Here is a 226,348-nt window from a genome sequence, read left to right as displayed (position 1 = left end):
CCGGCCACCTGGACACCGTGCCGCTCAACGACAACTTCCCGTCCACCATGCGCGGCGACCTGATGTACGGCTGCGGCACCTCCGACATGAAGTCCGGGGTGGCGTTCGCGCTGCACCTCGCGGTGACCCTGCCGGACCCGCGCTACGACGTGACGTACTTCTTCTACGAGGCCGAGGAGATCGAGTCGAAGTACAACGGGCTCACCCTGGTCGCCGAGGCGCACCCCGAGTGGCTGGAGGCGGACTTCGCGGTGCTGCTGGAGCCGACGTACGGGATCGTCGAGGCCGGGTGCCAGGGCACCATGCGGGCGATCGTCACCACGCACGGCGAGCGGGCCCACGCGGCGCGGTCCTGGCACGGAGTGAACGCCATCCACGGTGCGGGCGAGGTGCTGAACCGGTTGCGGTCGTACGAGGCGCGGCGGGTCACCATCGACGGCTGCGACTACCGGGAGGGCCTGAACGCGGTCCGGATCACCGGCGGGGTGGCCGGCAACGTCATCCCGGACCGGTGCGAGATCGAGATCAACTACCGGTTCGCCCCGGACCGCGACCCGGCGGCCGCCGAGGCGCACCTGCGGGAGGTCTTCGCCGGCTTCGACCTCGAGGTGACGGACGCGGCGGCGGGCGCGGCCCCCGGCCTGGACGCGCCGCCGGCGCAGGAGTTCCTGGCGGCGGTGGGCGCGGCCCCGATCGGCAAGCTGGGCTGGACGGACGTGGCCCGGTTCGCGGCGATGGGGATCCCGGCGCTGAACTTCGGCCCCGGCGACCCGAACCTGGCCCACCACAAGGATGAGCACGTCGAGCTCACCAAGATCCGCGACGGCGCCGCGACCCTGCACCGCTGGCTGGCCCCGGCCTGACCGTCGCCGAAAACGATCAAGAGGTTTGCGTCACCGGATCCCGGTCCGGGTGACGCAAACCTCTTGATCAACGTGTGTCGACCGGTCAGCCGGCCGGGGTGAGGGACTGGTCCGCCGCGGGGCGGGGCTCGGTCGGGTCACCGGTGAGGTCGTGGGCCTCCAACTGGCGGGCGCGGCGGCGCTCGGCCACCACGTCCCGGATCCGCCGCTGCATCTGTCGCCGGATCCGGATCATCTCGCTGTTACTGATCACGCTTGCTCCTCCCCCGAAGGCGCGCGCCGGGGCATACCCGGTATGTGAATAGTAAGACGTACGAGCGACAGAATTAGTTGCCCAAGATCGCGAACTATTTCCCCGGCTCGCCGGCCCGCACACCCGGCCGCCCCGGCTCCACTACGGTGGCTCCCATGAGCCAGAGCAACGGGGGGCAGCAGCCCGGCCCGGACCGGGGACGGGAGCGGCACCGGGGCGCCGTCACGCTGCGCCGCGGCGCCATCCCGACCAGCACCGCCGACCAGCGGCTGCTCGACTCCCGGGGGCGCGGCGACTGGAAGACCAAGGACGCCTGGCGGGCGCTGCGCATCCTGTCGGAGTTCGTCGAGGGCTTCGACACCCTCGCCGACCTGCCGCCCGCGGTCAGCGTCTTCGGCTCGGCCCGCAGCATGCCGGAGAGCCCGGAGTGCCGGATGGCCGAGGAGCTGGGCGGCGCCCTTGCCCGGGCCGGGTACGCCGTGATCACCGGCGGCGGTCCCGGCGTGATGGAGGCGGCCAACCGGGGGGCCAGCGAGGCGGGCGGCCTCTCCGTCGGGCTCGGCATCGAGCTCCCGTTCGAGCAGGGGCTCAACGACTGGGTCGATCTGGCCATCGACTTCCGCTACTTCTTCGCCCGCAAGACCATGTTCGTCAAGTACGCGCAGGCGTTCGTCGTGCTGCCCGGGGGCTTCGGCACCATGGACGAGCTGTTCGAGGCGCTCACGCTGGTGCAGACCGGCAAGGTCACCCGCTTCCCGGTGGTGCTGATGGGCGTGGACTACTGGCGCGGGCTGCTCGACTGGCTGCGCGACAGCATGACCGCCGAGGGCAAGATCGGCCCGTCCGACCTGGAGCTGATCTGCCTCACCGACGACGTCAACGCGGCGGTCCGGCACATCGTGGAGGCCGAGGCGGTGCTCTCCGCCGAGCAGGAGGCGGTCCGCGAGGAGGCGGTCGCGCGCAAAGAGGCCGACCAGCGGGCCGCCGCCGACGAGGGCGGGAAGGGCTGACCGGGTGGCCGCGATCTGCGTGTTCTGCGCGTCCTCCCGCACCCTCGACCGGCGCTGGCTGGACCTGGCGGCCGAGACCGGCGCGGAGGTCGCCCGGCGCGGGCACACCGTGGTCAGCGGGGGTGGCTGCGTCGGGATGATGGGTGCGCTGGCGGACGGGGCGCGGGCCGCCGGCGGGCCGACCCTCGGCGTCATCCCGCAGGCCCTGGTCGACCTGGAAGTCGCCGACCTGGCCTCCGACGAGCTGCTGGTCACCGACGGCATGGCCAGCCGCAAGACGCTGATGATCGACAAGTCGGACGCCTTCATCACCCTGCCGGGTGGTCTCGGCACCCTCGACGAGCTGTTCGAGGTGTGGACCACCGCCACGCTTGCCATGCACGCCAAGCCGATGGTGCTGGTGGACGCCGACGGCTTCTACCGCCCCCTGCTCGACTGGCTGCACACCCTGGCCGACCGGCACTTCCTCAAACCCGCCGGCCTCAACCTCCTCACGGTGGCCAAGTCCGTCCCCGAAGCCCTCGACATCCTCGAATCCCGCCTCGTCTGACGCCCCGCCGTCCCCGTTGATCATGAAGTTGTCGTCATCGATGCCGGCGTGTCGTGGCGACAACTCCATGATCAACGTGAGCTGGGGCGGGAGGGTGAGGTGGGGGTGGGGGAGCTGTCGTACGGGCGTGGTGGGATGAGCTGATGCAGGCGTACCGGCTGGTGCGTCGGCCCGCCGAGGCGGCCCCGGGGGACGGGCGGTCCGGCGGGGTGGCGCGGGGGGACGGTCGGTCCGGAGGGACGACCGCGGCGGAACGCCGGCCCGAGGGGTCGGCGGGCGATGCCGCGCACCCCGCGGCGCGGCAGGTTGACCCGGTGCAGGCCGAGGTGGTGGCGCACACCGACGGGCCGATGCTCGTCGTCGGCGGTCCCGGCACCGGCAAGACCAGCACCCTGATCGAGGCGGTCGCCGCCCGGGTCGCCGAGGGCGTCGACCCGGAGCGCATCCTGGTGCTCACCTTCGGCCGGCGGGGCGCCACCGACCTGCGCCACCGGATCGAGGCGCGGATCGCCGGGGACGGGCACCGGGTGGTCCGCGAGCCGCTGGTGCGGACCTTCCCGGCGTACGCCTTCGGCCTGCTCCGGCGGGCCGCCGCCGAGCGGGGCGAGCCGTCGCCCCGGCTGCTCACCGGCCCCGAGCAGGATCTGATCATTCGCGAGCTGCTCGACGTGGTCGGCGAGGAGCCGGAGGACGACCCGGTCGGCTGGCCGGAGGACCTGCGCCCCGCGCTGCGCACCCGGGCGTTCGCCGCCCAGCTCCGCGACCTGCTGATGCGCGCCGCGGAGCGCGGCGTCGGCCCGGTCGAGCTGGCCCGGCTGGGGGAGAAACTGGGCCGCGCCGACTGGCCGGCCGCCGCGCGCTTCCTCCGGGAGTACGTCGCCGTCCTCGCCCTGCGCGACGTGAGCAACCGCGGCTCGGTGGCGTACGACCCGGCCGAGCTGGTCCGGGCCGCCACCGGGATGCTGCTCGACGATCCGGAGCTGCTGGCCGCCGAGCGCCGCCGGCTCGCCCACGTCTACGTCGACGAGCTGGCCGATACCGACCCCGCCCAGCTCGACCTGCTCGCCGTGATCGCCGGCGGCGGCAAGCCCCTGGTCGCGTTCGCCGACCCGGATTCGTCCACGTACGCCTTCCGCGGCGCCGACCCGGCCGGGGTGACCACCTTCCCGCACCGGTTCCGCACCGCCTCTGGCGCGCCGGCCGCCCAGGTCCTGCTCACCACCTCCTACCGGGCCGGCCCCGGGCTCCTGGCGGCCACCGCGCGGCTGGGCCGCCGGCTGCGCGGCCCGGCGGCGCACCGCAGGCTCCGCCCGCTGCCCGACGCCGCGCCCGGCTCGGTCGAGGTCCGCACGTTCCGCTCGGCCACCAGCGAGTCGGCCTGGCTGGCCCACGCGCTGCGCGAGGCCCACCTGCTCGACGGGGTGCCCTGGTCCCGGATGGCGGTGCTGGTCCGCTCGACCGGCCGGCAGCTGCCGTCACTGCGCCGTGCCCTGCACACCGCCGGCGTGCCGACCGTCGTGCACGGCGAGGACCTGCCGCTGCACCTGCAACCCGGGGTGGCGCCGCTGCTGCTCCTGCTCCGCTGCGCGCTGGAGCCGGCGCGGCTGGACGAGGAGTCCGCGGTCGCCCTGCTGCACTCGCCGCTCGGCGGCGCCGACCCGCTCGCCGAGCGGCGGCTCCGCCAGGGGCTGCGCGCGCTCGCGCTGGCCGGCGGCGACCGGCGGCCCTCCGGCGAGCTGATCGTGGAGGCGCTGCGCGACCCGGCCGAGCTGGCCGCGATCGACCGGCGCTGGGCGGCGCCCGCACAGGCGGTGGCGGCCCTGTTGGAGACCGCCCGGCAGGCCGCGGCCGCCCCCGGCGCCACCGCCGAGGACGTGCTCTGGGCGGCCTGGCGGGAGAGCGGCCTGGCCGAACGCTGGGCCGGGGCGATCACCCGGGGACGGGCGGCCACCGGGGAGCACGAGACCGCCCAGCGCTGGCGGGCCGAGGCGGCCGACCGGGACCTCGACGCGGTGCTGGTGCTCTTCGACGCGGCGGCCCGGTTCACCGACCGGCTGCCCGGCGCGCGCACCGAGGTCTTCCTCGACCACGTGCTCGGACAGGACCTGCCGGCCGACACCCTGGCCGCCAGCGCCGACCGGGGCGACGCGGTCCGGCTGCTCACCGCGCACGCCGCCAAGGGCCTGGAATGGGATCTGGTCGCGGTCGCCGGAGTGCAGGAGGGCGTCTGGCCGGATCTGCGGCTGCGCGGCAGCCTGCTCGGCTCCGAGCGGCTGGTCGACGTGCTCACCGGCCGGGCGGACGGCGCCGGCACCCGGGTCAGCATGGTGGGGCAGACCTCGGCGCTGCTGGACGAGGAGCGCCGGCTCTTCCACGTCGCGGTCAGCCGGGCCCGGCACCGGCTGCTGGTCACCGCGGTCGCCTCGGCCGCCGTCGGCGGCGACGACCACGAGGAGCAGCCGAGCCGCTTCCTGCACGAGCTGGGCGCCACCGAGCCACCCGCGACCGGCGCCGGCCCGACGTCGCCCGACCCGAAGCCTGCCGACCCGACCCCTGCCGGACCCGGGGGCGCCCGGCCCGATGCCGACCCCGCTGCGCGTGACGGCGCCGAACCGGCTCCGGGTCGGCCTGCCGGGCCTCCCGGCGACGGCGCCGTCCTGGCCACCGAAGTCGGCCCGGCGGGCCGGGCCGTCGAGCGGCGGGCCGGGCCGGACCGGCCGGGCGACGGCGCCGCCTTGACCGTGCCCGGGGCCGACGGCGGCCACCCGGGTGACGACGCGGCGCTGGCCGTCGAGGGCGAGCCGCGCGACGACGGCGAAGCCGACCGGCCCGGCGCGCTGCCGGTCACCCTCCCGCCGCGCGGGCTCACCCTGTCGGCGCTGGTGGCGGAGCTGCGTACCGCGGTCACCGACCCGGCGGCGCCGCCGGCCCGGCGGCGCGTGGCGGCGGCCGAGCTGGCCCGGCTGGCCGCCGCCGGGGTCCCCGGCGCGCACCCCGACGACTGGTGGGGGCTGCGCGGCCTCTCCGACGACCGGCCGCTGGTGGACGAGGGCGAGCCGGTCCGGGTCACCCCGTCCGCGATGGAGAGCGCGCTGCGGTGCAGCCTGCGCTGGCTGCTGGAGCGGCACGGCGGCAGCGGCCCGGCCAGCGCCGCGCAGGGGGTGGGCAACCTGGTGCACGCCGCCGCGATGCTCGCCGAGGACGCCAGCGTCGACCGGACCGCCCTGCTGGAGTACGTGGCCGCCCGCTTCGACGCGATCGAGCTGGCCGCCCGCTGGATGGTCGGCCCGGAACGGGCCCGCGCCGAGGCGATGGTGGACAAGCTGCTCCGCTGGCTCGCCGGCAACCCGCGCCGGCTGCTCGCCATCGAGCACGAGTTCGCGGTCCGCCTCGACGACCCGCAGCGGCCCGTCGAGCTGACCGGCCGGGTGGACCGGCTGGAAATCGACGCCGACGGCCGGCTCGTGGTGATCGACCTCAAGACCGGCAAGTCCACCGCGGTCACCGAGCGGGAGGTCGCCGAGCACCCGCAGCTCGGGGCGTACCAGGCGGCGGTGGAGGCGGGGGCGTTCGCCGAGTTCGGCGACGAGCCCGGCGGCGCCGCGCTGGTGCAGCTCGGCACCGGTGCGAAGGACGCCAAGGAGCAGACCCAGGCCGCGGCCGGGGAGGGCCCGGAGGCCGGCTGGGCGACCGCGCTGGTCCGGCGCACCGCCGATACGATGGCCGCCGCCACCTTCGCCGCGGTCGCCAACTCGAAGTGCCGGGTCTGCCCGGTCCGCACGAGCTGCCCGGTGTCCGGGCAGGGCCGCCAGGTCGTCGAACCGCCGACCACCCGCCGCCCGGAGAGCCCGTGACCCAGCCGACCCTGTTCAGCACCGCGACCCCGGCGCCCCGGACCGCCGACTCCGGGCCCCGCTACACCCCGGTCGAGCTGGCCAAGCTGCTCCGGTTGCCGGCGCCCACCCGGGAGCAGGCGGCGATCATCGCCGCGCCGGTGGAGCCGCTGCTGGTGGTCGCGGGCGCCGGCTCCGGCAAGACCGAGACGATGGCCGCCCGGGTGGTCTGGCTGGTCGCCAACTCGTACGTCCGACCCGAGCAGATCCTCGGCCTCACCTTCACCCGCAAGGCGGCCGGCGAGCTGGCGCACCGGGTGCGTACCCGGCTCGACCAGCTCATCCGCCGGCTGGGCCGGCAGGGGCGCGACGCGCACGACGACCCCCTCGCCGGCGAGCCGACCGTCTCCACCTACCACTCGTACGCCGGCCGGATCGTCACCGAGCACGGGCTGCGCGCCGGCTACGAGCCCACCACCCGGCTGCTCACCGAGGCGTCCCGCTGGCAGCTCGTGGATCTGCTGGTGCGCAACTACGACGGCGACATGTCCGACGTGGACCGGATGCCCAGCACCATCACCGACGCGGTGCTGGCCCTCGCCGGGGAGCTGGACGAGCACCTGGTCGACCCGGACGAGCTGGCCGCCTGGACCGGCCGGTTCTTCGCCGACGTGCAGTCCCGCCCCGGCCGGGTCTACGCCGACGTGCGGAAGGCCCTCGCCGTCCAGCAGACCCGGCTGCGGCTGCTCCCACTGGTCCGGGCGTACGCCCGGCGCAAGGACGACTTCGAGGCGATGGACTTCGCCGACCAGCTGGCCCGGGCCGCCCGGGTGGCCCGGGACCACCCCGGTGTCGGGGTGATCGAGCGGGACCGCTTCCGGGTGGTGCTGCTCGACGAGTACCAGGACACCAGCCACGCCCAGGTGGTGCTGCTCAACGCGCTCTTCGGCGGCGGCCACCCGGTCACCGCCGTCGGCGACCCCTGCCAGTCCATCTACGGCTGGCGGGGCGCGAGTGCCGGCACCCTCGACCGCTTCCCGGGCGACTTCGCCCGCGCCGACGGCGCCCCGGCGGACGTGCTGAGCCTGACCACCAGCTGGCGCAACCGCCCGGAGATCCTCGGGGTGGCGAACGCGCTGGCCACGCCGCTGCGGGCCGCCGGCGCGCAGGTGCCGGAGCTGCGCGCCGCGCTCAGCGTCAGGGAGCCGATCCCGCACCGCAGCCCGCGCGGCCGGGCCGCCGGGACCGTGCACTGCGCGCTGCTCCACACGTACGCCGACGAGGCCGAGTGGATCGCCGACAGCGTCCTCGGCGCCTGGCGCGGGGCGGCCCGGATGCCCGGGGCGCTGCCCGAGCACATTCCGGTGCCGCAGCGCCCCACCACCGCCGTGCTGGTCCGGCTGCGCAGCCAGATCCCGGCCATCGAGTCCGCGCTGCGTGCCCGCGGGCTGCCGGTCGAGGTGGTCGGCCTGGGCGGGTTGCTGGACACCCCCGAGGTCCGGGACGTGGTCTGCACGCTGCGGGTGCTCGCCGACCCGACCGACGGGGCGGCGCTGCTGCGGCTGCTCACCGGGGCGCGCTGGCGGATCGGGCCGCGTGACCTGGTGGCCCTGCACCGGCGGGCCCGGTCGATCGCCCGGTCCCGCCGGGAGCTGACCGGCGACGACGGGCCGGAGATCGCCGTGGACGTGCTGGACGAGGCCACGCTGGTCGAGGCCCTGGCCGACCTGGGACCCGCGCAGGCGTACTCGGCGGAGGGGTACGCGCGGCTGCGCGCGTACGGGATGGAACTGGCCCTGCTGCGGTACCGGCTCGACCAGACGCTGCCGGAGCTGATCGCGGACATCGAGCGGACCATCGGCCTGGACGTGGAGGTGGCGGTCCGGGCCGGCCGGGACGGCGCCGGCGACGCCGGCCTGGCCCGCGGCCACCTCGACGCCCTCGGTGACGTCGCCGCCCGGTTCAGCGGCGAGACCCCCGGCGCGACCCTGGCCGGCTTCCTGTCCTTCCTCGCCGCCGCCGAGGACGAGGAGCGCGGGCTCGCCCCCGGCGAGGTCGAGGTGGTGGAGGGCGCGGTGCAGATCCTCACCGCGCACGCCGCCAAGGGCCTCGAGTGGGACGTGGTGGCGGTGGCGGGGCTGACCCGGGGCGTCTGGCCGGGGCCGGTCCGCAACTCCGACCACTGGCTGGGCGGCCTGGGCGTGCTGCCGTTCCCGCTCCGGGGCGACGCCGACGGGCTGCCCGAGCTGGGTCTGGCCGCCGCCGAGGACCAGCGCGGGGTGGCCCGTGCGGTGGAGGACTTCACCGACGCCTGGCGGGCGCACGACGAGCGGGAGGAGCGCCGGCTGGCGTACGTGGCGGTGACCCGGCCCCGGCGGCTGCTGCTCTGCTCCGGGTACTGGTGGGGGGAGGGGACGAAGCGGTTCCGCGGGCCCTCGGTCCTCCTCCGCGAGGTGCACGACGCCTGCCTGGACGGCGGGGCCGGGCACCTGGTCGACGAGTGGGCGCCGGAACCGCCCGGCGACGCGGTCAACCCGACCACCGAGGTGGTGCTCCGCGCCGAGTGGCCCGCCGACCCGCTGGGCGCCCGCCGGCCGGCGCTGGCCGAGGCCGCCGCCCTGGTCCGCCGCTTCCTCGCCGACCCGGAGGCGGCCCGCCGCGCACCCGCCGCTCCCGAGGCGGCCCACCCCGAGCGCGCCGAGCCCGAGGAGGCGCGCCGTGAGCTCGCTCACCCCGAGGCGGCCCGCCGTGAGCTCGCTCACCCCGAGGCGGCCCGCCGTGAGCTCGCCCACTCCGAGGCGGCCCGCCGTGAGCTCGCTCACCCCGAGGCGGCCCGCCGTGAGCTCGCCCACTCCGAGGCGGCCCGCCCCGAGCGCGACGACTCCGTGGCGACCCGCCCTGAGCCCGCCGACCCGGAGGCGGCTCGCGGTGAGCCCGGCGGCCCGGCGGCGGCCGGGGCGGCCCGGGACGGCGTCGCCGGACCGCCGGGCGGCGACGTCCCGGCCGCCGACGGCGCGGACGACCCGGAGGTGGGGCGGTGGCGGCGGGAGGCGGACCTGCTCCTCGCCGAGCGGGCCGAGCTGCTGCGGCGGGCCGACGCGGTCGAGGTGGAGCTGCCCGGGCACCTCTCGGTGACCCAGCTGGTGGCGCTGCGCCGCGACCCGGGGGCCCTCGCGCGCGCCCTGCGCCGCCCGCTGCCCACCCAACCCAACCCGTACGCCCGCCGGGGCACCGCCTTCCACACCTGGCTGGAACAGCGCTTCGGCGCCGACCGGCTGCTGGACGTGGACGAGCTGCCCGGCGCCGCGGACGACGACGCGGCCCCCGACGAGGCGCTCACCGAACTGCAGGAGCGCTTCCTGGCCAGCGAGTGGGCCGACCGGATGCCGCTGGAGGTGGAGGTGCCGTTCGCCACAGTGATCGCCGGTGTGGTGGTGCGGGGGCGGATGGACGCGGTCTTCGCCCGGCCGGGCGGCCGGTTCGACGTGGTCGACTGGAAGACCGGCCGGCAGCCCGCCGGGCGGGAGGCCGAGGTGGCGGCCGTGCAGCTCGCCGTCTACCGGCTGGCCTGGGCCGAGCTGGCCGGGGTGCCGGTCGAGCGGGTGGGCGCCGCGTTCCACTACGTGCGGGACGGCGTCACCGTCCGCCCGGCCGACCTGCTCGACGCCGACGGGTTGACCGTGCTGATCGCCGGCGTACCGGAAATTTCGCCGGACGGCCCCGCGTTACGTAATCCGTGGTAGGTTAGGCGCGTTGCAGTTTTGGTTTCCAGAGACTCTGTGTGCGCCTGGCGGATTGTGGCCCCAGGCGCTCTTTGTTGTGTCCGGAGTTCTCCGGGCGGGGCGACCAGCAGCGACAGGCGATTCGCGCAGTTCCGCGCGGAGCGCTCCTCTTCGAGCCCGCAACAGGTGCGGGTTCGACGTTCCGTCAAGGAGACGAAACAAATGGCTATTGGCACCGTCAAGTGGTTCAACGCTGACAAGGGCTTCGGCTTCATCACCCCGGACGGCGGCGGCGCCGACGTCTTCGCCCACTTCTCGGCGATCCAGTCCTCCGGCTACCGGAGCCTGGACGAGAACCAGCGGGTCGAGTTCGAGGTGACCCAGGGCCAGAAGGGCCCGCAGGCGGAGAACATCCGCCCGCTCTGATCTTCGGATCACCCAGCACCATCCACCGCGCCCTCAGGGCGCGGTGACGGGACCGGTCCGCCGCGCCGCCCACCCGCTCCGGCGGGGCGCGGCGCGCTGCGGCGGACCGGCCCGTACCCCCTTCGGTTCGTGCTTGTGAGTCGCGACGGGTTTCACCGCCGACGACAGCGCTTCGGCGCCCTCCCTCGACACGTGCCGCGTCGAGGAAGGCATTCCGCATGACCATGACCATTCCCACCTTCGCCGCGACCGGGCTCGCCCCGGCGCTGCTCACCGAGCTCGCGACGCAGGGCATCACCGAGCCGTTCCCGATCCAGTCGGCGACCCTGCCGGACTCGCTCGCCGGCCGGGACGTACTGGGCCGGGGTCGTACCGGCTCCGGCAAGACGCTCGCCTTCGGGCTGCCCCTGCTGCACCGCACCGCCGGCCGCCGGGCCCGCCCCGGCCGCCCGCTCGCGCTGGTGCTGGTGCCGACCCGGGAGCTGGCCCAGCAGGTCACCACCGCGCTCGCCCCGTACGCACGAGCCCTCGGGCTGCGCTGCGCCACCGTGGTCGGCGGCCTGTCGCTGCAGCGGCAGGCGGACGCGCTGCGCGCCGGCGCCGAGGTGGTCGTGGCCACCCCCGGTCGGCTGCACGACCTGATCAACCGGGGTGACGCCCGCCTCGGCGAGGTCGCCATCACCGTGCTCGACGAGGCCGACCAGATGGCCGACATGGGCTTCCTGCCGCAGGTCACCAAGCTGCTGGAGCAGGTCGCCCCGAACGGCCAGCGGATGCTCTTCTCCGCCACCCTGGACGGCGGCGTGGACCGGTTGGTCCGCCGCTTCCTGAGCAACCCGGTCTCGCACTCGGTCGACCCGGGCACCGCCACGGTGACCGCGATGACCCACCACGTGCTGCACGTCGACGCGATCGACAAGCCCGCCGCGCTCACCCAGATCGCCGCCCGCGAGGGCCGCACCATCCTGTTCATGGGAACCAAGCACCGCGCCGACCGGCTGGCCCGTCAGCTGCTCTCCAAGGGGGTACGCGCGGCCGCGCTGCACGGCGGCAAGTCGCAGCCGCAGCGCACCCGGATCCTGGAGCAGTTCCGCACCGGACAGGTGACCGCCCTGGTCGCCACCGACGTGGCGGCCCGGGGCATCCACGTGGACGGCCTGGACATGGTGGTCAACGTGGACCCGCCGACCGAGGCGAAGGACTACCTGCACCGGGGCGGGCGTACCGCCCGGGCGGGGGAGTCCGGCAGCGTGGTCACCCTGGTCCTGCCCGAGCAGCGCCGGGACGTCACCCGGCTGATGAGCGTGGCCGGCATCAAGCCGCAGTCGACCCAGGTCCGCCTCGGCGACGAGGCGCTGGCCCGGGTGACCGGCGCCAGGGAGCCCTCCGGCGTACCGGTGACGATCACCGTGCCCCAGCCGGCGGCCGCCCCGCGGGGCGGGTCGACCCGGGGCCGTCGCGGGGCCGGCGACGGTTTCCGCGCGGCCGGCACCGGCGGTCGTACCGCCGGCGAGACCGGTCGTGCCGCCGACGGCGGTCGCTCGGTCGCCTCCGGCGAGGCGTCCGGCCCGCGGCCGGCGCACCGCGCCTCCGGTCGCCGCCGTCGCCCCCGCACGGCCTGACGCTCGTCCCGCTCCCGCGTTGATCAGATCTTGAAGTGATTCGGCCCCTTCGGGGGCCGTTTCGCTTTGAGTCGGGGATCAGCGGGGGTTGCGTCCGATGGGCGACTGTCGTGGGCGCCCTCTTCGCCGAGGCTGGCAGCCGGGGGGAAGAGGTCGGGCCGGGCGGCCGGGCGTGGAGGGGGGACCATGGCGCGCGAGACCGGCTCGGGGGCACTGCGCGAGCTGCTGCTGGTCGCCGCGGTCGCGGGGGCGGGGTTGCTGCTCGCCGTGGTCGCGGCGTTCGGCCCCTGGCATCCGACCTCCGACAGCACCGCCCGGGCCGGGCTGGTCGAGTTGCACAGCCCGACCGGGCGGGCCACCGGACCGACCGCGAGCTGAGCGGATCCTGTGGCGCCCCCAGCGTCAGCGGGTCGGGGCGCGGTCCGTGAGCAGGTCGGCCAGGGTGGTCCGGTCGACGACCAGGGCGATCGCGCCGTCCACCGCGAGCCAGACCTCCCGCAACCCGGTGGCCACCCCGTGGTAGCCGGCGCGGTCCGCCGGCAGGCCCCGCACGCTGGTCAGCGAGCCGCCGACCGCGCGCAGCACGTCGCCCACGCTGATCCGGTCGGCGGTGCGGGTCAGGGCGTAGCCGCCCTCGGTGCCGCGGTGGCTGTGGAGCAGCCCGGCCCGCCGCAGGTCGAGCAGGATGCCCTGGAGGAAGCTGAGCGGGATGTCCTGGCTCTCGGCCAGGCTCGCCGCCTTGACCAGCTCGCCGCCACCGGTGGCCTCGCCGTTGGGGGACCCGGCGGTGTCGGCGACGGCGAGCATGGCCCGGAGCGCGTAGTCGGCTCTCGCGGAGACGTACACGGGCTCAGTTACCGGCCTGGTCCAGCACGCCCCACCGGCGCCGGATCGCCTTGTCGGCGGCGCCGAACGCGGCGTCCACCAGGATGCCCACCACAAGGATGACGATCATGATGGCCATCAGCCGGGGCGCCTCGTTGAGCTCCCGGGCGTAGGTGAGCTGGGCGCCGATGGAGGTCTTCTCGGCGATGACCACCAGCAGCTCGCCGGCCATCAGGCTGCGCCAGGCGAACGCCCAGCCCTGCTTGAGCCCGGCCACGATGGCCGGCAGCGCGGCGGGCGCGATGACGTACCGGTAGAGGTTCAGTCCCCGGGCGCCGATGTTGCGGCCGGCCCGGATCAGCAGCGGCGGCACGTAGTCGACGCCGTGGATGACGCCGTTGGCGACCGACGGGGCCGCGCCGAGCACCACCACGAAGAAGATCGCCTGCTCGGTGAGCTGGAAGAGCAGGATCGCCAGCGGGAACCAGGCGATCGACGGCATGGTCTGCAGCGCGGTGATCATCGAGCCGAGCGCGGCCCGGAGCACCTTCACCCGGGCCACGCCCAGGCCGAGCACCAGCCCGACGGCGACCGCGGCGGCGAACCCGACGGCGGCCCGCCGGGCGGTGGTGGCGAGGCCGTCCCAGAGCGCGGCGCTGACCAGGTAGTGGCCCAGGTCCGCGAAGACCACGGTCGGCCCGGGGAACGCCCACGGGTCCTTCCAGCCGGTCCAGACCACGGCCTGCCAGAGGCCGATGGTCAGTGCGAGGGCGGCGAGCTTGGGCCAGGTCGCGGACCAGAACCGGCGCAGCCGGGACGGTCCCTTCTCCCGGCCGGCGATCTCCAGCGCGTCCAGCCCGGAGATCTCCGCGTCGGTACGCGGCGTGCCGGCGAGCGTGTCACTGGCCATGACGGCCCACCTCCGTACGCAGCCGGTCGGTGACCTCGGCGGCGATGGACGCGATCTCCGGGGAGTCGATCCGCCGCGGCCGGGGCACGTCGACCCGGGTGGAGTAGATGATCCGGCCGGGCCGGCTGGAGAGCAGGATGATCCGGTCGGCGAGGCGGGCCGCCTCGCGGACGTTGTGGGTCACGAAGAGCACGGTGAGCTTCCGCTCGGACCAGATCCGCTCCAGCTCGTCGTGGAGGATGTCCCGGGTCATCGCGTCGAGCGCGCCGAACGGCTCGTCCATCAGCAGCACCGGGGTGTCCAGGGCGAGGGTGCGGGCCAGCGCGACCCGCTGCCGCATGCCGCCGGAGAGCTGGTGCGGCCGCTTGCGGCCGAAGTCGGCCAGGTGGACCGTGCGCAGCAGCGCGGCGACCTTCGCCCGGCGTTCGGCCCGGGGCAGCCCGCGCAGCTTCAGCGGCACCTCGAGGTTGGCCTCGACGGTGAGCCAGGGGAAGAGGGCCGGCTCCTGGAACATCAGGCCGGGGTTGACCCCTTCGCCGAGGTCGATCCGCCCGCCGCTGGTCCGGTCCAGGCCGGCGACCAGGTTGAGCAGCGTGCTCTTGCCGCAGCCGGAGGCGCCGACCAGGCAGACGAATTCGCCGGGGGCGACGTCCAGCGACACCCTGTCCAGGGCCAGGACGGCGTTCTCGCCCTGGCCGTACACCTTGGTCACGCCCCGCAGCGCGACCGAGCCGGTCGCGCTGCGGGGCGTCGTGGTCGACGTCACGGCTGGGTGACCTCGGGCTCGCCCTGCGCCTTGAGCACCTCGTTGAGGAACTTCAGGTCGTAGAGGCCGTTCAGGTCCACCGGCTGGGTGAGCTCGACGGCGACCGCGTGGTCCAGGCCGGTCTTCAGCGACGACGCGATCGGGTCGTTGGTGAACTCCAGGGTCGGCCACGCCTGCTTGATCAGCTTGACGTCCAGCGGCTTGCCGGTGATCTTGCCGATGTGGGCGGAGACGGCCTGCTGCGCCTCGTCCGGCTTGCTGTTGACGAACTCGTTCGCCGCGACCTGCCCCTCGACCAGCTTCTTCACCACGTCGGGGTGGGCCTTGAGGAACTTGGTGCTGACGATCAGGTTGGTGATGACGAACTTCTTGTCCGGCCAGAGGTCGCGCTCGTCGACCAGGACCTTGCCGCCGGCGTTGACCAGCCGGGAGACGTACGGCTCCGGCACCCAGGCGCCGTCGATCGCGCCGCTGGCGAAGGTGTCCACCGTCTGCGCGTTCTCCTGCGGGACGACCTTGACGTCGCCGCCGCCCTCCTTGGTGGTCTTGAGGCCCTTCTCCTTGAGCCAGTAGCGCAGCGCCACGTCCTGGGTGTTGCCGAGCTGCGGGGTGGCGATCTTCTTGCCGCGCAGCTGCTCGACCGTGGTGATCTCCGGCTTGACCACCAGGGCCACGCCGCCGGAGGCGGCGCCGGAGACGACCCGGACCGCCTCGCCCTTGGACTTGGAGAAGGCGTTCACGGTCGGGTTCGGACCGATGTACGTCGCGTCGAGCGCGCCGGAGAAGATCGCTTCGATGGCGGCGGGGCCGGCGTTGAAGGTCTTCGTCTCCAGCGTGACGCCGCTGCCGAGCTTCTCGGCGAAGATGCCCTTCTCCACGCCGACCACGGCGGGGGCGTGGGTGATGTTGGGGAAGTAGCCGAGGCGCAGCGTCACCGGGCCGGACTTGCCGGCGGCGTCGTCGGTGTCGTCGCCGCACGCGGCGGTGGTGCCCAGGGTGGCCACGCCGACGACGGCGAGCGTGGCGAGGGAGACCAGCCGACGGAAGGGGAGCCGTCTCATCGTCTATCCAATCCGCAGTATTCCTACTTAGTTGGTAGGAAGAGTGGGGCAGCCCGTGGCCGGCGTCAAGACCCATCCACGATCCGGGACACCCCGTCCCAGCATTCTCGGCAATTCCCACCCGTTAGGTGGACTTCGCGGAGCCGGTCGGGCCACCGGCGGGACCGCCGTCCGGGCCGCCGCCGGAATCCGCCGGGCGCGCCGCCCACCGCTGCCCGGAGGAGCCGGGGTACGCGGGGTGCCGACGCGCTAGTGTCGATCTCGTGCCGACGCGGAGAGCGAAGATTCCAGCGACGAAGTACCCGGTCGAGCGGTTCACCCTCGACAACGGCCTGCGGGTGGTGCTCACCCCCGACCGCAGCGCCCCGGTGATCGGGGTGGCGGTGGTCTACGACGTCGGCATCCGCTCCGAACCAGAGGGACGCACGGGCTTCGCCCACCTCTTCGAGCACCTGATGTTCCAGGGCTCGGAGAACCTGGAGAAGCTGGCCCACTTCCGGCACGTGCAGGGCGCCGGGGGCACCTTCAACGGCTCCACCCACCTGGACTACACCGACTACTTCGAGACCCTGCCGAGCAACGCGCTCGAGCGTGCGCTCTTCCTAGAGGCCGACCGGATGCGCGGCCCCCGGCTGACCGAGGAGAACCTGCGCAACCAGGTCGACGTGGTCAAGGAGGAGATCCGGGTCAACGTGCTCAACCGGCCGTACGGCGGGTTCCCCTGGCTGACCCTCCCGCCGGTCATGTTCGACACCTTCCCCAACGCGCACGACGGGTACGGCTCCTTCGTCGACCTGGAGTCGGCCACCGTCGCCGACGCGGCCGACTTCTTCCGCCGCTACTACGCCAGCGGTAACGCGGTGCTGGCGGTCAGCGGGGACGTCGACGTGGCCGAGGCGACCGAGCTGATCCAGCGGCACTTCGGGGACGTGCCGGACCGGCCAGCGCCGCAGCGCCCCGACTTCACCGAGCCCGACCTGACCGCCGAGCGGCGCGCGTCGTACACCGACCAGCTGGCCCCGCTGCCGGCGGTGGCCGGGGCCTGGCGGGTGCCCGACCCGGTGATCGACTTCGCCGGCTACCTGCCGTACGTGGTGCTGGCCGAGGTGCTCACCGACGGGGACGCGTCCCGGCTGGTCGAGCGGCTGGTCCAGCGGGACCGGACGGTGAGCAGCCTCGGCGGGTACCTCGGCTTCATGGGCGACCCGTTCGACGTGCGCGACCCCAACGCCCTGCTGCTCCAGGCGCACCTGCCGCCCGGCGGCGACGTGGACAAGGTGCTGCGCACCATCGACGAGGAGCTGGACCGGCTGGCCACCGACGGGCTGACCGAGGGCGAGCTGGCCCGGACCCAGGCGCGCATGGCCACCCACCTGCTGCGGGACACCGACGCGGTGCTCGGCCGGGCGCTGCGGATGGCCGTGCTGGAGCAGCAGCGCGGCGAGCCGGGCCTGCTCAACGAGCTGCCCCGGCTGGTCGGCGAGGTCACCGAGGAGCAGGTCCGCGCCGCCGCCGCCACCCTGCGGCCGGAGCGCCGCGCGTCCATCGAGGTCATCGCCGGAGGTGCCAGGTGAGCGCGAGGAGTGAGCCGGGTTTGCGAGCCCCGCAGTCGCGAACGAAGAAGGGCCAGGTGACGGCAACCGTGGAGACCGGGACGCGGCCGCTGCCGCCGCTCGGCCCCAACCGCAGGCTCAAGCTGCCGAAGCAGGCCGAGCGCACGCTCGCCAACGGGCTCACCGTGATCGCCGTACGCCGGCCGGCGGTGCCCCTGGTGGAGCTGCGCCTCTGGATGCCGTTCGGGCGCACCCACCTGGCCCGCGGCGCGATGCTCGCGCAGACCATCCTCTCCGGCACGGAGACCTACACCGCGAACCAGATCGCCGCCGAGCTGCAGAAGGTCGGTGGCGGGCTCTCCGCCGGGGTCGACCCGGACCGGCTGATGCTCTCCGGGGCCGGCCTGGTCACCGGGCTGGACCGGATGCTGGAGATCCTCGCCGACGTGCTGACCGGGGCGATCTATCCGGCCGAGTGGGTCGGCACCGAGCGGGACCGGCTGGTCGACCGGATCCAGGTGGCGCAGAGCCAGCCCGCGCACCTGGCCCGCACCGCGCTGCTCAAGCGGGTCTACGGCCGGCACCCGTACGCGATCCAGACCCCCGAACCCGACCAGGTCCGCGCGGTCCGCCCGCCGGTGCTGCGGAAGCTGCACGCCGATCGGGTGCACCCGGCCGGCGCGGTGCTGGTGCTGGTCGGTGACGTGCAGCCGGAGCGCGCGCTGGACGCCGCCGAGCAGGCCCTCGCCGGCTGGCGCGGGGACGGGCACGTCGCCGAGCTGCCGCCCGCCCCGCCGCTGGAGCCCGGCCCGCTGCTGCTGGTCGACCGGCCCGGCTCGGTGCAGTCGTCGCTGCGGATCGCGCTGCCGGCGGTCCCGCGCACCCACCCCGACCACGCCGCCCTGCAACTGGCCAACCTGGTCTTCGGCGGCTACTTCTCCTCCCGCTGGGTGGAGAACATCCGCGAGGACAAGGGCTACACCTACGGCCCGCACTCGCTGGTCGAACACTCGGTGGCCGGGTCGGTGCTGGTCGCCGCCGCCGAGGTGGCCACCGAGGTCACCGCACCGGCGCTGCTGGAGACGACGTACGAGCTGGGCCGGCTGGCGTCCCTGCCGGTGAAGCCGGAGGAGCTGGAGCAGGCCCGCCAGTACGCCCTCGGCACGCTCCAGCTCGGCATGTCCACGCAGGCCGGGCTCGCCTCGCTGACCAGCGCGTACGCCGGCAACGGGCTGCGCCTGGACTTCCTCGCCGAGCACGCCGCCCGGTTGGCGAAGGCGACCGTCGATGACGTCGTCGAGGCCGGGGCGCGCTACCTGGCCCCGGCGAAGGCGGTCACGGTCGTGCTCGGCGACGCCGACCGGGTCGCCGGGCCGCTATCCGCCCTGGCCCCGGTGCGGACGGAGCCGGCGTGACCGGTGAGGCCGCCCCGCCGCTGGCCCGGTCCACGCTGGACCGGGCGGCGCACCGGCGGGCCGACCCGGGCTGGCTCGCCGAGGCGTGGGAGCGGGCACGGGTGCTGGTGCTGGACTCGGCCGCCGACGGCCGGGCGCTGGTCCGTGGCGAGGCGGCCCCGCCGGAGCTGGTGCTGCTCGGCTCCGCCGAGCTGCCCGCGGTGCCCCGGTCGGTGCCGATGTTCCTCGGCGTCGACCCGGACGGGGTGCCGGTCTTCGCGGTGGACGCGCCGTTGCCGAAGCTGCCCGGCGCCCGGGCGGTCAACCTGCGCGAGGTGGGCCATCTGCTCGTCGACCGGGACGCCGGCATCTTCACCACCGCGCTGGCGCTGCTGAACTGGCACATCCGGCACGGCTACTCGTCCTCCACCGGGCATCCGACGCAGGTGGACGAGGCCGGCTGGTCGCGGATCGACCCGGACGGCGGTCGGGTCTGGCCGCGTACCGACCCGGCGATGATCGTGCTGGTGCACGACGGGGTGGACGGGCCGGAAGGGCGCTGCCTGCTCGGCAACAACGCCACCTGGCCGAGCACGCCCGGTCAGCGTCGCTTCTCCTGCCTCGCCGGCTACGTCGAGCCGGGGGAGTCGGCGGAGGCCGCCGTGCTGCGCGAGGTCCGCGAGGAGGTCGGCGTCGGGGTCGAGGAGATCGGGTACGCGGGCAGCCAGTCCTGGCCGTTCCCGGGCTCGCTGATGCTCGGCTTCCTGGCCCGCGCCGACGCCGACGAGCCGGTACGCGTCGACCCGGCGGAGATCGCCCACGCCCGCTGGTTCACCCGCCGGGAGATCGGCGCCGCCCTGGCCGGGCGTCCGGTCGACGTGGGCGAGGGGAACCGGCTGGTCCTTCCGCCGCCCTCCTCGATCGCGCTCTTCCTGATCCACCGCTGGCTCGACGGCCACTGCTGACCCGCCCGGTCCTCACCGCTCGGAAACCGCCACGTCGCCGAGCCGGAGCCGATCTGGTCGGACCGGGACGCGGTCCCGGCCCGTGACCGTCGTTGCCGCGAGGGTCACGGGCCGGAAACGGGCCGTCGTGGTCGGCTGGGGCAAGGAAACGGCGGGGGAAGCCGGTCCGGCCACGACGGACGTCAGGTGGGGTCAGGCGCGATCCCAGCGGTACGGGGGCCTGGGTTCCGGGTCGGAGATCGGGAGCACCTTGACCCGCTGCCGGCCGGAGCGGACCGCGCCCACCGTGGCGAGGGCCCGGGCCAGCACGAGCGCGGCCTCGCGGTCCTCGGCGTGCACGACCTGGCGGCGTGGCTCGGGCGTGGTGGTCTCGTCCCGCAGCCGGCCACCGCCGGCCCAGGCGGCCGCGATGTCGTTGTCCGCGGCGGCGCGGATGTCGGTGCGAACGATCAGGAACCGCATGGGTGTCCCCCGGACGGATCGCGGACGAGCGAGCACGGGATGGAACTTCCACGTCACTCTTTCGACATGTTACGCCGGGTGGTCGTCCCAGCAAGTGAAACCCGGCTATCGCCCCGGGCGTAGACCGATCGGGGGACCCCTGCTCAGGACGGTTGTCGGGGGTGGACAGCGAGAGGGCCGCCGGCAGCACGCCGACGGCCCCCTCGTCCTCGCCGGATCAGTTCAGATCGAACTGGCCGTTCTTCGCGCCGGCGATGAAGCCGAGCCAGCCGGCCCGGTTGAACAGCAGCACCGGGCCGCTGCGGTCCTTGCTGTCCCGCAGCGCGACCGCGGTCGGTCCCGTCCCCAGCGGTGCGACCTCCACGCAGTTGGAGGTCTGGCTGCGGGTGCTGGTGCGCCAGGGCGCGCCGGCGAGCTGCTGGGCGAGGCCGGACGGGCTGTTGCCGATCTCATTCATGGCTCTGCTCCTGCTCTGGAGTGCTCCGATGGGGGCGAGTGACGCCGCAGGCCGGACGGACCCGTCCCCTCGTCGGGTCACCGGTCCGTCGTCAGGCGCCCCGACTCACGACGGCGCTGGACCGGCGCCGTTGTCGGCCCGAACGCCACCGTGGACTCGGGTGCCGTGTCGCTCAGCCGCCCCGTCGCCTCGATGAGCCAGGAGAGGGTGTCCGATGCGGAGAGCGCCGCCGAGCATAGCCACTCGAACGCCACTTTATAGCGATTTAGGGCGTTTACCTCGGTTGACATGACGTCGGTGAAGCCACCTTCGATCGCGAGCGTCTCCGGATCGAGCGGATCGGCGAACCGGTAGACCGAGAAGGCGGTCGGCGGGAGGTACCAGTCGGCGATCCGGGTGTCCCGCAGCAGCAGGTGCAGCGTGACGTTCGGCAGCATGGCCAGCTCGCAGAGGTGCAGGATCTGCTCGTGCAGCACCTCGGGCGGGCCGGCGCGCCGGCCGAGGGCCGCGTCCTCCAGCACCGCCGTGTAGCGGGGCGCGTCGGGGGAGCGGGTCAGCAACGACTGCCGGGCCTGCCGGGCGCGTACCTCGGTCTCCGGGTCCTCGCCGGTCTCCGGGTCGCCGGCCTCCTCGGCGACCTGGGCAGCGGAGATGATCCGGTGCCGGGCGTACCCCGGGGTCTGCAGCAGCCCGGGCACGATCACCGGGTTGTACTCCGAGATCTCCGCGCAGCCCGCCTCCAGCTCGGCGAAGCCGCGCTGCTGCTGGGTCATCACCGGGAAGTTGCGCAGCCAGCCGCGCATGTCGCCGGCCTCCTGGGCGATCCCCAGCAGCTCCTCGTGCAGTTCGCCGGCGGCCCCGTAGAGGACCAGCAGGTCCCGGACGTCGTCCGGGTCCGGGCGGCTGCGGCCGTTCTCCAGTCGGGACAACTTGGACGCGGAGGCCCAGCCGATCCGCTCGATGACCTGGTCCCCGGTGAGACCAGCCGCCTCGCGCAGCCGGCGCAGTTCGGTGCCGAGCCTGCGCCGGCGCAGGATCGGGCTCGGTACGGCAGGAGGCACGGCGTCCTCTTCTCCGTCGACCGCCGCAGGACGCGACGGTAACTGTATGAAATTCGCCCCCCACGGTCAGTATGGACGGCGCGACCGGAGTCGGAGGTTCCGGCGAGGGCGTGTCTCGAGACAAAAAGAGGACTGTGGAGAGGTGCCGGCCGCCCCGTGCTGCTGAGCCCGCTCCTCGCGGTCCGGGACCGGGCCGACGTCCGGATCATCTACGTGGTGGCCGCGCTCTACGCCGTGGCACGGCCGCCGCCTCACCCCACCCCACTCCCAGCCCTCACGTCCCCACACCAAACCCGCATCCCCCGACCCGCCCCCCGACCGCCCCCGACCCCGCCCTCGCGCTCGCCGATGGCGTCGATCATGAAGTTGTTGTCACGACACGCCGAGCTCGCGGGCGACAACTTCATGAGCAACGGGGTGGGGACAGGGCCGGGAGACGGGAAGAGCGGCCGGCCCCGGAGGGGGGCGGCCGCTCTTCCGGCGGTGCGGGGTGGTCAGGCGTTGAGGCTGGCGAGGTGCTGCTTGACCTGGGTGATCGAGGGGTTGGTGAGGGCGCTGCCGTCGGTGAAGCGCAGGGTCGGGACGGTCTGGTTGCCGCCGTTGACCTTCATCACGAACTCCGCGGCCTTCGGGTCCTGCTCGATGTCGACCACCTCGTACCCGATGCCCTCCCGGTCGAGCTGCGACTTCAGCCGGTGGCAGTAGCCGCACCACGTGGTGGAATACATCGTCAACATGATCAGGTCCTCCAAGGGTGGCTCGCGCCCGGTCAGATCAGGCCAGGCTAACCGCTGCAACATCGCCGGCGGCTGGAATGATTCCTGCCTGTGGTGGTTCACTCAGCGGCGGAACGGGTGCTGGCCGGACTCGATCCGGAGCAGCGGTCCGCGGTGACCGCCCCGGCCGGGCCGGTCTGCATCCTGGCCGGCGCGGGCACCGGCAAGACCCGCGCGGTGACCTCCCGGATCGCCCACCGCGGGCTCACCGGGGACATCTCCCCCCGGCACGTGCTCGCGGTCACCTTCACCGCCCGGGCCGCCGCCGAGATGCGAAGCCGTCTCGCCCTCCTCGGGGTGCCGGGTGTGCAGGCACGCACGTTCCATGCCGCGGCCCTGCGCCAGGTGCGCTACTTCGCCCCCCGGCTGCTGGAGGGGCGGGCCATGCCTGAACTGCTGGACAGCAAGGTCCGGGTGGTCACCCTGGCCGCCGCCAAGGTGGGCCTGCGGGCGGACCGGGCCGCCGCCCGGGACCTCGCCGGCGAGATCGAATGGGCGAAGTCGTCCCTGGTCGAGCCCGGCGAGTACGTGGTGGCCGCCGCGAAGGCGCTGCGCGACACCCCGCACGAGCCGGCGAAGGTGGCCGAGGTCTTCGCCGCGTACGAGAAGCTCAAGCGCGGCAACGGCGTGATCGACTTCGAGGACATGCTGCGCGCCGCGGTCTGGGGGATCGAGGAGCACCCCGACGTCGCCGAGCAGGTACGCGGCCAGTACCGGCACTTCGTCGTCGACGAGTACCAGGACGTCAACCCGCTCCAGCAGCGGCTGCTGGAGGCCTGGCTCGGCGGCCGGGACGACCTCACCGTGGTCGGCGACGCCAGCCAGACCATCTACTCGTTCACCGGGGCGACCTCGTCGTACCTGGTCGACTTCCCGCGCCGGCACCGGGGCGCGACGGTGGTCCGGCTGGTCCGCGACTACCGCTCCACCCCCCAGGTGGTCGGGCTGGCCAACGCGGTGATCTCGCAGGCCCGGGGCGCCGAGGCCCGGCTGCGGCTGGAGCTGGTCGGGCAGCGCCCGGCCGGCCCCGAGCCGGAACTGCGGATCTTCACCGACGAGCCGGCCGAGGCCAACGCGGTCGCGGCCCGCTGCCGGGCGCTGGTCGACGGCGGCACCCCGGCCCGGGAGATCGCGGTGCTGTTCCGCACCAACGCGCAGTCCGAGGCGTACGAGAAGGCGCTCACCGAGGCCGAGGTGCCGTACGTGGTGCAGGGGGCGGAGCGCTTCTTCGAGCGGCCCGAGGTACGCCAGGCGATGGTCGCGCTGCGCGCCGCCACCCGTTCGATCCCGGGGGAGACCCCGCTGCCGGCCGCCGTCGTCGAGGGGCTCGCCGCCGTCGGCTGGGCCCCCGACGCCGCCCCGGCCGGCGGCGCGGCCCGGGAGCGCTGGGAGGCGCTCGCCGCGCTGGTCCGGCTCGCCGAGGAGTACGCCGCGACGCCCGAGGTGCTGCCGGTCGGCCAGGCCGCCGCGGTGGAGCGGCCGGCGACGCTCGGCGACTTCAACGACGAGCTCGCCCGCCGGGCCGCCCAGCAGCACGTGCCCACCGTCGACGGGGTGACCCTCGCCTCGCTGCACTCCGCCAAGGGCCTGGAGTGGGACGCGGTCTTCCTGGTCGGTCTCGCCGAGGGCACCCTCCCCACCACGTACGCGAAGACCCCGGAGCAGGTCGAGGAGGAGCGCCGGCTGCTCTACGTCGGGATCACCCGGGCTCGGGAGTGGCTCTGGATGTCGTACGCCGCGGCCCGCTCGCCGGGCGGACGGGCCCGGCGGCCGTCCCGCTTCCTGCCCCAGCTCGACCGCTCGGGCGGCGCCGAGCGGGCCGGCGCCGGCGCGGTCCGGCGGACCGAGCGGCGGCGCAACCAGGTCGTCTCCTGCCGGATCTGCGGCGCGACCCTGCTCGCCGGGGCGGACCGCAAGCTGGGCCGCTGCCCGACCTGCCCGTCGGACATCGACGAGGAGCTCTACGAGCGGCTGCGGGAGTGGCGGCAGCGGGTGGCCGGCGCCCAGAAGGTCCCGGCGTACGTGGTCTTCACCGACGCTACGCTGACCGCGCTGGCCGAGCGGAAGCCGGGCCGCACCGAGGAGCTGATCGCGATCGCCGGGATCGGCCCCCGCAAACTGGGCCTTTACGGCGAGACGGTGCTGGCCCTGGTGGGGGGCGCGGCGGTCGACGACGTCTGCCCGGAGAAAACTTTCGAAATCGAGTCGTAAATTCGTTTGCCCTCGCCCCCGGGCGAGGAATAGCCTCAGGACACACCTTGGGAGCGGCGCTATTCCGGCTGCTCACAGGGGCTGAGTCCATAGTCGGCACGAGGAACGTGAGGGAGGTGGCACCCGTGGAGATTTTCAACTATGAGCGTCCGGCGGTGATGCCGGCTGCCTGCGCTCCGCTGTCGGCTGTCCGGGTGGCCCTTGCCGCTGCGCGACCGTCGGTTCCGCAGGTGCACCAGGTCCAGGTTCAGGCCGAGCTGACCCTGACCGTCGCGCCCACCGGAATCCAGAACCCGGGGACCAGTGGCTTCACGGGCAAGGGCATCGATGGCGCCAAGAAGCGCATGGATGTCCGCGGCGTTCCACCTCGAGGTAGACCGGTCTGATCACCAGACCACCGGCTCACCTCGAGGCCGCGGAACCCGCACACCGGGATCCGCGGCCTCAGTTTTTTGCCCTGCCGAAGTACGTCGGAACTGCGATCCACGAGATCGATGTGAGAGAGAGGTGACCGGGCATGAGTCTGGCGTTGGCCCCGCTCGACGTGAGCGTCGAAGTGGAGGCGAACCTGCCCTGCCGGAAGTTCGACCCCGACCTGTGGTTCTCCGACTCGCCTGCCGAGCTCGAGCTGGCCAAGTCGCTCTGCGGGGACTGCCCGCTGCGCGTCGAGTGCCTCGCCGGTGCGGTGGAGCGGGCCGAGCCCTGGGGCGTCTGGGGCGGCGAGATCTTCGAGCGTGGCGCGGTCGTCCCGCGTAAGCGGCCCCGTGGCCGCCCCCGCAAGGAGGACCTCGCCCGTGACGCCGCTCTGCGGGTCGAGGCCGAGGCGCGACTGGCGGCCAGTGGGCTGTCCGAGTCGCGGAACGCGGTCCGGCTGGCAGCCTGACAATGCACCCGATCCGTACCCAGGCCGGCCGCGAGCCGGTTGTCAGAGAGATGAATCAGATGCTGTACGTACCCAATGGAGCCGTTGAGATGCAACTACTTCACGAAGCGTTGTCCCGGGCCCGAATGCCCCGGCCTCAGGCCGGTCGCACCACCACGAGCACTGAGGCAACCCGTTCCGCCCGCACCGTCGCCATGAGCAGCCGCAACCAGTCGGCTCGCGATCTGGGCGTTCTCTAGTTCGTTCCGATCCGCGGGGGCGGTGGCCGGAGTTCCGGTCACCGCCCCCGCGGCGTTTCGTCGGTCAGGCCACCGGGGCGAAGCCGGGGAGCCAGCGTTCCAGGATCGCCCGGTACGGCGCCTTCGCCTCCAATTGGCAGAGCACCCCGATCGAGCCCAGCGTCACGCGGTGGATCATCAGGTACGACGGGGGCAGGTTGAGCTGCCGGCTGAGCTGGAAGGTGGGGGACCGGGGGCTGGCCAGCCGGGTCGCCTCGGCCCGCAACCAGGCCCGGGTGAACCGGAACTCCTCCTCGGCGATCGGCTCCAGGATCGGACGAAGGAAGTCGAGCACCGCCTCGGCGTCGATCGGCTCGGTGGGGCTGACGAAGCCCTCCTCCCGCAGGCCGGCCACCACCCCTTCCGCGTCGCCGCGGAGCGCCAGCGCGGCGATCCGGCCGATCGGCTCGGGGGTGCCCTCGGGCATCCGGGCAACCGCGCCGAAGTCGATCACGCCGAGCCGGCCGTCCGGCAGCAGCCGGAAGTTGCCCGGGTGCGGGTCGGCGTGCAGCAGCCCGGCCCGCATCGGCGCGGAGAGGTGCAGCACGGCCATCAGCCGCCCCGCCTCGTCGCGCTCCTCCTCGGTGCCCTCCCGGATGATCTGCGACAGCGGCGTCCCCTCGATCCACTCGGTGATCAGGACCCGGGGCGAGGAGTCGAGCACCTCCGGGATGAAGATCTCCGGGTCGTCCGCGTACGCCGTCGCGAAGGCGCGCTGCGACTCGGCCTCCAGCTCGTAGTCCAGCTCCTCGGTGATCCGCTCGCGCAACTCGGCCAGGAGCGGCTTGACGTCCAGCCCGGGCTGGATCGCCCGGAACATCCCGCCCAGCCGGGAGAGCTGCTTGAGGTCGGCGAGCAGGGCGTCGCCGGCGCCCGGGTACTGGATCTTCACCGCCACATCGCGGTGCTTCGGCGCGCCGGCCGGGCCGTACCCGGGATCGCGCCAGACCGCGCGGTGCACCTGGCCGATGCTGGCCGCCGCCGCGGGGGTGTCGTTGAACTCCACGAAGCGGTCCCGCCAGTCCGGGCCGAGCTGCTCGGCGAGCACCTTGTGCACGGTCGCCGCGGGCAGGGGCGGAGCGGCCTCCTGGAGCTTGGTGAGCGCCTGCCGGTAGGGGGCGGCGATCTCCTCCGGCAGGGCCGCCTCGAAGACCGACAGCGCCTGGCCGAACTTCATCGCCCCGCCCTTGAGCTGGCCCAGGACGCTGAACAGCTGCTCCGCGGTGCGCTGCTGGATCTCCGCGGAGATGACGTCGGACGCGAGCCCGGTGACGCGCTTGCCCATCCCGAGGACGGTCCGGCCGGCGAAGCCGAGCGGCAGAGCGGCGAGCTTGGCGGTCCGGGACACGGCCCGGCGCGGGATGTCGGTCACCCGGTCATTGTTACCGACTCGGGGGGCCCGCTGCTGCTACGAAGCCGGGAGCGGGTCGGCTCGAACCGGATCCGGCGACCTCTTGAGCATTCGCAGGACGGATGCGGGGACCACACCCGGCGGCGGAACCGACCGGCGCCGCCGACCTCGACCGCGCAACCGAGGGTCTCAGGGGTGCCGCCGTCGAGGTGGGCCAGCGCCTCCGCCGCCGCGTACGCCACTGCGCCGAGCAGGGTGGTGACGGCGCAGGCCTGGTCCGCGTCGTCGGCCGCGAGCTGGGCGGCGAGCGCCGGCCAGCCCGGGTCCCGGTCGACCCGGTGCAGGTCCAGGCAGTTCAGGCAGGGCCCGACCGGTGGCCGGACCAGCGGGCCGACCAACGGCACGCCGCCACGCAGGCCGACCAGCAGGTGGGGCTGGCGGCGCTGGGCGTACCGGGCGGCGAGCAGGGCGGCCGGCCGGTCCGCGCCGAGCTGGACGACCAGGTCGACCCGGCGGCGTCGGAGCGGCCCGGTCTCCGTGCCCGGCGCGGCGCGCCCGAGCAGGCCGCGCAGCGCAGCGGCCAGCGGCCGGCCCACCTCCGCGGCGGCCAGGCCGGTGCCGACCAGGTCGGCCGGGCGGACCGGGCCGGCCAGGTCGGGATCGAGGTGGCCGACGCCGGCCTGGGCCAGCGCGACGGCGAGCGGGCCTCCGAGCCGGCCGGCGCCGGTGACCAGCACCCGGGCGGCCCGGCGGCGGCGCAGCACCTGGGCGGGCGTGCCCGGCAGCCCGGGCGCGGCCAGCGCCAGTGCCCCGGCCTCGGCGGCGAGCCGGGCCCGCACCGGCCCGGCGAGGTCGCGGGGGAGCAGGGTGTGCGCGGGTACGACCAGCCCGGCGGAGTGCAGCGTGTCGAGCAGGGCGCGGGCCTCGTGGGACGGCACGTCCGCCGTCGCCGCGCGGTCGAGGACGTTGCGTTCGCTGCGGGTGCCGTCCAGCAGGTCGAGTAGGCGGGCGGCCCGGGGGTTGGCCACCTCGAGCAGGACGGCGCGGCCCGGCTCCACCCCGAGTTGCAGGGTGTGCCGGTCCCGCCAGAGGCGGGTCAGCCCCGGCAGCAGGGTGGGACGGGTCAGCGGGGTCGCACGGGTCATGACACGGATGGTGACCGCGTCCGTGCCTTCCCTTTGATCGTTGTCCACAGGTATGCCGGTCCCTGCCCAGGGCTGTCCACAGGGAAACGCCGGTTATCCACAACCGGGCGGTAGTTCTGTCGGCCAGCCGACAGTCCGCTCCGGCCGGGACGTGAAACGGGGGAGGGGTGGCCACCGGCCACCCCTCCCCCGGGACCCGTACGGGTCAGACCTTGGCCTTGCCGAGAATGCGGTTCACTGTTGTCCCGCAGACCGGGCACTTGCCCTTGGCCATGTTCATGCCGGTCTTCGAGACCTCCACGTGCCCCTCGAAGTCCCGCTTCTCCTTGCACTTGACGCAGTAACCGTTGTAGGTCTGGGCCTGCTCGGCCACGGTAGCCTCCTCGTCTCGTCCGCCGGACACGCCGTCCCAGCGGGTTTCCCGGCGGCGGGCCACGGAGGGCGCCGGCGCTGGGTCGTTCTCCGCGGCCACGCTCATGACCGCTGGTTGGCGGACCCTACCCAGGAACGGGCGGTTCCATGTCAGCTGTGCATCGACACTGTGAGGAAGTCGACGTCGAGAGTGTGCATGCCGAATTACGTCGGATAAGTCAGTTTCGCGGGGACACGCCGGGTGAAGGCGCTCAGATCCCCCTTCCGGCGGCCCCCGCGCGGCGCTCCGCCCGATGATCACCTAACGTGAGTGGGGGCCGCCAGGTGACGCGCCGGCTGCCCGACCCGGCCACCACGAAGGGTGACCGGAGGCGACTTCCCGCCCTCCGCAAAGAAATTTTTCAGGACTCCTGGCGACCAACCACCATTTTCCGGGCGCGTGTCGTCGTGTTGACTCTTGCGGACCCCTGGTCAGTACGCATTAGCTTTCCCTCGTGACAGTCATCCGAGGCTGCGCGGGCCAGTGATGGCCGGGACGCGGAAGCCCGTCGTCGAGGTACGGCGCAGTCAGCGCCGGCGACGCACGGTGTCCGCGTACCGCGACGGTGAGCGGGTCGTGGTGCTCATCCCCGACCAGTTCTCCCGCGCCGAGGAGAGCGAGTGGGTCGACCGGATGCTGGCCCGGCTCGCCGCCCGGGAGGGCCGGCTGGCCCGCTCCGACGCGGAGCTGCTCGCCCGCGCCGCCCGGCTGGTCGACCTCTACCTGCCCGACCACCGCGCCGAGACCGCGCCGGCCAGCGTCCGCTGGGTCACCAACCAGAACGGCCGCTGGGGCTCCTGCACCCCGGCCGACCGGACCATCCGCATCTCCCACCGGATCCAGGACATGCCGGACTGGGTGATCGACTACGTGCTTTTGCACGAGCTGACGCACCTGATCGTGCCCAGCCACAACGCCCGGTTCTGGGCCCTGGTCGGCCGCTACCCGAAGACCGAACGGGCCCGCGGCTACCTGGAGGGCGTCGCGGCGGCCTCCGGCGTCCCCCTCTCCGACTGACCCACCCCACCCGACCCGGTCGATCGACTCCACCTCCGCGGGCGGTGTCGGGCTGAGCCAGCTCCGGGGTCTGATGGCGGCGGGCGTGGTGATCGACTCCGGATCGGCGGGCTAGGGTCGGGGCGTGGCTCGACGTGTGGTGGTGGCGTTGCTCGGCCCGGTGGCCTGGACGCCGCCGGGGATCGACCCGACGCGGTGGCGTACCGCGCTCGCCGAGGACGTGGTGGACCTGCTCGCCACGCTCAACGAGGTGGAGACCGCCGTCGCGGTGACGGCCGGCGACCGGTGGCTGGCCGACGCGGTGGTCTGGCCCGACATGGCCGTCCACGAGGTGGCCGCGCCCACGGTCAACGCGGTGTTCGCCGCGCTGGCCGCGCAGGACGGCGGCGTGCGGGCCAGGTACGACCAGGCGGCCGTGGTCGCCGCCGACGCGCCCGACGTGCCCGGGCTGACCCTCGGCAAGCTGCTCCGCCCGCTCACCAGCCGGCCGGTCGCCGTCGCCCCGGTCGAGGGGGCCGGGCCGGGGCTGCTCGGCGTCGCGGCCCGGCTGCCCGTGCCGGAGTGGTTGCCGCCGGTGGACCTGGACACGTCCGTGCCCGCGGACGTGCGGTCCGGCGCCCCGCACCCGGGCGATGTCGCGGTGACCGCCGGCTGGCGACGGCTGCGCGGCCCGGCCGACCTGGGCACGCTCGACCCGGCCTTCGAGGGCTGGGAGGCTACCCGCGCCCTGCTCTCAGGCCAGGCCGGCTGAACACCCACCCTGAGGGCGGCCCCGACGACCCCGGGATCGACAAGGTCCACCCGCGGTGCGGAAGAGAGCGGCCTCCGTGCGTGGGGAGGCCGCTCTCTTCCGCGAGCTGTGTGAATCCTGTGGTGCCTGCGGACGTGCGCGTCAGGACTTGTCGGAGTCGTCGCCCTCGTCGGGGCCGGGCGGGGTCTCCCCGCCCGGCGCCTTCTCCTCGGGACCACCCGGCGCGCTGAAGTCGAAGGACGCCAGCTCGTCGTCGAGGTCGAGGCCGCCGGCGGCGAAGGCCTCCGGGTCGGCGAAGTCGTCGTCGGAGGGGAGCAGGTCCGGGTGGCCCCAGATCGCGTCCCGGCCGGCGATGCCCCGGTGCTCGGTCAGCGCCGCCCAGAGCACCGACGCCTCGCGCAGCCGGCGCGGACGCAGCTCCAGGCCCACCAGGGCGGCGAAGGTCTGCTCGGCCGGCCCGCCGGCGGCCCGGCGGCGGCGGAACGCCTCGCCGAGGCGTACGACGTTGGGCAGCCGCTCGCCGGCGGCGGTGTCGACCACGTGGCAGACCCAGCCCTCGACCAGGGCGAGCACCGTCTCCAGGCGGGCCAGGGAGGCCTTCTGCGCCGGGGTGTCCTCCGGGGTGAAGATGCCCTCCAGGGCGATCGCCTGCATCGACTCCGGGTCGGTCGGGTCGACCCGGCCCATCGCCTCCTCGATCGCCTCCCGGTTGACCCGGATGCCCGCGGCGTAGTTCTCCACGGCGGCGAGGACGTGACCGCGCAGCCACGGCACGTGCTGGAAGAGCCGCTGGTGGGCGGCCTCGCGCAGGGCGACGTAGAGGCGTACCTCGTCCTCGGGCAGCTCCAGGCCCTCGCCGTACGCCCGGATGTTGGCCGGGACGAGCGCGGCCGTGCCGGCCGGGCCGAGCGGCAGGCCGATGTCGCCGGCCGAGAGCACCTCGGCGGCGAGTGAGCCGAGCGCCTGGCCGAGCTGACCGCCGAAGAGGGCGCCGCCCAGCGTGGCCACCATCGACTGCATCGGGCCGAGCTGGGCCCGGGCCTCCGGCGGCACCAGGTCGCCCATCGCGCCGACCATGCGGCTGGCCACCGGGTCGCAGAGCTTGCGCCACACGTCGAGGGTCTTGTAGATCCACTCGTTGCGGTTCCAGGCGACGGATGTCCGGATGCCGGTGGGCCACGAGGTCGCCGGCTCCAGCCAGAGGTCGGCGATGCGCAGCGCCTCCTCCACCGCGTTGCGCTCGAACGGCGAGACCGCCGGGTCGCCCGCGGCGGCGAGTTGGCTGGCGGCCACCTGCCGGGCGAGGTCCCAGTTGACCGGTCCGCTGCCCGGCGCGGAGAGCAGGTGCTGCAACTGCGACATGAACTGCTGCATCTGCGCGGGATCGTTGGGGTCTGGTGGTTGCCCACCCGGGAGCGCGAATCCGAACGGAATATCAGGCACGACATCTACGGTACGCGTGCCCCGCCCCAGGTCGCCGCCGCTGGCGTTGCGCTGAGGGCGAAGTCCCGTGGTCACCGCCCCGGACGCCGCCGGGCGGATCGGTACGCTCTGCCGCATGAGACGTCGCGGCGTGACCGTACTCCTCGGTGCACTGCTCACCGCCCTGCTCAGCGTCGGCGTGCTGAGCGTGCCCATCCCGTACGTGGTGCTCGGTCCCGGTCCGACGGTCAATACGCTCGGCACCTCGGACGGCAAGGAGGTCATCCAGGTCAGCGGGCGGGCGACGTCCACCTCGGCGGGGCAGTTGCGGCTCACCACGGTCGGGGTGCAGCCCACGGTCAAGCTCCGCTCGGCGCTGGCGGGTTGGTTCTCGAAGGACGAGGCGGTGGTGCCCCGCGAGCTGGTCTACCCGCCGGGCGAGTCCCAGGAGGAGGTCGAGAAGCGCAACGCGGAGGACTTCCAGAACTCGCAGACCAGCGCGGAGACCGCGGCGCTGCGGGAGCTGGGCTACCCGATCCAGGTGCTGGTGAAGGGGGTCACCGCGGGCGGCCCGTCGGTCGACGTGCTGAAGCCCGGCGACGTGCTCACCTCGGTCGACGGCCAGCCGGTGACCAGCGCCAGCAGGCTCACCGAGCTGATCCGGGCCAAGCCGGCCGGCACCGCGCTGAAGATCGGCTACCTCCGGGAAGGTGTCGCCGCCACGGCCACCGTGACCAGTCGCGAGCAGGACGGCCGGCCGCGGATCGGGATCGAGATCGACCAGCAGCAGTCGCACCCGTTCACCCTGAAGATCGACCTGGGGGACATCGGCGGGCCGAGCGCCGGGCTGATGTTCGCCCTGGGCATCGTCGACAAGCTGGAACCGGCCGACCTGACCGGCGGGAAGGTCATCGCCGGCACCGGCACCATCGACGACGAGGGCCGGGTCGGCCCGATCGGCGGCATCGCCCAGAAGCTGGTCGGTGCGAAGGACGCCGGCGCCAAGGTCTTCCTGGTGCCGGCGGAGAACTGCGCCGAGGCGGTCCGCAACCCGCAGCCCGACCTGCCGCTGCTCAAGATCGCTTCGCTGGACGACGCGTTGACGGCGTTGGAGACCCTGCGTGCCGGGGGACAGCCGACCCGCTGCTGATTCGCGGCTCACCAGGCCCCCGGCGATCGTGACGTGACCTTGACCCGACGTGTTCAGGAACACCCCGTACTCTGGGTGCCTGGTCGGAGCCGATCACATCGAGCGTGCGGAGCCAACAGTGGTCATGCGTAGCAGCCCCCTGCCGAGGATGAGCCGGCGCGGACGCGTCACCATCGGGGTCCTGATCGGGGTGTTCGTGTTCTTCACCCTGCTCGGGTGGGGGGTCAACGCCTGGACGGACTGGCTCTGGTTCGACGAGGTCCGCTACACCCAGGTCTTCACCGGGGTGCTCGCCACCCGGTTGCTGCTCTTCCTGCTGGTCGGGCTCGGGATGGCGGCCGTCATCGCGGTCAACCTCTGGCTGGCCCACCGGCTGCGGCCGAGGACGCGTCCCCACTCCCTCGAGCAGGCCACCCTGGAGCGGTACCGGATGCTGCTGAGCCCCCGGCTCGGCACCTGGATCGCCCTGGCCTCCGCGGTCATCGGCCTCTTCGCCGGGCTGTCCGCGCAGAGCCGGTGGAGCCAGTGGCTGCTCTTCCGCAACGGCGGGAACTTCGGCGTGAAGGACCCGCAGTTCGGCGTGGACGTCGGGTTCTACGTCTTCCAGCTGCCGTTCCTGCGGTACCTGCTGGGCGTCGGCTTCACCGCGGTGGTGCTGGCCCTGCTCGGCGCGCTGGCCGTGCACTACATCTTCGGCGGGGTCCGGTTGCAGGGCGTCGGGGACCGGATGACCAACGGCGCCCGGGCCCACCTGAGCACGCTGGTCGCCGTCTTCGTCCTGCTCAAGGCCCTCGCGTACGTGCTGGACCAGCGGGCGATGCTGCTGGAGTACAACGAGGGCGCCAAGCTCTACGGCGCCGGCTACGCCGACGTGAACGCGCTGCTGCCGGCGAAGGAGATCCTCGCCTACATCTCCATCGTGGTGGCCATCGCGATCATCGTGTTCTCCAACGCGGTGATGCGGAACCTGGTCTGGCCGGGCATCGCGCTGGCCCTGCTCGGCGTCTCCGCCGTGGCGATCGGCGGCATCTACCCGTGGGCCGTGCAGACGTTCGAGGTGAAGCCGAGCGCCCGGGACAAGGAGGCGCCGTACATCCAGCGGAGCATCGAGGCGACCCGGGCGGCGTACGGGCTGAGCGGGACGAAGAGCACCGGGTACGCGGCGAACAACCTCACCCCGCCGGCCAGCCTGGCCACCGACACCTCGGTGGTGTCGAACGTCCGGCTGCTCGACCCGCAGCTGGTCTCCGAGACGTACACCCAGCTCCAGCAGGTCCGCGGCTTCTACGACTTCGGCCCGAAGCTGGACATCGACCGCTACACCGTGGGCGGCAAGACCGCCGACTACGTGGTCGGCGTCCGCGAGATCAACTACAACGAGCTGACCACGCAGCAGAACAACTGGATCAACCGGCACACCGTCTACACCCACGGTTACGGCCTGGTCGGCGCTCCGGCCAACCAGATCTGCAACGGTCAGCCGTACTTCGTCTCCGGCTTCCTGGGGGAGTCGGCCAAGGAGACGGCGGGCTGCTCCTCGTCGAGCGAGCAGATCCCGGCCCAGCAGCCGCGGATCTACTACGGCGAGCGGATGGAGGCCGACGACTACGCGATCGTCGGGCAGACCGGGGACCGGAACGTCGAGTTCGACCGCCCCACGTCGACCGGCGGCGAGCAGTACTACACCTACAGCGGTGACGGCGGCGTCAAGCTCGACTCGTTCACCCGCCGGCTGCTCTACGCGGTCAAGGAGCAGGAGTCGAACTTCCTGCTCTCCGAGGCGGTCAACGACAACTCGAAGCTGCTCTACGTGCGCAACCCGCGCGACCGGGTGGAGAAGGTCGCCCCGTTCCTCACCCTGGACGGCGACCCGTACCCGGCGGTGGTGAATGGCCGGATCCAGTGGATCGTCGACGGCTACACCACGGCCGCGACCTACCCGTACGCCGAGCGGGTCAACCTCCAGGCGGAGACCACCGACGAGCTGACCGGGCGGGGCACCTTCCAGCTCGCCCGGGAGAACGTCAACTACATCCGCAACTCGGTGAAGGCCACCGTCGACGCGTACGACGGGACCGTGCGGCTGTACCAGTTCGACGACACCGACCCGGTGCTGAAGGCGTGGAACAAGGCGTTCGGCGGTGACCTGGTGCTGCCGAAGTCGGCCATCCCGGCGGAGCTGGCGGAGCACTTCCGCTACCCGGCCGACCTGTTCAAGGTGCAGCGCAACCTGCTCGCCAGGTTCCACGTCACCGACCCCGGCGACTTCTACTCCGGCCAGGACTTCTGGCAGGTGCCGAACGTGCCGGACGCGCCGGACAGTGGCCAGAAGCAGCCGCCGTACTACCTGTTCACCCAGTTCCCCGGGCAGGAGGGGCCGCGCTTCCAGCTCACCTCGGCGGTCACCCCGAACGGGCGGCAGAACCTCGCCGCGCTGATGTCCGGCTCGTACGTGGACGGGCAGCCGAGGCTGGAGGTGCTGGAGCTGCCGGACCAGACCCGGACTGCCGGCCCGGTGCAGGTGCACCAGCAGATGACCAACAACGGTGAGATCCGGCCGCAGCTGAACCTGCTCTCCTCCGGGCAGGCGCAGGTCCAGTACGGCAACCTGCTGTCGCTGCCGTTCGGCGACGGGATGCTCTACGTCGAGCCGGTCTACGTGAAGAGCAACAACCAGGACGCGTTCCCGTCGCTGCAGAAGGTGCTGCTGTCGTACGGCGACGGCGCGTCGTACGTGGCGCTGGCGAACAACCTCGGCGACGGCATCAAGCAGCTCGTGGAGCAGGGCAAACGGGCGGGCCAGGGCGCCCCGCCGCCGACCGGCGGCACCCCGCCGAGCGCTGGCGGCACCCCGCCCGCGCTCACCGGCGCGCTGGCCGACGCCGCCGGCAAGGTGCAGAGCGCCATCGCCGAGGTCAAGGCCGCGCAGGCGTCCGGCGACTTCGAGCGGTACGGGCGGGCGCTGAAGACGCTGGACGAGGCGATGACGGCGTTCCAGGAGGCGCAGGCGGGGGCCAACCCGTCGGCCGCCCCGAGCCCGAGTGGCAGCCCGTCCGCGTCCCCGCCGGGGTCCCCGTCACCGGCGCCCACGCCGAACGGCTGACGCCCGGCTCGACCACGGAGCCCGTGGCCCGAGGACCCGTACCGGTCCCGGCCACGGGCTCTGTCGCATTCCGGACCCTGCGCCCGCAACCCGGCGAGGTGGTGGAACTGACGGCCCGTCCCGTTTTGCGGGCCGGGGGGTCGGTAGGCTACGGTTAACGAAGCGACGCGGGGTGGAGCAGCTCGGTAGCTCGCTGGGCTCATAACCCAGAGGTCGCAGGTTCAAATCCTGTCCCCGCTACCACACCGGAACGGCCCTGAGGATTCCATCCTCGGGGCCGTTCTGCGTTCCCGGTCGATCGTTCTCCCCTGCCGTCGCGGGATGCGGGACCCGCCTGATCTCCGTGGCGGGGATGCGATAGGCTTTGTGAGCCGACGCGGGGTGGAGCAGCTCGGTAGCTCGCTGGGCTCATAACCCAGAGGTCGCAGGTTCAAATCCTGTCCCCGCTACTCATCACGAAGGCCCCGGAGTTCGCTCCGGGGCCTTCGTGGCGTTGTGGCCCTGCCGAGTTCGCTCTCCCGCCCTGCCCGAATCCTCCGGGACGTCGCCGGTTGCCCCGGCAATTCCTGAGAGAGTACTCTCGAGACATGTCTCTCAGAAATGCGGAGGACGGTGCCGGGGGAAACCCGTACGGCGACCTGGAACTCACCGAGCCCACGGCGATGCGCGCGCTGTCCCACCCGGTCCGGCTGGCCATCCTGTCGAGGCTCCAGCGGTACGGCGCGGCGACGGCGACCGAGCTGTCCGAGCACGTCGGCGCCTCCCCCTCGGTCACCAGCTGGCACCTGCGCCACCTCGCGCGGTTCGGTCTGGTGCGGGACAGCGCCGTCGGTGGGGACGCGCGCAAGCGGTACTGGGAGGCGAGCGCCCGGGGCTTCCGCTTCCGGTTCCCGGACGACGAGGAGGGACGAGCCGCCAGCCGGCTGCTGAGCCGGACGCTCTTCCAGCAGTACGACGACCTGCCGCGGCGTTGGATGGCCGAGGACGAACCCCGGCTGGAACCGGAGTGGCGACGCGAGGCGGGACTGTCGAACACCACCGTGCGGCTGACCGAGGCGGAGCTGGCCGCCGTCAACGCCGCGATCGAGCAGGTGCTGGCGCCGTACGTCACCCGCGCCGCGGCCGACCAGCCGTCGGACTCGCGCCACGTGCGGTTCATGCGCTACGTCATGCCCGAGGCGGGAGAGCGGTGAGCGGCGGGACGGAGCGACGCGTGTCGCTGTTCCGCCAGCCCCGCTTCCGGTCGTTCTTCGTCGCGCACACGATCTCCCAGTTCGGTGACCGGATCTCCGAGCTGGCGTTCCCGCTCCTCGCGGTGCTGGTACTCGACGCCACCCCCGCACAGGTGTCGGTGCTGACCGCGCTGGTGTGGCTGCCGAACCTCACCGGGATCTTCCTCGGCGCGTGGGTGGACCGGCGGACGCACAAGAAGCAGCTCCTGGTGGCGGCCGACCTGATCCGCGCGGCGCTGCTGGTGACGGTGCCGGTCGCGTTCGCGTTCGACGCCGGCACGCTGACCCAGCTGTACGCCGTCGCGCTGCTGACCGGCGCCGCGTCGGTGCTGTTCAACACGGGGTACCCCGCGTTCTTCGTCCTGCTGGTGAGCAGGTCCCGCTACATCGACGCCAACAGCGCACTGAGCGCCAGCAGGTCGGTCTCCTTCATCGCCGGGCCCGCCGTCGGCGGCGTGCTGGTGCAGGCGTTGACGGCGCCGGTCGCGCTCCTGGTCGACGCGGTCTCGTTCGTGGCCTCCGCGCTGGGCATCGGTCGGATCCGACTGGACGATGCGGCGCGGCCGGCGGGCGCGGACGATCCCGAGCCGGGCACGTTGTGGCACCGGGCCAGGGAGGGGCTGAGGTTCACGCTCCGGCACCCCGTGCTCCGCGCGAGCCTCGGCTGCACGACGACCGTCAACTACTTCAGCTTCGTCTTCAGCGCCCTGCTCGTGCTCTTCGCCAGCCGTACGCTCGGCCTGCCCTCGGGGCTGCTCGGCCTCGCCCTCGGCGCCGGCGCGGTCGGTGGCCTGCTGGGTGCCGTCGTCGCGCCGCGACTGTCCGCGCGGATCGGCGTCGGGCGCAGCATCGTGGCGGGTGCGGTCATCTTCCCGGCCTCGATCGCCTTCGTCGCCGTCGCGGACGGTCCGCTGTGGGCGCGGGTCGGGCTGCTGGGCGCGGCCGAGTTCTTCTCCGGGCTCGGCGTGATGTTGTTCGACGTCAATCTCAACGCGCTCAACGCCGCCGTGATACCCGACGGCCTGCGCAGTCGGGTGGCCGGCGCGTACTCCACGGTCAACTACGGGGTTCGTCCGCTGGGCGCGCTGACCGGCGGAGCGCTCGGCACCTGGCTCGGTCTCCGTCCCACGCTCTGGATCGCGGCGGTCGGGGGGATCCTGTGTGTGCTGTGGCTGCTGCCCTCGCCGATCCCGAAGGTGCGTTCCCTGGACCACCTGGACCACCCGGACGGCCTCGACGGTCCGCAGCCGGATCTGACGGAGGCCGGGCGCAGCTCAGGGCGGTGACGAGTCGGGCGTCCACCCTGCCGCGGTTGCGCCGTTCGGCGAGGATGAGGGCATGTCTGCTTGGAGCAAGTGGTGGGGCCGGCTCGGCGCGGTCCTCGGTGCGGTCGTGCTCTCGGTGTTCGTGCCGGTCGCGGCCTGGGCGTCCACGGGTACCGGTGAGCTGGTGGTGGAGGCCGCCCGGCGGCGGTCGCGGGGCGGCGGAGGCTTCCTCGGCCTGCTCTGCTGCCTGGTGGTGGTCGTCGTGATCGTGCTGCTGGTGCTGCGGCTGATGCGCAAACGGCGGGGTGGCCCGCCGCGCTGATCCGACCGGAGCCCGGGCCCGGCGGCCGACGTCCGCCGGGCCCGCGCCTGGCCGGCCCGCCGGGCTCGCGACGCCGCTGGCCGGGGCGGCGCGGCCGGTCACTCGGCCAGGGCCGCGTTCGCCTGGGCGATGAAGCGGGAGGTGGCCGCGCGGGCACCGGAGCGTCCGGAGCGGATGCTCTCGGCGGCGGCGATGAGCAGGGTACGCACCTTCGCGTGCCCCTTCGGCGGCGGCGCGGGGGCGGGTCCGAGCAGGTCGTCCAGGGCGGTGCCGAACGCGACCACCCGCTTCTGGGCGCGGTCCGTGATGCCGTCCGCGACGAACCGGCGCACCGCCGCGCTGGCGTTCAGGCCGCGTTCCACGCCGAGGATCCGGCCGGCCGCCACGTTGGTGGTGAGGAAGTTGATCACGTCGACGACCACCCCGGGGTGCCGGGTGCCCCGGAACGCCGCCCAGTACATCGACGCCCGCGCCCACTGCGCGGCCGGGGTGCCGGGCAGGCTGACGATCCCCAGGTCGTCACCGCTGTAGCGCTGGAGCTCCGCCAACTGGTGCGACCAGGCGACGGACGCCGCCGTGTGTCCGGTGACCACGAGCTGGTGGGCCAGGTCGCCGGTGTCGGCCTGCTCCACCAGGGCGGCGCTCGGCGTGGCCCGCCGGGTCCGGGCCACCTCCCACAGCTCGAACCAGTCGAGCAGTTCGGCGCCGCCGAAGCCGAGCTGCCGCCCCCGGTACAGCTCGCCGCCCTGGCCCCGGAGCCAGAGCCACAGCGCCCGGTAGTCACCCGAGGGATCCATCGTCCCGGCCACCCGGCCGCCGGAGGCGCGGGTGACCCGGGCGGCCCACTCCACGTAGTCGCGCCAGGGCATGCCGGTCCGCGGCTCCGGCACCCGGAGCCGGCGCAGCAAATCCCGGTTGAAGACCAGCGCGGCGCCGGTCTGGGCGGCGGCGACGGCCACCGTACGGTCGTCGACCTGGCCGTAGCGGGCCAGGCCCGCCGGCAGGCCGCTCACGTCGAGCCGCTTGTCCGCGACGTACCCGCTGAGGTCGAGCACGATCTCGCGCTGCGCGTACTCGGTGAGCACGGTGTCGTCGATCTGGAACAGGTCCGGCACGTTGCCGCCGGTGGCCTGGGTGGCCAGCCGGTCGTAGTAGCCGGCGAGCCCCTGCCAGGTGACCCGGAACCGGACCCGGGGGTTCTGCTGGGAGTACAGGCGCAGCGCCTTCCCGGTCGCCTCGGCCCGCCGTTTCCCGCCCCACCAGAAGACCGACAGCTCGATCGGCCCGTCGTCGACCTGCGTCTCCTCATCCCGGCCGCACCCGGCGAGGCCGCCGCCGGCGAGCAGCGGCAGGCCGGTCAGCGCGCCGAGGAGCCGCCGCCGGTCGAGACCGGGGCGGGGTGGCACGGGCGACTGAGCGCGCACGGGGACTCCTGGGGCGCCGGCGAGGTGGTGCGGACGGACCATTTACACAGGCCCCGGCCGAGGGTGTCAACGCCGGGTCGATCGGGCCCGGATGACGGCGGTCGGCGGTGGCCGCTGGGATGCGCGGTGGTCCCACCGGGCGTCCTGCCACCACATGGTGTACTAGGCGCCGTGGAACTTCTGCACTCGGGCAAGGTCCGGGACGTCTACGCCGACGGCGAGGACCTGATCCTGGTCGCCTCGGACCGGATCTCGATCTACGACGTGGCGCTGCCCACCCCGATCCCGGACAAGGGTCGCCTGCTCACCGCGCTCTCGCTCTGGTGGTTCGAGCAGCTCGCCGACCTGGTGCCGAACCATGTCATCTCCGCCACCGACGTGCCGGCGGAGTTCGCCGGCCGGGCGATCCGCTGCCGCCGGCTCGACATGGTCCCGGTCGAATGCGTGGCCCGCGGCTACCTCACCGGCGGCGGTTTCGCCGAGTACCAGCGCACCGGCGCCGTCTCCGGCGTCGAGCTGCCCCGGGGCCTGGTCGAGGCGTCGATCCTGCCCGAGCCGATCTTCACCCCGTCGACCAAGGCCCCCATGGGGGAGCACGACGAGCCGATCACCTACGACGAGGTCGTCGACAAGGTCGGCGCGGAGGTCGCCGAGCGGCTGCGGCAGATCACCATCGACGTCTACCGGCGGGGCGCGGAGATCGCCGCCGACCGGGGCATCCTGGTCGCCGACACCAAGATCGAGCTGGGCTGGGCGCCGGACGGCACCCTGGTCCTCGCCGACGAGGTGCTGACCTCCGACTCGTCCCGGTTCTGGCCGGCCGAGTCGTACCAGCCGGGCCGCGTCCAGTTCTCCTACGACAAGCAGTACGTCCGGGACTGGGCCACCGGCAGCGGCTGGGACAAGCAGCCGCCCGCGCCGGAGGTGCCGGCCGAGGTGGTCGAGGCGACCCGGGCCCGGTACGTCGAGGTCTACGAGAAGCTGACCGGCAACCGCTGGGAGTAGTCAGTCCACCCAGTCGAGGGTGCGCTGCACGGCCTTGCGCCAGTTGCGCAGCTCCCGGTCGCGCAGCGCCGGGTCCATCGCCGGCGTCCACTGGGCGTCGGAGCCCCACTGGTCGCGCAGGGTGGCCAGGTCCGGCCAGAAGCCGACCGCCAGGCCGGCCGCGTACGCCGCGCCGAGGCAGGTGGTTTCGGTGATCCGGGAGCGGACCACCGGCACGTCCAGCACGTCGGCGAGGAACTGCATCAGCAGCGCGTTGCCGGTCATCCCGCCGTCCACCCGCAGCCGGCGCAGCGCCACGTCGGAGTCGGCGTTCATCGCGTCGACCACCTCGCGGGTCTGCCAGGCGGACGCCTCCAGCACCGCCCGGGCCAGGTGCCCCTTGGTGATGTAGCCGGTCAGCCCGGCGATGACGCCGCGGGCGTCGCTGCGCCAGTGCGGCGCGAAGAGCCCGGAGAAGGCCGGCACCACGTAGCAGCCGCCGTTGTCGTCGACCGTGCGGGCCAGCTCCTCGACCTGCGGGGCGGTGGAGATCAGGCCCAGGTTGTCGCGCAGCCACTGCACCAGCGAGCCGGTCACCGCGATCGCGCCCTCCAGGGCGTACACGGGCGGGTGGCCGTCGATCTGGTACGCCACCGTGGTGAGCAGGCCGTGCCGGGAGGCCACCGCGCTGGCGCCGGTGTTGAGCAGCAGGAAGCTGCCGGTGCCGTAGGTGCACTTCGCCTCGCCGGGCTGGAAGCAGGTCTGCCCGAACAGGGCGGCCTGCTGGTCGCCGAGCGCGCTGGCCACCGGCACCCCGGCGAGCACCCCGTCGGCGGTGCCGTAGACCTCGGCCGAGCAGCGGACCTCCGGCAGCATCGCCGCCGGCACCCGCAGCGCGTCCAGCAGCTCCGGATCCCAGTCGAGGGTCTCCAGGTCCATCAGCATGGTGCGGCTGGCGTTGGTCACGTCGGTGACGTGCCGGCCGGTCAGCTTCCAGATCAGCCAGCTGTCCATCGTGCCGAAGAGGACCTCGCCCCGCTCGGCGCGCTCGCGCAGCCCGTCGACGTGGTCGAGCAGCCAGCGCAGCTTCGGGCCGGCGAAGTAGGTGGCCAGGGTGAGGCCCGTGCGGGCGCGCAGCCGCTCCTCGTCGTACGCCTCGGCCAGCTCGCGCAGCAAAGGGCCGGTGCGGGTGTCCTGCCAGACGATCGCGGGGGCCACCGGCCGACCGGTGGCCCGGTCCCAGACCACGGTGGTCTCCCGCTGGTTGGTGATGCCGACCGCGGCGAGCCCGTCCGGCCCGGTGCCGGCGGCCTCCAGCGCCTCCAGCACGACCCGCTGGACGTTCTCCCAGATCTCCTCGGCGTCGTGCTCCACCCAGCCGGGTTGCGGGAAGATCTGCCGGTGCTCGCGCTGGGCCGCGGAGACGATTTCTCCGGCCCGGTCGAAGAGGATGCACCGCGAGGAGGTGGTGCCCTGATCGATGGCGGCGACGAACTCTCCGGTCACCGCAGCACCGTACCCGCCGGGAGCGCCCGCCGTCGCCCTCCGTCCATCCGTACGATCAGCAGCCGTGCGTGACATCGCCGTGTTCAGCGGAACCGCCCATCCCGACCTCGCCGCCGAGATCTGCGCCCACCTCGACGTTCCGCTGCATCCGGTGCGGGTGTCCCGGTTCGCCAACGACTGCCTGGAGGTGCAGTTGCAGGCGAACTGCCGGGAACGTGACGTCTTCCTGATCCAGCCGTTGGTGCCGCCGGTGCAGGAGCATCTGGTCGAGCTGCTGCTCATGATCGACGCGGCCCGGGGCGCGTCCGCCAGCCGGATCACCGTGGTACTGCCGCACTACGCGTACGCCCGTTCGGACAAGAAGGACGCCCCGCGCATCTCCATCGGTGGGCGGCTGGTGGCCGACCTGCTCACCTCGGCCGGCGCGCACCGGGTGCTCGCGATGACCCTGCACTCGCCGCAGGTGCACGGCTTCTTCAGCGTCCCGGTCGACCACCTGCACGCGCTGCGCGAGCTCGCCGCCCACTTCAAGGGGTACGACCTCAGCAACACCGTGGTGGTCTCGCCGGACCTGGGTAACGCCAAGGAGGCGGCGGCGTTCGCCCGGATGCTCGGCACCCCGGTCGCGGCCGGTGCGAAGCAGCGGTTCAGCGACGACCTGGTCAAGATCAGCACGGTGATCGGGGACGTGGCGGACCGGGACGTGATCGTGCTGGACGACGAGATCGCCAAGGGCAGCACGGTGATCGAGCTGATCGCGCACCTGCGCGAGCGGAACGTCCGCTCGATCCGGCTGGCCTGCACCCACGGCCTCTTCTCCAGCAGTGCGCTGGAGCGGCTGAGCGACCAGGAGGGGGTACTGGAGATCGTCTGCACCAACACGGTGCCGATCCCGGTGGCGAAGCGGGTGCCGAAGCTGGAGGTGCTCTCGGTGGCCCCGGCGCTGGCCGAGGCGATGCGGCGCATCCACAACGGCGAGTCGGTCAGCGCCCTCTTCGGCTGACGGGCCCCGACCGCGTGGTCAGTCGGCGCGGTGCCGGCCGACGTGCTCGGCCGAGGCGAGGGCGGCGCTGATCCGGACCGTCGTGCCGGCCTCGCCGGTCTCGACCTCCATCGTGTCGCTGAGCTCCCGCGCGAGCCAGAGGCCCCACCCGCCGGCGGTGTCCGGGGCCGGGCGGCTGCGGTCGTCGAGCTGCCGGGAGCTGATCCCGCTCCCGTGGTCGGCGACCTCGCAGACCAGCTCGCCGGCCTGCCGCCACAGCCGCAGCGAGCCCCGGCCGCCGCCGTGCCGCACGGCGTTGGTGATCAGCTCGTTGACCGCCAGCACGAAGTCGTCCAACCGCTGGCCGGCGAGCCCTACGGCGTACGCGCAGGAGGTGACCGAGTGGCGCAGCCCGGTCACCTGTGCCTGATCGAAGGCTTCGGTGATGAGGAGGGAGGATTCGATGGGCACAACCGTACGCGGTGCGCGGGGTGATGCGTTCGTCATGGGCCCCGTCCCGGCAATGGATCTCGGAGTTATTCGCGGCATTTCCACCGTACGTCAGGGTTTCTCGAGCCGCATCCACCGCTGTCCCCGTCGTCCCTTCGGACTGTGGCATGGTGTCGCGCATGCCGTCGTCCCCCGGGGGCCTCGAGGTCCCGCTCTGGCGGTCCATCGCGGTGTTCCGCTTCGCCTCGCTGGCGTACGTCGGCGTGCTGGTCCTCCGCGACGCCGACCGGTACGCCCACCCGCTGGCCGCCGGCGGCGTACTGCTGGTGATGCTGGCCTGGTCCGGGGTGACCGCGGCCGGCTATGCGCGCCCGGCCGGGCGGCGCTGGCCGCTGCTTGTGGCCGACCTGGGCGTGGTGGTGGCGATCATGCTGGCCACCCCCTGGGTGGTGGGCCGCGCGGCGCTCGCCGCCGGCGTGCCCACCCTCACCGTGGCCTGGCTGGCCGGGCCGGTGCTGGCCTGGGCGGTCTCCGGCGGCCGGCGCCGGGGCGCGGTCGCCGCCCTGGTGCTCGGCGGCGTCGACCTGGCCACCCGCGAGCGGATCAGCCAGTCGTCGCTGACCGGCGTGATCCTGCTGCTGCTCGCCGGGGTGGTGGTCGGGCACGTCGCCCGGCTGGCGGTGACCGCCGAGGAGCGACTGCAACGAGCGGTCGAGCTGGAGGCGGCGGCCCGGGAGCGGGAGCGGCTGGCCCGGGACATCCACGACTCGGTGCTCCAGGTGCTGGCGTTGGTGCAGCGGCGCGGCGCCCAGCTCGACGGCGAGGGCGGCGAGCTGGCCCGGCTGGCCGGCGAGCAGGAGGCCGCGCTGCGGGCGCTGATCGGCCGCTCCGGCGGCGACCCGGACGACGACGGCGGCAGCCGGGACCTGCGTGCCCTGCTCGACCGGTACGCCACGGCGACGGTCGTGGTCTCCGCGCCCGCCACGCCGGTCCTGCTGCCCGCGCGGGTCGCCCGGGAACTGGCCGCCGCCACCGGCGCGGCACTGGACAACGTGGCCCGGCACGCCGGCGGGCGGGCCTGGGTGCTGATCGAGGACGAGGGGGAGACGGTGACCGTCTCAGTACGCGACGAGGGACCGGGGATCCCGGAGGGCCGGCTGGCCGAGGCCGTGGCCCAGGGACGGCTCGGCGTGGCCCACTCCATCCGGGGTCGGGTGGCCGACCTCGGCGGGGAGGTCCGGATCGTCTCCGCCCCCGGCGCCGGCACCGAGATCGAGCTGGTCGTGCCGCGGGAGGCACGGTGAGCGCCGCGGCCGGGCAGCCCGACGGCCGGGTCCGGGTGATGGTGGTCGACGACCACCCGATGTGGCGGGAGGGGGTGGCCCGCGACCTCACCGAGGCCGGTCACCTGGTGGTGGCCACCAGCGGCGAGGGGCGGCAGGCCCTGCGGGTGGCCGCCGCCGCCCGGCCCGACGTCGTGGTGCTCGACCTGCAACTGCCGGACGTCTCCGGGGTCGAGGTGATCCGCGGGCTGCGCGCGGCGCTGCCCGAGGTGCGGGTGCTGATGCTGTCGGCCAGCGGTGAGCCGCAGAGCGTCCTGGACGCGGTGAAGGCCGGCGCCACCGGCTACCTGGTCAAGTCGGCCGCGCCGGCGGAGTTCCTCGACGCGGTGCGGCGCACCGCCGCGGGAGAGCCGGTCTTCACCCCGGGGCTCGCCGGGCTGGTGCTGGGGGAGTACCGCCGGCTGGCGGCCGGGCCGCCGAGCGGAGGCGCCGACGACTCAGCACCCCGGCTCACCGAACGGGAGACCGAGGTGCTGCGTCTGGTGGCCAAGGGCCTGTCGTACAAGCAGATCGCCGAGCGGCTCGGGCTCTCCCACCGGACGGTGCAGAACCACGTGCAGAACACGCTCGGCAAGCTCCAGCTGCACAACCGGGTCGAGCTGACCCGCTACGCCATCGAACGGGGCCTCGACGACTGACCGCCCGTCAGGTGTGCGACTCCGGCGGCCGGGTCTCGTGGATCGCCAGCTCCTCGGCGGTCGCGCCGCCACCGGCCGCGCCGGCGTCGTACGCGACGTTGTCGGTCTCCTGGTCGGTGTGGGCGCCCTCGTCCGGCTCGACCAGCCGGCCCACCTGGTGGTCGGCGACGGCGCCGAGCTGGCCGTGGTCGTAGAGGGAGACCGGCGAGTGCGGGTCGGAGGTGGGGCCCGGGTCGATCACGTCGGCGTCGAGCTGGGCCTGCGCGGCGGCCTCCTCGCTGTCCGCCTCGGCGGCGATGTCCGGGTCCACCGGGCCCGCGAGCGGGTCGTCGGCGGGGCGCTCGTAGCTCTCCCGCTGGAGCTTGTAGTCCAGCGACTCGCCGTCGAGCTGCTCCTCGGCGGTGGTCCCGAACCGGTCCACCGCCACCGGCGTGCGGTCCCCGGGCAGCTGCGCCGGCTCCGGGCCGTCCGCCTCGCGGCCGGTCAGGACGTCGTCCTTGGCGCTCGAGTCGTCGTCGGCGGTGTCGGGCAGACCCTCCGCCTCCGGGTCGGACACGGGGGTCGGGTACTCGTCGTCGCGCATGGCTGAGCACTACCCACTGCGCTGCCCGGATTAACCGGATCGGGGGCCGGCGATCGGGAGCAAAGGGAAGAAACGCCCCGGCCGGGCCGGGCCTCGACCCGGTCAGCTCCGGTAGGCCGCCTCGTCCTCGCCGTGCAGCACGCACCAGACGACCTTGCCGTCCGGCAACGGGGTGCTGCCCCAGCGCCGGGCGACCGTGTCGATCAGCAGCAGGCCCCGCCCCCCGGTGGAGGTCAACGGAGCGAGCCCGGCGTACGCGGGCGGCCGGGGAGAGTGGTCCCGGACGGCCAGGTGCAGGGAGCTGTCCCGCGGGGCCACCCGGACGGTCATCGGGGTGCGCGCGTGGGCCACCACGTTGTTGACCATCTCGGTGACCGCGATGCACGCCGACTCCGCCAGCTCGGGCACGCCCCACCGGCCGCAGCCGTCGGTGACCAGCGCCCGGGCCTCCCGGGCCGCGCCCACGGACGCCGGCAGGTCGGCGTTCAGCACCGCCGCCAGCGGCGCCCCGGCCAGCGCCTCCTGCGCCTCGTCCAGGGTCGCCCGGACCGGCGCCCCTTCCCGGGCGCCCGCCGGATCCAGGACCAGCAGGTCGGAGGCGGGCCAGTCGGCCACCAGGCCGCGCACGTCGTCGACGACGGCCCGGGCGGCGGGCTCAGCGACCCGGAGTCGGGAGAGGTCGGCGATCGCCGGGCCGGGCCGGGCCCAGAGCCGGGCCAGCAACGCCTCGCGGACGGCGTCGACCCCGGCCAGGTCGAGGACGCCGGTCAGCCTGACGACCGCGGACGATTCGTCCGTCTCCACCAGGCATCGCACGTCCGTCGGCATGATCGTCCCATTGTGCATGCCGGGTCCGGGCCGCGCATCCGACCGGTCGGTCCGGTTCATGAGCGGTCCGTTCGTGACCGGCGGTTCATCGCCGCCATCGTGCCGACCGCGGTGCCGGCCGCCGCCAGGCCGAAGGCGGCGCTCACCCGCACCAGGTGCCGGCGCCGTCCCTGCCAGCCGCCGGAGCGCTCCGCCTCGGCGTCGGCCCGGAAGACGTTGCCGGTGCTGTCCAGCCGGATGCCCGGCCCGAACTGGGTCCGGTGGGTGTACCAGCCGAGCGCCCGTTCGGCCAGCGCCGGCGCGAGCCGCCACTGCAGGCCGAGCAGCCGCGCGGCGCCGCCCGCGTACGCCTCCCGGCGCGGCCGGCGCAGCAGCCGCACGATCGTCTCGGCGACCACCTCCGGTGGGTACACCGGCGGTGGTGGGGTCAGCTCGTGCCCGCTGTGGTTCGCGGCGTGCCGGAAGAACGGGGTGTCGATGGTGGCCGGCAGCACCGTGCAGATGGAGATGTTGCCCCGGCCGGTCACCCGCAGCTCCTGCCGCACCGTGTCGGCCAGCCCGCGGATGCCGTGCTTGGTCGCGTTGTACGCCGACTGGTAGGGCATCGCCACCTCGGCGAGCACCGAGGCGTTGTTGACGAGGACGCCGCCGCCGGCCGCGCCCAGCCACGGCAGCGCCGCCTTCGTGCCGTACGCCGTGCCGAGCAGGTTCACCGCCACCACCCGCCGGAACTCCGCCACCGGGATCTCGTCGAAGAGCCCCACCGCGCTGACCGCCGCGTTGTTCACCCAGCCGTCGATCCGGCCGAACTCCGCCGCCGCCCGGGCGGCGAGCCGCTCCACCGCCTCCGGGTCGGTCACGTCGGTGGGTACCACCAGCGCCCGCCCACCCAGCTCCCGGCAGCGTTCGGCGACCCGCTGGAGGGCCTCCTCGCTGCGGGCCGCGAGCACCACGTCGGCACCGCGACGGGCCAGCGCGTACGCGGTCGCCGCGCCGTTGCCGCTGGAGGCGCCGGTGATGACGACCGTGGCGTCGTCGAGGTTGCGGGTGAGAGGCATTCTTCGCCGGTACCCCCGGTCCGGGTGGGTCATGCGGGCGGAGTCGGCCGGATCACGGTTGCGCCCCGGCGGTTCCGGGCAGTTGTGATGCTGTCCACGAAAGGTCGCGTCCCGTCGGGGTGTGTCCCGACGAGGTCGCTCCGCCGGTCCGGTCCCGATCTGCCAGGTTTCGGCTCACCAGGGCCGGGTTAATGGGACCCTCTGACCGGGGAGGACCCACCGCTCGCTAGATCGCATGGAGGTGCACCATGCGCGTCGGCCTTGTGTGCGCGCACGCCGGCCCGTCCAGGCAGGTAGACGGTCCGACCGTCGGCACGCACCAGCACATCGCCCGGGTCGCCGCCGAGCTCGCCGATCGGGGCCACGACGTACGGGTCTACGAGCGCCGCGACTCCGCGGGGCAGCCGGAGTGCGTCGAGGTGGACGGCTACCGGCTGGAGCGGGTGCCGGTCGGTCCGCCCATCCCGCTGCCCACCGCCGCACTGGTGCCGCACGTGGCCGAGTTCGGCCGCTGGCTGGCCGAGCGGTGGTCCGGCGACTGGACCCCGGACGTGGTGCACGGGCACTACTGGATCGGCGGCCTGGCCGCCGCCCACGCGGTACGCGAGACCGACATCCCGGTCGTGCAGACCTTCCACTCGCTCGGCGTCGAGCAGCTGCGCCACCTCGGCGGGCAGTACGACGGGCCGGGGGAGCGGATCCCGCTGGAGCGGGCGCTGACCCGCGCGGTGGACATCGCGGTCGCGCAGAACAACGACGAGGTCGACGAGCTGACCCGGATGGGACTGCAACGCACCTCGGTGGCGATGGTGCCGACCGGGGTCGACACCGGGCAGTTCCACCCCGACGGCGAGGCGGCGCCCCGGGACCAGCGGGCCCGCATCCTCTCCGTCGGCGGGCTGTCGCCCGGCCACGGCCAGGAGGACCTGATCCGGGCGATGCGGCTGGTCGGCGACGCCGAGCTGGTGATCGCCGGCGGGCCGCCCGCCGAGCAGCTGGCCGACCACGCCGAGGTGCGGTGGCTGCGGGAGCTGGCCGAGCGGACCGGGGTGGCCGACCAGGTGAAGCTGGTCGGCGCGGTGCCGCACGACCAGATGGCCACCTGGTACCGCTCCGCCGACGTGGTCGCCTGCACGCCGCACTACTCGTCGGCCGGCCGGGTGTCGCTGGAGGCGATGGCCTGCGGCGTGCCGGTGGTCGGCTACGCGATGGGCGGCATCGCCGACGCGGTGGTGGACGAGGTGACCGGCAAGCTGGTGCCGCCGGGTGACGTCCGCACGCTCGGGGTCACCCTGCGCCGGCTGCTCGCCGACAACGCCGGGCGGTTCGCGTACGGGCACGCGGCGGTCGACCGGGTCCGGTGCAGCTACACCTGGGAGCGGACGGCCGGCGCGTTGGAGCGGCTCTACGAGCGGGTGGTCCGCCGCCGCAAGCCGGTCGAGGCCGCCTGAGCCGGCTGCCGCGGACGGGTCGACCGGGGGTCCCCCGCGGCCGTGCGGTCAGCGGCGGCGCCGGCGCCGATCATCAGGCGCTCCCGCTCGCGGGCGACCGCGTGGTGGTGCTGCGGCTCGGCGTACCGGGTGAGGCCCACCACCGAGGCCAGCGTGACCAGGAAACCGACCGCGGCCAGCCACTCCCGACCCGGCCAGATCCGGTCGTTGAGCAGCAGCAGGCCGATCACCGCCGCGGGCACCGCCCCGGCGGCGTCCATCGCGGCCACCGCGGCCGTGGTCGAGCCCCGCTGCATCGCCAGGCCGAGCAGCAGCTGCCCCACCACCGAGTGGGCGATCAGCAGGTAGAGCAGCGGATCCCGGACGAACGCCTCGGCCGAGTCCGCGGAGGCCAGCGGGCGGGCGGCCACCGCGGCGGCGGAGAACGCCATCCCGGCCAGCGAGCCGAGCGCCACCGATCCGAGCGCGCCGTGCAGCCGGGCCGCGAAGAAACCGGCTATGGCGATCACCCCGAGCGCCGCGGTCAGGCCGATCAGCGCGGCCGGGCCGAGCTGCCGTGAGGGCGCCGGCTGGGCGGCCAGCACCAGCGCGGTGATCCCGCCGAAGAGCAGCGCCAGCAGCGCCACCTCGGCGGCCGGCAGCCGCCATTTGAGCACCAGCACCCCGAGCACGGCGGTCACCCCGAGCCCGGCCGCCACGCTGGCCTGGACCAGGAAGAGCGGTAGGTCCCGGCGGGCCAGGAAGGCCAGCACGAAGCCGGTGACCTGGCAGAGCAGCCCGACCAGGTACGTCCGGTGGCTGGCCAGCCGCAGCAGCAGCCCGGGGTCGAAGGTGTGGTGCACGGTGGTCCGTGCCGCGGCGACGGATTGGAGCAGGTTGGCGAAGCCGTACGCGACGATCATCGCCGCGAGGAAGCACCAACCGGAGGACACCACCTGGCGAGGATAGAGGCAACCGGTAGGTCAGCGCGCGGCTGGCCTTCCGAGCCGGCTCAGGATGTCGGAGTGGAGGAGGGTGTTGGTGGCGATCGCGCTGTTCTCCCCGCCGGCCGGCGCCGGTCGACCGGCCCGATCGGTGATGGTGCCGCCGGCCTCGGTCACGATCGGCACCAGCGCGGCGACGTCCCAGAGCGAGAGCTCCGGCTCCACCATCACGTCGAGCGCCCCCTCGGCCAGCAGCATGTAGCCGTAGAAGTCGCCGTAGGCCCGGCTGCGCCAGGTGTCCCGCATGAGCTGGAGCATCGCGTCGAGTCGGCCGGCGGACTCCCAGCCGGTCAGCGACGAGTAGCAGAAGCTGGCGTCGGCGAGGTCCCTGACCCCGGAGACCCGGATCGGCGTGCCCGAGGCGGCGTCCGGGCCGGCGTACGCGCCCGCGCCCGTCGCGGCCCACCAGCGGCGGCCCAGCGCCGGGGCGGAGACCAGGCCGAGCACCGGGCGGTCCCCCTCCAGCAGGGCGATCAGGGTGGCCCAGACCGGCACGCCCCGGACGAAGTTCTTGGTGCCGTCGATCGGGTCGATCACCCAGCGCCGCCCGTCGGGCCCGGCGGCCGGCTGCTCCCCGTACTCCTCGCCGAGCAGGCCGTCGCCCGGCCGGTGCCCGGCCAGCAGGGCGCGGATCTCCCGCTCGACCGCGGTGTCCGCGTCGGAGACCGGGGTCAGGTCCGGCTTCGACTCGACCCGCAGGTCGAGGGCGCGGAACCGGGCCATGGAGATGGCGTCGGCGGCGTCGGCGAGCAGGTGGGCGAGAGCAAGGTCGTCGGCGTACCCGGTCATGCCGGAAACGGTAGCGGCGGCCGCCGGGTCAGGACCCGGCGGGCGGCGCGTCCGGCCCGCGCTGATCACCCTCGCCGGGCCCGCGGTGGTCGACCTCCCCGCGCAGGTCGCCCTCACCGCTGCGCGAGGCCAGCAGCCGGCGGTACGACGCCAGCCGGCGCGGGTCGGCCTTGCCGGCGGCCACCCAGGCGTCCAGCGCGCAGGCCGTCTCCTCGGCGGTGTGCTGGCAGTTCGCCGGGCAGTCGACGGTCGCCTCCACCAGATCGGGGAAGCCGTGCAGCAGGCTCTCCGCGGAGACGTGCGCCAGCCCGAAGCTGCGTACCCCGGGGGTGTCGACGATCCACCCGGGGTCGCCCTTCGCCCCGGGCGTGGGCGGGAGCCGCAGCGCCACGGCGCTGGTCGAGGTGTGCCGGCCGCGGCCGATCGCGCTGACCACGCCGACCGCCCGTTCGGCCTCCGGGACGAGGCGGTTGACCAGCGTCGACTTGCCGACCCCGGAGTGCCCCACCAGGACCGAGATCCGGCCGGCGAGCAGGGCACGCAGGGCGTCCAGGTCCGAATCCGGGCGGATCAGCACGTACGGCAGCTCCAGCTCGGTGTAGTAGCCGAGCACCGCCTCCGGGCCGGCCAGGTCCGCCTTGGTCAGGCAGAGCAGCGGCTCGATGTCCGCGTCGTACGCGGCCACCAGGCAGCGGTCGATGAACCCGGTGCGCGGCGGCGGGTCGGCCAGCGCGCTGACGATCACCAGCTGGTCGGCGTTGGCCACCACGACCCGCTCCAGCCGCCCCTCGGCGGTGGTCGCGTCGTCCTCGGCGGTGCGCCGCAGCACGGACCTGCGTTCGGCGATCCGGACGATCCGGGCCAGCGACCCGAGCGCGCCGGAGGTGTCCCCGACCAGCCCGACCCGGTCGCCCACCACCACCGACTTGCGGCCCAGCTCGCGGGCCCGCATCGCGGTGATGGTCGGGTCGTCCGGCCCGGCGTCCGGTCCTACGCAGGTGTAGCGGCCCCGGTCCACGGCGATCACGAAACCGTCGACCGCCTCGTCGTGCCGGGGGCGGGTGCGCGTACGGGGGCGCGAGGACTTCCCGGGTCGGACCCGTACGTCGTCCTCGTCGTACTCGCGCCGTTTGGTCGCCAGGACCTGCCCCCTGTCGCGTCAGCTCTTGCCGGTCACCATTCCTGACCATAGTGCCGGAAACTCGGGCATGGTCTTCGAGGTGCACGCCACGTCGTCCACCTCGATGCCCGGTACGGCCAGCCCGGTCACCGCGGCGGCGTGCGCCATCCGGTGGTCCGCGTACGTCCGGAAGGTCCCGCCGCGCAGCGGGCGGGGGCGGATCTCCAGCCCGTCGGCCGACTCGGTGATGTCCGCGCCGAGCGCGGTGAACTCCCGCGCCAGCGCGGCGATCCGGTCGGTCTCGTGCCCCCGGATGTGCCCGACGCCGGTCAGCCGGGACGGCGAGTCGGCGAGCATGGCCAGCGCGGTCAGCGCCGGGGTCAGCTCGCTGACGTCGGACAGGTCGGCGTCCAGGCCGTGCACGGCGCCGGTGCCGCGGACGGTGAGCCCGCTGGTGGTCAGCGTCACCTCGCCGCCCATCCGGTGCAGCAGCGCGCGGAGCTGCTCGACCGGTTGCATGCTGCTGCGCGGCCAGCCCTGCAGGGTCACCTCACCGCCGGTGACCAGCGCGGCGGCGAAGAACGGCACCGCGCCGGAGAGGTCCGGCTCGATCTCCCAGCCGCGCCCGCTCAGCGGCCCCGGCTCGACCGTCCAGACGTCGGGCACGGTGTCGTCGACCGCCGCCCCGGCGGCGCGGAGCATCTGCACGGTCATCCGCAGGTGCGGCGCGGAGGGGACCGGCGGGCCCTCGTGCCGGACCACCACGCCCCGGTCGAACCGCGGGGCGGCCAGCAGCAGCCCGGAGACGAGCTGGCTGGAGGCGGAGGCGTCGATGACCACCTCGCCGCCGGCGACCCGGCCGGCCCCGAGCACCGTCAGCGGCAGGCTGCCGGTGGCCGGCGTGTCGATGCGTACGCCGAGGGAGCGCAGCGCCCCGATCAGCGGGCCGAGCGGGCGGACCCGGGCCTGCGGGTCGCCGTCGAAGGTGACCCGCCCCTCGGCCAGGCCGGCGACCGGCGGGAGGAAGCGCATCACCGTGCCGGCCAGGCCGACGTCGACGTGCGCCGGGCCGACCAGCCGGTGCGGCCGGACCAGCCAGCGGTCGTCGTCGGAGATCGACATGTGCGCGCCGAGGGCGCGCAGGCCACCCGCCATCAGCTCGGTGTCCCGGGCGCGCAGCGGGCGGAACAGCGTCGACGGGCCACCGGCCAGCGCGCTGAGCACCAGGGCCCGCGCGGTCATCGACTTGGAGCCGGGCAGGCGCAGCGTCGTGGCGACCGGGTCGCTGGCGGTCGGTGCGGTCCACGGCTGCGGCGGCCGGGTCGCGGTCAGATTCCCCACGGTCACATTCTGCCAAGTCGAACGGCGGATGGAGCCGGCTGCCGGGACCGCTCCCGGCTGGCGGGACAGCCGGGAGGCCGGCGGCGCGTTAGCGTGTGCGCCATGTGCGGGAGGTACGCGACGACCCGGAGCGCGGGCGACCTGAGCGCGCTGTTCGAGTCGTACGACGAGACCGGCGACGCGGTCGGCCCGGACTTCAACGTCGCCCCGACCGACCCGGTGCCGCTGGTCCGGCTGGCGCCGGAGGGGCACCGGGCGCTCTCCGTCGGCCGCTGGGGCCTGGTCCCGCACTGGTCCCGGAGCGCCACCGGCGCGGCCCGCATGATCAACGCCCGGGCCGAGACGATCGCCACCAGCCGGGCGTACGCCCCGTCCTTCGCCCGCCGCCGCTGCCTGGTCCCCGCCGACGGCTGGTACGAGTGGGTCCGGGAGCCCGGCGGTCGCCGGCAGCCCTACTTCATGACGCCGACGGACGGCTCGGTGCTCGCCTTCGCCGGCGTCTGGTCGGTGTGGGAGGCGACGGGCAGCCCGCTGCTCACCTTCAGCGTGCTCACCACGGCGGCCGTCGGCGAGCTGGCCGAGGTGCACGACCGGATGCCGCTGCTGCTGCCCCGGGAACGCTGGGCCGCCTGGCTCGCCCCGACCGACGAGCCCGCCGCGCTGCTCGCCCCGCCGTCGACGGCCTGGCTCGCCGGGCTGGAGATCCGGCCGGTCTCCCCGGCGGTGGGCGACGTCCGCAACGACGGCCCCGGCCTGACCGTCCGGGTTCCGCCGGCCCGCCCGGAGGCAGACCCGGAAATGACGCTGTTCTGATCATCGCCGGCACATTGTCGTGTGCGGATTTGCCAGGGTTGCGCCTGAAAGGTCGCCCGGCTGTTTAGCCATCTTTACCACAGAGTCTTGTCCCCGCCTCGGCAAGTGCGATAGAACACAGCGCCGGCGGTGGGCGTCGATTCGCACGGGGCGGATGACACCCATCGATCCTTGGTGATCTTGCCGGTCCCACGGGGGAGGTGGGTGGATTTGACACGGGCACGTATGCCCCGCCCGCACGAGGTGGCCGCCGCACGACGAGACCCGCGACTGCTGCGGGCGTTGCGCGAGCGGCGACAGGACGAGGCGTGGCGGACCAGAGGGACCTGCCAGAGCGTGGACCCGGAGACGTTCTTTCCGGCACCCAACGAGCCGGCCGACGGGGCCGTGGCGCTCTGCCGCAGTTGTGATGTCCAGGGCTCCTGCCTTGCCTGGGCGCTGGAGGTGGGCGACTGCCACGGCGTCTGGGGCGGCACCACACCGCGCGAGCGGCGGGCGATGCTCGTCGCCTGGCGCAGCGAGGTGCAGCCGGATCCGGACGCGGTCGACGAGGCCGGTCCGCCGGTCCGCGACCGCCTGCTCACCCTGGTGCCGCTCAGTCGCTGAGCTGATCGGGTAGGCCGTCGCCGCCCGCCTCGCAACCCTGGAGGCGGGCGGCGCCGTCGTTTCCGGACTCGCGCCCCGGTTCGGGGAGGTACCGCGGTGCGGCCTGCGGACCGGTCGGGCGGGGCCGGCGGAGAATGGTCCGGTGCGGCCCACCGACGAGATCGACACCCCCCGCGGACCGGCCCGGGTCGACACCGACCTGCCGACCGGTCCCGTCATCACCGCGCTGGTGCTCGGGCACGGCGCGGGCGGCGGGGTGGACGCCCCGGACCTGCTCGCCGTCCGCGACTCGGTGACCGCCGCCGGGGTGGCCGTGGTCCGGGTGACCCAGCCGTACCGGGTCGCCGGTCGACGCGCGCCGGCACCGGCCGGCCACCTCGACGAGGCGTGGACGGCGGTGCTGGCCGCGCTCCGGGAGCGCCACCCGACCGTCTCCGACTGGGTGGTCGGCGGGCGCTCCAGCGGCGCCCGGGTCGCCTGCCGTACCGCCACGGCGGTCGGCGCGAGCGGGATCGTCGCGCTGGCCTTCCCGCTGCACCCGCCGGGCCGTCCGGAGCGCTCGCGGGCCGACGAGCTGGCGACCGGGCTGCCCACCCTGGTGGTCAACGGCGACCGGGACCCCTTCGGGGTGCCGGAGCCGGGACCGGGCGTCGAGGTGGTGCTCCGCCCGGGTGAGCGGCACGACCTGCGGGGGGACCCGGCGGCCACGGCCGCGGTGGTGCGCGACTGGCTGCGCGGGCGGGGCTGGACACCCCGCTGAGCGGACCCGGCGGGCGCGGTCGTGGCGGGCGGACGCCGAAGAGATCGCACCGAGCGTGACCGGTGGTGGCGGCGGGTCGTTGCTAGGGATGGTGCCGGACGTCCGGTTCGGGCGGTCCGGGGCCATCCTCCCAGGCCCTTCCTGGTCCCAGCGCCGGTCGCGGCCGGCGCCGGGACCAGGAACGGCGGGGGTGACGGAATGTGTCGCCCCACTGCGCGGTTACTACCCCTGGACGACTTTTCCAGCCGAGGGGGGTGACCGGTGCCGACCGAGACACGGAGCCGGGAGCGGGACGAACGGGACGCGCGGCAGCTGAGGCGGCTGTTGGACGCGCCGGAGTGGCCCGCTGAGGCGTCGGCCACGGTGAGCACCAGCACACCGACCGGAACTGAATCTGCGGGCAGGTCCGTACGCGTATCCTCGGCGGGAAAGCATCCGACGCGAGGGGATGTGCGGTTGACCACCGAGAAGACGGACGAGCGCAGGGCCCGCTTCGAGCGGGACGCGATGCCCTTCGTCGATCAGCTCTACGCTGCCGGGCTGCGGATGACCCGCAACCCGGCGGATGCCGAGGACCTGGTCCAGGAGACGTACCTGAAGGCGTACGCGGCCTTCCACCAGTTCGAGCAGGGCACGAACCTGAAGGCCTGGCTCTACCGGATCCTGACCAACACCTACATCAACACCTACCGCAAGCGGCAGCGCCAGCCCGTGCAGGCGCCCACCGAGGAGATCACCGACTGGCAGCTGGCCGAGGCCGAGTCGCACACCTCCAGCGGGCTGCGCTCGGCGGAGACCGAGGCGCTGGACCGCCTGCCGGACAGCGACGTCAAGGAGGCCCTCCAGCAGCTGCCGGAGGAGTTCCGCATGGCGGTGTACCTCACCGATGTCGAGGGCTTCTCCTACAAGGAGGTCGCTGACATCATGGCCACGCCGATCGGCACCGTGATGTCGCGGCTGCACCGCGGCCGACGTAATCTGCGCAAGCTGCTCGAGCAGTACGCCGCGGAGCGGGGCTTCAGCGCCGCGCCGTCGTCGTCGAAGGGTTCGACCGCCGCCGCCGGCCGGGAGGTGTGACCGTGAGCTGTGGAGAGCCGCACGAGACGGACTGCCGCGAGGTGCTCGCGGAGGTCTACCTCTACCTGGATCTGGAGTGCGCGGACGAGCGCCGGATGCTGATCCGTCACCATCTCGACGAGTGCGGGCCCTGCCTGCGCGAGTACGGCATCGAGCAGGAGGTGAAGGCGCTGGTCGCGCGGTGCTGCGGCAACGAGACCGCGCCGGAGCAGCTGCGCGAGCGGCTGCGGGTACGCCTCACCGAGCTGGTGGTCTTCGAGAGCACCGAGTCCCGCGAGCTGGCGGACTGAGCGTCCGCCGGACGCGATGTCGAGCTGACAGAACCGGTGGCCCGGGTCGAATCCGACCCGGGCCACCGGTGTGTCCGGCCCTGGGCCGGGAGCTGCTGATCCTCGAGGCGGGCGCACCCGCCGACGATCAGGAGTTGGGGCGCTTGCCGTGGTTCGCGCCGCTCTTCTTACGGGCCTTCTTCTTCCGGGCCTTCTTCGCCATGCTGTGCCTCCTTGTGCTGGTCACGGTCCGACCGCGGGCGAGCGCGGCGGAGGTCGCGTACCGGTCCTCCGGGCGTCCGGGGTCCGACCCGCTGATGCTAGTGCGGGTGGCGTCGCCCGTGGTCCGGTGGGGCCGAAAGCGGCGTGGCGGCCGCTCCGCGTCCGCCGGTGACCCGGGTCATGATTGGATACCGTTCGCAGGCACACCGGTGGAGAGGGAGGGCCGTGACATGGCCGAGGAGATCCGCGCCGAGATGGTGGCGAACGTCTGGAAGGTCGTCGCGTCGGCCGGGGACACCGTGTCCGAGGGGGACACGCTGGTGATCCTGGAGTCGATGAAGATGGAGATCCCCGTGATCGCCGAGTCGGACGGCGTCGTCCAGCAGATGGCGGTCAACGAGGGCGACGTCGTGCAGGACGGTGACCTGATCGCGGTGATCGGTTGACCGGCCTCACCGTCCGTCGGGCCGACCCGGCCGACCACCCGGCGGTGGCTCGGCTGACGGTCGCCGCCTACGAGGCCGACGGGCAGCTCAAGGGCGAGAACGGGTACGCCGTGGTGCTCGCCGACGTGGCCACCCGGGCGGAGACCGGCGAGGTGCTGGTCGCCGTCGACGGGGAAACCGGCGAGGTGCTCGGCGCGGTGACCTTCGTGCTGGCCGGCACCCCGTACGCCGAGCTCTCCGGCCCCGGCGAGGCGGAGTTCCGGATGCTCGCCGTCGACCCGGCCGCGCAGGGCCGTGGCGCCGGGGCGGCGCTGGTCCGGGCCTGCGTGGCCCGGGCGACCGAGCTGGGCTGTTCGGCGGTGGTGATCTGCGTACGCAGCGGGATGGCCGTCGCGGCGCACCGGCTCTACGAGCGGATGGGCTTCGCCCGGGTGCCGGAGAAGGACTGGTCCCCGCTGCCGGGGGTGGAGCTGCTGGGCCTCCGGCTGGACCTCGCCGGCGGCTGACGGCGCCCGTACCGGCCGGCTCGGCGGGAGCCGTGCCGCCCGGTGACCGGCTGGGTCAGCCGCCGTCGCCGATCTTCGACAGCAGCTCGTCGGCGACCTCGAGAGCGATCTTCTTCCGCTCCTCGTCGGTGATGTGCGGGGCGCGTACCGCGAACCAGCTGCTGTGCACGGCGAACAGGGTGAGCGCGGCGCGGAGCTGCGCGGCGGGCGAGTCGTCGCCCCGGCACAGCTGGTCGGCGAGGCCCAGCATCCGCTCCCGCATCTGCATCCCAGCGGCGAGGCTCTTCAGCACGGTCTGGTTCTGCTCGAAGAAGCGCATCACCGACGGCTGCTCGCTGGCGAATATCGCGTCGGCGTACCGGGTGATCAGCGCCCGGCGGGTGGCCAGCGTGGCCGGCTGCGACCGGGCCCAGTCGATCAGCTCGTCCATCCGGTGCAGCCGGTCCTCGACGAAGCTGTTGACGATCTCGTCCTTGCTCCTGAAGTGGTAGTAGAGGGCGGCCTTGGTCACGCCCAGCCGCTCGGCGATCTCCCGGAGCGAGGTCTTCTCGTACCCCTGCTCGGTGAAGAGCTCCAGCGCGACGGCCTGGATGCGTTCCCGCGTGCCGCCTGTGCTCTCCCTCACCTGCACCACCCAACTCACTTGACGGGTTCCTGCTGTCCAACTTACCGTGCGGCTAGTAAGGTGACTAGCCGGGCGGCAAGTAAGTGCGACACATCTCCGGGGGAGCTTACCCATGACTCAGGAAATGCAGGCGACAGCGAGACCCAATGTTCGGGTCGTGCTCTTCGGCCTCATGATCGCGATGATGCTGGCGATGCTCGACAACATGATCGTCAGCACCGCGCTGCCGCGGATCGTCGGCGAGTTCGGCGGCGTCGACCACTTCACCTGGGTGGTCACCGCGTACGTGCTGGGCACCACGGTCTCCACCCCGATCTGGGGCAAGCTCGGCGACCTGTACGGCCGCAAGGCCGTCTTCCTCACCTCCGTGGTGATCTTCCTGATCGGCTCGGCCCTCTGCGGCATGTCCGGCTCCGGCATGTTCGGCGGCACCGAGAACGGCATGGTCGAGCTGATCGCGTTCCGCGCCGTCCAGGGCCTCGGCGCCGGCGGCCTGATGGTCGGCGTGATGGCGATCATCGGCGACCTGGTGCCGCCCCGCGAGCGGGGCCGCTACCAGGGCATGATCGCCGGCATCATGGCCATCGCCATGGTGGCCGGCCCGCTGGTCGGCGGCTTCATCACCGACAACCTCTCCTGGCGCTGGGCGTTCTACGTCAACCTGCCGCTCGGCGGCATCGCCCTGCTGGTCCTCGCCACCACCATGCACCTGCCGAAGTACCGCACCGAGCACAAGATCGACTGGGTGGGCGCCGCGCTGCTCTCCGTCGGCATCACCGCGATCGTGCTGGTCACCACGTGGGGCGGCAACGAGTACGACTGGACCTCCCCGCAGATCCTCGGCCTCGCCGTCCTCGCGCTGGTCGCCCTGGTCGTCTTCGCCCTCGTCGAGCGCCGCGCCGCCGAGCCGATCCTGCCGCTGGGGCTCTTCGCCAACCGCAACTTCGCCCTCATCTCGGTGATCGGCTTCCTGCTCGGCTTCGCGATGTTCGGCGCGATGAACTTCCTGCCGCTCTACCAGCAGACCGTGCAGGGTGCCTCGGCCACCAACAGCGGCCTGCTGCTGCTCCCGCTGATGTTCGGCATGCTCGTCGTCTCGCTGGTCGTCGGCCGGGCGATCACCAAGACCGGCCGGTACCGGATCTTCCCGATCGTCGGCGGCGTCGTGATGGCCGCCGGCATGGCGCTGCTGACCCGGCTCGAGGTCGACACCAGCAAGGCCGAGTCGTCGCTCTACATGATCGTGCTGGGCGTCGGCATGGGCTTCCTCATGCAGACCTCGATGCTGATCGCGCAGAACAGCGTCGAGCAGAAGGACCTCGGCGCGGCGAGCGGCGCGGCCACCTTCTTCCGGTCGATCGGCGGTTCGTTCGGCATCTCGCTCTTCGGCGCGATCTTCGCCAACCGGCTCGCCGACTCCGCGGCCGGCGCCGCGTTCAGCGGCGGTGGCGGCGAGGGCGGCCAGATGGACCTGGAGCAGCTCAAGCAGCTGCCGGCGCAGGCGCGCGAGCTGGTGCTCGGCGGCCTCTCCGACGCCATCTCGCACGTCTTCTTCTGGGCGGTCGTCTTCACCATCGCCGTGCCGGTGCTCGCCTGGTTCATCAAGGAGGTCCCGCTCCGGTCGACCAACGACGCCCCGGCGGACGCCACGCCGGACGAGCAGGCCGAGGCGGCCCTCGGCAAGGCCCCGGTCGCCTGACGCACGCTCCGCGGCCACGCCGACCCCACCTCGGGGTACGGCGTGGCCGCGCCGCACTCCCGGATCGCCCGGCGCCGGATCCGGGTTGCCGGCACCGGGGGAGGGTCAGGGGCGGCGGAAGGGGGCGGTGAGGCGGCGCCAGAGGCGGCGCAGGGCGCCGGGGCGACGGGTCTCGGCGGGCGGGCCGGAGATCAGCTCGCGGGCCAGCGCGGCGGTCGCCGCGTCCAGGGCCGGGGTGGCGAGGGCCAGGTGGGCCACGGAGATGGCGATCGGCACCCGGCGTTCGCGGGACACGGTCGCCACGTCGGCGAGGCGTTCGGCCACCGCCCGGGCCACGTCGGGGCGTACCGCGGGGTCGACCCAGGCGGCGGTGACCAGGGCGAAGAGCGCCGCCTCGGTGATCCAGTCCTCCACGCCCCAGACCAGCTCCAGCAGCACCCGCCGCCGGGTGGACTCCGGCCACGGCTCGTCGGTGCGGTGGTGCAGCAGGCCGAGGCAGGCCCAGACCTGCACGCAGCGCACCCAGAGCGAGGGGTCCTGGCCGGCGAGCACCCGGCCCAGCGCGGTCGGCGGTGCCTCGGGCGGGTGCACCAGCAGGCCGAGCAGGTCAGTCAGCTCCAGGGTGGCCAGGCCGACCGCGGCGTCGTACGCGGCCGGTGGGTGCGGCCACGCCGGGTGGGCGAGCTGCCGGACGCGCTCCGCCGCCTCGGTCGACGGGACCGGCAGGGCGGGCGCCGCGGTGGTGCCGTCGTACCGCCAGAGCTGGCAGGCGGTGGCGCGGCGGGGCTCGCGCGGGTCCGGGTCGGCGACCTCGGCGACCTCGACGTCGAGGCCGGGCACGGCCGCCGCGACGGTACGCATCGCGCTGGGCGGCTCCAGCGCGTCCAGCCGTACGGCGAGCCGGGCGGCGCCCTCGGCGGCGAGGGCCTGCCGCAGCGCGTCCAGCATCGGCCCGCCGGCCGGGGTGACCTGCCCCAGCCAGGGGCGGCTGCGGCAGCATTCGGCGAGCTCGCCGTGCTCGTGGCTGTCGTCGGGGTGGTCCCGGACGAAGTCCGCGAGGGCCACCAGGTGGGCCACGTCCCCGTCGCGCTGGAAGCGCAGCCGGTGCGCGGTGTGCACGGCGCAGTCGAAGGTGGGGTCGCGGGCGAGGGCCCGGTCGATCCAGTCGAGCGCCTCGTCGAGCCGGCCGGTGTCGGCGAGCGTGCCGGCGATGTCGGCGTAGACCGCGAGGTCGTCGGGGTCGTGTTCGACGGCGCGGCCGAGCGCGGCCAGGGCGTCCCGGGTCCGGCCGGCGCTGCGGTACGCGTACCCGAGCCAGACCTCGCCGAGTTTGGTCGGCTCCGCGCGTACCCCACGGGCGGCCCAGGTGACGGCGAGGGCGACCTCGCCGATCCGCCGGGCCAGCGCGGACGCCGCGCCCAGCAGCAGCGCGTGCCCGGGGTGCACGGTGACCGCGTTGCGGGCCAGGGTGAGGTACGGCCGCAGCGGGTCGCGGTGGCGCCGGGGCACCGGGTCGGACACCGCCGCGCAGATCTGCATGAGGATCCGGGCGGTCCGCTCGGGTTCGAGGCGTTCGGGCAGCTCGGGGGCGGTCACCCAGGGCACGCCCGCCCAGTTGGCGGCGGGCGCGTAGCCGGTGGCCGCGGCGAGCAGGTCGAGTCCTTCGGCCGGCCGCCCGGCGGCGGCGAGCAGGTGCGCGCGGGCCACCACCGCGCCGACGAATGCGTGGTGTCCCAGCGGGAAGAGATCCAGGTCGCCACCGCTGGCCGCGGCGACCCGGGCCAGGGTCTCGTGCACCTCGGGCAGCGTGGGGGCCTGGACGAGCGCGGCGGCGACGTGGTCGGCGGCGTGCTGGAGATCCCCGTCGCCCAGCGCCAGCCGGGCGAGCGTGAGCTCCCCCTCCGCGGAGAGCGCGGAGTCGTCCGTTCCGTCGGGCACGTCGTCCTCTCGGTGCGTCGGTTCGCCAGCCGGGCAAGCCTAGGGGATGGTGCGTCGATTCGGTGATCCACTGCGCATTGCTGTTCGTTACGTTGCTCGGATGGGCGCAAAGATGCAAGACTGAGCACCGATCGCGCGACGATCGCGCAGAGGGGAGTCCTCCGTGACCCGTCCAGGGGCCGGCATGGCCGCCGACATCGACGAGCAGCCGGCCGGCTACGACCGCCTGCTCTCCGCCGAACACGCCGGGGCGATCTCCCGGGTGGCGGCGGTGATCGCCGAGCGCCGCCCCCGGCACGTGGTCTTCACCGCCCGCGGCACCTCCGACCACGCGGCCCTCTACGCGGCGTACCTGACCGAGATCCGGCTCGGCCTCCCCGCCGGCCTCGCCTCGCCGAGCGCGATCACCGTCTACGGCGCCCGGCCCGACCTCTCCGACGCCCTGGTCGTCGGGGTCAGCCAGAGCGGCGGCTCGCCCGACCTCGCCGAGGTGCTGCGGGTGGCCAGGGCCTCCGGCGCGCTCACCCTCGCCGTCACCAACGCGCCCGACTCCCCGCTGGTGGAGACCGCCGAACTCGCCGTCGACATCGCCGCCGGGCACGAGCGGGCCGTCGCCGCCACCAAGACGTACACCGCCGAGCTGCTCGCGCTGCTGATGCTCGTCGAGGGAGTACGCGCCGGCGACGGGGTGCTGCCGGCCGAGGAGCGGGCCGCCCTCGCCGCCCTGCCCGAGCTGGCCGAGCGCACCCTCGCCGACCCCACCCCGGCCCAGCTCGCCCCGCGCTACCGGTTCGCCGCCCAGCTCGTCACCACCGGCCGGGGGTACGCGTACCCGACCGCCCGGGAGGCGGCGCTGAAGTTGATGGAGACCTCGTACCTGCCGGCGCTCGCCTTCTCCGGCGCCGACCTGCTGCACGGCCCGCTGGCCATGACCGACCCGGACGTCCCGGTGCTCGCCGTCGTCGGCTCCGGCCCCGGCGGGCGGTCGATGGGGGAGGTGCTGCCCCGGCTCGGCGAGCGCCGCGCCGACGTGGTGGTGGTCGGCTCCGCCGACGTCGAGGGCGCCACCCGGATGGCCGTCCCCGAGGTCGACGAGCGGTACGCCCCGCTGCTGGACATCCTCCCGCTGCAGCGGCTCGCCCTGGCCCTGGCGCTGGCCCGGGGCGAGGACCCGGACGCCCCGCGCGGGCTGAAGAAGGTCACCTCCACGATGTGACCTCCGGCGTGGCACGCTGTGTCTCGTGTCCACGCTGCGCGACCTCGCCGAGGAGCACACCCAGCTCCGCCCGGCCGACATCGACCACCTGCACCGGATCGCGGGGGACTGGCAGCTGCTGTCCGACCTCTCCTTCGCCGACCTGCTGCTCTGGGTGCCGGTGGACGGCGACGGGACGTTCCTCTGCGTCGCCCAGGTCCGCCCGACGACCGCCCCCACCGCGTACCTCGACGACCAGGTCGGGCGGATCGTCGGCGGTCCCGAGGTGGCGCACCTGGAGGTGGCCCAGCGGCAGGGCCGGATCTGGCGGGAGGGCGACCCGGTCTGGTACGGCGACGTGCCCGCCCGGCACGAGGCGATCCCGGTGCGGCTGCGGACCGCCGACGGAGAGAACGGCGAGGTCATCGCGGTGGTCGGCCGGGACACCAACCTCTCCACCGCCCGCACGCCCAGCCAGCTCGAACTGAACTACCTGACCACCGCCGACGACCTGGCCCAGATGATCGCCGACGGCACGTTCCCGCCGCCCCTGCACCCCGGCGAGACCACCTCCGCGCCCCGGGTCGGCGACGGCCTGGTCCGGCTGGACGCCAACGGCAAGGTCACCTATGCCAGCCCGAACGCGCAGTCCGCGTACCGCCGGTTGGGCTACGCCTCGCACCTGGTGGGGGAGGACCTGGCCAAGCTGCACCGCCGGCTGGCCGGCGACCCGCTGGAGGGCACCGACGCGGCGAACGCGATCCTGGCCGCGCTGCGCGGGGACGCCCCGCCCCGGCGGGAGATCGACGCCCGGGGCGCCACCATGCTCACCCGGGCGCTGCCGCTGATGCCGGCCGGCGTGCCGATCGGGGCGCTGGTGCTGGTCCGCGACATCACCGAGGTACGCCGCCGGGACCGCGCCCTGATCACCAAGGACGCCACCATCCGGGAGATCCACCACCGGGTGAAGAACAACCTCCAGACCGTCGCCGCGCTGCTCCGCCTCCAGGCCCGCCGGGTCTCCATGCCCGAGGCCCGGGTCGCCCTGGAGGAGTCGGTCCGCCGGGTCGCCTCGATCGCCCTGGTGCACGAGACGCTCTCCATGTCCAGCGACGAGGCGGTCGAGTTCGACGGCATCGTCGACCGGGTGGCCAGCGCGGCCACCGAGGTCGCGGCGACCGAGGTGACGGTCGGCATGCGCCGCAAGGGCAGCTTCGGCGTGCTGCCCGCCGAGATCGCCACCTCGCTGGTGATGGTCCTCAACGAGCTGCTGCTCAACGCCGTCGAGCACGGCTTCCCGCCCGCCGGGGAGGAGGGCGCGGTCGTCGCCGAGGGGGACGGCAAGCCCGAGGTGGTGGTCTCCGCGCACCGGTTCCGCAAGCAGCTGCACGTCTCGGTCGTCGACAACGGTCGCGGCCTGCCCGAGCAGTTCGACGCCGAACGCGGCGGCCGGCTCGGCCTGCAGATCGTCCGGGCGCTGGTGACCGGCGAGCTCCGCGGCACCATCGAGCTGCGCAACGGCGCCACCGGCGGCACCGAGGCCGTGCTGGTGGTCCCCCTCGCCCGCGGCTCCGCCGACCGCCTCACCCCCTGACGGCGGGCCACGGGCGCCCCGCCGGGACCGGCGGGGGGTCAGCGGATGAGCAGGGCGACCGTCAGGCCGGGGCGCGGCCAGACCTGGCGGACGGTGAAGCCGTCCCGCAGCGCCGCGCCCTTCGCCCCCGGCACGGCCGCCACCGGGTCGCTCCGCCGCCCGGCGACCACCAGCCAGACCCGGCGCGCGCCGGCCAGGCACTCCGCCGGCCGGTCGCACTCGCTGGCCCAGAGGTCCGCGCGCTGCCGCTGGTCGCGGACCATCAGCACGTCGCGGGGCTGCCACGACCCCAGGTGGTACGCGGTGCCGAGGTCGAGGAAGAGCCAGCTGTCCCGGGGGGAGAAGACGATCACGTCGCCGGGCTGCTGATGGTCGGCGATCACCCGGGCCACGCCCCGGTAGTCGACCGTGACGCTGCGCGGCCACTCATGGGTACGGCGCAGCGCCGCCTGGTCGGGCAGGCCGAGCAGCCCGGCCAGCACCACCACGGCGAGCGCCGGCGCCAGCCGTACACCGGCCAGCGCCGCGCCGGCCAGCAGGCAGCCGAACGGCACGGTGAAGACCAGGTAGCGCGGCACCCACAGCGGTACGACCAGCCCCGCCGCGAAGACCAGCAGCACCGGCAGCAGCACGCAGGCCGCCGGCACCAGCGCCCGCCGGCCGAGCCGTCCAGCGCCCAGCGCGGCGAGACCGAGCAGCAGGCCCCCCACCGCGCCGCTCTGCGCCACCCCGCCCGGCAGCGCCGCCAGGTCGGTCAGCCGGGCCGGGTCCACCCAGTCGAGCTGCCGGGACCGCTGCCCCCGGGCCACCAGCACCAGCGGACCGACCAGCAGCACGGTCGGCACCAACGCCACCAGCCACCGCCACAGCACGCTGCGCCCCGCCCGCCGCTCATCGCCGGATAGTTCGCCGGCCGGTCGTTCGCTGCCGGGTGGTTCGTCGCCGGGTCGTCCGCTGCGCGGTCGTTCGTCGGGCGGTGCGCCGCCGGGTCGCTCGCCGTCCGGTCGCTCGTCGCCGGGTCGCTCGTCGGCTGAACGGCCGTCGGTCGGACGATCGTCGGTGGGCCGGTGAGCCCCGGCCGGCGGAGCGTCGAGGCCGGCGGCTGCCGGGCCGCGCCACTGGACCAGCAGCACCGCGACGGCGTGCGCGGCGAGCAGGGTGAGCGCGATCAGGTGGGTCAGGCCCAGCACGGCGACGGCGGCGGCGTAGCCCGCCCAGCGGGTCCACGTCGGTCGTCGCAGCGCCTCGACCAGCAGCAGCGTGGCGAGCACGGCGAGGAGCGTGGCCAGCGCGTACGGGCGGGCCTCCTGGGCGTACCGGGAGGTGCCGGGGAGGACGGCGAGGAGCAGCCCGGCCAGCAGCCCGACCCGGGCGTCGACCAGCCGTTCGCCGAGCCGGGCGGTCAGCCCCGCGGCGGCCGCCATGGCGAGCGCCGACGGCAGCCGCAGCGCGGTCGCCGAGTCGCCGAAGAGCGCGGTCCAGCCGTGCATGAGCAGGTAGTACGGCCCGGTGGCGGCGTCGATGGTGCCGGCCAGCCGGAGCAGGTCGCCGACCGGCCGCGTCGCCGCGCTCCAGGTCGCCAGCTCGTCCCGCCACAGCTGCGCCCGGGTCAACCCGGTGAGGGTGACCAGCAGCGTGAGGAGCACCGGCGCCAGCCAGACCAGCCAACGCCGGTGGTGGCTCCTGACCGGAGCGGCCGCGCCTCTGGCCCGTCTCAGCTCCGAAGGTGCGGTCACATGTCGCAGCGTCACACAGCGGGACGGCTCGGCGGGCTGGTCCGCCGATTCGCGGCCCGCAGTCCGTGATGTGGGATGGCACACGCGGTCATTGGCCGGTCAACCGGGGGTGTGGAAGCATGGGCCCATGACCGCCGCTGTCGTCCGCCGCTTCGTGGCCCGTCGCCACGTTGATTACGGCCGCGTGCGCAGCGCGATCTGTCCGGCCAACTGACGACGCCCGATCCATCCGTCTCGGGCGCGTTCCGCGCCGGCCGTCGAAGACATCGCCGTCCACGGCCCTCTCCAGGGCCGGCCGCCGCGTCCGCGTCCAGGCACTGCAGACAACGGAGGACGCCGCGATGGCGGTCAGCAGCACCCCGACCCGGCCCGAGACCCCGGCGGCCCCCGCCGCCCGGGCCCCCCGCCGTCCGCGCGGGGAGGGGCAGTGGGCGCTCGGTCACCGCGAGCCGCTCAACCCCAACGAGCGGATCAAGAAGGACGACGACCCGCTGAACGTCCGGGCCCGGATCGAGAACATCTACGCCCACCGGGGCTTCGCCTCGATCGACCCGCAGGACCTGCGCGGCCGGTTCCGCTGGTGGGGCCTTTACACGCAGCGCAAGGCCGGCATCGACGGCGGGCGCACCGCCGTGCTGGAGCCGCACGAGCTGGAGGACGAGTTCTTCATGCTCCGGGTCCGGGTCGACGGGGGCCAGCTCAACCTGGCCCAGCTCCGGGTCGTCGCGGACATCTCCCGCGAGTTCGCGCGGGACACCGCCGACGTCACCGACCGGCAGAACATCCAGTTCCACTGGATCCGGGTGGAGGACATGCCGGAGATCTGGCGCCGGCTGGAGGCGGTCGGCCTGCAGACCACCGAGGCGTGCGGCGACTGCCCGCGCATCGTGCTCGGCAGCCCGGTCGCCGGGGTGGCCGAGGCCGAGCTGCTCGACCCGACCCCGGCGATCGACGAGATCGTCAGCCGGTACGTCGGCGACAAGCGGTTCTCCAACCTGCCCCGCAAGTTCAAGACCTCGATCTCCTGGCTGGTCGACACCCCGTACGAGGCGAACGACATCGCCTTCCTCGGGGTGGACCACCCGGAGCACGGCCCCGGCTTCGACGTCTGGGTCGGCGGCGGCCTCTCCACGAACCCGATGCTGGCCCAGCGGCTGGGCGTCTGGGTGCCGCTGGCCGAGGTGCCGGACGTCTGGGCCGGCGTGGTCGGCATCTTCCGCGACTACGGCTACCGCCGGCTGCGCAACCGGGCCCGGCTGAAGTTCCTGGTCGCCGACTGGGGCGTGGCGAAGTTCCGCGAGGTGCTGGAGAAGGAGTACCTGGGCCGGACGCTGCTCGACGGCCCGGCGCCGGAGCTGCCGAGCAAGCCGGTGGACCACATCGGCGTGCACCGGCAGCGCGACGGGCGCAACTACGTCGGGGCGGCCCCGGTGGTGGGTCGGATCTCCGGCGGGCAGCTCGCCGAGCTGGCCGACGCGGTCGAGGCGCACGGCAGCGACCGGGTGCGGCTCACCCCGTACCAGAAGCTGCTGGTCCTCGACGTGGCGCCGGAGCGGACGGAGTCCCTGGTCGCGGCGCTGCGCCGGCTCGGCCTGGAGGCCCGGCCGTCGGCCTGGCGGCGCGGCACCATGGCTTGCACCGGCATCGAGTTCTGCAAGCTCGCCATCGTCGAGACCAAGGCCCGCGGCGAGGAGCTGGTGGCCCGGCTGGAGGAGCGGCTGCGCGACTTCGACGCCGACATCTCCATCCACCTCAACGGCTGCCCGAACGCCTGCGCCCGGACCCAGGTCGCCGACATCGGCCTGAAGGGCCAGCTGGTGGTCGGTCCGGACGGCCGCCAGGTGGAGGGCTTCCAGGTGCACCTGGGTGGCGGCCTCGGCATGGCCCAGGGGCAGACCGCCGGCTTCGGCCGCAAGCTCCGCGGCCTGAAGACCACCGCCGTGGAGCTTCCGGAGTACGTGGAACGGCTGGCCCGCCGCTACCTGGCCGGCCGGACCGAGGGTGAGACGTTCGCCAACTGGGTGATCAGGGTCGACGAGGAGGAGTTGCGATGAGTGACGCCCGTTCCGCGCCTCTCTACTGCCCGTACTGCGGTGAGGAGGACCTTCGGCCGAGCGAGGCCGGGCACGGCGCCTGGGAGTGCCACGCCTGCGCCCGGGTCTTCACCGTGAAGTTCACCGGCCTGCTCGGCAGGGCGGTGATCCGGTGAGCGGGAGGAGTGAGCTTGCGAGCCCCGCAGTCGCGAACGAAGAGCCGGCACCGATGAAGCTGGTCTCCGCCACCAACCTGGGCCTGGTCGGCCCCGGCGGCCCGGCGCCGGCCGACCCGGAGCGCCGCGACCCCGAGGAGCTGCGCGCGCTGGCCGAGACGGCCGGGCGGGAGCTGGAGGGCGCCCCGGCGCTGGAGATCGCCCGCTGGGCCGCCGAGACCTTCGGCGACCGGTTCTGCGTCACCAGCTCGATGGCCGACGGCGTGCTCGCGCACCTGGTCTCCCGGGTCGCGCCCGGCGTGGACGTGGTCTTCCTGGACACCGGGCTGCACTTCCCGGAGACGCTGCGGGTCCGCGACGAGGTGGCCCGGCGGCTGCCGGTGAACGTCCGCTCGATCCGCCCCCGGATGACCGTCGGGCAGCAGGACGGCCAGTACGGCCCCCGGCTGTTCAACAGGTCCCCGGACGACTGCTGCCAGCTGCGCAAGGTCGAGCCGCTGGAGCGGGCCCTGACGGACTACGACGCCTGGGCCGCCGGGCTGCGCCGGGACGAGTCGCCGACCCGGGCGAGCACGCCGGTGGTGACCTTCGACGCCCGGCGCGGCAAGGTCAAGGTGAACCCGATCGCGACCTGGACCCAGCGCGACGTGGACGCCTACGTCTCCCGCTACGACATCCCCGTCAACGAGCTGTTCAGCCGGGGCTACGGCTCGATCGGCTGCTGGCCCTGCACCCGCCGCACGAAGGCGGGGGAGGACCCACGGGCGGGCCGGTGGGCGATGTTCGAGAAGACCGAGTGCGGCCTGCACGTGTGACCTCGGCGGGCGCCGGGGCGGTCGTCGGGGCCGCTCCGGTGGTCCTGGTCGCGCACGGCAGCCGCGATCCCCGCGCCGCCGGGGCGACCCGCGCGCTTGCCCGGGCCGTCGAGGCGACCCGCCCCGGCACCACGGTGCTGCCGAGCTGGCTGGACCACACCGAGCCCGGGCCGACCGGCGTGCTGCGCGACCTCGCCGCCGCGGGACATCCCCGGGCGGTGCTGGTCCCGCTGCTGCTGACCGCCGCGTACCACCGGAGGGTCGACATCCCGGCGGCGGTCGCCGCGGCGCGGGAGTCGGGGCCGCCGATGGACGTCCGGATCACCGACGTGCTGGGGCCGGCGGACGGGACGGTGGACGCCGCGCTCCTGGCCGGGCTGCGGCGACGGCTCGCCGAGGCCGCGGCCGGACCTGTCGACGCCCTGGTGCTGGCGGCGGCGGGCACCCGGGACCCCGGGGCGCGCGGCTCGGTGGGGCGGGTGGCGACGGCCCTCGGGGCGGAGCTGGGCCTGCCCTGCCGGGTGTCGTACGCCTCGGCGGCATCTCCGGCGGCCGGCGTCGCGGTGGCGAAGCTGCGCGCGGCGGGCGCCCGGCGGGTCGCGGTGGCCGCCTACTTCCTGGCTCCCGGCCTGTTCCACGACGGGGTGCTGGCGGCGGCCCGGGACGCCGGCGCGACGGCGGTGGCCGCCCCGCTCACCGACGCCCCGGACCTCGCGGACCTGGTCCTCCGTCGCGTCGACGCCGCGCGGCCGCGATGAGCCCCCACGGCCCGGTCCACGGCCTTCCCGGCGGCGCCCCCGGACAGCACAACGCCCCGGCGGGTGACCCTGCCGGGGCGTACAGCTGTGCGGTGTTGTGGTCAGGCGGAGTGAGCGCGCAGCACCCGGAGACCGCCGCGGCGCTTGACCGCACGGCGCTCCTCTTCGCTCATCCCGCCCCAGACGCCGGCATCCTGACCGGACTCGAGCGCCCACTTCAGGCACTCGTCGGTCACGGAGCAGCGCCGGCAGACGGCCTTGGCCTGCTCGACCTGCAGGAGAGCCGGACCGGACGTCCCGATCGGGAAGAACAGCTCCGGGTCCTCGTCGCGGCAGACAGCATGGTGACGCCAGTCCATGGCGGCAACACTCCTCATTCTGGATGGGTGGCAGATATCGCTTCGTGCTTTTCCTATATGCATCCGCGATGCCGATTGGTGACGGTCAGCGTCCATCAATTCGGCACTGCGTGAGCAGGCTGCGGGCCCCTGGACCTGCTGGAACAGCTCAACCTGCCGAGCATATCCAGGCAATGTCCCGGTAACACAAGTTCGCTTGTGAATACTTTCACGAACTGTCGCGATGTCAAGGGTGACGCTCGGAAAAACTCCGAGCAGTGAGCGAGCTCACCGCCCTTTTGTCCGGGTTTCAGAGCGCTCTGGTTACCCGGCGTACCACAGTCGAGGATCAATATAGTACAGTCCGCGTGACATTGCTGACATTTCCGGCACCTACCCCTCGGGTGTGGCGGCCACCGCCAGGATGCGATGGGTGACCGCGTCAACCGACGGGAGTACCCGAGGCCTAGCAGATTACTCTCAGTGCGGCCGGAACGGATGTGAATCTAACTTTCTCCCGCTCGCCAAGGTAGTCCCCGTCGAGTTGAAATGCCTGCGGACGGGCCGAGAGCAGGGTGAACTCAGACACGTCGTGCAGTCGCAGCAGCTGACGGCCACGCGGACCGGGATTCCGGGAGAAGGACTGGGTCACTGTCCGTGCCGTACTGGCGACCCGGAGCTGACGCATCGCCAACACGTCGAGGCCGAGGTCGAACGAGGCCTCCGGGTTCGGGTTGATCTCCCGCTCGCCCAGGTACGTCCACGGCGCGGTGTTCTGGATGATGACCGTCGCCAGCTCGCCCTCGGCCTGCTCGCCCGGGCGTTCCAGGCTGATCGCCGGATGCCGCCGGTCCGAGCCGAAGAAGTACTGCCCGACGGTGGACCGCAGGTAGAGCCCGGGCGTGGAGACCCGTCCCTTCCGTCTCGCCTGCTCGACCCGGTGGATCACCGCGGCGTCGACGCCGAAGCCGGCGCAGAAGGTGAAGTACCGGTCGTCCGCCCGGCCCAGGCCGATCGTCCGGGAGCGGCCCAGGCGCAGCCCCTCCAGGATCACGCTGGTCCCCTCCGGCCACTCCCGGGGCAGCCCCAGCGCCCGGGCGAAGACGTTCGTGGAGCCGCCGGGGACGGTGGCCAGGGCGGGCAGCCGCTCCGCCGGCGTGTCGCCGGTCCGGAACGTCGGCGGCTCGGCCGCCATCAGGCCGTTCACCACCTCGTTCACCGTGCCGTCGCCACCCAGCGTGACCACCAGGTCGACGCCTTCCTCGGCGGCCTCCCGGGCCAGATCCACGGCGTGGCCCCGTCGGCGGGTGTACCGCACCGACAGGTCGACTTCGCTGCGCAGCGCCCGGACCAGGACGTCCCGGCTGCGTTCGCTGGTGGTGGTGGCCTTCGGATTGACCACCAGGACGGCCCGCATGGGCGGCACTGTACCGCGCCTACCCACGGGTATCGTGTCGCGCGTGACCATCGACTCCGAGCCGATTCCCGACACCCTCCGTTGGGCGGTCCGCCTGCTGCGCGCCGAGGCGGTGGCGCTCGGCCTGGTCGCGGTCTGGCTGATCTGGTCCGATCTCACCGCCACCACGACCGACCTCACCGCGGCGCTGCTGGTCACCGCGTTCGCGATCGCCGGCGCCGCGGCGCTCTGGGCCCTCGGCGGCGCGTTGGCCCGCCGGAAGAGCGGCGCCCGGGCCCCGACCATCGTGCTCCAGCTCATGCTGCTGCCGATCGGCTGGTACATGATCCAGGGCGGGCTGGGCTGGCTGGGCCTGCCGCTGATGGCCCTCGGCCTCGGCGTCAGCGGCCTGCTGGTCAGCCCGCCGACCAACCGGGCGCTCGACTTCGAGTGACCCGCCGGGCGTGCCGAGGCGCCCGGGCGCGTGGGTCAGTAGCCGGAGGCGCGGCGGGTGAGCAGCGAGATGCTGGCCCGGCCGTCGGCCGCCTTCGCGGCCGCCGACGTGGTCAGCGCGGTGAGCACCTTCCAGGCGAAGGACGACTCGGACGGGAGGGTGGCGCCCCGGACGGTCGGCACGGTCACCTCGACGGTGAGCGCGTCGTCGGTCACCGCGAAGCGGCACTCCAGCTCGGCGTTCCGGGTGGCGATGGCGAGCAGCATGGCGCAGGCCTCGTCGACCGCGATGCGCAGGTCCTCGATCTCGTCGAGGGCGAACTGGAGGCGGGCCGCGAGACCTGCCGTGGCGGTGCGGAGCACGCCGAGGTAACCGCCGTCGGCGGGCACGGTGAGGTGCACCACGTCGTCGTCGGTCGTCGGCTGGCCGGTCAGTTGAGTCACGCCTCATCCCCCCGGTGCCGGACTCTACCCGGTCAGGTCCGCGGATGCGGGGGCGCGGCCGTCGCCTGCGCGGCCAGGCCGTGCAGCGCCGGGCCGGTGAGCCGGTACGGCACCCATTCGTCCATCGGCGTCGCCCCGATGGCGGCGTAGAAGCCGGCCGCCGGGTTCCAGTTGATCATCCACCAGTCGAGCCGCCGGTAGCCCCGCTCGACGCAGAGCGCGGCGAGGGTGGCCAGCAACAGCCGACCCGCCCCGCTGCCCCGGGCGGCCGGGCGGACGTAGAGGTCTTCCAGGTAGACGCCGTGCACGCCTTCCCAGGTGGAGAAGTTCAGGAACCACAGCGCGAAGCCGAGCGGCTCGTCCCGGGCGTCCACCGCGACGTGCCCGAAGAGCGCCGGGGCCGGCCCGAACAGGGCGGCGGTCAACTGCTCCGCGGTCAGGTGGCACTGCTCCGGGGCGCGTTCGTACTCGGCGAGTTCGTGCACCATCGCGACGACGGCCGGCACGTCCTCGGGACGCGCCGGCCGGATCGTCGGTGCCTGGGCAGCCAGGATCACGCCTTCTTGGTCTCCCAGAAGATCTTGGAGATCTCGTCGATCTTCTGCAGCAGCTCGTCGGCCTTGGCCGGGTCCACGCTGCCCTTGGCGCCGCTGGCGCCGGCGAGCTTGGTGGCCTCGTTGAAGAGCTGGTGCAGGTTCGGGTACTTCTCGAAGTGGGCCGGCTTGAAGTAGTCGGTCCACAACACCCACAGGTGGTGCTTGACCAGCTCGGCGCGCTGTTCCTTGATGATGATGGCCCGGGTGCGGAACTCCGGGTCGGTGTTCGCCTGGTACTTCTCGCAGATCATTTTGACCGATTCGGCCTCGATCCGGGCCTGCGCCGGGTCGTACACGCCGCACGGCAGGTCGCAGTGCGCGCTGGCGGTCACACGGGGCGAAAGGATGCGAGGAAGGCGCATCAGGGTCCTCCATGGGATGTTTGCGATGATCCAAGCCGACATTACTCCTGGACATGCTCCCCGGCGGGCGGGAGGTGAAACCCGATGGGCGCCCCAGACGACTCCGCCGCGCCCGAGCTGCGCGGCCCGTTGGTGACCGTGCTGGTCACCGGACCCTCCATGGTCCCGACGCTGCGCCACGGCGACTCGGTGCTGGTGCGCACGGGGGGTCGGGCCGTCCGTCCGGGCGACGTGGTGGTGGCGGTCTTCCGGAGCCGCCCCGACCTGCTCGTCGTGAAGCGCGCGGTCCGCCCGCAGGACGGCGGTTGGTGGGTACGCGGCGACAACGACCTGGTCGCCGACGACTCCCGGGCCTACGGGGTGGCCGACGTGCGGGGCCGGGTGCTGGTCCGGTACTGGCCCCGGCCTGGCCGGCTGCGCCGCCGACGGATATGACCCCGCTCACATCGGCGCTCCGCACACGCCACTATGCTCGGAAAGTGCCCGGGTGACCCCCCGCACCGCCCGCCCCGCTCGCCGCTGACCTCGCGCCCGAGCCGGCCGGTCCGTCTGCTCGACAGATCCTGGAGTCACCAATGTCTTCGTCCACCGTGGACCCCGCTGATCCCGTCTTCCGGCTGCACGTCGGCGGCAAGATGGCCGTCGCCTCGACCGTCCCGCTCACCAGCCGGGAGGACCTCTCCCTCGCGTACACCCCCGGGGTGGCCCGGGTGTGCGAGGCGATCGCCGCCGATCCTGCCCTCGCCGACGACTACACCTGGGTGTCGCACACCGTCGCCGTGGTCACCGACGGCTCCGCCGTACTCGGCCTGGGCAACATCGGCCCCCGCGCGGCGCTGCCGGTGATGGAGGGCAAGGCGGTGCTGTTCAAGCAGTTCGCCGGCGTGGACGCGGTGCCGATCTGCCTGGACACCCAGGACGTGGACGAGATCGTGGCCGCGGTGAAGGCCCTCGCGCCGTCGTTCGGCGGGATCAACCTGGAGGACATCAGCGCCCCCCGCTGCTTCGAGGTGGAGCGCCGGCTGGACGAGATCCTGCCGATCCCGGTCTTCCACGACGACCAGCACGGCACCGCGATCGTGGTGCTGGCCGCGCTGCGCAACGCCGCCACCCTGCTCAACCGCAAGCTCGGTGACCTGCGGGTGGCGGTCAGCGGCGCCGGCGCGGCCGGAGTGGCGGTGACCAAGATGCTGGTCGCCGGCGGAGTGAACCCGGACCAGGTGGTGGTCTGCGACTCCAAGGGGATCATCGGCCGGCACCGCGAGCTGACCGGGACCAAGGCGGAGCTGGCGGAGACCACCAACGCCGAGGGGCGGCAGGGCGACATCACCGAGGCGCTGCGCGGCGCGGACGTCCTGATCGGCGTCTCCGGCGGGCAGATCCCCGAGGCGGCGGTGGCCGGGATGGCGCCCGGTGGCATCGTCTTCGCGCTGGCCAACCCGACCCCCGAGGTGCACCCCGAGGTGGCCGCCCGGCACGTCGCGGTGGTCGCGACGGGCCGCAGCGACTACCCCAACCAGATCAACAATGTGCTCGCCTTCCCCGGCGTGTTCCGGGGTGCGCTGGACGCCCGGGCCACCCGGATCACCGAGGGGATGAAGGTGGCCGCCGCCGACGCGATCGCCGGCGTGGTAGCCGAGTCGCTGACCGCCGAGGCGATCGTGCCCTCCCCGCTGGACCCGCGGGTGGCCCCCGCGGTCGCCGAGGCGGTGGCCGAGGCCGCCCGCCGCGACGGCGTCGCCCGCCGCTGAGCGGCACCGCCGGAAGCAGGGGGGCCCTTCTTATCGCGTTTTGATGGGAAGGGCCCCTTCTTAACGGGCGCTCAGCTTGTTACCGTGCCGATCATGCGTGCCGCCTATGCCTCGAGCTTCGATGCCGACAACCCGCTCGCCGCGCTCAGCGTCGGCGACCGCCCCGAGCCGGCCCACCCGCAAAAGGACTGGGTCACCGTGCAGGTGCGGGCCAGCTCACTCAACCACCACGACCTCTGGTCGCTGCGCGGGGTGGGGCTCGGCCCGGACCAGCTGCCGATGATCCTCGGCTGCGACGCGGTCGGCACCGACCCGGACGGCAACGAGGTGGTCATCTACCCGGTCGTGCCCACCCCGGGCGACCCGCGCGGGGTCTCCATCCTCTCCGAGCACTTCCCCGGCACCTTCGCCGAGCGGGTGGCCGTACCCCGGATGAATCTGCTGCCGCTGCCCACCGGCCTGGCGGCGACCGACGCGGCGTGCCTGCCCACGGCCTGGCTGACCGCGTGGCGGATGCTCACCGCCAAGGGCCGGGTCGACGAGGGCGAGTCGGTGCTGGTCCAGGGGGCCGGCGGCGGCGTGGCCACCGCGGCCGTCGCGCTCGGCGTCGCGCTCGGCAAGCGGGTGTACGCCACCAGCCGGGACGCCGTCAAGCGGGAGCGGATCACCGAACTGGGGGCGACCGCGGTGGAACCCGGCGCCCGGCTGCCCGAGCGGGTCGACGTGGTGATCGAGACGGTCGGCGCGGCGACCTTCGACCACTCCCTCAAGTCGGCCGCGCCGATGGCCCGGATCGTCGTCTCCGGCGCCACCGCCGGGCACGAGCCCAAGGTCAACCTGCGCCGGGTCTTCGCCATGCAGCTGGAGATCCTGGGCACCTCGATGGGCACCCCGGACGAGCTGACCGAGCTGCTCGCGTTCTGCGCCGAGCACGAGGTCCGCCCGGTGGTCGACACCGTGGTGCCGTTCAGCCGGATCGAGGACGCCTTCGCCCGCCTCGCCTCCGGCGACGTCTTCGGCAAGGTCGTCATCGACCACACCGCCTGACGCGCCGCCACCCTCGGCGGCCGCTCAGAGGTGGTCGTCGAGGGTGGCCAGGTCGCCGCGGGTGGCGTCGGCGGGGAGTCGGTCCTTGGCCTTGGCGTCGCCGTAGAGGGTCCAGCGGAGGAACTCGACGGTGGTGTCGGAAACCACCCGCAGCGCCTTGCCGTCGGTGAGCAGGGCCCGGCCGTGGTCGCCCTTCGGCAGGCTGAGCATGGCCTTCGGCCAGGGCACCGCGTCGTAGACCGCCTTGCCGGCGGCGTAGTTCACCACCTCGTCCGCCTCGCCGTGCACGAAGAGCTGCGGCGCGGCGGCGCCGGCGAAGGCGGTGCCGACCCCGAGCGCCGTACCGGCGAAGACGATGCCGGCGTCCAGCCGCTCGTCCCGGCCGGCGGTGAAGAGCCCGATCGTGGTCACCCCGCCCGCGCTGTGCCCGGCCGCGGCCACCCGCTCGGCGTCCAGCCGGCCGCGCAGCGGATCATCGGCCTTCGCGTCGAGGGCGAGCACCTGGGTCAGCGCGTACGACACGTCGGCCGGCTGGTTGAGCACGTCCAGCACGTTGCCGTCGCCGCCCGTGCCGGTGTGCGGGAACCGCGGCGCGGCGACCACGAAGCCCGCCGCCGCCCAGCGGCTCAGCAGCAGCTGGTAGTCCTCCGGCCGGGCACCCAGGCCGTGGCTGAACATCACCACCGGGAACCGGCCGGCCGCCGCCGGCGCCGAGCGCTCCGGCGTGCCGCCGGCCGCGCCCCGGGCCGGGTACCAGAGGGTCACCGGCAGGGGCCGGTCGCCGTCGCGGTTCAACGTCAGCTGCCGTACGCCCACCGCGAAGGCCTGGGTGGGGGCGTGCCCGGCGGGCACCCGGGGCGTGGGGGCGGTCGCCTTCGGCGGCGGGGTCGGGGCGCTGCGCACGGTCGGCGCGGCACCGCCCGAGCAGCCGGCCAGGCCCACCGTGAGCAGGGCGGCGGCGACCAGGGTCGAGGTACGGCGACGGGACATGAAGACGATTGTGCCTCGCGCCGCCGCGTCGCCGGTCCGACATCGAACGGAGCGTGACCGGATCGCCCGTTCCGCGCTTGAGGTGTGCCCGGCGCGTCATGACGCACCGCCCGAACCGCGGCCAACTGCCGCCCCGCCAGCCCACCCCCGTCCACCCGCCGCACGCTACCCCCGACTTCCCCGCTTGGGTGGGGGCGCTAGTGGGGGAGGGAGTGGGTGGTGAGGGTGGTGATGGTCGGGTGGTGGGCGTCGGTGGGGAGGCGGTGCAAAGCGGTGGGGTCGTCGTAGAGGGTCCAGCGGAGAAAGTCGGTGGTGGTGGCGAGGACCTGGGCGAAGCCGGGCTGGCCGGGGGAGAGGTACTCGCCGTGGCCCTGGCCGGGCAGGCTCAGGAAGGCCGCCGGGCCGGTCGCGCGGGCGTACGCGGCGCGGCCGACGGACTCGGGGACGATCGGGTCTGCGCCGCCGTGCACGAAGAGCAGGGGTGCCGGCGGGCCGGCGAAGCTGCCGGCCAGGCCCCCGCCGGCGAGCACGATGCCGGAGCGCAGCCGCGCCGAGTGGCCGGAGGTGAACATCCCGGCCGTGGTGAAGCCGCCCGCCGAGTGACCGGCCGCGGCGATCCGGTCGACCGCCAGGTGCCCGGCGAGCGGGTCGCCCCGGCGGGCGTCGAGGCGCACCAGGTGGCCGATCAGCCGCCACCCGTCGGCAGGCTGGTTGCGCACGTCGGCCCGGGTGAAGTCGGCCGCCCGCAGGTTCGTGCGCGGATAGGTGGGGGCGGCCACCACGAAGCCGGCGGCGGCCCACCGGGTGGTCAGCGGGGCGTGCAGCTCGGGGAGGCTGCGCAGCCCGTGGCTGTAGACGACGACCGGGAAGCGTCCCGCCGCGACGGGCGCGGCGGCGATCGCCACCGGCCCGGTCGTTGACGGGCCACCCGGGGTACTGCGGCCGGTCGGGGCGGCCGGGGTGGCGGGGTACCAGATGGTGACCGGGAGTGGTCGTGGACCGTCCGGGTCGACGGTGAGCTGCCGGACCCCGACCGGCCAGCTCCGCTGCGGGGCGGGTCCGGGGGAGGTGACGCGGACCGTACCGGGCGCTGGCCCACCGGTCGCGGCGGTGGCCGGCCCGCAGCCGGCCAGCAGCGCCGTCACCAGCACGGCGACCAGCCGCTGCACCCCCACCGTTCCACGGTAGGCGGCCGGGTGGGCCGGGCGGCCCCGCCGTCCGGACCGGCTGCCGTCACCACCCGGTCGGTGCGGCTCCGCCGGCCGGGCCGACCTGCCGCCACCGGCCCGGCGGGGCAGTCCGCGTCGACGGGCTTCGCTAGGGTCACCGGCATGTCTGAGAACTACACCGACCCGAGCGGCAACACCGAGCAGTTCCGCGCGTTCGTCCACGCGCCCGAGGGCACCGCCCCGGAGGCCGCACCGTCCCGCCTCCCGCTGATCGTCGGCGCAGTGGTCGTGGTGCTGCTGGTGGCCGTGGTCGCCTGGCTCGCGCTGGGCTGAGCCGTACCCCGGGTCAGTGGTGGGTCGCCGCCACCACGGCCCGGGTCTCCCGGGCGATCTCCCGTTCCTCGTCGGTGCTGATGACGCAGACCGTCACCTCGGCCCCGTCCGGTGAGATCACCCGGTCGCCGCTGGCCTCGTTGCGCGCGGGGTCCACGGTGATGCCGAGCCGGTCCAGCCCGGCCAGCGCGGCCGCGCGGACCGGCGCGGCGTGCTCGCCCACCCCGGCGGTGAAGGTGATCGCGTCGACCCGCCCGAGCAGCGCGTAGTACCCGCCGACGTACCCGGTGATCCGGCGGCGGTAGACGTCGAAGGCGAGCGCGGCGGCGGCGTCCCCGGCGTCCCGGCGGGCCAGCACCTCGCGCATGTCGTTGACCCCGGTCAGGCCGAGCAGGCCGCTGCGGTGGTTGAGCAGGTCGTCGATATCGTCGACGGCCATCCCGCCCTCCCGGCGCAGGTGGAAGATCACCGTCGGGTCGAGGTCGCCGCTGCGGGTGCCCATCACCAGGCCCTCCAGCGGCGACATCCCCATCGAGGTGGCCACGCTCCGTCCACCCTGGACGGCGCAGGCGCTGGCCCCGTTGCCCAGGTGCAGGGTGATGACGTTGACCTCCTCGTACGGCCGGTCGAGCAGTTCGGCGGTGCGCCGGGAGACGTACGCGTGCGAGGTCCCGTGGAAGCCGTACCGCCGGATGCCGTACCGCCGGGCGGTGTCCCGGTCGATGGCGTAGGTCGCGGCGGCCTCCGGCAGGGTGTGGTGGAACGCGGTGTCGAAGACCGCGACCTGCGGGACGTCCGGCAGCGACTCGCGGGTCACCCGGATGCCGGTCAGGTTGGCGGGGTTGTGCAGCGGGGCGAGCGGGACGAGGTCCTCGACCGCGGCGATGACCGCGTCGTCGATCAGCACCGGCTCGCTGAACCGGCGTCCGCCGTGCACCACCCGGTGCCCGACCGCGGTCAGCCCGGTCAGGTCCAGGCGGTCGAGGATCTCCCGGACGGCGCTCTCGTGGTCGTCCGGTCCGCCGCCCGGCTCGCCGACCCGCTCGACCGTGCCCTTGCCGGCCACGGACTCGCCGTCGTACAGCCGGAACTTCACGGACGAGGACCCACAGTTGAGGACGAGCACCCGCTCGGTCACGCGACCTCCTCCGACGCGGCGGCCTGGATGGCGGTGATGGCGACGGTGTTGACGATGTCCGGGACGGTCGCACCCCGGGACAGGTCGTTGACCGGCCGGCGCAGGCCCTGCATCACCGGGCCGACCGCCACCGCTCCGGCCGAGCGCTGCACCGCCTTGTACGTGTTGTTGCCGGTGTTCAGGTCCGGGAAGATGAAGACCGTGGCCCGCCCGGCGACCGGGCTGTCCGGCAGCTTCGTGGCCGCGACCTGCGGGTCGATCGCCGCGTCGTACTGGATCGGCCCCTCGACCAGCAGCTCGGGCCGGCGTTCGCGGACCAGCTTGGTGGCCGCCGCGACCTTCTCCACGTCGGCGCCGGCGCCCGAACTGCCGGTCGAGTACGACAGCATCGCCACCCGGGGTTCGACGTCGAACCGGGCGGCCGTGTCGGCGGAGGAGATGGCGATGTCGGCGAGCTGGGCGGCGTCGGGGTCGGGGTTGACCGCGCAGTCACCGTAGACCAGCACCCGGTCGGCGAGCAGCATGAAGAAGACGCTGGAGGCGATGGAGACACCCGGCAGGGTCCGGATGATCTCGAAGGCCGGCCGGATGGTGGCGGCGGTGGTGTGGGTGGCCCCGGAGACCATGCCGTCGGCGCGGCCGGTGTGCACCATCATCGTGCCGAAGTAGTTGGGCTGCGCCACGATGTCGTGGGCCAGGTCCAGGGTGAGGCCCCGGTGCGCCCGCAGCCGGGCGTACTCGGCGGCGAACTCGTCCCGCCACTCGCTGGTGACCGGGTCGACCACCTCGGCGTCGCCGATGTCGATGCCCAGCTCCCGGGTGCGCCGGGCGATGGCGTCGGCGCGGCCGAGCAGGGTCAGGTCGGCGACGCCCCGGCGCAGCAGGATCTCCGCGGCACGCAGGATCCGCTCCTCCGCGCCCTCCGGCAGCACCAGCCGGCGGCGCTGCGCCCGGGCCCGGTCGAGCAGGTCGTTCTCGAACATCAGCGGGGTGACCCGCTCGGAGCGGCTGACCCGCAGCCGGCTGGCCAGGTCCACCGTGTCCACGCAGCGCTCGAACGCGCCGAGCGCGGCCTCCACCTTCCGCGGGTTCTCGACGCTGGGACGGCCCTCGATCCGGCTGGACGCGGCGACCGTGTCGTAGCTGTCGCTGGGCACCGAGAGCACCGCGAGCCCGGTCTTCAGCCCCTCGACCAGCCGCATCGCCCGGGGGTCGGGCTGCTCGCCGAGGGTGAGCACCAGCCCGGCGACCGAGACCTGACCGGCGACGTGCGCGGCGCTCGCCGCGACCAGCAGGTCCGCCCGGTCGCCCGGGGTGATCACCAGCGCGCCGTCGGTCAGGTGGTCGAGCAGGGTGGGCACGTGCGCGGCGCCGACCACGTAGTCGAGCACGTCCCGGTCGAGCGCGGCGTCGTCGCCGGCCAGCAGGGTGGCGCCGAGCGCCGCCGCCACCTCGGCCACCGTCGGCGCCGACACGGTCGGCACCTCCGGGATCGCGTACGTGGGGACGGGCAGCTCGGGGAGCGTCATCGGCCCGGGCACCCGGTTGGCGATCACCGCGAGCACCGTCGCGCCCAGGTCCTCCAGGTCGTGGTACGCCCCGCGGGCCGCCGCCGCGATCGCCTCCGGCTCCTGCCCGAAGCCGTCGACCACGGGCACCACCACGCTGCCGAACTCGGTGGCCAGCCGGGCGTTGAAGGCCAGCTCGCGCGGGCCGGCGCCGTCCCCGTCGGCGAAGTCGCTGCCCACCACCACCATCGCGGGGCAGCGCCGCTCGACGTCCCGGTAGCGGGCGACGATCCGGGCGATCAGCTCCTCCCGCCGGCCGTCCGCGACCAGCGCGGTCGCCTCCGCGTACGTGCTGCCGGAGAGCTCGGTGACCGGGAGGTCCACCCGGTAGCGGTCGGTGAGCAGGGCGAGGATCTGGTCGGTGCCGGCGCCGGAGACCAGCGGCCGGAACGCGCCGATCCGTTCCACCTGCCGGGAGAGGAGCTCCGCGAGGCCGAGGGCGATGGTCGACTTCCCCCCGCCGGACCCCACGCTGGTCACATAGACGCTGCGGGCCACGAGGACCACGCTACAAGATCGCGGTGCCCCGCGCCCGGGTCCTTGTGCCCTGCCGGCCAACCCGGTCGGTCAGGACGGGGCCGGCGCCGCGGGCGTGGCGGCGGGGCCGGACGCTCCGCCGGCCGGCGTTCCCTCCGGGAGGTCGGCCGAGCGGAAGAGCGCGTCGCTCTTCGCCACCCACGCGGCGCCGAAGGCGAAGACGGCGACGGTCTCGCACCACAGCACCGGCTTGAGCGTGTGGCGTACGTCCGCGGGCAGCGTCGTGCTCGCCAGCGCGAGCCCGATCGCGACCAGGATGAGCAGGCCGCAGGCACGGTAGACCCGGTTCGCCGACCGCGACGGCGGCACGCCGGCCCGGTCCGGCCTGGTGAAGAGGAACAGGCAGAAGACGGCGAGGAGCAGGAAGAGGGCCGCGGCGGCGACCTGGTGTACCACCCCGACGGTCCGGTCGGTGCCGCTCGTGGTGCCGGCCGGTGCGCCGACCGTGGTGGGGAAGAGGGCCACCGCGATCGCCAGTGCCCCGGCGACGGTGCTCAGCGCGTCGTCCGGCCAGCGGTACCGGTAGCTGATGAGGAACACCCCGATCGCGCAGAGCGCGCCGACGAAGATGTCCCGCATCCCGGTGTGGTAGTAGCCGCTGAGCGAGTCGAGCAGGGTCAGCCGCCGGGTGACGACGAGGTGACCGACCACCAGCACGATCGGCAGCGCGATGCCGACGGCTCCGATGCCGAGGCGCAGGCGGCGGACGGTCACCGCGTCCTGCGGCGGCTTGCGGGTCTCGGGGTTCACTTCCGCCTCCCTGTCGTCCGGCGGCGTGTGCTCCGGCGGTCCTCGTCGGAACCGGGACGCTGCTCTCCAGTGGACGCCGACGGGGCGGCCCGCGTCAAACGGTCACTCGTCGTCCTCGTCGTCGAGGCGGGCGAGCCAGGTCGCGAAGCGCTCGATCGGGGTCTCGAACTCCGGGTTCAGGTCGACGAAGTCGCGCAGGCGCTCGCCCAGCCACTCCAGGCTGACCTGCTCGTCGCCTCGGCGCTCGACCAGTTCCTCGATGCCGCGGTCGGTGAAGTACATCGGTGTGTCCTTTCGGGAACGGGGCCGCCACGCGACCGGGGCAGCGGCCGTCGTACGGCTCGCTGCCCCGGTGCTGGCGGTGCGGTCAGGTCACGGGCGGGGGAGGGCCGCCTCGATCAGCGCCTTCTGCTCGACATCGTGCATCTTCGCCGAGCCGACCGACGGGGCGGCGGCGGCGGGGCGGGAGATGCGGCGCAGCCGGACGTCGGTCAGGTGCTCCAGCAGGTTGAGCGCGACGAACGACCAGGCGCCCTGGTTGGCCGGCTCCTCCTGGACCCAGGCGAAGTCCTCGGCGTTCGGGTACTGCGCCAGGGCGGCCCGGATCTCCTCGACGGGCAGCGGGTAGAGCTGCTCCATCCGGATGATCGCGGTGTCGGTGACGCCCCGCTCGGCGCGGGCCTGGAACAGGTCGTAGTAGACCTTGCCCGAGCAGAGCAGCACCCGCTTCACCTGCTCCGGCGCGGGGGCGGCGGTGTCCCGCAGCACCGGCTGGAAGGTGCCGGTGGTGAAGTCCTCCACCGAGGAGACGCAGAGCTTGTGCCGCAGCAGCGACTTCGGCGTGAAGACCACCAGCGGCTTGCGCTTCGACGACAGGGCCTGACGGCGCAGCAGGTGGAAGTAGTTCGCCGGGGTGGTCGGGATGGCCACCCGCATGTTGTCCTCGGCGCAGAGCTGGAGGAACCGCTCCGGGCGGCCGGAGGTGTGGTCCGGGCCCTGGCCCTCGTGGCCGTGCGGCAGCAGCAGGGTGACCGCGGAGCGCTGGCCCCACTTCACCTCGCCTGAGGAGATGAACTCGTCGATCACCGACTGGGCGCCGTTGACGAAGTCACCGAACTGGGCCTCCCAGCAGACCAGCGCGTTGACGTTCTCCACCGAGTAGCCGTACTCGAAGCCCATCGCGGCGTACTCGGAGAGCAGCGAGTCGTGCACGAAGAACCGGGACCGCTCGCCGTCGCCGGTGAGCGACTTCAGCGGCAGGTAGTCGTCGCCGGTCTCGGCGTCGACCACCGAGGCGTGCCGCTGGACGAAGGTGCCGCGGCGGGAGTCCTGCCCGGCGAGCCGGACCGTGACCCCGTCGTGCAGCAGCGCGCCGAACGCGATGATCTCGCCGTAGCCCCAGTCGATGTTGCCCTCGACGGACATCTTGGCCCGCCGGTCGAGCAGCTGCTGGATCCGCTTGTGCGGGGTGAAGCCCTCCGGCAGGTTGACGTGCGCCTCGCCGATGGCCTTGACCACGGCGGCGTCGGTCGCCGTCTCCACGAGCGGCTCCGGCTCCTGCTGCCGGGGCGGCCGGCTGAGCTGGCGCGGGGTGGTGGCGGCGTCGCGGGTGGCCTTGAAGACCCGCTCCAGCTGCGACTGGTAGTCGCGCAGCAGCTCCTCCGCGTCCTCCACGGTGATGTCACCCCGCCCGATCAGCTCCTCGGTGTAGAGCTTGCGCACCGAGCGCTTCGAGTCGATGATCTTGTACATCTGGGGGTTGGACATCGACGGGTCGTCGCCCTCGTTGTGCCCGCGCCGCCGGTAGCAGACCATGTCGATCACGACGTCCTTGTTGAACGCCTGCCGGTACTCGAAGGCCAGCCGGGCGACCCGGACCACGGCCTCGGGGTCGTCGCCGTTGACGTGGAAGATCGGCGCCTGGATCATCCGGGCCACGTCGGTGCTGTAGAGGCTGGACCGGCTGTACTCCGGGGCGGTGGTGAAGCCGACCTGGTTGTTGTGCACCACGTGCACGGTGCCGCCGGTACGGTACCCACGCAGCTGGGAGAGGTTGAGCGTCTCGGCGACCACGCCCTGACCGGCGAAGGCGGCGTCACCGTGCACCGCCAGCGGCAGCACGGTGTAGCCCTCCAGCTTGAGGTCGATCCGGTCCTGCTTGGCCCGGACGATGCCCTCCAGCACCGGGTCCACGGCCTCCAGGTGCGACGGGTTCGCCACCAGCGAGACCTTGACCGAGTGGTCGCCGCCCGGGGTGGTGAACTTGCCGTTCTGGCCGAGGTGGTACTTCACGTCGCCGGAGCCCTGCGTCGAGCGCGGGTCCAGGTGCCCCTCGAACTCCGAGAAGATCTTCTCGTACGGCTTGCCGACGATGTTGGCGAGCACGTTGAGCCGGCCGCGGTGGGCCATGCCGATGACGACCTCGTCGAGCCCGCCCTCGGCGGAGGACTCCAGGATCTCGCCGAGCAGCGGGATCAGCGACTCGCCGCCCTCCAGCGAGAACCGCTTCTGCCCGACGTACTTGGTCTGCAGGAAGGTCTCGAACGCCTCGGCGGCGTTGAGCCGGTTGAGCACGTGCTTCTGCTCGTCCGGGGCGGGCTTCTCGTACTTGCGCTCGATCCGCTCCTGGATCCAGCGCCGCTCCTCCGGGTCCTGGATGTGCATGTACTCGATGCCGACCCGGCGGCAGTACGAGTCGCGCAGCACGCCGAGGATCTCGCGCAGCTTCATCCGCTGCTTGCCGGCGAAGCCGTTGACCGGGAAGACCCGGTCCAGGTCCCACAGGGTCAGCCCGTGCTGGAGGACGTCCAGGTCGGGGTGCTTGCGGATCTTGAACTCGAGCGGGTCGGTGTCGGCCATCAGGTGACCGCGCACCCGGTACGCGTGGATCAGCTCGTGCACCCGCGCGGTCTTGTTGATCTGACCCTCGGAGTCGACGGCGACGTCGCGCACCCAGCGCACGGGCTCGTAGGGGATGCGCAGCGAGGTGAAGATCTGGTCGTAGAAGCCGCGCTCGCCGAGCAGCAGCTCGTGCATCACCTTGAGGAACTCGCCGGACTGCGCGCCCTGGATGATCCGGTGGTCGTACGTGCTGGTCAGCGTGATGATCTTGCTGACCGCCAGCTCGGCCAGGGTCGCCTCGCTCATGCCCTGGTACGGCGCCGGGTACTCCATCGCGCCGACGCCGATGATGGCGCTCTGCCCCTGCATCAGGCGCGGGATCGAGTGGACCGTGCCGATGCCGCCCGGGTTGGTCAGCGAGATCGTGGTGCCGGCGTAGTCCTCCATGGTCAGCTCGTTGCGGCGGGCGCGCCGGACCACGTCCTCGTACGCCTGCCAGAACTGCCGGAAGTCCATCTGCTCGCAGGCCTTGATGGACGGGACCACCAGGTTGCGGGAGCCGTCCGGCTTGGTCAGGTCGATGGCGATGCCCAGGTTGACGTGCTCCGGGCGGACCACGGCCGGCTTGCCGTCGACCTCGGCGAAGGAGTTGTTCATCTCCGGGTGCTCGACCAGCGCCCGGACCAGCGCGTACCCGATCAGGTGGGTGAAGCTGACCTTGCCACCGCGCCCGCGGGCGAGGTGGTTGTTGATCACGATGCGGTTGTCGACCAGCAGCTTGGCCGGGACCGCGCGCACGCTGGTCGCGGTCGGCACGGCCAGCGAGGCGTCCATGTTCTGGACGATCTTGGCGGCCACGCCCCGCAGCGGGGTGGTGCCGGCGGCGGTGGCCGTCGGCGCCTTGGCGGCCGGCTTGGCCGGGGCGGCCTTCGCGGCCGGCTTGGCGGCGGGCTTCTCGGCCGGCTTGGCCGGGACGGGAGCCGGCTTCGCGGCCGGCTTCGCGGGGGCGGGAGCCGGCTTCGCGGGGGCCGGCTGCTGGGCGACGGCGGCGACCGCCTCCTGCTGCTCGGCCGGCTCCGGCGCGGCGGCCGGCTTGGCCTGGCCGTCGGCCGGGCGCGGGGTGGCGGCGCCGGGCGCGGGTCGGTAGTCGGCGAAGAAGTCGTGCCAGGCCGAGTCGACGCTCGAGGGGTCGGCGAGGTAGCGCTGGTACATCTCCTCGACGATCCATTCGTTCGGGCCGAAACCCGCCAGTGGGTTCTCCTGCGAAGTCTGCTGGGTCGACACGGCCGGTAATCGCCTCTTTCACGCGGGTTCGTAATGTCACGCGGTGTCCGCCTGTGCCGGAATAGCGGCGCACGGAAGACGGGTCCCAGGCTACGCCGTACGAATGCCACCGGCATTCTCGCCTCCGGCTGGTGGTCCGTTTCACAGAAGATGCCAGAAGTTCGGCAGACGCTGCGTGTCCTGTCGGCTCCTGCTAGAAGCCGAACGGCCCCCGTCGGTGGACTCTCGTCACCGCCCGGGGGCCGCCGCCGTCGTACGGGTCAGGCGATGTCCCGCCGGCGCATGATCACGGTGCCGATGGCGCCGGTCACCACCGCGTACCCGATGAGCACCGCGGCGCCCACCCACTGCGGCGGGTTGCCCGGCAGCTCCGTGCCGCTGATCATCAGCGTCGACGCGGTGGACGGGACGATCACCGCCAGCTTGCTGATCCAGTCCCAATCCAGCCACTGCTGGAGCAGGAAGAAGACCAGGTTCGCCGCGGTCGTGCCGACCAGGTACAGCACCACGGCCGTGATGGTCGCGCCGATCTGGCTGCGGATCAGCACGCCGAAGCCGACCCCGAAGATCCCCCACAGCACGTACGCGAGCAGGTTGAGCAGGATCGCCCGGGTCACGTCCCACGACCCGAAGTGCGCGTCCCAGCCCTGTACGCCGAAGTAGATCAGCGTCGCCGGGATGGTCAGCAGGGTGGTGACCAGCCAGAAGAGCGCGCCGAACAGCGCGGCCGTGGCCAGCTTCGCGGCGACCACCATGGTCCGCCGCGGGGTGGTGAGGAAGGTCGTCGTCGCGGTCTGGTGGTAGAACTCGTTGGTCACCACGATGATGCCGAGCAGCAGCACGAAGAGCAGCCCGAAGTACTGCCCCGAGGTGAAGAGGTTCGCCGCCTGGTAGACCTCGTTGGCGGTGGCCCGGATCTGCTCGGCCTGCTCCGCCGGCACCCCCTCCAGGTCCTGCCCGCCGGAGAGGTTGATGTCGGCGTTCACCGCGTTCACCAGGAACGCCAGCACCAGGGTGACCAGCGCACCGATGCCGAAGAGCCACCAGGTGTTGGTGGTACGGATCTTGAGCAGCTCGGATCGGACCAGGTTCATCGGATGTCCGCCTTTCCGGCCGTCAGTTCGAGGAAGACCCCTTCGAGGTCGGGGCGTTCGGTGGTCAGCTCGTGCAGCTCCACCTTGGCGGCCAGGGCGATCCGGCCCACGGTGGGCGCGTCCACCCCGGCGACCAGCAGCGCGCCGTGCTCGTCGGTCTCCACCGTGGCGGCCTGCTCGCGCAGCGCCGTGGTCAGCTCGTCCGCCTGCGGGGTACGGACCCGCACCCGGGCGCCGTGCGCCATCGAACCGATCACCTGGTCCACCGGCCCCTGCCGGATCAGCCGGCCGGCCGCGATGATCACCACGTCGTCGGCGAGCAGCTGCATCTCCGACAGCAGGTGGCTGGAGACCAGCACCGTCCGGCCCTGGGTGGCCAGCCCCTTGAGGAAGCCGCGCATCCACCGGATGCCCTCCGGGTCGAGGCCGTTCGCCGGCTCGTCCAGGATCAGCACGTGCGGGTCGCCGAGCATCGCGGCCGCGATGCCGAGCCGCTGCTTCATGCCCAGCGAGTAGCCCTTGAACTTGCGCTTCGCGGCCGGGGTGAGCCCGACCAGGGCGAGCGCCTCGTCGGCCCGCTGGCGGGGCAGTCCCGCCGCCGCGCAGATCACCCGCAGGTGGTTGATCCCGGTGCGGCCCTTGTGCGCGCTGGAGGCCTCCAGCACCGCGCCGACCGAGCGCAGCGGGTCGGTCAGGTCGGCGTACCGCCGGCCGCCGATGGTCGCCGTGCCGGCCGTCGGGGCGACCAGGTTCAGCAGCATGCGCAGGGTGGTCGTCTTGCCGGCGCCGTTCGGGCCGAGGAAGCCGGTCACCCGCCCCGGTTCGACGGTGAAGGACAGGTCGTCCACCGCCCGGACGTTCTTGTACTGCTTGGTCAGTCCGGACACCACGATCTGGCCGGTCCCGGCGCTGGGGCTCCACTGCCCGTCGGACATCGTTCTCCTCTCCTGCCACGACGCGCGGGCGCGCCGGTGGGACGCCGTCGCGGAGGGCGCCGGGCCCAGCCTGGCAAGGCGGCGCAAGCGGGTCAATCAGGCGCTGTCCGTAGGCATGTCTCCCCCTTGGGCAGGAGGTGATCATCCCCAGGGAGGAGGCGTCAGGCGGGCGGCAGCGCGATCCAGGTCGCCCGGGCGTGGCCGAGCAGGCCGCCGTCCGGGCCGTAGAGGCTGGAGTGCACCTCCGCCTTGCGCCCCTCGGCGCCGACCATCGCCCCGGTCACCACGCACTCGTCGCCCGGCGCGGGCAGGGCGTCGACCACCACGGCGATCCGGCCGAGGACGTACGGGCGGCCCGGCGCGATCACCGCCCAGCCGCCGGGGCAGTCCAGCGCGGCCCAGACCGTCGCCGGGACCACCTGCTCCGGCGCGTGGAACGGCGCCGCGGTCCGCCCGTCCGGCAGCCGGCCGGGGAAGATCCGCAGCCCGTCCGGGTTCGCCGGCCCGCAGACGTAGCAGCCAGGGAACGGGTGGTCCACCAGGCCGGGGTACGTCCGGGCGGCGGTCGCCGCGGTCGCCGGGTCCACCGGGGGCACCACGGCGGGGAACGGCTCGACCCGGCGCACCTGCGCGACGACCTGGCCGTCCGGGTCGCGGATCTCCCCGTCGACCGCGACGAGCGGGGTCTCCAGCGGCGGCGGTCGGCGCAGCGTGACCTCCACCGGGCCGCGGTCGTCGAGCGCCGCCGCGAAGACCCCTGCGCTCCAGCCGCCGTTGCCGGAGCCGGGCGGGCCGTTGAAGCGCGACTCGATGATCATGTGCGTCCTCCGGGCTGGTCCGGGCTCCGGCCGCGTCGCCGGACTCCGCCCCGGCAGCCTCGCACGCCGCCTCCGGCCCCGCCGCACCGGTCGACGCCGGCCCGGCACCCCGTGACAGCCGGCTCGGCGGGGGTCAGCCGCAGGTGAGCGGGCGGACCCGGGCGCCGGTTGGCGTTCACCCGATCGACACCCCTCACCCCCGTAGCCGGCAACCCGAGGCCCTTACACAGATACCCATGGCCGTTCTGCACGCCGCTGGCGCACCCCTCACGACCAGCGGATACACCCTGCTGATCGCCGACGACCCCACCCTGGTCGCGGCCGCCCAACGTCTGCGCCACCAGGTGTTCGCCACCGAGCTCGGGGCGACCCTCCATCCGGGCGCCGCCGGGCTGGACACCGACGAGTTCGACGCCCACTGCGACCACCTGGTCGTGCTGCGGGAGAGCACCGGCGAGGTGGTCGGGACCTACCGGCTGCTGCCGCCCGGTCGCACCGACCGCCGGTACGCCGAGGGCGAGTTCGATCTCGCCGCGCTCGACCCGCTCCGCGACGACCTGGTCGAGGCCGGCCGGTCCTGCGTACACCCGGACCACCGGTCCGGCGCGGTGATCAACCTGATGTGGGCCGGCATCACCCGGTACCTGCACCTGCGCGGGTCGCGCTGGCTCGGCGGCTGCGCCTCGGTGCCGGTGGCCGACGGCGGGACTGCCGCCGCCGAGGTGTGGGCCCAGGTCAGCGCCCGGCACCTGGCGCCGCCGCCGCTGCGGGTCCGCCCGCTGCGCCCGTGGTCCGCCGAGGCGCCGGTCGCGGTGGACCCGGCGAGCCTGCCGCCGGCCGAGCGTCGCGCCCTGGTCCCGCCGCTGCTGCGCGGGTACCTCCGGCTCGGCGCCTGGGTCTGCGGGGAGCCGGCGTACGACCCGGACTTCGGGGTCGCCGACTTCTACGTGCTCTTCTCGCTGGACCGGATGAACCCCCGCTACCTGCGGCACTTCCTCGGCGGGGAGCAGCGGTGACCGCCGACGACCTCTGGCGGCCCGCCGCCGGCTGCGGCCCGGACTGCCTGCCGGCCGCGGTCGATCCGGCCGTGTCGACCCTGCGGCGGGCGGGCCGGCTGGTGGGCGTACTCGGCATGCTCCTGCTCGGGGTCGGTCTGGCCGGCCTGCTCCCGGTGCTGCCCGGCCGGGAGCGCGACGCGGCGGTGCGCGGCTGGGCCCGGGGGACGCTGCGGGCCCTCGGCATCCGGCTGGTGGTCCGGGGCCGGCTGCCGCGCCGGCGGGCCCTGCTGGTCGCCAACCACGTCTCCTGGCTGGACGTGCTGGCGGTGCTCGCCGTGGCGCCGGCCCGGATGCTGGCGAAGCGGGAGGTGCGGGCCTGGCCGCTGGTGGGCCAGCTCGCCGCCGCGGCCGGCACGGTCTTCGTGGACCGGGCCCGCCCCCGCGAGCTGCCGGCCACGGTGGGCCGGGTCGCCGCCGCGCTGCGCGCCGGTCGTCCGGTCGCGGTCTTCCCCGAGGGGACCACCTGGTGCGGCGAGGCGGCCGGCTGCCGGCCGGGCCGGGGGTTCCGGCCGGCCATGTTCCAGGCGGCGGTGGACGCCGGGGTGCCGGTGGTGCCGCTGCGGATCGGCTACCGGTACGCCGCGACCGGCACGCCGACGACGGCGGCGGCCTTCCTCGGCGACGAGACCCTCTGGGAATCGGTACGCCGGGTACTGGCGGCCCGCGACCTGACCCTGTCGGTGGCGGTGACCGCGGCGCTGTACGCGGCCGTGGACGCGGACCGTCGGCTGCTGGCCCGGGCTGCCGAGTCGGCGGTGCACCTGGTCCCCGCCGCCCGGCGTCCGGCCCCGCCGGTGCCCGTGGGGGAGCTGGACCTGGCGGCCTGACGGATCCCCGACTCGCGGCAGTCTTGATACGTCGCGATGTATCGCGTTAGTCTCTCCTCGTCGCTCGACGTGCCGACCGGTACGTCACCGAGGGGAGGACACGATGGCCAGCTGGACGGTCGACAGCCCGCAGCGGATCACCCTGGACGAGCCGGTCACCCGGCTCGACGTACGCCTGATCACCGGCCGGCTGAACGTGGTCGGCACCGACGGCCCGGCCCGGGTCGACGTCACCCGGGTCAGCCGGCGGCCGGTCGTCGTGGAGCACCGGGACGGCCGGCTGCACGTCGGCCACGAGCGGATCCCGCGCTGGCCGGGGATCCTCTGGTGGCTCGGTCAGCTCGGTCGCCGGTTCCGGGCCGAGGTCTCCATCGCCGTACCGGCCGACGTGCTGGCCGACCTGCGCCTGATCGACGGCTCGCTGGTCGCCTCCGGCCTGCGCCGGGAGACCCAGGTGGACGTCACCTCCGGGCAGATCACCCTGATGGGGCTCCGCGGCCGGACCGCCGCGAAGATCATCTCCGGTCCGGTGGAAGCGCTCGGGGTGGCCGGTGACCTGACCCTGGAGACCGTCTCCGGCGAGGTGATCCTCGCCGACAGCGCCGCCGGGCGGGTGCACGCGAACACCGTGTCCGGGGCGATCACCTGCGACCTGGACAACCCGCGGCGCAGCGAGATCCGGCTCAGCACCATCTCCGGCAGCGTCACCGTCCGCGTCCGCGAGGACAGCGACCTCGCCGTCCACCTGCACACCACCTCCGGCCGGATCACCAGCGGCTTCCCCCAGGTGCGCGGCGACGCCGGGCTCGGCGCGACCAGGGACAGCCACGGCGTCCTCGGCGCGGGCGAGGGTAAGCTCTGGGCCTCCGCGACGTCGGGCAGCATCGCGCTGCTGGCCCGACCGGTCGAGGAGACCGACGAGGCCGACGAGGAGGAGCTGCCGTGACCGCCGTGTTCAGTCACGGGCGGCTCCGGCTCTACCTGCTCAAGCTGCTCGACGACGGCCCCCGGCACGGCTACGAGCTGATCCGGCTGCTGGAGGACCGCTTCCTCGGCCTGTACGCGCCCAGCGCCGGCACCATCTACCCCCGGCTGCAACGGCTGGAGGTCGAGGGCCTGGTCACCCACACCGCCGCGGGCGGCCGCAAGGTCTACGAGATCACCGACGCGGGCCGGGCGGAGCTGCGGCAGCGCGCCGGCGAGCTGGCCACCCTGGAATCGGACATCACCGCCTCCGTCGAGGACCTCTCCGCGCTGGCCGGCGAGATCCAGACCGAGGTACGCGGCTCGGTGCGCGACCTCAAGCGCGAGCTGCGCGAGGCGACCCGGCAGACCCGGCAGGGTCGGGCGGTCCGGTGGGAGCCGCCGCCGGCCCGGCCCGCCACCACCGGCGCCCCGCCGGCCGCCGAGTCGCCCCTGCTCGCCGAGTTCGACCAGCGGCTCGCCGAGTTCACCGTCGAGGTCGGCGCGCTGGTCCGGGCCGGCCGGCTCAGCGACAGCAAGCTGCGGACCGCGATCCGGGTGCTCGACGGGGCGCTGGACGGGCTGCGCCGGCTGCTCCGCTGACGGCCGCCCCCGGCCCGCCGGGTCGGGCGCCAGGCTCACAGGTTGTTTCCAGGAACCGCCCAGCCGAGCCGCAGCGAGAGCGCGGATGATGGGCCACATGGTGGCTACCCAGACCGAGGCCCGACTGCTCGTCGTCGAGGACGATCCCAACATCCTCGAACTGCTCTCCGCGAGCCTGCGGTTCGCGGGCTTCGACGTGGCCACCGCGACCAGCGGCAGCGCGGCGCTGCACGCCGCCAAGGACCACCGGCCCGACCTGGTGGTGCTCGACGTGATGCTGCCCGACCTGGACGGCTTCGAGGTCATCCGGATGCTCCGCGAGGGCGGCACGCGTACCCCGGTGGTCTTCCTGACCGCGCGGGACGCCACCGACGACAAGATCCGCGGGCTGACCCTGGGCGGGGACGACTACGTCACCAAGCCGTTCAGCCTGGAGGAGCTGACCGCCCGGATCCGGGCCGTGCTGCGGCGTACCGCCACCGGGGAGCATGCCCCGTCCCGGCTCACCTTCGCCGACCTGGAGCTGGACGAGGAGACCCACGAGGTGCACCGCGCCGGTCAGCGGGTGCAGCTCTCGCCGACCGAGTTCAAGCTGCTGCGCTACCTCATGCTCAACGCCAACCGGGTGCTCTCCAAGGCGCAGATCCTCGACCACGTCTGGAACTACGACTTCCGGGGCGACGACAACATCGTCGAGTCCTACATCTCGTACCTGCGGCGCAAGGTCGACAACACCCAGCCCCGGCTGATCCACACCCTGCGCGGGGTGGGCTACGTGCTGCGCAAGCCGGCGGCGTGAACGCGCTCGAGCAGGCGAAGGGACGGCTGCGCAGCGTCTCGCTCCGCGTCAAGCTGGTCACCTCGGTGCTGGCCCTGGTGGCCGCCGCCCTGGTCGTGATCAGCGCACTCACCACCTACTTCCTCCGGGACTACCTGATCGCCCAGGTGGACGAACAACTCCGCGGCGACACCTCGAGCGTCGCCCGGGCGCTGGACCAGGCCGGCGGAGGGCGGCTCCTGGTCAACATCCCCTCCGACTACGTGGCCGCACAGGCCACCCCTGCCGACGGCGTGCAGGAACCCTCGCGCTACTCAGGGATGAGCACCGAAGAGCTGCCGCGCTTTCCCGTGGACTATGCCGGCTACCAGGCGCGGGTGGGTGAGCCGTTCACCGTGCGTTCCGAGGACGGCCGCACCCGCTGGCGGATGCTCTACACCGACCTCGGCAACGGCCGGATCATCGCCTTCGGACAGCACCTCACCGACGTCGACCTGGCCGTCAAGCGCCTGATCTGGATCGACCTGCTGGTCGGCGGGGCGGTGATGATCATCCTGGCCTCGGTCGGCGCGGCGATCGTCCGGACCAGCCTCAAGCCCCTCGTCGAGATCGAACGGACCGCCGCGGCCATCGCCGGCGGCGACCTGACCCGGCGGGTGCCCGACCCCGAGGAGGGGCGGCCCTGCCCGACCTCCGAGCTGGGTCGGCTCTCTCGGGCGCTGAACGCGATGCTCGCCCAGATCGAGGCGGCCTTCACCGCCCGCGCCGCCTCCGAGGCGGCGGCCCGCAGCGCCGAGGTCAGCGCCCGGGACGCCGCGGCGGCGGCGCAGGCCTCCGAGGCCCGGGCCCGCCGCTCCGAGGAGCGGATGCGGCAGTTCGTCGCGGACGCCTCGCACGAGCTGCGCACCCCGCTGACCACCATCCGGGGCTTCGCCGAGCTGTACCGGCAGGGCGCGGCCCGCGACCCCGAGCAGACCGCCGGCCTGCTGCGCCGGATCGAGGACGAGGCGGCCCGGATGGGGCTGCTGGTGGAGGACCTGCTGCTGCTCGCCCGGCTGGACCGGGAACGACCGATCACCCTGGCGCCGGTCGAGCTGCCGGTGCTGGCCAGCGACGCGGTGCAGGCGGCCCGGGCGGTCGCCCCGGACCGGCGGACCGAGCTGGACATCGAACCGGGCGCCGGCCCGCTGGTGGTGTACGGCGACGACGCCCGGCTGCGACAGGTGATCGGCAACCTGATGACCAACGCGCTCAGCCACACGCCGCCGGACGCCTCGGTGACCCTGCGGCTGCGGGCCGAGCCGGGCAACCTGGCCGTGGTGGAGGTCGCGGACACCGGTCCGGGGCTCACCCCCGAGCAGGCCGAGCGGGTCTTCGAGCGGTTCTACCGGGCCGACGCGGCGCGTACCCGGCGGGCCGGTGGGACCACCAGCACCGGGCTCGGGCTGGCCATCGTCGCGGCGCTCGTCGGGGCCCACCACGGCACCGTGGAGGTGGCCGAGACGCCCGGCGGCGGGGCGACCTTCCGGGTCAAGCTGCCGCTGTTGCCGGAGACCACGGACCCGTCCGACTGACTTTCAGAAAACATTCAGGCACGTTCCAGGCTGATCGCAGAGCCAGGGGAGAAGGTGGTCCCATGACCGAGTACGAGACCGACCCGCAGCGGTCGCCGGCTCCCGCCGACGCCGAGCCGTCGCACCCCACCGCCGAGCTGTCCCGCGTCGAGCACGGGCAGTCCGACTCCACCACCCCGGCCGCCGCGCCGGTTCCGGCCGACTCCCCGGCCGCCGGAACTCCCGCCGCCCCGGAGCCCACGCCCACCGCCGCCACCGAGGCCGGCCGGCCGGAGACGCCGGCCGCCGCCGGGCCGTACGCGCCGCCGACGGCGACCCCGTCCGCCCCGCCGTACCCGGTCTCCGGCCAGCCGCAGCCGGGCACCCCCTGGTACGGCGGGCAGCAGCAGACCGGCTGGGCCTCCTCCGGGGCGCACCAGGGCGGGCCGGGCTACCCGCCGCACGCCGGCGGGGCGGTCCCGCCGTACCAGGGGCACCAGGCCTACCAGCCGCACCACCCGGGCCAGCCGCACCACCCCGGCCAGCCGGTCCCGTCGTGGGGCCCGGCGCCGGTGGCCCGGCCCAGCCGGGCGGGCAAGTTCGTCGGCGCGGGCGCGCTGGTGCTCGCGCTGATGTTCGGCTCCGGCGTGGCCGGCGGCGCCCTCGCCCTCGCCGTCGACGGCGACTCCGGCGTCACCCGCACCTACTCGGCGGCCCCCGTGCTCAACAGCGCGGACCTGCCGAAGATCGCCGCCGCCGTCCAGGACAGCGTGGTCTCGATCATCACGGACAACGGTGAGGGCTCCGGGGTGATCCTCAGCGCCGACGGTTACGTGCTGACCAACAACCACGTGGTCGCCTCCGCCAGCGGCGACACGGTGAAGGTGGTCTTCGCCGACGGCAAGACCGCGCAGGCGAAGATCGTCGGCACCGACCCGAAGACCGACCTCGCGGTGGTCAAGGCCAGCGGCGTGAGCGACCTCAAGGCGGCCAGGTTCGGCGACAGCGACGGGATGCAGGTCGGCGACCAGGTGCTCGCCCTGGGCAGCCCGCTCGGCCTCCAGGGCTCGGTCACCGCGGGCATCCTAAGCGCCCGGGACCGCACCATCCAGGCCGGCGGCGAGGGCCAGCAGCAGGACCCGCAGCAGGCCGCCAGCTCGATCTCCGGCCTGCTCCAGACCGACGCCCCGATCAACCCGGGCAACTCCGGTGGCGCGCTGGTCAACACCCGGGGCGAGGTGATCGGCATCAACACCGCGATCGCCACCGCCGGGCAGGGCAGCAACGGCAACATCGGCGTCGGCTTCGCCATCCCGAGCAACAAGGCCAAGGACGTCGCCGCGAAGCTCCAGCGCGGCGAGAAGGTCAGCCACCCCTCGCTCGGGGTCAGCGTCAACGCCGCCGAGGACGGCGGGGCGCTGGTCGCCGCCGTCACCCCCGGCAGCGCCGCCGAGAAGGCCGGGCTCCAGCGGGGCGACGTGATCACCAAGTTCGGCGACAAGGTGATCAACGACTCCAACGACCTGGTCGGCGCGGTCCAGTCCGGCAAGGTGGGCGACCGGGTCGAGGTGCAGTTCAAGCGGAACGGATCGGCGCAGACGGCAACCGTGACGCTCGCCGAGACGTCATAACGGGTACGGACTTTCCTCCGCCAGGCGGCGGGTGACGGAGCCAAGGGGGTTGGCTCCGTCGCCCGCCGCCTTTTCCGTCCCCGCTCACCCGCACCGGGTGAGCCCGGCTCACCCCGCGCGACGGCATCCTCGACGGACGGGAACCGTACGGGGAGGGGACTCATGACCACCGCAGCCGCCGTCCGCACCGATCCGGAGATCCAGCGGGACGTGCTCGACGAGCTCGACTGGGACGCCCAGACGCAGCCCACCGAGATCGGCGTGACGGTCTCCGCGGGCGTGGTCACGCTCACCGGCTGGGTGGACAGCTACGCCCGCCGCTGGGCGGCCGAGCGCTGCGCGCACCGGGTACGCGGCGTCCGGGCGGTCGCCAGCGAGATCGAGGTACGCCTGCCCGGCACCGAGGAGCGCACCGACGCGGAGATCGCCATCGCGGCCGGCCGGGCGCTGGAGTGGGACAGTTTCGTGCCCGCCGAACGGCTGGACGTCACCGTCGCCAACGGCTGGGTGATGCTCCGCGGCGAGGTGGAGTACGGCTTCCAGCGGCGTACCGCCGAGCGCGAGCTGCGCCGGCTGCGCGGCGTACGCGGGCTCACCAACCTGGTCGAGGTCCGTCCGCCCACCCCGCCCAGTGACGAGCAGACCCGCCGGGACCTGCAGCGGGTGCTGATCCGGCGGACCGGCACGGAACGCGTCGAGATCCAGGTCAGCGGGGACACCGTGGTGCTGTCCGGGGTGGTCCGCTCCTGGTGGCAGCGGGACGAGGCGGAACGGGCGGCCTGGTCGACCCCCGGCGTCCGGGAGGTGCACGACCGGCTCGTGGTGGCCGGCTGAGGCCGGGTCGCCGTTTGCCGCCGTCGGCACCGGGAAAGTGCCGTCGATCACGTTCTTCGGGGACCAGCGGGGGAGGACTCGTGGCCGTGACACACCTGCCGTCGGAGCGCTCGCGCGCGCGACCACTGCGGATCGCGATGGTGGCGCCGCCGTGGCTGACGTTGCCGCCGCCCGGCTACGGCGGCCTGGAACACGTGGTGGCCGGGCTGGTGGACGGCCTCGTCGGGGAGGGTCACGCGGTCACCCTGTTCGGCGCCGGCGCGGAGCACGGCACCGCCGCCGAGTTCGTCTCCACCGGGCCCGACCTCCAGTACGAGCGGCTCGGCGAGGCGCTGCCCGAGCTGGCGCACCTGGCCCGGGTCAACAGCCTGATCTCCGCCGCGGACTTCGACGTGGTCCACGACCACACCACCATCGGCCCGCTGATCGCCAGCCACCGGGCGGTGCCCACCGTGGCGACCGTGCACGGCAACCCGGTGGGGGAGTACGGCGACGTGCTCAGCGACACCGACCGCGGCGTCGGTCTGGTGGCCATCTCGCACGCCCAGCGTCGGGCCAATCCGGGGCTGCCCTGGGCGGGCACGGTGCACAACGCCATGCCGGCACGGGACGTCCCGTGCAAGCGGACCCCCGGTCGCGGGCCGGTGCTCTGGCTGGCCCGGTTCAGCCCGGACAAGGGCCCTGAGGTGGCGATCCGGGCCTGCCGGGCGGCCGGCCTGCCGCTCACCCTGGCCGGCAAGTGCAACGAGCCGGCCGAGCGGCGCTACCTCCAGCAGGTGGTCGAGCCGCTGCTGGACGAGGACGTCAACGTGGTGCTGAACGGCGACCGGCAGACCATCCTGCGGCTGCTGCTCGACGCCCGCTGCCTGATCATGCCGATCCAGTGGGACGAGCCGTTCGGCATGGTGATGCTGGAGGCGATGGCGACCGGCACGCCGGTGGTGGCGCTGCGCCGGGGCGCGGTGCCGGAGCTGGTCCGCCCCGGCCTGACCGGGCTGGTCTGCGACCGGGCCGACGAGCTGCCGGCGGCGCTGCGCGAGTCGTCCCGCCTGGACCCGGCCGACTGCGTGGCGCACGTCGCGGAGAACTTCTCCCTGGAGCGGATGGCCCGCGGCTACGAGGCGGTGTACCGGAGTTTTCTGGCGAGCGGAGTCGTCGGGCCCGAGGCGCGGGAGCCGGTCCGGGTCGCGGCCCGCTGACGGGTCAGGTGCGCGCCGCGGCCAGCCCGGCGGCTGCGGCGTCGAGCTGCTGGCCGCCTGCGCTTGGGAGCGCGATCAGGTTGCAGGAACGTGTCCGGCCTGTCAACGGCTGTCCGTTCCGTGGTCGCGCTCCGCCACGTCGGCGCGGCCCACGGTGACGGCGCGCGGCGGGCGGCCGGCTCCGACGGGCCCACTTCGAGCCCCGTGCCAGGATGAACGTCATGAGTGGCGGTCCGGTGGCGTTCGTGCTCGGCGGCGGGGGAGTGCTCGGCGCGGTCGAGGTGGGCATGCTCCGGGCCCTGTTCCGGGCCCGGATCCGGCCGGACATCGTGCTGGGCACCTCGATCGGGGCGGTCAACGGCGCCCTGGTCGCGGCCGATCCGTCCGAGGCCGTCACCGACCGGCTGGTCCGGCTCTGGGCCTCCCCGGAGGCCAGCGAGGTGTACGGCGACTCGGTCGCCCGGCAGCTGCGCCGCTTCGCCGCGCGGACCCATCTGCACTCGCCCCGGCCGCTGCGTCGGCTGCTGGAGAGCGAGCTGGGCGAGGAGACCACCTTCGCCGACCTGACGGTGCCGTTTCGCTGCTGCGCGGCGAACATCGAGCGGGCCGCCGAGCACTGGTTCCACACCGGACCGCTGGTGCCCGCCGTGCTCGCCTCCGCCTCGGTGCCCGGGCTGCTGCCGCCCACCCAGATCGACGGCCAGCACTACATCGACGGCGGAATCGTGAACTCGATCCCGATCGGGGAGGCCGTCGCCGTCGGCGCCACGCGGATCTTCGTGCTCCAGGTGGGACGGATCGAGCGGGAGCTGGCCCCGCCGCGGCGGCCCTGGGAGATCGCCCAGGTCGCCTTCGAGGTCGCCCGCCGGCACCGGTTCGCCCGGGAGTTGGCAGCCCTGCCCGACGGGGTGGAGGTGCACGTGCTGCCCACCGGCGGCGGGAGCCCGCGCGACGACAGTCCGTGGGCGTACCGGGACGTGGCCGCGGTGGGGCGGCGGATCAGCCGGGCGTACACCGCATCCCGGCATTATCTGGCCCAGCTGGACCGCTGATGCCGTTGCCGCCCCGGTGGGTACGCCGGTTGCTGGTGGCCCCCGGCGTGGTGCTGCTGGCCGTGGCCGTGGTGACCACGCTGCCGGTCTGGGCGCTGCTCGCGCTGGCCGCCTCCCCGCTGGTGCCCGGCCGGCTGCGGCCGCTGCGTCTGCTCTGGATCGGCACGGTCTACCTGGTCTGGGACGCGGCCGCGCTGCTCGCCCTCTTCGTCCTCTGGCTGGCCTCCGGCTTCGGCGCCCGCAAGCGGTCGCCGGCCTTCCAGCGGGCGCACTACGTGCTGGCCGGGCACTTCCTGCGGGTGCTGTTCTGGCAGGCCCGCTGGACGCTGCGGCTGAGCATCGACGTGGTCGGTACGGACCCGGACACCGCGCTGCCCGGCCGGCCGGAGCTGGTGCTCTGCCGGCACGCCGGGCCGGGGGACTCGTTCATCCTGATCCACGCGCTGGTGAACTGGTTCCACCGGGAGCCCCGGATCGTGCTCAAGGAGAGCCTGCAGTGGGACCCGGCGATCGACGTCCTGCTCAACCGGCTGCCGAACCGCTTCATCGCGCCCGGGCCGGACGGCCGGGACCGGGTCGTGACCCAGATCGGCCACCTGGCCACCGGGCTGGACGACGACGACGCGTTCGTGATCTTCCCCGAGGGCGGCAACTTCACCCCGAGCCGGCGGCTGCGGGCCATCGCCCGGCTCCGGGCGCTCGGCCTGGAACGGATGGCGCTGCGCGCGGAGCGGATGCAGCACGTGCTCGCCCCGCAGCCGGGCGGGCTGCTCGCCGCGCTGGACACCGCCCCGGACGCCGGGGTCATCTTCGTGGCACACACCGGGCTGGACCGCATGCTCACCGTCACCGACGTGTGGCGGGAGCTGCCGATGGACAAGCGGATCGTGATGCGGTTCTGGTCGGTCCCGCCCGAGGAGGTCCCCGTCGACCGCCAGGAACGCATCGACTGGCTCTTCGACTGGTGGGCCCGGATCGACCGGTGGATCGCGGACCACCGGGACGATGCCACCACCTGACCCCGACGGGTTCGGGATACCGCCGATCGGCAGGAATTCCACGTAGGGTGCGCTGGTGGAGCAGATCTGCGTGGTGACGACGGTGGTGGACGCGCGCGGGGTCGCCGACGTGCTGGCGGCCGCGGCCGTCGCGGGCCGGTTGGCGGCGTGCGCCCAGGTCGGCGGGCAGGTGGACAGCACCTACTGGTGGCAGTCGGCGATCCAGACCACCGCCGAGTGGACGGTGCAGTTCAAGACCGCCCCGGACCGGGTGACCGCCCTGGTCGACCAGCTCCGCGCCAACCACCCGTACGAGGTGCCGGAGATCCTGGTGACCCGGGTGGAGAGCGGCAACCCGGACTACACGGCCTGGGTGCACGAGCACACCCGCCCCTAGGTACTCCTACTCTGGGCGGCCGGCCGTCCGGGCCCGATGCTGTCCGGGTGGAGAACACCGGCTATCCCTGCCCCGGCTGTGGCGCGCCCGCCGACCTCGCCGCCGGGTGCCCCGGCTGCGGTCGCCCGCCGTACCCGCCCGCCGCCGAGGTGGTCCGGCTGGACCGGGAGATCGCCGCGCTGACCCCGGAGGTCGACCGGGCCCGGGTGGCGTACCAGGACCTGCTGGCCCGGCTGGGCGCGGCCCGCCAGCGCCGGACGGAGCTGGCCGCCCGGATCCGCCTGGAGATCCCGCCGCCGCAGCCCCGCCCGGTGCGACCCGTCCCGGTCCCGCCGTCGCCGGCCGGGGCCGGGCCCGGCCGGCCGGAGACCTCGACCCGGACCGTGCAGGGCCTGCTCTTCGTCCTCGGTGGACTCCTCCTCGGCACCGCGGCGATCGTCTTCACCGCGGTCGCCTGGGCGGCCGTCGGGGTGGCCGGCCGGGCGTTGATCCTGGCCGGGGTCACCGTGCTCGCGCTGGCCGTGCCGCTGGTCGCGAACCGGCGTGGGCTGCGCGGCACGGCCGAGACGTTCGCCGCCGTGGGACTGGTGCTGGTGCTCCTCGACGGGTACGCCGCCTGGACGGTGGACCTGTTCGGCGTGGCCGGCTGGCCGGGGACCCGGTACGCAGCGCTGGTCGGGGGGATCGGCGCGGCGGTGGCGGCCGGGTACGCCCGGCTGAGCCGGCTGACCGTGCCGTGGTTCGCGGCGCTGCTGGCCGCGCAGCCGGTGCTGCCGCTGGCCGCGGCGGCGGCCCGGCCGTCCGCCGCCGGGTGGGCGCTGGTCTGCACCGGGGTGGCGCTGGGCGACCTCGTGGTGGTGGTCGCCCTCCGTCCCCGGGTCGCGCCTGCGGCCGGACCGGTGGCGGGCGCTCCGGCGGTGGTTGCCGGGCGGGTGCTCGGCTGGCTCGGCCACGGGGTCGCGCTCACCGTGGCGGCCGGCTGCGCGCTGGTGCCGCTGGCCCGGGGCCGGGCGGCCGGTACCCCGCTGCTGGCCGGCGGCCCGCTGCTGCTGGTGGCGCTCGCCCTGCTCGGCGGGGCGCTGGCGGCGGGCGGCCGGACGTACCGGCTGATCGCGGCCGGGCTGCTGGTGCCGGTGTTCGCCACCGCGCTGCTCCGGCCGGTGGCCGAGCTGCGTCCGGGGCTGCTGCTGGTCGCGGCCGGGTCGGTGGTGGCCGTACTGGCCGGGGCGGTCCGGGCGCTGCCGGCGCGGCTGCGTACCGGGCCACGGGTGGGTGCGCTGGTGGTGGCCGCCGGGCTGGCGCAGGTGGCCACGGTGGCGACGGTGGTGCTCGCGGGCGGTGCCGTTCTCCGGTCGCTGCCGCCGTGGCGGGGCGCCGCCGCCGGGCCCGCGCCGGACTGGGGGTGGCAGCTGCCGGTCGCCGTGCTGCTGACCGCCGCGGCCGTGGCCCTGCTGCTGCCCCGGGCCGCCCGGCCGGTCGTCGCGGTGCTGGGCGGGGCGCTGGCCGTGCTGGCCGCCCCGGCGGCCGCGTCCACCCCGTGGCCCGTGGTGGTGGCGGTCGACCTGCTGGCGGCCACCGCGCTGCTGGTGTCCGCCGTGCTCCGGCCGCGCCGGCGGTACACGACCGTGCTCGTCCCGGCCCTCTCCGGGGCCGTCCTGTCCGGTCATGGGCTGCTGGTCGGGCTCGCCGATCCGGCCGGGGCGGGAGCGGCGCTCGCCGTCGTCGTCGCGGCCGGCGCCCTGGTGGCGGCGCGGGGCCGGCGGGGCGTGGGCGTCCAGCCGGCCGTCGGCGGGGTGGCGCTTGCCGTGGCGCTGCTCGCCGTGCCGGCGGGGGTGGCCGTCGGGCTGATCGCCGTCGGGGCGCCGCCGTGGTGGCAGCTGCGGGGGGCGTTCGCCGCCGTCGGGGTGCTGGTGGTCGTGGTCCTCGCCGTCCGCCGCCGGTGGCCGGACCTGCTCGGGTACGCCTCGACCGGGTTCGCCGCCGCGCTCGCGCCGGTCGGGGCCGCGCCGCTGGTCGTACCGGGGGACGAGCGGGTGTCGCTCTACGCCACGCTGGGCGTGCTGCTGGCGCTGGCCGTCGGCGGGGGTGCCCGGCCGGGCACCGCCCCGCGCCTGGTCGGGGCCGGACTGTCCGGGCTGGCGCTGCTCGCCGTCGCGCCGGCCACTCTGCGGGTGCTCGTCGACCTGCCGGTCCCGACCTGGTCCGGCGTGCCCGCCGTCGACCGGGTGCCGGGTGCCGCCGGCGCCGGCCTGACCCTGCTGCTGCTCGGGGCCGCCGCGGCGGCGTACGCCCGGATCGTGCGCGGCGGGCGGTGGGTGCCGGCCCTGGTCGGGCTGCCGTTCGGCGCGGCCGGGCTGCCGGTGCTGCTGGTGGCGGCCGGCGCGCCCTGGCCGGTGGCGCCGGCGGTGGCGTTCGCCGTCGGGCTGGCCGCGCTGCTGGCCGCCGCGCTCGCCGCGCCGCGCCCGCCCCTGCTGCCGGTCACGCTGCCGGTCGGGCTGGCGCTGGCCGTGCCGGGGCTGGGCGGCCTGCTCGCCACCCGGGCCGGGACGCTCGCCGGACTCGGCGCCCTGGTGGTGGTGGCGGCCGTCGTCGGCGCGGCCGGTCGGCACGCCGACACCCGGCTGGCCGGCTGGCTGTCGGGAGTGGTGGCGGCGGCCGGCTTCGCGGTGACCGCGGCGCTCGCCGGCGGCCTGCCGCTGCGTACCGCCGCCTTCGGGGTGCTGGTGGTGGCGGTGCTGGTCCTGTTCGCCGCGCCGGCCCTCGCCGGCCGCGAGGGCCGCGTCGGGGCGGTGCGGGCGACCGGGCGCGGCCCGGCGCTCGGGGTGGCGCTGGCGGCCGCCGCCCAGGCGGTCGCGCTGCTGGCGCTGCTGCTGACCGGCGGCGCGCTGCGGCACGCGGCGGCGGTCTGCGCGCTCTGGGGCGCGGCCGTGGCGCTGCGGGTGCTGCGGCGGGGCGAGTCGACCTCGTGGCGCTGGGTCCTCGCCGGCATCGCGGGCGGCAGCGAGCTGCTCGGCGGGTGGCTGCTCCTGGCCGCCGGAGGGGTGGCGGTGCTGGAGGCGTACACGGTGCCGGCGGCCGGGCTCGCCCTCGCCGCCGGCCTGGTGGCGCTGCGGACCCGGCCCGGGCTGAACAGCTGGCTGGCGCTCGGCCCGGGGCTGGCCGCGGCGCTGCTGCCCAGCCTGGTCTCGGTGCTGGTGGCGGCGGATCCGCAGCCGTGGCGGCGGCTGGCGCTCGGCGTCGTCGCGCTCGGCGCGGTGCTCGCCGGGGCGGTCCGGCGCTGGCAGGCGCCGGTCCTGCTGGGGGCGGCCACCCTCGTCCCGCTCGCGCTGCACGAGCTGGCCCGCGGCTGGGACCTGCTGCCCCGGTGGATCTACCTGGGCCTCGGCGGGCTGGCGCTGATCGCGCTCGCCGCGACCTACGAGCGGCGCCGGCGGGACCTGGCCCGGCTACGGACAGTGGTCGGACGGATGAGCTGAGGGTAGGGTCTGCCTTACCCCCACTTCGGGGGCTTGCGGGATTACTCAGCGCAATCGCGCCGACCAGACTCGGTACGGCGACCGCGCCGCCGGGCGTGGCAATGACCGAGAACGGGAGCGCAGATGACCACTCCGACCATGACGGAACCACCGGTACGCCGGGGCAGTGACTACGCGGTGCTGTCCCGCCGGGTCGCCGAGGCCGGTCTCCTCACCCGCCGCCCGGGCGGGTACGCGGTGCGGATCGTGCTCACTCTGGGTGCCTTTCTGGCCGGTTGGGCGGTGCTGGTCGCGGTGGGCGACTCGTGGGCGCAGCTGCTGGTCGCGGTCGGGATGGCGGTGGCCACCACCCAGGTGGCGTTCCTCGGGCACGACGCCGGGCACCGGCAGATGTTCCGCCGGCGCGGCCACAGCGAGGCGGCCGGCCTGATCGCCGGCAACCTCGCCGTCGGGACCAGCTACGGCTGGTGGGTGGACAAGCACAACCGGCACCACGCCAACCCCAACCACGAGGACGAGGACCCGGACGTCGGGGCGGGCGCCCTGGTCTGGACGTACGAGCAGGCGGCGGGGACCCGCGGGTTCGGCCGCTGGCTGGCCGCCCGGCAGGCGTGGTTCTTCTTCCCGATGCTGCTGCTCGAGGGGCTGTGGCTGCACGTGGCGAGCGTCCGGGCGCTGGCCGGCCGGGAGCCGGACGGGCGGTGGACCACCCCGATCCGGCACCGGGCGGTCGAGGCGCTGCTGCTCGGCGCGCACGCGGTCGGCTACCTCGGGCTGCTCTTCGCCGTCATGTCGCCGGGGAAGGCGCTGCTCTTCGTCGCCGTCCACCAGGGGCTCTGGGGGCTCTACATGGGCTGCGCGTTCGCCCCCAACCACAAGGGCATGCCGATGCCGTCCGCCCACGACGACCTGGACTTCCTGCGCAAGCAGGTGCTGACCTCGCGCAACGTGCGCGGCGGCCGGCTCGTCGACGTGGCGCTCGGCGCGTTGAACTACCAGATCGAGCACCATCTCTTCCCGAACATGCCCCGGGCCAACCTGCGCCGGGCGCAACCGATCGTCCGGGCGTACTGCGCCGAGCACGGCATCGGATACGCCGAGACCGGGCTGGTCGAGTCGTACCGGCAGGCGATGGCCCACCTGCACGAGGTCGGTCGCCCGCTGCGCGACCGCTGAGAACCCCTGCTCACCTCGGAGGTGGGCGGTGCCGGAGCGGGCCCAGTGAATGCCCTCCCGGTAGGGTCGTCGCATGGCAGACCTGCTCACCGCCGAGGCGGTACGAGACGAGCTGGGCGGGTTGGCGGACTGGTCGGGTGACCCGACCGGGATCAGCCGCACCGTCGAGCTGGGCAGTTTCCCGGCGGCCATCGCGGTGGTCGACCGGGTCGCCGCGGTGGCCGAGGAGCTCGACCACCACCCCGACATCGACATCCGATGGCGGACCCTGACCTTCCGTTGCGTCACGCACTCGGCCGGTGGGGTGACCCACCGTGACGTCGCGTTGGCCCGGCGGATCGACGACATCGTCCGGAGCGCCCGATGAGATTCGAGATCAGCAAGGTGCTGGACGCCATCGAGGGTCGGGTCTGCACCGACCCGTCGCTGGCCCGCGCCGTGGTGGACCTGGCCGAGGTGATCCGCTGGCAGGACCTCGACGGCGGCCGGCCGGCCAGCCTGCTCCGGCTCGGCATGGTGATCGACGCCCTGGCCCGGCAGATGGAGGAGGACAGCGTCCCGGTCTACGCGATCGTGCACCGGGCCCTGCTCTCCGACGCCGACCTGACCTCCAACGAGCGGATGGTGGTCCGCCGCTGGGCGGACGACGGCCTGGTGGAGGTGCTGGACAATCCGGGCGACCGGATGCTGGAGGTCGCCGACCTGCTCGGGCTGCCGGTGCTCAGCCGGGTCCGCTTCGACGGGCTGGGCGGCCGGTGGCCGTGGCTCGGGCAGGCCGGGCGGGTGCTCGCCCCGGTGCCCGGCGCGGGCGGGCCGGTCTTCATCGCGCACGTCGGGGGCGGGCAGAGCCCGGCCACCGGCACCCGGTCGCCGGTGGGCGCGAAGCTGCTCGCCCGGCAGTGGCGCTGCCCCGAGCCGGGCTGCGCGCTCTTCGGTGCCGGCGGGGGCGGTGGCGCCTTCGCCGACCTGGCCCGGGTGGACCGCGCCCCGGCCGGGCAGCCGCCACCCACGCTCCGGGCCGGCGTGCCGACCTGCCCCCGGCACGGCGCCCGGCTCGGCGACGCCGGGCCGCGGCCGCGTACGGAGGTGCTGGCGGTCCGGATCGGCGGGCTGGTCCGCCGCCGGTTCGCGCTCACCGAGGCCCAGCCGGTGCTGGTCGGGCGGGCCCCGGACGGGTCCAACGGGATCACCCTCGGGCAGTGGCTGAACGACGAGTCCCGGCGCTGGATCAGCCGCAGTCACGTCCGTTTCGAGCTGCGGGTCGGCGAGGTGGTGGTGACCGACACCAGCACCAACGGCTCGGGCATCCGCCCGGCCGGCTCGATGGCGGAGCCGGACCGGCTCACGCTCGTACCGCAGCAGTCCCGGGTGCTGGGCGAGGGCGACATCGTCGAGCTCTACCCCGGCGTGCAGATCGGCCGCGCCGACGGACTCCCCAGCGGCGCCCCGTTCACCCCCACCTCGGTGATGGCCGAGGCCCCCACCATGGCGATGCGCCTCCCCCGCCCCTGACCCACCCCCCGCCGAGCGGGGTGGCCGGCGTTGATCATGAAGTTGTTGCCATGACACGCCGGTGCGGATGGCGACAACTTCATGATCACGCCCTGCGGGGGCGGTGGGATGCGGAAGGGCGCCGGGACCGTGAGGTCCCGGCGCCCTTTGCGTGCGGGGAGGGTCAGGCCGCGAGGATAGCGGCGAGCTGGGCCACCGCGTGGTCGATCTCCTCCTCGGTGATGACCAGCGGCGGGGCGAGGCGGATCGTGGAGCCGTGGGTGTCCTTGGCCAGGACGCCCCGCTCCATCAGCCGCTCGCAGGCCTGCCGGCCGGTCATCAGCGCCGGGTCGATGTCCAGGCCGGCCCAGAGGCCGCGGCCCCGGACGGCGACCAGGCCCTTGCCGACCAGCGCCTGGAGGCCGGCGTGCAGCCGCTCGCCGAGCTCGGCCGAGCGCCGCTGGAACTCGCCGGTGGCCAGCAGCCGGACCACCTCGGTGGCGACCGCGCAGGCCAGCGGGTTGCCGCCGAAAGTCGAGCCGTGCTGGCCCGGCTTCAGCACCCCGAGCACGTCGGCGTTCGCGGCGACCGCGGAGACCGGCACGATGCCGCCACCGAGCGCCTTGCCCAGCAGGTACATGTCCGGCACGACGCCCTCGTGCTCGCAGGCGAAGGTGGCGCCGGTCCGGCCCAGGCCGGACTGGATCTCGTCGGCGATGAAGAGCACGTTCTGCTCGGTGCAGACCCGGCGGACGCCCGGCAGGTAGCCCTCCGGCGGCACCACGACGCCCTGCTCGCCCTGGATCGGCTCGAGCAGCACCGCGACGGTGTTCTCGTCGATCGCGGCGGTCAGGGCCTCCAGGTCGCCGTAGGGGACCACGGTGAAGCCCGGGGTGTACGGCCCGAAGTCGGCGCGCGCGTCCTCGTCGGTGGAGAAGCTGACGATGGTGGTGGTCCGGCCGTGGAAGTTGCCCTCGGCCACCACGATGTTCGCCTGGCCCGGGGTGACGCCCTTGACCTGGTAGCCCCACTTACGGGCGACCTTGATGCCGGTCTCCACCGCCTCGGCGCCGGTGTTCATCGGCAGGACCAGGTCCTTGCCGCACAGCTCGGCCAGCTCCTTGCAGAAGTCGGCGAACTGGTCGTGGATGAACGCCCGGCTGGTCAGCGTGAGTCGGTCGAGCTGTGTGTGCGCGGCCTCGATCAGCTTCGGGTGCCGGTGGCCGAAGTTCAGCGCGGAGTAGCCGGCGAGGCAGTCCAGGTACCGCCGGCCGTCCACGTCGGTCAGCCAGGCCCCCTCGGCGGAGGAGACCACGACCGGCAGCGGGTGGTAGTTGTGCGCCGTCCAGCGCTCCGCGTCGCGGACCGCACCCGGCGTCCGCAGCATGTCCTCGATCACTTGCTTGCCTTTCCCTGACGGAGTCGCAGCGTGCAGCACTTCGGTCCGCCGCCGGCCTTGCGCAGCTCGGACAGGTCGATCCCGATGGTCTCGTAGCCCCGGTCGCGCAGCTTGGCGGCCAGGTCGGTGGCCTGCGCGGGCAGCACCACGTGCCGGCCGTCGCTGACCGCGTTCAGCCCCAGCACCTCCGCGTCGGCCATGGTGGCGTGGACCGCGTCCGGGAAGAGCCGGCGCAGCACGGCCTGGCTGCCGGGGGAGAAAGCCTCCGGCAGGTACGCCACGGTCCGCTCGTCCAGCACGGTCAGCGCGGTGTCCAGGTGGTAGAAGCGCGGGTCCACCAGCTGCATGGTGATCACCGGATAGCCGAAGACCTCCTGCAGCTGCGCGTGCGAGGCGTGCGCGGTGCGGAAGCCGGTGCCGGCCAGCAGGTGGTCGCCGACCAGCAGGACGTCCCCCTCGCCCTCGTTGACGTGCTTCGGGTCGTACATCTCGAAGCCGGCGGCCTCGAACCAGGCGCGGTACGCGGGGGCCTCGTCGGCGCGCTGCGGGTCGCGGAACTGCACCGCCATCGCCTTGCCGTCGATCACCGTGCCGCCGTTGGCGGCGAAAACCATGTCCGGCAGCCCGGCGACCGGGTCGACCAGCTCGACCTCGTGGCCCAGGTCCAGGTACGTCTGCCGGAGCTGCTCCCACTGCCGGATCGCCAGGTCGGCGTCGACCGGCGCGGTCGGGTCCATCCACGGGTTGATCGCGTAGTCGACGGCGAAGTACGTCGGCCGGCACATCAGGAAACGCTGCCTGGTGGCGTCCATCGTCATTGTCCTGCTCCCAGCGGTCGGGCGCGCCCGGCCACCGTGGCCCACGGGCTGGCGCCGTTGGTCAACGGTATGCGGCCCGGGCCGACGACATCCACCGCCAGAAGTTGCGTTGGACGCCGGATCATTGCGTCTGAGCAACTTCCGACGGCGAATCGTTGCGTCAGCTCGGTTGGGCGGTCCGTTCGATCACCACCACCGGGAGTTCCCGCAGCCGGGGACGCTCGGCCGGTATGCCGGTCCGCGCCGGCGCGGCGAGTGGTCAGCAAGGGTGTCCGACTGAGCGGGGAAACACTTCGGGGGCGGCGAATCGCCGCCCCCGAAAGAGGATGTGCCCGGCTGGTGAACCACCAGAGCTGGTCGGGCGTGCCGGCGCACCGCCGGCGAGCCGGAAAGTGCCCGTCAGAACACGCCGGCAAACTGTGAGTCGAGCCACTCGCGGAACCGGCCGACCCAGTCGCCGTCGGTGGTCGGCCAGTCGAACTGACCGGTCAGCGCCACGACCCCGAGCACCACGGCGGCGAGACCGACCAGGATGCCGATCAGCGCGTCGGTCTTGCCGGCGACGTGCCGGCGGCGGGTGGCGATCAGACCCAGCATGGCGAGGACCGCGCCGACCGCGCCGAGCCCGACGCCGTACCCGGCGAGGGCGCCGGTGAGCACGAAGAGCGCGCCGACGACCGAGACGATCAGGCCGAGGGTGGCGAGCAGGCTGGCCCGGGGCTTCGGCCCGACGGCGACCGGCACGGTGGGCTCGGCGCGGCCGTCGAGGTCCCGGTCCACCGGCACCGGCCGCTCCACCGCCCGGTCCCGGCTCCGGTCCAGGTCGACGGTCCGCTCCTGGGTCGGGTCCGGGCCCACCACGGCGCCGGCCTGCGGGGTGTCCGTGGCCACCGGCCGCCCGGTGGCGGCCCGCGCGTTCGCCGCCCGGCGCTCCGCGTCGGAGACACGGTCGTCGTCGGTGGCGGTCGGGGTGCTCCGGTACGTGGCCCCGTCGTGGTCCCGGTCGGTGACCACCGGCCGTCCCGCCGTGCCGTCCACCCGGTCCGGCGTCGCGGCGCGGTCCCGCTCGTCGACGCGCCCGTCGCCGTTCACGTCCTCGTTCTGCGCCGGTCCGTTCCGGCGCGACAGAATCTTCACTTCACACCTCCTGGTCAAGGGCGTGGAGGCCGCGGAAGCGCAGTGGCAGCCACGCGTGACACACAGGAAGTACCCAGGTGCGTTCTCCACCACACCCGGGCCGGGCAGCGACAACGGGTCGGTCCGGTTTGTCTCCCCGGGACGTGCGGTCCGGTCGCGACGGTCCGGCTACCGTTGCCGGCGTGCCAGAGGGACACACCATCCACCGCCTGGCGGCCCGGCACGCCGAGCTCTTCGCCGGCGACAAGGTGCACGCCACCAGCCCGCAGGGCCGCTTCGCCGACGGCGCGGCCCGGCTCACCGGCACCGTCCTGGACGGCACCGAGGCGTACGGCAAGCACCTGCTGCACCACTACGCCGGCGAGCTGACCCTGCACGTCCACCTCGGGCTGTACGGCAAGTTCGCCGACGGCCCAGGCGAGCCGCCGCCGCCCGTCGGCCAGGTGCGGCTGCGGCTGACCAGCGACCGGCACTGGCTCGACCTGCGCGGTCCGACTGCCTGCGAGCTGCTCACCCCACCCGAGGTGGCGGTGCTGCGCGACCGGCTCGGCCCGGACCCGCTGCGCGCCGACGCCGACCCCGACCGGGCGTACGCCCGGATCTCCCGCAGCCCGACGCCCCTCGGGGCGCTGCTGCTCGACCAGTCGGTGGTGGCCGGCACCGGGTTGATCTTCGTGACCGAGGCGCTGTTCCGGGCCGGGCTGCCGCCCACCCTGCCCGGCCGGGAGCTGACCCCGGCCGGCTGGCGGGAACTCTGGGCCGACCTGGTCGCGCTGATGACCCTCGCCGTCGAGCGGGGCCGGATCGACACCGTGCGCGACACCCACCTACCCGAGGCGACGGGCCGCGCCGCCCGCGTCGACCGGCACGGCGGCGAGGTGTACGTCTACCGCCGCCCCGGCGCGCCCTGCCACGTCTGCGGCACCGAGGTCAGTCGGGGCGAGCTGGCCGGCCGCAACCTCTACTGGTGCGTCACCTGCCAGGCCGGGTGACCTGTCGGCCGCGACCCCGGCCCGGTCACCGGCCGTCGAGCAGCGAGCGGACCACCTCGACCTGGTGGGGGAAGACCTCGCCCTCGCCGATGCTCCAGGCCAGGGTGTGCACGATCGCCCAACCGCGGACCCGCTCCCGGTCGAGCCCCAGCTCGGCGCTGAGCCGGTCCAGCCGGTGGCGCACTGCGGCGGGGGAGCGACCCAGCTCGGCGCCGCGCACCATCGGCACCGGCGCGAACTCCCGCTCGCCGACCAGCGGCTTCGGGTCGATCACCAGCCACGGCTCCCGGCCGGCCCGCAGCACGTTGCCGGCGTGCAGGTCCTGGTTGACCAGCACCTGCTCACCCTGGCTCGGCACCAGGTCGGCGAGCAGCCCGAGCGCGGCGTCGAGCAGCCGCCGCTCGTACGGCCGGCTGACCCGCTCCCAGTTGACCGGCATCCGTTCGGCCCAGCCGGCCGCCTCCTCGGCGAGCGTGGTGAACGGCGGGCCGGCCGGCACCTGGAGCCGGGGCAGCAGCTCCACCACCGCGTCGAGCGCCCGATCGGGCGGGAGCTGGTGCAGCGGCGTGCCGGGCACGCACCGCTCGACCAGCAGCGCCCGGCGCTCCGCGTCGTGGGCCAGCAGCCGGATCGCGCCCCGGCCGGCCCAGTGCGCCAGCGCGGTCGCCTCGTGCACGCTGTCGTCGTCCGGGTACTGCACCTTCAGCACCGCCGGGGTGCCGTCCGGCAGCTCCGCCGGCATCGCCAGCGAGGCGAAGGCGTACGGGAAGGGTGGCCCGACCCGAAGGTCCCACTGCCGCACGCATTCGGCCAGCCGGTCCGGCAGCGTCGCCAGCCACTCCCGGCCGGCCGGCACCCGCTCCGTCCAGCGCAACCCCTCGGGGATCTCCAGCTCCACGGCCATCCGACCATCCTGGACTGCCCGGCCCGCCGTGTACCACCGGTTCCGGCCGGATGCCGTCTGGAGCACGGGGTCGGCGGAGGGCCCGACCGGGCCCGGACGGTCCCGGTCAGCGGAGCCGGCGGATGTCGCCGTACGCCCGGTAGAAGCCGCCGCGGCCGGACTCGCGGACCTGGGTGACGAGGTAGCGCGCACCCGGCTCGCGGATGCCCTTCGGGAACTGCACCGACCAGTCGCGCCGGTACCCGGCGGAGAGCACCTGGATGCGCAGCCGGCCGCCGTCCTCGACGCACTGCACCACCACGCCGTCGCGGTCGTCGGTGGTCACCTCGACGGTCGTCCAGGCCGCCGGCTCGGGCAGCCGGGCCGGCGCCTTGACGTCCACCACCTCGGGCACGCTGCCCGCCTCGGCGGCCCGGATCGCCGGCTCGCTGGCGTCGACGCAGGCCAGATAGCCGCCGGTGGTCACCACGTAGAGGCGTTCGTCGTGGTACTGCATCGAGTACGCCGAGCCGCAGCCGGTGCCGAGCTTCCACAGCCGGTTGCCGGCCGCGTCGAAGCAGTAGATCGAGGACTGGCTGTCGCCGGCGAAGACGTACCGGCCGCCCTCGGCGGTGGCGCAGGAGAAGACCGGGGCGTCGCACCGGTACGACCGCCCGGTGCGGCCGTCCTTGCGCAGCCGCACCACCTCGCGGGTGCCGGTGCCGGCGAAGACCGCGTCCCGTTCCTGCCAACCGAAGAGCACCGACCCGGTCCGGGTGTGCCACAGCTCCCGCCCGGTCCGCCAGTCGTAGCCGGTCACCCCCTGGGAGTGGCCGTGGTAGAGCGCGTCGGCGTCGCAGCGGACCATCCAGGCGGACCGGCCGCGCCCCGCCCGCCGCCAGAGGAACTCGTCCTCGTGGTCGATCGCGGCGATCCCGCCGTCGGCGTCGGAGACACCCAGCACCCCGTCGTGGATGTCCAGCCAGTAGATGTCGATCTCCGGAGCGATCGCGTACGCCACCCGGGGCACCTTGCCGGACAGGTCGTACACGTTCCCGTCGTCGCAGCCGGCGTAGATCCAGGCGTCGTCGGCGACGATGCACTTCACCCCGTCGGGGAGCCGGACCTGGTTCCGCACCCGGGCGTCGTGGCCGAGCGTGGTGATCACGCCGTGCTCGTTGCCCACCATGCAGCTCTGCCCGTCGATGAAGATGCCGAACGCGGGCGCGCCCGAGTCGTACCGCCAGAGGACCGGGGCGGTGCGGGCGGTGGAGCGGGTGCTGACGATCTGCCGGCGGGACACCGACCGCTTCTGCCGGACGCCGGGCACCGCCGGGGCGTACCCCTTGCGGATCTTCTCGCCGATCTTCTTCGCGGCGGCGGCGCGGGCGCGCGCGTTGTCCGGGAAGGTGCTGGTCTTGACCTGGCCCTGGTCGCCGATCCGGCCGTAGCGCACGGTCAGTGCGGTGTCCGCCACCGCGATTTCGTAGAACTTGTGCGCGCTACCGTCCACTTCGGACAGTTCGAGGTAGGTCGTCTCCTGCGACATGGGGATGCCTCCGAGGGGAATCGGCGCCGGAACCGGCACTGCGACAGCGCGCACACGCTAACCGCGCCCCCCGACAAAGATCGGGTGTGGAGTGCGGGTGGGTCAGCGGCCGGCGCCGGCGAGGGCGTCGACGGCCTTGCGGGCCGCGATCAGCACCGGGTCCCAGACCGGCGCGTACGGCGGGGCGTAGCCCAGGTCCAGCGCCGTCATGTCGTCCACCGTCATGCCGTTCCAGAGCGCCACGGCCAGCGTGTCGATCCGTTTGGCCGCCTCGGACCAGCCGACGATCTGCGCCCCGAGGAGCCGGCCGCTGGGCCGCTCGGCGATCAGCTTGACGGTCATCGTCCGGGCGCCCGGGTAGTAGCCGGCCCGGTTCGTCGACTCGGCCACCACCGAGACGAACTCGAAGCCCGCCGCGGCGGCGTCCCGCTCCCGCAGGCCGGTGCGCCCCACCTCCAGGTCGCAGACCTTGGTCACCGCCGTGCCGATCACGCCCGGAAAGGTGGCGTACCCGCCGCCGATGTTGATGCCGGCCACCCGGCCCTGCTTGTTGGCGTAGGTGCCGAGCGGGATGTGCACCGGCATCCCGCTGACCCGGTGCAGGGTCTCCACGCAGTCCCCGGCGGCCCAGACGCCCGACACCCCGGGCACCCGCATCCGCCGGTCCGTGCGGATCCCGCCGGTCGGCCCGACCGGCAGGCCGGCGGCCTCCGCCAGAGCCGTGTTCGGGCGTACGCCGAGACCCAGGACCACGACGTCGGCGGGCATCGGCCCCTCGGCGGTGACCACGGCGGTGATCCGGCCGTCCCGCTCCTCCAGCCCGGTCACCGCCAGGCCGGTACGGATGTGGATGCCGACCTCGCGCATCGAGTCGGCGACCAGCTCGGCCATGTCGCCGTCCACCGAGGACATCGGCTGGTCGGCCTGCTCGACCAGGTTGACGGTGAGCCCCCGCTGGATCAGCGCCTCGGCCATCTCCACGCCGATGTAGCCGCCGCCGATCACCACCGCCCGCCGGGGCCGGGGCTCCCGCTCCAGCCAGTCGAGCAGCGCCGCACCGTCGTCGAGGGTCTGCACGCCGAACACCCCGGCGGCGTCGGTCCGCGCCCACGCGGGCTTCACCGGGACCGCGCCGGTGGCGTACATCAGGGTGTCGAAGCCCTCGCGGACCTCCCCGCCGCCCGCCAGGTCCCGGGCGATCACCTCGCGCCGCTCCAGGTCGATGCCGGTCACCTCGTGCCGGAGCCGGACGTCGACGTCGAAGGACTCCCGGAAGGTGACCGGGTCGCGGGCGATGAGCTGGTCCCGGTCGGGCACCACCCCGCTGATCCAGTAGGGGATGCCGCAGGCCGAGTAGGAGGTGAAGTGCCCCCGCTCGAAGGTGACGATCGACAGGTCGTCGCGGGCGCGGCGACGTCGGGCCTGGGACGCGGCGGCCATCCCGGCCGCGTCCCCGCCGACGACGATCAGCCGTTCCGCCACGACGTCCATCCTGTCACGGGGAGATCGCCCACGGGGCCGCCCCGCGCGCCCCGGTCCGGGCCGCGCCGGTCAGCCACGGGTCTGCCGGGCCACGTCCTCGACCACGTCGACCATCCGGCCGGTACGGGCGAAGACGGCGCGCTGCCGGGCGGCTCCGCTGCCGTGCCGGCGCAGCCCGCCCAGCAGGTCGGTCACCTGGTCGAGGTCGCCGTGCCGCGCCAGCTCCGGTCGGACCCGGTCGACCAGCTTCTCCAGCAGCTCCCACGCCGGCCGCAGCTCGCCGTCGGTCAGGTCGACGCCCTCGCCCTCCAGCCCGTCGTGCGCGGCCCGCCAGTGCGCGGCGACGAGCAGGTGGTGGTCGGTCCGGACGGCCGCCCGGCCCGCCGCGATGTCCGTCATCGCGGTCACCACCAGGGCCCGGACCAGGGCGGCGACCAGCACCGCGTCGTCCACCGAGGGGCAGACGTCGCCGATCCGGATCTCCACCGTCGGGTACTTCGCCGACAGTCGGGCGTACCAGTAGAGCATCCCCTCGTCGAGCATCACCCCGCTGGCGATGAGCTGCCGGATCAGCCGCTGGTAGTGCTCGTGGGACTCCAGGAAGGGGGTGGGCGCCACCGACGGCCAGTGTTCCCACTCCACCGACCGCCAGCTCGCGTAGCCGGTGTCCTCGCCCTTGGCGAACGGGGAGTTGGTGGTCACCGCGTGCAGGATCGGCAGCCAGGGGCGGACGTGGTTGAGCACCTGCACGCCGGTGTCCGGGTCGGGGACGCCGACGTGTACGTGCATCCCGTTGTTGCCCGGGCCGGGCACGAGCAGCCGGAACCGCTCGATCATCCGCTCGAAGCGGGGCTTGTCGACGACCGGCGGCACCGGACCGTCCACCGGGCCGGTGCCGATGGCGAGCACCCGTACGCCGGCCCGCTCGGCGGCGTCGGCCAGCGCGGCGCGCAGCACCCCGAGCGAGTGCCGGATCGACGAGAGCTCCAGCCCGGGCGGGCTGCCGATCTCGATCTGGCTGGTCTGGAACTCCCGCTCGACCTGGCCGCGCAGCTCGGCGGGCACCTGTTCCATGACCAGGTCGACGGCCGGCACGGCGGCGCCGGTGTGCGGGTCGACGAGCAGGAACTCCTCCTCGACGCCGACGGTGAACAGGTCGGTGCCGCCCGCGGTGGTGTCCCGTTCCCGCTCCGCCACCGACCCGCTCATCGCGCTCACCGTCCGTTCCGCGCCGACCGCGGCGCCGTGCCGCGTCGTCCCCGGCCCATTACCCACCGTATCGGCGCGGGGAAACGCGGGCCCGGCGTGTCGGTCGGGGACGTGGTCCTTCCGCGCCGGGCCCGCCGCTGGGCGTGGCTACGATGAGGCCGGTCGACGCCGGGGCGTCACCGGCACGAGGGAGGCCACGTTGACCCCGACCACCGCGTCGCGGACGACGGCCGACGCCCGGCGCGCCGACCGGGACTGGCGACGCCAGGTGCCCCGGGCCTTCGCCACGCTGCTCTGGGTGATCGCGGTGGTCTGCGCGCTGGCCGCGCTGAGCAGCGCCGTCCGCTCCGACATCCAGCCGGTCCGCACCGCGATCGACGCCCTGCTGCTGCCCGCGCCGGCGAACCTCGCGTACGCGGTCTTCCTCGGCACCCTCGCCTCGGCGGTGCTGCGCCGCAAGCGGCTGGCGTACTGGGTGCTGGTCGTCTACTTCACGCTCAGCCTGGCCGTCGGTGTGCTGGCCGGCGTGCTGCTGCTGGTGGTCGGCGGCAACGACCTCACCGACGACGCCGGCGAGCGGCTGTTCAGCGCCCTGGAGACGGTCGGGGTGTGGGTCGGCATCGCCTTCGCCGCCGGGGCGCTGGCCCTGCTGCTGGCCGCCCGGCGGGAGTTCTACGCCCGGGTCCGCAGCGGCAGCACCCGGCGTGCCCTGGGGGTCTTCTTCGGGTTGGCGGCGGTCTCGGTCGGGCTCGCCTACCTGCTGCTCCTCGTCGAGCCGGGCAGCCTGCGGACCTGGGTGGACCGGCTCGGCTACGCCATCGAGAAGGTGTTCGGTGGCGCGATCACCCTGGACGTCACCCGGCAGGGGCAGGCGCCCGGCTGGGTCAACCTGCTGCTCGGCGGCTTCGGCGCGATCGCCTTCGTCGCCGGCCTGTTCACCCTGCTCCGGTCGCAGCGGGCCGCGGCCGTGCTGCACACCGACGAGGAGCAGCGGATCCGGGAGCTGCTCGCCCGGCACGGTGAGCGGGACTCGCTCGGCTACTTCGCCACCCGGCGGGACAAGGCGGCGATCTTCTCGGCCAGCGGCAAGGGGGCGATCACCTTCCGGGTGGTCAACGGGGTCAGCCTGGCCAGCGGCGACCCGGTGGGCGACCCGGAGGCGTGGGGGCCGGCGATCGAGGCGTGGCTCGACCAGGCCCGCGCGTACGCCTGGACCCCGGCGGTGATGGGCACCAGCGAGGCGGGTGCCAAGGCGTACCACCGGCACGGGCTGAAGGTGCTGCACCTGGGGGACGAGGCGATCCTGCTGGCCCGCGAGTTCGACCTGGACGGGCGGGACATGCGCCCGGTCCGCCAGGCCGTGCACCGGGTGGAGCGGGCCGGCTACACGGCCCGGGTGCGCCGGCACGCGGAGATCCCGCCGGCGGAGCTCTCCGGGCTGGCCAGGTTGGCCACCGACTGGCGGGACACCGAACACGAGCGGGGCTTCTCGATGGCGCTGGGCCGGCTCGGCGACCCGGCCGACGGCGACTGCGTGCTGGTCGAGGCGCGGGACGCGGCCGGCCGGGTGCGGGCGCTGCTGTCGCTGAGCCCGTGGGGCGCCGACGGGCTCTCGCTGGACCTGATGCGCCGGGACCGGTCCGCCGAGAACGGGGTCACGGAGTTCCTGGTCGCCGCGCTGATGGCCGCGGCGCCCCGGCTCGGCGTCGAGCGGGTGTCGCTGAACTTCGCGGTGTTCCGGTCGGTCTTCGAGCAGGGCGCCCGGATCGGCGCCGGCCCGATCATCCGGCTCTGGCGGCACACCCTGCTCTTCTTCTCCCGCTGGTGGCAGCTGGAGTCGCTCTACCTCTCCAACGCCAAGTACCAGCCGCACTGGACGCCGCGCTACCTCTGCTTCGCGGAGCGCCGGGAGCTGGCCCGGGTGGGTCTCGCCGCGGCGGTCGCCGAGGGCTTCCTCGCCCTGCCCGGCGGGCGGCCCACCCCGCTGCACGGGGTGCCGCCGACCGGCGGCGGGGTGGGCTACGTGCCGCCGGCCGCCGCGACGGTCCGGGCCGTGCCGCCGGAGCCGGCCGCGGTGCACCTGCCCGAGCAGATCCGGGTACGCCTGGCGAAGCTGGACCGGCTGCGCGCCGGGGGCGTCGACCCGTACCCGGTGGGCTACCCGCGTACCGACGGCTGCGCGGCGGTGCGGGCGCGGCACGCCGGGCTGGCGCCGGACACCGGCACCGGGGAGACCGTGGCGGTGGCGGGCCGGGTGATGCTGCTCCGCGACCACGGGCACCTCTGCTTCGCGACGATCCGGGACGGCAGCGGCGACCTGCAACTGATGCTGGAGCACGACCTGGATCGCTGGCGTGCCACCGTCGACATCGGCGACCACGTGGGCGCCACCGGCGAGGTGTACGCGACCCGGCGCGGCGAGGTGTCGGTGCGGGTGGCCGACTGGGCGCTGACCGCGAAGTGCCTGCGCCCGCTGCCGGACAAGCACCACGGGCTGGCCGACCCGGAGGCCCGGGTCCGGCAGCGTTACCTCGACCTCGCCATCGACCCGGCGGCGCGGGAGCTGCTGCGGGCCCGCGGCGCCGTGCTGCGCAGCCTGCGGCGGTCCCTCGCCGACCGGGACTTCCTGGAGGTGGAGACGCCGATCCTGCAGCGGGTGCACGGCGGCGCGAACGCCCGCCCGTTCGTCACCCACAGCAACGCGTACGACCTGCGGCTGAGCCTGCGCATCGCCCCCGAGCTGTACCTGAAGCGGCTGGCCGTGGGCGGGGTGGAGCGGGTGTACGAGCTGGGCCGGGCGTTCCGCAACGAGGGCGTCGACCACAGCCACAACCCGGAGTTCACGGTGCTGGAGGCGTACCAGGCGTACGCCGACTACCACGGGATGCGCGAGCTGGCCCGGGAGCTGATCGTCGCCGCGGCGGTCGCGGTGCACGGCTCGCCGGTGGTGCGCCGCCCCGGGACGGGCGAGACGGTGGAGATCGGCGGCGACTGGCCGGTGCGTACGGTCAACGAGGCGGTCTCCGCGGCGCTCGGCGAGGAGGTCACCGCCGACACCGACCTGGCCGCACTGCGCAAGCTCTGCGACGCCGCCGGCGTCCCGTACGACCCGGGCTGGGAGCGCGGCGCGGTGCTGCTGGAGCTCTACGAGCGGCTGGTCGAGGCGCGGACCGGGCCGCCGACGTTCTACCTGGACTTCCCGACCGACAGCTCGCCGTTGACCCGCCAGCACCGGGACGACCCGCGGCTGGCGGAGCGGTGGGACCTGGTGGCGTTCGGGATGGAGCTGGGCACCGCGTACTCGGAGCTGATCGACCCGACGGAGCAGCGGCGCCGGCTCACCGCGCAGTCGCTGAAGGCGGCCGGCGGCGACGCCGAGGCGATGGAGCTGGACGAGGACTTCCTCACCGCGCTGGAGTACGCCATGCCGCCGACCGGCGGTCTCGGCCTGGGCGTGGATCGGCTGATGATGCTGCTGACCGGCCGGTCGATCCGGGAGACGCTGCCCTTCCCGCTGGTCCGCGAGTCCTCGTGAGCCGGGTCGGCCCGGCCCGGGTGCTGCCGGGGCTGGCGCTCGGGCTGGCCGGGGTCCTCTACGCCTCGTGGCTGATCGGGCCGCTGCTGAACCCGGCGTTCGGCCTCCTCGACGGGTACGCCAGCGAGCTGGCCGCCCGGGACCAGCCGTACCACCTGGTGTTCGGCCTGGGTGACCTGGTCGTCGGCGCGCTGGCGTCGGCGGCCGGGGTGGCGCTGGCCCGGCGGGACCGGGGCTGGCCGCGGCGGGCCTGGTGGGGGCTGGTCGTCTTCGGCGTGGCCACCGTCCTGGACGGCACGGTGAGTTCGATGGACTGCGCGCCCTCGGCCGACGCACGCTGCGCGCGACTGGCGGAGCTGGGCGCGTTGTCCTGGCGGCACCAGGGGCACTCGGTCAGCTCGTCGGTGGCCGTTGCCGGCGGGGTGGTCTCACTGGTCGCCCTGGTGGTGGCCCGGCGCGGCCGGGGCGCGTCGTTCCGGTGGGGGCTGGCGGTGGCGGTGGTGCTGCTGGTCGGCACGGCCGGCACCCTGGCCGAGCTGGCCCACCCGGACGCGGCGCTGGGCGCCTGGCAGCGGGTCCAGCTGCTCGGCCTCTCCGGCTGGCTGGTCCACGCCGGCGTCGTCGCGGCCCGCCCCGACCCGTGACCGCCCGGGGGTGGGACCGGAACGCCGACCTGGCGGGGTCCCGGTCCGCCGGATGCCCCCAGGTCGGCGATCTGGAGTGGATCACGCCCCGCAGCCGGCGCCGCGAAAGCCGCCGCCGGGCGTGACACCGGGTCCTAGGCTGGTCGGCGTGCCGGGGTTGCTGATGGCGGTGGCGGGGACGTGGGCGTACGCCCTCGCCCAGCTCACCGTGTTGGCCGACCGTCCGGTCGTGCTGCTCGCCGGCGCGGCGGTCGCCGCCGCGCTGCTGCTGGCCACGCTGCTCGCCCTCCGGTCGCGGGTGCTGCCGGGGGCGCCCCGGTCCGGCCGGCTCGCCACCGCGCTGCGGGCCCGGGCCCGTGGTCGTCGGGTGCCCCGGCAGGTCGACCCGGACGGAGCCGGTCGGCCGCGACCGCGTGCCCCCGGCCGCCGCCCCTCGGCCGCGTAGCGCCCGCCGCCGCGCGGCCGATTCCGTCGTCATCCGTCCCGCCGGGACGCGTCGTCCCCGGGACCTCCGGAATCGGACCGAGGGGTCACCCATGCTCGCCTTCGCACCACTGCACGCCGCGGCCACCGTCGCCGCCTCCGTCGTCACCTGGCTCGCGGGCACGCTCGAACCGCTGACCGGCGGCGCGGCCACGGCCGCCGCGATCGTCCTGTTCACCATCGGCGTCCGCCTGCTCATCTCGCCGCTCACCCTGGCGCAGGTCCGCGGGGAGCGGCGCCGCGCGGCGCTCGCCCCCGAGGTCCGCGACCTCCAGCGCCGGTACGCCGACGACCCCGCAAAGCTGCAGAGCGAGTTGTTCGGGCTGTACCGGCGGGCCGGCGCCAGCCCGGTCGCCGGCTGTCTGCCGGCGCTGTTGCAGGCGCCGTTCTTCCTGGTCATGTACCGCCTCTTCGCCACCGGTGACGGCGGCGCCGGGCTGCTCGACGAGCGGCTGGCCGGGGTGCCGCTGGGCTGGCACCTCGGCGACGGGCTCACCGGGCCGGTGGTCGCGGTCTTCGGGGTGCTGCTGGTGGCGCTGCTCGTTCTGGCCTGGTACTCGTCGCGGCGGGCCCGCCGGGCGGCCGCGGCCACCGGCACCGTCGCCGGCACGCCGACCGAGGGGCCGGGCGCGGCGACGCTGGGCCGGCTGCTGCCGCTGCTGCCGTACACGACGGTGCTGGTGGCGTTGGTGGTGCCGCTGGCGGCCGCGCTCTACCTGGTCACCACCACCGGGTGGACCGCGCTGGAGCAGGCGACGCTGCGTCGGCCGCAGCCGGTAGACATCGACGGACGTTGACAAGTGGCCGTCGGGCGCGTAGAAAACGCCCTCAGAGAGCGCTCTCTGTTCCTCCGTCCCCCGCAGAGAGGCACCCCGATGAGTCATGTCCCGGCGGCGTCCGCCGCCCCGTCCACCCTGCGCCGCTCAGGCCGCCGGCTCCCGCTGGCCGCGGCCGTGCTCGCCACCACCACCACCCTGGTCGCCGCCTCGATGACCGCGCACGCCGCCGTGCCGCCGCCCGCGGCCGGCTGGAACCTGGTCTGGAGCGACGACTTCACCGGCGCGGCCGGCGCCCTGCCGTCCTCGGCCAACTGGATCATCGACACCGGCACCAGCTACCCGGGCGGCCCGGCCAACTGGGGCACCGGCGAGATCCAGACCTACACCGCCAGCACCGCCAACCTCGCCCAGGACGGCGCCGGCAACCTGCGGATCACCCCGCTGCGGGACGCCGCCGGCCGGTGGACCTCCGCCCGGATCGAGACGGTCCGGGCCGACTTCAAGCCGCCGGCCGGGGGAGTGCTCGCCCTGGAGGGGCGGATCCAGATGCCGAACGTGACGGGCGCCCAGGCGGCCGGCTACTGGCCCGCCTTCTGGGCGCTCGGCTCACCGTACCGGGGCAACTACCAGAACTGGCCGGGCATCGGCGAGTTCGACGTGATGGAGAACGTCAACGGGCTGAACCAGGTCTGGGGCGCGCTGCACTGCGGGTACGCCCCGGGCGGCCCGTGCAACGAGTTCAACGGCCTGGGCGCCACCCGGGCCTGTCCCGGCAGCACCTGTCAGTCCGCGTTCCACACCTACCGCTTCGAGTGGGACGCCTCGGTCAGCCCACAGCAGCTGCGCTGGTACGTCGACGGCCAGCTCTTCCACACCGTCAGCCAGAGCCAGGTCGGCGACCCGTACTGGGGTCAGATGACCAGCCACGCCGGCTACTTCCTGCTGCTCAACGTGGCGATGGGCGGCTCGTTCCCGAACGGCGTCGCCGGCGCCACCACGCCGACCGCCGCGACCGTCTCCGGCCGGCCCATGCTGGTCGACTACGTGGCGGTCTACCGCCGGGGCGGCACCGGCCCGTCGCCGAGCCCGACCACGTCCACGCCGCCGCCGGGCGGGACGGTGGACGCGTACGCCACGATCCAGGCGGAGGCGTTCACCGCCCAGAACGGGGTGATCGTCGAGGCCTGCGCCGAGGGTGGGCAGGACATCGGCTACCTGCGCAACGGCGACTGGGCCCGGTACGACAACGTGGACTTCGGGGCCACCGGGCCGCGCGACTTCCTGGCCCGGGTCGCCTCCGGCGCGGCGGGCGGGGTGAGCGGCCTGGTGGAGGTCCGCCTGGACAGCCCGACCGCCGTGCCGATCGGCAGCTTCGCCGTCGGCAACACCGGCGGCTGGCAGAGCTGGATCTCGGTGCCCGGCAACGTCTCGGCGGTGACCGGCCGGCACAGCGTCTACCTCACCTTCACCAGCGGTCAGCCGGCCGACTTCGTCAACGTCAACTGGTTCACCTTCCGCCGCTGAGGCGTCGGCCGGGGTCCCCCCCCGTTGCTTCCGGGCCCGGGAGGGAACCCCTTCCACGCCGTCGTCGCGGTCAGCGGCCGGCGGTCACCGACTGCCGGTCGCGCCGCGCGCGCCGCTTCCGGATCTTCTTCGCCGACCAGCTCACGATCATGATGCCGAAGACCAGGAAGATCGCGTAGTTGAACCAGTTGCTGTACCGGTCCACCTGCTGCCACTGCGAGCCGAGGGCGAAGCCGAGCCCGACGATCAGCGCGTTCCACACCCCGCTGCCGAGCGTGGTGAGCAGGACGAACTCGCCCAGCGGCATCCGGTTCGCGCCGGCCGGGATCGAGACCAGGCTGCGGACCACCGGGACCACCCGGCCGATCAGCACCGCCCACCTGCCGTGCCGCTCGAACCAGCGGTCGGCCTTCTCCAGGTCGTCCCGGTCGACCAGCGGGATGTGGTCCAGCCAGCGCTTCAGCCGCTCCTCGCCGAGCGCCGCGCCGAGCCAGTAGAGCACCAGCGCGCCGAGCAGCGAGCCGGCCGTGGCGGCGAGCACGATCAGCACGACGTTGAACCGGCCCTCGGCGGAGAGGTAGCCCGCCATCGCCAGCACGACCTCGCTCGGGATCGGCGGGATGATGCTCTCCAGCGCCACCAGGAAGGCCACGCCGAGCGCCCCGAGCGAGTCGATGACGGTTGCCACCCACCCGGTCAGCCCGCTGAACTGGTTCGGGTCGACGTTCTGGGTGAGAGCCATGGGCATCCTTCCGGCGGGGGATCGGACAGTGGTACCCCGGCCGTCGGCGGTCACACCTGCCGGTGACCCGCCCCACTGATCATCCGATCAGTCCTCGGGGTGCAGCGCGGCGTCGGCCGGCCCGCGCCGCCAGCCGGTGAACCGGACGGTCAGCCCCGCCCTGCTCGGCGCGCAGCAGAACGGCCCGGCCATGGCCGCCGCCTCCGGCGGGAGCGGGGCGAGCCGGACCAGCCGCCACGGCTCGTCGTCGACCCGCGCCCGCACGGTCAGCGCGTCACCGGAGCGGCTGACCCGGACGGTGACCTCCCGCCCGGTCCACTCCGGCACCGGGGCCAGCGACCAGTCCGACTGCTCCCGGGTCACCACCGCGCCGAGCTGCGGCAGCCCGTCGCTCAGCTCCACCCCGGTCTTGACCCAGTTCCGCTCGTCGACGTGGACCAGCACGCCGGCCTGGTCGAACTGCGCGGTGTAGTCGAGCAGGAAGCTCACCTCGACCGCGCTCCCGCCGGGCAGCGGGGCGAGCAGCCCCGGGCCGTTGTCGTGCACGAAGCCGTAACTGGTGTGCCGCCACATGTCGGTCTCCGGACCGGGCTCCACCAGCAGGTGCCCCTCGGCGGTCCGCTCGACCCGTACCGGCGGGTGCAGCCACCGGCCGTCGTCCCAGTCCATGTCGCGCGGGGCCACCTCATGATCAGCCATGGCGGCACCGTACCCCGCCGAGAGCCAACGGCGAACGTACCGTCGGGCGGCGCCGCGGGTTTGCCGGGACCGCCGACCGGAGAAGTTAACCGGGCATGGGTGACAGGTGGTACCAGGAGGCGGTCGTCTACTGCCTCGACATCGACACGTACGCGGACTCCGACGGCGACGGGGTCGGTGACATCCGTGGCCTCATCGGCCGGCTGGACTACCTTGCCAGGCTGGGGGTGACCTGTCTGTGGCTGAACCCGATCCACCCGTCACCCAACAAGGACGACGGCTACGACGCCACCGACTTCTACAACGTCGACCCGCGCTTCGGCACCCTGGGTGACTTCGCCGAGCTGCTGCACCAGGCGCAGAACCGGGGCATCCGGGTGATCATCGACCTGGTGGTCAACCACACCTCGGACGAGCACCCCTGGTTCCAGTCCGCCCGGTCGTCGCCCGACTCGCCGTACCGGGACTGGTTCGTCTGGGCCGACCACGAGCCCGACGACCGCTTCCAGGGCATGGTCTTCCCGGGCGAGCAGCACGAGACGTGGAGCTACGACCGGACCGCCAAGGCCTGGTACTACCACCGGTTCTACAAGTTCCAGCCGGACCTCAACATCAACAACCCGAAGGTGCGCGAGGAGATCAAGAAGATCACCTCGTTCTGGCTCCAGCTCGGGGTCTCCGGCTTCCGGATGGACGCGGTGCCGTTCATCATCGAGCAGACCGAGCCGGGCAACCCCAACTCCCCGAAGGACTTCGACTTCCTCACCGAGCTGCGCCAGCACGTGCAGTGGCGCCGCGCCGATGCCGTCCTGCTGGCCGAGGCGAACGTCGAGCCGGACCAGCTGCCGGTCTACTTCGGTGACGGGAGCGGATCGGGCAACCGGATCCACATGCTCTTCGACTTCATGCTCAACGGCCGGCTGATGCTCGCCCTGGCCCGGGAGGACCCGGAGACGATCATCGACGCGCTGCGGGACACCCCGAAGCTGCCCGCCGGCGGCCAGTGGGCGACCTTCCTGCGCAACCACGACGAGATCGACCTGTCCCGGCTCACCACGGAGCAGCGCAACGACGTGCTGGCGAAGTTCGGCCCGGACGAGGAGATGCAGCTCTACGGCCGGGGCATCCGGCGTCGACTCGCGCCGATGCTCGGCAACGACCGGCGGCACGTCGAGCTGGCCTATGCCCTCCAGTTCTCGCTGCGCGGCACGCCGGTGCTGCGCTACGGCGAGGAGATCGGCATGGGCGAGGACCTGTCGCTGAAGGGGCGCGACGCGATCCGGACCCCGATGCAGTGGTCGTACCAGCCCAATGGCGGCTTCTCCACCGCGGAGCCGGAGAAGCTGGTCCGGCCGGTGATCGACACGGGCGAGTTCAGCTACGAGAAGGTCAACGTGACCGCCCAGCGCAAGGACCCCCGGTCGTTGCTCGGCTGGTTCGAGCGGATGATCCGGACGCTGCGCGAGGCGCCGGAAGTCGGCTCGGGCTCGACCACCCACATCGACGTGCCGATGCCGGCCGGGGTGCTCGCCCACCGGGCCGACGGCCCGACCGGCACGATGATCTTCCTGCACAACCTCGGCAGCGAGGACGTCGAGGTCGACCTGAGCACGTTGCAGCCGGAGGCGGACATGCCGATCGACGTGCTCTCCGACCGGGGCTACGACGAGGTGGGCAAGCTGGACCGGCTCAAGCTCGCCGGGCACGGCTACCGCTGGATCCGGCTCTGTCGCAGCTGGTCGGTCTGACCGTCCGACGTGCCGGCCCGTCGCCGCTCGTCGGCGGCGGGCCGGTCCACGTACCCCTGGGTTAAGCTCCTTCGATCGAGCCACAAGTTACCGGGAGGTAATCATGTCGGAGGAGCCCCGCGTCGCCATCGTGACCGGAGCCGCGCGCGGCATCGGCGCCGCCACCGCCCGTCGGCTGGCCGCCGACGGGATGGCCGTCGCCGTCGTCGACATCGACGAGTCGACCACCAAGGAGACGGTGGACGCGATCGTCGCCGCGGGCGGCCGGGCGCTCGGCGTGGGCGCCGACGTGGCCGACCGGGCCCAGGTCGAGGCGGCCGTCGAGCGGGTCGCCGCCGAGCTGGGCGCGCCGACCGTGCTGGTCAACAACGCCGGCGTGCTCCGCGACAACCTGCTGTTCAAGATGACCGACGCGGACTGGGACACGGTCATGGGCGTGCACCTGCGCGGCGCGTTCCTGTTCAGCCAGGCCGCCCAGAAGCACATGGTCGAGCGGAAGTGGGGCCGGATCGTCAACCTCTCCAGCACCTCCGCGCTGGGCAACCGGGGCCAGGCGAACTACTCGGCCGCCAAGGCCGGGCTCCAGGGCTTCACCAAGACCCTCGCCATCGAACTGGGCCCGTTCGGGGTGACCGTGAACGCGGTCGCGCCGGGCTTCATCGTCACCGACATGACCGCGGCCACGGCCGCCCGGATGAAGGTCGACTTCGAGGCGCTGCAGCAGCACGCGGCGGCCGAGATCCCGGTCCGCCGGCCCGGCCGGCCAGAGGACGTCGCGCACACCATCTCGTTCCTGGCCAGCGAGGGCGCGTCCTTCGTCTCCGGCCAGGTCATCTACGTGGCCGGCGGCCCCAAGGACTGACCGCCCGCACCCGCGTCCCGCCCGGCTCGGGCGGGACGCGTCAGCGGGTGGTGTCGCGGGTGCGCCAGAGCCAGAAGAGGCCGAGGACCGGCAGGACCAGCGGGATGTAGCCGTAGCCGCTGCCGAACCCGGACCAGACAGTCTCGTCGGGGAAGAGCGCCCGGTCGGCCAGGCTGAGGACGCCCACCGCGACGACCCCGACCAGCTCCACCGAGCAGCAGGCCAGGGCAACCCGACGGCCGGCGTGCCCGGCCCGGGCCAGCCCGACCGCGGCCACGATGTAGATCAGCGCGGCCAGCGCGGAGAGCTGGTACGCCACCGGTGCCTCGTCGAACTTCGTGGCGATCTGCAGGCCGGCGCGCGAGGTCGCGGCGATGGCGAACAGGATGTAGACGGCGATCAGCAGCCGGCCCGGCCCCTTGTTGGTGGCGCGTTCGGGCGCGGGCGGCCGGGCGTCGCCGTCCGCGCGTACCCCGACGGGCTCAGCCACCGAGCACCTCCCAGGTCTGACCGAGCCGGACCACCACGACCGGCGTCACCAGGCACATCGCGCAGACGATCGCCGAGCCCCAGCGGGTCGGTTCCATCCGGGCCAGCACCCAGGCCAGCGGCGGCAGGCAGACCAGCGTCACCAGGTAGCCGAAGAACGCGCCGGGCTCGCCCGGCCGTTCCCCGCCGCCGAGCGCGACCAGCGCCGCCACGGTCAGCGCCAGCAGCGCGACCTCCAGCACGGCCAGGCCCACGAACTGCACCCGGTCCGGCGGCCGGTGGCGCAGCGTGGCCACCAGCGCCCAGACCGCGAGTACGAGCGACAGCACGATCGTCGCCGTCGCGAGGAGCCCGTCCACCGGCGAGCCGGCCGTGGCCGCGCTGGTCATCGACGGCATCCCGTCGGAGTCCCATTCACCGGCACAGCCTACTAAGCCGCGTAGTACTGCCCGCCGGCCGGCTCTCCGTCGGGTCGCATGCGTGCCGCCCACCGGACCGACTAGCGTGGATCACGGCCACGGGGTAGCCGTGGCGGACGACGGAAGCGGGAGTACCTCGTGCTGCGGTTCGGCTTGTTCGGCACCGGTCACTGGGCGGCGGAGACGCACGCCGCGGCCATCGACGCGCACCCCCGCGCCGAGCTCGCCGGGGTCTGGGGTCGGGACCAGGAGAAGGCCGCGGCGCTGGCCGGGCGGCACGGCGTACCGGTCTTCGACGACGTCGACGCGCTCCTCGAGGCGTGCGACGCGATCGCCGTGGCGCTGCCGCCGGACGTGCAGGCCGACATCGCCGTCCGGGCCGCCTCCGCCGGCCGGCACCTGCTGCTGGACAAGCCGCTGGCGCTCAGCCTCGCCGACGCCGACCGGGTGGTCGCCGCGGCCGACGCGTCCGGGGTGGCCTCGGTGGTCTTCTTCACCCAGCGCTACCACCCGAACGTCACCGGCTTCCTCGCCGCCACCGCCGCGGCCGGCGGCTGGCAGCACGCCCGGGCCACCATGTTCGCCTCCATCTACCAACCGGGGAACCCGTACGGGAAGTCGCAGTGGCGGCGGGACCGGGGCGCGCTCTGGGACATCGGCCCGCACGCGCTCTCCCTCATCCTGCCGGTGCTCGGCCGGGTCAGCCGGGTGGCCGCGATGGACGGCCCGAGCGGCCTGGTGCACCTGCTGCTCACCCACGACGGCGGGGCGACGAGCACGATGTCGCTCACCCTGGACGCCCCGCCGGAGGCGGTGACCCGGGACTTCGTCTTCTTCGGCGAGAACGGCACGGAGGCCGTGCCGCCCGGCGACGGCAGCGTGCTGGCGGCGTACGACACGGCGATCGACCAGTTGCTGGAGGAGATCGACGCGGGCACCCGGGACCACCGCTGCGACGTCCGCTTCGGCCGCGAGGTCGTTGCGGTGCTGGACGCCGCCGAGACGGCCCGCGCCGAGGGGCGCACCGTCACCATTCCCGGCTGACCGCGCGCCCGTCGGGCGGCCCGCGCCTGCGCGCGGTCCCCGCCGGGCCGCCGACCCCGGCAGAGGTGGGCTCGGTGCAGCCGGAGCAGCGCCACCCGGCGTTCCCGGGCGGCGCCACCGGCCGGCACACGGTCAGCGTCACGGTGGGCTGACCCGCCCGCCTCAGGCGAGGGTGCTCAGCGCCTCGCCCAACTCGGCGGGGGAGTCGAACTGCTCCGCGGGCAGCGCCCGCAGCATCTGCAACATCTCGGTGCTGGCCCCGTTCTCCTGGCCCCAGCGGACCAGGTCCTCGCGGGAGACCGGGTAGTCGAGCCCGGCCAGGAACTCCTGCAACTGCACCCCGGTGACGGTCATGCCGGCCGGCTACCCGCTCCGCCCGCCGCCATGCCCGCCGACGGCGGGGGACCGGGGTGCCGGTTTGCCCGCGCGGGACCCGGGTAGCCGCGGGCATGCTGGTACAGCGGCTCGGCGCGCCGAGCGACTTCGACCCGTTGCTGGAGCGTGTCCGGGACGCCCGGATCGTGATGATCGGCGAGGCGACGCACGGCAGTTACGACTACTACCGACTGCGGGAGCAGTTGACCCGGCGGCTCATCGCCGAGGAGGGCTTCGACTTCGTCGCGGTGGAGGGGGACTGGCCGGACTGCGACCGGGTGCACCGCTCGGTGGTCGGCGCCCCGGGCGGGTTGGCCGACCCGCAGACCGCGCTGGAGCGCTTCGAACGCTGGCCCACCTGGATGTGGGCCAACGCCGAAGTGGCCCGCTACTGCCGTTGGCTGCGGGCCTGGAACCTGGAGCGGCCGGAGGGCGAACGGGCCGGCTTCCACGGGCTGGACGTGTACAGCCTCTGGGAGTCGATGCAGGCGATCTTCGACTATCTGGGCGAGGAGGACCCGGCCTCGCTGGAGGCCGCGCAGGAGGCGTACCGCTGCTTCGAGCCGTACGGCAAGCGGGTCGAGGAGTACGGCATGGCCAGCCGGTTCGTCTCCGCGCGCTGCGAGGAGGAGGTGGTGCGGCTGCTGGCGCGGACCCGGGAACAGGCCGCCGCGGACGGCCCGGACCGCTTCGCGGCCTGGCAGAACGCGGAGGTGGTGGCCGGCGCGGAGCGCTACTACCGGGCGATGATCGCCGGTGGCCCGGAGTCGTGGAACGTCCGGGACACCCACATGACGGACACGCTGGACCGGCTGCTGGACCTGTACGGCCCGGACGCCCGGGGAATCGTCTGGGCGCACAACACCCACGTCGGGGACGCCCGGGCCACCGACATGGCCGCCGACGGAATGGTCAACATCGGTCAGCTCGCCCGGGAACGGCACGGCCGGGACGCGGTGGCGCTGGTCGGGTTCGGCAGCTACCGGGGGAACGTGATCGCGGCGCCGCGCTGGGGCTCGCCGGCCGAGGTGATGGTGGTGCCGCCGGCCCGGGAGGGCTCGGTCGAGCGGCGGCTGCACGAGCTGATGCCGGAGCGGGCGGTGCTGGTATTCGGCGGCCCCGACCAGCCCGAGTGGGTCACCGGTTCAACCGACCACCGGGCCATCGGGGTGGTCTACGACCCGACCTTCGAATCCTGGGGCAACTACGTCCCGACGCGGCTGGCCGACCGCTACGACTCATTCATCTGGTGCGACGAGGCCACCGCCCTCCACCCTCTCCCCGCCCTGACGACCCCCGGCGAGATGGAGACCTACCCGGCCGGCGTCTGACCGGCCGGGCAGGTCACCCGGTCACACCCTGGCGGGTTCGGAGTCGGCGAGGTGGGTGCGGAGGCCTTCGCCCTCGATGTCGACGTTGGGGACGATGCGGTCGAGCCAGCGGGGGAGCCACCACGCCTTCGTGTTGAGCAGGGACATCACCGCGGGGACGATGGTCATCCGGACCACGAAGGCGTCGATGGCGACGCCGATCGCGAGCGCGAAGCCCATCGACTTGATCACCGGGTCGTCGAGGAAGATGAAGCCGCTGAAGACCGAGATCATGATCAGCGCGGCGGCGGTGACCACCCGGGCACCGTGTCCCATCCCGTTGATGGTGGCCTGGCGGGCGGTGTCGCCGTGCACGAAGTCCTCCCGCATCCGGGAGACCAGGAAGACCTCGTAGTCCATGGCCAGGCCGAACAGGATGCCGATGAGCAGGATCGGCAGGAAGCTGATCAGCGGCCCCGGGGTGTCCAGGCCGACCAGGCCGGCCAGGTGCCCCTGCTGGAACACCGCGACGGTGATGCCGAACGTCGCCGCCACGGTGAGCAGGAAGCCCAGCGCCGCCTTGACCGGGACGAGGATCGACCGGAACACCAGCATCAGCAGCAGGATGGAGAGCCCGACGACCAGCAGCAGGTAGATCGGGAGCGCGTCGGAGAGCTTCTCGGACACGTCGATGCCGATCGCGGTGACGCCGGTGAGCAGCACGTCGGCCTGCTCGATGCCGGAGACCTGGCGGCGGATGTCGTGCACCAGCGTCTCGGTGGCCTCGTCGGTCGGGCCGGTCTTCGGGATCACCCCGAGCAGCGCGGTCCGCCCGGTCGGGTCGAGCTGCGGCGGGGCCACCGCAAGCACCCCGTCGGTCTTCTGGATCAGCGCGGTGACCTGCGGGACGGCGGCCTGGGTGGCCTGCGGGGAGTCGGCGGTGACGACCACCGCGAGCCGGCCGGTGAAGCCGGGGCCGAAGCCCTCCCGGATCAGGTCGTTGCTGACCCGGGCCGCGCTGCCCGCCGGCGCGGCGCCGGCGTCCGGCAGCGCGAGCCGCATGTCCTGGGCGGGCAACGCGAGCAGCCCGAGACCGAGCAGGCCGACCAGGATGACGGGGATCCGCAGCTTCGTAACCCAGTGCGCCCAGCGGAAGCCGAAGCCGGAGCGGTCCTCCGAGCCGGTGCCGGCGGACTCGACCGCCTCGCGCCCGCGCAGCCTGCGGGGGAGCACCCGGCGGCCGGCGAAGCCGAGCAGGGCCGGCGCCAGGGTGATCGCGACCAGCACGGCGACGGTCACCGTGCCGGCGGCGGCCAGACCCATCACGGTCAGGAACGGGATGTCCACCACGGCCAGGCCGGCGAGCGCGATGACCACGGTGGCGCCGGCGAAGACCACGGCGGAGCCGGCGGTGCCCACCGCTCGGCCGACCGCCTCCTCCGGGGAGAGCCCGTCGAGCAGATTCTGCCGGTGCCGGGAGGTGATGAAGAGCGAGTAGTCGATGCCGACCGCGAGGCCGAGCATCAGGGCCAGGATCGGCGCGGTGCTGGTCAGCTCGACGACGCCGCTGAGCGTGAAGAGGCCGGCCATGCCGACGCCCACGCCGATCAGCGCGTTGAGCATGGTCATCCCGGCCGCGACCAGCGAGCCGAAGGTGACGACCAGGACGATCGCGGCGACCAGCACGCCGAGCGCCTCGGTGGAGCCGACCTCCGGCTCGGAGTTCAGCACCTCGCCACCGGGGGCGATCTGCCACCCCTGCGCCTCGGCCTGCGCGCCGACCTTCTCGTACGCGGCGCGCTGCTCGTCGGTCACGTCGTCCGCGCGGCCGGAGAACTGCACCTGGATCAGCGCGTACCGGCCGTCCGGGGTGAGCGCCCTGACCTGGTACGGGTCGACCGCGCCGACCACCCCGGGCAGGGTGGCCGCCTCCTGGGTGACCTGCCTGACCACGCCCTGCCCCTCGGGGCTGAGGAGCTGGCCGGCCTGCGGCGCCTTGACCGCGATGGTGCCGGTGGCCCCGCTGGCCGCCGGGAACCGGTCGGCGAGCAGGTCGATCGCGCGCTGGGATTCGGTGCCGGGCATGGTGAAGTTGCTCGCCGTCGGGCCCTTGAGGGTCGCCGCGGCGACGCCGAGCCCGACGAGTACGACGAGCCAGGCGACGGCGACGAGTCGCCGCCGGCGCAGCGATGCCCGGCCGAGCCGGTAGAGCAGGGTCGCCATGAAGGTTCCTTGTCCTCGGTCGTGGTGGGAACTGGGGTCAGGTGGTGGTGTCGAGGGCCCGGTGGGCGACGGCCAGCAGGGCGGGCCGCAGCTCCTCGTCGGGGACGTCGGCGAACTCGGCGCACGCCGCCGGTATCCCGGCGAGGACCACCAGCGCGGCGATCCGCGCGGCCGGACGGTCGGAGTGGCCGGCGAACGCGGCGAGCAGCCGTTCGGAGATCTGCTGGACGTGCGCGAAGGCGGGCTGCTGGAGCAGGTCGGGGAACTCGCCGCGGAGCAGCGCGATCTCCCGCCGGAAGCGCACCGCGAGGTCGACGAAGCCCTCGGCGGCGACCTGCTGGGCCGCCGCCCCGGTGTGCCCGGCGATCCGCTCGTCGAGCGCCTGGAGCACCGCGATGGCCGGCGCCGTCAGCTCGCCGAGCAGGGCTTCCTTGTTGGCGAAGTGGTAGAGCACCGCCGCCTTGGAGCAGCCCACCTCGCGGGCGATGTCCTGCAACGAGGTGCCCTTGTAGCCGGTGGCGGCGAATCGCCGCGCCGCCGCGGCGAGGATCTCACCATGGGTCTCCGGGGTCGCGCGTGCCATGTCCACCAGCATGCCTGACCGATCGGTCAGCACCTGACCGATCGGTCAGACGGCTTGTGTGGCGCCCGCCACAGGGCTCAGTCGCCCGGGGTGCCGGTCCAGTCGGCCAGCCATTCGCCCGACCAGGTCAGCGTGCCGGCGCGCAGTTCGGCCACCAGTCGCCGGACCCAGTCCAGCTCGGTACGCAGCAGTGTCAGCCGGTACTCGTCCTCGATCAGGAAGAGGCGGGGCAGCTCCACCGCGGCCAGCACCGCCTCGCGCTCGCGCAGCCGGGTGGCGAGCGTCTCGGCCCGCCGTTCGAGCTGTCGGGTCGCCTCGGCCGGCGGCAGGATCGGCAGGAACGACAGCGCCGCGGGGAACTCCGGGAACTCCCGCGCGGGGGTGGCGAGCGCCTCGGCGAGCCATTCGTCGAGGGTGCGCCGGCCCTCGTCGGTGAGCTCGTAGACCGTGCGTTCCGGCCGGCGCTCGTCACGGGCGGTGTGCGCCACCCGGATCAGGTCGTCCCGGCGGAGCCGGTCGATGGTCTGGTAGATGCTGTTGCGCTGCGCGACGTTGACCACGTCCTGCTTGTCGCGCTCCCGGATCACCTGCTGCATCCGGTACGCGTGCATCGGCTCCTCCACCAGGAGCGCCAGCACCATCATCGCCAGCGGGGAGCGACGGTGCGCGCGGGCGGCCATGCCATCACCTTAGGTGACAGGGGTTCCATCAATGGTCATTCTATGTATAGTCATCTTATGACTAAAGCTCTCATCATCGGTGCCGGCCTGGCCGGTCCGGTCGCCGCCATGGCCCTGCGCCGCGCCGGGATCGACGCGACGGTGCACGAGGCGTACGAGCGGGACGCGGTCGGCGTCGGCGCGTTCCTCACCCTTTCCGTCAACGGGGTCGACGCGCTGCGCGCGATCGGACTCGACGGGCTGGTGGCCGGGCTGGGCCACCCGACGCCCCGGATGGCGCTCCGCAACCACCGCGGCCGCCGGCTCGGCGAGTTCGGCACCAGCGGTACCCGGACCCGCGGCTTCGGCAGCAGCACCGTCGGCCGCTCCGACCTCTACCGGGCGCTCCGGGACGAGGCGCTGCGCCGGGGCGTCGAGATCGTGCACGGCGCCCGGCTGGTGGACGCCGAGCCGACCGGCTCGGGGGTGCGGGCCCGCTTCGCCGACGGCCGGGTCGCCGAGGGGGACCTGCTGATCGGCGCGGACGGGCTGCGCTCGCGGACCCGGACGGTCATCGATCCGGCGGCGCCCGCCCCCCGCTACGTGCCGCTGCTGAACGCCGGCGGGTTCGCCCGGGGGCTGCGGCTACCCGACGAGCGCGGGGTGATGCAGATGCTCTTCGGCAGGCGGTGCTTCTTCTGCTGGATGGTGGTGGGCGAGGAGGAGGTGTGGTGGTTCGCGAACCCGCCGCAGCCCACCGAGCTGACCCGCGAGCAGCTCGCCGCGATCGGCCCGGAGCGGGCCCGGTCCCAGCTCCGCGAGCTGCTGGCCGGCGACGCCGGCCCGGCCCTGGCGATCATCGACCGCACCGAGCGGATCGAGTACGGCTGGCCCACCTACGACCTGCCGTCGGTGCCGGTCTGGCACCGGGACCGCATGGTCGTCATCGGCGACGCGGCGCACACCGCGGCGCCCTCGTCGGGGCAGGGCGCGGCGATGGCGTTCGAGGACGCCGTCCAGCTCGCCCGCTGCCTGCGGGACCGGCCGGACGTCGCGGCGGCGTTCGAGGCGTACGAGCGGCTGCGGCGCCGGCGGGTGGAGCGGGTGGTCGCGCAGGGGAAGCGGACCAGCACGACCAAGGTGGCCGGGCCGGTCGGCCGGGTGGTGCGCGACCTCGCCCTGCCGATCATCGCCCGGCAGGTGGCACGGGACGACGGCAGGTCACTGGCCTGGCTCTACGACCACCACATCGACTGGGACGCGCCCGTGAAGGAGTGACTCAGCCGGTCGGCGCGCCGTGCTCCCGGTCGTACGCGGCCCGGGCCTCGCTGATCGCCGTGCGGTGCCGTTCCGCCCAGGCGGTCAATGCGACCAGCGACTCGTAGAGCTCCAGCGCCATCGGGGTGGCGGTGTACTCCACCTTCGGCGGCACGGTCGGGTAGACCTTCCGGTGCAGCAGGCCGTCGCGTTCCAGGTTGCGCAGGGTCAGCGTGAGCATCCGCCGGCTGATCCCCTCGACCTGCCGCTCCAGCTCGGTGAAGCGGACCGGCCCCTCGCTGGCGGCGACCAGGATGCCGATGCTCCACTTCCCGCCCACCCGGTCCAGCGCCTCGCGGACGGTGCAGGCCCGGGCCTGCACGGCCGTGACGGACACACAACTGTTCCCCTGGGACACCAAAGTGCCTCCTTCCGCTCCGGCTCATGGTCACAGACGATGGCCTCGGTAACAAACCGTGCACCAAGGAGGAACTTCCATGACGGGGACCCATCGCTGGTCGGCGCTGCTGGTGCTCTGCGCCGGCAGCCTGATGATCATCCTGGACGGCAGCATCGTCGCGGTGGCGCTGCCGGCGATCCAGCGCGACCTCGGCTTCTCCATCTCGGGCCTGGCCTGGGTGGTGAACGCCTACCTCGTCGCCTTCGGCGGCCTGCTGCTGCTCGGCGGGCGGCTCGGCGACCTGGCCGGCCGGCGCCGGGTCTTCCTCGCCGGGGTCGCGCTCTTCACCCTCGCCTCGCTGGCCTGCGCGCTGGCGGCCGGCCCGGCGACGCTCGTCGTCGCCCGCTTCCTCCAGGGCGCCGGCGGGGCGCTCGCCACCGCGGTCGGGCTCGGCATGGTCGTCGCGCTCTTCCCCGCCCCGGCCGAACGGGCCCGGGCCATCGCGGTGTTCAGCTTCACCGGGGCGGCCGGCGCCTCGCTCGGCCTGCTGGCCGGCGGGTTCCTCACCGAACTGGCCGGCTGGCGGTCGATCTTCCTGATCAACCTGCCGATCGGGCTGCTGATCGTCGCCGGGGCGCTGCTGCGGGTGCCCGCGGAGCGGGGCGTCGGGCTGGCGGCCGGGCTGGACCTGGTCGGTGCGGTGCTGGTCACCGCCGGCCTGATGGCCACGGTGCTCACCGTCGTCGGCACCGGCGACCACGGCTGGACCTCGCCCCGGACCCTCGGCGCCGCCGGACTGGCCGCCGCCCTGCTCGCGGCGTTCGCGTTCCGGCAGACGGTCGCCGCCGTACCGCTGCTGCCGCCCCGGATCCTGCGGACGCCCGACCTGGTCGCCGCCAACCTGGTGCAGCTCCTGACCGTCGCCGCGTTCTTCGGCTTCCAGTTCCTGCTCGCCCTCGACCTGCAACTGGTGCTCGGCCTCGACCCCGCCGCCACCGGCCTGGCCTTCCTGCCCACCCCGGTGCTGATCGCGGTGGTCGCGCTCGGCCTGGCCGGCCGGCTGATCGCCCGCTTCGGCGGGCGGGCGGTGCTGGTCACCGGACTGGGGCTCGCCGTCGTCGGCTTCCTGCTGCTGGCCCGGCTGCCGGCCGACGGGCACTTCCCGACCGAGGTGCTCCCCGCGACCCTGGTCTTCGGCGTGGCCGGCGGCCTGACCCTGCCGGCGGTCACCACGCTCGCCATGGCCGGCGCGGAGCCGGCCGACGCGGGGCTCGCCTCCGGGCTGGCCAACACCACCCAGCAGGTCGGCGGCGCGCTCGGGCTGGCCGCGCTGGCCACCCTCGCCGCCCACCGGGCCGCCGGGCTGCGCGGCGCCGGCTGGTCCGAGGTGGAGGCCCTGGCCGCCGGGTACCGGACCGCGTTCGGGGTGGCCGCCGCCCTGGTCACGGCCGCGCTGCTGGTCGCGGTGGCCACCCTGCGCCGGGCACCCGCGCGGGTGCCCGTCCCGGCCCGCTGAGCGGCACGGCCACCCGGGCCCGATGACCGGCGGGGAGCGCCGGCCGGGGCCGGCGCTCCCCGCCGGCGCGGGGCTCAGCCCGGAGCCGCGGCGCGGTCAGGCCGGCTCCGAGGCGGTACCCAGCACCTCGGCCAGCGCCGCCAGCGCCGCCGGGTAGGCGTGCGAGGGCGGGGTGGCGTACCCGACGACCAGCCCCGGGGGGTGGCCGCCGGGGTGGTGCCGGTGCCGGTCCAGCCCCGCCAGGGCCAGCCCCCGCGCCGCCGCCCGGGCCAGCACCTCCGCCTCGGTCGGTCCGCCCGGGGGCAGCGGGACGACGGCGTGCAGCCCGGCGGAGATCCCGCCGGCCAGCCGCCCGCCCAGCCGGTCCAGCAGCAGGTCCCGGCGCTGCCGGTAGTGGCGGCGGACGGTACGCACCTGCCGGTCGTACCCGTGGCTGTCGATCAGGTCGGCGAGCGCGAGCTGCCCGACCACCTCGGTCTGCACGTCCAGGTGGCGCTTGGCCTCCACCACCGGCTCCACCAGCCGGGCGGGCAGCACCAGCCAGGCCAGCCGCAGCGCCGGCCCCAGGGTCTTGGCGGCGGTGCCGACGTAGGCGACCTGCTCCGGCGCGGTGCCCTGGACCGCGCCGACCGGCTGCCGGTCGTAGCGGAACTCGCCGTCGTAGTCGTCCTCGACCACCAGGGCGCCGGCGTCCCGGGCCCAGCCGGTCAGCGCGTGCCGGCGGGCCGGGTGCAGGGTCACCCCGGTCGGGTACTGGTGGGCCGGGGTCACCACCGCCGCCCCGACGTCGGCCAGCTCGCCCGTCCCGAGCAGTTCGGCGCGGGCGCCCCGGTCGTCCACCGGCAGCGGCACCACCCGGCCGCCCTGGCGGCGCACCACCTCCCGGTGGAACGGCAGCCCCGGATCCTCCATCGCCAGCACCGGCCGGCCGGCGTTCCGGAGCACGGCGGTGAGCAGGACGAGGGCCTGGACGTACCCGGTGGTGACCACGATCCGCGCCGGGTCGGCCAGCACGCCCCGGGCCCGGCCCAGGTACCCGGCGAGCGCCGCGCGCAGCTCGGGCCGGCCGCGCGGGTCGCCGTAGCCGTACGCGGTCGCCGGGGCGGTGGCCAGCGCCCGGCGGGTGGACCGCAGCCAGGCGGCGACCGGGAAGGCGCCCACGTCGGGGCTGCCCGGCCGCAGGTCGTACCGGGGTGGGGCGGTGGCCGGCGCCGGGGCCGGACCGGGCGGGACGACCGGCCGCTGCGGGCTCACCTCGGTGCCCGCGCCGACCCGGGCCACCAGCCAGCCCTCGGCGACCAACTGGTCGTAGGCGGCGCTGACCGTACCCCGGGCGACGCCCAGCTCGGCGGCGAGCGCCCGGGTCGCCGGCAGCCGGGTCGACGGCGGCAGCCGGCCGTCGCGGATCGCCGCGCGCAACGCCCGCTCCAGCCCGGCCCGCCGGCCGCCGGTCGCGTCCAGCTCCAGGTGCAGGTCGACGCCGAAATCGGCCCAGTCCATCGGCACGGGATTGGAGCTTAGGGGCGAGCCGCCCGTCGGCCCACAATCGGGCCATGACCGACTCCCGTACCGCCGCCGCGCTGCGCGCCCTGCACCGCCCCGGCGACCCGCTGATTCTGCCGAACGCCTGGGACGCCGGGTCGGCCCGCGCGGTCGCCGCCGCCGGCTTCCCGGCGGTCGCCACCAGCAGCGCCGCCGTCGCCGAGTCGCTCGGCCACGCCGACGGCGAGACCACCCCGGTCGACGAGATGCTCGACGCGGTGGCCCGGGTGGTCCGGTCGGTCCCGGTCCCGGTCACCGCCGACCTGGAGCGCGGGTACGGGCTGCGCCCGGCGGAGCTGGTCGACCGGCTGCTCGCCACCGGCGCGGCCGGGCTCAACCTCGAGGACTCCGACCCGCGTACGGGGGAGCTGTGCGACGCGGACGAGCAGGCCGGGCTGCTCGCCGCCGTCCGGGCGGCGGCCGGGCCGGACCTGGTGGTCAACGCCCGGGTGGACGTCTTCCTGCGCGCGACCGGCGACCACGCCGCGGCGTTCGACGAGGCGATCCGCCGGGCCCGGCGCTACCGGGCGGCCGGCGCCGACTGCGTGTACCCGATCCTGCTGGCCGACCCGGAGCTGATCCGGCGGTTCGTGGCCGCGGTCGACGTTCCGGTGAACGTGCTGCTGCGCGCCGGCACGCCCGTGGTGGCGGAGCTGGCCCGGCTCGGGGTGGCCCGGGTCAGCCTCGGCTCCGGCGTGTACGCCGCCGCCCGGCAACGCGCCGCCGCGATGCTGGCCGCGCTCGCCGCCGGCGGCGACCCGTTCGCCGGCTGACCGCCGCGTCGGGTTGCCCTCGACCGGTAGGGGCGGCAAGGTGGGCGGATGAGCGGGGCGGACGAGACCCGGGACGGGGTCGCACTGACCAATCTGGACCAACCGCTGCTCGCCGGCGGCGACGTCACCAAGCGGGACCTGGTGGACTACCTGGACGCGGTGCGCGACCGGATCCTGCCCGGCCTGCGGGACCGGCCGCTCTCGGTGATCCGGCTGCTGCGCGGGCAGGACCCGTTCATGCAGAAGAACCTGCCGAAGTACACCCCGGAGTGGGTACGCCGCACCTCGGTCTGGGCGGAGGCGTCGCACCGGCAGGTGTCGTACGCGCTCTGCGACGACCGGGGCACCCTGCTCTGGTTCGCCAACCAGCGGGCGATCGAGTACCACCCGACGCTCGGCACGGCGACGCACCCCGACCGCCCCACCCACCTGGTGCTCGACCTCGACCCGCCGGAGGGGGGCCCGTTCGGCACGGTCGTCCGGGCCGCCGAGCTGGTCCGGCGGGCGCTCGCCGGGGTCGGGCTGACCGGGGCGGTGAAGACCAGCGGCGCGAAGGGCCTGCACGTCTTCGTGCCGGTGGTCGCCGAGACCACCGCGGAGGAGGCGGCCGCGGCGACCCGGGCGCTGGCGGTGCACACCGAGCGGCTCGACCCGGCGCTGGCCACCACCGCCTTCATCCGGGAGGACCGGGGCGGCCGGGTCTTCATCGACCCGACCCGGGCCGGCGGGGCGACCGTGGTCGCCGCGTACAGCCCGCGGATCCGGCCCGGCCTGCCGGTCTCCTTCCCGGTGGCCTGGGACGACCTGCCCGGGGTGACACCGGCGGACTTCACCGTGCGGACCGTCCCGGCGCTGGTCGCCGAGCGGGACCCGTGGGCGGCGTCGATGCCCGCGCCGCAGCGGCTCCCCGCCGACCTGGTCGCCGAGGGGCGGACCATCCCGGTGGCCCGGGTGCAGGCCATGCACGAGGGCAAACGGCGGGCCCGGGCCCGGCGGGAGGGCGGCTGAGGACCGCTCCACCGACCCGATCGAACCGGTCCGCGACGGAACCGCGCCGGTCGCGGGCGCGGCGAGGGTCAGGCCGGGGCGGTCCCCGGCTGGCCCGCGACGCCGGCGTTGAGCGGATCCGCCAGCAGCTTGTCGAAGGCCAGCTCGGCGGCGCCGATCAGGGGGGCGTCCCGGCCGAGCGCCGCCGCCCGCAGCCGCACGTGCTCGCGGGAGGCGGGCAGGGCCATCTCGTCCAGGCGGCGGCGGACCGTCTCCGCGCCGGCCGCGTAGACCTCGCGCAGGTAGCCGCCGAACACGACGGTGTCCGGGTTGACCACGTTGACCAGGTTGGCCACGCCGAAGCCGAGCCAGTCGGCGACCCGCTGGACCGCTGCCCGGGCGGTGGGCTCCGCGTCGGCGGCCGCGCGCAGGACCTCGGCGACCGCGCCGCGGTCCTCCGGATCCCGGCCGGCGTGCCGCAGCAGCGCCGCCTCGCCGATCTCGGTCTCCCAGCAGCCGCGCGAGCCGCACCCGCAGGGCAGGCCGTCCCGGTTGACCACCATGTGGCCGACCTTGCCGCTGTGCCCCCGGTGGCCGACGACCAGCCGGCCGCCGATGATGATGCCGGCGCTGACACCGAGATCGCCGTGCAGGTAGATGAGGTCGTCGACGCCCGCCGCCACGCCGCGTACGTGTTCGGCGAGGCCGGCGATGTCGGCCATGTCGGCGGCGACGAAGCCCGGGCCGACGGCGAGCTCGGACCCGAGCGCGGTGCCGAGCGTCTGGTCGGCGCCGCCGATGCGGATCCGTCCGTCGCCGTCGGGGGTGGTGTCGGCGACGGCGACCGCGCCGCCCACGAAGACCGCGTCCGCGGCGACGGAGCGTTCCATGTCGCGGACCAGGTCGGCCAGCGGGCCGACGGCGTCGAGGGCCGACGCGCCGCAGGGGCGGGCGACCTCGCGCAGGTCGAGGATGCGGCCGCCGAGGCCGATGCGGGCGGCGCGCAGCAGGTCCGCCTCGATGCTCAACGCGTGGGCGTAGACGCGGTCGGAGCGGGGGCTCACCACCAGCGAGGGACGCCCGGCGCGGCGGGCCGTGGTCGGCACCTCCTCGGTGACGAGACCGGTGGCGACGAGGTCGGCGGCGAGCGCGCCGATGGTGCTGCGGTTGAGGCCGAGCCGGCTGGTCAGTTCGGCCCGGGAGGTCGGGCCGTGCACGTGGACGTGGCGGAGCACGGCGCCGAGGTTCTGCCGGCGGATCTCTTCCTGGCTGGCGCTTGGCGACGACGGCACCGGGAAGGCCGGGTTGCGGCCGGGCCGGGGGAGACCGGACTGCACGGGTGTCGACACGGTCTGGCCTCCTTCTGGTTCGGTCGTCGGCCGCCATGACGACGAAGGGTCCCGGAAGGAGGATTCCGGGACCCGACGGTCGTCGCTGACCAGCCTGTGGTGCTTACTTGGTGAGCGGCGCGAGCTTCGGGTCGTTCGCGTACGCCTCGGCCGCGTTCGCCTTGGTGACGGCGACCGGCGGGAGCAGGTACGTGTCGACGACCTTGCTGCCGTTGTTGTAGGACTTGGTGTCGTTCACCTCGGGGGTGTTACCGGCCTGCAGGGCCTTCACCATGGCGATGGTCTGCTTGACCAGGTTCCGGGTGTCCTTGTTGATCGTCATGTACTGCTCGCCAGCCATGATCGACTTGACCGACTCGACCTCGGAGTCCTGGCCGGTGACAACCGGGACCGGCTTGCCGGCGCCCTTGATCGAGGTGATGATCGCGCGGCCCAGCGTGTCGTTCGGGGAGAGGACGCCGTCCAGCTCCTTGCTGCCGTAGGTCGAGGTGAGCAGCTGGTCCATGCGGGCCTGCGCACCCTCGGCCTTCCAGCCCTGGATGGCGGTCTGCTTGACGTCGGTCTGCTTCGAGGCGACGACCACGTTGCCCTTGTCGATCTCCGGCTTGAGCACGCTCATCGCGCCGTTGAAGAAGACACCGGCGTTGTTGTCGTCCGGCGAGCCGGAGAAGAGCTCGATGTTGTACGGGCCGTTCGGCTTCTTGGCCTTCATGCCGTCCAGCAGGGCCTGGCCCTGGAGCTGGCCGACCTTGAAGTTGTCGAACGCGACGTAGTAGTCGAGGTCCGGGGTGTTGGTGATCAGCCGGTCGTAGGCGATGACCTTCGCGCCGGCCGCGTGCGCCGCGGCGACCTGGGTCGACAGCTGCGCGGCGTCGGTCGCGCCGATGACGATGACCTTGGCGCCCTTGGTGACCATGGCGGTGATCTGCGCCTGCTGGTCGGCGACGGTGGTCGACGCGCCCGCGTACTGCACGTCGCTCTTGAAGCCGGCCTCCTTCAGGCCGTTGGTGAACAGGTCACCGGCGAGGACCCAGTTCTCCGAGGTCTTCGACGGCAGGGCGACGCCGATCAGGGAGTCCGCCGCGAAGCCCTTGGCGTCGCCCTTCGAGCCGCCGGAGTCCCCGTCGCGGCCGGAGCCGCAGGCGGTCGCCGTGAGAGCGAGCGCCGCGATGGCGCCGATGGCCACCGACTTGCCAATGAGATTGCGCATGACTAGGTGATGCCCTTCTGGTGAGGTGATACGGGGGGAGGTCGGTGGCCGTCAGCCGGGCACCGTCGTCCGGGCGGGCTCGCGCTCCGCGTCGGACGATGACGTGGGGGTGGGTGGGGTGTCACGACGGAACGTTCGGGTGATGCTGCCGATGACGGAGAATCGCCCCTGGCTCTTGTTGTAGACGTCGATCGCGACGGCCAGCAGCAGGACCAGGCCCTTGATGATCTGGACCCGGTCGGTGCCGACGCCCATGAGCTGCAGGCCGTTGTTGAGCACGGCCATGACCAGACCACCGACGATGGAGCCGCTGATGGTGCCGATACCGCCGGAGACGGCCGCGCCACCGATGAAGACCGCGGCGATCGCGTCCAGCTCCCAGCCGTTGCCGTCCTGCGGCCCGGAGGCCGCCGAACGGGCCACGAAGATCATGCCGGCCAGCGCGGCCAGGACCGACATGTTCATCATGACGAAGAAGTTGACCCGCTTGAGCTTCACGCCGGAGAGCTCGGCCGCCCGGGAGTTGCCGCCGACCGCGTAGATGTGCCGGCCGCCCGCGGTGTTGCGGGTGTAGAACGAGTACGCGAGGACCAGCGCCACCAAAATGATGCCGGAGACCGGGAAGCTGGTGCCGACCCGGCCGCTGGCGAAGCGCAGCGCGGCGAACACGATCACGCCGACCATGACGGCCATCCGCAGCACCGAGATCCACATCGGGGCGGGCTCGGCGTCCATCTCCCGGCGCGTCTTGCGGGCCTGGAACTCCCGCCAGACCACCGCGACGCACGCGGCCAAACCGAGGAGCAGCGTCGCGTTGTTGTAGCCGGTGTCCGGCCCGACCTCGGGCAGGAACCCGGAGCCGATCACCCGGAAGCCCTCCGGCACCGGGATGGTGTTCGCGTTGCCGATGAACTGGTTGCCGCCGCGGAAGAGCAGCATGCCCGCCAGGGTGACGATGAACGCCGGCACCCCGATGTAGGCCACCCAGAAGCCCTGCCAGGCGCCGATGATCGCGCCGATCGCCAGGCCGAACAGGATGGCGACGGGCCAGGGCAGCGACCACTCCGCCATCGACTTGGCCACCAGGATGCCGGTGAAGGCGGCGATCGAGCCGACCGACAGGTCGATGTGCCCGGCGACGATCACCATCAGCATGCCGATGGCCAGGATCAGGATGTACGAGTTCTGGTTGAACAGCGCGATCAGGTTGTCCGATCGCAGCGTCAGCCCGTCCGTCAGCACCTGGAACAGGACGACGATCGCCACCAGGGTGAAGATCATCCCGAACTGACGGGCGTTGGACGTGGTCCCTCCGAAGAGGTTCTTCTGCAGGTCCTTCAGTCGGCTCATGTTGTCTGCATCTTCTTCGTCGAGGTCATCTGCTTCATGAGGGTTTCCGGGTCCGCGTCCTGCCGGTCAATCTCGCCGGTGATGGTGCCTTCGAACACGGTGTAGATGCGGTCGCAGAGCCCGATCAGCTCAGGCAGTTCCGAGGAGATGATGACGACGCCCTTCCCCTGGTCGGCGAGCCGCTGGATGATGCCGTAGATCTCGTACTTGGCGCCCACGTCGATGCCGCGGGTCGGCTCGTCGAGGATCAGCAGGTCCGGGTCCGTGAACATCCACTTCGCCAGGACGACCTTCTGCTGGTTGCCGCCGGAGAGCTTGGAGACGCTCTCGTCGACCGTCGGGGCCTTGGTCCGCAGTTCCTTGCGGTACGCCTCGGCCGCCTTGTACTCCTCGACCTCGTCGAGGACGCCGTGGTGCGAGATCTTCGACAGCTTGGCGGCCACCGTGGACGCCTTGATGTCGTCGAGCAGGTTCAGGCCGATCGCCTTGCGGTCCTCGCTGACGTACGCGAGCCCGTGGGCGATCGCGTCCGCCACCGACTTGAGCACGATCTCCTTGCCGTCCTTGATGATCGTGCCCGACTCGTACACCCCGTACGAGCGGCCGAAGACGCTCATCGCCAGCTCGGTGCGGCCCGCGCCCATCAGCCCGGCGAAGCCCACGATCTCGCCCCGGCGGACGACGAAGCTCTCGTTCTTGCAGACCTGCCGTTCGGCGGAGATCGGGTGCCGGACGTTCCAGTCGCGGACCTCGAAGAAGACCTCGCCGATCTTCGGGGTGTGTTCCGGGAACCGGCTGCTCAGCTCGCGACCGACCATGCCCCGCACGATCCGGTCCTCGTCGGCGCCGTCCGTCTTGACGTCCAGCGTCTCCACGGTCCGGCCGTCGCGCAGGATGGTGATCTGGTCGGCGATCGCCTCGATCTCGTTCAGCTTGTGCGAGATCATGATCGAGGTGATGCCGCGCGAGCGGAAACCGCGCAGCAGGTCCAGCAGGTGCCGCGAGTCGGCCTCGTTCAGCGCGGCGGTCGGCTCGTCCAGGATGAGCAGCTTCACGTCCTTGGCGAACGCCTTGGCGATCTCCACGAGCTGCTGCTTGCCGACACCGATGTCCTTGATCAGGGTGTCCGGGTCCTCCTGCAGGCCGACCCGGGCCATCAGGTCCAGCGCCATCCGGTTCGCGGACTTCCAGTCGATCGCCCCGCGCTTGCGGGGTTCGTTGCCGAGGAAGATGTTCTCGGCGATCGACATGTCCGGGATGAGCGCGAGCTCCTGGTGGATGATCACGATCCCGGCGTTCTCGCTGGAGCGGATGTCGGAGAAGCGGGTCTCCGCACCCTGGTAGATGATCTGACCGTCGTACGTGCCGTACGGGTAGACCCCGCTGAGGACCTTCATCAGCGTGGACTTGCCGGCACCGTTCTCACCGCAAATGGCGTGGATCTCGCCGGCGCGCACCACCAGGTTGACGTCGGAGAGGGCCTTGACTCCGGGGAACTCCTTGGTGATGGAACGCATCTCCAGGAGGATGGGCACGTCGCTCATCGTTCGCACCACCTCGCCAACGTCATGGATGCCTCCGCAGGGATGGCCTTCACTGTTTTTGTTGCCGTCCGCAACGTATTCCGATCTGAAGGCCATTCGCAAGTGCTGGCGGGCCCGCGCATGTAACAATCCGGCAATGTGGGCGTGCTCTCCGTCACCAAGCCGTCACGCTGCCACCAGCAGCCACTGCGGCGTCCCACGCCCCGTCCGACGGCCCGATCGCGCCTGTCGCGGGGGTCTCCCCGTTCGGCCGGGCAGGCGGTCACGGGGGCCGGGGTGCGTCGTCCGGGCGGCCGGGCAGGGGGCGCCACGCGAGAAACGCCCCGGCATGTGCCGGGGCGTTACTCGTTCGTTTTGTTGTGCCCCCGGCAGGATTCGAACCTGCGCCCCCGCCTCCGGAGGGCGGTGCTCTATCCCCTGAGCTACGGGGGCTCAGCGACCCGAGAAGAGTAGCAAACCCCCTCCGGGATCGCCCAATCGGTATCCGGCGGCCCGCGACGTGTCGCTGCCGCCGGTGGTCGGGGCCGCCCAGGGCTCCGCCGACGGCGGGCGGCGGAGCCGATCCTGGGCCCGCCGGCGTCCCGGAGCCGATCCTGGGCTCGCCGGCGGGCGGAGCGGGTCAGGCGGCGACCAGGGCGCGGCCGCAGCTGGGCAGCGGGTGCAGGACGATGCGGCGGGGCAGCCGGCGCGGCCACTCGTTCTTCGGCCAGGAGCCGTCCACGATCAGGTGCACCGTCCGCTCCTCGGCGCCGCTGAGCCGCAGCACGAAGTCGCGGGGGAGCGGCGGGTCGACCGTGGGCGTGGTGATCATGAAACGCACCCGGCCCCGGGAGGAGACCGCGGAGACCACGTCCGCCGCCGGCATGGTGCCGCGCAGCCGTACCCGGCCGATCCAGTAGACCTCGGCGAGGTGCTCCTGGGCGGCCCGGGTGATGGCCGGGTACTCGCCGCGTACCCACCGCTCGACCGCGCCGACGCAGAGCCCGCAGGCGCGCTCCCGGGGCTCCCGCGGACCCAACCCCCAGGCCCGTAGGTACGCCCCGACCGTGCCGGCGTCCATCGTCAGGTCGAACCGGCGCTGGATGAGGGTGGTCAGGCTCTGTCGCGTCCAGAGCTCCTCGTCCAGGCCGAGCTCGTCGGGGTGGACGCTCCGCAGCGCATCGATCAGTTCGAGTTCCTGTTCGCGGCTGAGCGTTCCCGACTCGCCCTGCCGCAGTCCGCGACGGACGGCTGCCACCGCCCCGTCACCGCCGATGGTGTGGCGCCGGCACCAACTGGTGACCGAGCGCCCTGCCTCTCTGAGTGCAACCCCCACGTCCTGCGCAACGAGCCCGAATCGCAACTGGTCACGATATGTGGGGAGAAAAGTCTCCAAGCAGCGTAATCGGCTGTACAACCCAAACCGTTATAAAGAGGCATAACGGACAGGAGGTCGCCGGAGACGCGGAGGGGCCCGCGTCGCGGACGACGCGGGCCCCTCCGGGCGGGACGGTACGACGGATCAGCCGCCCAGGCGCTTGAGCGCCGCCTGGAGGTTGGTGAGATCCGTCTGCTGGGTGTTCTTCATGGTCTGCGCGACCTTCAGCACCTCGTCGTCGTGCCCCTCGTCGAGGACGCCCTGGATCATGTGGATCCCGCCGAGGTGGTGCCGGATCATCAGCTGGAGGAAGAGCACGTCGAACTCGTGGCCCCGCGCCTCGCTCAGCTTGGTGATCTCCGCCGGGGTGGCCATGCCGGGCATCAGCCCGTCCTTCACCAGGCCGGCGCCGTCCGGCATCCAGGCCATCGCGGGCTGGTCGCCGGTCGGGTCCAGCTGCCACAGCCGCAGCCAGGTCTGCATGGTGCCGATCTCGCCCTGCTGCCCGGTGGCGATGTCGCCGCCGATCTGCCGCACCTCGGCGTCCTCGCCCTGCTGGAAGGCCATCAGCCCCATCTGCACCGCCTGGGCGTGGTGGGTGGTCATGTCCCGGGCGAAGCCCGCCTCGACCGAGTTGTCACCCGGCCGGGTGACCGTCGGGGTGAGCAGGCCGCCCGCGTACCCGAGGAGAAGGCCGACCACGACGGCGGCGGCCAACGCCAGCGTGCCGAACCGGCGCGCCGTCCCCCGGCCGCCGTCGGCGGTGACCGGGGTCTCGTCGGGCGCGCTGTCCGTCGTGACGGGAGCAGTCATCGGAGTCCTTACTGGGTGGGCTGCTCAGGCATCTGCTGGCCCAGGTTGTCACGCGGCGTGGTGCCGGTCGCGGTGACGCCCTGGGCGCAGTTGGCGTTCGGACCCTCGACGGAGGCGTTGACCCGCAGGGTCTTGATGAAGTCGTCGATCCGGCTGTCGTCGGCGTTGTCGACCTTGAGCTGGAAGCCCCAGGCCTGGAGGGAGATCGGCTTGTCCAGCCCCTCGAACGGGCTGAGCATCAGCTTGTCCTTGCCCTGCACCTTGGCCTTGAGCTTGGCCACCTGGTCGGCCGGCAGGTCCGGGCGGTAGGTGATCCAGACCGTGCCGTGCTCCAGGCTGTGCACCGCGTGCTCGTTGGCGATCGGGGCGTCGTAGACGTCGCCCATGCAGTTCTGCCAGGCCTGGTTGTGCGGGCCGGCGACCGGCGGGAGGACGTCGTACTTGATCGGGCCCGGCTGGTGCTTACCGCCCTCGACCAGGGACTTGTCCTTCTTGCGGTAGTCGACGATGCCGCTGATCGCGTCCGCCCGCTTGTCCCACGGCTTGGAGCCCTGGATCGCCGCGTACGCGCCGTACCCGATGATGCCGGCCGCCAGCACGCCGACGGCGACGAAGAGCGCGATCGGACCCCACGCGCGGCCCTGGCTCACCTTGACCGGCGCGATCGGCTTGCGGCCCTTGCCGCCGGGGGTCTGCCGCGGAGTGCCCTTTCCGGCCCCGGCCTTGCCACCGGACGGCTTGTCGGCAGCGGCCGGCCGGCCGGCTGCCGGCTTCTTGCCGGTGCTGACCACGGTCGGACGGCGTTCCGGGCCGCCCGGGGTGCTGATGCTCATCGTGCCTCGTCAGGTCGGTCGGTCAGGGAGCTGGCGGGCCGGTTCACATGCTGGGTCGCCGCCGCGGTGCCCGAGTCTACCCCCGATAACATGGTTCGGTGACTCCCGCAGAACTCGCCGAGGTCGTCCTCTCCGCAGCCCACGCCGTCTTCACCGACCGCGGGCTGGATCCGTCCGCGTTGCCCGCGCAGACGGTCCTCGAGCGGCCCCGCAACCCTGAGCACGGCGACTACGCCTCGACGCTGGCGCTGCAGCTCAGCAAGAAGGTCGGCGTGCCCCCGCGGGAGCTGGCCGCCGCCCTGGCCGAGCGGCTCGGCCGGGCGCCGGGGATCAAGTCGGTGGAGATCGCCGGCCCGGGCTTCCTGAACATCCGGCTCGACGCCGCCGCCGCCGGGCAGCTCGCCAAGGTGATCGTCGAGTCCGGCCCCGAGTACGGCCGCAGCGACACCCTCGCCGGTCAGAAGGTCAACCTGGAGTTCGTCTCGGCGAACCCGACCGGACCGGTGCACATCGGCGGGGTCCGCTGGGCGGCCGTCGGCGACGCGCTCAGCCGACTGCTCCGCGCCACCGGGGCGGAGGTCGGCACCGAGTACTACTTCAACGACGCCGGCTCCCAGATCGACCGGTTCGCCCGGTCGCTGCTCGCGGCCGCCAAGGGCGAGCCGGCCCCGGAGGACGGCTACGGCGGGGCGTACATCGCGGAGATCGCCGCCGAGGTGGTCAAGCGCCGGCCGGACGTGCTGGAGCTGGACGACGACGCCGCCCAGGAGGTGTTCCGGGTCGAGGGCGTCGCGCTGATGTTCGAGGAGATCAAGTCCTCGCTGCGCGACTTCGGCGTCGAGTTCGACACCTACTTCAACGAGAAGGACCTGCACGACCGGGGCGAGCTGGACCAGGCGCTGGCCCGGCTGCGCGAGCAGGGGCACGTCTTCGAGGCCGAGGGCGCGACCTGGCTGCGCACCACCGACTTCGGCGACGACAAGGACCGGGTGCTGCGCAAGTCCAACGGCGAGTGGACGTACTTCGCCGCCGACTGCGCCTACTACCTCGACAAGCGCGAGCGCGGTTTCGAGCGCGTGGTGATCATGCTGGGTGCCGACCACCACGGCTACATCGGCCGGATGAAGGCGATGGCCGCCTGCTTCGGCGACGACCCGGACCGCAACCTGGAGATCCTCATCGGCCAGCTGGTCAACCTGGTCCGCGAGGGCGCCCCGGTGCGGATGAGCAAGCGGGCCGGCACCGTGGTCACCCTGGAGGACCTGGTCGACGCGATCGGCGTGGACGCCGCCCGGTACGCGCTCGCCCGCTACTCCAGCGACTCGCCGATCGACATCGACGTCGAGCTGTGGACCCGGGCCACCCGCGACAACCCGGTCTACTACGTGCAGTACGTCGCGGCCCGGACCGCCAGCGTGGGGCGCAACGCCGCCGAGGTGGGGCTGACCCGGGGCGACGCCGCCGACTTCCACGCCGAGCTGCTCTCCCACGAGAAGGAGAACGAGCTGCTCAAGGCGCTCGCCGAGTTCCCCGCCGTGGTCGCCTCCGCGGCGGAACTGCGCGGGCCGCACCTGGTCGCCCGCTACCTGGAGCGGCTGGCCGGGGCGTACCACCGGTTCTACGACAACTGCCGGATCCTGCCGCGCGGCGACGAGGAGGTCACCGACCTGCACCGGGCCCGGCTCTGGCTGAACGACGCCACCCGCGTGGTCATCGCCAACGGGCTGCGCCTGCTCGGCGTCGCCGCCCCGGAGAGGATGTAACTTCCCATGCGCGCTCACGAGGCCGGTGCCCTGCACGGTGACATCGGCAGCCGGCCGCCCTGGCTGCGTCCGCCGGGCGACGTCAACGCCCTGGTGCCGCAGCTCTGGCCGCGCAACGTGACCCGGGCCGCCGACGGCGCGCTCGCCGTCGCGGGGCTCAGCGTCCGCGACCTCGCCGCGGAGTACGGCACCCCGGTGTACGTCCTCGACGAGGACGACCTGCGGTCGCGCTGCCGGGACTTCCGGGCCGGCTTCCCGGACGCGGACGTCTACTACGCCGGCAAGGCGTTCCTCTGCCGCGCGGTGGTCCGGATGATCGCCGAGGAGGGCCTGTTCCTCGACGTCTGCACCGGCGGCGAGCTGGCCACCGCGCTCTCGGCCGGGATGCCGCCGGAGCGGATCGGCTTCCATGGCAACAACAAGTCCGTGGCCGAGCTGAGCCGGGCCCTCGACGCCGGGGTGGGCCGGATCATCCTCGACTCGTTCGCCGAGATCGACCGGCTCACCGCGCTGGCCCGCGAGCGCGGGGTACGCCCCCGGGTGCTGGTCCGCGTCACGGTCGGTGTGGAGGCGCACACCCACGAGTTCATCGCCACCGCTCACGAGGACCAGAAGTTCGGGTTCTCGCTCGCCGGCGGGGCGGCCGCGGCGGCGGCCTTCAAGGTCCTCGACGAGGGCGTGCTGGAGCTGCGCGGGCTGCACTCGCACATCGGCTCGCAGATCTTCGACGCCAACGGCTTCGAGGTCTCCGCCCGCCGGGTGCTCGGCCTCCAGGCGCAGATCCGCGACGCCCGCGGCGTGGAGCTGCCCGAGCTGGACCTCGGCGGCGGCTTCGGCATCGCGTACACCACCGAGGACGACCCGGCCTCCCCGCACGACCTGGCCAAGCGGCTCCGCCGGATCGTGGAGGGGGAGTGCGCGGCCGAGAAGCTCGCCGTGCCGCACCTCTCCATCGAGCCCGGCCGGGCCATCGTCGGACCCGCCGTCTTCACCCTCTACGAGGTCGGCACGGTCAAGGACGTCGACGGGATCCGGGCGTACGTGAGCGTGGACGGCGGGATGAGCGACAACATCCGCACCGCGCTCTACGACGCGTCGTACTCGGCGACGCTGGCCAACCGGGCGTCGGTGGCGGAGCCGCTGCTCGCCCGCGTGGTGGGAAAGCACTGTGAGTCCGGGGACATCGTGGTGAAGGATGAATTCCTGCCCGCCGACGTGCAGCCCGGAGATCTTGTCGCGGTGCCCGGCACCGGGGCCTACTGCCGGAGCATGGCCAGCAACTACAACCATGTCCCGCGCCCCCCGGTCGTCGCCGTCCGCGACGGTCAGGCCCGTCTGATCGTTCGACGGGAGACCGAAGAAGACCTGCTCGCATTGGATGTCGGATGAGCTCACCTGTGCGCCTGGCGTTGCTCGGCTGCGGCACCGTCGGCGGCGACGTGGTGCGGCTGCTGCACGAGCAGTCGGCCGACCTCGCCGCCCGGATCGGCGCCCCGCTGGAGATCGCCGGGATCGCCGTACGCCGGCTCGGCCGCGACCGCGGCGACCTGCCCGTCGACCCCGCCCTCTTCACCACCGACGCGCTCGGCCTGATCAAGCGGGACGACGTCGACATCGTGGTGGAGGTCGTCGGCGGCATCGAGCCGGCCCGCGGCTGGCTGGTCGAGGCGCTGCGCGCCGGCAAGAGCGTGGTCACCGCCAACAAGGCGCTGCTCGCCGAGGACGGCGCGACGCTGCACGACGCGGCCGCCGAGGGCGGGGCCGACCTCTACTACGAGGCCTCCGTCGCCGGGGCGATCCCGCTGCTGCGCCCGCTGCGCGAGTCGCTGCACGGGGACCGGATCAACCGGGTCACCGGCATCGTCAACGGCACCACCAACTTCATCCTCTCCGCGATGGACGCCACCGGCGCCGGCTTCGCCGAGGCGCTGGAGGAGGCGACCGAGCTGGGGTACGCCGAGGCGGACCCGACGGCCGACGTGGAGGGCTTCGACGCCGCCGCCAAGGCCGCCATCCTCGCCTCGCTGGCGTTCCACACCCGGGTCGGCGCCGCCGACGTGCACCGCGAGGGCATCACCGAGGTGACGGCGGCCGACGTGGCCAGCGCCAAGGCGATGGGCTGCACCATCAAGCTGCTCTGCATCGCCGCCCGCAACACCGACGCGGCGGGCCGGGAGACGGTCAGCGTCCGGGTGCACCCGGCCATGATCCCGCTGTCCCACCCCCTCGCGAGCGTCGGCGACGCGTTCAACGCGGTCTTCGTCGAGGCCGAGGCGGCGGGGCAGCTGATGTTCTACGGCCGGGGCGCGGGCGGCGCGCCGACCGCCAGTGCCGTCCTCGGCGACGTGGTGGCGGTGGCCCGCAACCGGCTCGCCGGGGTGCACGCGCCCAGCGAGTCGGCGTACGCCGACCTGGCGGTGCGGCCGATGGGCGAGGCGCTGACCCGCTACCACATCAGCCTCGACGTGGCCGACCGTCCCGGTGTGCTGGAGGCGGTGGCCGGGGTGTTCGCCCGGCATGAGGTCTCCATCGCCACCGTGCGGCAGGGTCCGGCGGGTGGCGGCCCGGCGGGTCGGGGCGACGACGCCGAACTGGTCATCGTCACGCATGTCGCGCCGGACGCCGCGCTCGCGGCCACCGTCCGGGCGTTGCGCGGGCTGGAGATCGTCCGCTCGGTGACGAGCGTGCTGCGGGTCGAGGGCGGGCTGTAGATCGTGTCCCGTCAGGTGGTTAAGGGCGGGTGCGCCGGGCTGCGGCCCGGGACGCTGGTCCAGGCTTGACGTGCGACAGGGCCGGTAGGGGCGAGGAGAGCGACATGTGGCGGGGTCTGATCGAGACGTACCGGGACCGGATGCCGGTCACCGACGCCACCCCGGTCGTCACCCTGCACGAGGGGAACACCCCGCTGCTGCCGGCGCCGGTGCTCTCCGCCCGGCTCGGCTGCGACGTGCACCTCAAGGTCGAGGGGGCCAACCCGACCGGCTCGTTCAAGGACCGGGGCATGACCGTCGCGGTCTCCAAGGCGGTCGAGGCCGGTGACAAGGCGATCATCTGCGCCTCCACCGGCAACACCAGCGCCTCCGCCGCCGCGTACGCGGCCCGCGCCGGGATCACCTGTGCGGTGCTGGTGCCGCAGGGCAAGATCGCGCTGGGCAAGCTGGCCCAGGCGCTGGTGCACGGCGCCAAGCTGCTCCAGGTCCACGGCAACTTCGACGACTGCCTGGCGCTGGCCGGCAAGCTCGCCCAGGACTACCCGGTGGCGCTGGTCAACTCGGTCAACATCAACCGGCTGCACGGGCAGAAGACCGCCGCCTTCGAGATCGTCGAGGCGCTCGGCGACGCGCCGGACATCCACTGCCTGCCGGTCGGCAACGCCGGCAACGTCTCCGCGTACTGGATGGGCTACTCGGAGGACCTGCGCGACGGCAACGCGACGAAGGCCCCGAAGATGTACGGCTTCCAGGCCGCCGGCGCCGCGCCCATCGTCACCGGCCGGGTGGTCCCGGAGCCGTCCACCATCGCCACCGCCATCCGGATCGGCAACCCGGCGAGCTGGACCAAGGCGATCGACGCCCGGGACGCCTCGGAGGGCCTGATCGCCGCGGTCACCGACCGGGAGATCCTGTCGGCGTACCGGCTGCTGGCCCGGGAGGTCGGCGTCTTCGTCGAGCTGGGCAGCGCGGCGAGCGTGGCCGGCCTGCTCCAGCAGGCCGCCGCGGGCAAGGTCCCGCCCGGCTCCACCGTGGTCTGCACGGTCACCGGCCACGGCCTCAAGGACCCCGAGTGGGCCATCTCCACGGCCCCGGCCCCGATCACCATCGCCAACGACCCCCAGGCCGCCGCCCGCTCCCTGGACCTCGCCTAACCCCCCGCGCCTCGCACCCTCCCACCCCCACAACCGGAGTCGGTTGGTTGGTGGGGCGGGTGGGGCAGCGGGGGTGGGTGGGGGTGGCGAGGATCGGGTCCGGCAGACTTTGCCTACCCCGCAGACCCTTCCTCAGGAGTGAGCCACGCCGATGTCGCTGCTCGCCAGATTCAGCCTCCTCAATCGAGGGCTGGTCGCCCTCATCGCGCTGGTGACCACGGCGTTCGGGGCGTACGCCGTGCCGTCCCTGAAGCAGCAGCTCCTGCCGTCGCTGGAGTTCCCCGCCGCGTTCGTCGTGGCGGCGTACCCGGGCGCCGCGCCGGAGATCGTCGAGTCCCAGGTCACCGAGCCGATCGAGAACAGCCTTCAGGGCATCCCGGGGCTGGACAAGGTCACCTCCACCTCCCGTGAGGGCGCCACCACCGTCCAGGTGCAGTACGAGTTCGGCACCGACCTGGACGACGTGGTGAACAAGATGCAGACCGCGCTCAACCGGATCGACGCCCAGCTGCCCGCAGGGGTGGACCCGCAGGTCATCGCCGGCAGCACGGACGACCTGCCCGCCGTGGTGGTCGCCGCGAGCGGCGGCGACGACGAGCGGGCCCTGGCCGAGAAGCTGCGCCGGACCGTCGTACCGGAGCTGGAGGGCCTGGACGGGGTCCGCACGGTCGCCGTGACCGGCACCCGCGACCAGGTCGTGCTGATCACCCCCGACCCGGCGAAGCTGGCCGCGGCGCGGCTCGCGCCCACCGCCATCGCCCAAGCGTTGAAGACCAACGGCGTCGCGGTGCCGGCCGGCGCGGTCGCCGACGGCAGCCGGTCGCTCCCCGTCCAGGTCGGCACCCCGGTCCGGACCGTCGACGACCTGCGCGGCATCGTGCTGGCCACCGCTCCCGCGGCCCCGGTCCGGCTCGGCGACGTGGCCCGGGTCGAGCAGCAGCTCGCCCCGGCCACCGCGATCACCCGGACCAACGGCAAGCCCAGCCTGGGCATCGCCGTCACCGCCACCCCCGACGGCAACGCCGTGGACATCTCCCACGAGATCCGGGACCGGCTCGACGACCTGAAGACGGCCTCCGGCGCGGACCTCACGGTCGTCTTCGACCAGGCCCCGTTCGTCGAGCGGTCCATCGAGAGCCTCACCACCGAGGGCCTGCTCGGCCTGCTGATGGCGGTCGTGGTGATCCTGGTGTTCCTGCTCTCCGTCCGCTCCACGCTGGTCACCGCAGTCTCCATCCCGCTGTCGGTGCTGGTCGCGCTGATCGCCCTCTGGGCCGGCGACTACTCGCTCAATCTGCTCACCCTCGGCGCGCTGACCATCGCCGTCGGCCGGGTGGTCGACGACTCCATCGTGGTGCTGGAGAACATCAAGCGGCACCTGGAGTACGGCGAGCCGAAGCGGGACGCCATCCTCGGCGCGGTCCGCGAGGTGGCCGGCGCGGTGACCGCCTCCACGCTCACCACGGTCGCCGTCTTCGCGCCGATCGCGCTGGTCGGCGGCTTCGTCGGGCAGCTCTTCGCGCCGTTCGCGATCACCGTGACGGTCGCCCTGCTCGCCTCCCTGCTGGTCTCGTTGACCGTGATCCCGGTGCTGGCGTACTGGTTCCTGAAGCCGCGCCGCGGTGGCGCGGACGACGCGGCGGCCCGGCGCGCCGCCGAGGAGAAGGAGCTGCGCAGCCCGCTGCAGCGGGCGTACCTGCCGGCGATCGGGTTCGCCACCCGGTCCCGGAAGACCCGGTGGATCACCGTCGGGCTGGGGCTGCTGGTGCTGCTCGGCACCTTCGGGCTCGCGCAGAAGCTGGAGACCAACTTCCTGGACGACTCCGGCCAGGACACCCTCAACATCACCCAGGAGCTCCCGGCCGGCACCGGGCTGGCCGGCACCGACCAGGCGGCCGCGAAGGTCGAGGCGGTGCTGTCGCGTACCGAGGGCGTGAAGACGTACCAGGTCAGCGCGGGCGGCAGCGACCAGCCGTGGGCGGGCGGCGGCGGCAACAACACCGCCACCTTCTCGGTCGCGCTCGACGAGGGCACCGACGCGGCGGCGGTCCGGCGGACCCTGCGCGACGAGTTCGACGCCCTCGGTCCCGAAGCCGGCGAGCTGAGCTTCGGCGCCGGGCAGAGCACCTCCGCCAACCAGCTCGAGGTGGTCGTGCAGGCCGCCGACCCCGAGGCGCTGACCCGCGCCGCCGAGGCCGCCCGCGACGCGATGGCCGGTACGCCGGGCGTCGAGGACGTCTCCACCAGCCTGGCCGAGCGGGTGCCCCGGATCGACGTCACCGTCGACCGGGTGGCCGCGGCCCGCGCCGGGCTGACCGAGGCGGCGGTGGGCCAGCTCGTCGCCCAGGCGTACCGGGGCGCGCCGCTGGGCCAGGTCGGCCTCGACGGGACGCAGCAGGACGTGGTGCTGAGCACCGGGGCCCGCCCGCCGGTGAGCGTGGCCGAGCTGCGGGCGCTGCCGGTCGGCCGGGTCAAGCTGGACGACATCGCCGACGTGAACCAGGTGGAGGGGCCGCAGCAGGTCACCCGGATCGACGGTGAGCGCAGCGTCTCCGTCACCGGCACGGCCACCGGCTCGAACCTGGGCGTGACCACCCAGGAACTGCAGAAGCGACTCGATGCGCTGGACGTGCCCGGGGCGACCTTCACCGTGGGCGGCGTCAGCGCCGACCAGAAGGAGGCCTTCGCCGACCTGGGGCTGGCCGTGCTGGCCGCGATCGCGATCGTCTTCCTGATCATGGTGGGCACGTTCCGCAGCCTGACCCAGGCGCTGATCCTGCTGATCTCCATCCCGTTCGCCGCCACCGGCGCGATCGGGCTGCTGCTGGCCACCGGGACGCCGCTGGGCGTGCCGGCGCTGATCGGTGTGCTGATGCTGGTCGGCATCGTGGTCACCAACGCGATCGTGCTGCTCGACCTGATCAACCAGTACCGGGCGCAGGGCAGGGGCGTGACCGAGGCGGTGGTCGAGGGTGGCCGGCGCCGGCTGCGGCCGATCCTGATGACCGCGGTCGCCACCATCTTCGCGCTGCTGCCGATGGCCCTCGGGCTCACCGGCGAGGGCGGCTTCATCTCGCAGCCCCTCGCCGTGGTGGTGATCGGTGGCCTGCTCAGCTCGACGCTGCTGACCCTGATCCTGGTGCCGACGCTCTACACGATGGTGGAGCGCACCAAGGAGTCGCTGCGGGAGCGGCGGGCGCGCCGTAGCGGTGGCACCCCCGCCGCCGGGTCGGCCCCGTCTGACGACCGGCGGGCGGAGGCCGGGCTGGCGCCCGCCGAGCGGACGCTCGTGGACTCGCCGGCCCGGCCGGCGCCGTCGGCGGCGCTGATCGACGGGACCGACCAGTTCGAGGTGCTTCGCCTGCCGAAGAGCCGCCGGTCACCGTTGCCGCCCGAGTGAGCGGGTGACCCGGAGACGCCCCCGGCAGGCCGAGCCTGCCCGGGGGCGTCTTCGTCCGGCGGTGCGGCGTCCCCCGTGGGGCGAGCTGCGTCCGATGCCCGACACCGTGCCGTAAGTGAATTGTCGCATACTCTGAGTGTCGAATCGCTCCGGAAGGGGCGACCGTCCGGAGCGGGGGCGGAGCCATGGCGGACGGTGCGGGCCGGTGGGGCCGGCGGGCCGTGCTGCGCCGGACCGCCCTGCTCGCCGGCGGTGCCGCGCTGGGCGCCGCAGGCACCTCCCAGACCAGGTGGATCGCCGACCGTCGGCTCCCGCTCGCCGGTGGACCGGCCAGCGCCACGCTCGGCGGCGGCCACCAGCAGGTCGGCGCCGGCGCCGTCGAGGTCACCTGGGGGGCACGCACCAGCGACCGGCTGATCGCCCTCACCTTCGACGACGGCCCGCTGCCACAGTGGACGCCGATGGTGCTGGACACGCTGGACCGGCTCGCCGTACCGGCCACGTTCTTCCTGGTCGGCACGCGGGTCCGGCAGCACGCGGCGCTGCTGCGCGGGCGGCTGGGCGGGCACGAGGTGGGCAACCACAGCTGGGCCCACCGCGACCTGGCCCGGCTCGACGCGCACGCCGCCTACGACGACCTGCGGCGCAGCCACGACGCGATCGCCGAGGTTGCCGGGGCGCCGCCCCGGCTGGTCCGCCCACCCTGGGGGCACCTCGGCGGTGCGATGCTGCACGCCGCCGCCCGGCTGGACTACCGGCTGGTGTTCTGGACGCTGCAGATGGTCGAGGGCGAGTTCCCGGGCGATCCGGTCGGCCACGCCCGGCGGATCGTCGCCGACGTGCGGCCCGGCACCATCCTGCTCGGCCACGACGTCGGTCCGGAACGGCGGCTGGTCGCGCTCCGCGGGCTGCCCGACATGGTCACCGGGCTGCGCGCCCGCGGCTACACCTTCGTGACGGTCTCCCAGCTGCTCGGCCACACCACGGCCGTCTGACCGGCCCGATAGGGTTCCGGCGTGTCACCCACCCTCTCGGTCCTCGTGCGCAACCGCGACTTCCGCAACCTCTTCCTCGCCGAGCTGGTGGTCTTCGGGGCGGACTGGTTCGTGATGGTGCCCCTGCTGGTGCTCCTGCCCGAGCTGACCGGCAGCGGGGTGTGGGGGGCGCTGGTGCTCGCCGTGGACACCGGCACGGTGGCGCTGATGCTGCCGTACACCGGCACCATCGCCGACCGGTTCGACCGCCGGAAGATCATGATGGTGGCCAACGTCGCCGCCCTGGTCGGCGTCCTGCTGCTGCTCGGGGTCCGCAGCGCCGGGACGGCGTGGCTGGCGCTGGTGGCGATCTGCGCCGTGGCGGTGGCGAAGGCCTTCTACTCGCCCGCCGCCCAGGCCGCCCTGCCCAACGTGCTCGACCCGGACGATCTCGCCGCCGGCAACGCCGTCGCCGGCTCCGCCTGGGGCACCATGACGGTCGTCGGCGCCTCGCTCGGCGGCATGCTGAGTGCCGCCGCCGGCCCGTACGCCTGCTTCTGGGTGGCGGCGGTCGGCCTGGCGCTCGCGGCGGGCCTGGCCGCGTTCATCCGCCGTCCGTTGCAGTCCGCCCGCGAGCCCGGCGGCCCGGTGCAGCGCACCTGGCCGGCGATCCGCGAGGCGTTGCACTACATCGGCCACCGGCCCCGGGTGCTGGCGCTGGTCACCGTGAAGTCGGCGGTCGGACTGGGCAACGGCGTGCTGACCGTCTTCCCGCTGCTCGCCGGCGTGTACGGGGTCGGCGCAGTCGGCACCGGCCTGCTCTTCGCGTCCCGGGGCGCGGGCGCCCTGGTCGGGCCGATCCTGATGCGGCGGGTGCTCACCAACCGGGCCTGGCTGCTGGTGGGCCTGGCCCTGTCGATGTCCCTGTACGGCGTGGCCTACCTGGGCGCCTCGCTGGTCAGCTGGTTCCCGCTGGTGCTGGTGCTCGTCTTCCTCGCCCACTTCGGCGGCGGCAGCAACTGGGTGCTCTCCAACTACGCCCTCCAGGGCGAGGTGCCGGACCGGCTGCGCGGCCGGGTCTTCGCCACCGACATGATGCTGGCGACGCTGGCCATCTCGGTCAGCCAGCTGGTGGTGGCCCTGGTGGTGGACGCCGTGAGCGAGCGGACCGTGCTGGCCGGCTGCGGCCTGGTCACCCTGGTGTACGCGGTCGGCTGGCGGCTGGCCACCCGCAGGCTCTCCCTCACCGAGCCGGCGACCGAGCCGGAGTCCGCCCCGGCCCCCTGACCGCTCCGGTCCGTCGCCGGGGTCAGTCGCGGCCGGAGGCCGGCGGCGCCGGGGCGGGGAGGTCCGGCCCGCCCCACTGCTGGGGCGCCGGGTCACCGGCCCCCGGCTGCCAGCCGCTCCACGGGGTCGCCGGCGGGGCCGTGGCCCGCCGTCCGGCGAGGACGGCGGCGACGAGCAGCCCCAGCCCGGCGGGGTGCAGCAGCGCCAGCAGCGGCCCGAGCACCAGGGTCAGCCGGCTCGTCTGGATGGTGCTCCAGCCGCCGGCGACCAGGCGGGGCAGCGCCAGCACCCACACCAGGTTGAGCAGAGCCCCGAGCAGCAGCACCGCCGTCCCGGCGAAGAGCAGGCCCCGCGGGCCGCGCGGCAGCCGGTTCACCAGGGCCAGCACGAGGCCGGCCGCCAGCACGAGCAGGGTGGGGAGCTGGGTGAGCAGCTGCAAACCGGAGTAACCGAGGAATCGCACGTGGCCTCCCGCCGTGGTCGATCGGCGTCAGGCTGATGGAATCGCGCAGTTCCCATGGATCGGGCGGAGCGCCGCGATGTCGGTCCCGAGCCCTAGCATGAGCCGGTGCCGATGACTTTCAGCTCCGGTCCCGTCCGGGTCCGGGTGCCCGCGACCAGCGCGAACCTGGGCCCGGGTTTCGACGCGCTCGGCCTGGCCCTCGGGTTGTACGACGACGTGGCGGCCGAGGTGTCCCCGGGCGGCGTACGCGTGACCGTGACGGGTGAGGGCGCCGGCGAGCTGCCCGAGGGCGAGCGACACCTGGTCGCGACGGCCATGCGGGCCGGCTTCGACGTGCTGGGCGGGCAGCCGCCGGGCCTCGCGCTGGAGTGCGTCAACCGGATCCCGCAGGCCCGGGGCCTGGGTTCGTCCTCGGCGGCCATCGTCGCGGGCGTGCTGCTGGCCCGCGCGCTGGTCACCGACGGCGCCGAGCGGCTCGACGACGACGCGGTGCTGCGGCTGGCCGCCGAGATCGAGGGGCACCCCGACAACGTGGCGCCCTGCCTGCGCGGCGGCTTCACCATCGCCTGGACCGAGCCGTCCGGGGCGCGCGCCGTGTCGCTGGCCGTCGCCGACGGCGTCCGGCCGACCGTCTTCGTGCCCGCGGAACGCGGCCTGACGGCCACCGCACGGGCCGCGCTGCCGGCCGCCGTGCCGCACGCGGACGCCGCGCTGACCGCCGGCCGGGCGGCGCTGCTGGTGCACGCGCTGACCGTGGAGCCGGGGCTGCTGCTGCCGGCCACCGTCGATCGGCTGCACCAGGACTACCGCGCCGAGGGGATGCCGGGGACGGCGGCCCTGGTCAGCGCGCTGCGTGCGACTGGTGTGGCGGCTGTGGTGAGTGGGGCGGGGCCGACGGTGCTGGCCCTCACGGAGGTGTCGAAGGGCTTCGACCCGGGAACAGATTGGCAGCTCTGGCAGTTGCCGATAGACGTCAGCGGTGCCCGGGTCACCCGGGGTAGACTGGGACACGCCGAGCGGGACCCTGTTGCCGCAGGTCGCAAGAGTTGATTACGCTCTAGACTTAGCACAGCCGCGAAGCATGCGATCTCCTGCGGGTCGGCGCACCCCCGAAGCTCTCGGCGGTCAGCCCGTCACCCCCTGCCAAGGCCCACGCCGCACCGCAGTTTCCACAGGTCGCCGCAGACGGCGAGACCTGCGTGCTCACCGACGTCGGTGAGTCGGGAAACCGACCGGCTGCTGTGTCACAGACTCCCGCGACGCGTCAATGCGAGGCGGGTGCACCGAGGCCGCCCGGCCACCTGGTTTTCGACACCGGGCAGTCCCGGCCTATCGAGGGAAGGAATCCATTGAGCGACACCACCGACGTGACGTCGGATGTTTCCAACGTCGCTGGCGATGCCACCACCGCCGCCCCCACACGCCGTCGGCGCAGTGGTACCGGCCTGTCGGCGATGCTGCTGCCAGAGCTGCAGAGCCTGGCCGCGTCGCTCGGTATCTCCGGCACGGCTCGCATGCGTAAGGGCGAGCTGATCACCGCGATCACCGAGCGGCAGGGCGGCGCCGCCGCCGGGACCCCTCGACCGCGGGCCGAGGTCGCGGCCGCGGCCGCTCCCGCCCGGGATGAGGTGCGCGCCGAGGTGCTCCAGGAGCGGGCCGACACCGAGCGCCGCCCCGCCGAGCAGGCTCCGGCGGCTCCGGCCGCCGAGGTGACCGAGGGTCGCACCCGGACCCGTCGTGGCCGGGTCGCTGCCACGGCAGCCGAGCCGCGCACCGAGGAGGCTCCGGCCGAGACCGGCGAGCGGGCCGAGCGTGGCGAGGGCCGCGGCGGTCGCGAGCGCGGTGCCGAGCGCGGTGCCGAGCGTGCCGAGCGCGGTGCCGAGCGCGGCGAGCGTGCCGAGCGCGGCGAGCGGGCCGAGCGCGGCGGCGAGCGGGCCGAGCGCGGCGGCGAGCGGGCCGAGCGCGGCGGCGAGCGTGCCGAGCGCAACGAGCGGGGCGACCGCAACGAGCGCGGCGACCGGGGCGAGCGCAACGAGCGGGGCGACCGCAACGACCGTGGCCAGCGTGCCGAGCGGGACAACGACTCCGACGAGGACGGCGAGGGCGGCGGCCGGCGCGGCCGGCGCAGCCGGTTCCGGGACCGTCGGCGCGGCCGGGGCGACCGCCCCGAGGGCGGCGACGGTGGCGGCCGCGAGCCGCAGGTCAGCGAGGACGACGTGCTCGTCCCGGTGGCCGGCATCATCGACGTGCTCGACAACTACGCCTTCGTCCGGACCACCGGCTACCTGGCCGGCCCGAACGACGTCTACGTCTCGATGTCCCAGATCAAGAAGTACGGCCTGCGCCGCGGTGACGCGATCACCGGTGCGGTCCGGGCCGCCCGCGACGGTGGCAGCGAGCAGCGGCGCGACAAGTACAACCCGCTGGTCCGCCTGGACACCATCAACGGCATGGAGCCGGACGAGGCGAAGCGTCGTCCCGAGTTCTACAAGCTCACCCCGCTGTACCCGCAGGAGCGGCTGCGGCTCGAGACCGAGCCGCACATCCTGACCACCCGGGTGATCGACCTGGTCATGCCGATCGGCAAGGGCCAGCGGGCGCTGATCGTCTCGCCGCCGAAGGCGGGTAAGACGATGGTGCTGCAGGCGATCGCGAACGCGATCACCCGCAACAACCCGGAGTGCCACCTGATGGTGGTGCTGGTCGACGAGCGGCCGGAAGAGGTCACCGACATGCAGCGGTCGGTGAAGGGCGAGGTCATCGCGGCCACGTTCGACCGTCCGCCGCAGGACCACACCACGGTGGCGGAGCTGGCGATCGAGCGGGCGAAGCGCCTGGTCGAGCTGGGGCACGACGTCGTCGTGCTGCTCGACTCGGTGACCCGGCTCGGTCGGTCGTACAACCTGGCGGCGCCGGCCAGCGGCCGGATCATGTCGGGTGGTATCGACTCCACCGCGCTCTACCCGCCGAAGCGGTTCCTCGGAGCGGCCCGCAACATCGAGAACGGCGGTTCGCTGACCATCCTCGCCACCGCGCTGGTGGAGACCGGGTCCATGGCGGACACGGTCATCTTCGAGGAGTTCAAGGGCACCGGTAACGCCGAGCTCAAGCTGGACCGGAAGATCGCCGACAAGCGGGTCTTCCCGGCGATCGACATCAACCCCTCCGGCACCCGCAAGGAGGAGGTCCTGCTCGCGCCGGAGGAGCTGGCGATCATCCACAAGCTCCGCAAGGTGCTGCACTCGCTGGACTCGCAGGCGGCGCTCGACCTGCTGTTGGACCGCCTCAAGCAGTCCCGCACCAACATCGAGTTCCTGATGCAGATCGCGAAGTCGACGCCGGGGGAGTGACACCGCCCCGGTAGGACACCGACGAAGGGCACGGCCACCACGGCCGTGCCCTTCGTCGTACCCGGGCACCGCAGTGAAGTTTTCCTTCGGTTCAGCCGTCGGGTATTGAAACTTCTGTGCAGCGTCGGGTTGACTGTCGTCCATGCGTACCCGCAGACGATCCGCCCGTCTCGCCGGCGTCCTGCTGCTGGCGCCGCTGCTCAGCATTCCCGGACCGGCCCCGGCCGGCCTCGCGGCACCCGCCGGTGACGCCCGCACCGCCGTCGAGGACGCCCCCGCCGCCTCCTCCTATCCCGCCTCCTCGGTGGCGCTGGCCGCGGCGGCCGGCGTCGAGCCGGCCGACGGCCTGGAGACCGCGAAGGCCATCCGCCCGGTCGCCCCCGGGCTCGACCTCACCTCCTTCGACCGGTACGACGCCGAGGGCTGGCTGCGCGCGGATGCGCTCACCGCCGACCTCTCCGGCGGCGTCACCGTCGACTACGTCAACTCCGGCGCGGTGACCCGGGACGAGCCGCTGCGCGCGGCGGTGGACCGTTCCCGGGCGGTCGCCGCCGTCAACGGCGACTTCTTCGACATCAACAACTCCGGCGCGGCGCAGGGCGTCGGCATCCGCTCCGGCGACCTGATCCAGTCGCCGGTAGCCGGGCATCCCAACGCCGCCGCGATCAGCGCGGAGGGGCTGGGCCGGATCATCCAGGTCGGCTTCGAGGGCAGCGCGACGCTGCCGGCCGGGCCGGTCCCGCTGACCCAGTTCAACAACATGGTGCAGCGGGACGGGATCGGCGTCTTCACCCCGCTCTGGGGGTCGTACCCACGGCAGCGGGCGGTGACCGGCGCGGCCCGGGTCGTCGAGGTCGCGGTGACCGGCGGCCGGGTCGCGGCCTTGACCACCACGCCCGGCGAGGGACCGATCCCGGCCGGAACCACCGTGCTGCTCGGCCGGGAGGCCGGTGCGGACGCCCTCGCGGCGTTGCGCCCCGGCGACCCGGTGGACGTGGCCTGGCGGCCGAAGGCGTCCGACGGCGGCAGCCTGCGCGCCGCGGTCGGCGGCGGCAACGTGCTGGTCCGGGACGGGGTGGTGCAGAACATCGCCGATCCGACCCTCGCGCCGCGCACCTCGGTCGGCTTCTCCGCCGACGGGCGCAGAATGATCATGTTGACTGTGGACGGTCGGCAGGTGGACAGCCGCGGCGTCACCCAGACCGAGCTGGGCCGGATGATGGTCGAGCTCGGCGCGTCCACCGCGCTGAACCTCGACGGCGGCGGCTCCTCGACCCTGCTCGCCAGGGAACCGGGCGTGGCGGCGGTGCAGGTGGAGAACAGCCCGTCGGACGGCACCGAACGCCCGGTCCCCAACGGCCTGGCCATCTACGCGCCGCAGGGCAGCGGCCGGCTCACCGGGTACTGGCTGGAGACCGCGAGCGATCCGACCGCCGCGCCCGGCGTCGCCCCGATCCGCGGTGGCCGCCCGGACCGGGTCTTCCCCGGCCTGACCCGCCGGCTCACCGCCGCCGGCTACGACGAGACCTACGGCCCGGCCGCCGGAGCGCCGGAGTGGCGGGCCAATCCGGCCGTCCACGGAAAGGTGGACGACGAGGGCGTCTTCCGGGCCGGCGCGCCCGGGCGCAGCACCGTCACCGCCTGGCGGGCGGAGGCCAGCGGCACCCTCGACCTCACCGTGCTCGGGCCGCTGGACCGGGTCGACTCCACCGTGGACCGGCTCGGCCTGAACCGGCAGGGTGACACCGGGCTCTTCGGGGTGGTCGGCTACGACGCCGAGGGGAACACCGCGCCGATCGAGCCGGCCGACCTGACGCTGGAGTACGACCGGGAGCTGCTCGCCGTCACGCCCACCGGCGACGGCAACCTCTCCGTCAAGGCGCTCGGCGACAGCGGCTCCGCCCTGGTCACCGTCCACGTCGGCGACCGCACCACCGTGCTGCCGGTCACCGTCGGACTGACCGACGTCCCGGTCGCCACCTTCGACGACGCCGCGTCCTGGAAGTTCAGCCAGGCCCGGGCGAGCGGCTCCGTCGCCCCGACGCCGGGCCACACCGGCCCGGGCCTCAAGCTGTCGTACGACTTCAGCCAGTCCACCGGCACCCGGGCCGCGTACGCCGACCCGCCCGCCTGGATCGAGGTCCCCGGCCAGCCGCAGGCGTTCGGCATGTGGATCCACGGCAACGGCAAGGGGGAGTGGCCCAGCCTGCACCTGCACGACGCCCAGGACACCCAGCACGTGCTGCGCGGCCCTTACATCACCTGGACCGGCTGGAAGTACGTCGAGTTCGCGGTGCCGGCCGGCGTGCAGTATCCGGTCCGGGTCCGCCGGTTCTACGTGGCGGAGACCAACCCGGCGGCGCAGTACACCAGCGAGATCGTCATCGACGACCTGGCGGCGAAGGTGCCCCCGACGGTCCAGGCGCCGCCGGAGGAGCCGCGCACCGACCGGGTGGTGCTCCGCGACGGCACCGTGGACGGCGCGCCGTGGCGCTTCGCGGTCATGTCCGACGCCCAGTTCGTCGCCGCCGACCCGGACAGCGACCTGGTCGCCCAGGCCCGCCGTACGCTCCGCGAGGTCAAGGCGGCGAAGCCGGACTTCCTGATCATCGCCGGGGACTTCGTGGACACCGCGTACCCGGCGGACTTCGCGCTGGCCCGGCGGATCCTCGACGAGGAGCTGGGCGACGAGCTGCCCTGGTACTACGTGCCCGGCAACCACGAGATCATGGGCGCCCCGATCACCAACTTCCGGAACGTCTTCGGCGACACCTCGCGGGTCTTCGACCACGGCGGCACCCGGTTCGTCACCCTGAACAGCTCCACCGGCTCGCTGCGCGGTAGCGGCTTCGACCAGGTGAAACTGCTGCGCGACACCCTCGACTCCGCCGCCGCGGACCCGGCCGTCGGCTCGGTCGCCGTGCTGTTCCACCACCCGCCGCGCGATCCCAGCCCGGCGAAGGCGAGCCAGCTCGGTGACCGGAAGGAGGCGGCGCTGGTGGAGCAGTGGCTGGCCGACTTCCAGCACCGCACCGGCAAGGGCGCGCTCGTCGTCAACGGGCACGTCGGCACCTTCCACGCCGACCGGGCGGACGGGGTGCCGTACGTCATCAACGGCAACTCCGGCAAGAACCCGTCCACCCCGCCACAGCTCGGCGGCTTCACCGGGTGGACCGAGCTCGGCGTCGACCCGGTCACCCCGGAGGAGGCGGAGCGGGCCCGACGCGACCCGCTCGCCGAGGGGCCGCGCTGGATCGACGCGGAGTTCCACGCCCACGTCGACCGGCTCGCGCTGACCGCGCCGGCGAGCGTGGCGGTCGGCGACCCGGCGGCGGTCGCCGCGACGCTGACCCAGCCCGGTGGTCGTACCGTCCCGGTGGCCGCCCCGGTCAGCGCCGACTGGTCCGGCTCGCCGAACCTGCTCATCGGCCCGGCCGACGGGGTGAAGCCGTGGCACGTGGCCCGGTTCGACCCGGCCACCGGGCGGCTGACCGCGCTGCGGCCCGGGGTGCAGGTGCGGCTTGCGGTGACCGTCAACGGCGTCCGCGCCGAGGCGACGGTCGCCCTCACGGCGGCGGCTCCTGGGGAGGCACCCGCCGCCTGACCGTCGGCTCCGGGCGCGGTGGAGCCACGCCGCGCCCCGGAGCCGGCCGGTCAGAAGTCGCCCTCGGCGACCTGGAACACGGTCAGGCCGAGCGACCGCCACATCCGGACCACCTGCATCCGGTCGTCGAAGACGCCGACCACCCGGTACCGGTCCTTGATCTCCCGCTCGTAGATCTCCTGCTTGACGATCGCGTCCTTGCGCTGGTCGCCGATCGCCCGCAGGTGCAGCGCCAGGTAGGGGACCTTGACGTGCCGGGCCAGCCAGGCCTCCGTGTCGGCCCGGGCCGAGGCGTCCCGGCCGGAGCAGAAGATCACCCCGTGGCCGGCCGAGTGCATCGCGCGCACCGCCGCGATGACCGCCTCGTTCGGCGCGTCCTCGGCCACCCGGGTCATGTCGTACGGACTGCGGGAGACGTTCAGCGCCACCGTGCCGTCGATGTCCACCAGCACGATCGCCGGCGGCTCGGGGTGCGGCGGGTGGACGGCGGCCGGCGTGCCCGTGCGGGCCGTCGGCACCGGGAGCGGTAACGAGCGGTTGGCCAGGTAGCGGTCGTGCAGCCGGCGGATCGCCGCGTCGCCGACCCGGTCGGACTCCGGCCGCGCGGCGTCCCGGCGCAGGCACTCCTCCAGCGGCACGTCGGTGAAGTCGTGCACCTCGAACGTGGCGCCGAACCGCTCGGCCAGCTCCGCCCAGTCCCGCAGGGTCCGGGCCCGCAGGTTGGTGTCGTCCACGCAGACGCTGACCCGGGCCGCCAGCAGCGTCTCCACCTGGGCCCGTTGGGCCCTGGTGACCTGCCCCTCGGCCCACTGGGTGAAGAGCCGCTCGCCGTGCATCATCCGGCGCAGGTCGTCCCGGTTGACGCGGACCACACCCGGCTGGAGCCGGCGGGCGAAGGTCGTCTTGCCGGAGGCCGGCAGGCCCCGGGTCGCGATCAGACGGAACATGCCTCCCACCCCCGGTTCGTCCGGTCCCGGTCCGCGCCGGGTCTCACCGTACGACCTGGCGAATGCCCGCGAGCGGGGCGGGAATGCGTCCGGGGAGGCGAGTGTTACGCCTGCCGGACCACGTGTGCGGCCCGCTCGCCGGGTCGGCCGACGCCCATGGCACACTGGTCAATCGGCCACCGGTTCCGGTTCACGCCCGAGCCCGTCGTGTACGACGGGGACATCGACGGCGACCCGGCGACCACCCACGAAAGGACCGAGGCGAGATGAAGCAGAACATCCACCCGGAGTACGTGACCACCGAGGTCAGCTGCTCCTGCGGTAACACCTTCACGACCCGCAGCACCGCCAAGGGCGGCGCCATCCACGTCGAGACCTGCAGCGCCTGCCACCCGTTCTACACCGGTAAGCAGCGCGTTCTCGACACCGCCGGCCGGGTCGCGAAGTTCCAGCAGAAGTACGCCAAGGTTCAGGCCAAGAAGGCCAAGTAGCTTCACCGACGACGCCCGTGTCCGGCTCCGTGCCGGACACGGGCGTTCGTCCGTTTTCGCCAGCTTCCGTCCGCCCGCCCGTTGCCGTCGAAGGAGCACCCGCAGCATGAGCAGTGAGCGCCTGGCCGCCCTCCTCGACGAGTACGCCGAGCTGGAGAAGCGGCTCGCCGACCCGGCCATCCACGCCGACCAGGGCACCGCCCGGCGGGTGGGTCGCCGGTACGCCGAGCTGGTCCCGCTGCACAAGGCGGCCGGCGAGCTGGAGCAGGCCCGCGCCGACCTGGTCGCCGCCCGCGAACTGGCCGCCGAGGACCCGACGTTCGCCGCCGAGGCCGAGTCGATCGCGGCGGCCCTGCCGGCGCTGGAGGAGCGGCTGGCGGAGCTGCTGATCCCGCGCGACCCGCACGACGCCAAGGACGTGATCGTGGAGATCAAGGCCGGCGAGGGCGGCGAGGAGTCCGCCCTGTTCGCCGGCGACCTGCTGCGGATGTACACCCGCTACGCCGAGCGACACGGCTGGGTCACCGAGGTGATCGACGCGCAGGACTCCGACCTCGGCGGGGTCAAGGACGTCTCGCTGGCGATCAAGACCAAGGGCGTGCCGGAGGGCGGCAACGGCGTCTGGTCCCGGCTCAAGTGGGAGGGCGGCGTGCACCGGGTGCAGCGCGTCCCGGTCACCGAGTCGCAGGGCCGGATCCACACCAGCGCGGCCGGCGTGCTGGTGCTGCCGGAGGCCGAGGACGTGGACGTCACCATCGACCCGAACGACCTGCGGATCGACGTGTTCCGCTCGTCCGGCCCGGGCGGCCAGTCGGTCAACACCACCGACTCGGCGGTCCGGATCACCCACGTGCCGACCGGGATCGTGGTCTCCTGCCAGAACGAGAAGTCCCAGCTGCAGAACCGGGAGCAGGCGATGCGGATCCTGCGCGCCCGGCTGCTCGCGGCGGCTCAGGAGCAGGCCGACGCGGCCGCCTCGGACGCCCGTAAGGCGCAGGTCCGGACGGTGGACCGCTCGGAGCGGATCCGCACCTACAACTTCCCGCAGAACCGGATCACCGACCACCGGATCGGCTACACCGCGTACAACCTCGACCTGGCCCTCGCCGGCGAGCTGGACGGCGTCCTGGACGCCCTGACGGAGGCCGACCGCGCCGCCCGCCTCGCCGGGGAGACCGAACTGACCCGCCGCTGACCGCCTGCCCCCTGCCCGGCCCACGCCGGCGCGGGCGGGTGGGATCAGGAGGCGCGGAGGCGGGACTTGGCCCGGAGCATCTCCCGGTCGGCCAGCTCGAAGGCGGTGCCGAGGGCCTCCCGAAGGCTCGCGCCGGAGCCGCTCACCTCGGCGAAGCCGATGCTCACCCCGACCGGGGTGCCGGGCACCAGGGACTCCCAGTCCTCGGTGCGGACCGCCGCGTCGATCCGGCGGGCCACCTCGGCGGCCTCCGACATCCCGGCCCCGGCCAGCACCACCACGAACTCGTCGCCGCCGTAGCGGGCGACGAAGTCACCGCGTCGCATCACCCGGTTGATCACCCCGGCGATCCGCTGCAGGACCAGGTCACCCGAGTGGTGGCCGTGCCGGGTGTTGACCGCCTTGAAGCCGTCGAGGTCGCAGACGCCGATCACCACCCGCTCACCCCGGTCCACCACCGCCCCGATGTACCGCTCGAGGCGGCGCCGGTTGGGCAGCCCGGTCAGCGGGTCGGTGAGCGCCTCGCCCTCGTACCGGGCCGCCTCCCGGCGCATCTCCTCGTGGTCGATCCGGGCGGCGATCCCGTCGATGTAGACGTCGCGCAGCCGGTCGTTGCGCTGCGCCGCCAGCCGGAACGCGTGCCGGTCGGCGCGGTGCGCGGCGGCGTGGTCACCGGCCCGGGCCAGGGCGATGCTGCGCAGCCGGGCCGGCTCGGCCGCGCCGAGCGTCTCGGCCGAGACCTGGGCGGCCTCCAGCCGGGTCACCGCCTCGATCGGCCGTCCGTCGGCGACGGCGAGGCAGACCTGACCGAGCTGGCGCATGTCCCGCGCCCGGGCGCTGTCGCCGCCGTGCCCGAGCAGCCGGGCCGGGTCGGCGTCCGTGCCGGACTCCACCCGGTCGCCCAGCACCCCCCGGCGGGCCGCCGCGTAGCCGTACGCGGCCAGGCTGCTCGGCCGCAGCTTGCCGGCCCGCCCGGCGCGCAGGAACCGGTTGAGGTCCCCGGCGACGTCCCGGAGCACCCGCAGGCAGCCGTCGCTGTCCCCGTTGTGGTCCAGCGCGACCGCGTTGCGCAGCCGGATGCCGGGGGCGGCGAAGGTCTCCTCCGGGATGCCGGCGGCCAGCCCGACCTGGCGGGCCCGCTCGATCGCCCCGAGGGCGTGGCCGTGGAAACTGAGGTAGGAGTAGGCCATCGCCAGGTCGTGCCAGCCCCAGGCGGTGTCCCGGTCCGGGTCGTCGACGGTGCCCAGCCAGCGGGAAGCCTTGACCAGGTGGGTGACGCAGCGGTCCAGCGCCCCCTGGTGGTGCGCGGCGAGCGCGGCCAGCGCGTTGAGGTGCCCGCGCAGGTAGGGCTCGGACAGGTCGCGGGTGGCGCTGGACGCCTCCTCGATGGCCCGGGTGAACTCGGCCGTCCGACCGAGATTGATCAGCGCGGAGAGGCGCTGGACGAGGGCGTCGGCCCGGGTGTTCGGGTCGCTGGTGGTGCGGATGATCCGGTCGAGCAGGGCGCAGGCCTCCGCCGAGCGGCTCGCCTCCTGCAACGCGCGGGCGTGCCTGAGGGCGTCAACCTGGTCGTCGACCCGGTCGAGCCAGCCCACCCGCAACCTCCCTGTCGGTGTGCGTCCGGACGCACCCGCTCGTGATGCGACCCGCGACGCTTCATGATTATGTCGTGACCTCCCTCCCGCAACACCCGTCCGAAGGGACAGAACGCTTTCGGCCCTCATCGGCGATCGCCCGGGCGGCCCGCGCGCTGGCCGGGGCGGGGGTCGAGGCGCCCCGGGCGGAGGCCGAGCTGCTGGCCGCGTACGTGCTGGGCGTGCCCCGGGGCCGGCTGGCCCTGGCCGACGGGTTCACCACCGACGACCTCGCCCGTTTCGACACGCTGGTCGGCCGACGGGCCGCCCGGGAGCCGTTGCAGCACCTCACCGGCGTCGCCGGCTTCCGGCACCTGGAGCTGGCCGTCGGCCCGGGCGTCTTCGTGCCCCGGCCGGAGACCGAGCTGCTCGCCGGCTGGGGCGTCGAGCAGGGGAGCCCGCGCAGCGCCCCGCTGGTGGTCGACCTGTGCAGCGGCTCCGGCGCGATCGCCCTCTCCGTCGCCCAGGAGCTGCCGGACGCCCGGGTGGTGGCGGTGGAGCGGTCCCCGGCGGCACTGGCATGGCTGCGGCGCAACGCCGCCGACCGGGCCGCCGCGGGGGACACCCCGATCGAGGTGGTGGCCGCCGACGTCACCGACCCGGAGCTGCTGGCCGAGCTGGTCGGCCGGGTCGACGTGCTGCTCTGCAACCCGCCGTACGTGCCCCGGTCGGTAGCGGTGCCGCCGGAGGTGGCCGGGCACGACCCGGACGAGGCGGTCTTCGGCGGGGCGGACGGGCTGGCGGTGATCCGGCCGGTGATCGGCCGCGCGGCCGAGCTGCTGCGCCCCGGCGGGGTGCTCGGCATCGAGCACGACGACACGCACGGCGCGGCGGTGCCCGAACTGCTCGCCGCGGACGGCCGGTTCGCCGCCGTGGCGGAGCACCGGGACCTGGTCGGCCGGCCCCGGTTCGCCACCGCGTCCCGGCGGGCGGACGGCCAGCAGGCCGCCGGCGGCCCGGCGTGGCAGACTGGCTCCTCGTGATGCTCTACGACTGTCGGTCACCCGCCGACCGGGACCGCGGCATCGCCGCTGCCATCGAGGCGGTCAAGAACGGCGAGCTGGTCGTCCTGCCGACCGACACCGTCTACGGGATCGGCGCCGACGCCTTCACCCCGTACGCGGTGAAGGCGCTCGCGGACGCCAAGGGCGGCGCGCGGCAGGCGCCGCCGGTCCTGATCGGGTCGCGGCACACCCTCGACGGCCTGGTCTTCTCGCTGCCCCGCTCGGCGCGCGAGCTGGTCGAGGCGTTCTGGCCGGGCGCGCTGACCATCGTGGTGGAGCACTCGCCGAGCCTGGCCTGGGATCTGGGCGACTCCAGCGGCACGGTGGCGGTGCGGATGCCGCTGCACCCGGTGGCGCTGGAGGTGCTGCGGGAGACCGGTCCGATGGCGGTGGCGTCGGCCAACAAGGTGGGCCAGCCGGCCGCGGTCACCGCCGAGGAGGCGCGGGACCAGCTCGGCTACTCGGTGCGCGCCTACCTGGAGGCCGGGCCCGCACCGGACCCGGTGCCGAGCACCATCGTCGACCTGACCGGCGAGGTGCCCCGGGTGCTGCGCCAGGGCGCCGTACCGCTGGTGAAGCTGCGCGACGTGGTGCCGGACATCCTCGACGAGCGGGGGGTCTGAGTGCCGCCGTTCACCGTCCTGCACGTCTGCATGGGCAACATCTGCCGGTCCCCGATGGCCGAACGGCTGCTGCTGCTCGCCGTGCGGGAGCGGCTGGGCCGGCTCGGGGTCGACCCGACCCGCTCGGACGAGCTGCTGCACAGCCACAGCGCCGGCACCGGCGGCTGGCACGCGGGCGAGGAGATGAATCCGCCGGCGGCCCGGCAGGTGGTGTCGCGCGGCGGTGACGTGGCCGGGTTCGCTGCCCGCAAGCTCCGGTCGGACCTCATCGACGCCGCCGACCTGGTCCTCACCGCCACCGCCGACCAGCACGAGTACGTGGTGGCGCTGCGGCCGGACGCGGCGGCGCGCACCTTCGTGCTGGGCGAGTTCGGCCGGCTGCTGGTCGCGGTGGACGCCGCCGGGCTGCCCCCGGTGGAGGCCACCCCGGACGCCGTGTACGCCCGCGGGGTGGCCCTGGTGGCCGCCGCCGACGCGGCCCGGCAGGGGGCCGCACCGCTGCCCGCCGACGACCTCGACGACCCGTGGGGTCGCGGCGACCAGTGCTTCAGCCGGGTGGCCGACGAGATCGAGGAGACGGTCCACCCGCTGGCCGCCGTGCTGTTGCCCTGAGCCCTCCGAATCCCGGATGTGGGGTTTCTGTCCATCTTCATCCTTTTCCGCGAAATTTATGCGTGTTGCGGGGGAAAAGGGGCGGCTTGACCGCTGTTTCCGGTCATCCTGAACGGGTCCGAACGTGGCCGGCTCCTGCGGGGAGAGCTGATGAACCGGGCCCAGCTCGACAAGTTGTTCACCGTCCTGCTCGCCGGCGTGCTCGCCGGGCTGGTCCTGGCGGCCGCCGCGCTGCCGCTCGCGCTGGTGTTCGGGCTCGGCTTCAAGGGGCTGCTGCCCTACTCGGAGCTGCCCGAGTCGCTGCGTACGCCGCAGCCGGCGCAGCGGTCCAACCTCTACGCCAACGACGGCCACACCCTGATCACCTCCTTCTACGTGGAGGACCGGGTGGACGTGCCGGTGGCCGAGGTGGCCCTGGTGATGCGGCAGGCCATCGTGGCCGCCGAGGACGTCCGGTTCTACCAGCACCACGGGGTCGACGTCCGCGGCGTGGTCCGGGCCTTCACCGTCAACAGCCGGGACGGCCGGACCCGGCAGGGCGCGTCCACGCTGACCATGCAGTACGTCCGCAACGCGCTGGCCGGCGATCCCCGGCTGACCGAGGAACAGCGGTCCCGGGCCACCGAGATCAGCGCCGGCCGCAAGATCCGGGAGATGCGCTACGCGCTGGCCCTGGAGCGGGAGCTGGACAAGGACCAGATCCTCAGCCGGTACCTGAACATCGCCTACTTCGGCGCCGGCGCGTACGGCATCGCGGCGGCCAGCAAGCGCTACTTCTCCACCGAGCCGGCGAAGCTGACCCTGGCCCAGGCGGCGCTGCTCGCCGGCCTGGTCCGTTCACCCGACACCGACGACCCGATCAACGGCGACGCCGACGCGGCGCTGGGCGGCCGGGCGTACGTGCTGGACCGGATGGTGGAGACCGGCCAGGTCGCCGCCGCGGACGCCGCCCGGGCCAAGGACGAGCAGCTCATCCTGCAACCCAGCGCGACGCCGAACGACTGCGCCGCCGTGCCCGCCCAGCACAACGACTGGGGCTTCTTCTGCGACTGGTTCACCCGGTGGTGGAAGGCGCAGCCGGCCTTCGGCGGCTCCGCCGACGAGCGGCAGCGGACGCTGCGCCGCGGCGGCTTCAAGATCGTCTCCTCGCTCGACCCGGACGTGCAGCGCCAGGCCACCGAGCAGGTGCTCCAGGTCTACGCCGTCGACAACAAGCGGGCCGCGCCGACCGCGGTGGTCCAGCCGGGCAGCGGCCGGGTGCTGGCGATGGCGGTGAACCGGAACTTCAGCGTGGCGGCCAACCCGACCGGCCAGCGCAACTACCCGAACACCGTCAACCAGCTCGTCGCCGGCGGCGGGGGCATCGTCGGCTACCAGGCCGGCTCGACCTTCAAGCTGTTCGCCCTGCTGGCCGCCCTGGAGTCCGGGCTGCCGCTGGCCACCGCCTTCGACGCGCCGGCCCGGATCGTCACCAAATACCGGGTCTCGGGTGGTACGGCCAGCTGCGGCGGGTACTGGTGCCCGACCAACGCCAGCCCGACGTGGATGGACGGCGACCAGACCATGTGGAGCGCCTTCGGCCGCTCGGTGAACACCTACTTCGCCTGGCTGACCGAGAAGGTCGGCGCGGACCGGGTGGTGGAGATGGCCGAGCGGCTCGGCATCGTGCTGCGCGCCAAGGACGACGCCGCGCTGGCCCGCTACGGCGCGAAGGAGTGGGGACCGTTCACCCTCGGCGTCGCCGCCACCACCCCGCTCGACCTCGCCAACGCGTACGCCACGGTGGCGGCCGAGGGGATCTGGTGCGCGCCGACGCCGGTCACCTCGATCAGCGACAGCGCCGGCCGGAAGGTGGCCGCCGGCGATCCGGACTGCCGGCAGGTGCTCGACGCCGAGGTGGCCCGGGCGGCGACGGACGCGGCCCGCTGCCCGGTCGGCGACCAGTCGATGTACCGGCGCTGCGACGGCGGCACCGCCGAGAAGCTCCAGCCCGGGCTGCGCCGGCCGCTGGCCGGCAAGACCGGCAGCTCGGACCGGAACGCGACGGAGACGGTGGTCGCCTTCACCCCGCAGCTCGCGATCGCCACCATCGCGGCGAACCCGGACGATCCCCGGGACGCGGTCGGCGGCGGTGTGCAGGCCCGGCAGATCACCGCGGTGGGCCGCCTCCTCGCGTACGCCCTCCGCAACCAGCCGGTCCTCGACTTCGTACCCCCCAGCGAAACAACCGCCTACCGCGTCACCGCCCCCCGCGCCGGCAACTAACCCCCGCCCGAGGGGAGGGGGTCAGCCGGGGCGGGGGAGTGGGCGGAGGGGCGTTCGCACGACTCCCAGTGTGCGGCCCCATAGACTCCTTCGCTGTGGACAACGCGAGGGACACCTTCTGGGGCCCGGACTTCCAGCAGCTCAGCGCCGTCGACCCGGAGATCGCAGGGGTGGTGCTGGGCGAGCTGGAGCGGCTGCGCGGCGGCCTGCAGCTGATCGCCAGCGAGAACCTGACGTCCCCGGCGGTGCTCGCCGCGCTCGGCTCGACGCTGACCAACAAGTACGCCGAGGGCTACCCGGGCAGGCGCTACTACGGGGGCTGCGCCGAGGTGGACCGGGCCGAGGAGATCGGCATCGCCCGGGCGAAGGAGCTCTTCGGCGCGGAGCACGCCAACCTCCAGCCGCACTCCGGCGCGAGCGCCAACCTGGCCGCGTACGCGGCGCTGGTGCAGCCGGGGGACACGGTGCTGGCGATGGGTCTGCCGCACGGCGGGCACCTCACCCACGGCAGCCGGGTGAACTTCTCCGGCAAGTGGTTCCACACCGTCGGCTACACCGTCCGAGCGGACACCGAGCTGATCGACTACGACGAGGTGCGCGACCTCGCCCGGGCGCACCGCCCGAAGATGATCATCTGCGGGGCCACGGCCTACTCCCGGCTGATCGACTTCGCCCGGTTCCGGGAGATCGCCGACGAGGTCGACGCGTACCTGATGGTGGACGCGGCGCACTTCATCGGGCTGGTCGCCGGCCGGGCCGTCCCGTCGCCCGTGCCGTACGCCGACGTCGTCTGCTTCACCACCCACAAGGTGCTGCGCGGCCCGCGCGGCGGCATGATCCTCTGCCGGGAGTCGCTGGCGCCGCGGATCGACAAGGCGGTCTTCCCGTTCACCCAGGGCGGCCCGCTGATGCACGCCGTCGCGGCCAAGGCGGTCGCCCTGCGCGAGGCCGCCCAGCCCGAGTTCCGGGCGTACGCCTCCCAGGTGGTGAGCAACGCCCAGGCGCTCGCCGCCGGCCTGGCCGCCGAGGGGATGCGCCCGGTCTCCGGCGGCACCGACACCCACCTCGCCCTGATCGACCTGCGCGAGCTCGGGGTGACCGGCGCCGAGGCGGAGGCCCGCTGCGACGCCGCGGCGGTCACGCTGAACAAGAACGCGATCCCGTACGACCCGCAGCCGCCGATGGTCGCCTCGGGCATCCGGGTGGGCACGCCGAGCGTCACCACCCAGGGCATGCGCGAGGGGGAGATGCGGCAGGTGGCGGCGCTGATCGCCCGCGCGGTCCGCACCGACCCGGGCGGTCCGGGGGGCGCCGACGAGCTGACCCGGATCGCCGCCGAGGTGGCCGAGCTGGTCGCCGCCTTCCCGGCGTACCCCCGTGGCTGAGCCCGGGGCGCGCGCGGCGGAGGCGGCCGCGGACCGGGGCTGGCGGCTGCGCCACCTGCCGGTGCTGCTGATCGCCTCGGCGGTGCTGGGCGCGCTGGCCGCGGTGGTCGGCGGGGTGACCGGCGGGGCGGACGCGGCGCTGGGCGCGGCGGCCGGGGTGGCCGTGACGGCGGTCAGCTACACCCTCACCACCGTCGTGCTGGCCTGGGCCGACGCCCGCGACCCGCAGCTGGTGCTGCCGTTCGGGCTGGGGCTCTACGCGGCGAAGTTCACCCTGCTCGGCGCGGTGATGATCGGGGTGGCGGCGACCGGCTGGCCGGGGCTGATCCCGCTCTGCCTGGGCATCGCCGCCGGGGTGGCGGTCTGGACCGGCGTGCACGTCTGGTGGCTGACCACTGTGTACGCGCGCCGGCCCCGACCCTGATCCGATCGGGGCGCCGACCAGCGCCGTCCCAGCTTTCGGACGGCACGCCGGTGTGTCCGCGATCGGTCATTCTCTCAGTGGCGAGAGGGGAGTAGCGTGCCTCCAGACGACTTCGCCCACCCGTGTCCCACACAACCAGGTTGTGCGGGGGGTGAGGCACAGCCTCGTCCACTCGACTGATATCGTTCGCCCCGTCATGGCCGGTGACCAGAAACCCCCCAGCACTGGCGGCACAGGCGACGTTCCGTCCGGTGCCGGCCAGGGTTGGACCGCGCTCTCGTACCTCATCGGGGGCATGCTCGTCTGGGGCTTCATCGGCTGGCTGGTCGACCAGTGGCTCGACTCCGGCGGCATCGCCACCGGGATCGGCGTCGTGCTCGGCATGGCCGGGGGGATCGTCCTGGTCGTCCGCCGACTCGGCACGCCTACTTAGGAAGGGACGCGGTGTTCGGACAGGCAAACGTCCTGGCAGCGGGCCAGGCGGAATTCCCACCCAAAGTGGAGGACTTCTACCTGCCCAGCATCCTGCCCTGGGGTGCGCACGACTCGTACTGGTTCACCAAGATCACGGCCATGGTCTGGATCGCCGTCGGCGTCCTGATCATCTTCTTCCTGGCCAGCTACCGGAACCCGCAGCTGGTGCCGACGAAGAAGCAGTGGTTCGCCGAGTCGATCTACGGCTTCGTGCGGAACAACATCGCCGTCGACATGATCGGGCACGCGGGGGTGCGGTTCGCGCCGTACTTCACCACGCTGTTCTGCTTCGTCCTGCTGACGAACGCGTTCGCGATCATCCCGTTCTTCCAGATCTCACCGAACTCGCACATCGCCTTCCCGGCCTTCCTCGCCGTGATCAGCTACGTGCTGTTCAACTACATCGGCATCCGGCAACACGGCTTCGTGAAGTACTTCAAGCACTCGCTGATCCCGCCGGCGCCCTGGTACATCCTGCCGCTGCTGATCCCGATCGAGTTCTTCTCGACCTTCCTGGTCCGGCCGTTCTCGCTGGCCGTCCGTCTCTTCGCGAACATGTTCGCCGGCCACATGCTCCTGCTGGTCTTCACGCTCGGCGGCTTCGCGATGCTCAGCGCCAACGCCTGGCTGGCACCGGTCTCGGTGCTGTCCTGGGTGATGACCATCGCGCTCACCTTCCTCGAGTTCCTGGTGATCGTCCTGCAGGCCTACGTCTTCACGGTGCTCACCGCCAGCTACGTGCAGGGCGCGCTCGCCGAGGAACACTGATCCACTTCCGCACCAACCGTTGTCGTCCCGCGTGACCGTCACGCGTGATAACCAGGAGGAACCCACTAATGGACATCTACGCCGCGGTAGAGGGCAGCACCGCCGCCATCGGCTACGGTCTCGCGGCCATCGGCCCGGGCATCGGCGTGGGTCTGGTCTTCTCGGCCTACATCCAGTCGACCGCCCGCCAGCCGGAGTCGTCCCGGATGACCCTGCCGTACGTCTGGATCGGCTTCGCCGTCATCGAGGCCCTCGCGCTGCTGGGCATCGCCTTCGGCTTCATCTGGGCCGGCGCCTGATCCAGCCCCTCTGACCGGGAGGTTTTCCCATGTTCTTCCTCGCCGTTGAGGGTGGTGAGACGACCCACAACCCGATCATCCCGCTCTGGCAGGAGATCGTGGTCGGTGGGATCGCCTTCATCGTGCTCTGCTTCGTGCTGATGAAGTTCGTCTTCCCGCGCATGGAGCAGACGTTCCAGGCCCGGGTCGACGCGATCGAGGGTGGCATCAAGCGCGCCGAGGCCGCCCAGGCCGAGGCCAACCAGCTGCTCGAGCAGTACCGGGCCCAGCTCGCCGAGGCGCGGACCGACGCCGCCAAGATCCGGGACGACGCCCGGGCCGACGCGGAGGGCATCCGCCAGGACATCCTCGCCAAGGCGCGGGAGGAGTCCGACCGGATCATCGCGGCCGGCAAGGATCAGCTCGCCGCCGAACGGGCCACCATCGTGCGCGAGCTGCGTACCGAGGTCGGCACCATCGCGGTGGACCTGGCCAGCAAGATCGTCGGTGAGTCGCTCGCCGACGAGGCGCGGCGCAAGGGCACCGTGGACCGGTTCCTGAGCGGTCTCGAGAGCGCGGGGGCCCGCTGATGCAGGCCGCCAGCCGGGAGTCGTACAAGGTCGCGGCCGAGCGCCTCGACGCGTACGCCCGCGGCGCGGAGCCGTCGGCGGTGGCCTCCACCGCCGACGACATCCTCTCCGTCGCCACGGTGCTGCGGCGCGAGCCGCGGCTGCGCCGGGCGCTGTCGGACCCGGCCCGGTCCGCTGAGGACCGCGCCGGGCTGCTCACCGGCATCCTGGGCGGCAAGGTGGGCGCGGACGCGCTCGACCTGCTGACCGGGCTGGTGTCCGGCCGCTGGTCGGCGCCGTCGGAACTGCTCGACGGCACCGAGCGGCTCGGCGTCGAGGCGCTGCTGGCCAGCGCCGACAAGGCCGGCGACCTCGGCGAGGTCGAGGACGAGCTGTTCCGTTTCGGTCAGGTCGTCTCCGGTCAGTCGGCGCTCTCCAACGCGCTCTCCGACCCGATCGCCCCGGCCGAGCGGCGGGCCACCCTGGCCCGCGACCTGCTCGCCGGCCAGGCCCGCCCGGTCACCGTCCGCCTCGTCGAGGCCGCGCTCGGCGGGTTCGGGGGACGCTCCTTCAGTGGTGCGCTCACCCGGCTGGTCGAGCTGGCCGCCGACCGGCGGGACCGTCAGGTCGCGTACGTGACCGTGGCGGCTCCGTTGAGTGACGAGGAGGAGCGACGCCTCGGTGCCCGCCTCTCAGAGATGTACGGTCGAGAGGTTTCCGTCAAGCAGACGGTCGACCCCGAGGTGCTCGGTGGGGTGAGCGTGCGGGTCGGCTCCGACCTGTACGACGGCACCGTCCTGCGCCGCCTCAACGAGACCCGCAACGCGCTCGCGAAGCGCTGACCAGCGTCTCCGCAGCCCTGATTCGACGCCATCGGACCGGTCGGTACTAGGTATCCCGGGCCCCTGAAATTTAAGGAAGCAGAGGATGGCCGAGCTGACCATCTCGACGGAGGAGATCCGCGGCGCCCTGGAGCGCTACGTCTCCTCCTACTCGACCGACGTCTCCCGCGAGGAGGTCGGCACCGTCGCCGACACCGGCGACGGCATCGCCCACGTCGAGGGCCTGCCCTCGACCATGACCAACGAGCTCCTGGAGTTCGAGGACGGCACGCTCGGCGTGGCGCTGAACCTCGACGTCCGGGAGATCGGTGTCGTCGTTCTCGGTGACTCCGCGAAGCTCGAGGAGGGGCAGCGCGTCAAGCGCACCGGCCGGGTGCTCTCCGTGCCGGTCGGCGACGCCTTCCTCGGCCGCGTGGTCAACGCCCTCGGCCAGCCGATCGACGGTCTCGGCGACATCTCGAACGAGGGCTTCCGCGAGCTGGAGCTCCAGGCCCCGAACGTGATGGCCCGGCAGTCCGTGTTCGAGCCGCTGCAGACCGGCATCAAGGCGGTCGACGCCATGACCCCGATCGGTCGGGGCCAGCGGCAGCTGATCATCGGTGACCGGAAGACCGGTAAGACCACGGTCGCCCTGGACGCCGTGCTCAACCAGCGGGACAACTGGCGCTCCGGCGACCCCAAGAAGCAGGTCCGCTGCATCTACGTCGCCATCGGCCAGAAGGCCTCCACGATCGCCTCGATCAAGGGCATCCTGGAGGAGGCGGGCGCGATGGAGTACACCACGATCGTGGCCTCCCCGGCCTCCGACCCGGCCGGCTTCAAGTACCTCGCCCCGTACACCGGCTCGTCCATCGGGCAGCACTGGATGTACGGCGGCAAGCACGTCCTGATCATCTTCGACGACCTGAGCAAGCAGGCCGAGGCGTACCGGGCCGTGTCGCTGCTGCTGCGTCGCCCGCCGGGCCGTGAGGCGTACCCGGGTGACGTCTTCTACCTGCACTCCCGCCTCCTGGAGCGCTGCGCGAAGCTCTCCGACGAGCTGGGCGGCGGCTCGATGACCGGCCTGCCGATCATCGAGACGAAGGCCAACGACATCTCGGCCTTCATCCCGACCAACGTCATCTCGATCACCGACGGTCAGATCTTCCTCGAGACCGACCTGTTCAACCAGGGCGTCCGGCCGGCCATCAACGTCGGCACCTCGGTCTCCCGGGTCGGTGGCGCCGCGCAGGTGAAGCCGATGCGGAAGGTCGCCGGTTCGCTGCGGCTCAACCTGGCCCAGTTCCGCGAGCTGGAGGCGTTCGCCGCCTTCGCCTCCGACCTGGACAAGGCCTCCCGGGCCCAGCTGGAGCGCGGCTCCCGCCTGGTCGAGCTGCTCAAGCAGCCGAACTACTCGCCGTACCCGGTGCAGGAGCAGGTCGTCTCCGTCTGGGCCGGCGTCGAGGGCAAGCTGGACGACATCCCGGTGGGCGAGGTCCGTCGCTTCGAGTCGGAGTTCCTCCAGTACCTCCGGCACAAGCACGAGGGCACCCTCGTGGCGATCGCCGACAACAAGTGGGACGACGAGATCATCGGCACCCTGGACCGGGCCATCACCGAGTTCAAGCAGATGTTCCTGGGCAAGGAGGACGAGCAGCGGATCAACGAGCCCGCCGCGAAGCCGCTGGCGGGCGAGGAGAACCGCGAGACGGTGACCCGCTTCCGGGACGGCTCGACCGACCGCCCGGTAGAGAGCTGATCCATGGCGGCCCAGGTTCGCGTTCTTCGCCAGCGGATCCGCTCGGCGAAGGGGATGAAGAAGATCACCAAGGCGATGGAGCTCGTGGCGACGAGCCGGATCGCCAAGTCCCAGGCCCGGGTGGAGGCGTCGCTGCCGTACGCCCAGGCCATCACCGGCGTGCTCACGGCGCTGGCGTCCAACGCGCGGATCGACCACCCGCTGCTCACCCCGCGTGAGCGGGTGCGGCGGGCCGGCGTCCTGCTGGTCACCAGCGACCGGGGCCTGGCCGGCGGCTACAGCTCCAACGCGATCAGGACGGCGGAGTCGCTGATCGCCCGGCTCAAGGCCGACGGCAAGGAGCCGGTGCTCTATGTCGTCGGGCGCAAGGGCGTCGGGTTCTACCGGTTCCGCAACCGGGACATCGCGGCGAGCTGGACGGGCTTCTCGGAGCAGCCGTCCTTCGCGGATGCCCGCGAGGTGGGCGAGACGCTGATCAAGGCGTTCTCGGCCGGCGCGGACGACGCGGACGGCCGCGCCGGGGCGGACGGGGTGCTCGGCATCGACGAGCTGCACATCGTCTTCACCGAGTTCCACTCCCTGATGACCCAGACGCCGGTCGCGAAGATCATCGGCCCGATGCAGGTCGAGGACCGTCCGCGGTCCGAGGGCCTGCTGCCGGCGTACGAGTTCGAGCCGGAGGCGGAGTCGCTGCTCGACGCGCTGCTGCCGAAGTACATCAACACGCGGATCTACGCGGCGTTGATCGAGTCGGCGGCGAGTGAGTCGGCGGCCCGGCGGCGGGCGATGAAGGCCGCCACCGACAACGCCGAAGACATGATCGAGAAGTACACGCGTGAGATGAACACGGCCCGCCAGGCCGGGATCACCCAGGAGATCAGCGAGATCGTCGGCGGCGCGAACGCGCTCGCCGCGTCGGGAAGTGAAGTGTGATGACTGCCCCAGTAGAGACCAAGACGGCCACGGGTCGCGTGGTCCGGGTCATCGGCCCGGTCGTCGACGCCGAGTTCCCGCGCGACGCCATGCCGGCCCTGTTCAACGCCCTGCACGTGGACGTGACGCTCTCCGGCGGCGAGAAGAAGCTGACCCTGGAGGTCGCCCAGCACCTGGGTGACAACATGGTCCGCGCCATCTCGATGCAGCCGACCGACGGCCTGGTCCGTGGTTCCGAGGTGCGCGACACCGGCTCGGGGATCAAGGTTCCGGTGGGCGACGCGGTCAAGGGCCACGTGTTCAACGCGATCGGCGAGGTCCTCAACCTCACCGAGGGCGAGACGCTCACGCCGGACGACCACTGGCAGATCCACCGCAAGGCTCCGGCCTTCGCGGACCTGGAGCCGAAGACCGAGATGCTGGAGACCGGCATCAAGGTCATCGACCTGCTCGCCCCGTACGTCAAGGGCGGCAAGATCGGCCTGTTCGGCGGCGCCGGCGTGGGCAAGACGGTGCTCATCCAGGAGATGATCACCCGGGTGGCCCGGAACTTCGGTGGTACGTCGGTGTTCGCCGGGGTGGGTGAGCGCACCCGCGAGGGCAACGACCTCATCGCCGAGATGACCGAGTCCGGCGTCATCGACAAGACCGCGCTGGTCTACGGCCAGATGGACGAGCCGCCGGGCACCCGGCTGCGGGTCGCCCTCTCCGCGCTGACCATGGCGGAGTACTTCCGCGACGTGAAGAAGCAGGAGGTGCTGCTCTTCATCGACAACATCTTCCGCTTCACCCAGGCCGGTTCCGAGGTCTCCACGCTGCTCGGCCGCATGCCGAGCGCCGTGGGTTACCAGCCGACCCTGGCCGACGAGATGGGCGAGCTCCAGGAGCGGATCACCTCCGTCCGGGGCCAGGCCATCACCTCGATGCAGGCGATCTACGTGCCCGCCGACGACTACACCGACCCGGCGCCGGCCACCACGTTCGCCCACCTGGACGCGACCACCAACCTGGAGCGGTCGATCTCCGACAAGGGCATCTACCCGGCCGTGGACCCGCTGGCGTCCTCGTCCCGGATCCTCGCCCCGGAGTTCGTCGGCACCGAGCACTTCGCGGTGGCCACCGAGGTCAAGCGGATCCTGCAGCGCTACAAGGACCTGCAGGACATCATCGCCATCCTCGGTATCGAGGAGCTCTCCGAGGAAGACAAGATCACCGTGGGCCGGGCCCGGCGGATCGAGCGCTTCCTGTCGCAGAACACCTACGCCGCCGAGCAGTTCACCGGCGTGCCGGGCTCGACGGTTCCGATCGCCGAGACCATCGAGGCGTTCAAGAAGATCAGCGAGGGCGAGTACGACCACTTCCCCGAGCAGGCGTTCTTCATGTGCGGCGGTCTCGAGGACCTCGAGGCCAAGGCCAAGGAGCTGATGGAGGGTTAGACCTCGGTCACACCCAGTGGAGGCCACCCCGGCGTCAGTCGGGGTGGCCTCCATCCGTTTCGCGGCCGGTGGTAGCAGATGTCCGGTTCGGCGGCAAGCGGTTCGCTGGAACGCGGGGTACCGTTCGTGGCACCACGCTCACCTTTCGGGCGTGGATCTCTGCAACGAAATGGTCGCGCACGCCCGTCTTCCAGTTATGGGCGTGACGAATGGAGATGCTCGTGGGTAAGGCCGGCACGGACGGCGGTAAGCGGTCCTTCTGGCGCGGTGTCCCCCGGTGGGCCCGCGTCTGCACCGTCTTCGGCGTGGTCCTCATGCTGCTCAGCGGCGGGGTGCTGGTCGGCTACGAGGCGCTGCTGTCCCGTTACGAGGGCGCGGTCGGCAAGGGCGACCTCTTCGGCGACCAGGCGGCGGGCGCCCAGCAGCGCAAGAGCAACATCAAGGGCCCACTGAACATCCTGCTGGTCGGTATCGACCCCCGCAACCCGGAGACGCCGCCGCTGGCGGACTCGATCATGATCCTGCACGTGCCGGCCGGGATGGACCGCGGCTACCTCTTCTCGCTGCCCCGGGACCTGCGGGTGGAGATTCCGAAGTTCCCCCAGGCGAACTACCCCGGCGGCACCGACAAGCTGAACGCGGCCATGTCGTACGGCAGTCGGGTCCCGGGGCGGAACCCGGACGCCGCGCGCGGCTTCGAGCTGCTCGCGAAGACCGTCCAGCAGGTCACCGGGATTCAGCGCTTCGACGCCGGCGCGATCATCAACTTCACCGGCTTCAAGAAGATCGTCGACGCGATGGGCGGCGTCGACATGAACATCGAGCGGGACGTCCGCTCCGAGCACCGCAAGCCGGACGGCACCATGCGCCAGCTCAAGCCGGGCGGCGGGGGCTACCTCGGCCCGCAGGCCGAGTACAAGAAGGGCAACGCGCACCTCAACGGCTGGCAGGCGCTGGACTACGTGCGCCAGCGCTACCCGAAGAACGGGGTGCCGGACGCCGACTACGGCCGGCAGCGGCACCAGCAGCAGTTCGTCAAGGCGATGGTCAACCAGGCGTTCAGCGCCGACGTGGTGACCAATCCGGTCAAGCTGGACCGGGTGATCCGGGCCGCCGGCCAGTCATTGATCTTCAACGGCCGGGGCAACAGCGTGGTCGACTTCGCGCTGGCCCTGAAGAACATCCGGTCGGGCTCGATCGAGACCATCAAGCTGCCCGGGGGGCCTATCGGCACCGGCTCGGCGTACAAGGGGGAGCGGCTGCTGCCGGCGGCGCACGACTTCTTCGCCGCCATCCGCACCGAGCAGGTGGACGCCTTCATGCTGGAGCACCCCGACTTCAAGCAGAAGAACAGTTAGCGTGAGCGCGAGCGGGCCCCGGCGCACGCCGGGGCCCGCTCGCGTGGCACCGGGCGCCCACCGGTGGCGCAGCTCTCGCCACCCGCGTTGGGGGGCCGTCGGGGGCGCGACTAGACTTTCGGCAATCCGCCGCCGCAGCAAGGAGACAGCGTGGCACAGCAGCTTCACGTCGAGCTCGTAGCCGTCGAGGAGAAGGTCTGGTCCGGTGAGGCCGAGATGGTCGTCGCCCGGACGACCGAGGGTGAGCTGGGTGTGCTTCCGGGCCACGCGCCGCTGCTCGGCCAGCTCGCGGAGCCCAGCCAGGTCCGCATCAAGCAGGCCGGCGGCCAGCAGGTCGCGTACGACGTCGCCGGCGGATTCCTCTCCGTGACCGGTGAGGGCGTCACCGTCCTCGCCGAGAGCGCCACCCCCGCCTCCCCGGCACGCTGAGCCGACCCGCCGATGGAGATCGTGGAAGGGATCGGAATCGGCGTCGCGGTCGTGCTCGCCGCGCTTCTGATCCTCTTCATCCGGCGGGCGCTGGTCACCCGCAGCGGAGGCATCATCCGGCTCAGCGTCCGGGTCTCCACGATCCTGGACGGCCGGGGCTGGTCGCCCGGCTTCGGCCGGTTCGCCAACGACGAGCTGCGGTGGTTCCGGATGTTCAGCTTCGCCCTACGCCCCAAGCGGGTGCTCTCCCGCAAAGGGCTGGCCGTGGAGCGCCGCCGGCTACCGGAGGGGCAGGAACGCCTCTCCATGCCCGCCGACTGGGTGATCCTCCGCTGTACCAGCAACCACGCGCCGGTGGAGATCGCCATGGCACGGTCCACGGTCACCGGCTTCCTCTCCTGGCTCGAGGCCGCCCCACCCGGGGCGGTCTCGCCGCGTCTGGCCTCCCAGGACTGGCCCGCCGCCTGACCCCGACCGGGGCCTCCGGGCCCGTTCGCGAGGTCTGACCGGCCCGGCCAGGTCCGCCCGGCCGGGCGCCCTACGCGCTCCGGGGCTGGTCGCGGCCCTGCCGGCCCACCCCCGCAAGCTGATTCCGCGGTACGGCTGAGCCGTCCGCACCCACTCGCGTCTGCGCTGCCCACCCGCGCGTGATCGACTCGATGTCCCCGGTGTGGCGGTGTCCGGCGGGCGCGGATACCGCCATATCGGGGATCTGGTGCCGGATGTCCGGTCCGGCCCGCCAGGTGGCGAACCGTCTGGGTCGGATGTCCGTTTCCGGGTGTGACCGGCGGCATCCTGGCGGCGGAATCGTGGCCGGCCGGGGGTCGTTACATCTGGCGTACGACTGAGTACCTGGCCCGCTCGACCGGGCCGATGGTCGGGCCCCGGAATGATGGTGGCCTGCCGGTCGTTACATATGGTCCCGGCGCCGCGAAGAGGCCCCCGCCCCGCGGTCGGATCGGGCAGAGACTTTCCCCCTTGTGCTTGTGAGCGCCTGACGGTGCTTGCGTCTGCCGCTGACCCCCATCGGCGCTGACGCCAACCCCCCGAGGAGCTTCATCATGACTTCGATCATTCGTAAGAGCGTGCTGGGTGTTGCTGGTCTGGCGTTTGCCGGTGGTGTGTTCGCCGGTCCGATCGCCGCTCACGCCGACACCACCCCGGTGGCTGGCAAGCCCGTCGCGGTCGCGGTGCAGGCTGACAAGCCGGGCGTCGACAAGAAGAAGCTGATCCCGCACGGTGTGCAGGGCGCCCAGTCGAAGATCACCCTGAACGACGAGCAGACCGGCAACGCGAAGGCGATCATCGCCGCGACGAAGAAGGCGGGTCTGCCGGAGCGCGCCGCGGTCATCTCGATCGCGACCAGCCTGCAGGAGTCGAAGCTGGAGAACCTGGGTCACCTGGGTGACCGCAACGACCACGATTCGCTGGGCCTGTTCCAGCAGCGCCCGTCGAGTGGTTGGGGTACGCCGGAGCAGATCACCGACCCGGAGTACGCGACCCTGGCGTTCGAGAAGGGTCTGAAGCAGGTCGACGGGTGGCGGGACATGCCGCTGACCGAGGCCGCGCAGACGGTGCAGGTGTCGGCCTACCCGGACGCCTACGCCCAGTGGGAGAAGCAGGCCGCCGACCTGGTCGCCCAGCACTGGAACAGCTGACCCAACCGAATACGCATCACGCCGCTGGCCGGCACCCCAAGACCCGGGGTGCCGGCCAGCGGCATATCCACGAACGGAAGGACCGAGAGCGGCGGACGGACGCCCCCAGCCCTCAAGCGCAACCACCGAGGTCAGAGGCGACCAGCTCCACCTCGTACCCCTGCCCGTCGGCCAGGTAAGCGGCGTACGTCCCCGGGCCGCCCGCGTGCGGGTGCCGGTCGGGGAAGAGCAGCTCCCAGCCGTGGTCGGGGGCGGCGGCGACCAGGGCGTCCACCGCGGCCGGTGAGCCGGCGTGGAAGGCCAGGTGGTTGAGTCCGGGGGCGAGCCGGTCGTGCACCCGTCCGGAGAGCCCGGGGGACTGCTCCAGCACCAGGTAGGTCGGGCCGAGCCGCCAGGACCGGCCGGCCGGCCAGTCCTGGAACGGCGTCCAGCCCAGCTCGTCGAGGAGCCAGCCCCAGCTGCACCGGGCCGCGTCGAGGTCGGGCACCCAGACCTCGACGTGGTGCAGGGCGCCGACGGTCAGCGCTTCCCGCCCGGCACCCATAGCACATCTCCGTTCGGATTTGCCGTTCTTGACAGGATAAAGAGCAGATCGGAGAGCCGGTTGAGATACTTTGCCGGGAGGGGGCTGGTCCGGTCCGGGTCGTGCGCGACCAGGGCCCACGCCGCACGCTCGGCGCGCCGGGCGATCGTCCGTGCCACGTGCAGCAGCGCCGCGCCAGCGGTGCCGCCGGGGAGGATGAAGGAGTCGAGCTTGCTCAGGCGTGCGTTGTACTCGTCGCACCAGCCCTCGAGGCGCTCCACGTACTCCTCGGTGACCCGCAGCGGCGGGTACTTCGGGTCCGGCTCGACCGGGGTGGCCAGGTCCGCGCCGACATCGAACATGTCGTTCTGGATCGACCCCAGCACCGCCCGCAGCTCGTCGTCGAGCTGCCCCAACGCGAGCGCGACGCCGATCGCCGCGTTGCACTCGTCGACATCCGCGTACGCGGCGATCCGTGGATCGGTCTTCGGCACCTGCTCGTTGTTGCTCAGCCTGGTCATGCCGGCGTCGCCGGCCTTGGTGTAGATGCGCGTGAGGTGGACGGCCATGACGCACAGCCTACGGATACCGGACCTGATGATCCCGGCGCGGCCGGACCAGTCCGGCTGGCCGGCCGGGGTGGGCCCGGGTGACGCCGGCGACCCCGCGGTCAACGACGTCGACGTCATCCGGGTGCGTGGCGACGCGCGGCTGGCCGGCACGGTCCACGTCGTCGGGGCGAAGAACTCCGCGCTCAAGCTGATGGCGGCCGCGCTCCTCGCGCCCGGGCGGAGCGTGATCACCAACGTGCCCCGGATCACCGACATCGCCATCATGGGCGAGGTGCTGCGCCGGCTCGGCTGCGGCGTACGGTTCGGCACCGACGACCCGGTCGATCCGATGGTGGCCCGCGGCGGGGTGGAACGCTCCCGGTCGGTCGTCATCGACGTGCCGGAGCGGCCGGGCGCGGAGGCCGACTACGACCTGGTCCGGCGGCTGCGCGCGTCGATCTGCGTGCTCGGTCCGCTGCTGGCCCGCCGGGGGTACGTGCGGGTGGCGCATCCCGGCGGCGACGCGATCGGCTCCCGCGGCCTGGACATGCACATCTCCGGGCTGACCCGGATGGGCGCGGAGATCTCCGGCGAGCACGGCTTCGTCATCGCCTCCGCCCCGGACGGTCTGCACGGCGCGGAGATCGTGCTGGACTTCCCCAGCGTCGGCGCCACGGAGAACCTGGTGATGGCGGCGGTGCTGGCCCGGGGCGTCACGGTCATCGACAACGCCGCCCGGGAGCCGGAGATCGTCGACATCTGCTCGATGCTGATCCGGATGGGCGCGCGGATCGAGGGGGAGGGGACCTCGACCCTGCGCATCGAGGGCGTGCCCGAGCTGCGCCCGGTGCGGCACGCCACGGTGGGGGACAGGATCGTGGCCGGGACCTGGGCGTTCGCCGCCGCGATGACCCGGGGGGACGTCACGGTGACCGGCATCGACCCGGCGTACCTGGAGGTCGCGCTGGACAAGCTGGTCTCGGCCGGCGGGCTGGTGGAGACCCGCGGCGACGCCTTCCGGGTACGGATGGACGACCGCCCGACGGCGGTGGACGTGGTGACCCTGCCCTATCCGGGCTTCGCCACCGACCTGCTGCCGATGGCGATCGGGCTGGCGGCGGTGAGCGACGGGGCGTCGCTGATCACCGAGAACATCTTCGACGGCCGGTTCATGTTCGCCAACGAGATGATGCGCCTCGGCGCGGACATCAAGACCGACGGTCACCACGCGGTGGTACGCGGCCGGGGCCGGCTCTCCGGCGCCCCGGTCCGCGCCACCGACATCCGGGCCGGCGCCGGGCTGATCATCGCCGGGCTCTGCGCCGACGGGGTCACCGAGGTCTCCCACGTGCACCACGTGGACCGCGGCTATCCGGACTTCGTCGCCGACCTGCGGGCCCTCGGGATCGAGGTCGAGCGCGGCACGGTCCCGGACGAGCCAGCCCTGGAGATCTGACCGCGGAGAGGGCTTAGCGGTCGTTCAGGCTCGCCGACTAGGGTGCTGGCAGGTACTCAATCAGGCGAGGGAGAAGCAGATGGCGGGTCGACTCGCGGTCGTCGGTGCCGGGCTGATGGGCTCGGGCATCGCCCAGGTGGCGGCGCAGGCGGGCTGGCAGGTGACGCTGCGGGACCTGGACGACGCGGCCACCAAGCGGGGCGTCGACGGCATCCGGAAGTCGCTGGAGAAGTTCGCCGAGAAGGGGAAGATCGAGGCGTCCGAGGTCGAGGCGGCGCTGGGCCGGATCACCCCGACCACCGACCTGGAGGCGGTCGCCGACGCGGACATCGTGGTCGAGGCCGTCTTCGAGCGGCTGGAGATCAAGCACGAGGTGTTCCGCGCGCTGGACAAGATCTGCAAGGCCGACGCGGTGCTGGCCACCAACACCTCGGCCATCCCGGTCACCCAGATCGCGGCGGTGACCGAGCGGCCGGAGTCGGTCGTCGGCACCCACTTCTTCTCCCCGGTGCCGATGATGAAGCTCTGCGAGCTGGTCCGCGGCTACAAGACCAGCGACGAGACCCTGGCGACGGTGAAGGCGTTCGCCGAGGAGATCGGCAAGACGGTCGTGGTGGTCAACCGGGACATCGCCGGCTTCGTCACCACCCGGCTGATCTCCGCGCTGGTCGTCGAGGCGGTCAAGCTGGTCGAGTCCGGCGTGGTCTCGGCGGAGGACCTGGACACCGCCTGCCGACTCGGCTTCGGTCACGCCATGGGTCCGCTGGCCACCACCGACCTGACCGGCGTCGACGTGCTGCTGCACGCTTCGAAGAACATCTACACCGACACCGCGGACGAGAAGTTCTTCCCGCCGGAGCTGCTCCAGCGCATGGTCACCGCCGGTGACCTGGGCCGGAAGACCGGCAAGGGTTTCTACACGTACTGAGCCGGCGGCGCGGGCGACGGGCGGGACCGTCCGTCGCCCGCGGTCACGGCCGGGGCGGGTCGAGGGCCGCGCCGAGCAGGGCGAAGGCGTCCGGGATCACCGTGCCCCAGTAGGCGAAGTTGTGCCGGCCGTCGGCCCACGCCGCGCGTACCGGCGGCTCGGGCAGCACCCCGGCCAGGGCACGCACGTCGCGGAGGAAGTTGTCCTGCCGGCCGCACCAGAGGCCGACCGGGGTGCCGCGCAGCCGCGCCGCACCGGCGAAGACCGCGTCCCCCGGCCGGACCGCGGGGGAGCAGGCGGCCACCGCGCGGAGCCATCCCGGGTACGCCTCGGCGAGCAGCAGCGCGCCGAAGCCTCCCGTCGACCAGCCCCAGACCGCCGTCCGGTCGACGTCGAAGCCGCGCCGGGCGCACCAGGTGGGCACCTCCTCGCGCACCATCCGCTGCGGGTCGTCGTCGCCGGAGCGCCGCCAGGAGAGCCCGCCGCCGGTGGCGCCGGCGAGCACGAAGGGCGGCGCGCCCCGGCGTACCGCGTCGGTGAGGAAGCGGGCGAGCCCGAAGCGGGAGAAGCCCCGGGGCGTGGCGGATGCGCCGTGCAGCACCAGGCAGACGGGCAGGCCGCGGCCGTCGCCGTACCCGTCGGGGACGGCCGTCCAGAAGTCCACCTCGCGGCCGCGGGCGGCCGACCGGATGCGGATGAGGCGTTCGTCGCCGGTCGGGGCGTCGGGGAGCGTGGGCACCGGCCCGGGGCGGGGGCGGGACAGTTCCCGGGCGGTGAGTCCGCCGACCACGGCCGCGGCGGCCGTGCCGGCGCCGGCCAGCAGCAGGCGGCGCCGGGTCAGTGCGTGTGCCATGCAGGCGAGTGTGACACCCGCCGCCGCGCCGGGCGGCTCAGCCGTCGCGTCGGGTGGTCCAGCGGAAGGTGGTCAGGCAGAGCGCCAGGCCGATCACGCACCAGAGGCCGAGAACCAGGGCGACCCGGCCCAGCTCGAACGAGCCGCCCGGCTCCTGGGCGCCGAAGCTCTCCGGCAGGAAGACGGACCGCAGCCCCTGGCACATCCACTTGAGCGGGAAGAGCGCGGCGACCTGCTGCATCCAGCTCGGCAGTTCGGTGAAGACGAAGAAGACGCCGGAGATGAACTGGAGGACCAGCGCCACCGGGGTGACCACGGCGGAGCCGCTGCGCGCGGTCCGGGCCAGCGAGGAGATGGCGATGCCGCAGAGGGTGCAGGCGGTGACGCCGAGCGCGGCGACCCAGCCGAAGGTCAGCCACTTGCCGACGGTGTCGGGCAGCTTCAGGGCGAACAGCAGCACCGCGACGACCAGCAGCAGGGCGGTCTCGGCGACGCCGATCGCCACCACCATGATCACCTTGCCGGCGAACCAGACCCACTTCGGCATCGGCGTACCCCGGTAGCGCTTGAGCACGCCCCGGTCCCGTTCGATCGGGATCCAGATGCCGAGGTTCTGGAAGCTCACAGTCATCAGACCGGTCGCGATCATGCCGGTGATGAAGTACTGGGTGAACTTGACCCCACCACCGATCTCGCCGCTGAAGATCGACGCGAAGATCAGGATCATGATGATCGGGAAGCCCATCGTGAAGACGACGGACTCCCGGCTACGCAGGAACTGGGTGATCTCCAGCCGCCCCTGCCGCAGCGCGAGGGCGCCCGGTCCGAGCCGCCGGGCCGGGGCGGCGGCGACCGGGGCCGCCGGCTTCGTGGTGGTCGTCATGAGTGTCCGATCATCTTCAGGTAGACGTCTTCCAGGGTCGGCCGGGTCACCGTCAGGCCCGGGACCTCGCCGCCGTAGCGCGCGGCCAGCTCCGCCACCAGGGCCGTCGGCGTCGCGCTCTCCGTGCTCTCCGGCGTCCCGTCCGAGGTACGCCAGGAGACCGTGGCCAGGGACTCCTGCCGGTTGCCCAGCCGGTTCGGCGGGGCCACCTCGACCAGCCGCCCGGCGGCGATCACGCCGACCCGGTCCGCGAGCGCCTCGGCCTCGTCCAGGTAGTGCGTGGTCAGCACGATGGTGGTGCCCGCGGCGGCCAGGTCCCGGATCAGCTCCCAGAACTCCCGCCGGGCCTCCGGGTCGAAGCCTGTGGTCGGCTCGTCGAGGAAGAGCAGCTCCGGGCGGCCGATGATGCCCAGCGCCACGTCGAGGCGGCGCTTCTGGCCGCCGGAGAGGGTGTGGGTCCGCGCCTTCGCCTTGCCGCCGAGCCCGACCCGCTCGATCACCTTGTCCGGGTCGTCGGCCTCCGGGTAGAAGCCGGAGAAGTGCCGGATCACCTCGGCGACGGTCAGCTCGTCGAACTCGCCGGTGCCCTGGAGCACGATGCCGACCCGCGAGCGCCAGTGCGGGTCCGGGTGGGCCGGGTCGCTGCCCAGGACGGAGACCTCGCCGGCGTCGCGCTGCCGGTAGCCCTCCAGGATCTCCACCGTGGTGGTCTTGCCCGCGCCGTTCGGGCCGAGCAGGGCGAACACCTCACCGCGGTGGACGTCGAGGTCCACCCCCGCCACCGCGACGTTGTCGCCGTACGCCTTGCGCAGTCCCCGTACGGAGATCGCGAGCTCGTCATCCATGCCGTCAAGTGTGCGACCCGGCCGCCAGCGCGGGGAGCCCGGGGTGTGGTGGTCCGGACCATCTCGGGTGCTCTGCCCCCGGACGTCCGCGACATGGACCTGTGTGGTTTTCCACAGCCCGTTTTACTGAACGGTAACTTAGACTCCGGCCATGGACGAGAAGGCTCTCCCGGGCCGGCTGCCGGAGCGCGACCGCCCCTGGGTGATGCGCACGTACGCCGGGCACTCCTCCGCCGCAGCGACCAACGCGCTGTTCCGGCGCAACCTGGCGAAGGGGCAGACCGGCCTGTCGGTCGCCTTCGATCTGCCCACCCAGACCGGGTACGACCCGGACCACGAGCTGGCCGCGGGTGAGGTCGGCCGGGTCGGCGTGCCGGTCGCGCACCTCGGCGACATGCGGGCGCTCTTCGACGGCATCCCGCTCGCCGGGATGAACACCTCGATGACCATCAACGCGCCGGCGATGTGGCTGCTCGGCCTCTACGGCACCGTCGCCGCCGAGCAGGGCGCCGAGCTGGCCCGCTGCGCCGGCACCACCCAGAACGACATCATCAAGGAGTACCTGTCCCGCGGGACGTACATCTTCCCGCCGGCGGCGTCGCTGCGGCTCACCGCCGACGTCATCGCGCACACGCTGCGCGAGATGCCGAAGTGGAACCCGGTCAACATCTGCTCGTACCACCTGCAGGAGGCCGGCGCGACGCCGGTGCAGGAGGTCGGCTTCGCGCTCGCCACCGCGGTCGCAGTGCTCGACGCGGTCCGCGACTCCGGCCAGGTGCCCGCCGAGCGGATGGGCGACGTGGTCCAGCGGATCTCCTTCTTCGTCAACGCCGGGGTGCGCTTCGTCGAGGAGATCGCCAAGATGCGCGCCTTCGGCGCGCTCTGGGACGAGATCACCCGCGACCGGTACGGCGTCACCGACCCGAAGCAGCGCCGCTTCCGGTACGGCGTCCAGGTCAACTCCCTCGGCCTGACCGAGGCCCAGCCGGAGAACAACATCCAGCGCATCGTGCTGGAGATGCTCGGCGTGACCTTCTCCCGCGACGCCCGGGCCCGCGCGGTGCAGCTCCCCGCCTGGAACGAGGCGCTCGGCCTGCCCCGCCCCTGGGACCAGCAGTGGTCGCTGCGGATGCAGCAGGTCCTCGCGTACGAGTCGGACCTGCTCGAGTACCCCGACCTGTTCGAGGGCTCGCACGTGATGACCGCGCTGGTCGACGGGATCGTCACCGGAGCCCGGGTCGAGCTGGAGAAGGTGCTGGAGATGGGCGGCGTGGTGGCCGCCGTGGAGACCGGCTACCTCAAGAGCGCCCTGGTCGCCTCGCTCGCCGACCGGCGCCGGCGGATGGAGTCCGGCGCCGACGTGGTGGTCGGCGTCAACCGGTTCACCGAGACCGAGCGGTCCCCGTTGACCGCGGCCGGCGCCGCGGCCGTCGAGCAGGTCGACCCCGCGGTCGAGGCGGCCGCCGTCACCTCCGTACGACAGTGGCGGGCCGGCCGGGACGACGCGGCGGTCGACGCGGCGCTCGCCCGGCTCCGCGCGGACGCCGCGACCACGACGAACCTGATGGCCGCGACGCTGGAGTGCGTGCGGGCCGGGGTGACCACCGGCGAGTGGGCTGGCGCGCTGCGCCAGGTCTTCGGCGAGTACCGGGCGCCGACCGGCCTCGCCGGCGGTGCCGGCGCCGGCGGCGACGCGGGGATCGCGGCCGTCCGCGAGCGGGTCGCCGCCACCGCCCGCGAGCTGGGCAGCGGCCGGCTGCGGCTGCTGGTCGGCAAGCCCGGCCTCGACGGGCACTCCAACGGCGCCGAGCAGATCGCGGTACGCGCCCGCGACGCCGGCTTCGAGGTGGTCTACCAGGGGATCCGGCTGACCGCCGGGCAGATCGTGGCCGCCGCGGTCGAAGAGGACGTCGACCTGGTCGGCCTGTCAGTGCTCTCCGGCTCGCACCTCGCCGCAGTGCCGGCGGTGCTGGACGGGCTGCGCGCGGCCGGGCGGGGGGACCTGCCGGTGGTGGTCGGTGGCATCATCCCCGCCTCCGACGCCGAGACGCTCCGGGCCGCCGGGGTCGCCCGCGTGTTCACCCCGAAGGACTTCGCCCTCAGCCCCATCATCGACGACATGGTCACCGTGATCCGCGAGGCCAACGGCCTCTCGTGACGAGGAAGGGGCCCGCTGTGCGATCCCTTTCCTCAGCGCCGGCTCGAGTCAGCGGCTCTGGTAGGTCATGCAGTCGGCCATGTCGTTGTCCGGGCCGACCGTGATCGCCGGGGCGTGGCACTCCAGCTCGGAGTTGTGCCGGCAGTCCGCCCGGCTGCACGCACCCACCTGGGCGATGAGCTGCTCGATCCCGCCCCGCACCGGCAACTCCACGAAGGTGTGGCAGTGGGCGTGGTCGCTGCTGCCGATCGTGATGGCGAACGCGTGGCAGTCGTTGGTGTGGTTGTAGGCGCAGGAAGCGACGGCGCATTCCTGGACCCGGGGCATCTCCATCGCTGCGGTCATCGGTGACCCTCCTTAGGCTCCTGGTCCTATTTTAGGCATTTGGCCGTTTCGCCTTCGGGCCTTTCGGGTTCGTCGTGGGTCGCGTGGGGGCCACACCCCGTCGTGCGGGGGTCGCCGTCGTTTGGTGCCCTGCCGGCTCGGGCCCGCTCCGTGCTGGTTTGGGCGTGATCGACTCCATGTCCCCGATGTGGCGGTGTCCGACAGGCGCGGATACCGCCACATCGGGGATCTGGTGCCGGGTGTCCGTTCCCGGCCGCCAGGCGACGGGCGGTCTGGGTCGGATGTCCGTTTCCGGGTGTGACCGGCGGCATCCCCACGCCGGAATGATGCCCAGGCGGGGGTCGTTACATCTGGCGTACGACCGAAGCAGTTGGCCCGCTCGACCGGGCCGATGGTCAGGCCCCGGAATGATGGCGGGCCGGCGGTCGTTACACATGGTCCCGGCGCCGCGAAGGCCCCCGCCCCGCGGTCGGACCGGGCGAAGACTTTCCCCCTTGTACTTGTCAGCGCCTGACGGTGCTTGCGCACGTCCCGGCCCCCACCGGGTGTGCGCCAACCCCCAAGGAGCTTTCCCATGAACACGATCATTCGTAAGAGCGTGCTGGGTGTTGCTGGTCTGGCCTTCGCCGGTGGTGTGTTCACCGGTCCGATCGCCGCTCACGCCGACACCACCCCCGTCACCGGCAAGCCCGTCGCCGTGCAGGCCGACAAGCCGGACAGCGGCAAGCTGATCCCGCACGGTGTGCAGGGCGCGCAGTCGAAGATCACCCTGAACGACGAGCAGACCGGCAACGCGAAGGCGATCATCGCCGCGACGAAGAAGGCGGGTCTGCCGGAGCGGGCCGCGGTCATCTCGATCGCGACCAGCCTGCAGGAGTCGAAGCTGGAGAACCTGGGTCACCTGGGTGACCGCAACGACCACGATTCGCTGGGCCTGTTCCAGCAGCGCCCGTCGAGTGGTTGGGGTACGCCGGAGCAGATCACCGACCCGGAGTACGCGACCCTGGCGTTCGAGAAGGGTCTGAAGCAGGTCGACGGGTGGCAGGACATGCCGCTGACCGAGGCCGCGCAGACGGTGCAGGTGTCGGCCTACCCGGACGCCTACGCCCAGTGGGAGAAGCAGGCCGCCCACATCGTCGCCCAGCACTGGAACAGCTGACCCAACCGAACACACGCAACAAGCCGCTGGCCGGCACCCCGAGACAGGGGTGCCGGCCAGCGGCATATCCCCCACCGCAACCACGCCATGAGCCCCGGGCGGTCCCCAAGAGCAACCAAAGAACTCAGACCCGGTAACCCGCAGCCCGCGCAGCCTGGCGCTCGCGACGGCGCTCCTTGCGCCGCCGCAGGAACCAGAAGAGGAACGCCACCAGCCCGACCAGGAAGACCAGCACCAGCACCGGCAGCAGGATCGCCACCACCGACATCACCACGCTCGTGGCGTCCTCGGCCGTGCTGGCCACCGGGGCGCCGAAGCCGGCGGTGGTCGCGTTGATGACCGGTCGGGCGGCCGACTTGAGCAGGTGCACGCCGAGCGCGATCAGCACGCCGACCACGACCGGCACCCACTGGTGCGAGGAGAAGAAGGTGTCCGGGTCGCTGACGGTGACGGTCTCGGAGGTGGAGCCGGCGCCGAAGGCGAGGCCGCCGGCGGTGGGCCGGACCACCGTCTGCACCACGTCGTTGACGTGGTCGACCACCGGCACCTTGTCGGCGACCACCTCGATGGCGAGCAGTACGGCGAGGATCAGGATGACCCAGCCGTTGCCCAGCCACTGCCAGCCGGTGGGCAGGTCCATGAGATCGGTGTAGCGCGCCAGCAGACCCATCAGGAGTAGCGGGATGTAGGCGTTCAGGCCGGCCGAAGCGGCGAGGCCGGAACCGGTGAGGACTTCGAGCACGATCACAGCATCGCACCGGCACGCCAGTGCCGCTCGGTGGCGACGGCCGGGGTCTCGGCTACCCTCGTCGGGTGCGGTTGGTGATTGCGAAGTGCTCGGTGGACTACGTCGGACGGCTCTCGGCTCACCTGCCGCCGGCCACGCGGCTGCTCATGGTGAAGGCGGACGGCTCGGTGTCGATCCACGCGGACGACCGGGCGTACAAGCCGTTGAACTGGATGAGCCCGCCCTGTCGGCTGGAGGAGGCCCCCGGCGTCTGGCGGGTGGTCAACAAGGCCGGCGAAGAGCTGCGGATCACCCTGGAGGAGATCTTCCAGGACACCTCGTACGAACTGGGCGTCGACCCGGGCCTGCGCAAGGACGGCGTCGAGGCGCACCTGCAGGAGCTGCTGGCCGCCAACCCGACGACCCTCGGCGAGGGTTACACGCTGGTCCGCCGGGAGTACATGACCGCCATCGGGCCGGTCGACCTGCTCTGCCGTGACGCCAACTCCGGCGCCGTCGCGGTCGAGGTGAAGCGGCGCGGCGAGATCGACGGCGTGGAGCAGCTCACCCGCTACCTGGAACTGATGAACCGGGATCCGCTGCTCGCCCCGGTCACCGGCGTCTTCGCCGCCCAGGAGATCAAGCCGCAGGCCCGGGTGCTCGCCACCGACCGGGGCATCCGCTGCGTCGTGGTCGACTACGACAAGCTGCGGGGCATCGAGCCCGACGAGCTGACCCTGTTCTGAGCCGCCCGACGGCTCTGCCGCCCCCGGGCGCGGGGGCGGTCAGCGGCTCCGGCCGTACATCAGCTTGGCGGCCTTGACCAGGCGGGCGACGTCCGCCGGGGTGCGCTCGAAGGTCATCGACGGCAGCAGCGAGCGGGCCCGCCGGCGGGTGATGGCCTTGGCCCGGCCGAACTCCCGCAACCCGTCCTCGCCGTGGATCCGGCCGAAGCCGGAGTCGCCGACGCCGCCGAACGGCAGCGTGGACATCCCGGCGAAGGTGAGCGCCGAGTTCACCGAGGCCATCCCGGAGCGCAGCCGCCGCGCGACGGCCACCGCCCGCTTGCGGCCGAAGACCGAACCCCCCAGGCCGTACGACAGGGCGTTGGCCCGGTCGACGGCCTCGTCGACGTCGCGGACCCGGTTGACGGTGAGCGTCGGCCCGAAGGTCTCCTCGCGGACGGCGGTCGAGTCCTCGGGGACGTCCACCAGCACGGTCGGGTGGACGTACGGCGGCTGGACCGCGTCGGGGCCGCCGAGCACCGCGCGACCGCCCCGCTTCACGGCGTCGTCGATGTGCCGGCGGATCACGTCGAGCTGCGAGGGCATGGTGATCGGGCCGATGTCGGCGCCGTCGGGGCCGACGGTGAGCCGCCCGGCCCGGGTGACCACCTTGTCGACGAAGGCGTCGAAGACCTGGTCGACGGCGTAGACGCGTTCGATGCCGATGCAGGTCTGGCCGGCGTTGGTGAGCGCGCCCCACACGCACGCGTCGGCGGCGGCGTCCAGGTCGGCGTCGGAGTCCACGATCATCGCGTCCTTGCCGCCGGCCTCCAGCAGCACCGGGGTGAGCGAGTCGGCGCAGGCGGCCATCACCTTCTTCGCGGTGGCGGTGGAGCCGGTGAAGGCCACCTTGGCCACGCCCGAACGGCACAGCGCCGCGCCCACGTCGCCGAGGCCGTGCACCGCCGTGAAGACGGGCTGCTCGGGGACCACCTCGGCGAACCGGTCGACCAGCCACTGCCCGACGGCCGGGGTGTACTCGCTGGGCTTGAAGACCACCGCGTTGCCGGCGGCGAGCGCGTACGCGGCGGAGCCGATCGGGGTGAAGACGGGGTAGTTCCAGGGGCCGATCACGCCGACCACCCCGTACGGCTGGTATTCGAGGTGGCCGGTGAACTCGGCGAGGATCAGCCGGGAGCGGACCCGTCGGGGCCCGAGCACCCGCCGCGCGTTGCGGGCCGCCCAGTCGACGTGCTCGAGCGCGGTGAGGATCTCCACGACGGCGTCACCGACCGGCTTGCCGCCCTCGGTGTGCATCAGGTCGGCCAGCTCCTCGATCCGCCGGGCGAGCACGCTCCGCCAGCGCAGCAGCCGCTCCCGGCGACCGGTGAAGCCGAGCCCGGCCCACCACTCGCCCGCGGCGCGGGCCCGGGCGACCGCCCGGGCCACGTCCTCGGCGGTCGCCACCGGGAGTCGCCCGGCCTCCGCACCCGTCGCCGGGCTGGTCGAGACCAGCCGACCGTCCTCGATGACCGGGGTCCCCGGGACATGCACAGCCGTCATGGCGGAAGTCTAGACCCGAGGATTACTCGTCGGTAGGCCTCTCCGCGCCCGGAAATCGCCTGCCCGGGACGGTCGCGCAGCCCGGCCGCCGGCTGCCGTGGAACGCGGCGTGCTCGCCGAACCGGCGAACGGGAGTTGACCGGCCGGAGTCGCGGAGGTGCCCACCCGGTGGTGGGGACGATTACGGTGAGGTGGCACGCTGACGCCGCGGGGGCGATGGTGGGGTGGAGGGCGACGGTCCATGGAGGATCATCCGGAACTGATGCCGCTGTTGACGGTGGCGGGCGGAACGATGCGGGGCTTGAGCTTCCGGGTCGGCCGTGACCCGCAGGTGATCGGTCGGGCGCCGACCGCCGGGATCGTGCTCGACGATCCGCACCTGAGCCGGCGGCACGCCGCGGTCCAGCTCACCAACGACGGGGTGTCGTTGGTGGACCTCGGCTCGACCAACGGGACCTGGCTCAACGACCGCCGGATCGCCGGCGTCGAGCAGCTGACCGACGGCGACGTGATCCGGCTGGGCCGTACCGAACTGCGGTACTTCGACCCCGGCGTGGCCCGGACCGACCCGGTGGGGCTGAGCTTCTCGGCGCCGCGCCGGGATCACCGGCCGACCCTGCCGCTGCCCGTCCCCCCGGCGCCGCGGGCGCCGGTGGAGCCGCGCGGCGCGGTCCTGCCGCTGCCGGCGGCCCCGGTCGACGCCCACCGCTGACGACCGGCGGCCCGTCGCGGGCCCCCGACCCGGGCGGGTCACACAGCCGGCGGTGGTCCCAGGTGTGGGCCGGGCCCATGGACCCGGGCGGCGCGACGTGTCAGCATGCGCCTATGGAGAGCGCGCAGCACACCGTGTCGGCGAACGGCATCACCCAGGCGGTCCGGGTGGCGGGCCCGCCGGACGGCGTGCCGGTGCTGCTCGTCCACGGCAACGTCTCCTCCGCGGCCTTCTGGGAGCCGCTGATCCGGCGGCTGCCGGCAACCCTCCGGGTGGTCGCGCCCGACCTGCGCGGGTACGGCGACACGCAGACCGCGCCGGTGGACGCGACGCGCGGGCTGGGCGACTTCGCCGACGACGTGGCCGCCCTGCTCGACGTGCCGGGCCTCTTCGCCCCCGGCGCCCGACCGGTGGTCGTCGGGCACTCGCTCGGCGGGGGCGTGGCGATGCGGCTGCTGGTCGACCATCCCGACCGGGTGGCCGCCCTGCTGCTGGAGGCGCCGGTCTCCCCGTACGGCTTCGGCGGCACCCGGGACGTCCACGGCACGCTCACCACGCCCGACTCCGCCGGCACCGGGGCCGGCACGGCGAACGCCGACTTCGTCGCCCGGCTCGCCGCGAAGGACCGCGGCGAGGAGGCCCCGACCAGCCCCCGTACCGTGCTGCGGGCCACCTACGTCGCCGATCCGGCGTCGTTCGGCGAGGACGAGGAGCTGCTGCTGGAGAGCGCCCTCTCCACCGTCACCGGGGACGACAACTACCCGGGCACGGCGGTCGCCTCGCCGCACTGGCCGGGCACCGCGCCGGGGGACCGCGGCGTGCTCAACGCCCTCGCGCCGGCCCACTTCCGGCTCGCCGACGAGCTGGTCGCCGTGCCGGCCGGGCCCCCGGTCACCTGGGTGCGCGGCGACGTCGACGTGATCGTCTCGGACACCTCCCTGTTCGACCTGGCGTACCTGGGGTCGCTCGGGGCGGTGCCCGGCTGGCCGGGGGCGGCGGACTGCCCGCCGCAGCCGATGATCGGGCAGACCCGGGCGGTGCTGGAGCGGTACGCGGCGGCGGGCGGGACGTACCGGGAGGTGGTGCTCCCCGGCTGCGGGCACAGCCCGCACCTGGAACGGCCGGCCGAGTTCGTGGCGGAGCTGCTGGCGCTCACGGGGGTGCCCGCGACGGCCTGAGGCCTTCCTGCGTGAAATATCCCACGGCGTCTCGACAACGCAGCGTCACGTGGCAGACTCCGGCGCATAACCTTAGCGGCCGTTCATGTCGGCAACGGCGGAGTCAACCAGGGGAGGCCGGTCGTGGCGCGCGAGTTCACCAGGGTGGGTGTGGTGGGTCTGGGCACCATGGGTGCCGGCATCGTCGAGGTCTTCGCCCGCAACGGCATCGACGTGGTGGCGGTGGAGATCTCCGACGCCGCCCTCGACCGTGGCCGGGCGACCCTCACCGGCTCCACCGACCGGGCGGTCGCCAAGGGCAAGCTCGCCGCGGCGGACCGGGACGCCCTGATGTCCCGGGTGCACTTCCAGGTCGGGCTGGACGCGCTGCACTCGGTGGACCTGGTGATCGAGGCCGTCCCCGAGCACCTCGACCTGAAGCAGCGGATCTTCGCCGAGCTGGACCGGGTCTGCAAGCCCGAGGCGATCCTGGCCACCAACACCTCCTCGCTCAGCGTCACCGAGATCTCGGTCGCCACCACCCGCCCCAACCAGGTCATCGGCATCCACTTCTTCAACCCGGCGCCGGTGATGAAGCTGGTCGAGGTGGTCCGCACCGTGGTCACCTCCGCCGACGTGGTGGCCGACGTGGAGGCGCTCTGCGAGCGGCTCGGCAAGGTCGACGTGACCATCAGCGACCGGGCCGGCTTCATCGCCAACGCGCTGCTCTTCGGCTACCTGAACCACGCGGTGAGCATGTTCGAGGGGCGGTACGCCACCCGCGAGGACATTGACGCCGCGATGAAGCTCGGCTGCGGCCTGCCGATGGGCCCGCTCGCCCTGATGGACCTGATCGGCCTGGACACCGCGTACGAGATCCTGGACACCATGTACCGGCGCGGCGGCCGGGACCGCCGGCACGCGCCGGTGCCGCTGATCAAGCAGATGGTCACCGCGGGGCTGCTCGGCCGGAAGTCCGGCCGGGGCTTCTACACCTACGAGCGGCCGGGTTCCCCGGTGGTCGTACCGGACGACCAGACGCCCGTGGCGTCGCAGGCCGCACTCGCCGACGGCGCCCGCGCCATCGCGAAGGTCGGCGTGGTCGGCTCCGGGACGATGGCCACCGGCATCATCGAGGTCTTCGCGAAGGCCGGGTACGAGGTCGTCTCGGTGACCCGCGGCGCGGAGAAGTCCGCCAAGGTCTTCGACGCGGTCAAGACCTCGCTCAACAAGGGCGTGGTCCGCGGCAAGCTCAGCGAGGACGACCGGGAGGCGGCGCTCGGCCGGATCAACTGGTCCGCGACGCTGGAGCACCTCGCCGACGTCGACCTGGTGGTCGAGGCCGTGGTCGAGGAGCTGAGCGTCAAGAAGGCCCTCTTCGCCAGCCTCGACGAGATCTGCAAGCCGGGCGTCGTGCTCGCCACCACCACCTCGTCGCTGCCGGTGATCGACGTCGCGATGGCCACCCAGCGGCCGGCGGACGTGGTCGGGCTGCACTTCTTCAACCCGGCCCCGGTCATGCCGTTGGTCGAGGTGGTGCAGACGATCCGCACCTCGCCGGAGACCACCGCCACCGCCCGCGCGGTCTGCGCCGCGCTCGGCAAGACCGGCGTGGTCTGCGGCGACCGGTCCGGCTTCATCGTCAACGCGCTGCTCTTCCCGTACCTGAACGACGCGGTGAAGATGCTGGAGGCCAGCTACTCCACCGCCGACGACATCGATTACGCGATGAAGCTCGGCTGCGGCTACCCGATGGGCCCGTTCGAGCTGCTGGACGTGGTCGGGCTGGACGTGTCGCTGGCCATCCAGCGGGAGCTCTACCTGGAGCTGCGCGAGCCGGGCTTCGCCCCCGCGCCGTTGCTGGAGCACCTGGTCACCGCCGGCTACCTGGGCCGCAAGAGCGGTCGCGGGTTTCGCGACCACACCCGTCGCTGACCGGGTCAACGCCGGGCGCCGGTGACGGCGTCTGGAGGGTGTGACCTTCGAGGAGTACGTCGGCAGCCGCGGCCCGGCCCTGATCCGCCTGGCCCGGCTGCTGACCGGCGACGAGCACCGGGCCGAGGACCTGACCCAGGACGTGCTCGCCCGCGCGTACGTGCACTGGCGGAAGATCGCCCGGGCCGACCGGCCCGACGTCTACGTCCGGCGGATGCTGGTCAACGCCAACAACTCCTGGTGGCGGCGGCGGTCCAGCCGCGAGCTGACCGTGGACACCTTCGCCGAGCGCGCCGGACATGGCGACCTCGGCGGGGAGGCGGCGGACCGGGACGAGATGTGGCGGCTGATCCGGGCCCTGCCCGACCGGCAGCGGGCCGTGCTGGTGCTGCGCTACTACGAGGACCTGGACGACACCACGATCGCCCAGATCCTCGACTGCTCCCCGGTCACCGTCCGTACCCACGCGATGCGGGCGCTCGCCCATCTCCGGGAGCGCTGCGGCGTCCCGACGACCAACGGGAGCCGGCCGTGACCGACCTCGACCAGCGGATCGCCCGGGTGCTGCGCGAGCGCGCCGAGGGAGACATCGACATCGACCGGCTGCTGGACGGATCCCGGACCCGGGGCCGCCGCCGGCAGCTCCGCCGCCGGACCGCCGCGGGCGGCGCCCTCGCCCTGATCGGGGTGCTCGGCTTCGCCGGGGTGACCGGCCCGCCGCTGACCGGGCTGCCCGGCCGGCTGCCCTGGACGGCGGCGAGCCCGACCGTCGCCGCGCCTGTGCCGCCCTGGGCCGACGGGGTGGCCGGGGCGGCCCAGCGGCCCGACCTGGTGGGCGCCGACCCGACCGTGCTGCACCTGGGCGTCGACCCCGCGAAAGCCCGCTACCTCGGCTGGGGAGTCAGAGGCTTCGGGGTGGAGACCGTCCGGGTCGAGGTCGGTGGGGGGCGGCCGGTCACGGTCGACGTGGCCCGCACCGTCGAGGCGCTCGAGGGTCTCGGGATCGAGGGGTTCCCGGTCGACGCGGTGCCGACCCGACACCCGTTCGACGGTGCGGTCCGGCAGGCGGGGGGCACCGCCGGTGGCCTGATCATGTCCTGGCAGCCCGCCCCCGGCGTGTACGCGCGGGCGGCCATGCTCGGCGGGGACCGGGCCGAGCTGGCCCGGGCGGTGGCCGCCCTGCGCTGGGACGAGTCCCGGCGCTGCGCCGCACCGCTGCGCCTCGACGCCCTGCCCATCGACACGACGGTCGGTGGCTGCTCCGTCGACGTCTCCGCGTTCCCCGGGGCGATCAACGTGGAGCTGACCCTGTACCGCGGGCGGTCGGCGACCATGTTTCTGCGCCTGCAGTATGCGGTGGCGATCGCGGGCAGCCGGACCGACGGCAACCGGACGGTCGATGGCCGGCCCGCCTACCTCTACCCGGACGGCGGCAAACTGGAGCTGCTCGGCATCCCGAAGGCGCACCTGATCGCCGACTTCGGCTGGCCGGGGAAGGGCTTCACGGAGACGGACGCGGCGACGGTGCTGGCGGGCGCCCGGGTCGCGAAGGACCTGACCCGACCGGAGACCTGGGACTGACCGGGGGCGCCCCGGCGGGGCCGCCCGTCCCGGGCCGGTCCCGCCGCCGGCCCGTACGCTTGGTGACCGTGAGCCCCCGTCGCAACCGCCCCCGCCGGGACGAGACCGCCCACCTGGACTCCGACCGAGTACGCCAGGGCGTGCCCACCGTCCAGCAGTGGCGGGACGGCGACTGGCAGGTACGCGGGATCAGCGGCGGGGCGTCCACCAAGACGTACCGCTGTCCCGGCTGCGAACAGGAGATCCGCCCCGGCGTGGCGCACGTGGTGGCCTGGCCGGCGGACGACCGGGGCGACCTGACGGACCGGCGGCACTGGCACAGCGGCTGCTGGCGGGCCCGGGACCGGCGCGGACCGGTCATCCAGCGCGGCCGCGGCGCCCCCCGGCACGGCTGAGCGATCTGGATCACGCTGTTTCCGCCCGGGCGGGCGACGGGGGCGGCGGCGCGCCAGACTGGGACGGTGAGCACACCGATCCGCGCCTCGTCGATCCTGCCCGGCCACCGGGAGGAGATCGAGCTGCACACCGCCGACGGGCTGAAGCTGGTCGGTGAGCTGGCCCGGCCGCTGGACCGGGAGCCGGCCGGCACGCTGGTCTGCCTGCACCCGCTGCCGACGCACGGCGGGATGATGGACAGCCACGTGTTCCGCAAGGCCGCCTGGCGGCTGCCCGCGCTCGCCGACCTGGCCGTGCTCCGGTTCAACACCCGGGGGACGAGCAGCGTCCGCGGCACCAGCGAGGGGGCCTTCGACGCCGCGGTCGGCGAGCGCTTCGACGTCGCCGCCGCCATCGAGTACGCGGAGTTCGCCGAGCTGCCGAACATCTGGCTGGTCGGTTGGTCGTTCGGCACCGACCTGGTGCTCAAGTACGGCTGCGACCCGGCGGTGGCCGGGGCGATCCTGCTCTCCCCGCCGCTGCGCTTCTCCACCCCGGACGACCTGACCCAGTGGGCGGACAGCGGCAAGCCGCTCACCGCGCTGGTCCCCGAGTTCGATGACTACCTCCGGCCCGCGGAGGCCCGGGAGCGGTTCGCGGCGGTGCCGCAGGCCGAGGTGGTCGGGGTGCCCGGCGCCAAGCACCTCTGGGTCGGCGACGCGGAGACCGTGCTCGACGAGATCGCCCGCCGGGTCAACCCGGCGGTGCCGGTGCCGCTGCCGACCACCTGGGACGGCCCGGTGGAGACCGGCGACGTCAGCGCGTACGCCGACCGGACGGTGGCCTCGTTCGCCGACACCCCGGTCCCCGGTCCGCGTCCCGACCAGGCGGGCTGACCGGTCCGTCGACCCGTGGCGGCCGACGCTCAGCGGGATTCCTGCCGGGGGAGGACCACCTCGCGGAGGATGAGCTGGAGGGCGGCCACCGTCGGGATCGCGATCAGCGCGCCGACGACGCCCAGCAGCGACACCCCAAGCAGGGCGGCGAGCAGCGCGGCCACCTCGTTGACCGCGACCGCCCGCCGCATGATCTTGGGATAGATCAGGTAGTTCTCCACCTGCTGGTAGATCAGGAAGAAGACCAGGCAGGCGATGCCGACCGGCAGGTCGATGGCGAGACCCACCAGGGTCACCACGACCGCCCCGAGGGTGGCTCCGATCTGCGGGATCAGGTCGGTCACCGCGACCACCACCGCCAGCGCGAACGGGTACGGCAGCCCGACGACCAGCGCGAAGACGAAGGTGCTCGCCCCGGCCAGCACCGCGATGCTGAGCGCCCCCACCATGTACGCGCCCACCCGGGTCAGGATCTCGTCCCCGATCAGCCGCACCCGCTCCCGGCGGGAGCGGGGCACCAGCGCGTACCCGAGGGCGCGCAGCTTGTCGAAGTAGGCCAGGAAGTAGATCGTCAGCACCAGCACGGTCAGCGCCCGGAAGATGGTGCCGAAGATCAACTGTGCGCCGCCCAGCACGCCGCCGAGGGCCCGCCCGATGTTGTCCGCGTTCGCGGCCGAGCGGACCCGTTCCATCACGTCGTACCGCTCGACCAGGTCGTTGACCGTGGCGTTGCGGCGCAGCTCGTCGACGTAGCTCGGCAACTGCTCGATGAACTGGCCGGACTGGGTCACCACCGGGGGCACCAGCGCGAGCAGCCCGCCGACGATCAGCAGCACCACGGTCAGCGTCACCACCGCCACCGCCAGGCCGTGCGACAGCCCCCAGCCGCGCAGCCGGACCACCGCCGGGTGGAGGCCCACGGCGAGGAAGAGCGCGATGACCACCAGGACGAGGATGCTGACCGAGTTCCGTACGCCGAGGAAGACCGCGTACGCCAGCAGCACGCCGAGCGCGCCGGTGAAGCCGATCAGGAAGCTGCTGCGGCGCAACGGCCGGCCGGGGGTGCCGAAGCGCCCGCTCGGCTCACCCACCTCGAACTCGGTCGGGTCGGACGCCTTTGCCTCGGCGGTCCGCACACCGGTGGCCTGGTTCACCGCAAGGCCGGGTGGCGCCGCGCCGGCTGACGCCCGGTCGTCCACCGCGCCGTCTGCCGCAGGGCCGGCGTCATCGGGGGCGGGGCCTGCAGCCGGGGCGGGGTTCGCCGCCGGGGCAGGGTCCTCCGGCGTGCCGTCCGAGGCGGGGTGCGCCGTCGGGGTCGGGTCGCCCTCCGGGCGGAGGGCGGCGAACGGATCGTCGTCGTCTGGTCGGGCGCTGCCCGACGGCCCGTCCTGCGACACCGGACCTCCCCCGGATCCCGCTCCTGCGCCCGCGGCCGGAGCAGCCTTCGCCGACCCGGGGTTGGCGGCCGGACCGGTCGGCCGGCGGCGGTCGGATTCCGGCGCGCCACGGGCCTCTGCCCGGAGGTTAGCGGCCCGCGGGTGCGCCCACCAGCCCTTCGCCCGCGCGGGTGTCCTCAGCCCCGCCACCGCCGGTGTGCCGGACCCGCCATCTCGGCGAGGTGGCGGCAGGCGACGAACCGTCGCCGGCGCGCTCGGAGCGGCGGGGAGGGGCGACGGGAGTCGGCTGAGCGGGTCAGTCCGACTCGACGGTGACGGTGCTCGGCTTGGCGCTGCGTTCGTCGGTGGTCGGCTTCGTCGGCCGCTTGCCGTTCTCGCCGATGCTGGTGATCTTCGTCGGGGTGGCGCCCCGGCCGCCCTCGCCCGGCACGGCGGCCACCGTCGGCTCACCCTCCACCCCGGCGGCGCCGTCCACCGTGGTCACGGGCTCGCCGACGGGACGGGCCGCTCCGGCGTCGGCCGTGGCGGCACCGCCGGCGGCCGGCTCCTTCGCTTCCGCCGGGGCCGCCGTAGCCGGCTCCCGGCCGCTGGCGGGGACCGCCGCCCGGCCGTTGGCGGTCACCGGTGCCCTGCCGTTCGCGGTGACCGGTTCCGTGTCCGTGCCGGGTACCGGAGTGCCCTTGCCGGGGACCTGGCCCGCACCCCCGCCGGTGGCCCCGGCCAGCTTGTCGGGGGCGACCGGAATGGCCGCGAGGCCGGCGGAGGCCGTGCCGGTGGTTTCCTGCAACCGGAGCTCGGTCAGCTTCCGCTGGAGCTCGTCGGACTCCTGCCGGGACTTCCAGGTCTCCTGCCGCAGGTCGGCCAGCTCCTGCTGGGCCTGCGCGATCTCCAGCATCACCTGGGCGAGCTGCTGCCGGCCGGAGGCCACCTCCTGCTGGGTGGCGGCGAGGTGCTGCTGGGTGGTGGCCAGGTGCTGCTGGGTGGTGGCCGCGTACTCCTCGAACTGGCGCCGGGAGGCGGCGACGTGCTCGTCGGCCTTGCGACGCTTCTCGGTGGCCTCCGCCTCGGCCCGGCGAAGCAGCTCCGCGGCCTCGTCATCGGCCCGGCGCCGCAGGGTCAGCGCGTCCTGCTCGGCGGCCTCGCGGACTGCCGCGGCGCCCTGCTCGATCTCGTTCCGCTGGGCCGTGTACGCCTGCTCCAGCTCGTCCTGCCGGGACTTGTGCAGCTTCTCCAGCGCGGCGTGCCGGGTCGAGTGCTGCTTGTCCAGCTCGTCGCGGCGCCTGGCGAACTCCTGCTCGGCGGCGGCCCGGCGCTGGGCCAGCTCCTTGTCGGCCGCCTCCCGCCGGGAGTTGACCTCCTTCTCCACGCCGGCCCGCCAGGCGCCCAGCTCCTGCTGCGTCTGGGCGCGGGCGTGCTGCACGTACGCCTCGGTCTCGCTCCGCATCCGCTGGACGTACGCCTCGACCTCGGCCCGGTTGCGCTTGCCGGCATCGGCGGCCTCGGTGGTCAGCCGGTTGGCCTCCTGCCGAGCCCGGCCGCGGGTCGCCTTGGCGGCCTCCTCGGCGTCGTCGACGATCTGCTTGGCTTGCTGGAGCGCCTTGGCGTGGGTGGCCCGGCTCGCCTCGGTCGCGGATTCGGTGAGACGCTTGGCCTCCTGCTGCGCCTTGGCGTGCATCTCCTTGGCGGCCTCGCGGAGCTGGGTGGACTCCTGCTGGGCCTTGGCCAGGGCCTCCTTGGCGGACTCGCGCAGCCGGGTGGACTCCTGCTGGGCCCGGGTGTGGATCTCCTTGGCGGTGTCCCGGAGCTGGGTGGCCTCCTGCTGTGCCTTGGCCAGCGCGTCCTGGGCCGTCCTGCGCAGCTTCTCCGCCTCGTCCTGGGCCGTCGTGCGCAGCTTCGCCGCCTGGTCCTGGGCCGTCTTGCGCAGCTTCGCCGCCTGGTCCTGGGCCGTCTTGCGCAGCTTCTCCGCCTCTTCCTGGGCGGCCTTCATGCTGGCGTCGGCCTCGGCCTTGCGGGCGGCGGTGTGCCGCTCCTCCTCGGCCCGTCTGGCGGCGAGGGCGATCTCGAAGTCCTTGAGCGCCTGGGCGGACTGCTCGCGGGCCTCCTCGATGATGTGCTCGGCGGCCGCCCGCCGGGCCTCGATCTCCTCGTTGGCGGAGGCGAGGATCTCCTCCGCCTGCTCCTCGGCCATCGTGAGGATCTGCTCGACCCGGGGACCGAGGTGCCGGAACGAGGCCCGGTCCACCACGCCCACCTGCTTGCGCACCTGGGCGAGGTCGCGTTGCAGCACTTCCACCTGGCCGGCCAGCTTGTGGATCTGCGTGTACGCCTGCTCCCGCTCGGTCGTCAGGGTCGCGATCTCGTGCTCCGCACGAGCGACGTACCGGTCGACCTGTCGTTTCTCGTACCCCCGCAGAGCGGACTCGAAGCTGGGCTCCGTGGTCACGTCCCCGCCGAGAGCAAACAGTTCCTCGCCGTGCGACATGCCCCCATCCTCACACGCATCCGGCTCTGCTGGGGCGATACGGACGCCCCTGTTGGGAGCTACTTCACTGATAGGACGGAACGGGCGGGTTAAAGCATGACGGCGCGGGGTTCCACCGGTTACCCGGTGTCACCCCGCGCCGTGGATCATGCCCCGATGCGGGTGGTGCTCAGTTGGCCGACTCGGCGGTGGCCCGCTCCTCGGCACCCTCCTTCTTGGCCGCTTCCGGCTTGGCCGGGGCCGCCGGCACGCCCGGCACGATGCCGGCGAGACCGGAGAGCATCTGACCGAGCTGTGAGGTGACGGCGTCCTTCTGCCGGGTGAGGTCCTCGACCTCGCGGCGGGCCGCCTGGGTGGTCAGTTCGGCCTCGGTGCGGGCCTCGCTGAGCAGGCGCTGCGACTCGGCCTTGGCCTCGTTGAGCGTCTTCTCGGACAGCGCCTTGGCCTTCTCCACCGTCTCGTTGGCGGTGCGCTCGGACTCGACCCGGCGGGCCTCGGCCCGCTGCTCGATCTCCTTGGCCCGCTCCTGCGCGGCCCGGGCCCGCTGCTCGGCCTCGCTGACCAGCTTCTGGGTCTGCGCGACCTGCGCGGCGTGCCGCTCGGACTCCTCGCGCTCGGCCTTCTCCCGCCGCTCGGCGAGCTGGAGCTCCAGGGCCTGCAGGTCCTTGTCGCGCTTGTCGCGCGCGTCGGTGAGCAGCTTGGTCGCCTCGGCGCGCTTCTCCTCGGCCTCCCGCGCGGCCTTGGCCCGCTGTTGGGTGATCTCCCGCTCGGCGGTGGCCCGCAGGGTGGCGACCTCACGCTCGACGGTGGACTTCAGCTCGGCCACCTCGTGCGCGGTGACGGTACGCAGCTGCTTGGTCTCCCGCTCGGCGTCCGCGCGCAGGGTGTCCGCCTCGCGGCGGGCCTGGACCCGAACCTCCGCGGCCTCCCGCTCGGCGGTGGTGCGGACGCTGCCGGCCTCCCGCTCCGCGGTGGCCTTCATCGCGGCCGCGTCGGCGCGCGCCTTGTCGGTGATCTCGCGAGCCTCGAGGCGGGCGGCGGAGAGGATGCCCTCCGACTCGCGCTTGGCCTCGTTGCGGTGGTCGTTGGCCTGCTCTTCCGCCAGCCGGAGGATCTGCTCGACGCGGGTGCCGAGACCGGAGAGGGTCGGCCGGCTGTTCTCCTCGAGCTGCTTGTTGGTGTCGGTGAGCTTCTGCTCCAACGCGCTCTGGCGCTGCTCGGCCTGGCGGAGCCGGCGCTGGGCGTCGTTCATCCGCTGCTCGGCCTCGGCGCGGGCCTGCTCGGACTGGGTCAGCGCGGCGGTCAGCCGACCGATGAAGTCATCGACCTGACCCGTGTTGTATCCGCGCAGGCCAACGGTGAAATCGGGCTGTGAGTTCGCGTTATCGAAGAACGCAAGGGGGGAGGACTGCTGCTGGGGCATTGGGACATACTCGCAGACGCCCCAGGGTGCTTCGCAAGAGCGGTGCGCAGCTTTCGTGTCCTCATTACATGGTCAACTTCCGGTGCCGGTGGGACCGGACCAAACGGCGATCTTGGCAGGTCCCGGGCGGGTCGGACGCCACGCAAGGTGAGCGGGAAAAGGGCCGCGGGACGATGCCCCGCGGCCCTTTGTCAGCCGTGACTCGAATGGTGCGCCGGGTGCTGGAAAGGCAATGGCCGCCTCGCCGCAATGGCCATCCCGGCCTCACCCGTACGGGTCAGTGGCCCCGGAACCGGTTGATCGCCGTTTCGTGCCGGGCGCGCAGCTCGGTGTCGCGGACGCCGAGGCCGTCCGTCGGCGCGAGGCAGCGGACGCCGACCTTGCCCTGGTGCGCGTTGCGGTGCACCTCGTACGCGGCCTGGCCGGTCTGCTCCAGCGGGTAGGTCTTCGACACCGTCGGATGGATCTGACCGAGCGCCACGAGGCGGTTGGCCTGCCAGGCCTCGTGGTAGTTGGCGAAGTGGCTGCCGACGATCCGCTTGAGGTGCATCCAGAGGTACCGGTTGTCGTACTGGTGCTGGTAGCCGCTGGTGGAGGCGCAGGTGACGATGGTGCCGCCGCGCTTGGCCACGTAGACGCTGGCGCCGAAGGTCTCCCGGCCGGGGTGCTCGAAGACGATGTCCGGGTCCTCGCCGCCGGTCAGCTCGCGGATCCGCTCGCCGAAGCGGCGCCACTCGTCCGGGTCCTGGGTCTCCTCGTCCTGCCAGAACCGGAAGCCCTCGGCCGCGCGGTCGATGACCAGCTCGGCGCCCATCTTCCGGCACAGCTCGGCCTTCTCCGGGGAGGAGACCACGCAGACCGGGATGGCCCCGCCGTTGAGCGCCATCTGGGTGGCGTAGCCGCCCAGGCCGCCGGAGGCGCCCCAGATCAGCACCACGTCACCCTGCTTCATGTTGGCCCCGTGGTGGGAGACCAGCTGCCGGTACGCGGTGGAGTTGACCAGCCCGGGGCTGGCCGCCTCCTCCCAGCTCAGGTGGCGCGGCTTCGGCATCAGCTGGTTGGCCTTGACCACGGCCAGCTCGGCGAGCCCGCCGAAGTTGGTCTCGAAGCCCCAGATCCGCTGCTGCGGGTCGAGCATGGTGTCGTCGTGGCCGGCCGCGTCCTCCAGCTCCACCGACAGGCAGTGCGCGACCACCTCGTCGCCGGCCTTCCACTTCGTCACCCCGGGCCCGGTGCGCAGCACCACGCCGGCGGCGTCCGACCCCACCACGTGGTACGGCAGGTCGTGCCGGCGGGTCAGCTCGGAGAGCCGGCCGTAGCGTTGGAGGAACTTGAAGGTCGGCAGCGGCTCGAAGATGCTGGTCCAGACGGTGTTGTAGTTGATCGCGCTGGCCATCACCGCGACCAGGGCCTCGCCCGGGCCGAGCTCCGGGGTGGGCACCTCCTGCAGGTGCAGGGCCTTGCGCGGGTCCTTGTCCCGGGTGGCCATCCCGTCGAACATCCGGGTGTCCTCGGCGCGCACCACCACGCCCCGGTAGCTCTCCGGTACCGGCAGGCCGGCGAGGCCGGCGAGCTCCCGCTCCGGCTGGTCGGAGCCCTCTGCCGCCATGATCGCTTCGAGGATGTCCTGCACGGTGACCTCCCGTTCGTCCGCACCCACGCCGGGGGGCAGGGGGTGCTGCCATCGTCGGCGCCGGTGCGACCGACCGCCATGTCGGCAATCGACACATCCGGCACCGGTCACGCTCCTTGTGGGGCCGGACGTTACTGAACGGTAGCTAGGGCCGGAAGCCCTCTGTGAAAAACTGCATCCGCCGATGCGTGGAGGTGTCCGGGGAAGCGGCGAACCGCGCAGGGCCGCGCTCGGTCCGGATGTCGGTGGGACCCCGGAACCCGGGGCCCCACCGGGCGGCTCAGTGGCCGGCGGCCGGCTCGACCAGCTCGACCAGGACGCCGCCGGCGTCCTTCGGGTGGACGAAGTTGATCCGGGAGTCGGCGGTGCCCCGCTTCGGCTTCTCGTAGAGCAGCCGGACGCCGCGTTCGCGCAGCGCCGCGCAGGCCGCGTCGATGTCCGCCACCGTGTACGCGACCTGCTGCACGCCCGGACCGTTGCGGTCCAGGAACTTCGCGATCGTCGACTCCGGCGTCAGCGGGGCGAGCAGCTGCACGCAGCCGCCCTCGGTGGTCGGGCCGACGGCCAGCATCGCCTCGCGTACGCCCTGCTCGGTGTTGGTCTCGGTGTGCACGCAGCGCATCCCGAAGGTGCGCTCGTAGAAGTCGATCGCGGCGTCCAGGTCGGCCACCGCGATCCCGACGTGGTCGATGCGGCGCAGCCCGATGTCTGTGACGTAGTCCGCAGCGGGCTCGACGGGGGAGTTCTCTGCCATGGCGCTAGTCTGACCGAACAATCGTTAAGGCGTACAGGTCGGCACCCCTCGGAGGCAGGCATGGCTTCGGTGATCGTCAGCGGCGCGCGGACCCCCATGGGTCGGCTGCTGGGCAACCTCAAGGACCTCCCGGCGACGAAGCTCGGCGGGGTGGCGATCAAGGCCGCGCTGGAGCGCGCCGGCGTCGCCCCCGACCAGGTGCAGTACGTGATCATGGGGCAGGTGCTCCAGGCCGGCGCCGGTCAGATCCCGGCCCGGCAGGCGGCGGTCGAGGCGGGCATCCCGATGTCCGTGCCGGCCCTGACCATCAACAAGGTCTGCCTCTCCGGCCTGGACGCGATCGCCCTGGCCGACCAGCTCATCCGGGCCGGCGAGTTCGACATCGTGGTGGCCGGCGGCATGGAGTCGATGACCAACGCCCCGCACCTGCTGCTCGGCCAGCGCAGCGGCTACAAGTACGGCGACGTCACGATCAAGGACCACATGGCCCTCGACGGGCTCAGCGACGCCTGGGACTGCTGCTCGATGGGCGAGTCGACCGAGCGGCACGGCGTCAAGCACGGCATCACCCGCGAGGAGCAGGACGCCTTCGCCGCGGCCAGCCACCAGCGGGCCGCCGCCGCGCAGAAGAACGGCCACTTCGCCGACGAGATCACCCCGGTGGTCATCCCGCAGCGCAAGGGCGAGCCGCTGGTGATCAGCGAGGACGAGGGCATCCGCCCGGACACCACCGCCGAGTCGCTGGGCAGGCTGCGGCCGGCCTTCACCAAGGACGGCACGATCACCGCCGGCAGCTCCTCGCCGATCTCCGACGGCGCCGCCGCCGTGGTCGTGATGAGCAAGGCCAAGGCGAAGGAGCTGGGGCTGACCTGGCTGGCCGAGATCGGCGCGCACGGCAACGTGGCCGGCCCGGACAACTCGCTGCACTCGCAGCCCTCGAACGCGATCCAGCACGCCCTGAAGAAGGGCGGCCTCAGCGTCGCCGACCTCGACCTCATCGAGATCAACGAGGCGTTCGCCCAGGTCGGCATCCAGTCCGCGCGGGACCTCGGGATCAGCACCGACAAGGTGAATGTCAACGGCGGCGCGATCGCGCTCGGCCACCCGATCGGCATGTCCGGCGCCCGGCTGGTGCTCACCCTCGCGCTGGAGCTCAAGCGGCGCGGCGGCGGCACCGGCGCGGCCGCGCTCTGCGGCGGCGGCGGCCAGGGCGACGCGCTCATCATCCACGTGCCGGCGGGCGGCGCAGCCCAGCAGTGATCGCGGGATCCAGTCGATCCCGCGGGCCGAACAGGGGACATGACCAGTGAGCGCGAGGAGTGAGCCGGGTTTGCGAGCCCCGCAGTCGCGAACGAAGGCGGCACAGTGAGTGAGACCGTCGAGAACGCCCCGGCGGCGGCCGTCGGATCGGTGCGCCGCAGCCGGGACGTACCGATGCTGGTGGAGCGGGCCCGCGCGGGTGATCCCCGCGCGGTGGCCCGGCTGATCACCCTGGTCGAGTCCGGCGACGAGATGCTGCCGCAGGTCGCGGCGGCCCTCGCGCCGTACGCCGGTCAGGCCCAGGTGGTGGGCCTGACCGGGTCCCCGGGCGTGGGCAAGTCGACCACCACCAACGAGCTGGTCCGGGCGCTGCGGGCGCGCGGCCACCGGGTCGGCGTGCTGGCGATCGACCCGTCCAGCCCGTTCACCGGCGGGGCGATCCTCGGCGACCGGGTCCGGATGCAGGATCACGCCACCGACCCGGGCGTCTACATCCGCTCGATGTCCAGCCGGGGGCACCTCGGCGGGCTCTCCGCGGCGACCCCGCAGGCCGTGCGGGTGCTGGAGGGCGCCGGCTGCGACGTGGTGCTGGTGGAGACCGTCGGCGTCGGGCAGGCCGAGGTGGAGGTCGCTTCGCTGGCCGACACCACGCTGGTGCTGCTCGCCCCGGGCATGGGCGACGCGATCCAGGCGGTGAAGGCGGGCATCCTGGAGATCGCCGACGTCTTCGTGGTCAACAAGGCCGACCGGGACGGCGCCGATGCCACCGTCCGCGACATCCAGGGCATGATCGCCCTGGGCGAGCGCGGGCCGGGGGAGTGGCGGCCGCAGGTGGTGCGGGCCATCGCCGCGCGGGGCGAGGGGATCGACGACATCGCCGCCGCGATCGACAAGCACCGCGGCTGGCTGGAGCAGCACGACGAGCTGCGCCGCCGCCGGGAGGCGCGGGCCGCCGCCGAGATCGAGGCCATCGCGCTGGGCGTCCTCCGCGCCCGGATCGGTTCCCTGCGCGACGGTACGGAGCTGCCGACGCTCGCCGCCAAGGTGGCCGAGGGTGCCATCGACCCGTACGCGGCCGCCGCCGAGCTGCTCGCCCAGCTCGGCGCCTGAGCGGTCCAATCCGGACCGGACCCGCCTAGTACGCTCGCACCGCCTCACGGCCGTGAGGCGGTGCGCGTGTGTGGTGGGGGTAGGAGCATGGCTGACGAGGCGACGCAGGAGCTGGCCGTGACGCCGGACGCGGTGGCGGGCGGCACGACGCACGTCTCCGACGAGGTGGTGGAGAAGATCGCGGTGGTCGCCGCCAAGTCCGTGCCCGGGGTGGCCGAGCTGGGCGGCGACGTGGCCCGGTTCTTCAACGCGGTGCTCGACAAGGTCGGCCTGGACCAGGTCGGGGACGCCCGGCGGGGCTGCTCGGCGCACGTCACGAACGGCGCCGCGGTGGTCAACCTGGTGCTGGTGATCGAGGGCGGCCGGCCGGTGCCGGAGGTGACCGAGGCGGTGCGGTCCGCGGTGACGGCGGCGGTCGAGGCGTACGGGCTGCGGGTCGACGAGATCAACATCCGGGTCGACGACGTGGCCCTGGGCGGTCCGGCGGTGCCCTCGGCCTGACCAGGTTACCGGCCGGTACGAACATCCTTAGCGATCGTTCAGGCGTCCGTTCTACACTCGGTCTTCAGTCGAGGACTCGAGGAGGAGCTCCGCGGATGAACGCCGACGAGATCGCCGCCGGACGGGCACGCTGGCAGGCCCGCTACGACGCCGCGCGCAAGCGGGACGCGGACTTCACCACGCTCTCCGGGATGACCGTGGACCCGGTGTACGGCCCGCCGGAGGGCGCCGCGTACCCGGGCTTCGAGCGGATCGGCTGGCCGGGTGAGTTCCCGTACACCCGGGGGCTCCACCCGACCGGCTACCGCGGGCGGACCTGGACGATCCGGCAGTTCGCCGGATTCGGCAACGCCCAGCAGACCAACGAGCGCTACAAGATGATCCTCGGCGCGGGCGGGGGCGGGCTCTCCGTCGCGTTCGACATGCCGACGCTGATGGGGCGCGACTCCGACGACCCGCAGGCGCTCGGCGAGGTCGGCCACTGCGGCGTCGCCATCGACACCGCCACCGACATGGAGGCGCTCTTCGGCGGCATCGACCTGGCCGGCGTCACCACCTCGATGACCATCTCCGGCCCGGCCGTGCCGGTCTTCTGCATGTACCTGGTCGCCGCCGAGCGGCAGGGCGCCGACGTGTCCGCCCTCGACGGCACGCTCCAGACGGACATCTTCAAGGAGTACATCGCGCAGAAGGAGTGGCTCTTCGACCCGGAGCCGCACCTGCGCCTGATCGGCGACCTGATGGAGTACTGCGCCGGGGAGATCCCGCGCTACAAGCCGCTCTCGGTCTCCGGGTACCACATCCGCGAGGCCGGCTCGACCGCGGCGCAGGAGTTGGCGTACACCCTGGCCGACGGGTTCGGCTACGTCGAGCTGGGGCTGTCGCGCGGGCTGGACGTCAACGTCTTCGCCCCGGGGCTGAGCTTCTTCTTCGACTCCCACGTGGACTTCTTCGAGGAGATCGCCAAGTTCCGCGCCGCCCGCCGGATCTGGGCCCGCTGGCTGCGCGACGTCTACGGCGCCACCAGCGAGAAGGCGCTCTGGCTGCGGTTCCACACCCAGACCGCCGGGGTGTCGTTGACCGCCCAGCAGCCGGTCAACAACGTGGTGCGGACCGCCGTCGAGGCCCTCGCCGCGGTGCTCGGCGGGACCAACTCGCTGCACACCAACGCCCTGGACGAGACCCTCGCCCTGCCCACCGACGAGTCCGCCGAGATCGCCCTGCGTACCCAGCAGGTGCTGATGGAGGAGACCGGGGTGACCAACGTGGCCGACCCGCTCGGCGGGTCGTGGTACGTCGAGGCGCTCACCGACAAGATCGAGGCCGAGGCCGAGGAGATCTTCGCCCGGATCCGGCAGCTCGGTGGCGAGGGGCCGCACCAGATCGGGCCGATGACCTCGGGCATCCTGCGCGGCATCGAGGACGGCTGGTTCACCGGCCACATCGCCGAGTCGGCCTTCGTCTACCAGCAGGCGCTGGAGAAGGGCGACAAGAAGATCGTCGGGGTCAACTGCCACACCGGCACGGTCGCCAAGGACCTGGAGATCCTGCGCATCTCGCACGAGGTGGAGCTGGAGCAGCGCCGGATGCTCGCCGAGCGCAAGGCCGCCCGCGACGAGACCGCGGTCAAGGCCGCCGTCGCCCGCATGGTCGAGGTCAGCCGCACCACGGAGAACATGATCCCGGCGATGCTCGAGGCGGTCCGCGCCGAGGCCACCCTCGGCGAGATCTGCGACGCCCTCCGCGCCGAGTGGGGCACCTACCGCGAACCCGCCCGCTTCTGACCCACCCGGCCGCCCTCCGCGATCTTGCACTCCGGGCCCTCCTGATGCGGCATCTGTCGCATTTGCCGGGGCAAAAAGTGCAAGATCGCGGAGAGGTGGCGGGGGTGGGGGTGAGAGGGGTGGTGAGCAGGGTGGTGAGCAGGGTGAGAACTGCAACTGTCGCCGTCGCGGTTGATCTGAGTTCGGCGGGGTCCGTGCGAGACTAGATAACCATGAGCGACCCACGGATCACCTCGTCGATCTTCACCCGCGGCGCGGTCGACCTCAGCGCGCTGCGCGGCACACCGGCCCCCACCCGTCCCACCACACCGGCCCAGTCCGGTCCGCCCACCGGTCTTCCGGGCGCTCCCGCCGGCGGCGGCGGGGTGGCCGTGATCGACGTGACCGAGGCGACCTTCCAGTCGGAGGTGCTGGAGCGTTCGCTCAGCACCCCCGTCGTGGTGGACTTCTGGGCCGAGTGGTGCGAGCCGTGCAAGCAGCTCTCCCCGGTGCTGGAGCGGCTGGCCGCCGAGGGCGACGGCGCGTGGGTGCTGGCCAAGGTGGACGTGGACGCCAACCCGCGGATCGCCCAGATGTTCCGGGTGCAGGGCATCCCGATGGTCTACGCGGTGGTCGGCGGGCAGCCGATCGACGCCTTCTCCGGGGTGGTGCCGGAGGCCCAGCTCCGCCAGTGGATCTCCGCCGTGCTCAAGGCCGGCGGCGTCGCCGTGGCCGAGCCGGAGGACCCCCGCCTCGACGAGGCCGACGATGCGCTGATGAGCGGCGACCTGGACGCCGCCGAACGGGCGTACCGGAAGATCCTGGCCGAGTCCCCGGCGGACGCCGCGGCCGAGGCCGGGCTCGCCCAGGTCGGGCTGGCTCGCCGGGTCGCCGGCGCCGACCCGCGGGCCGCGCTCACCGCCGCCGAGGGTGCCCCCGACGACGTCGAGGCGCAGCTCCTCGCCGCCGACATCGAGGTGCTCAGCGGCCTGGCCGAGCAGGCCTACAAGCGGCTGGTCGGCCTGGTCCGCCGGACCGCCGGCGACGACCGCGAGAAGGTACGCCAACACCTGGTCGGCCTCTTCGCCATCGCCGGCCCGGAGGACCCCGCCGTCGCCTCGGCCCGCCGGGCCCTGGCCAGCGCCCTGTTCTGAGTTCGTAGCACGTCAGCGCGGGCCGGCGTTCCGGCCGGCCCGCCCGACCACCGAGGACGGGAGCCCATGATGCGCCGGATCGCCGTCCTCGACGCGCCGACCAACCTGGGGCTGCGCCCACCCACCACCACCTCCGTCCCCGGCTGCGCCAAGGCGCCCGGCGCGCTGCGCGACCACGACCTGCTCGCCCGGCTGCGGGCCCGGGACGCCGGCTGCCTCACCCCGCCGCGGTACGACCCGGGCGACTGGCGCCCCGGCGACGGCGTCTGCCACGCCTCCGAGATCTCCGGATACTCCGTGGCGCTGGCCGACCGGATCGGCGCGATCATCGACCGGGGAGAGTTCCCGCTGGTGCTCGGCGGGGACTGCTCGGTGCTGCTCGGCTCCGCGCTGGCCATGCACCGGCTCGGCGAGGCGGTCGGCGGCCGGATCGGGCTGGTCTTCGTGGACGGCCATTCCGACTTCCGGCACCCCGGCAACGCCTCCTACGTCGGCGCGGCGGCGGGCGAGGACCTCGCCCTGGTCACCGGCCGGGGGCAGGCCGACCTGGCCGCCATCGAGGGACGCCGTCCGTACTTCCGGGACATCGACGTGGTGGTCCTCGGCATCCGGGCGCAGGACGAGTACCGCCTCGACCTCCAGGCCGCCGGGATCACCACCCGGCCGGTCCCGGCGCTGCGCGCCGAGGGCGCCGCGCGGACCGCGCAGTGGGCGCACGAGCAGCTCGCCGACTGCGCCGGCTACTGGGTGCACATCGACGTGGACGTGCTCGACCCGGCGGTGATGCCGGCGGTGGACGCCCCGGACCCGGGCGGCATCGCCTTCGCCGAGCTGGAGATCCTGCTCGCCGGCCTGGTCGACACCCCGCACTGCCTCGGCGTCGAGCTGACCGTCTTCGACCCGGACTACGACCCCGACGGCTCGTACGCGGCCGAGATCGTCAACACCGTCGTGTCCGGGCTGGCGCCGGTCTCCGCGCCGGCCGCGATGCCGCCGCGGCTGCTGCCGGCCACCGCGGCGCCGCCGTCCCCGAGGCGCGGCAACGGGCGTCCCCAGCCGAGCGGGCTGGCGGCCCCGACGCCCCTGGTCACGCCGGCTCCCGCGGTGGCGGTCGAGCCGATCGGTCCGGTCGTCGAGGACGCCACGCCGGTGGCGGCCGCCCCGCCGGCCCAGCCGGATGGTCCGGAGTCGCTCGGGCCCCGGGCGTCGGCGGGACCCGGGCTGCTGCGTCGCGTCGCCGCGCCCGAGGAGGAGAGCCTCGCGGGCCGGGAGCCGGCGGGGCCGCCCGCCTCGGCCGGCCCCGCGTTGCTGCGCCGGACGTCGTCGCCGGAGGCGGAGGCCACGCCCGAGCCGGGCGACGACGATTCCCCCGGGCCCAGCGCGGGCATCGCCTGACCGGTCCCGCGCCCGGCGGTCAGCGGGCGGCGAGGGCGCGGAGGAAGCGCTCGCTGATCGGCACCGCGCTGTCGGTGCTCGACCCGCCCTGCTCGACGAAGACCGCGAACGCGACGTCGCCCTGCCAGCCGACGAACC

204 protein-coding genes, 3 tRNA genes and 2 pseudogenes (2 of these 209 only partly in view) are annotated in these 226,348 nt (G+C 73.6%); 125 read left to right on the top strand and 84 right to left on the bottom strand.

Going from position 1 to position 226,348, the window contains the following annotated elements; translation table 11 throughout:
• On the top strand, positions 1–863 hold the 3' portion of the coding sequence (gene dapE, locus ACTWO6_RS28420; protein ID WP_446216794.1) for a succinyl-diaminopimelate desuccinylase. The gene continues 211 nt to the left of window position 1, outside the view; only the last 863 of its 1,074 coding nucleotides appear in the window; its start codon lies beyond the left edge, outside the window; the stop codon is at positions 861–863.
• An 85-nt stretch (positions 864–948) separates the two neighbouring features.
• Here dapE and ACTWO6_RS28415 read toward each other — a convergent pair whose 3' ends face one another.
• Positions 949–1,116, bottom strand: coding sequence for a hypothetical protein (locus tag ACTWO6_RS28415; protein WP_446216793.1), 168 nt, complete (start codon positions 1,114–1,116; stop codon positions 949–951).
• Positions 1,117–1,271: 155 nt separating this feature from the next.
• On the opposite strand from ACTWO6_RS28415, the gene ACTWO6_RS28410 reads away from it, so the two are divergent.
• The 7 genes from ACTWO6_RS28410 to ACTWO6_RS28380 all read left to right on the top strand — a co-directional run bounded on the left by ACTWO6_RS28410 (position 1,272) and on the right by ACTWO6_RS28380 (position 12,657).
• Positions 1,272–2,126: an LOG family protein gene (locus ACTWO6_RS28410; protein ID WP_446216792.1), complete on the top strand. Its 855-nt coding sequence runs from the start codon at positions 1,272–1,274 to the stop codon at positions 2,124–2,126.
• Positions 2,127–2,130: 4 nt separating this feature from the next.
• Positions 2,131–2,676, top strand: coding sequence for an LOG family protein (locus tag ACTWO6_RS28405; RefSeq protein WP_446216791.1), 546 nt, complete (start codon positions 2,131–2,133; stop codon positions 2,674–2,676).
• A gap of 143 nt (positions 2,677–2,819) precedes the next feature.
• Entirely contained in the window at positions 2,820–6,530 is a 3,711-nt protein-coding gene (locus tag ACTWO6_RS28400; RefSeq protein ID WP_446216790.1) for an ATP-dependent helicase, read from the top strand.
• Positions 6,527–10,252 carry an ATP-dependent helicase gene (locus ACTWO6_RS28395; protein WP_446216789.1) on the top strand — a complete coding sequence of 1,242 codons (3,726 nt, stop codon included), beginning with the start codon at positions 6,527–6,529 and terminating at the stop codon, positions 10,250–10,252. The genes ACTWO6_RS28400 and ACTWO6_RS28395 overlap by 4 nt, the downstream gene beginning before the upstream one ends.
• Positions 10,253–10,453: 201 nt before the next feature.
• Entirely contained in the window at positions 10,454–10,657 is a 204-nt protein-coding gene (cspE, locus tag ACTWO6_RS28390) for a transcription antiterminator/RNA stability regulator CspE (protein WP_007464836.1), read from the top strand.
• Between the two features lie 218 nt (positions 10,658–10,875).
• Positions 10,876–12,279 carry a DEAD/DEAH box helicase gene (locus ACTWO6_RS28385; RefSeq protein ID WP_446216788.1) on the top strand — a complete coding sequence of 468 codons (1,404 nt, stop codon included), beginning with the start codon at positions 10,876–10,878 and terminating at the stop codon, positions 12,277–12,279.
• Positions 12,280–12,465: 186 nt separating this feature from the next.
• On the top strand, positions 12,466–12,657 hold the full coding sequence (locus tag ACTWO6_RS28380; protein WP_446216787.1) for a hypothetical protein: 192 nt from the start codon (positions 12,466–12,468) through the stop codon (positions 12,655–12,657).
• A 24-nt stretch (positions 12,658–12,681) separates the two neighbouring features.
• On the opposite strand, the gene ACTWO6_RS28375 is transcribed toward ACTWO6_RS28380, so the two are convergent.
• The 4 genes from ACTWO6_RS28375 to ACTWO6_RS28360 are packed head-to-tail and all read right to left on the bottom strand — an operon-like array spanning position 12,682 to position 15,841.
• Positions 12,682–13,125 carry an RrF2 family transcriptional regulator gene (locus ACTWO6_RS28375; RefSeq protein WP_446216786.1) on the bottom strand — a complete coding sequence of 148 codons (444 nt, stop codon included), beginning with the start codon at positions 13,123–13,125 and terminating at the stop codon, positions 12,682–12,684.
• A 4-nt stretch (positions 13,126–13,129) separates the two neighbouring features.
• Positions 13,130–14,014, bottom strand: coding sequence for an ABC transporter permease (locus ACTWO6_RS28370; protein ID WP_446216785.1), 885 nt, complete (start codon positions 14,012–14,014; stop codon positions 13,130–13,132).
• Entirely contained in the window at positions 14,004–14,780 is a 777-nt protein-coding gene (locus ACTWO6_RS28365; RefSeq protein WP_446216784.1) for an ABC transporter ATP-binding protein, read from the bottom strand. Before ACTWO6_RS28365 ends, ACTWO6_RS28370 begins: the two co-directional genes overlap by 11 nt.
• On the bottom strand, positions 14,777–15,841 hold the full coding sequence (locus ACTWO6_RS28360; RefSeq protein WP_446216783.1) for an ABC transporter substrate-binding protein: 1,065 nt from the start codon (positions 15,839–15,841) through the stop codon (positions 14,777–14,779). The genes ACTWO6_RS28365 and ACTWO6_RS28360 overlap by 4 nt, the downstream gene beginning before the upstream one ends.
• 263 nt (positions 15,842–16,104) lie before the next feature.
• Here ACTWO6_RS28360 and ACTWO6_RS28355 point away from each other — a divergent pair, with 263 nt between their 5' ends.
• Genes ACTWO6_RS28355 through nudC form a run of 3 tightly spaced genes read left to right on the top strand, consistent with a single transcriptional unit; the run spans position 16,105 to position 19,753 of the window.
• Complete coding sequence (locus ACTWO6_RS28355; protein WP_446216782.1) at positions 16,105–17,415, top strand: M16 family metallopeptidase; 1,311 nt, start codon at positions 16,105–16,107, stop codon at positions 17,413–17,415.
• 56 nt (positions 17,416–17,471) lie between these two features.
• The gene (locus tag ACTWO6_RS28350) at positions 17,472–18,809 is read left to right on the top strand and encodes a M16 family metallopeptidase (protein WP_446216781.1); all 1,338 of its coding nucleotides are present in this window, start codon (positions 17,472–17,474) and stop codon (positions 18,807–18,809) included.
• Entirely contained in the window at positions 18,806–19,753 is a 948-nt protein-coding gene (nudC, locus tag ACTWO6_RS28345; protein ID WP_446216780.1) for an NAD(+) diphosphatase, read from the top strand. Before ACTWO6_RS28350 ends, nudC begins: the two co-directional genes overlap by 4 nt.
• Before the next feature lie 192 nt (positions 19,754–19,945).
• Here the strand turns inward: nudC and ACTWO6_RS28340 are convergent, their stop codons facing one another.
• The 4 genes from ACTWO6_RS28340 to ACTWO6_RS28325 form a co-directional block, all read right to left on the bottom strand.
• Complete coding sequence (locus ACTWO6_RS28340) at positions 19,946–20,215, bottom strand: hypothetical protein (RefSeq protein WP_446216779.1); 270 nt, start codon at positions 20,213–20,215, stop codon at positions 19,946–19,948.
• 217 nt (positions 20,216–20,432) lie between these two features.
• Positions 20,433–20,672, bottom strand: a complete 240-nt coding sequence (locus ACTWO6_RS28335; protein WP_446216778.1) for a DUF397 domain-containing protein — start codon at positions 20,670–20,672, stop codon at positions 20,433–20,435.
• Between the two features lie 77 nt (positions 20,673–20,749).
• Positions 20,750–21,733, bottom strand: coding sequence for a helix-turn-helix domain-containing protein (locus ACTWO6_RS28330; protein WP_446216777.1), 984 nt, complete (start codon positions 21,731–21,733; stop codon positions 20,750–20,752).
• Between the two features lie 494 nt (positions 21,734–22,227).
• The gene (locus ACTWO6_RS28325; RefSeq protein WP_446216776.1) at positions 22,228–22,470 is read right to left on the bottom strand and encodes a mycoredoxin; all 243 of its coding nucleotides are present in this window, start codon (positions 22,468–22,470) and stop codon (positions 22,228–22,230) included.
• A 90-nt stretch (positions 22,471–22,560) separates the two neighbouring features.
• Here ACTWO6_RS28325 and ACTWO6_RS28320 point away from each other — a divergent pair, with 90 nt between their 5' ends.
• The 3 genes from ACTWO6_RS28320 (at position 22,561) to ACTWO6_RS28310 (ending at position 25,603) form a co-directional block, all read left to right on the top strand.
• Entirely contained in the window at positions 22,561–24,720 is a 2,160-nt protein-coding gene (locus tag ACTWO6_RS28320; RefSeq protein ID WP_446216775.1) for an ATP-dependent DNA helicase UvrD2, read from the top strand.
• Positions 24,721–24,878: 158 nt separating this feature from the next.
• Positions 24,879–25,106 carry a hypothetical protein gene (locus tag ACTWO6_RS28315; protein ID WP_207232715.1) on the top strand — a complete coding sequence of 76 codons (228 nt, stop codon included), beginning with the start codon at positions 24,879–24,881 and terminating at the stop codon, positions 25,104–25,106.
• Positions 25,107–25,237: 131 nt separating this feature from the next.
• Positions 25,238–25,603 (top strand): WhiB family transcriptional regulator, encoded by a 366-nt coding sequence (locus ACTWO6_RS28310; protein WP_350682265.1) that lies wholly within the window; start codon positions 25,238–25,240, stop codon positions 25,601–25,603.
• 303 nt (positions 25,604–25,906) lie between these two features.
• Here ACTWO6_RS28310 and ACTWO6_RS28305 read toward each other — a convergent pair whose 3' ends face one another.
• From ACTWO6_RS28305 to ACTWO6_RS28295, 3 genes are all read right to left on the bottom strand, one after another.
• Positions 25,907–27,253, bottom strand: coding sequence for an ABC1 kinase family protein (locus tag ACTWO6_RS28305; RefSeq protein WP_446216774.1), 1,347 nt, complete (start codon positions 27,251–27,253; stop codon positions 25,907–25,909).
• The gene (locus ACTWO6_RS28300) at positions 27,250–28,377 is read right to left on the bottom strand and encodes a TOMM precursor leader peptide-binding protein (RefSeq protein ID WP_446216773.1); all 1,128 of its coding nucleotides are present in this window, start codon (positions 28,375–28,377) and stop codon (positions 27,250–27,252) included. The genes ACTWO6_RS28305 and ACTWO6_RS28300 overlap by 4 nt, the downstream gene beginning before the upstream one ends.
• A gap of 205 nt (positions 28,378–28,582) precedes the next feature.
• The gene (locus ACTWO6_RS28295) at positions 28,583–28,750 is read right to left on the bottom strand and encodes a DUF5679 domain-containing protein (RefSeq protein ID WP_396856698.1); all 168 of its coding nucleotides are present in this window, start codon (positions 28,748–28,750) and stop codon (positions 28,583–28,585) included.
• Between the two features lie 525 nt (positions 28,751–29,275).
• On the opposite strand from ACTWO6_RS28295, the gene ACTWO6_RS28290 reads away from it, so the two are divergent.
• Both ACTWO6_RS28290 and ACTWO6_RS28285 read left to right on the top strand, forming a co-directional pair.
• Positions 29,276–29,806, top strand: a complete 531-nt coding sequence (locus ACTWO6_RS28290; protein ID WP_130339731.1) for a M48 metallopeptidase family protein — start codon at positions 29,276–29,278, stop codon at positions 29,804–29,806.
• A gap of 124 nt (positions 29,807–29,930) precedes the next feature.
• The gene (locus tag ACTWO6_RS28285) at positions 29,931–30,557 is read left to right on the top strand and encodes a hypothetical protein (RefSeq protein ID WP_446216772.1); all 627 of its coding nucleotides are present in this window, start codon (positions 29,931–29,933) and stop codon (positions 30,555–30,557) included.
• Positions 30,558–30,698: 141 nt separating this feature from the next.
• Here the strand turns inward: ACTWO6_RS28285 and ACTWO6_RS28280 are convergent, their stop codons facing one another.
• A complete protein-coding gene (locus ACTWO6_RS28280; RefSeq protein ID WP_446220802.1) occupies positions 30,699–31,931 on the bottom strand; it encodes a zinc-dependent metalloprotease in 1,233 nt (410 codons plus the stop codon).
• 184 nt (positions 31,932–32,115) lie between these two features.
• Between ACTWO6_RS28280 and ACTWO6_RS28275 the strand changes: the two genes are divergently transcribed.
• The 7 genes from ACTWO6_RS28275 (at position 32,116) to ACTWO6_RS28245 (ending at position 39,051) form a co-directional block, all read left to right on the top strand.
• Complete coding sequence (locus tag ACTWO6_RS28275; RefSeq protein ID WP_446216771.1) at positions 32,116–33,129, top strand: YlbL family protein; 1,014 nt, start codon at positions 32,116–32,118, stop codon at positions 33,127–33,129.
• A gap of 124 nt (positions 33,130–33,253) precedes the next feature.
• Positions 33,254–36,232 carry a UPF0182 family membrane protein gene (locus tag ACTWO6_RS28270; RefSeq protein WP_446216770.1) on the top strand — a complete coding sequence of 993 codons (2,979 nt, stop codon included), beginning with the start codon at positions 33,254–33,256 and terminating at the stop codon, positions 36,230–36,232.
• A 166-nt stretch (positions 36,233–36,398) separates the two neighbouring features.
• Positions 36,399–36,475: transfer RNA gene (locus ACTWO6_RS28265), tRNA-Met, on the top strand.
• Positions 36,476–36,607: 132 nt separating this feature from the next.
• Positions 36,608–36,681: transfer RNA gene (locus tag ACTWO6_RS28260), tRNA-Met, on the top strand.
• A gap of 138 nt (positions 36,682–36,819) precedes the next feature.
• A complete protein-coding gene (locus ACTWO6_RS28255; protein ID WP_446216769.1) occupies positions 36,820–37,425 on the top strand; it encodes an ArsR/SmtB family transcription factor in 606 nt (201 codons plus the stop codon).
• 20 nt (positions 37,426–37,445) lie between these two features.
• Positions 37,446–38,750 (top strand): MFS transporter, encoded by a 1,305-nt coding sequence (locus tag ACTWO6_RS28250; protein WP_446216768.1) that lies wholly within the window; start codon positions 37,446–37,448, stop codon positions 38,748–38,750.
• Positions 38,751–38,802: 52 nt separating this feature from the next.
• Positions 38,803–39,051, top strand: coding sequence for a hypothetical protein (locus tag ACTWO6_RS28245; RefSeq protein WP_446216767.1), 249 nt, complete (start codon positions 38,803–38,805; stop codon positions 39,049–39,051).
• A gap of 98 nt (positions 39,052–39,149) precedes the next feature.
• Here ACTWO6_RS28245 and ACTWO6_RS28240 read toward each other — a convergent pair whose 3' ends face one another.
• The gene (locus ACTWO6_RS28240) at positions 39,150–40,475 is read right to left on the bottom strand and encodes an ABC transporter substrate-binding protein (RefSeq protein WP_446216766.1); all 1,326 of its coding nucleotides are present in this window, start codon (positions 40,473–40,475) and stop codon (positions 39,150–39,152) included.
• 171 nt (positions 40,476–40,646) lie between these two features.
• On the opposite strand from ACTWO6_RS28240, the gene ACTWO6_RS28235 reads away from it, so the two are divergent.
• Positions 40,647–41,480: a phosphoribosylaminoimidazolesuccinocarboxamide synthase gene (locus ACTWO6_RS28235; protein WP_446216765.1), complete on the top strand. Its 834-nt coding sequence runs from the start codon at positions 40,647–40,649 to the stop codon at positions 41,478–41,480.
• Here the strand turns inward: ACTWO6_RS28235 and glpK are convergent, their stop codons facing one another.
• Entirely contained in the window at positions 41,481–42,965 is a 1,485-nt protein-coding gene (glpK, locus tag ACTWO6_RS28230) for a glycerol kinase GlpK (protein ID WP_446216764.1), read from the bottom strand.
• Between the two features lie 64 nt (positions 42,966–43,029).
• Here glpK and ACTWO6_RS28225 point away from each other — a divergent pair, with 64 nt between their 5' ends.
• The gene (locus tag ACTWO6_RS28225; RefSeq protein WP_446216763.1) at positions 43,030–43,968 is read left to right on the top strand and encodes a ribose-phosphate diphosphokinase; all 939 of its coding nucleotides are present in this window, start codon (positions 43,030–43,032) and stop codon (positions 43,966–43,968) included.
• An 18-nt stretch (positions 43,969–43,986) separates the two neighbouring features.
• On the opposite strand, the gene ACTWO6_RS28220 is transcribed toward ACTWO6_RS28225, so the two are convergent.
• The gene (locus ACTWO6_RS28220; protein WP_446216762.1) at positions 43,987–44,454 is read right to left on the bottom strand and encodes an ATP-binding protein; all 468 of its coding nucleotides are present in this window, start codon (positions 44,452–44,454) and stop codon (positions 43,987–43,989) included.
• 122 nt (positions 44,455–44,576) lie between these two features.
• Between ACTWO6_RS28220 and macS the strand changes: the two genes are divergently transcribed.
• Complete coding sequence (macS, locus tag ACTWO6_RS28215; RefSeq protein ID WP_446216761.1) at positions 44,577–45,701, top strand: MacS family sensor histidine kinase; 1,125 nt, start codon at positions 44,577–44,579, stop codon at positions 45,699–45,701.
• Positions 45,702–45,739: 38 nt separating this feature from the next.
• Positions 45,740–46,378, top strand: a complete 639-nt coding sequence (locus ACTWO6_RS28210; protein ID WP_446220801.1) for a response regulator — start codon at positions 45,740–45,742, stop codon at positions 46,376–46,378.
• Positions 46,379–46,385: 7 nt separating this feature from the next.
• Here ACTWO6_RS28210 and ACTWO6_RS28205 read toward each other — a convergent pair whose 3' ends face one another.
• The 3 genes from ACTWO6_RS28205 to ACTWO6_RS28195 all read right to left on the bottom strand — a co-directional run bounded on the left by ACTWO6_RS28205 (position 46,386) and on the right by ACTWO6_RS28195 (position 48,847).
• Positions 46,386–46,961 (bottom strand): DUF5709 domain-containing protein, encoded by a 576-nt coding sequence (locus ACTWO6_RS28205; protein ID WP_446216760.1) that lies wholly within the window; start codon positions 46,959–46,961, stop codon positions 46,386–46,388.
• A gap of 102 nt (positions 46,962–47,063) precedes the next feature.
• Positions 47,064–47,789, bottom strand: a complete 726-nt coding sequence (locus ACTWO6_RS28200; protein WP_446216759.1) for an ATP-binding protein — start codon at positions 47,787–47,789, stop codon at positions 47,064–47,066.
• A gap of 56 nt (positions 47,790–47,845) precedes the next feature.
• Positions 47,846–48,847, bottom strand: a complete 1,002-nt coding sequence (locus ACTWO6_RS28195) for an SDR family oxidoreductase (RefSeq protein WP_446216758.1) — start codon at positions 48,845–48,847, stop codon at positions 47,846–47,848.
• A 248-nt stretch (positions 48,848–49,095) separates the two neighbouring features.
• On the opposite strand from ACTWO6_RS28195, the gene ACTWO6_RS28190 reads away from it, so the two are divergent.
• Positions 49,096–50,298, top strand: coding sequence for a glycosyltransferase (locus ACTWO6_RS28190; protein WP_446216757.1), 1,203 nt, complete (start codon positions 49,096–49,098; stop codon positions 50,296–50,298).
• On the opposite strand, the gene ACTWO6_RS28185 is transcribed toward ACTWO6_RS28190, so the two are convergent.
• From ACTWO6_RS28185 to aroA, 4 genes are all read right to left on the bottom strand, one after another.
• Positions 50,253–51,200: a hypothetical protein gene (locus ACTWO6_RS28185; RefSeq protein ID WP_446220800.1), complete on the bottom strand. Its 948-nt coding sequence runs from the start codon at positions 51,198–51,200 to the stop codon at positions 50,253–50,255. The two genes, ACTWO6_RS28190 and ACTWO6_RS28185, sit on opposite strands and share 46 nt — an antisense overlap.
• Before the next feature lie 60 nt (positions 51,201–51,260).
• Positions 51,261–52,070, bottom strand: coding sequence for a histidinol-phosphatase (gene hisN, locus ACTWO6_RS28180; protein WP_446216756.1), 810 nt, complete (start codon positions 52,068–52,070; stop codon positions 51,261–51,263).
• Positions 52,071–52,098: 28 nt separating this feature from the next.
• Positions 52,099–53,097: a ribosome small subunit-dependent GTPase A gene (gene rsgA, locus ACTWO6_RS28175; RefSeq protein WP_446216755.1), complete on the bottom strand. Its 999-nt coding sequence runs from the start codon at positions 53,095–53,097 to the stop codon at positions 52,099–52,101.
• A gap of 132 nt (positions 53,098–53,229) precedes the next feature.
• On the bottom strand, positions 53,230–54,531 hold the full coding sequence (gene aroA, locus ACTWO6_RS28170) for a 3-phosphoshikimate 1-carboxyvinyltransferase (protein WP_446216754.1): 1,302 nt from the start codon (positions 54,529–54,531) through the stop codon (positions 53,230–53,232).
• A gap of 102 nt (positions 54,532–54,633) precedes the next feature.
• Here aroA and ACTWO6_RS28165 point away from each other — a divergent pair, with 102 nt between their 5' ends.
• The 5 genes from ACTWO6_RS28165 to rsrA all read left to right on the top strand — a co-directional run bounded on the left by ACTWO6_RS28165 (position 54,634) and on the right by rsrA (position 58,077).
• Positions 54,634–55,344, top strand: a complete 711-nt coding sequence (locus ACTWO6_RS28165) for an SOS response-associated peptidase (RefSeq protein WP_446216753.1) — start codon at positions 54,634–54,636, stop codon at positions 55,342–55,344.
• Between the two features lie 210 nt (positions 55,345–55,554).
• Positions 55,555–55,950, top strand: a complete 396-nt coding sequence (locus ACTWO6_RS28160; RefSeq protein WP_446216752.1) for a WhiB family transcriptional regulator — start codon at positions 55,555–55,557, stop codon at positions 55,948–55,950.
• A gap of 142 nt (positions 55,951–56,092) precedes the next feature.
• Complete coding sequence (locus tag ACTWO6_RS28155) at positions 56,093–56,710, top strand: alpha/beta hydrolase family protein (protein ID WP_446216751.1); 618 nt, start codon at positions 56,093–56,095, stop codon at positions 56,708–56,710.
• 261 nt (positions 56,711–56,971) lie between these two features.
• A complete protein-coding gene (locus ACTWO6_RS28150; RefSeq protein ID WP_130339685.1) occupies positions 56,972–57,787 on the top strand; it encodes a sigma-70 family RNA polymerase sigma factor in 816 nt (271 codons plus the stop codon).
• A 2-nt stretch (positions 57,788–57,789) separates the two neighbouring features.
• Positions 57,790–58,077 (top strand): mycothiol system anti-sigma-R factor, encoded by a 288-nt coding sequence (rsrA, locus tag ACTWO6_RS28145; RefSeq protein ID WP_446216750.1) that lies wholly within the window; start codon positions 57,790–57,792, stop codon positions 58,075–58,077.
• A gap of 127 nt (positions 58,078–58,204) precedes the next feature.
• Here the strand turns inward: rsrA and ACTWO6_RS28140 are convergent, their stop codons facing one another.
• Positions 58,205–58,279 carry a 50S ribosomal protein bL37 gene (locus ACTWO6_RS28140; RefSeq protein WP_369700219.1) on the bottom strand — a complete coding sequence of 25 codons (75 nt, stop codon included), beginning with the start codon at positions 58,277–58,279 and terminating at the stop codon, positions 58,205–58,207.
• 229 nt (positions 58,280–58,508) lie between these two features.
• Here ACTWO6_RS28140 and ACTWO6_RS28135 point away from each other — a divergent pair, with 229 nt between their 5' ends.
• Positions 58,509–58,724, top strand: a complete 216-nt coding sequence (locus tag ACTWO6_RS28135; RefSeq protein ID WP_130339681.1) for a biotin/lipoyl-binding carrier protein — start codon at positions 58,509–58,511, stop codon at positions 58,722–58,724.
• The gene (locus ACTWO6_RS28130; RefSeq protein WP_446216749.1) at positions 58,721–59,230 is read left to right on the top strand and encodes a GNAT family N-acetyltransferase; all 510 of its coding nucleotides are present in this window, start codon (positions 58,721–58,723) and stop codon (positions 59,228–59,230) included. The genes ACTWO6_RS28135 and ACTWO6_RS28130 overlap by 4 nt, the downstream gene beginning before the upstream one ends.
• Positions 59,231–59,285: 55 nt before the next feature.
• Here ACTWO6_RS28130 and ACTWO6_RS28125 read toward each other — a convergent pair whose 3' ends face one another.
• A complete protein-coding gene (locus ACTWO6_RS28125; protein WP_446216748.1) occupies positions 59,286–59,855 on the bottom strand; it encodes a TetR/AcrR family transcriptional regulator in 570 nt (189 codons plus the stop codon).
• 112 nt (positions 59,856–59,967) lie between these two features.
• Here ACTWO6_RS28125 and ACTWO6_RS28120 point away from each other — a divergent pair, with 112 nt between their 5' ends.
• Positions 59,968–61,554 (top strand): MDR family MFS transporter, encoded by a 1,587-nt coding sequence (locus ACTWO6_RS28120; protein ID WP_446216747.1) that lies wholly within the window; start codon positions 59,968–59,970, stop codon positions 61,552–61,554.
• 105 nt (positions 61,555–61,659) lie between these two features.
• On the opposite strand, the gene ACTWO6_RS28115 is transcribed toward ACTWO6_RS28120, so the two are convergent.
• Positions 61,660–63,492 carry a tetratricopeptide repeat protein gene (locus ACTWO6_RS28115; protein WP_446216746.1) on the bottom strand — a complete coding sequence of 611 codons (1,833 nt, stop codon included), beginning with the start codon at positions 63,490–63,492 and terminating at the stop codon, positions 61,660–61,662.
• A gap of 184 nt (positions 63,493–63,676) precedes the next feature.
• Here ACTWO6_RS28115 and ACTWO6_RS28110 point away from each other — a divergent pair, with 184 nt between their 5' ends.
• Together ACTWO6_RS28110 and ACTWO6_RS28105 are read left to right on the top strand one after the other, a co-directional pair.
• The gene (locus ACTWO6_RS28110) at positions 63,677–64,708 is read left to right on the top strand and encodes an SIS domain-containing protein (RefSeq protein WP_446220799.1); all 1,032 of its coding nucleotides are present in this window, start codon (positions 63,677–63,679) and stop codon (positions 64,706–64,708) included.
• Between the two features lie 25 nt (positions 64,709–64,733).
• Positions 64,734–66,281: a sensor histidine kinase gene (locus ACTWO6_RS28105; RefSeq protein WP_446216745.1), complete on the top strand. Its 1,548-nt coding sequence runs from the start codon at positions 64,734–64,736 to the stop codon at positions 66,279–66,281.
• 38 nt (positions 66,282–66,319) lie between these two features.
• Here the strand turns inward: ACTWO6_RS28105 and ACTWO6_RS28100 are convergent, their stop codons facing one another.
• Positions 66,320–67,999 carry a glycosyltransferase family 39 protein gene (locus ACTWO6_RS28100; protein WP_446220798.1) on the bottom strand — a complete coding sequence of 560 codons (1,680 nt, stop codon included), beginning with the start codon at positions 67,997–67,999 and terminating at the stop codon, positions 66,320–66,322.
• A 359-nt stretch (positions 68,000–68,358) separates the two neighbouring features.
• On the opposite strand from ACTWO6_RS28100, the gene ACTWO6_RS28095 reads away from it, so the two are divergent.
• From ACTWO6_RS28095 to ACTWO6_RS28080, 4 genes are read left to right on the top strand one after another with little or no spacing between them, the layout of a single operon-like run.
• Positions 68,359–70,071 carry a nitrite/sulfite reductase gene (locus tag ACTWO6_RS28095; protein ID WP_446216744.1) on the top strand — a complete coding sequence of 571 codons (1,713 nt, stop codon included), beginning with the start codon at positions 68,359–68,361 and terminating at the stop codon, positions 70,069–70,071.
• Positions 70,068–70,226 carry an IS1 family transposase gene (locus tag ACTWO6_RS28090; RefSeq protein WP_130339665.1) on the top strand — a complete coding sequence of 53 codons (159 nt, stop codon included), beginning with the start codon at positions 70,068–70,070 and terminating at the stop codon, positions 70,224–70,226. The genes ACTWO6_RS28095 and ACTWO6_RS28090 overlap by 4 nt, the downstream gene beginning before the upstream one ends.
• A 53-nt stretch (positions 70,227–70,279) precedes the next feature.
• Positions 70,280–71,041, top strand: coding sequence for a phosphoadenylyl-sulfate reductase (locus ACTWO6_RS28085; RefSeq protein ID WP_446216743.1), 762 nt, complete (start codon positions 70,280–70,282; stop codon positions 71,039–71,041).
• Complete coding sequence (locus tag ACTWO6_RS28080; RefSeq protein WP_446216742.1) at positions 71,023–71,799, top strand: sirohydrochlorin chelatase; 777 nt, start codon at positions 71,023–71,025, stop codon at positions 71,797–71,799. Before ACTWO6_RS28085 ends, ACTWO6_RS28080 begins: the two co-directional genes overlap by 19 nt.
• Positions 71,800–71,900: 101 nt before the next feature.
• Here the strand turns inward: ACTWO6_RS28080 and ACTWO6_RS28075 are convergent, their stop codons facing one another.
• Together ACTWO6_RS28075 and ACTWO6_RS28070 are read right to left on the bottom strand one after the other, a co-directional pair.
• The gene (locus ACTWO6_RS28075) at positions 71,901–72,158 is read right to left on the bottom strand and encodes a WhiB family transcriptional regulator (protein ID WP_089012725.1); all 258 of its coding nucleotides are present in this window, start codon (positions 72,156–72,158) and stop codon (positions 71,901–71,903) included.
• A gap of 445 nt (positions 72,159–72,603) precedes the next feature.
• Entirely contained in the window at positions 72,604–73,554 is a 951-nt protein-coding gene (locus ACTWO6_RS28070) for a diacylglycerol/lipid kinase family protein (protein WP_446216741.1), read from the bottom strand.
• Positions 73,555–73,597: 43 nt separating this feature from the next.
• Between ACTWO6_RS28070 and ACTWO6_RS28065 the strand changes: the two genes are divergently transcribed.
• Positions 73,598–73,987 (top strand): hypothetical protein, encoded by a 390-nt coding sequence (locus tag ACTWO6_RS28065; RefSeq protein WP_446216740.1) that lies wholly within the window; start codon positions 73,598–73,600, stop codon positions 73,985–73,987.
• A gap of 35 nt (positions 73,988–74,022) precedes the next feature.
• Here ACTWO6_RS28065 and ACTWO6_RS28060 read toward each other — a convergent pair whose 3' ends face one another.
• The 3 genes from ACTWO6_RS28060 to sodN form a co-directional block, all read right to left on the bottom strand.
• Positions 74,023–74,430: an ATP-binding protein gene (locus ACTWO6_RS28060; RefSeq protein WP_446216739.1), complete on the bottom strand. Its 408-nt coding sequence runs from the start codon at positions 74,428–74,430 to the stop codon at positions 74,023–74,025.
• A gap of 32 nt (positions 74,431–74,462) precedes the next feature.
• Positions 74,463–74,918 carry an N-acetyltransferase family protein gene (locus ACTWO6_RS28055; RefSeq protein ID WP_446220797.1) on the bottom strand — a complete coding sequence of 152 codons (456 nt, stop codon included), beginning with the start codon at positions 74,916–74,918 and terminating at the stop codon, positions 74,463–74,465.
• A 65-nt stretch (positions 74,919–74,983) separates the two neighbouring features.
• The gene (sodN, locus tag ACTWO6_RS28050) at positions 74,984–75,388 is read right to left on the bottom strand and encodes a superoxide dismutase, Ni (RefSeq protein ID WP_446216738.1); all 405 of its coding nucleotides are present in this window, start codon (positions 75,386–75,388) and stop codon (positions 74,984–74,986) included.
• 84 nt (positions 75,389–75,472) lie between these two features.
• Here sodN and ACTWO6_RS28045 point away from each other — a divergent pair, with 84 nt between their 5' ends.
• From ACTWO6_RS28045 to ACTWO6_RS28035, 3 genes are all read left to right on the top strand, one after another.
• A complete protein-coding gene (locus tag ACTWO6_RS28045) occupies positions 75,473–75,823 on the top strand; it encodes a S24 family peptidase (protein WP_446216737.1) in 351 nt (116 codons plus the stop codon).
• A gap of 140 nt (positions 75,824–75,963) precedes the next feature.
• Entirely contained in the window at positions 75,964–77,139 is a 1,176-nt protein-coding gene (locus ACTWO6_RS28040; protein WP_446216736.1) for an NAD(P)-dependent malic enzyme, read from the top strand.
• Positions 77,140–77,223: 84 nt separating this feature from the next.
• Entirely contained in the window at positions 77,224–78,186 is a 963-nt protein-coding gene (locus ACTWO6_RS28035; protein WP_446216735.1) for a zinc-binding dehydrogenase, read from the top strand.
• 24 nt (positions 78,187–78,210) lie between these two features.
• Here ACTWO6_RS28035 and ACTWO6_RS28030 read toward each other — a convergent pair whose 3' ends face one another.
• Entirely contained in the window at positions 78,211–79,176 is a 966-nt protein-coding gene (locus ACTWO6_RS28030; protein ID WP_446216734.1) for an alpha/beta hydrolase family protein, read from the bottom strand.
• A gap of 197 nt (positions 79,177–79,373) precedes the next feature.
• A complete protein-coding gene (locus tag ACTWO6_RS28025) occupies positions 79,374–80,351 on the bottom strand; it encodes an alpha/beta hydrolase family protein (protein WP_446216733.1) in 978 nt (325 codons plus the stop codon).
• A 156-nt stretch (positions 80,352–80,507) separates the two neighbouring features.
• On the opposite strand from ACTWO6_RS28025, the gene ACTWO6_RS28020 reads away from it, so the two are divergent.
• Positions 80,508–80,678 carry a hypothetical protein gene (locus ACTWO6_RS28020; protein ID WP_446216732.1) on the top strand — a complete coding sequence of 57 codons (171 nt, stop codon included), beginning with the start codon at positions 80,508–80,510 and terminating at the stop codon, positions 80,676–80,678.
• A gap of 13 nt (positions 80,679–80,691) precedes the next feature.
• On the opposite strand, the gene ACTWO6_RS28015 is transcribed toward ACTWO6_RS28020, so the two are convergent.
• From ACTWO6_RS28015 to ACTWO6_RS27980, 8 genes are all read right to left on the bottom strand, one after another.
• Positions 80,692–81,816, bottom strand: a complete 1,125-nt coding sequence (locus tag ACTWO6_RS28015) for an acetate/propionate family kinase (RefSeq protein WP_446216731.1) — start codon at positions 81,814–81,816, stop codon at positions 80,692–80,694.
• On the bottom strand, positions 81,813–83,891 hold the full coding sequence (gene pta / locus ACTWO6_RS28010; protein WP_446216730.1) for a phosphate acetyltransferase: 2,079 nt from the start codon (positions 83,889–83,891) through the stop codon (positions 81,813–81,815). The genes ACTWO6_RS28015 and pta overlap by 4 nt, the downstream gene beginning before the upstream one ends.
• Positions 83,892–83,951: 60 nt before the next feature.
• Positions 83,952–84,671, bottom strand: coding sequence for a hypothetical protein (locus tag ACTWO6_RS28005; protein ID WP_446216729.1), 720 nt, complete (start codon positions 84,669–84,671; stop codon positions 83,952–83,954).
• A 102-nt stretch (positions 84,672–84,773) separates the two neighbouring features.
• Positions 84,774–84,953, bottom strand: coding sequence for a DUF6104 family protein (locus ACTWO6_RS28000; protein ID WP_089009804.1), 180 nt, complete (start codon positions 84,951–84,953; stop codon positions 84,774–84,776).
• 90 nt (positions 84,954–85,043) lie between these two features.
• Positions 85,044–88,796 carry a multifunctional oxoglutarate decarboxylase/oxoglutarate dehydrogenase thiamine pyrophosphate-binding subunit/dihydrolipoyllysine-residue succinyltransferase subunit gene (locus ACTWO6_RS27995; RefSeq protein ID WP_446216728.1) on the bottom strand — a complete coding sequence of 1,251 codons (3,753 nt, stop codon included), beginning with the start codon at positions 88,794–88,796 and terminating at the stop codon, positions 85,044–85,046.
• A 260-nt stretch (positions 88,797–89,056) separates the two neighbouring features.
• Complete coding sequence (locus ACTWO6_RS27990; protein WP_446216727.1) at positions 89,057–89,890, bottom strand: ABC transporter permease; 834 nt, start codon at positions 89,888–89,890, stop codon at positions 89,057–89,059.
• Complete coding sequence (locus ACTWO6_RS27985) at positions 89,887–90,825, bottom strand: ABC transporter ATP-binding protein (RefSeq protein ID WP_446216726.1); 939 nt, start codon at positions 90,823–90,825, stop codon at positions 89,887–89,889. Before ACTWO6_RS27985 ends, ACTWO6_RS27990 begins: the two co-directional genes overlap by 4 nt.
• A gap of 161 nt (positions 90,826–90,986) precedes the next feature.
• Complete coding sequence (locus ACTWO6_RS27980; RefSeq protein ID WP_446216725.1) at positions 90,987–91,643, bottom strand: hypothetical protein; 657 nt, start codon at positions 91,641–91,643, stop codon at positions 90,987–90,989.
• A 236-nt stretch (positions 91,644–91,879) separates the two neighbouring features.
• On the opposite strand from ACTWO6_RS27980, the gene ACTWO6_RS27975 reads away from it, so the two are divergent.
• From ACTWO6_RS27975 to ACTWO6_RS27900, 16 genes are all read left to right on the top strand, one after another.
• Positions 91,880–92,659, top strand: a complete 780-nt coding sequence (locus tag ACTWO6_RS27975) for a GNAT family N-acetyltransferase (protein ID WP_446216724.1) — start codon at positions 91,880–91,882, stop codon at positions 92,657–92,659.
• Entirely contained in the window at positions 92,656–93,528 is an 873-nt protein-coding gene (locus ACTWO6_RS27970) for a lysophospholipid acyltransferase family protein (RefSeq protein ID WP_446216723.1), read from the top strand. The genes ACTWO6_RS27975 and ACTWO6_RS27970 overlap by 4 nt, the downstream gene beginning before the upstream one ends.
• 103 nt (positions 93,529–93,631) lie before the next feature.
• On the top strand, positions 93,632–94,474 hold the full coding sequence (locus ACTWO6_RS27965; RefSeq protein ID WP_446216722.1) for a DUF4097 family beta strand repeat-containing protein: 843 nt from the start codon (positions 93,632–93,634) through the stop codon (positions 94,472–94,474).
• Complete coding sequence (locus tag ACTWO6_RS27960; RefSeq protein ID WP_446216721.1) at positions 94,471–95,094, top strand: PadR family transcriptional regulator; 624 nt, start codon at positions 94,471–94,473, stop codon at positions 95,092–95,094. The genes ACTWO6_RS27965 and ACTWO6_RS27960 overlap by 4 nt, the downstream gene beginning before the upstream one ends.
• Positions 95,095–95,191: 97 nt before the next feature.
• On the top strand, positions 95,192–95,893 hold the full coding sequence (locus ACTWO6_RS27955; protein WP_200206763.1) for a response regulator transcription factor: 702 nt from the start codon (positions 95,192–95,194) through the stop codon (positions 95,891–95,893).
• Entirely contained in the window at positions 95,890–97,446 is a 1,557-nt protein-coding gene (locus ACTWO6_RS27950) for a HAMP domain-containing sensor histidine kinase (RefSeq protein ID WP_446216720.1), read from the top strand. Before ACTWO6_RS27955 ends, ACTWO6_RS27950 begins: the two co-directional genes overlap by 4 nt.
• A gap of 62 nt (positions 97,447–97,508) precedes the next feature.
• Complete coding sequence (locus ACTWO6_RS27945; RefSeq protein ID WP_446216719.1) at positions 97,509–99,056, top strand: trypsin-like peptidase domain-containing protein; 1,548 nt, start codon at positions 97,509–97,511, stop codon at positions 99,054–99,056.
• Positions 99,057–99,218: 162 nt separating this feature from the next.
• Positions 99,219–99,890 carry a BON domain-containing protein gene (locus ACTWO6_RS27940; protein ID WP_446216718.1) on the top strand — a complete coding sequence of 224 codons (672 nt, stop codon included), beginning with the start codon at positions 99,219–99,221 and terminating at the stop codon, positions 99,888–99,890.
• 137 nt (positions 99,891–100,027) lie between these two features.
• Positions 100,028–101,089 carry a glycosyltransferase family 4 protein gene (locus tag ACTWO6_RS27935; protein WP_446220796.1) on the top strand — a complete coding sequence of 354 codons (1,062 nt, stop codon included), beginning with the start codon at positions 100,028–100,030 and terminating at the stop codon, positions 101,087–101,089.
• A gap of 221 nt (positions 101,090–101,310) precedes the next feature.
• Entirely contained in the window at positions 101,311–102,141 is an 831-nt protein-coding gene (locus ACTWO6_RS27930; RefSeq protein ID WP_446216717.1) for a patatin-like phospholipase family protein, read from the top strand.
• Positions 102,141–103,160, top strand: a complete 1,020-nt coding sequence (locus ACTWO6_RS27925; RefSeq protein ID WP_446216716.1) for a 1-acyl-sn-glycerol-3-phosphate acyltransferase — start codon at positions 102,141–102,143, stop codon at positions 103,158–103,160. Before ACTWO6_RS27930 ends, ACTWO6_RS27925 begins: the two co-directional genes overlap by 1 nt.
• Positions 103,161–103,215: 55 nt before the next feature.
• Positions 103,216–103,536 (top strand): divalent-cation tolerance protein CutA, encoded by a 321-nt coding sequence (gene cutA / locus ACTWO6_RS27920; RefSeq protein WP_446216715.1) that lies wholly within the window; start codon positions 103,216–103,218, stop codon positions 103,534–103,536.
• Between the two features lie 47 nt (positions 103,537–103,583).
• Entirely contained in the window at positions 103,584–107,012 is a 3,429-nt protein-coding gene (locus tag ACTWO6_RS27915) for an SCO7613 C-terminal domain-containing membrane protein (protein WP_446216714.1), read from the top strand.
• A 123-nt stretch (positions 107,013–107,135) separates the two neighbouring features.
• Positions 107,136–108,188 carry a fatty acid desaturase family protein gene (locus tag ACTWO6_RS27910; protein ID WP_446216713.1) on the top strand — a complete coding sequence of 351 codons (1,053 nt, stop codon included), beginning with the start codon at positions 107,136–107,138 and terminating at the stop codon, positions 108,186–108,188.
• Positions 108,189–108,261: 73 nt separating this feature from the next.
• Positions 108,262–108,555, top strand: coding sequence for a 4a-hydroxytetrahydrobiopterin dehydratase (locus tag ACTWO6_RS27905; RefSeq protein ID WP_406041298.1), 294 nt, complete (start codon positions 108,262–108,264; stop codon positions 108,553–108,555).
• Positions 108,552–109,700 (top strand): FHA domain-containing protein, encoded by a 1,149-nt coding sequence (locus ACTWO6_RS27900; protein ID WP_446216712.1) that lies wholly within the window; start codon positions 108,552–108,554, stop codon positions 109,698–109,700. The genes ACTWO6_RS27905 and ACTWO6_RS27900 overlap by 4 nt, the downstream gene beginning before the upstream one ends.
• A 163-nt stretch (positions 109,701–109,863) precedes the next feature.
• On the opposite strand, the gene rocD is transcribed toward ACTWO6_RS27900, so the two are convergent.
• From rocD to ACTWO6_RS27885, 3 genes are all read right to left on the bottom strand, one after another.
• Positions 109,864–111,078 (bottom strand): ornithine--oxo-acid transaminase, encoded by a 1,215-nt coding sequence (rocD, locus tag ACTWO6_RS27895; RefSeq protein ID WP_446216711.1) that lies wholly within the window; start codon positions 111,076–111,078, stop codon positions 109,864–109,866.
• Entirely contained in the window at positions 111,075–111,890 is an 816-nt protein-coding gene (gene ddaH, locus ACTWO6_RS27890) for a dimethylargininase (RefSeq protein ID WP_446220795.1), read from the bottom strand. Before ddaH ends, rocD begins: the two co-directional genes overlap by 4 nt.
• Before the next feature lie 405 nt (positions 111,891–112,295).
• A complete protein-coding gene (locus ACTWO6_RS27885; protein WP_446216710.1) occupies positions 112,296–113,033 on the bottom strand; it encodes a thrombospondin in 738 nt (245 codons plus the stop codon).
• Positions 113,034–113,215: 182 nt separating this feature from the next.
• Between ACTWO6_RS27885 and ACTWO6_RS27880 the strand changes: the two genes are divergently transcribed.
• The gene (locus tag ACTWO6_RS27880; RefSeq protein ID WP_446216709.1) at positions 113,216–114,025 is read left to right on the top strand and encodes an Fpg/Nei family DNA glycosylase; all 810 of its coding nucleotides are present in this window, start codon (positions 113,216–113,218) and stop codon (positions 114,023–114,025) included.
• A gap of 25 nt (positions 114,026–114,050) precedes the next feature.
• On the opposite strand, the gene ACTWO6_RS27875 is transcribed toward ACTWO6_RS27880, so the two are convergent.
• From ACTWO6_RS27875 to ACTWO6_RS27860, 4 genes are all read right to left on the bottom strand, one after another.
• Positions 114,051–114,923, bottom strand: a complete 873-nt coding sequence (locus ACTWO6_RS27875; RefSeq protein WP_446220794.1) for an aminoglycoside phosphotransferase family protein — start codon at positions 114,921–114,923, stop codon at positions 114,051–114,053.
• A 112-nt stretch (positions 114,924–115,035) separates the two neighbouring features.
• A complete protein-coding gene (locus ACTWO6_RS27870; protein WP_446216708.1) occupies positions 115,036–116,457 on the bottom strand; it encodes a WGR domain-containing protein in 1,422 nt (473 codons plus the stop codon).
• A gap of 102 nt (positions 116,458–116,559) precedes the next feature.
• Positions 116,560–117,939 carry an FAD-dependent oxidoreductase gene (locus ACTWO6_RS27865; protein ID WP_446216707.1) on the bottom strand — a complete coding sequence of 460 codons (1,380 nt, stop codon included), beginning with the start codon at positions 117,937–117,939 and terminating at the stop codon, positions 116,560–116,562.
• 69 nt (positions 117,940–118,008) lie between these two features.
• On the bottom strand, positions 118,009–119,157 hold the full coding sequence (locus ACTWO6_RS27860; RefSeq protein WP_446216706.1) for a carboxylate-amine ligase: 1,149 nt from the start codon (positions 119,155–119,157) through the stop codon (positions 118,009–118,011).
• Positions 119,158–119,347: 190 nt separating this feature from the next.
• On the opposite strand from ACTWO6_RS27860, the gene lysX reads away from it, so the two are divergent.
• From lysX to ACTWO6_RS27835, 5 genes are all read left to right on the top strand, one after another.
• On the top strand, positions 119,348–122,683 hold the full coding sequence (gene lysX / locus ACTWO6_RS27855) for a bifunctional lysylphosphatidylglycerol synthetase/lysine--tRNA ligase LysX (protein ID WP_446216705.1): 3,336 nt from the start codon (positions 119,348–119,350) through the stop codon (positions 122,681–122,683).
• Positions 122,680–123,327, top strand: a complete 648-nt coding sequence (locus ACTWO6_RS27850) for a DUF998 domain-containing protein (RefSeq protein WP_446216704.1) — start codon at positions 122,680–122,682, stop codon at positions 123,325–123,327. Before lysX ends, ACTWO6_RS27850 begins: the two co-directional genes overlap by 4 nt.
• Positions 123,328–123,475: 148 nt before the next feature.
• A complete protein-coding gene (locus ACTWO6_RS27845; RefSeq protein WP_446216703.1) occupies positions 123,476–123,772 on the top strand; it encodes a DUF6412 domain-containing protein in 297 nt (98 codons plus the stop codon).
• Between the two features lie 91 nt (positions 123,773–123,863).
• Positions 123,864–124,607: a YidC/Oxa1 family membrane protein insertase gene (locus tag ACTWO6_RS27840; RefSeq protein WP_446216702.1), complete on the top strand. Its 744-nt coding sequence runs from the start codon at positions 123,864–123,866 to the stop codon at positions 124,605–124,607.
• A 78-nt stretch (positions 124,608–124,685) separates the two neighbouring features.
• Positions 124,686–126,113 carry a carbohydrate-binding protein gene (locus tag ACTWO6_RS27835; protein ID WP_446216701.1) on the top strand — a complete coding sequence of 476 codons (1,428 nt, stop codon included), beginning with the start codon at positions 124,686–124,688 and terminating at the stop codon, positions 126,111–126,113.
• Positions 126,114–126,183: 70 nt separating this feature from the next.
• On the opposite strand, the gene ACTWO6_RS27830 is transcribed toward ACTWO6_RS27835, so the two are convergent.
• Entirely contained in the window at positions 126,184–126,855 is a 672-nt protein-coding gene (locus tag ACTWO6_RS27830) for a DedA family protein (RefSeq protein WP_446216700.1), read from the bottom strand.
• 87 nt (positions 126,856–126,942) lie between these two features.
• Positions 126,943–127,554, bottom strand: a complete 612-nt coding sequence (locus tag ACTWO6_RS27825) for a DUF1349 domain-containing protein (RefSeq protein WP_446216699.1) — start codon at positions 127,552–127,554, stop codon at positions 126,943–126,945.
• A gap of 95 nt (positions 127,555–127,649) precedes the next feature.
• On the opposite strand from ACTWO6_RS27825, the gene ACTWO6_RS27820 reads away from it, so the two are divergent.
• Together ACTWO6_RS27820 and fabG are read left to right on the top strand one after the other, a co-directional pair.
• Entirely contained in the window at positions 127,650–129,302 is a 1,653-nt protein-coding gene (locus ACTWO6_RS27820; RefSeq protein WP_446216698.1) for an alpha-amylase family protein, read from the top strand.
• A gap of 103 nt (positions 129,303–129,405) precedes the next feature.
• Positions 129,406–130,164 carry a 3-oxoacyl-ACP reductase FabG gene (gene fabG / locus ACTWO6_RS27815; RefSeq protein WP_446216697.1) on the top strand — a complete coding sequence of 253 codons (759 nt, stop codon included), beginning with the start codon at positions 129,406–129,408 and terminating at the stop codon, positions 130,162–130,164.
• Here the strand turns inward: fabG and ACTWO6_RS27810 are convergent.
• Positions 130,137–130,654 (bottom strand): annotated as a pseudogene (locus tag ACTWO6_RS27810) (hypothetical protein). The gene fabG and the pseudogene ACTWO6_RS27810 sit on opposite strands and share 28 nt — an antisense overlap.
• The gene (locus ACTWO6_RS27805) at positions 130,647–131,042 is read right to left on the bottom strand and encodes a hypothetical protein (RefSeq protein ID WP_446216696.1); all 396 of its coding nucleotides are present in this window, start codon (positions 131,040–131,042) and stop codon (positions 130,647–130,649) included. Before ACTWO6_RS27805 ends, ACTWO6_RS27810 begins: the two are co-directional and overlap by 8 nt.
• Positions 131,043–131,210: 168 nt before the next feature.
• Here ACTWO6_RS27805 and ACTWO6_RS27800 point away from each other — a divergent pair, with 168 nt between their 5' ends.
• The gene (locus ACTWO6_RS27800; RefSeq protein WP_446216695.1) at positions 131,211–132,116 is read left to right on the top strand and encodes a Gfo/Idh/MocA family protein; all 906 of its coding nucleotides are present in this window, start codon (positions 131,211–131,213) and stop codon (positions 132,114–132,116) included.
• A gap of 162 nt (positions 132,117–132,278) precedes the next feature.
• On the opposite strand, the gene ACTWO6_RS27795 is transcribed toward ACTWO6_RS27800, so the two are convergent.
• Complete coding sequence (locus ACTWO6_RS27795) at positions 132,279–132,470, bottom strand: DUF2795 domain-containing protein (RefSeq protein WP_130339576.1); 192 nt, start codon at positions 132,468–132,470, stop codon at positions 132,279–132,281.
• A gap of 95 nt (positions 132,471–132,565) precedes the next feature.
• Between ACTWO6_RS27795 and ACTWO6_RS27790 the strand changes: the two genes are divergently transcribed.
• Entirely contained in the window at positions 132,566–133,822 is a 1,257-nt protein-coding gene (locus ACTWO6_RS27790) for an erythromycin esterase family protein (RefSeq protein ID WP_446216694.1), read from the top strand.
• A 21-nt stretch (positions 133,823–133,843) separates the two neighbouring features.
• Here the strand turns inward: ACTWO6_RS27790 and ACTWO6_RS27785 are convergent, their stop codons facing one another.
• The 3 genes from ACTWO6_RS27785 to ACTWO6_RS27775 form a co-directional block, all read right to left on the bottom strand.
• On the bottom strand, positions 133,844–136,024 hold the full coding sequence (locus tag ACTWO6_RS27785) for an MMPL family transporter (protein WP_446216693.1): 2,181 nt from the start codon (positions 136,022–136,024) through the stop codon (positions 133,844–133,846).
• Positions 136,025–136,061: 37 nt separating this feature from the next.
• Positions 136,062–136,607, bottom strand: a complete 546-nt coding sequence (locus ACTWO6_RS27780; RefSeq protein WP_446216692.1) for a TetR/AcrR family transcriptional regulator — start codon at positions 136,605–136,607, stop codon at positions 136,062–136,064.
• A 77-nt stretch (positions 136,608–136,684) separates the two neighbouring features.
• Positions 136,685–137,287, bottom strand: coding sequence for a PadR family transcriptional regulator (locus tag ACTWO6_RS27775; protein ID WP_446216691.1), 603 nt, complete (start codon positions 137,285–137,287; stop codon positions 136,685–136,687).
• Between the two features lie 57 nt (positions 137,288–137,344).
• On the opposite strand from ACTWO6_RS27775, the gene ACTWO6_RS27770 reads away from it, so the two are divergent.
• A complete protein-coding gene (locus ACTWO6_RS27770; RefSeq protein WP_446216690.1) occupies positions 137,345–138,544 on the top strand; it encodes an FAD-dependent oxidoreductase in 1,200 nt (399 codons plus the stop codon).
• A 1-nt stretch (position 138,545) separates the two neighbouring features.
• Here ACTWO6_RS27770 and ACTWO6_RS27765 read toward each other — a convergent pair whose 3' ends face one another.
• Positions 138,546–138,920 (bottom strand): winged helix-turn-helix transcriptional regulator, encoded by a 375-nt coding sequence (locus ACTWO6_RS27765; protein WP_446216689.1) that lies wholly within the window; start codon positions 138,918–138,920, stop codon positions 138,546–138,548.
• A gap of 100 nt (positions 138,921–139,020) precedes the next feature.
• Here ACTWO6_RS27765 and ACTWO6_RS27760 point away from each other — a divergent pair, with 100 nt between their 5' ends.
• The gene (locus tag ACTWO6_RS27760; protein ID WP_446216688.1) at positions 139,021–140,439 is read left to right on the top strand and encodes an MFS transporter; all 1,419 of its coding nucleotides are present in this window, start codon (positions 139,021–139,023) and stop codon (positions 140,437–140,439) included.
• Between the two features lie 96 nt (positions 140,440–140,535).
• Here ACTWO6_RS27760 and pdxR read toward each other — a convergent pair whose 3' ends face one another.
• On the bottom strand, positions 140,536–141,939 hold the full coding sequence (pdxR, locus tag ACTWO6_RS27755) for a MocR-like pyridoxine biosynthesis transcription factor PdxR (protein ID WP_446220793.1): 1,404 nt from the start codon (positions 141,937–141,939) through the stop codon (positions 140,536–140,538).
• Between the two features lie 53 nt (positions 141,940–141,992).
• Between pdxR and ACTWO6_RS27750 the strand changes: the two genes are divergently transcribed.
• Both ACTWO6_RS27750 and ACTWO6_RS27745 read left to right on the top strand, forming a co-directional pair.
• A complete protein-coding gene (locus ACTWO6_RS27750; protein ID WP_446216687.1) occupies positions 141,993–142,754 on the top strand; it encodes an isocitrate lyase/PEP mutase family protein in 762 nt (253 codons plus the stop codon).
• A gap of 48 nt (positions 142,755–142,802) precedes the next feature.
• Complete coding sequence (locus ACTWO6_RS27745; RefSeq protein WP_446216686.1) at positions 142,803–143,762, top strand: DNA polymerase domain-containing protein; 960 nt, start codon at positions 142,803–142,805, stop codon at positions 143,760–143,762.
• 68 nt (positions 143,763–143,830) lie between these two features.
• On the opposite strand, the gene ACTWO6_RS27740 is transcribed toward ACTWO6_RS27745, so the two are convergent.
• The 8 genes from ACTWO6_RS27740 to ACTWO6_RS27705 form a co-directional block, all read right to left on the bottom strand.
• Positions 143,831–145,033, bottom strand: a complete 1,203-nt coding sequence (locus ACTWO6_RS27740) for an ROK family transcriptional regulator (RefSeq protein WP_446220792.1) — start codon at positions 145,031–145,033, stop codon at positions 143,831–143,833.
• A gap of 160 nt (positions 145,034–145,193) precedes the next feature.
• Complete coding sequence (locus ACTWO6_RS27735; protein WP_446216685.1) at positions 145,194–146,300, bottom strand: substrate-binding domain-containing protein; 1,107 nt, start codon at positions 146,298–146,300, stop codon at positions 145,194–145,196.
• Positions 146,301–146,351: 51 nt separating this feature from the next.
• Positions 146,352–147,650, bottom strand: coding sequence for a multiple monosaccharide ABC transporter permease (mmsB, locus tag ACTWO6_RS27730; RefSeq protein ID WP_446216684.1), 1,299 nt, complete (start codon positions 147,648–147,650; stop codon positions 146,352–146,354).
• On the bottom strand, positions 147,647–149,194 hold the full coding sequence (gene mmsA / locus ACTWO6_RS27725; RefSeq protein ID WP_446216683.1) for a multiple monosaccharide ABC transporter ATP-binding protein: 1,548 nt from the start codon (positions 149,192–149,194) through the stop codon (positions 147,647–147,649). The genes mmsB and mmsA overlap by 4 nt, the downstream gene beginning before the upstream one ends.
• 360 nt (positions 149,195–149,554) lie before the next feature.
• Positions 149,555–149,626: transfer RNA gene (locus ACTWO6_RS27720), tRNA-Arg, on the bottom strand.
• Between the two features lie 187 nt (positions 149,627–149,813).
• Entirely contained in the window at positions 149,814–150,509 is a 696-nt protein-coding gene (locus ACTWO6_RS27715; RefSeq protein WP_446220791.1) for a winged helix-turn-helix domain-containing protein, read from the bottom strand.
• Positions 150,510–150,695: 186 nt separating this feature from the next.
• Positions 150,696–151,364: a DUF305 domain-containing protein gene (locus ACTWO6_RS27710; RefSeq protein ID WP_446216682.1), complete on the bottom strand. Its 669-nt coding sequence runs from the start codon at positions 151,362–151,364 to the stop codon at positions 150,696–150,698.
• Positions 151,365–151,372: 8 nt separating this feature from the next.
• Positions 151,373–152,197, bottom strand: coding sequence for a DUF3105 domain-containing protein (locus tag ACTWO6_RS27705; RefSeq protein ID WP_446216681.1), 825 nt, complete (start codon positions 152,195–152,197; stop codon positions 151,373–151,375).
• Positions 152,198–152,295: 98 nt separating this feature from the next.
• Here ACTWO6_RS27705 and argS point away from each other — a divergent pair, with 98 nt between their 5' ends.
• The 7 genes from argS to ACTWO6_RS27670 all read left to right on the top strand — a co-directional run bounded on the left by argS (position 152,296) and on the right by ACTWO6_RS27670 (position 163,486).
• Positions 152,296–153,960, top strand: a complete 1,665-nt coding sequence (gene argS, locus ACTWO6_RS27700; RefSeq protein ID WP_446216680.1) for an arginine--tRNA ligase — start codon at positions 152,296–152,298, stop codon at positions 153,958–153,960.
• A gap of 6 nt (positions 153,961–153,966) precedes the next feature.
• Positions 153,967–155,349, top strand: a complete 1,383-nt coding sequence (lysA, locus tag ACTWO6_RS27695; protein WP_446216679.1) for a diaminopimelate decarboxylase — start codon at positions 153,967–153,969, stop codon at positions 155,347–155,349.
• An 8-nt stretch (positions 155,350–155,357) separates the two neighbouring features.
• Positions 155,358–156,671 (top strand): homoserine dehydrogenase, encoded by a 1,314-nt coding sequence (locus tag ACTWO6_RS27690; protein WP_446220790.1) that lies wholly within the window; start codon positions 155,358–155,360, stop codon positions 156,669–156,671.
• 104 nt (positions 156,672–156,775) lie between these two features.
• Entirely contained in the window at positions 156,776–157,825 is a 1,050-nt protein-coding gene (thrC, locus tag ACTWO6_RS27685) for a threonine synthase (RefSeq protein ID WP_446216678.1), read from the top strand.
• 151 nt (positions 157,826–157,976) lie between these two features.
• Positions 157,977–161,225 (top strand): efflux RND transporter permease subunit, encoded by a 3,249-nt coding sequence (locus tag ACTWO6_RS27680; RefSeq protein ID WP_446216677.1) that lies wholly within the window; start codon positions 157,977–157,979, stop codon positions 161,223–161,225.
• A 185-nt stretch (positions 161,226–161,410) separates the two neighbouring features.
• On the top strand, positions 161,411–162,220 hold the full coding sequence (locus ACTWO6_RS27675; protein WP_446216676.1) for a polysaccharide deacetylase family protein: 810 nt from the start codon (positions 161,411–161,413) through the stop codon (positions 162,218–162,220).
• 21 nt (positions 162,221–162,241) lie between these two features.
• Positions 162,242–163,486: an MFS transporter gene (locus ACTWO6_RS27670; RefSeq protein ID WP_446216675.1), complete on the top strand. Its 1,245-nt coding sequence runs from the start codon at positions 162,242–162,244 to the stop codon at positions 163,484–163,486.
• 22 nt (positions 163,487–163,508) lie between these two features.
• Here the strand turns inward: ACTWO6_RS27670 and ACTWO6_RS27665 are convergent, their stop codons facing one another.
• Positions 163,509–163,949: a hypothetical protein gene (locus tag ACTWO6_RS27665; protein ID WP_446216674.1), complete on the bottom strand. Its 441-nt coding sequence runs from the start codon at positions 163,947–163,949 to the stop codon at positions 163,509–163,511.
• Between the two features lie 111 nt (positions 163,950–164,060).
• Here ACTWO6_RS27665 and thrB point away from each other — a divergent pair, with 111 nt between their 5' ends.
• The 3 genes from thrB (at position 164,061) to ACTWO6_RS27650 (ending at position 170,903) form a co-directional block, all read left to right on the top strand.
• Positions 164,061–164,999 (top strand): homoserine kinase, encoded by a 939-nt coding sequence (thrB, locus tag ACTWO6_RS27660; RefSeq protein WP_446220789.1) that lies wholly within the window; start codon positions 164,061–164,063, stop codon positions 164,997–164,999.
• A 299-nt stretch (positions 165,000–165,298) separates the two neighbouring features.
• Positions 165,299–167,299 (top strand): transcription termination factor Rho, encoded by a 2,001-nt coding sequence (rho, locus tag ACTWO6_RS27655; protein ID WP_446216673.1) that lies wholly within the window; start codon positions 165,299–165,301, stop codon positions 167,297–167,299.
• Between the two features lie 142 nt (positions 167,300–167,441).
• Positions 167,442–170,903 (top strand): phosphodiester glycosidase family protein, encoded by a 3,462-nt coding sequence (locus ACTWO6_RS27650; protein WP_446216672.1) that lies wholly within the window; start codon positions 167,442–167,444, stop codon positions 170,901–170,903.
• Between the two features lie 50 nt (positions 170,904–170,953).
• On the opposite strand, the gene ACTWO6_RS27645 is transcribed toward ACTWO6_RS27650, so the two are convergent.
• Entirely contained in the window at positions 170,954–171,850 is an 897-nt protein-coding gene (locus ACTWO6_RS27645; RefSeq protein ID WP_446216671.1) for a phosphatase domain-containing protein, read from the bottom strand.
• Between the two features lie 266 nt (positions 171,851–172,116).
• Here ACTWO6_RS27645 and rpmE point away from each other — a divergent pair, with 266 nt between their 5' ends.
• Both rpmE and prfA read left to right on the top strand, forming a co-directional pair.
• Positions 172,117–172,341, top strand: coding sequence for a 50S ribosomal protein L31 (rpmE, locus tag ACTWO6_RS27640; RefSeq protein ID WP_089012801.1), 225 nt, complete (start codon positions 172,117–172,119; stop codon positions 172,339–172,341).
• Between the two features lie 106 nt (positions 172,342–172,447).
• Positions 172,448–173,536: a peptide chain release factor 1 gene (gene prfA, locus ACTWO6_RS27635; protein WP_446216670.1), complete on the top strand. Its 1,089-nt coding sequence runs from the start codon at positions 172,448–172,450 to the stop codon at positions 173,534–173,536.
• A gap of 44 nt (positions 173,537–173,580) precedes the next feature.
• On the opposite strand, the gene ACTWO6_RS27630 is transcribed toward prfA, so the two are convergent.
• Positions 173,581–175,131, bottom strand: coding sequence for a diguanylate cyclase (locus ACTWO6_RS27630; RefSeq protein ID WP_446216669.1), 1,551 nt, complete (start codon positions 175,129–175,131; stop codon positions 173,581–173,583).
• A gap of 74 nt (positions 175,132–175,205) precedes the next feature.
• Here ACTWO6_RS27630 and prmC point away from each other — a divergent pair, with 74 nt between their 5' ends.
• The 18 genes from prmC (at position 175,206) to ACTWO6_RS27540 (ending at position 191,966) form a co-directional block, all read left to right on the top strand.
• A complete protein-coding gene (gene prmC / locus ACTWO6_RS27625; protein ID WP_446216668.1) occupies positions 175,206–176,153 on the top strand; it encodes a peptide chain release factor N(5)-glutamine methyltransferase in 948 nt (315 codons plus the stop codon).
• Entirely contained in the window at positions 176,153–176,797 is a 645-nt protein-coding gene (locus ACTWO6_RS27620; protein WP_446220788.1) for an L-threonylcarbamoyladenylate synthase, read from the top strand. The genes prmC and ACTWO6_RS27620 overlap by 1 nt, the downstream gene beginning before the upstream one ends.
• On the top strand, positions 176,798–177,409 hold the full coding sequence (locus tag ACTWO6_RS27615) for an arsenate reductase/protein-tyrosine-phosphatase family protein (protein WP_446216667.1): 612 nt from the start codon (positions 176,798–176,800) through the stop codon (positions 177,407–177,409).
• A 150-nt stretch (positions 177,410–177,559) separates the two neighbouring features.
• Complete coding sequence (locus tag ACTWO6_RS27610) at positions 177,560–179,674, top strand: transglycosylase domain-containing protein (protein ID WP_446216666.1); 2,115 nt, start codon at positions 177,560–177,562, stop codon at positions 179,672–179,674.
• Between the two features lie 95 nt (positions 179,675–179,769).
• Positions 179,770–181,059 (top strand): serine hydroxymethyltransferase, encoded by a 1,290-nt coding sequence (locus ACTWO6_RS27605; RefSeq protein WP_446216665.1) that lies wholly within the window; start codon positions 179,770–179,772, stop codon positions 181,057–181,059.
• Complete coding sequence (locus ACTWO6_RS27600) at positions 181,052–181,483, top strand: hypothetical protein (RefSeq protein ID WP_446216664.1); 432 nt, start codon at positions 181,052–181,054, stop codon at positions 181,481–181,483. Before ACTWO6_RS27605 ends, ACTWO6_RS27600 begins: the two co-directional genes overlap by 8 nt.
• Before the next feature lie 196 nt (positions 181,484–181,679).
• Complete coding sequence (locus ACTWO6_RS27595; protein WP_446216663.1) at positions 181,680–181,916, top strand: AtpZ/AtpI family protein; 237 nt, start codon at positions 181,680–181,682, stop codon at positions 181,914–181,916.
• Between the two features lie 11 nt (positions 181,917–181,927).
• Positions 181,928–182,725, top strand: coding sequence for a F0F1 ATP synthase subunit A (gene atpB / locus ACTWO6_RS27590; protein WP_446216662.1), 798 nt, complete (start codon positions 181,928–181,930; stop codon positions 182,723–182,725).
• Positions 182,726–182,793: 68 nt separating this feature from the next.
• Positions 182,794–183,024, top strand: coding sequence for an ATP synthase F0 subunit C (locus tag ACTWO6_RS27585; RefSeq protein WP_130339524.1), 231 nt, complete (start codon positions 182,794–182,796; stop codon positions 183,022–183,024).
• A gap of 29 nt (positions 183,025–183,053) precedes the next feature.
• Complete coding sequence (locus tag ACTWO6_RS27580) at positions 183,054–183,593, top strand: F0F1 ATP synthase subunit B (protein ID WP_446216661.1); 540 nt, start codon at positions 183,054–183,056, stop codon at positions 183,591–183,593.
• Positions 183,593–184,414 (top strand): F0F1 ATP synthase subunit delta, encoded by an 822-nt coding sequence (locus ACTWO6_RS27575; RefSeq protein ID WP_446216660.1) that lies wholly within the window; start codon positions 183,593–183,595, stop codon positions 184,412–184,414. Before ACTWO6_RS27580 ends, ACTWO6_RS27575 begins: the two co-directional genes overlap by 1 nt.
• Before the next feature lie 85 nt (positions 184,415–184,499).
• Positions 184,500–186,152 (top strand): F0F1 ATP synthase subunit alpha, encoded by a 1,653-nt coding sequence (gene atpA / locus ACTWO6_RS27570; protein WP_446216659.1) that lies wholly within the window; start codon positions 184,500–184,502, stop codon positions 186,150–186,152.
• Positions 186,153–186,155: 3 nt separating this feature from the next.
• On the top strand, positions 186,156–187,085 hold the full coding sequence (locus ACTWO6_RS27565) for a F0F1 ATP synthase subunit gamma (protein ID WP_446216658.1): 930 nt from the start codon (positions 186,156–186,158) through the stop codon (positions 187,083–187,085).
• Positions 187,085–188,521, top strand: coding sequence for a F0F1 ATP synthase subunit beta (atpD, locus tag ACTWO6_RS27560; protein ID WP_446216657.1), 1,437 nt, complete (start codon positions 187,085–187,087; stop codon positions 188,519–188,521). Before ACTWO6_RS27565 ends, atpD begins: the two co-directional genes overlap by 1 nt.
• A 215-nt stretch (positions 188,522–188,736) precedes the next feature.
• Complete coding sequence (locus ACTWO6_RS27555; RefSeq protein ID WP_446216656.1) at positions 188,737–189,879, top strand: LCP family protein; 1,143 nt, start codon at positions 188,737–188,739, stop codon at positions 189,877–189,879.
• A gap of 150 nt (positions 189,880–190,029) precedes the next feature.
• Complete coding sequence (locus tag ACTWO6_RS27550) at positions 190,030–190,308, top strand: F0F1 ATP synthase subunit epsilon (RefSeq protein WP_130339517.1); 279 nt, start codon at positions 190,030–190,032, stop codon at positions 190,306–190,308.
• A gap of 12 nt (positions 190,309–190,320) precedes the next feature.
• A complete protein-coding gene (locus ACTWO6_RS27545; protein WP_446216655.1) occupies positions 190,321–190,776 on the top strand; it encodes a DUF2550 domain-containing protein in 456 nt (151 codons plus the stop codon).
• 593 nt (positions 190,777–191,369) lie between these two features.
• Entirely contained in the window at positions 191,370–191,966 is a 597-nt protein-coding gene (locus tag ACTWO6_RS27540; protein ID WP_446216654.1) for a hypothetical protein, read from the top strand.
• A gap of 112 nt (positions 191,967–192,078) precedes the next feature.
• Here the strand turns inward: ACTWO6_RS27540 and ACTWO6_RS27535 are convergent, their stop codons facing one another.
• Together ACTWO6_RS27535 and ACTWO6_RS27530 are read right to left on the bottom strand one after the other, a co-directional pair.
• Positions 192,079–192,510, bottom strand: a complete 432-nt coding sequence (locus ACTWO6_RS27535; RefSeq protein WP_446216653.1) for a VOC family protein — start codon at positions 192,508–192,510, stop codon at positions 192,079–192,081.
• Positions 192,486–193,058, bottom strand: a complete 573-nt coding sequence (locus ACTWO6_RS27530; protein ID WP_446216652.1) for a cob(I)yrinic acid a,c-diamide adenosyltransferase — start codon at positions 193,056–193,058, stop codon at positions 192,486–192,488. The genes ACTWO6_RS27535 and ACTWO6_RS27530 overlap by 25 nt, the downstream gene beginning before the upstream one ends.
• On the opposite strand from ACTWO6_RS27530, the gene murA reads away from it, so the two are divergent.
• Positions 193,057–194,496: a UDP-N-acetylglucosamine 1-carboxyvinyltransferase gene (gene murA, locus ACTWO6_RS27525; protein ID WP_446216651.1), complete on the top strand. Its 1,440-nt coding sequence runs from the start codon at positions 193,057–193,059 to the stop codon at positions 194,494–194,496. The two genes, ACTWO6_RS27530 and murA, sit on opposite strands and share 2 nt — an antisense overlap.
• A gap of 79 nt (positions 194,497–194,575) precedes the next feature.
• Entirely contained in the window at positions 194,576–195,424 is an 849-nt protein-coding gene (locus ACTWO6_RS27520) for a 3-hydroxyacyl-CoA dehydrogenase family protein (protein WP_446216650.1), read from the top strand.
• A gap of 43 nt (positions 195,425–195,467) precedes the next feature.
• On the opposite strand, the gene ACTWO6_RS27515 is transcribed toward ACTWO6_RS27520, so the two are convergent.
• Genes ACTWO6_RS27515 through ACTWO6_RS27505 form a run of 3 tightly spaced genes read right to left on the bottom strand, consistent with a single transcriptional unit; the run spans position 195,468 to position 198,005 of the window.
• Positions 195,468–196,277, bottom strand: coding sequence for an alpha/beta hydrolase (locus tag ACTWO6_RS27515; protein WP_446216649.1), 810 nt, complete (start codon positions 196,275–196,277; stop codon positions 195,468–195,470).
• Positions 196,278–196,314: 37 nt separating this feature from the next.
• Positions 196,315–197,160 carry an ABC transporter permease gene (locus tag ACTWO6_RS27510; protein WP_446216648.1) on the bottom strand — a complete coding sequence of 282 codons (846 nt, stop codon included), beginning with the start codon at positions 197,158–197,160 and terminating at the stop codon, positions 196,315–196,317.
• Complete coding sequence (locus ACTWO6_RS27505) at positions 197,157–198,005, bottom strand: ABC transporter ATP-binding protein (RefSeq protein ID WP_446216647.1); 849 nt, start codon at positions 198,003–198,005, stop codon at positions 197,157–197,159. The genes ACTWO6_RS27510 and ACTWO6_RS27505 overlap by 4 nt, the downstream gene beginning before the upstream one ends.
• A gap of 151 nt (positions 198,006–198,156) precedes the next feature.
• On the opposite strand from ACTWO6_RS27505, the gene ACTWO6_RS27500 reads away from it, so the two are divergent.
• On the top strand, positions 198,157–200,163 hold the full coding sequence (locus tag ACTWO6_RS27500; RefSeq protein ID WP_446216646.1) for a protein meaA: 2,007 nt from the start codon (positions 198,157–198,159) through the stop codon (positions 200,161–200,163).
• A gap of 48 nt (positions 200,164–200,211) precedes the next feature.
• Here ACTWO6_RS27500 and ACTWO6_RS27495 read toward each other — a convergent pair whose 3' ends face one another.
• A complete protein-coding gene (locus ACTWO6_RS27495) occupies positions 200,212–200,508 on the bottom strand; it encodes a DUF1540 domain-containing protein (RefSeq protein ID WP_130339496.1) in 297 nt (98 codons plus the stop codon).
• A gap of 574 nt (positions 200,509–201,082) precedes the next feature.
• On the opposite strand from ACTWO6_RS27495, the gene ACTWO6_RS27490 reads away from it, so the two are divergent.
• Positions 201,083–201,667, top strand: a complete 585-nt coding sequence (locus tag ACTWO6_RS27490) for a hypothetical protein (RefSeq protein WP_446216645.1) — start codon at positions 201,083–201,085, stop codon at positions 201,665–201,667.
• A 124-nt stretch (positions 201,668–201,791) separates the two neighbouring features.
• Here ACTWO6_RS27490 and ACTWO6_RS27485 read toward each other — a convergent pair whose 3' ends face one another.
• Positions 201,792–202,409, bottom strand: a complete 618-nt coding sequence (locus tag ACTWO6_RS27485; RefSeq protein WP_446216644.1) for a DUF4126 domain-containing protein — start codon at positions 202,407–202,409, stop codon at positions 201,792–201,794.
• 71 nt (positions 202,410–202,480) lie between these two features.
• On the opposite strand from ACTWO6_RS27485, the gene nucS reads away from it, so the two are divergent.
• Positions 202,481–203,140: an endonuclease NucS gene (gene nucS, locus ACTWO6_RS27480; RefSeq protein WP_446216643.1), complete on the top strand. Its 660-nt coding sequence runs from the start codon at positions 202,481–202,483 to the stop codon at positions 203,138–203,140.
• Positions 203,141–203,179: 39 nt separating this feature from the next.
• Here the strand turns inward: nucS and ACTWO6_RS27475 are convergent, their stop codons facing one another.
• A complete protein-coding gene (locus ACTWO6_RS27475) occupies positions 203,180–204,682 on the bottom strand; it encodes an aldehyde dehydrogenase family protein (protein WP_446216642.1) in 1,503 nt (500 codons plus the stop codon).
• Positions 204,683–204,923: 241 nt separating this feature from the next.
• On the opposite strand from ACTWO6_RS27475, the gene ACTWO6_RS27470 reads away from it, so the two are divergent.
• The 7 genes from ACTWO6_RS27470 (at position 204,924) to ACTWO6_RS27440 (ending at position 211,338) form a co-directional block, all read left to right on the top strand.
• Positions 204,924–205,394: an FHA domain-containing protein gene (locus ACTWO6_RS27470; RefSeq protein ID WP_446216641.1), complete on the top strand. Its 471-nt coding sequence runs from the start codon at positions 204,924–204,926 to the stop codon at positions 205,392–205,394.
• A 113-nt stretch (positions 205,395–205,507) separates the two neighbouring features.
• The gene (locus ACTWO6_RS27465; protein WP_446216640.1) at positions 205,508–206,572 is read left to right on the top strand and encodes an alpha/beta fold hydrolase; all 1,065 of its coding nucleotides are present in this window, start codon (positions 205,508–205,510) and stop codon (positions 206,570–206,572) included.
• Between the two features lie 123 nt (positions 206,573–206,695).
• Entirely contained in the window at positions 206,696–208,486 is a 1,791-nt protein-coding gene (locus tag ACTWO6_RS27460) for a 3-hydroxyacyl-CoA dehydrogenase family protein (RefSeq protein WP_446216639.1), read from the top strand.
• A 40-nt stretch (positions 208,487–208,526) separates the two neighbouring features.
• Positions 208,527–209,021: a SigE family RNA polymerase sigma factor gene (locus tag ACTWO6_RS27455; RefSeq protein ID WP_446216638.1), complete on the top strand. Its 495-nt coding sequence runs from the start codon at positions 208,527–208,529 to the stop codon at positions 209,019–209,021.
• A complete protein-coding gene (locus ACTWO6_RS27450) occupies positions 209,018–210,067 on the top strand; it encodes a hypothetical protein (RefSeq protein WP_446216637.1) in 1,050 nt (349 codons plus the stop codon). Before ACTWO6_RS27455 ends, ACTWO6_RS27450 begins: the two co-directional genes overlap by 4 nt.
• Before the next feature lie 68 nt (positions 210,068–210,135).
• Complete coding sequence (locus ACTWO6_RS27445; protein WP_446216636.1) at positions 210,136–210,462, top strand: hypothetical protein; 327 nt, start codon at positions 210,136–210,138, stop codon at positions 210,460–210,462.
• 66 nt (positions 210,463–210,528) lie between these two features.
• Complete coding sequence (locus ACTWO6_RS27440) at positions 210,529–211,338, top strand: alpha/beta hydrolase (protein WP_446216635.1); 810 nt, start codon at positions 210,529–210,531, stop codon at positions 211,336–211,338.
• Between the two features lie 29 nt (positions 211,339–211,367).
• Here the strand turns inward: ACTWO6_RS27440 and ACTWO6_RS27435 are convergent, their stop codons facing one another.
• The 5 genes from ACTWO6_RS27435 to mce all read right to left on the bottom strand — a co-directional run bounded on the left by ACTWO6_RS27435 (position 211,368) and on the right by mce (position 219,027).
• On the bottom strand, positions 211,368–212,474 hold the full coding sequence (locus ACTWO6_RS27435; protein ID WP_446220787.1) for an AI-2E family transporter: 1,107 nt from the start codon (positions 212,472–212,474) through the stop codon (positions 211,368–211,370).
• A gap of 556 nt (positions 212,475–213,030) precedes the next feature.
• Complete coding sequence (locus ACTWO6_RS27430; protein WP_446216634.1) at positions 213,031–215,217, bottom strand: hypothetical protein; 2,187 nt, start codon at positions 215,215–215,217, stop codon at positions 213,031–213,033.
• A 169-nt stretch (positions 215,218–215,386) separates the two neighbouring features.
• Positions 215,387–216,640, bottom strand: a complete 1,254-nt coding sequence (locus ACTWO6_RS27425) for a DivIVA domain-containing protein (protein ID WP_446216633.1) — start codon at positions 216,638–216,640, stop codon at positions 215,387–215,389.
• Positions 216,641–216,917: 277 nt separating this feature from the next.
• Positions 216,918–218,273, bottom strand: a complete 1,356-nt coding sequence (ccrA, locus tag ACTWO6_RS27420) for a crotonyl-CoA carboxylase/reductase (RefSeq protein WP_446220786.1) — start codon at positions 218,271–218,273, stop codon at positions 216,918–216,920.
• Between the two features lie 280 nt (positions 218,274–218,553).
• Positions 218,554–219,027, bottom strand: a complete 474-nt coding sequence (gene mce, locus ACTWO6_RS27415; RefSeq protein ID WP_446216632.1) for a methylmalonyl-CoA epimerase — start codon at positions 219,025–219,027, stop codon at positions 218,554–218,556.
• Between the two features lie 60 nt (positions 219,028–219,087).
• Between mce and ACTWO6_RS27410 the strand changes: the two genes are divergently transcribed.
• The 6 genes and pseudogenes from ACTWO6_RS27410 to ACTWO6_RS27385 all read left to right on the top strand — a co-directional run.
• Positions 219,088–220,287, top strand: a complete 1,200-nt coding sequence (locus tag ACTWO6_RS27410; RefSeq protein ID WP_446216631.1) for an acetyl-CoA C-acetyltransferase — start codon at positions 219,088–219,090, stop codon at positions 220,285–220,287.
• A gap of 174 nt (positions 220,288–220,461) precedes the next feature.
• Positions 220,462–221,397 carry a methylmalonyl Co-A mutase-associated GTPase MeaB gene (meaB, locus tag ACTWO6_RS27405; protein WP_446220785.1) on the top strand — a complete coding sequence of 312 codons (936 nt, stop codon included), beginning with the start codon at positions 220,462–220,464 and terminating at the stop codon, positions 221,395–221,397.
• Between the two features lie 87 nt (positions 221,398–221,484).
• The gene (locus ACTWO6_RS27400; protein WP_446216630.1) at positions 221,485–221,898 is read left to right on the top strand and encodes an Asp23/Gls24 family envelope stress response protein; all 414 of its coding nucleotides are present in this window, start codon (positions 221,485–221,487) and stop codon (positions 221,896–221,898) included.
• Positions 221,899–221,993: 95 nt separating this feature from the next.
• Positions 221,994–223,682, top strand: coding sequence for an acyl-CoA mutase large subunit family protein (locus tag ACTWO6_RS27395; protein WP_446216629.1), 1,689 nt, complete (start codon positions 221,994–221,996; stop codon positions 223,680–223,682).
• Positions 223,683–223,894: 212 nt separating this feature from the next.
• Positions 223,895–224,815, top strand: a complete 921-nt coding sequence (locus tag ACTWO6_RS27390; RefSeq protein WP_446216628.1) for a tetratricopeptide repeat protein — start codon at positions 223,895–223,897, stop codon at positions 224,813–224,815.
• Between the two features lie 66 nt (positions 224,816–224,881).
• Positions 224,882–225,827 (top strand): annotated as a pseudogene (locus ACTWO6_RS27385) (arginase family protein); the annotation flags it as partial.
• Between the two features lie 402 nt (positions 225,828–226,229).
• Here the strand turns inward: ACTWO6_RS27385 and ACTWO6_RS27380 are convergent.
• Positions 226,230–226,348 carry the end of a penicillin-binding transpeptidase domain-containing protein gene (locus tag ACTWO6_RS27380; RefSeq protein ID WP_446216627.1) on the bottom strand. It continues 1,849 nt past the right edge of the window, so only the last 119 of its 1,968 coding nucleotides appear in the window; its start codon lies beyond the right edge, outside the window; it ends in the stop codon at positions 226,230–226,232.

The sequence above is a fragment of the Micromonospora sp. IBHARD004 genome, from assembly GCF_052814115.1.
This window is presented reverse-complemented; position numbering and strand designations above follow the sequence as displayed.

What these genes read in the sequence shown, in the direction of transcription:
- ACTWO6_RS28360 (WP_446216783.1), bottom strand. Translation starts at nt 15,841, where the DNA reads ATGAGACGGCTCCCCTTCCGTCGGCTGGTCTCCCTCGCCACGCTCGCC.
- ACTWO6_RS28325 (WP_446216776.1), bottom strand. Translation starts at nt 22,470, where the DNA reads ATGTTGACGATGTATTCCACCACGTGGTGCGGCTACTGCCACCGGCTG.
- ACTWO6_RS27470 (WP_446216641.1), top strand. Translation starts at nt 204,924, where the DNA reads ATGGAGGATCATCCGGAACTGATGCCGCTGTTGACGGTGGCGGGCGGA.
- ACTWO6_RS27510 (WP_446216648.1), bottom strand. Translation starts at nt 197,160, where the DNA reads ATGACGACCACCACGAAGCCGGCGGCCCCGGTCGCCGCCGCCCCGGCC.
- ACTWO6_RS27565 (WP_446216658.1), top strand. Translation starts at nt 186,156, where the DNA reads ATGGCGGCCCAGGTTCGCGTTCTTCGCCAGCGGATCCGCTCGGCGAAG.
- ACTWO6_RS28400 (WP_446216790.1), top strand. Translation starts at nt 2,820, where the DNA reads ATGCAGGCGTACCGGCTGGTGCGTCGGCCCGCCGAGGCGGCCCCGGGG.
- ACTWO6_RS27900 (WP_446216712.1), top strand. Translation starts at nt 108,552, where the DNA reads ATGAGATTCGAGATCAGCAAGGTGCTGGACGCCATCGAGGGTCGGGTC.
- atpD (WP_446216657.1), top strand. Translation starts at nt 187,085, where the DNA reads ATGACTGCCCCAGTAGAGACCAAGACGGCCACGGGTCGCGTGGTCCGG.
- lysA (WP_446216679.1), top strand. Translation starts at nt 153,967, where the DNA reads ATGCGCGCTCACGAGGCCGGTGCCCTGCACGGTGACATCGGCAGCCGG.
- ACTWO6_RS27980 (WP_446216725.1), bottom strand. Translation starts at nt 91,643, where the DNA reads ATGATCATCGAGTCGCGCTTCAACGGCCCGCCCGGCTCCGGCAACGGC.
- ACTWO6_RS28210 (WP_446220801.1), top strand. Translation starts at nt 45,740, where the DNA reads ATGGTGGTCGACGACCACCCGATGTGGCGGGAGGGGGTGGCCCGCGAC.
- ACTWO6_RS27955 (WP_200206763.1), top strand. Translation starts at nt 95,192, where the DNA reads ATGGTGGCTACCCAGACCGAGGCCCGACTGCTCGTCGTCGAGGACGAT.
- ACTWO6_RS27820 (WP_446216698.1), top strand. Translation starts at nt 127,650, where the DNA reads ATGGGTGACAGGTGGTACCAGGAGGCGGTCGTCTACTGCCTCGACATC.
- ACTWO6_RS27750 (WP_446216687.1), top strand. Translation starts at nt 141,993, where the DNA reads ATGACCGACTCCCGTACCGCCGCCGCGCTGCGCGCCCTGCACCGCCCC.
- ACTWO6_RS27835 (WP_446216701.1), top strand. Translation starts at nt 124,686, where the DNA reads ATGAGTCATGTCCCGGCGGCGTCCGCCGCCCCGTCCACCCTGCGCCGC.
- pdxR (WP_446220793.1), bottom strand. Translation starts at nt 141,939, where the DNA reads ATGGACTGGGCCGATTTCGGCGTCGACCTGCACCTGGAGCTGGACGCG.
- ACTWO6_RS27975 (WP_446216724.1), top strand. Translation starts at nt 91,880, where the DNA reads ATGGCCGTTCTGCACGCCGCTGGCGCACCCCTCACGACCAGCGGATAC.
- ACTWO6_RS28255 (WP_446216769.1), top strand. Translation starts at nt 36,820, where the DNA reads ATGTCTCTCAGAAATGCGGAGGACGGTGCCGGGGGAAACCCGTACGGC.
- ACTWO6_RS28070 (WP_446216741.1), bottom strand. Translation starts at nt 73,554, where the DNA reads ATGCGGGCCGTCCTGGTGGTCAATCCGAAGGCCACCACCACCAGCGAA.
- ACTWO6_RS27650 (WP_446216672.1), top strand. Translation starts at nt 167,442, where the DNA reads ATGCGTACCCGCAGACGATCCGCCCGTCTCGCCGGCGTCCTGCTGCTG.
- ACTWO6_RS27610 (WP_446216666.1), top strand. Translation starts at nt 177,560, where the DNA reads ATGAACCGGGCCCAGCTCGACAAGTTGTTCACCGTCCTGCTCGCCGGC.
- ACTWO6_RS27985 (WP_446216726.1), bottom strand. Translation starts at nt 90,825, where the DNA reads ATGTCCGACGGGCAGTGGAGCCCCAGCGCCGGGACCGGCCAGATCGTG.
- ACTWO6_RS28090 (WP_130339665.1), top strand. Translation starts at nt 70,068, where the DNA reads ATGAGTGACGCCCGTTCCGCGCCTCTCTACTGCCCGTACTGCGGTGAG.
- mce (WP_446216632.1), bottom strand. Translation starts at nt 219,027, where the DNA reads ATGGCAGAGAACTCCCCCGTCGAGCCCGCTGCGGACTACGTCACAGAC.
- hisN (WP_446216756.1), bottom strand. Translation starts at nt 52,070, where the DNA reads ATGACCGGGTACGCCGACGACCTTGCTCTCGCCCACCTGCTCGCCGAC.
- ACTWO6_RS27390 (WP_446216628.1), top strand. Translation starts at nt 223,895, where the DNA reads ATGAGCGACCCACGGATCACCTCGTCGATCTTCACCCGCGGCGCGGTC.
- ACTWO6_RS27595 (WP_446216663.1), top strand. Translation starts at nt 181,680, where the DNA reads ATGGCCGGTGACCAGAAACCCCCCAGCACTGGCGGCACAGGCGACGTT.
- ACTWO6_RS28335 (WP_446216778.1), bottom strand. Translation starts at nt 20,672, where the DNA reads ATGAATGAGATCGGCAACAGCCCGTCCGGCCTCGCCCAGCAGCTCGCC.
- ACTWO6_RS27400 (WP_446216630.1), top strand. Translation starts at nt 221,485, where the DNA reads ATGGCTGACGAGGCGACGCAGGAGCTGGCCGTGACGCCGGACGCGGTG.
- ACTWO6_RS27495 (WP_130339496.1), bottom strand. Translation starts at nt 200,508, where the DNA reads ATGACCGCAGCGATGGAGATGCCCCGGGTCCAGGAATGCGCCGTCGCT.
- meaB (WP_446220785.1), top strand. Translation starts at nt 220,462, where the DNA reads ATGCTGGTGGAGCGGGCCCGCGCGGGTGATCCCCGCGCGGTGGCCCGG.
- ACTWO6_RS28165 (WP_446216753.1), top strand. Translation starts at nt 54,634, where the DNA reads ATGTGCGGGAGGTACGCGACGACCCGGAGCGCGGGCGACCTGAGCGCG.
- ACTWO6_RS27515 (WP_446216649.1), bottom strand. Translation starts at nt 196,277, where the DNA reads ATGGCACACGCACTGACCCGGCGCCGCCTGCTGCTGGCCGGCGCCGGC.
- ACTWO6_RS28275 (WP_446216771.1), top strand. Translation starts at nt 32,116, where the DNA reads ATGAGACGTCGCGGCGTGACCGTACTCCTCGGTGCACTGCTCACCGCC.
- ACTWO6_RS27785 (WP_446216693.1), bottom strand. Translation starts at nt 136,024, where the DNA reads ATGGCGACCCTGCTCTACCGGCTCGGCCGGGCATCGCTGCGCCGGCGG.
- ACTWO6_RS27675 (WP_446216676.1), top strand. Translation starts at nt 161,411, where the DNA reads ATGGCGGACGGTGCGGGCCGGTGGGGCCGGCGGGCCGTGCTGCGCCGG.
- ACTWO6_RS28075 (WP_089012725.1), bottom strand. Translation starts at nt 72,158, where the DNA reads ATGGACTGGCGTCACCATGCTGTCTGCCGCGACGAGGACCCGGAGCTG.
- ACTWO6_RS27775 (WP_446216691.1), bottom strand. Translation starts at nt 137,287, where the DNA reads ATGGCCGCCCGCGCGCACCGTCGCTCCCCGCTGGCGATGATGGTGCTG.
- ACTWO6_RS27575 (WP_446216660.1), top strand. Translation starts at nt 183,593, where the DNA reads ATGCAGGCCGCCAGCCGGGAGTCGTACAAGGTCGCGGCCGAGCGCCTC.
- ACTWO6_RS27770 (WP_446216690.1), top strand. Translation starts at nt 137,345, where the DNA reads ATGACTAAAGCTCTCATCATCGGTGCCGGCCTGGCCGGTCCGGTCGCC.
- ACTWO6_RS27825 (WP_446216699.1), bottom strand. Translation starts at nt 127,554, where the DNA reads ATGGCTGATCATGAGGTGGCCCCGCGCGACATGGACTGGGACGACGGC.
- ACTWO6_RS27465 (WP_446216640.1), top strand. Translation starts at nt 205,508, where the DNA reads ATGGAGAGCGCGCAGCACACCGTGTCGGCGAACGGCATCACCCAGGCG.
- ACTWO6_RS28310 (WP_350682265.1), top strand. Translation starts at nt 25,238, where the DNA reads ATGAGTCTGGCGTTGGCCCCGCTCGACGTGAGCGTCGAAGTGGAGGCG.
- ACTWO6_RS28085 (WP_446216743.1), top strand. Translation starts at nt 70,280, where the DNA reads ATGAAGCTGGTCTCCGCCACCAACCTGGGCCTGGTCGGCCCCGGCGGC.
- ACTWO6_RS28000 (WP_089009804.1), bottom strand. Translation starts at nt 84,953, where the DNA reads ATGTACTTCACCGACCGCGGCATCGAGGAACTGGTCGAGCGCCGAGGC.
- ACTWO6_RS28190 (WP_446216757.1), top strand. Translation starts at nt 49,096, where the DNA reads ATGCGCGTCGGCCTTGTGTGCGCGCACGCCGGCCCGTCCAGGCAGGTA.
- atpA (WP_446216659.1), top strand. Translation starts at nt 184,500, where the DNA reads ATGGCCGAGCTGACCATCTCGACGGAGGAGATCCGCGGCGCCCTGGAG.
- ACTWO6_RS28340 (WP_446216779.1), bottom strand. Translation starts at nt 20,215, where the DNA reads ATGCGGTTCCTGATCGTTCGCACCGACATCCGCGCCGCCGCGGACAAC.
- sodN (WP_446216738.1), bottom strand. Translation starts at nt 75,388, where the DNA reads ATGCGCCTTCCTCGCATCCTTTCGCCCCGTGTGACCGCCAGCGCGCAC.
- ACTWO6_RS28280 (WP_446220802.1), bottom strand. Translation starts at nt 31,931, where the DNA reads ATGCAGCAGTTCATGTCGCAGTTGCAGCACCTGCTCTCCGCGCCGGGC.
- ACTWO6_RS28410 (WP_446216792.1), top strand. Translation starts at nt 1,272, where the DNA reads ATGAGCCAGAGCAACGGGGGGCAGCAGCCCGGCCCGGACCGGGGACGG.
- ACTWO6_RS28220 (WP_446216762.1), bottom strand. Translation starts at nt 44,454, where the DNA reads ATGACGAACGCATCACCCCGCGCACCGCGTACGGTTGTGCCCATCGAA.
- ACTWO6_RS27620 (WP_446220788.1), top strand. Translation starts at nt 176,153, where the DNA reads ATGCTCTACGACTGTCGGTCACCCGCCGACCGGGACCGCGGCATCGCC.
- ACTWO6_RS27555 (WP_446216656.1), top strand. Translation starts at nt 188,737, where the DNA reads ATGCTCGTGGGTAAGGCCGGCACGGACGGCGGTAAGCGGTCCTTCTGG.
- ACTWO6_RS28270 (WP_446216770.1), top strand. Translation starts at nt 33,254, where the DNA reads ATGCGTAGCAGCCCCCTGCCGAGGATGAGCCGGCGCGGACGCGTCACC.
- thrB (WP_446220789.1), top strand. Translation starts at nt 164,061, where the DNA reads ATGACTTTCAGCTCCGGTCCCGTCCGGGTCCGGGTGCCCGCGACCAGC.
- ACTWO6_RS27540 (WP_446216654.1), top strand. Translation starts at nt 191,370, where the DNA reads ATGACTTCGATCATTCGTAAGAGCGTGCTGGGTGTTGCTGGTCTGGCG.
- ACTWO6_RS27910 (WP_446216713.1), top strand. Translation starts at nt 107,136, where the DNA reads ATGACCACTCCGACCATGACGGAACCACCGGTACGCCGGGGCAGTGAC.
- ACTWO6_RS27585 (WP_130339524.1), top strand. Translation starts at nt 182,794, where the DNA reads ATGGACATCTACGCCGCGGTAGAGGGCAGCACCGCCGCCATCGGCTAC.
- ACTWO6_RS27745 (WP_446216686.1), top strand. Translation starts at nt 142,803, where the DNA reads ATGAGCGGGGCGGACGAGACCCGGGACGGGGTCGCACTGACCAATCTG.
- ACTWO6_RS27780 (WP_446216692.1), bottom strand. Translation starts at nt 136,607, where the DNA reads ATGGCACGCGCGACCCCGGAGACCCATGGTGAGATCCTCGCCGCGGCG.
- mmsA (WP_446216683.1), bottom strand. Translation starts at nt 149,194, where the DNA reads ATGAGCGACGTGCCCATCCTCCTGGAGATGCGTTCCATCACCAAGGAG.
- ACTWO6_RS27580 (WP_446216661.1), top strand. Translation starts at nt 183,054, where the DNA reads ATGTTCTTCCTCGCCGTTGAGGGTGGTGAGACGACCCACAACCCGATC.
- ACTWO6_RS28055 (WP_446220797.1), bottom strand. Translation starts at nt 74,918, where the DNA reads ATGGTGCACGAACTCGCCGAGTACGAACGCGCCCCGGAGCAGTGCCAC.
- ACTWO6_RS27795 (WP_130339576.1), bottom strand. Translation starts at nt 132,470, where the DNA reads ATGACCGTCACCGGGGTGCAGTTGCAGGAGTTCCTGGCCGGGCTCGAC.
- ACTWO6_RS27840 (WP_446216702.1), top strand. Translation starts at nt 123,864, where the DNA reads ATGCTCGCCTTCGCACCACTGCACGCCGCGGCCACCGTCGCCGCCTCC.
- ACTWO6_RS28020 (WP_446216732.1), top strand. Translation starts at nt 80,508, where the DNA reads ATGTCTGAGAACTACACCGACCCGAGCGGCAACACCGAGCAGTTCCGC.
- fabG (WP_446216697.1), top strand. Translation starts at nt 129,406, where the DNA reads ATGTCGGAGGAGCCCCGCGTCGCCATCGTGACCGGAGCCGCGCGCGGC.
- ACTWO6_RS27425 (WP_446216633.1), bottom strand. Translation starts at nt 216,640, where the DNA reads ATGCCCCAGCAGCAGTCCTCCCCCCTTGCGTTCTTCGATAACGCGAAC.
- ACTWO6_RS28185 (WP_446220800.1), bottom strand. Translation starts at nt 51,200, where the DNA reads ATGATCGTCGCGTACGGCTTCGCCAACCTGCTCCAATCCGTCGCCGCG.
- ACTWO6_RS27790 (WP_446216694.1), top strand. Translation starts at nt 132,566, where the DNA reads ATGCTGGTACAGCGGCTCGGCGCGCCGAGCGACTTCGACCCGTTGCTG.
- ACTWO6_RS27490 (WP_446216645.1), top strand. Translation starts at nt 201,083, where the DNA reads ATGAACACGATCATTCGTAAGAGCGTGCTGGGTGTTGCTGGTCTGGCC.
- ACTWO6_RS27530 (WP_446216652.1), bottom strand. Translation starts at nt 193,058, where the DNA reads ATGGCCGTCCACCTCACGCGCATCTACACCAAGGCCGGCGACGCCGGC.
- ACTWO6_RS28370 (WP_446216785.1), bottom strand. Translation starts at nt 14,014, where the DNA reads ATGGCCAGTGACACGCTCGCCGGCACGCCGCGTACCGACGCGGAGATC.
- ACTWO6_RS27475 (WP_446216642.1), bottom strand. Translation starts at nt 204,682, where the DNA reads ATGACGGCTGTGCATGTCCCGGGGACCCCGGTCATCGAGGACGGTCGG.
- cspE (WP_007464836.1), top strand. Translation starts at nt 10,454, where the DNA reads ATGGCTATTGGCACCGTCAAGTGGTTCAACGCTGACAAGGGCTTCGGC.
- ACTWO6_RS28205 (WP_446216760.1), bottom strand. Translation starts at nt 46,961, where the DNA reads ATGCGCGACGACGAGTACCCGACCCCCGTGTCCGACCCGGAGGCGGAG.
- ACTWO6_RS28290 (WP_130339731.1), top strand. Translation starts at nt 29,276, where the DNA reads ATGGCCGGGACGCGGAAGCCCGTCGTCGAGGTACGGCGCAGTCAGCGC.
- ACTWO6_RS27935 (WP_446220796.1), top strand. Translation starts at nt 100,028, where the DNA reads ATGGTGGCGCCGCCGTGGCTGACGTTGCCGCCGCCCGGCTACGGCGGC.
- ddaH (WP_446220795.1), bottom strand. Translation starts at nt 111,890, where the DNA reads ATGGACGCCACCAGGCAGCGTTTCCTGATGTGCCGGCCGACGTACTTC.
- prfA (WP_446216670.1), top strand. Translation starts at nt 172,448, where the DNA reads ATGAGCAGTGAGCGCCTGGCCGCCCTCCTCGACGAGTACGCCGAGCTG.
- ACTWO6_RS28040 (WP_446216736.1), top strand. Translation starts at nt 75,964, where the DNA reads ATGTCTTCGTCCACCGTGGACCCCGCTGATCCCGTCTTCCGGCTGCAC.
- ACTWO6_RS27505 (WP_446216647.1), bottom strand. Translation starts at nt 198,005, where the DNA reads ATGGATGACGAGCTCGCGATCTCCGTACGGGGACTGCGCAAGGCGTAC.
- ACTWO6_RS28120 (WP_446216747.1), top strand. Translation starts at nt 59,968, where the DNA reads ATGACTCAGGAAATGCAGGCGACAGCGAGACCCAATGTTCGGGTCGTG.
- ACTWO6_RS27925 (WP_446216716.1), top strand. Translation starts at nt 102,141, where the DNA reads ATGCCGTTGCCGCCCCGGTGGGTACGCCGGTTGCTGGTGGCCCCCGGC.
- ACTWO6_RS27930 (WP_446216717.1), top strand. Translation starts at nt 101,311, where the DNA reads ATGAGTGGCGGTCCGGTGGCGTTCGTGCTCGGCGGCGGGGGAGTGCTC.
- ACTWO6_RS28380 (WP_446216787.1), top strand. Translation starts at nt 12,466, where the DNA reads ATGGCGCGCGAGACCGGCTCGGGGGCACTGCGCGAGCTGCTGCTGGTC.
- ACTWO6_RS27430 (WP_446216634.1), bottom strand. Translation starts at nt 215,217, where the DNA reads ATGTCGCACGGCGAGGAACTGTTTGCTCTCGGCGGGGACGTGACCACG.
- rpmE (WP_089012801.1), top strand. Translation starts at nt 172,117, where the DNA reads ATGAAGCAGAACATCCACCCGGAGTACGTGACCACCGAGGTCAGCTGC.
- macS (WP_446216761.1), top strand. Translation starts at nt 44,577, where the DNA reads ATGCCGTCGTCCCCCGGGGGCCTCGAGGTCCCGCTCTGGCGGTCCATC.
- ACTWO6_RS27520 (WP_446216650.1), top strand. Translation starts at nt 194,576, where the DNA reads ATGGCGGGTCGACTCGCGGTCGTCGGTGCCGGGCTGATGGGCTCGGGC.
- ACTWO6_RS28095 (WP_446216744.1), top strand. Translation starts at nt 68,359, where the DNA reads ATGGCGGTCAGCAGCACCCCGACCCGGCCCGAGACCCCGGCGGCCCCC.
- ACTWO6_RS27830 (WP_446216700.1), bottom strand. Translation starts at nt 126,855, where the DNA reads ATGGCTCTCACCCAGAACGTCGACCCGAACCAGTTCAGCGGGCTGACC.
- ACTWO6_RS28385 (WP_446216788.1), top strand. Translation starts at nt 10,876, where the DNA reads ATGACCATGACCATTCCCACCTTCGCCGCGACCGGGCTCGCCCCGGCG.
- ACTWO6_RS28315 (WP_207232715.1), top strand. Translation starts at nt 24,879, where the DNA reads ATGCCGGCTGCCTGCGCTCCGCTGTCGGCTGTCCGGGTGGCCCTTGCC.
- ACTWO6_RS27735 (WP_446216685.1), bottom strand. Translation starts at nt 146,300, where the DNA reads ATGCGCAATCTCATTGGCAAGTCGGTGGCCATCGGCGCCATCGCGGCG.
- mmsB (WP_446216684.1), bottom strand. Translation starts at nt 147,650, where the DNA reads ATGAGCCGACTGAAGGACCTGCAGAAGAACCTCTTCGGAGGGACCACG.
- ACTWO6_RS27945 (WP_446216719.1), top strand. Translation starts at nt 97,509, where the DNA reads ATGACCGAGTACGAGACCGACCCGCAGCGGTCGCCGGCTCCCGCCGAC.
- ACTWO6_RS28135 (WP_130339681.1), top strand. Translation starts at nt 58,509, where the DNA reads ATGGCCGAGGAGATCCGCGCCGAGATGGTGGCGAACGTCTGGAAGGTC.
- ACTWO6_RS28200 (WP_446216759.1), bottom strand. Translation starts at nt 47,789, where the DNA reads ATGCCGACGGACGTGCGATGCCTGGTGGAGACGGACGAATCGTCCGCG.
- ACTWO6_RS27990 (WP_446216727.1), bottom strand. Translation starts at nt 89,890, where the DNA reads ATGAACCTGGTCCGATCCGAGCTGCTCAAGATCCGTACCACCAACACC.
- ACTWO6_RS27870 (WP_446216708.1), bottom strand. Translation starts at nt 116,457, where the DNA reads ATGTCGCAGGAGACGACCTACCTCGAACTGTCCGAAGTGGACGGTAGC.
- ACTWO6_RS27710 (WP_446216682.1), bottom strand. Translation starts at nt 151,364, where the DNA reads ATGACTGCTCCCGTCACGACGGACAGCGCGCCCGACGAGACCCCGGTC.
- ACTWO6_RS28030 (WP_446216734.1), bottom strand. Translation starts at nt 79,176, where the DNA reads ATGTCCCGTCGCCGTACCTCGACCCTGGTCGCCGCCGCCCTGCTCACG.
- ACTWO6_RS28245 (WP_446216767.1), top strand. Translation starts at nt 38,803, where the DNA reads ATGTCTGCTTGGAGCAAGTGGTGGGGCCGGCTCGGCGCGGTCCTCGGT.
- ACTWO6_RS28045 (WP_446216737.1), top strand. Translation starts at nt 75,473, where the DNA reads ATGGGCGCCCCAGACGACTCCGCCGCGCCCGAGCTGCGCGGCCCGTTG.
- ACTWO6_RS27645 (WP_446216671.1), bottom strand. Translation starts at nt 171,850, where the DNA reads ATGTTCCGTCTGATCGCGACCCGGGGCCTGCCGGCCTCCGGCAAGACG.
- ACTWO6_RS27500 (WP_446216646.1), top strand. Translation starts at nt 198,157, where the DNA reads ATGGACGAGAAGGCTCTCCCGGGCCGGCTGCCGGAGCGCGACCGCCCC.
- ACTWO6_RS28300 (WP_446216773.1), bottom strand. Translation starts at nt 28,377, where the DNA reads ATGACCCGTGCGACCCCGCTGACCCGTCCCACCCTGCTGCCGGGGCTG.
- ACTWO6_RS27905 (WP_406041298.1), top strand. Translation starts at nt 108,262, where the DNA reads ATGGCAGACCTGCTCACCGCCGAGGCGGTACGAGACGAGCTGGGCGGG.
- ACTWO6_RS28195 (WP_446216758.1), bottom strand. Translation starts at nt 48,847, where the DNA reads ATGCCTCTCACCCGCAACCTCGACGACGCCACGGTCGTCATCACCGGC.
- murA (WP_446216651.1), top strand. Translation starts at nt 193,057, where the DNA reads ATGACGCACAGCCTACGGATACCGGACCTGATGATCCCGGCGCGGCCG.
- ACTWO6_RS27545 (WP_446216655.1), top strand. Translation starts at nt 190,321, where the DNA reads ATGGAGATCGTGGAAGGGATCGGAATCGGCGTCGCGGTCGTGCTCGCC.
- ACTWO6_RS27805 (WP_446216696.1), bottom strand. Translation starts at nt 131,042, where the DNA reads ATGACCAGCGCGGCCACGGCCGGCTCGCCGGTGGACGGGCTCCTCGCG.
- ACTWO6_RS27760 (WP_446216688.1), top strand. Translation starts at nt 139,021, where the DNA reads ATGACGGGGACCCATCGCTGGTCGGCGCTGCTGGTGCTCTGCGCCGGC.
- ACTWO6_RS27535 (WP_446216653.1), bottom strand. Translation starts at nt 192,510, where the DNA reads ATGGGTGCCGGGCGGGAAGCGCTGACCGTCGGCGCCCTGCACCACGTC.
- ACTWO6_RS27705 (WP_446216681.1), bottom strand. Translation starts at nt 152,197, where the DNA reads ATGAGCATCAGCACCCCGGGCGGCCCGGAACGCCGTCCGACCGTGGTC.
- ACTWO6_RS27395 (WP_446216629.1), top strand. Translation starts at nt 221,994, where the DNA reads ATGAACGCCGACGAGATCGCCGCCGGACGGGCACGCTGGCAGGCCCGC.
- ACTWO6_RS27965 (WP_446216722.1), top strand. Translation starts at nt 93,632, where the DNA reads ATGGCCAGCTGGACGGTCGACAGCCCGCAGCGGATCACCCTGGACGAG.
- ACTWO6_RS27680 (WP_446216677.1), top strand. Translation starts at nt 157,977, where the DNA reads ATGTCGCTGCTCGCCAGATTCAGCCTCCTCAATCGAGGGCTGGTCGCC.
- ACTWO6_RS27410 (WP_446216631.1), top strand. Translation starts at nt 219,088, where the DNA reads ATGGCTTCGGTGATCGTCAGCGGCGCGCGGACCCCCATGGGTCGGCTG.
- ACTWO6_RS28110 (WP_446220799.1), top strand. Translation starts at nt 63,677, where the DNA reads ATGGCCGCCGACATCGACGAGCAGCCGGCCGGCTACGACCGCCTGCTC.
- ACTWO6_RS27940 (WP_446216718.1), top strand. Translation starts at nt 99,219, where the DNA reads ATGACCACCGCAGCCGCCGTCCGCACCGATCCGGAGATCCAGCGGGAC.
- thrC (WP_446216678.1), top strand. Translation starts at nt 156,776, where the DNA reads ATGTGGCGGGGTCTGATCGAGACGTACCGGGACCGGATGCCGGTCACC.